This is a genomic window from Paenibacillus sp. J22R3 (assembly GCF_056269305.1).
The window spans coordinates 173,015-403,700 of sequence record NZ_JBWDNS010000006.1 but is presented as its reverse complement, the minus strand read 5'-3'; the positions used below and the strand labels follow the sequence as shown (position 1 = coordinate 403,700).

The 230,686-nt window shown below is 52.4% G+C and carries 188 protein-coding genes and 1 pseudogene (2 of these 189 cut by a window edge); 128 read left to right on the top strand and 61 right to left on the bottom strand.

Annotation, left to right across the window (positions count from 1 at the left end; genetic code table 11):
- The 6 genes from AC0YN4_RS25295 to AC0YN4_RS25270 form a co-directional block, all read left to right on the top strand.
- Window positions 1–1,616, top strand: partial view of a GTP-binding protein gene (locus AC0YN4_RS25295; protein ID WP_475837151.1) — the 3' portion only. 343 nt of this gene lie to the left of the window's left edge; only the last 1,616 of its 1,959 coding nucleotides appear in the window; its start codon lies beyond the left edge, outside the window; the stop codon is at window positions 1,614–1,616.
- 42 nt (window positions 1,617–1,658) lie between these two features.
- Window positions 1,659–2,900 (top strand): MFS transporter, encoded by a 1,242-nt coding sequence (locus AC0YN4_RS25290; RefSeq protein ID WP_475783221.1) that lies wholly within the window; start codon window positions 1,659–1,661, stop codon window positions 2,898–2,900.
- Window positions 2,901–3,051: 151 nt separating this feature from the next.
- On the top strand, window positions 3,052–4,611 hold the full coding sequence (locus AC0YN4_RS25285; RefSeq protein ID WP_475837092.1) for a tetratricopeptide repeat protein: 1,560 nt from the start codon (window positions 3,052–3,054) through the stop codon (window positions 4,609–4,611).
- 138 nt (window positions 4,612–4,749) lie between these two features.
- Entirely contained in the window at window positions 4,750–4,980 is a 231-nt protein-coding gene (locus AC0YN4_RS25280) for a hypothetical protein (protein ID WP_475783219.1), read from the top strand.
- 276 nt (window positions 4,981–5,256) lie between these two features.
- On the top strand, window positions 5,257–6,021 hold the full coding sequence (locus AC0YN4_RS25275; protein ID WP_475837091.1) for a YheC/YheD family protein: 765 nt from the start codon (window positions 5,257–5,259) through the stop codon (window positions 6,019–6,021).
- Window positions 6,022–6,185: 164 nt separating this feature from the next.
- On the top strand, window positions 6,186–10,655 hold the full coding sequence (locus AC0YN4_RS25270; protein WP_475837090.1) for an AAA family ATPase: 4,470 nt from the start codon (window positions 6,186–6,188) through the stop codon (window positions 10,653–10,655).
- 23 nt (window positions 10,656–10,678) lie between these two features.
- On the opposite strand, the gene AC0YN4_RS25265 is transcribed toward AC0YN4_RS25270, so the two are convergent.
- The 3 genes from AC0YN4_RS25265 to AC0YN4_RS25255 all read right to left on the bottom strand — a co-directional run bounded on the left by AC0YN4_RS25265 (window position 10,679) and on the right by AC0YN4_RS25255 (window position 13,894).
- Window positions 10,679–10,834 (bottom strand): carbon storage regulator, encoded by a 156-nt coding sequence (locus AC0YN4_RS25265; protein ID WP_475783216.1) that lies wholly within the window; start codon window positions 10,832–10,834, stop codon window positions 10,679–10,681.
- Window positions 10,835–11,029: 195 nt separating this feature from the next.
- A complete protein-coding gene (locus tag AC0YN4_RS25260; RefSeq protein WP_475783215.1) occupies window positions 11,030–13,534 on the bottom strand; it encodes a flagellin N-terminal helical domain-containing protein in 2,505 nt (834 codons plus the stop codon).
- Between the two features lie 183 nt (window positions 13,535–13,717).
- The gene (locus tag AC0YN4_RS25255; protein WP_475783214.1) at window positions 13,718–13,894 is read right to left on the bottom strand and encodes a carbon storage regulator; all 177 of its coding nucleotides are present in this window, start codon (window positions 13,892–13,894) and stop codon (window positions 13,718–13,720) included.
- Window positions 13,895–14,382: 488 nt separating this feature from the next.
- Between AC0YN4_RS25255 and AC0YN4_RS25250 the strand changes: the two genes are divergently transcribed.
- The 3 genes from AC0YN4_RS25250 (at window position 14,383) to AC0YN4_RS25240 (ending at window position 20,627) form a co-directional block, all read left to right on the top strand.
- Entirely contained in the window at window positions 14,383–16,191 is a 1,809-nt protein-coding gene (locus AC0YN4_RS25250) for an assimilatory sulfite reductase (NADPH) flavoprotein subunit (protein WP_475783213.1), read from the top strand.
- Between the two features lie 35 nt (window positions 16,192–16,226).
- Window positions 16,227–17,948, top strand: coding sequence for an assimilatory sulfite reductase (NADPH) hemoprotein subunit (cysI, locus tag AC0YN4_RS25245; RefSeq protein WP_475837089.1), 1,722 nt, complete (start codon window positions 16,227–16,229; stop codon window positions 17,946–17,948).
- 177 nt (window positions 17,949–18,125) lie between these two features.
- A complete protein-coding gene (locus AC0YN4_RS25240) occupies window positions 18,126–20,627 on the top strand; it encodes an ATP-binding protein (protein WP_475837088.1) in 2,502 nt (833 codons plus the stop codon).
- Window positions 20,628–20,680: 53 nt separating this feature from the next.
- Here AC0YN4_RS25240 and AC0YN4_RS25235 read toward each other — a convergent pair whose 3' ends face one another.
- The gene (locus AC0YN4_RS25235) at window positions 20,681–21,460 is read right to left on the bottom strand and encodes a sporulation protein (protein WP_475837087.1); all 780 of its coding nucleotides are present in this window, start codon (window positions 21,458–21,460) and stop codon (window positions 20,681–20,683) included.
- Window positions 21,461–21,696: 236 nt separating this feature from the next.
- On the opposite strand from AC0YN4_RS25235, the gene AC0YN4_RS25230 reads away from it, so the two are divergent.
- Together AC0YN4_RS25230 and AC0YN4_RS25225 are read left to right on the top strand one after the other, a co-directional pair.
- Window positions 21,697–22,527: an alkaline phosphatase family protein gene (locus AC0YN4_RS25230; RefSeq protein WP_475837086.1), complete on the top strand. Its 831-nt coding sequence runs from the start codon at window positions 21,697–21,699 to the stop codon at window positions 22,525–22,527.
- A 1-nt stretch (window position 22,528) separates the two neighbouring features.
- On the top strand, window positions 22,529–23,380 hold the full coding sequence (locus AC0YN4_RS25225; RefSeq protein ID WP_475837150.1) for an EamA family transporter: 852 nt from the start codon (window positions 22,529–22,531) through the stop codon (window positions 23,378–23,380).
- Between the two features lie 6 nt (window positions 23,381–23,386).
- Here the strand turns inward: AC0YN4_RS25225 and AC0YN4_RS25220 are convergent, their stop codons facing one another.
- Complete coding sequence (locus AC0YN4_RS25220) at window positions 23,387–24,208, bottom strand: DeoR/GlpR family DNA-binding transcription regulator (RefSeq protein ID WP_475837085.1); 822 nt, start codon at window positions 24,206–24,208, stop codon at window positions 23,387–23,389.
- Between the two features lie 86 nt (window positions 24,209–24,294).
- Between AC0YN4_RS25220 and AC0YN4_RS25215 the strand changes: the two genes are divergently transcribed.
- The 3 genes from AC0YN4_RS25215 to hmpA all read left to right on the top strand — a co-directional run bounded on the left by AC0YN4_RS25215 (window position 24,295) and on the right by hmpA (window position 28,226).
- Entirely contained in the window at window positions 24,295–25,164 is an 870-nt protein-coding gene (locus AC0YN4_RS25215) for an endonuclease/exonuclease/phosphatase family protein (RefSeq protein WP_475837084.1), read from the top strand.
- Window positions 25,165–25,209: 45 nt separating this feature from the next.
- Window positions 25,210–26,799 carry a histidine kinase N-terminal 7TM domain-containing diguanylate cyclase gene (locus tag AC0YN4_RS25210; RefSeq protein WP_475837083.1) on the top strand — a complete coding sequence of 530 codons (1,590 nt, stop codon included), beginning with the start codon at window positions 25,210–25,212 and terminating at the stop codon, window positions 26,797–26,799.
- Window positions 26,800–26,960: 161 nt separating this feature from the next.
- The gene (gene hmpA, locus AC0YN4_RS25205) at window positions 26,961–28,226 is read left to right on the top strand and encodes an NO-inducible flavohemoprotein (RefSeq protein ID WP_475783205.1); all 1,266 of its coding nucleotides are present in this window, start codon (window positions 26,961–26,963) and stop codon (window positions 28,224–28,226) included.
- A gap of 7 nt (window positions 28,227–28,233) precedes the next feature.
- Here hmpA and AC0YN4_RS25200 read toward each other — a convergent pair whose 3' ends face one another.
- Genes AC0YN4_RS25200 through AC0YN4_RS25190 form a run of 3 tightly spaced genes read right to left on the bottom strand, consistent with a single transcriptional unit; the run spans window position 28,234 to window position 30,189 of the window.
- Window positions 28,234–28,746: a Crp/Fnr family transcriptional regulator gene (locus AC0YN4_RS25200; RefSeq protein WP_475783204.1), complete on the bottom strand. Its 513-nt coding sequence runs from the start codon at window positions 28,744–28,746 to the stop codon at window positions 28,234–28,236.
- A 56-nt stretch (window positions 28,747–28,802) separates the two neighbouring features.
- Window positions 28,803–29,975 (bottom strand): DNA polymerase III subunit beta, encoded by a 1,173-nt coding sequence (dnaN, locus tag AC0YN4_RS25195; RefSeq protein WP_475837082.1) that lies wholly within the window; start codon window positions 29,973–29,975, stop codon window positions 28,803–28,805.
- A 7-nt stretch (window positions 29,976–29,982) separates the two neighbouring features.
- On the bottom strand, window positions 29,983–30,189 hold the full coding sequence (locus AC0YN4_RS25190) for a hypothetical protein (RefSeq protein WP_475837081.1): 207 nt from the start codon (window positions 30,187–30,189) through the stop codon (window positions 29,983–29,985).
- Window positions 30,190–30,404: 215 nt separating this feature from the next.
- On the opposite strand from AC0YN4_RS25190, the gene AC0YN4_RS25185 reads away from it, so the two are divergent.
- Entirely contained in the window at window positions 30,405–31,136 is a 732-nt protein-coding gene (locus tag AC0YN4_RS25185) for a class I SAM-dependent methyltransferase (protein ID WP_475837080.1), read from the top strand.
- Between the two features lie 108 nt (window positions 31,137–31,244).
- Here AC0YN4_RS25185 and AC0YN4_RS25180 read toward each other — a convergent pair whose 3' ends face one another.
- Window positions 31,245–31,853 (bottom strand): TetR/AcrR family transcriptional regulator, encoded by a 609-nt coding sequence (locus tag AC0YN4_RS25180; RefSeq protein WP_475783201.1) that lies wholly within the window; start codon window positions 31,851–31,853, stop codon window positions 31,245–31,247.
- An 82-nt stretch (window positions 31,854–31,935) separates the two neighbouring features.
- Here AC0YN4_RS25180 and AC0YN4_RS25175 point away from each other — a divergent pair, with 82 nt between their 5' ends.
- The 3 genes from AC0YN4_RS25175 (at window position 31,936) to AC0YN4_RS25165 (ending at window position 34,169) form a co-directional block, all read left to right on the top strand.
- On the top strand, window positions 31,936–33,225 hold the full coding sequence (locus AC0YN4_RS25175) for a YhgE/Pip domain-containing protein (RefSeq protein WP_475837079.1): 1,290 nt from the start codon (window positions 31,936–31,938) through the stop codon (window positions 33,223–33,225).
- A gap of 149 nt (window positions 33,226–33,374) precedes the next feature.
- Window positions 33,375–33,710, top strand: a complete 336-nt coding sequence (locus AC0YN4_RS25170) for a MerR family transcriptional regulator (RefSeq protein ID WP_475783199.1) — start codon at window positions 33,375–33,377, stop codon at window positions 33,708–33,710.
- 9 nt (window positions 33,711–33,719) lie between these two features.
- Window positions 33,720–34,169 carry an SRPBCC family protein gene (locus AC0YN4_RS25165; RefSeq protein WP_475783198.1) on the top strand — a complete coding sequence of 150 codons (450 nt, stop codon included), beginning with the start codon at window positions 33,720–33,722 and terminating at the stop codon, window positions 34,167–34,169.
- A gap of 62 nt (window positions 34,170–34,231) precedes the next feature.
- Here AC0YN4_RS25165 and AC0YN4_RS25160 read toward each other — a convergent pair whose 3' ends face one another.
- On the bottom strand, window positions 34,232–35,050 hold the full coding sequence (locus tag AC0YN4_RS25160; protein WP_475783197.1) for a VOC family protein: 819 nt from the start codon (window positions 35,048–35,050) through the stop codon (window positions 34,232–34,234).
- 106 nt (window positions 35,051–35,156) lie between these two features.
- A complete protein-coding gene (locus AC0YN4_RS25155) occupies window positions 35,157–36,608 on the bottom strand; it encodes an MDR family MFS transporter (RefSeq protein ID WP_475783196.1) in 1,452 nt (483 codons plus the stop codon).
- A 177-nt stretch (window positions 36,609–36,785) separates the two neighbouring features.
- On the opposite strand from AC0YN4_RS25155, the gene AC0YN4_RS25150 reads away from it, so the two are divergent.
- Window positions 36,786–37,472, top strand: coding sequence for a TetR/AcrR family transcriptional regulator (locus tag AC0YN4_RS25150; protein ID WP_475783195.1), 687 nt, complete (start codon window positions 36,786–36,788; stop codon window positions 37,470–37,472).
- Window positions 37,473–37,541: 69 nt separating this feature from the next.
- On the opposite strand, the gene AC0YN4_RS25145 is transcribed toward AC0YN4_RS25150, so the two are convergent.
- The 3 genes from AC0YN4_RS25145 to AC0YN4_RS25135 form a co-directional block, all read right to left on the bottom strand.
- Window positions 37,542–38,228, bottom strand: a complete 687-nt coding sequence (locus tag AC0YN4_RS25145) for a histidine phosphatase family protein (protein WP_475837078.1) — start codon at window positions 38,226–38,228, stop codon at window positions 37,542–37,544.
- Between the two features lie 25 nt (window positions 38,229–38,253).
- Window positions 38,254–39,417 carry a tryptophan synthase subunit beta gene (gene trpB, locus AC0YN4_RS25140; protein ID WP_475837077.1) on the bottom strand — a complete coding sequence of 388 codons (1,164 nt, stop codon included), beginning with the start codon at window positions 39,415–39,417 and terminating at the stop codon, window positions 38,254–38,256.
- Between the two features lie 240 nt (window positions 39,418–39,657).
- A complete protein-coding gene (locus AC0YN4_RS25135) occupies window positions 39,658–39,810 on the bottom strand; it encodes a hypothetical protein (protein WP_475837076.1) in 153 nt (50 codons plus the stop codon).
- Between the two features lie 92 nt (window positions 39,811–39,902).
- Here AC0YN4_RS25135 and AC0YN4_RS25130 point away from each other — a divergent pair, with 92 nt between their 5' ends.
- Together AC0YN4_RS25130 and AC0YN4_RS25125 are read left to right on the top strand one after the other, a co-directional pair.
- On the top strand, window positions 39,903–40,268 hold the full coding sequence (locus AC0YN4_RS25130) for a DUF4180 domain-containing protein (protein WP_475783192.1): 366 nt from the start codon (window positions 39,903–39,905) through the stop codon (window positions 40,266–40,268).
- Window positions 40,269–40,344: 76 nt separating this feature from the next.
- Window positions 40,345–41,364 (top strand): SDR family oxidoreductase, encoded by a 1,020-nt coding sequence (locus AC0YN4_RS25125; protein ID WP_475783191.1) that lies wholly within the window; start codon window positions 40,345–40,347, stop codon window positions 41,362–41,364.
- Between the two features lie 69 nt (window positions 41,365–41,433).
- Here the strand turns inward: AC0YN4_RS25125 and uvrA are convergent, their stop codons facing one another.
- The 3 genes from uvrA to AC0YN4_RS25110 all read right to left on the bottom strand — a co-directional run bounded on the left by uvrA (window position 41,434) and on the right by AC0YN4_RS25110 (window position 47,047).
- Window positions 41,434–43,938: an excinuclease ABC subunit UvrA gene (gene uvrA / locus AC0YN4_RS25120; RefSeq protein ID WP_475837075.1), complete on the bottom strand. Its 2,505-nt coding sequence runs from the start codon at window positions 43,936–43,938 to the stop codon at window positions 41,434–41,436.
- 526 nt (window positions 43,939–44,464) lie between these two features.
- On the bottom strand, window positions 44,465–46,675 hold the full coding sequence (locus AC0YN4_RS25115; RefSeq protein WP_475837074.1) for an exosporium glycoprotein BclB-related protein: 2,211 nt from the start codon (window positions 46,673–46,675) through the stop codon (window positions 44,465–44,467).
- A 27-nt stretch (window positions 46,676–46,702) separates the two neighbouring features.
- Window positions 46,703–47,047 carry a hypothetical protein gene (locus AC0YN4_RS25110; protein WP_475783188.1) on the bottom strand — a complete coding sequence of 115 codons (345 nt, stop codon included), beginning with the start codon at window positions 47,045–47,047 and terminating at the stop codon, window positions 46,703–46,705.
- A gap of 341 nt (window positions 47,048–47,388) precedes the next feature.
- Between AC0YN4_RS25110 and AC0YN4_RS25105 the strand changes: the two genes are divergently transcribed.
- The 8 genes from AC0YN4_RS25105 (at window position 47,389) to AC0YN4_RS25070 (ending at window position 59,363) form a co-directional block, all read left to right on the top strand.
- Window positions 47,389–49,185 carry a galactose-binding domain-containing protein gene (locus tag AC0YN4_RS25105; protein WP_475837073.1) on the top strand — a complete coding sequence of 599 codons (1,797 nt, stop codon included), beginning with the start codon at window positions 47,389–47,391 and terminating at the stop codon, window positions 49,183–49,185.
- Between the two features lie 88 nt (window positions 49,186–49,273).
- Window positions 49,274–50,836: a beta-N-acetylhexosaminidase gene (nagZ, locus tag AC0YN4_RS25100; RefSeq protein WP_475837072.1), complete on the top strand. Its 1,563-nt coding sequence runs from the start codon at window positions 49,274–49,276 to the stop codon at window positions 50,834–50,836.
- Window positions 50,837–51,099: 263 nt separating this feature from the next.
- A complete protein-coding gene (locus tag AC0YN4_RS25095; RefSeq protein WP_475783328.1) occupies window positions 51,100–51,963 on the top strand; it encodes an ABC transporter permease in 864 nt (287 codons plus the stop codon).
- 31 nt (window positions 51,964–51,994) lie between these two features.
- Window positions 51,995–52,888 carry a carbohydrate ABC transporter permease gene (locus AC0YN4_RS25090; RefSeq protein WP_475783185.1) on the top strand — a complete coding sequence of 298 codons (894 nt, stop codon included), beginning with the start codon at window positions 51,995–51,997 and terminating at the stop codon, window positions 52,886–52,888.
- A gap of 70 nt (window positions 52,889–52,958) precedes the next feature.
- Complete coding sequence (locus AC0YN4_RS25085) at window positions 52,959–54,641, top strand: type 2 periplasmic-binding domain-containing protein (protein ID WP_475837071.1); 1,683 nt, start codon at window positions 52,959–52,961, stop codon at window positions 54,639–54,641.
- A 74-nt stretch (window positions 54,642–54,715) separates the two neighbouring features.
- Window positions 54,716–56,224: a response regulator gene (locus AC0YN4_RS25080; RefSeq protein ID WP_475837070.1), complete on the top strand. Its 1,509-nt coding sequence runs from the start codon at window positions 54,716–54,718 to the stop codon at window positions 56,222–56,224.
- A gap of 9 nt (window positions 56,225–56,233) precedes the next feature.
- A complete protein-coding gene (locus tag AC0YN4_RS25075; protein WP_475783182.1) occupies window positions 56,234–58,003 on the top strand; it encodes a sensor histidine kinase in 1,770 nt (589 codons plus the stop codon).
- Between the two features lie 31 nt (window positions 58,004–58,034).
- Window positions 58,035–59,363, top strand: coding sequence for an ROK family transcriptional regulator (locus tag AC0YN4_RS25070; RefSeq protein ID WP_475837069.1), 1,329 nt, complete (start codon window positions 58,035–58,037; stop codon window positions 59,361–59,363).
- A gap of 214 nt (window positions 59,364–59,577) precedes the next feature.
- Here the strand turns inward: AC0YN4_RS25070 and AC0YN4_RS25065 are convergent, their stop codons facing one another.
- The 3 genes from AC0YN4_RS25065 to AC0YN4_RS25055 form a co-directional block, all read right to left on the bottom strand.
- The gene (locus AC0YN4_RS25065; RefSeq protein WP_475837068.1) at window positions 59,578–60,117 is read right to left on the bottom strand and encodes an NAD(P)H-dependent oxidoreductase; all 540 of its coding nucleotides are present in this window, start codon (window positions 60,115–60,117) and stop codon (window positions 59,578–59,580) included.
- A 417-nt stretch (window positions 60,118–60,534) separates the two neighbouring features.
- Window positions 60,535–61,290 carry a class I SAM-dependent methyltransferase gene (locus tag AC0YN4_RS25060; RefSeq protein WP_475837067.1) on the bottom strand — a complete coding sequence of 252 codons (756 nt, stop codon included), beginning with the start codon at window positions 61,288–61,290 and terminating at the stop codon, window positions 60,535–60,537.
- 18 nt (window positions 61,291–61,308) lie between these two features.
- On the bottom strand, window positions 61,309–61,713 hold the full coding sequence (locus tag AC0YN4_RS25055) for a MarR family winged helix-turn-helix transcriptional regulator (RefSeq protein ID WP_475837066.1): 405 nt from the start codon (window positions 61,711–61,713) through the stop codon (window positions 61,309–61,311).
- Window positions 61,714–62,042: 329 nt separating this feature from the next.
- Between AC0YN4_RS25055 and AC0YN4_RS25050 the strand changes: the two genes are divergently transcribed.
- Window positions 62,043–62,660, top strand: a complete 618-nt coding sequence (locus AC0YN4_RS25050) for an antibiotic biosynthesis monooxygenase family protein (RefSeq protein WP_475837065.1) — start codon at window positions 62,043–62,045, stop codon at window positions 62,658–62,660.
- Window positions 62,661–62,740: 80 nt separating this feature from the next.
- The gene (locus AC0YN4_RS25045; protein ID WP_475837149.1) at window positions 62,741–64,594 is read left to right on the top strand and encodes an LTA synthase family protein; all 1,854 of its coding nucleotides are present in this window, start codon (window positions 62,741–62,743) and stop codon (window positions 64,592–64,594) included.
- A 58-nt stretch (window positions 64,595–64,652) separates the two neighbouring features.
- On the opposite strand, the gene AC0YN4_RS25040 is transcribed toward AC0YN4_RS25045, so the two are convergent.
- Entirely contained in the window at window positions 64,653–66,215 is a 1,563-nt protein-coding gene (locus AC0YN4_RS25040; RefSeq protein ID WP_475783176.1) for a catalase, read from the bottom strand.
- Between the two features lie 215 nt (window positions 66,216–66,430).
- On the opposite strand from AC0YN4_RS25040, the gene AC0YN4_RS25035 reads away from it, so the two are divergent.
- From AC0YN4_RS25035 to AC0YN4_RS24980, 12 genes are all read left to right on the top strand, one after another.
- The gene (locus tag AC0YN4_RS25035) at window positions 66,431–66,748 is read left to right on the top strand and encodes a rhodanese-like domain-containing protein (protein WP_475837064.1); all 318 of its coding nucleotides are present in this window, start codon (window positions 66,431–66,433) and stop codon (window positions 66,746–66,748) included.
- Between the two features lie 16 nt (window positions 66,749–66,764).
- Window positions 66,765–67,148: a rhodanese-like domain-containing protein gene (locus AC0YN4_RS25030; RefSeq protein WP_475837063.1), complete on the top strand. Its 384-nt coding sequence runs from the start codon at window positions 66,765–66,767 to the stop codon at window positions 67,146–67,148.
- Between the two features lie 305 nt (window positions 67,149–67,453).
- Complete coding sequence (locus AC0YN4_RS25025) at window positions 67,454–67,882, top strand: MerR family transcriptional regulator (protein ID WP_475783173.1); 429 nt, start codon at window positions 67,454–67,456, stop codon at window positions 67,880–67,882.
- Between the two features lie 90 nt (window positions 67,883–67,972).
- Window positions 67,973–69,166 (top strand): MFS transporter, encoded by a 1,194-nt coding sequence (locus tag AC0YN4_RS25020; RefSeq protein WP_090980665.1) that lies wholly within the window; start codon window positions 67,973–67,975, stop codon window positions 69,164–69,166.
- Window positions 69,167–69,495: 329 nt separating this feature from the next.
- A complete protein-coding gene (locus tag AC0YN4_RS25015) occupies window positions 69,496–71,418 on the top strand; it encodes a diguanylate cyclase domain-containing protein (protein ID WP_475837062.1) in 1,923 nt (640 codons plus the stop codon).
- Between the two features lie 183 nt (window positions 71,419–71,601).
- Window positions 71,602–72,204 carry a carbohydrate-binding family 9-like protein gene (locus AC0YN4_RS25010; RefSeq protein WP_475837061.1) on the top strand — a complete coding sequence of 201 codons (603 nt, stop codon included), beginning with the start codon at window positions 71,602–71,604 and terminating at the stop codon, window positions 72,202–72,204.
- A 22-nt stretch (window positions 72,205–72,226) separates the two neighbouring features.
- Window positions 72,227–73,870: a DUF4091 domain-containing protein gene (locus AC0YN4_RS25005; RefSeq protein ID WP_475837060.1), complete on the top strand. Its 1,644-nt coding sequence runs from the start codon at window positions 72,227–72,229 to the stop codon at window positions 73,868–73,870.
- Window positions 73,871–73,971: 101 nt separating this feature from the next.
- On the top strand, window positions 73,972–75,036 hold the full coding sequence (gene rlmN, locus AC0YN4_RS25000) for a dual-specificity RNA methyltransferase RlmN (RefSeq protein ID WP_475783169.1): 1,065 nt from the start codon (window positions 73,972–73,974) through the stop codon (window positions 75,034–75,036).
- Between the two features lie 128 nt (window positions 75,037–75,164).
- A complete protein-coding gene (locus tag AC0YN4_RS24995) occupies window positions 75,165–76,016 on the top strand; it encodes an AraC family transcriptional regulator (RefSeq protein WP_475837059.1) in 852 nt (283 codons plus the stop codon).
- 43 nt (window positions 76,017–76,059) lie between these two features.
- Complete coding sequence (locus AC0YN4_RS24990; RefSeq protein ID WP_475783167.1) at window positions 76,060–76,335, top strand: hypothetical protein; 276 nt, start codon at window positions 76,060–76,062, stop codon at window positions 76,333–76,335.
- 148 nt (window positions 76,336–76,483) lie between these two features.
- Window positions 76,484–76,963 (top strand): transcription elongation factor GreA, encoded by a 480-nt coding sequence (gene greA / locus AC0YN4_RS24985; protein ID WP_475783166.1) that lies wholly within the window; start codon window positions 76,484–76,486, stop codon window positions 76,961–76,963.
- A gap of 238 nt (window positions 76,964–77,201) precedes the next feature.
- Window positions 77,202–77,540: a hypothetical protein gene (locus AC0YN4_RS24980; RefSeq protein WP_090980272.1), complete on the top strand. Its 339-nt coding sequence runs from the start codon at window positions 77,202–77,204 to the stop codon at window positions 77,538–77,540.
- Between the two features lie 85 nt (window positions 77,541–77,625).
- Here the strand turns inward: AC0YN4_RS24980 and AC0YN4_RS24975 are convergent, their stop codons facing one another.
- Window positions 77,626–78,864 (bottom strand): helix-turn-helix domain-containing protein, encoded by a 1,239-nt coding sequence (locus AC0YN4_RS24975; protein ID WP_475783165.1) that lies wholly within the window; start codon window positions 78,862–78,864, stop codon window positions 77,626–77,628.
- Window positions 78,865–78,981: 117 nt separating this feature from the next.
- Here AC0YN4_RS24975 and AC0YN4_RS24970 point away from each other — a divergent pair, with 117 nt between their 5' ends.
- The gene (locus tag AC0YN4_RS24970) at window positions 78,982–80,427 is read left to right on the top strand and encodes a DEAD/DEAH box helicase (RefSeq protein ID WP_475837058.1); all 1,446 of its coding nucleotides are present in this window, start codon (window positions 78,982–78,984) and stop codon (window positions 80,425–80,427) included.
- A 96-nt stretch (window positions 80,428–80,523) separates the two neighbouring features.
- On the opposite strand, the gene AC0YN4_RS24965 is transcribed toward AC0YN4_RS24970, so the two are convergent.
- Window positions 80,524–81,459, bottom strand: coding sequence for an NAD(P)/FAD-dependent oxidoreductase (locus tag AC0YN4_RS24965; protein WP_475783163.1), 936 nt, complete (start codon window positions 81,457–81,459; stop codon window positions 80,524–80,526).
- A gap of 119 nt (window positions 81,460–81,578) precedes the next feature.
- On the opposite strand from AC0YN4_RS24965, the gene desA reads away from it, so the two are divergent.
- Window positions 81,579–82,616 (top strand): Delta(5) desaturase DesA, encoded by a 1,038-nt coding sequence (gene desA, locus AC0YN4_RS24960; protein ID WP_475783162.1) that lies wholly within the window; start codon window positions 81,579–81,581, stop codon window positions 82,614–82,616.
- Window positions 82,617–82,737: 121 nt separating this feature from the next.
- Window positions 82,738–83,598 (top strand): MBL fold metallo-hydrolase, encoded by an 861-nt coding sequence (locus tag AC0YN4_RS24955; RefSeq protein WP_475783161.1) that lies wholly within the window; start codon window positions 82,738–82,740, stop codon window positions 83,596–83,598.
- A gap of 622 nt (window positions 83,599–84,220) precedes the next feature.
- Here AC0YN4_RS24955 and AC0YN4_RS24950 read toward each other — a convergent pair.
- Together AC0YN4_RS24950 and AC0YN4_RS24945 are read right to left on the bottom strand one after the other, a co-directional pair.
- Window positions 84,221–85,054 carry a 1,4-dihydroxy-6-naphthoate synthase gene (locus AC0YN4_RS24950; protein WP_475783326.1) on the bottom strand — a complete coding sequence of 278 codons (834 nt, stop codon included), beginning with the start codon at window positions 85,052–85,054 and terminating at the stop codon, window positions 84,221–84,223.
- Between the two features lie 2 nt (window positions 85,055–85,056).
- On the bottom strand, window positions 85,057–85,752 hold the full coding sequence (locus AC0YN4_RS24945) for a futalosine hydrolase (protein WP_475783325.1): 696 nt from the start codon (window positions 85,750–85,752) through the stop codon (window positions 85,057–85,059).
- 578 nt (window positions 85,753–86,330) lie between these two features.
- On the opposite strand from AC0YN4_RS24945, the gene AC0YN4_RS24940 reads away from it, so the two are divergent.
- The 3 genes from AC0YN4_RS24940 to AC0YN4_RS24930 all read left to right on the top strand — a co-directional run bounded on the left by AC0YN4_RS24940 (window position 86,331) and on the right by AC0YN4_RS24930 (window position 89,398).
- Window positions 86,331–87,296: a quinone oxidoreductase family protein gene (locus AC0YN4_RS24940; RefSeq protein ID WP_475783160.1), complete on the top strand. Its 966-nt coding sequence runs from the start codon at window positions 86,331–86,333 to the stop codon at window positions 87,294–87,296.
- A gap of 53 nt (window positions 87,297–87,349) precedes the next feature.
- Window positions 87,350–87,628, top strand: a complete 279-nt coding sequence (locus AC0YN4_RS24935) for a hypothetical protein (protein ID WP_090980258.1) — start codon at window positions 87,350–87,352, stop codon at window positions 87,626–87,628.
- Between the two features lie 150 nt (window positions 87,629–87,778).
- Complete coding sequence (locus AC0YN4_RS24930; protein ID WP_475837057.1) at window positions 87,779–89,398, top strand: flavin monoamine oxidase family protein; 1,620 nt, start codon at window positions 87,779–87,781, stop codon at window positions 89,396–89,398.
- Window positions 89,399–89,927: 529 nt separating this feature from the next.
- Here AC0YN4_RS24930 and AC0YN4_RS24925 read toward each other — a convergent pair.
- On the bottom strand, window positions 89,928–90,059 hold the full coding sequence (locus AC0YN4_RS24925) for a DUF4023 domain-containing protein (RefSeq protein WP_090980254.1): 132 nt from the start codon (window positions 90,057–90,059) through the stop codon (window positions 89,928–89,930).
- A gap of 219 nt (window positions 90,060–90,278) precedes the next feature.
- Between AC0YN4_RS24925 and AC0YN4_RS24920 the strand changes: the two genes are divergently transcribed.
- From AC0YN4_RS24920 to AC0YN4_RS24905, 4 genes are all read left to right on the top strand, one after another.
- Window positions 90,279–90,572, top strand: a complete 294-nt coding sequence (locus tag AC0YN4_RS24920) for a hypothetical protein (protein WP_475783158.1) — start codon at window positions 90,279–90,281, stop codon at window positions 90,570–90,572.
- A 128-nt stretch (window positions 90,573–90,700) separates the two neighbouring features.
- On the top strand, window positions 90,701–91,540 hold the full coding sequence (locus AC0YN4_RS24915; RefSeq protein ID WP_475783157.1) for a sulfite exporter TauE/SafE family protein: 840 nt from the start codon (window positions 90,701–90,703) through the stop codon (window positions 91,538–91,540).
- A 61-nt stretch (window positions 91,541–91,601) separates the two neighbouring features.
- A complete protein-coding gene (locus tag AC0YN4_RS24910; protein WP_475837056.1) occupies window positions 91,602–92,522 on the top strand; it encodes a helix-turn-helix domain-containing protein in 921 nt (306 codons plus the stop codon).
- A gap of 144 nt (window positions 92,523–92,666) precedes the next feature.
- Entirely contained in the window at window positions 92,667–93,794 is a 1,128-nt protein-coding gene (locus tag AC0YN4_RS24905; protein WP_475783155.1) for a glycosyltransferase WbsX family protein, read from the top strand.
- A 50-nt stretch (window positions 93,795–93,844) separates the two neighbouring features.
- On the opposite strand, the gene AC0YN4_RS24900 is transcribed toward AC0YN4_RS24905, so the two are convergent.
- The gene (locus tag AC0YN4_RS24900; RefSeq protein WP_475783154.1) at window positions 93,845–95,104 is read right to left on the bottom strand and encodes a multidrug effflux MFS transporter; all 1,260 of its coding nucleotides are present in this window, start codon (window positions 95,102–95,104) and stop codon (window positions 93,845–93,847) included.
- A 212-nt stretch (window positions 95,105–95,316) separates the two neighbouring features.
- On the opposite strand from AC0YN4_RS24900, the gene AC0YN4_RS24895 reads away from it, so the two are divergent.
- From AC0YN4_RS24895 to AC0YN4_RS24880, 4 genes are all read left to right on the top strand, one after another.
- Entirely contained in the window at window positions 95,317–96,108 is a 792-nt protein-coding gene (locus AC0YN4_RS24895; RefSeq protein ID WP_475783324.1) for an amino acid ABC transporter substrate-binding protein, read from the top strand.
- A gap of 18 nt (window positions 96,109–96,126) precedes the next feature.
- Entirely contained in the window at window positions 96,127–96,804 is a 678-nt protein-coding gene (locus AC0YN4_RS24890; RefSeq protein ID WP_475783153.1) for an amino acid ABC transporter permease, read from the top strand.
- A gap of 20 nt (window positions 96,805–96,824) precedes the next feature.
- Complete coding sequence (locus tag AC0YN4_RS24885; protein WP_475837055.1) at window positions 96,825–97,571, top strand: amino acid ABC transporter ATP-binding protein; 747 nt, start codon at window positions 96,825–96,827, stop codon at window positions 97,569–97,571.
- Window positions 97,572–97,744: 173 nt separating this feature from the next.
- Window positions 97,745–103,885, top strand: a complete 6,141-nt coding sequence (locus AC0YN4_RS24880) for a S8 family serine peptidase (protein WP_475837054.1) — start codon at window positions 97,745–97,747, stop codon at window positions 103,883–103,885.
- A 72-nt stretch (window positions 103,886–103,957) separates the two neighbouring features.
- Here AC0YN4_RS24880 and AC0YN4_RS24875 read toward each other — a convergent pair whose 3' ends face one another.
- Window positions 103,958–105,904, bottom strand: a complete 1,947-nt coding sequence (locus tag AC0YN4_RS24875; RefSeq protein WP_475837053.1) for an FtsX-like permease family protein — start codon at window positions 105,902–105,904, stop codon at window positions 103,958–103,960.
- Window positions 105,891–106,658, bottom strand: a complete 768-nt coding sequence (locus AC0YN4_RS24870; RefSeq protein WP_475783149.1) for an ABC transporter ATP-binding protein — start codon at window positions 106,656–106,658, stop codon at window positions 105,891–105,893. The genes AC0YN4_RS24875 and AC0YN4_RS24870 overlap by 14 nt, the downstream gene beginning before the upstream one ends.
- A gap of 183 nt (window positions 106,659–106,841) precedes the next feature.
- On the opposite strand from AC0YN4_RS24870, the gene AC0YN4_RS24865 reads away from it, so the two are divergent.
- The 11 genes from AC0YN4_RS24865 (at window position 106,842) to AC0YN4_RS24815 (ending at window position 117,141) form a co-directional block, all read left to right on the top strand.
- Entirely contained in the window at window positions 106,842–107,513 is a 672-nt protein-coding gene (locus AC0YN4_RS24865; RefSeq protein ID WP_475837052.1) for a response regulator, read from the top strand.
- Window positions 107,510–108,529 carry a sensor histidine kinase gene (locus AC0YN4_RS24860; RefSeq protein ID WP_475837051.1) on the top strand — a complete coding sequence of 340 codons (1,020 nt, stop codon included), beginning with the start codon at window positions 107,510–107,512 and terminating at the stop codon, window positions 108,527–108,529. Before AC0YN4_RS24865 ends, AC0YN4_RS24860 begins: the two co-directional genes overlap by 4 nt.
- 197 nt (window positions 108,530–108,726) lie before the next feature.
- Window positions 108,727–109,014, top strand: a complete 288-nt coding sequence (locus AC0YN4_RS24855) for a hypothetical protein (RefSeq protein WP_475837050.1) — start codon at window positions 108,727–108,729, stop codon at window positions 109,012–109,014.
- A 201-nt stretch (window positions 109,015–109,215) separates the two neighbouring features.
- Window positions 109,216–110,550, top strand: coding sequence for an arsenic transporter (locus tag AC0YN4_RS24850; RefSeq protein WP_475837049.1), 1,335 nt, complete (start codon window positions 109,216–109,218; stop codon window positions 110,548–110,550).
- A gap of 43 nt (window positions 110,551–110,593) precedes the next feature.
- Window positions 110,594–111,262 (top strand): DUF2642 domain-containing protein, encoded by a 669-nt coding sequence (locus tag AC0YN4_RS24845; RefSeq protein ID WP_475837048.1) that lies wholly within the window; start codon window positions 110,594–110,596, stop codon window positions 111,260–111,262.
- Between the two features lie 543 nt (window positions 111,263–111,805).
- Window positions 111,806–112,636, top strand: a complete 831-nt coding sequence (locus AC0YN4_RS24840) for an electron transfer flavoprotein subunit beta/FixA family protein (RefSeq protein ID WP_475783144.1) — start codon at window positions 111,806–111,808, stop codon at window positions 112,634–112,636.
- Window positions 112,633–113,655 carry an electron transfer flavoprotein subunit alpha/FixB family protein gene (locus tag AC0YN4_RS24835; protein WP_475783143.1) on the top strand — a complete coding sequence of 341 codons (1,023 nt, stop codon included), beginning with the start codon at window positions 112,633–112,635 and terminating at the stop codon, window positions 113,653–113,655. Before AC0YN4_RS24840 ends, AC0YN4_RS24835 begins: the two co-directional genes overlap by 4 nt.
- Complete coding sequence (locus AC0YN4_RS24830) at window positions 113,648–114,943, top strand: FAD-dependent oxidoreductase (protein WP_475783142.1); 1,296 nt, start codon at window positions 113,648–113,650, stop codon at window positions 114,941–114,943. Before AC0YN4_RS24835 ends, AC0YN4_RS24830 begins: the two co-directional genes overlap by 8 nt.
- A gap of 1 nt (window position 114,944) precedes the next feature.
- Window positions 114,945–115,241 carry a ferredoxin family protein gene (locus AC0YN4_RS24825; RefSeq protein ID WP_090980218.1) on the top strand — a complete coding sequence of 99 codons (297 nt, stop codon included), beginning with the start codon at window positions 114,945–114,947 and terminating at the stop codon, window positions 115,239–115,241.
- A 5-nt stretch (window positions 115,242–115,246) separates the two neighbouring features.
- On the top strand, window positions 115,247–115,402 hold the full coding sequence (locus AC0YN4_RS24820) for a hypothetical protein (RefSeq protein WP_475783141.1): 156 nt from the start codon (window positions 115,247–115,249) through the stop codon (window positions 115,400–115,402).
- A gap of 146 nt (window positions 115,403–115,548) precedes the next feature.
- The gene (locus tag AC0YN4_RS24815) at window positions 115,549–117,141 is read left to right on the top strand and encodes a sensor domain-containing diguanylate cyclase (RefSeq protein ID WP_475837047.1); all 1,593 of its coding nucleotides are present in this window, start codon (window positions 115,549–115,551) and stop codon (window positions 117,139–117,141) included.
- Between the two features lie 872 nt (window positions 117,142–118,013).
- On the opposite strand, the gene AC0YN4_RS24810 is transcribed toward AC0YN4_RS24815, so the two are convergent.
- Window positions 118,014–120,347: a bifunctional diguanylate cyclase/phosphodiesterase gene (locus AC0YN4_RS24810; protein WP_475837046.1), complete on the bottom strand. Its 2,334-nt coding sequence runs from the start codon at window positions 120,345–120,347 to the stop codon at window positions 118,014–118,016.
- 213 nt (window positions 120,348–120,560) lie between these two features.
- Here AC0YN4_RS24810 and add point away from each other — a divergent pair, with 213 nt between their 5' ends.
- From add to AC0YN4_RS24775, 7 genes are all read left to right on the top strand, one after another.
- Window positions 120,561–121,586: an adenosine deaminase gene (add, locus tag AC0YN4_RS24805; RefSeq protein ID WP_475783138.1), complete on the top strand. Its 1,026-nt coding sequence runs from the start codon at window positions 120,561–120,563 to the stop codon at window positions 121,584–121,586.
- A 98-nt stretch (window positions 121,587–121,684) separates the two neighbouring features.
- A complete protein-coding gene (locus tag AC0YN4_RS24800; RefSeq protein ID WP_475783137.1) occupies window positions 121,685–122,779 on the top strand; it encodes a WD40/YVTN/BNR-like repeat-containing protein in 1,095 nt (364 codons plus the stop codon).
- Window positions 122,780–122,784: 5 nt separating this feature from the next.
- The gene (locus AC0YN4_RS24795; RefSeq protein ID WP_475783136.1) at window positions 122,785–123,060 is read left to right on the top strand and encodes a MoaD/ThiS family protein; all 276 of its coding nucleotides are present in this window, start codon (window positions 122,785–122,787) and stop codon (window positions 123,058–123,060) included.
- A gap of 106 nt (window positions 123,061–123,166) precedes the next feature.
- Window positions 123,167–124,204 carry a ThiF family adenylyltransferase gene (locus tag AC0YN4_RS24790; protein ID WP_475837045.1) on the top strand — a complete coding sequence of 346 codons (1,038 nt, stop codon included), beginning with the start codon at window positions 123,167–123,169 and terminating at the stop codon, window positions 124,202–124,204.
- A 299-nt stretch (window positions 124,205–124,503) separates the two neighbouring features.
- Window positions 124,504–124,704 carry a cold-shock protein gene (locus tag AC0YN4_RS24785; RefSeq protein ID WP_025337122.1) on the top strand — a complete coding sequence of 67 codons (201 nt, stop codon included), beginning with the start codon at window positions 124,504–124,506 and terminating at the stop codon, window positions 124,702–124,704.
- A 77-nt stretch (window positions 124,705–124,781) separates the two neighbouring features.
- Window positions 124,782–124,994 (top strand): cold-shock protein, encoded by a 213-nt coding sequence (locus AC0YN4_RS24780; protein ID WP_090980204.1) that lies wholly within the window; start codon window positions 124,782–124,784, stop codon window positions 124,992–124,994.
- Between the two features lie 98 nt (window positions 124,995–125,092).
- Window positions 125,093–127,477 carry a helicase C-terminal domain-containing protein gene (locus AC0YN4_RS24775; protein ID WP_475837044.1) on the top strand — a complete coding sequence of 795 codons (2,385 nt, stop codon included), beginning with the start codon at window positions 125,093–125,095 and terminating at the stop codon, window positions 127,475–127,477.
- Here AC0YN4_RS24775 and AC0YN4_RS24770 read toward each other — a convergent pair.
- From AC0YN4_RS24770 to AC0YN4_RS24750, 5 genes are all read right to left on the bottom strand, one after another.
- Window positions 127,441–128,238 (bottom strand): anti-sigma factor domain-containing protein, encoded by a 798-nt coding sequence (locus AC0YN4_RS24770; protein ID WP_475783134.1) that lies wholly within the window; start codon window positions 128,236–128,238, stop codon window positions 127,441–127,443. The two genes, AC0YN4_RS24775 and AC0YN4_RS24770, sit on opposite strands and share 37 nt — an antisense overlap.
- Window positions 128,238–128,810: an RNA polymerase sigma factor gene (locus AC0YN4_RS24765; RefSeq protein ID WP_090980198.1), complete on the bottom strand. Its 573-nt coding sequence runs from the start codon at window positions 128,808–128,810 to the stop codon at window positions 128,238–128,240. The genes AC0YN4_RS24770 and AC0YN4_RS24765 overlap by 1 nt, the downstream gene beginning before the upstream one ends.
- Before the next feature lie 112 nt (window positions 128,811–128,922).
- Window positions 128,923–129,774: a cupredoxin domain-containing protein gene (locus AC0YN4_RS24760; protein WP_475837043.1), complete on the bottom strand. Its 852-nt coding sequence runs from the start codon at window positions 129,772–129,774 to the stop codon at window positions 128,923–128,925.
- 10 nt (window positions 129,775–129,784) lie between these two features.
- The gene (locus AC0YN4_RS24755; RefSeq protein ID WP_475837042.1) at window positions 129,785–131,377 is read right to left on the bottom strand and encodes a plastocyanin/azurin family copper-binding protein; all 1,593 of its coding nucleotides are present in this window, start codon (window positions 131,375–131,377) and stop codon (window positions 129,785–129,787) included.
- A gap of 87 nt (window positions 131,378–131,464) precedes the next feature.
- Complete coding sequence (locus tag AC0YN4_RS24750) at window positions 131,465–131,935, bottom strand: GNAT family N-acetyltransferase (RefSeq protein ID WP_475783131.1); 471 nt, start codon at window positions 131,933–131,935, stop codon at window positions 131,465–131,467.
- A gap of 284 nt (window positions 131,936–132,219) precedes the next feature.
- On the opposite strand from AC0YN4_RS24750, the gene AC0YN4_RS24745 reads away from it, so the two are divergent.
- Both AC0YN4_RS24745 and AC0YN4_RS24740 read left to right on the top strand, forming a co-directional pair.
- Window positions 132,220–132,732 (top strand): metallophosphoesterase family protein, encoded by a 513-nt coding sequence (locus tag AC0YN4_RS24745; protein WP_475783130.1) that lies wholly within the window; start codon window positions 132,220–132,222, stop codon window positions 132,730–132,732.
- A gap of 23 nt (window positions 132,733–132,755) precedes the next feature.
- Window positions 132,756–134,744, top strand: a complete 1,989-nt coding sequence (locus tag AC0YN4_RS24740; RefSeq protein WP_475783129.1) for a GTP-binding protein — start codon at window positions 132,756–132,758, stop codon at window positions 134,742–134,744.
- 140 nt (window positions 134,745–134,884) lie between these two features.
- Here the strand turns inward: AC0YN4_RS24740 and AC0YN4_RS24735 are convergent, their stop codons facing one another.
- Window positions 134,885–135,226: a cupin domain-containing protein gene (locus AC0YN4_RS24735; protein WP_475783128.1), complete on the bottom strand. Its 342-nt coding sequence runs from the start codon at window positions 135,224–135,226 to the stop codon at window positions 134,885–134,887.
- A 15-nt stretch (window positions 135,227–135,241) separates the two neighbouring features.
- Window positions 135,242–136,285, bottom strand: a complete 1,044-nt coding sequence (locus AC0YN4_RS24730; RefSeq protein WP_475783127.1) for an NADH:flavin oxidoreductase/NADH oxidase — start codon at window positions 136,283–136,285, stop codon at window positions 135,242–135,244.
- A gap of 172 nt (window positions 136,286–136,457) precedes the next feature.
- On the opposite strand from AC0YN4_RS24730, the gene AC0YN4_RS24725 reads away from it, so the two are divergent.
- The 3 genes from AC0YN4_RS24725 (at window position 136,458) to AC0YN4_RS24715 (ending at window position 140,425) form a co-directional block, all read left to right on the top strand.
- Complete coding sequence (locus AC0YN4_RS24725) at window positions 136,458–137,576, top strand: nitric oxide synthase oxygenase (protein ID WP_475837041.1); 1,119 nt, start codon at window positions 136,458–136,460, stop codon at window positions 137,574–137,576.
- 183 nt (window positions 137,577–137,759) lie between these two features.
- Entirely contained in the window at window positions 137,760–139,817 is a 2,058-nt protein-coding gene (locus AC0YN4_RS24720; protein WP_475783125.1) for a DEAD/DEAH box helicase, read from the top strand.
- 89 nt (window positions 139,818–139,906) lie between these two features.
- Window positions 139,907–140,425 carry a GNAT family N-acetyltransferase gene (locus AC0YN4_RS24715; protein WP_475783124.1) on the top strand — a complete coding sequence of 173 codons (519 nt, stop codon included), beginning with the start codon at window positions 139,907–139,909 and terminating at the stop codon, window positions 140,423–140,425.
- A 351-nt stretch (window positions 140,426–140,776) separates the two neighbouring features.
- On the opposite strand, the gene AC0YN4_RS24710 is transcribed toward AC0YN4_RS24715, so the two are convergent.
- Complete coding sequence (locus AC0YN4_RS24710) at window positions 140,777–148,246, bottom strand: immunoglobulin-like domain-containing protein (RefSeq protein ID WP_475837040.1); 7,470 nt, start codon at window positions 148,244–148,246, stop codon at window positions 140,777–140,779.
- A gap of 379 nt (window positions 148,247–148,625) precedes the next feature.
- Here AC0YN4_RS24710 and AC0YN4_RS24705 point away from each other — a divergent pair, with 379 nt between their 5' ends.
- Window positions 148,626–149,027 carry a VOC family protein gene (locus AC0YN4_RS24705; protein ID WP_475837039.1) on the top strand — a complete coding sequence of 134 codons (402 nt, stop codon included), beginning with the start codon at window positions 148,626–148,628 and terminating at the stop codon, window positions 149,025–149,027.
- Between the two features lie 67 nt (window positions 149,028–149,094).
- On the opposite strand, the gene AC0YN4_RS24700 is transcribed toward AC0YN4_RS24705, so the two are convergent.
- Window positions 149,095–149,592, bottom strand: a complete 498-nt coding sequence (locus AC0YN4_RS24700) for a Gmad2 immunoglobulin-like domain-containing protein (RefSeq protein ID WP_475783121.1) — start codon at window positions 149,590–149,592, stop codon at window positions 149,095–149,097.
- Window positions 149,593–149,749: 157 nt separating this feature from the next.
- Here AC0YN4_RS24700 and AC0YN4_RS24695 point away from each other — a divergent pair, with 157 nt between their 5' ends.
- A complete protein-coding gene (locus AC0YN4_RS24695) occupies window positions 149,750–150,274 on the top strand; it encodes a hypothetical protein (RefSeq protein WP_475783120.1) in 525 nt (174 codons plus the stop codon).
- 67 nt (window positions 150,275–150,341) lie between these two features.
- Window positions 150,342–151,073 (top strand): WecB/TagA/CpsF family glycosyltransferase, encoded by a 732-nt coding sequence (locus AC0YN4_RS24690; protein ID WP_475783119.1) that lies wholly within the window; start codon window positions 150,342–150,344, stop codon window positions 151,071–151,073.
- A 608-nt stretch (window positions 151,074–151,681) separates the two neighbouring features.
- Here AC0YN4_RS24690 and AC0YN4_RS24685 read toward each other — a convergent pair.
- Window positions 151,682–152,188, bottom strand: coding sequence for a ferritin (locus AC0YN4_RS24685; protein ID WP_475783322.1), 507 nt, complete (start codon window positions 152,186–152,188; stop codon window positions 151,682–151,684).
- A gap of 113 nt (window positions 152,189–152,301) precedes the next feature.
- Complete coding sequence (locus tag AC0YN4_RS24680) at window positions 152,302–152,646, bottom strand: DUF1450 domain-containing protein (RefSeq protein ID WP_475837038.1); 345 nt, start codon at window positions 152,644–152,646, stop codon at window positions 152,302–152,304.
- 57 nt (window positions 152,647–152,703) lie between these two features.
- On the opposite strand from AC0YN4_RS24680, the gene AC0YN4_RS24675 reads away from it, so the two are divergent.
- The 5 genes from AC0YN4_RS24675 (at window position 152,704) to AC0YN4_RS24655 (ending at window position 156,163) form a co-directional block, all read left to right on the top strand.
- The gene (locus tag AC0YN4_RS24675; RefSeq protein WP_475783117.1) at window positions 152,704–152,910 is read left to right on the top strand and encodes a YwbE family protein; all 207 of its coding nucleotides are present in this window, start codon (window positions 152,704–152,706) and stop codon (window positions 152,908–152,910) included.
- A 5-nt stretch (window positions 152,911–152,915) separates the two neighbouring features.
- On the top strand, window positions 152,916–153,392 hold the full coding sequence (locus tag AC0YN4_RS24670; RefSeq protein ID WP_475783116.1) for a NanQ anomerase/TabA/YiaL family protein: 477 nt from the start codon (window positions 152,916–152,918) through the stop codon (window positions 153,390–153,392).
- Between the two features lie 120 nt (window positions 153,393–153,512).
- Window positions 153,513–154,025 carry a CcdC family protein gene (locus tag AC0YN4_RS24665; protein ID WP_475837037.1) on the top strand — a complete coding sequence of 171 codons (513 nt, stop codon included), beginning with the start codon at window positions 153,513–153,515 and terminating at the stop codon, window positions 154,023–154,025.
- Complete coding sequence (locus AC0YN4_RS24660) at window positions 154,012–155,595, top strand: ankyrin repeat domain-containing protein (RefSeq protein ID WP_475837036.1); 1,584 nt, start codon at window positions 154,012–154,014, stop codon at window positions 155,593–155,595. The genes AC0YN4_RS24665 and AC0YN4_RS24660 overlap by 14 nt, the downstream gene beginning before the upstream one ends.
- 115 nt (window positions 155,596–155,710) lie before the next feature.
- Window positions 155,711–156,163: a MarR family winged helix-turn-helix transcriptional regulator gene (locus AC0YN4_RS24655; RefSeq protein ID WP_475783113.1), complete on the top strand. Its 453-nt coding sequence runs from the start codon at window positions 155,711–155,713 to the stop codon at window positions 156,161–156,163.
- A gap of 124 nt (window positions 156,164–156,287) precedes the next feature.
- Here AC0YN4_RS24655 and AC0YN4_RS24650 read toward each other — a convergent pair whose 3' ends face one another.
- Both AC0YN4_RS24650 and AC0YN4_RS24645 read right to left on the bottom strand, forming a co-directional pair.
- On the bottom strand, window positions 156,288–156,869 hold the full coding sequence (locus AC0YN4_RS24650) for a hypothetical protein (protein WP_475783112.1): 582 nt from the start codon (window positions 156,867–156,869) through the stop codon (window positions 156,288–156,290).
- Between the two features lie 6 nt (window positions 156,870–156,875).
- Window positions 156,876–157,409 (bottom strand): hypothetical protein, encoded by a 534-nt coding sequence (locus AC0YN4_RS24645; RefSeq protein ID WP_475837035.1) that lies wholly within the window; start codon window positions 157,407–157,409, stop codon window positions 156,876–156,878.
- 201 nt (window positions 157,410–157,610) lie between these two features.
- Between AC0YN4_RS24645 and AC0YN4_RS24640 the strand changes: the two genes are divergently transcribed.
- The 6 genes from AC0YN4_RS24640 (at window position 157,611) to AC0YN4_RS24615 (ending at window position 170,355) form a co-directional block, all read left to right on the top strand.
- Complete coding sequence (locus tag AC0YN4_RS24640) at window positions 157,611–158,066, top strand: DUF6385 domain-containing protein (RefSeq protein WP_475837034.1); 456 nt, start codon at window positions 157,611–157,613, stop codon at window positions 158,064–158,066.
- A 58-nt stretch (window positions 158,067–158,124) separates the two neighbouring features.
- Entirely contained in the window at window positions 158,125–159,114 is a 990-nt protein-coding gene (locus AC0YN4_RS24635) for a DUF6385 domain-containing protein (RefSeq protein WP_475837033.1), read from the top strand.
- A gap of 24 nt (window positions 159,115–159,138) precedes the next feature.
- Complete coding sequence (locus AC0YN4_RS24630) at window positions 159,139–161,262, top strand: glycosyltransferase (protein WP_475837032.1); 2,124 nt, start codon at window positions 159,139–159,141, stop codon at window positions 161,260–161,262.
- Window positions 161,246–162,997 carry a glycosyltransferase gene (locus tag AC0YN4_RS24625; protein ID WP_475837031.1) on the top strand — a complete coding sequence of 584 codons (1,752 nt, stop codon included), beginning with the start codon at window positions 161,246–161,248 and terminating at the stop codon, window positions 162,995–162,997. Before AC0YN4_RS24630 ends, AC0YN4_RS24625 begins: the two co-directional genes overlap by 17 nt.
- A 2-nt stretch (window positions 162,998–162,999) precedes the next feature.
- Window positions 163,000–164,739: a glycosyltransferase family 2 protein gene (locus AC0YN4_RS24620; protein WP_475837030.1), complete on the top strand. Its 1,740-nt coding sequence runs from the start codon at window positions 163,000–163,002 to the stop codon at window positions 164,737–164,739.
- A gap of 894 nt (window positions 164,740–165,633) precedes the next feature.
- Complete coding sequence (locus tag AC0YN4_RS24615; protein ID WP_475837029.1) at window positions 165,634–170,355, top strand: X2-like carbohydrate binding domain-containing protein; 4,722 nt, start codon at window positions 165,634–165,636, stop codon at window positions 170,353–170,355.
- A 556-nt stretch (window positions 170,356–170,911) separates the two neighbouring features.
- Here AC0YN4_RS24615 and AC0YN4_RS24610 read toward each other — a convergent pair.
- Genes AC0YN4_RS24610 through AC0YN4_RS24600 form a run of 3 tightly spaced genes read right to left on the bottom strand, consistent with a single transcriptional unit; the run spans window position 170,912 to window position 174,473 of the window.
- Complete coding sequence (locus tag AC0YN4_RS24610) at window positions 170,912–172,525, bottom strand: glycosyltransferase (protein ID WP_475837028.1); 1,614 nt, start codon at window positions 172,523–172,525, stop codon at window positions 170,912–170,914.
- Window positions 172,522–173,277 carry a glycosyltransferase family 2 protein gene (locus AC0YN4_RS24605; RefSeq protein ID WP_475783103.1) on the bottom strand — a complete coding sequence of 252 codons (756 nt, stop codon included), beginning with the start codon at window positions 173,275–173,277 and terminating at the stop codon, window positions 172,522–172,524. The genes AC0YN4_RS24610 and AC0YN4_RS24605 overlap by 4 nt, the downstream gene beginning before the upstream one ends.
- Window positions 173,274–174,473 (bottom strand): tetratricopeptide repeat protein, encoded by a 1,200-nt coding sequence (locus AC0YN4_RS24600; protein ID WP_475837027.1) that lies wholly within the window; start codon window positions 174,471–174,473, stop codon window positions 173,274–173,276. The genes AC0YN4_RS24605 and AC0YN4_RS24600 overlap by 4 nt, the downstream gene beginning before the upstream one ends.
- 255 nt (window positions 174,474–174,728) lie before the next feature.
- Here AC0YN4_RS24600 and AC0YN4_RS24595 point away from each other — a divergent pair, with 255 nt between their 5' ends.
- The 6 genes from AC0YN4_RS24595 (at window position 174,729) to AC0YN4_RS24570 (ending at window position 182,610) form a co-directional block, all read left to right on the top strand.
- On the top strand, window positions 174,729–176,564 hold the full coding sequence (locus tag AC0YN4_RS24595) for a sensor histidine kinase (protein WP_475837026.1): 1,836 nt from the start codon (window positions 174,729–174,731) through the stop codon (window positions 176,562–176,564).
- The gene (locus AC0YN4_RS24590) at window positions 176,539–177,576 is read left to right on the top strand and encodes a response regulator transcription factor (RefSeq protein ID WP_475837025.1); all 1,038 of its coding nucleotides are present in this window, start codon (window positions 176,539–176,541) and stop codon (window positions 177,574–177,576) included. Before AC0YN4_RS24595 ends, AC0YN4_RS24590 begins: the two co-directional genes overlap by 26 nt.
- A gap of 136 nt (window positions 177,577–177,712) precedes the next feature.
- Window positions 177,713–179,419 carry a sugar ABC transporter substrate-binding protein gene (locus AC0YN4_RS24585; RefSeq protein WP_475783099.1) on the top strand — a complete coding sequence of 569 codons (1,707 nt, stop codon included), beginning with the start codon at window positions 177,713–177,715 and terminating at the stop codon, window positions 179,417–179,419.
- Between the two features lie 71 nt (window positions 179,420–179,490).
- Complete coding sequence (locus tag AC0YN4_RS24580) at window positions 179,491–180,396, top strand: ABC transporter permease (RefSeq protein WP_475783098.1); 906 nt, start codon at window positions 179,491–179,493, stop codon at window positions 180,394–180,396.
- A gap of 18 nt (window positions 180,397–180,414) precedes the next feature.
- Window positions 180,415–181,308 carry a carbohydrate ABC transporter permease gene (locus AC0YN4_RS24575; RefSeq protein WP_475783097.1) on the top strand — a complete coding sequence of 298 codons (894 nt, stop codon included), beginning with the start codon at window positions 180,415–180,417 and terminating at the stop codon, window positions 181,306–181,308.
- Between the two features lie 42 nt (window positions 181,309–181,350).
- Entirely contained in the window at window positions 181,351–182,610 is a 1,260-nt protein-coding gene (locus AC0YN4_RS24570) for a hypothetical protein (RefSeq protein WP_475837024.1), read from the top strand.
- Between the two features lie 530 nt (window positions 182,611–183,140).
- Here the strand turns inward: AC0YN4_RS24570 and AC0YN4_RS24565 are convergent.
- The 5 genes from AC0YN4_RS24565 to AC0YN4_RS24545 form a co-directional block, all read right to left on the bottom strand.
- Complete coding sequence (locus tag AC0YN4_RS24565; protein ID WP_475783095.1) at window positions 183,141–183,674, bottom strand: YceI family protein; 534 nt, start codon at window positions 183,672–183,674, stop codon at window positions 183,141–183,143.
- Between the two features lie 113 nt (window positions 183,675–183,787).
- Window positions 183,788–185,359, bottom strand: a complete 1,572-nt coding sequence (locus AC0YN4_RS24560) for a glutamate synthase-related protein (RefSeq protein ID WP_475783094.1) — start codon at window positions 185,357–185,359, stop codon at window positions 183,788–183,790.
- Window positions 185,360–185,525: 166 nt separating this feature from the next.
- Window positions 185,526–187,505 carry an ABC transporter ATP-binding protein gene (locus AC0YN4_RS24555; protein WP_475837023.1) on the bottom strand — a complete coding sequence of 660 codons (1,980 nt, stop codon included), beginning with the start codon at window positions 187,503–187,505 and terminating at the stop codon, window positions 185,526–185,528.
- Complete coding sequence (locus tag AC0YN4_RS24550; protein ID WP_475837022.1) at window positions 187,502–189,232, bottom strand: ABC transporter ATP-binding protein; 1,731 nt, start codon at window positions 189,230–189,232, stop codon at window positions 187,502–187,504. Before AC0YN4_RS24550 ends, AC0YN4_RS24555 begins: the two co-directional genes overlap by 4 nt.
- 6 nt (window positions 189,233–189,238) lie before the next feature.
- Complete coding sequence (locus AC0YN4_RS24545) at window positions 189,239–189,763, bottom strand: MarR family winged helix-turn-helix transcriptional regulator (protein WP_475837021.1); 525 nt, start codon at window positions 189,761–189,763, stop codon at window positions 189,239–189,241.
- 155 nt (window positions 189,764–189,918) lie between these two features.
- Here AC0YN4_RS24545 and AC0YN4_RS24540 point away from each other — a divergent pair, with 155 nt between their 5' ends.
- A complete protein-coding gene (locus tag AC0YN4_RS24540; protein ID WP_090982104.1) occupies window positions 189,919–191,577 on the top strand; it encodes a glutamine--tRNA ligase/YqeY domain fusion protein in 1,659 nt (552 codons plus the stop codon).
- A gap of 801 nt (window positions 191,578–192,378) precedes the next feature.
- On the opposite strand, the gene AC0YN4_RS24535 is transcribed toward AC0YN4_RS24540, so the two are convergent.
- Together AC0YN4_RS24535 and AC0YN4_RS24530 are read right to left on the bottom strand one after the other, a co-directional pair.
- Window positions 192,379–193,731: a hypothetical protein gene (locus AC0YN4_RS24535; protein WP_475837020.1), complete on the bottom strand. Its 1,353-nt coding sequence runs from the start codon at window positions 193,729–193,731 to the stop codon at window positions 192,379–192,381.
- Window positions 193,732–193,827: 96 nt separating this feature from the next.
- Window positions 193,828–194,724, bottom strand: a complete 897-nt coding sequence (locus tag AC0YN4_RS24530) for an AraC family transcriptional regulator (RefSeq protein WP_475837019.1) — start codon at window positions 194,722–194,724, stop codon at window positions 193,828–193,830.
- A 131-nt stretch (window positions 194,725–194,855) separates the two neighbouring features.
- Between AC0YN4_RS24530 and AC0YN4_RS24525 the strand changes: the two genes are divergently transcribed.
- Both AC0YN4_RS24525 and mobA read left to right on the top strand, forming a co-directional pair.
- On the top strand, window positions 194,856–195,965 hold the full coding sequence (locus tag AC0YN4_RS24525; protein ID WP_475783088.1) for a glycoside hydrolase family 172 protein: 1,110 nt from the start codon (window positions 194,856–194,858) through the stop codon (window positions 195,963–195,965).
- A gap of 156 nt (window positions 195,966–196,121) precedes the next feature.
- Window positions 196,122–196,775, top strand: coding sequence for a molybdenum cofactor guanylyltransferase (gene mobA / locus AC0YN4_RS24520; protein ID WP_475837018.1), 654 nt, complete (start codon window positions 196,122–196,124; stop codon window positions 196,773–196,775).
- Between the two features lie 259 nt (window positions 196,776–197,034).
- Here mobA and AC0YN4_RS24515 read toward each other — a convergent pair whose 3' ends face one another.
- The 3 genes from AC0YN4_RS24515 to AC0YN4_RS24505 all read right to left on the bottom strand — a co-directional run bounded on the left by AC0YN4_RS24515 (window position 197,035) and on the right by AC0YN4_RS24505 (window position 201,490).
- Window positions 197,035–199,164, bottom strand: a complete 2,130-nt coding sequence (locus AC0YN4_RS24515; protein WP_475837017.1) for a molybdopterin oxidoreductase family protein — start codon at window positions 199,162–199,164, stop codon at window positions 197,035–197,037.
- Between the two features lie 161 nt (window positions 199,165–199,325).
- A complete protein-coding gene (locus tag AC0YN4_RS24510; RefSeq protein ID WP_475783321.1) occupies window positions 199,326–200,567 on the bottom strand; it encodes a nitrate/nitrite transporter in 1,242 nt (413 codons plus the stop codon).
- Window positions 200,568–200,932: 365 nt separating this feature from the next.
- On the bottom strand, window positions 200,933–201,490 hold the full coding sequence (locus AC0YN4_RS24505) for an ANTAR domain-containing response regulator (RefSeq protein WP_475783085.1): 558 nt from the start codon (window positions 201,488–201,490) through the stop codon (window positions 200,933–200,935).
- A 380-nt stretch (window positions 201,491–201,870) separates the two neighbouring features.
- Between AC0YN4_RS24505 and nirB the strand changes: the two genes are divergently transcribed.
- The 8 genes from nirB to nagZ (AC0YN4_RS24465) all read left to right on the top strand — a co-directional run bounded on the left by nirB (window position 201,871) and on the right by nagZ (AC0YN4_RS24465) (window position 210,887).
- Window positions 201,871–204,336, top strand: a complete 2,466-nt coding sequence (gene nirB, locus AC0YN4_RS24500) for a nitrite reductase large subunit NirB (protein ID WP_475837016.1) — start codon at window positions 201,871–201,873, stop codon at window positions 204,334–204,336.
- 51 nt (window positions 204,337–204,387) lie between these two features.
- The gene (gene nirD, locus AC0YN4_RS24495; RefSeq protein ID WP_475783083.1) at window positions 204,388–204,726 is read left to right on the top strand and encodes a nitrite reductase small subunit NirD; all 339 of its coding nucleotides are present in this window, start codon (window positions 204,388–204,390) and stop codon (window positions 204,724–204,726) included.
- Window positions 204,727–204,777: 51 nt separating this feature from the next.
- A complete protein-coding gene (locus AC0YN4_RS24490; protein ID WP_475837015.1) occupies window positions 204,778–205,860 on the top strand; it encodes a uroporphyrinogen-III synthase in 1,083 nt (360 codons plus the stop codon).
- 27 nt (window positions 205,861–205,887) lie between these two features.
- Window positions 205,888–206,694, top strand: coding sequence for a uroporphyrinogen-III C-methyltransferase (gene cobA / locus AC0YN4_RS24485; protein ID WP_475837014.1), 807 nt, complete (start codon window positions 205,888–205,890; stop codon window positions 206,692–206,694).
- Window positions 206,695–206,826: 132 nt separating this feature from the next.
- Window positions 206,827–207,546, top strand: coding sequence for a hypothetical protein (locus AC0YN4_RS24480; protein WP_475837013.1), 720 nt, complete (start codon window positions 206,827–206,829; stop codon window positions 207,544–207,546).
- Between the two features lie 159 nt (window positions 207,547–207,705).
- On the top strand, window positions 207,706–208,353 hold the full coding sequence (locus AC0YN4_RS24475) for a DNA alkylation repair protein (RefSeq protein WP_475783320.1): 648 nt from the start codon (window positions 207,706–207,708) through the stop codon (window positions 208,351–208,353).
- A gap of 101 nt (window positions 208,354–208,454) precedes the next feature.
- Window positions 208,455–209,279, top strand: coding sequence for an alpha/beta hydrolase family protein (locus AC0YN4_RS24470; RefSeq protein ID WP_475783079.1), 825 nt, complete (start codon window positions 208,455–208,457; stop codon window positions 209,277–209,279).
- A gap of 276 nt (window positions 209,280–209,555) precedes the next feature.
- Window positions 209,556–210,887 carry a beta-N-acetylhexosaminidase gene (gene nagZ, locus AC0YN4_RS24465; RefSeq protein WP_475783078.1) on the top strand — a complete coding sequence of 444 codons (1,332 nt, stop codon included), beginning with the start codon at window positions 209,556–209,558 and terminating at the stop codon, window positions 210,885–210,887.
- A 103-nt stretch (window positions 210,888–210,990) separates the two neighbouring features.
- Here the strand turns inward: nagZ (AC0YN4_RS24465) and AC0YN4_RS24460 are convergent, their stop codons facing one another.
- Window positions 210,991–212,022, bottom strand: coding sequence for a LacI family DNA-binding transcriptional regulator (locus AC0YN4_RS24460; RefSeq protein ID WP_475783077.1), 1,032 nt, complete (start codon window positions 212,020–212,022; stop codon window positions 210,991–210,993).
- Between the two features lie 489 nt (window positions 212,023–212,511).
- On the opposite strand from AC0YN4_RS24460, the gene AC0YN4_RS24455 reads away from it, so the two are divergent.
- From AC0YN4_RS24455 to AC0YN4_RS24420, 8 genes and pseudogenes are all read left to right on the top strand, one after another.
- Window positions 212,512–213,816: a sugar ABC transporter substrate-binding protein gene (locus tag AC0YN4_RS24455; RefSeq protein ID WP_475783076.1), complete on the top strand. Its 1,305-nt coding sequence runs from the start codon at window positions 212,512–212,514 to the stop codon at window positions 213,814–213,816.
- 127 nt (window positions 213,817–213,943) lie between these two features.
- The gene (locus AC0YN4_RS24450) at window positions 213,944–215,257 is read left to right on the top strand and encodes a carbohydrate ABC transporter permease (RefSeq protein ID WP_475783075.1); all 1,314 of its coding nucleotides are present in this window, start codon (window positions 213,944–213,946) and stop codon (window positions 215,255–215,257) included.
- Window positions 215,254–216,093 carry a sugar ABC transporter permease gene (locus AC0YN4_RS24445; RefSeq protein ID WP_475783074.1) on the top strand — a complete coding sequence of 280 codons (840 nt, stop codon included), beginning with the start codon at window positions 215,254–215,256 and terminating at the stop codon, window positions 216,091–216,093. The genes AC0YN4_RS24450 and AC0YN4_RS24445 overlap by 4 nt, the downstream gene beginning before the upstream one ends.
- Window positions 216,093–217,730, top strand: a complete 1,638-nt coding sequence (locus tag AC0YN4_RS24440; RefSeq protein WP_475783319.1) for an alpha-amylase family glycosyl hydrolase — start codon at window positions 216,093–216,095, stop codon at window positions 217,728–217,730. The genes AC0YN4_RS24445 and AC0YN4_RS24440 overlap by 1 nt, the downstream gene beginning before the upstream one ends.
- A 785-nt stretch (window positions 217,731–218,515) precedes the next feature.
- A pseudogene (locus AC0YN4_RS24435) lies at window positions 218,516–218,623 on the top strand (DUF2089-like zinc ribbon domain-containing protein); the annotation flags it as partial.
- Window positions 218,624–218,644: 21 nt separating this feature from the next.
- Complete coding sequence (locus tag AC0YN4_RS24430) at window positions 218,645–218,914, top strand: DUF2089 family protein (protein ID WP_475837012.1); 270 nt, start codon at window positions 218,645–218,647, stop codon at window positions 218,912–218,914.
- Between the two features lie 15 nt (window positions 218,915–218,929).
- Window positions 218,930–220,102, top strand: coding sequence for a DUF4097 family beta strand repeat-containing protein (locus AC0YN4_RS24425; RefSeq protein WP_475783073.1), 1,173 nt, complete (start codon window positions 218,930–218,932; stop codon window positions 220,100–220,102).
- A 162-nt stretch (window positions 220,103–220,264) separates the two neighbouring features.
- Window positions 220,265–221,032: a GTP cyclohydrolase II gene (locus tag AC0YN4_RS24420; RefSeq protein WP_475783072.1), complete on the top strand. Its 768-nt coding sequence runs from the start codon at window positions 220,265–220,267 to the stop codon at window positions 221,030–221,032.
- A 291-nt stretch (window positions 221,033–221,323) separates the two neighbouring features.
- On the opposite strand, the gene AC0YN4_RS24415 is transcribed toward AC0YN4_RS24420, so the two are convergent.
- A complete protein-coding gene (locus AC0YN4_RS24415) occupies window positions 221,324–223,069 on the bottom strand; it encodes an alpha-glycosidase (RefSeq protein ID WP_475783071.1) in 1,746 nt (581 codons plus the stop codon).
- A gap of 277 nt (window positions 223,070–223,346) precedes the next feature.
- Between AC0YN4_RS24415 and AC0YN4_RS24410 the strand changes: the two genes are divergently transcribed.
- Genes AC0YN4_RS24410 through AC0YN4_RS24400 form a run of 3 tightly spaced genes read left to right on the top strand, consistent with a single transcriptional unit; the run spans window position 223,347 to window position 224,660 of the window.
- A complete protein-coding gene (locus tag AC0YN4_RS24410) occupies window positions 223,347–223,931 on the top strand; it encodes a TetR/AcrR family transcriptional regulator (RefSeq protein ID WP_475783070.1) in 585 nt (194 codons plus the stop codon).
- Between the two features lie 17 nt (window positions 223,932–223,948).
- Entirely contained in the window at window positions 223,949–224,320 is a 372-nt protein-coding gene (locus AC0YN4_RS24405; protein ID WP_475783069.1) for a DMT family transporter, read from the top strand.
- A gap of 16 nt (window positions 224,321–224,336) precedes the next feature.
- A complete protein-coding gene (locus tag AC0YN4_RS24400) occupies window positions 224,337–224,660 on the top strand; it encodes a DMT family transporter (protein ID WP_475783068.1) in 324 nt (107 codons plus the stop codon).
- A 68-nt stretch (window positions 224,661–224,728) separates the two neighbouring features.
- Here the strand turns inward: AC0YN4_RS24400 and AC0YN4_RS24395 are convergent, their stop codons facing one another.
- Both AC0YN4_RS24395 and AC0YN4_RS24390 read right to left on the bottom strand, forming a co-directional pair.
- Window positions 224,729–224,896, bottom strand: a complete 168-nt coding sequence (locus AC0YN4_RS24395) for a glucoamylase family protein (protein ID WP_475783067.1) — start codon at window positions 224,894–224,896, stop codon at window positions 224,729–224,731.
- A 49-nt stretch (window positions 224,897–224,945) separates the two neighbouring features.
- Window positions 224,946–225,581 (bottom strand): DsbA family oxidoreductase, encoded by a 636-nt coding sequence (locus AC0YN4_RS24390; protein WP_475783066.1) that lies wholly within the window; start codon window positions 225,579–225,581, stop codon window positions 224,946–224,948.
- A 203-nt stretch (window positions 225,582–225,784) separates the two neighbouring features.
- Here AC0YN4_RS24390 and AC0YN4_RS24385 point away from each other — a divergent pair, with 203 nt between their 5' ends.
- The 5 genes from AC0YN4_RS24385 (at window position 225,785) to AC0YN4_RS24365 (ending at window position 229,799) form a co-directional block, all read left to right on the top strand.
- The gene (locus AC0YN4_RS24385) at window positions 225,785–226,672 is read left to right on the top strand and encodes a DUF72 domain-containing protein (RefSeq protein WP_475783065.1); all 888 of its coding nucleotides are present in this window, start codon (window positions 225,785–225,787) and stop codon (window positions 226,670–226,672) included.
- Between the two features lie 96 nt (window positions 226,673–226,768).
- Window positions 226,769–227,194: an RrF2 family transcriptional regulator gene (locus AC0YN4_RS24380; protein ID WP_475783064.1), complete on the top strand. Its 426-nt coding sequence runs from the start codon at window positions 226,769–226,771 to the stop codon at window positions 227,192–227,194.
- A 65-nt stretch (window positions 227,195–227,259) separates the two neighbouring features.
- Window positions 227,260–227,571, top strand: a complete 312-nt coding sequence (trxA, locus tag AC0YN4_RS24375) for a thioredoxin (protein WP_090982163.1) — start codon at window positions 227,260–227,262, stop codon at window positions 227,569–227,571.
- A gap of 144 nt (window positions 227,572–227,715) precedes the next feature.
- Complete coding sequence (locus tag AC0YN4_RS24370) at window positions 227,716–228,975, top strand: molybdopterin-dependent oxidoreductase (protein WP_475783063.1); 1,260 nt, start codon at window positions 227,716–227,718, stop codon at window positions 228,973–228,975.
- A 62-nt stretch (window positions 228,976–229,037) separates the two neighbouring features.
- Window positions 229,038–229,799 (top strand): MerR family transcriptional regulator, encoded by a 762-nt coding sequence (locus tag AC0YN4_RS24365; RefSeq protein WP_475783062.1) that lies wholly within the window; start codon window positions 229,038–229,040, stop codon window positions 229,797–229,799.
- A 114-nt stretch (window positions 229,800–229,913) separates the two neighbouring features.
- Here AC0YN4_RS24365 and AC0YN4_RS24360 read toward each other — a convergent pair whose 3' ends face one another.
- Window positions 229,914–230,060 carry a hypothetical protein gene (locus AC0YN4_RS24360; protein WP_475837011.1) on the bottom strand — a complete coding sequence of 49 codons (147 nt, stop codon included), beginning with the start codon at window positions 230,058–230,060 and terminating at the stop codon, window positions 229,914–229,916.
- A gap of 235 nt (window positions 230,061–230,295) precedes the next feature.
- Between AC0YN4_RS24360 and ychF the strand changes: the two genes are divergently transcribed.
- Window positions 230,296–230,686: the 5' end (the start) of a redox-regulated ATPase YchF gene (ychF, locus tag AC0YN4_RS24355; RefSeq protein WP_475783061.1), read on the top strand. It continues 710 nt past the right edge of the window; the window shows 391 of its 1,101 coding nt (coding positions 1–391); it begins with the start codon at window positions 230,296–230,298; the stop codon falls past the right edge of the window.

Genomic DNA, 230,686 nt, shown 5'->3' with positions numbered 1-230,686 from the left:
TGCTTCATAAGCATCGCATTCCGACGTTCTTGTTTATTAACAAAACCGATCGGGTCGGCGCAGATGTTGATCGCGTCTTCGAGGAGATCCGCGCGCATCTGACAACAGATACGTGTTGGATTACAGGACATTTCGCAGAGGACGGCCAAGTTGGAGAAGCGCTGCTGGAGTGCATGGCAGAGCAAGACGAAACGCTGCTAGACATGTTTCTGGCAGGCACGCAGGACAATGCGTTCTGGCTGCGAACGCTCCGGGATCAGATTCGCGGCCATCGGCTATTCCCTTGTTCAAGCGGTTCGGCATTACAGGATATAGGCGTGATCGAATTTATGGATCAACTGCATCAGCTGACGACCGTAGATAATGACGATCAAGCCCCTTTCGGAGGGCGCGTCTACAAAATTCGTCATGACCATAACGGCGTACGATTGACCTATATCAAGGTCTTGAGCGGCACGCTGAAGGTGCGCGATGAACTGTGTTATGGGAGCGGGGATGATCCGGTTTGTGAGAAAGTGACACGGCTCCTCATTATTAACGGGAGCAAGTCGCAAGCGGTCGATCAGGCTTCGGCAGGTGATTTGGTTGCGGTGACCGGACTGTCAAGCGCTGAGGCAGGGCAAGGCTTGGGAAGCTATTCGGATAAACTTGCCTACGATATGGTACCGACGCTTACGGCGAAGGTGATTTTCGCGGCGTCACTGCATGTGAAGGATGTGCTCAAAGCCTTTCGGCTGCTGGATGCCGAGGATCCGTCCTTGAATGTCATCTGGGAGGAAAGCTTGCAGGAAATCCATATTCACGTGATGGGCCTCATCCAGCTTGAGGTGCTGGAGCAGCTTGTAAGGGAACGATTCCAGTTCGCGGTTTCCTTCGGCAGCCCTGAGATTCTGTATAAAGAAACCATCGCGTCGACCGTGAACGGATACGGTCACTTCGAGCCGCTTAAGCATTACGCTGAGGTGCATCTGCGCCTGGAGCCGGGGGAGCGTGGCAGCGGACTCACGTTCAGGAATGAATGTCATGCGAATGATCTAAGCATCGGCAATCAAAATCTCATCAAGACGCATCTCTACGAACGCGACCATCATGGGCTGTTAACGGGCATGCCGCTCACCGATATTGTGGTGACGCTGCTCACGGGCGCCGGCCATAATGAACATACGCATGGCGGTGATTTTCGCGAGGCGACGTTCCGGGCACTCAGACAAGGCTTGGAGAAAGCCGAGAACATGCTGCTTGAGCCGTATTACGAGTATAAGATCAAAGTGGAAATCGACGATATGGGCCGCGTGTTATCCGATATTCAGCGGGCCTCCGGCGTATTCGAACCGCCGATAACGACGGCTGCGCACGCAGTCATTACGGGTAAAGTGCCTGTCGCTACTTTCATGGATTACAGCACGGAGCTGGCTTCTTTTACCCATGGCAGAGGGATTGCGCACTTCGCCTTCGGCGGTTATGATCGTTGTCATAATGAACAAGCGGTGATTGAACGGAAGAATTACCGGAAGGATGCGGACCCGCTGTACAGCTCATCGTCGATATTTTGCGCCAAGGGCCATGGGTATACGGTCGTTTGGGATGAGGCAGAAGCGAAGATGCATTTACTATAAGCGGTAAGGATGTTTGAACTTGATTAGGGGAGGGACCTCAGCGTGGCAAAAGCATTAACGAAATCGATTCCGGTGGGCGCTACCGTTTTTCCGATTATATTCGCGATCAGTATCGTTCACTTGCTGAACGACACGATGCAATCCACCGTAACGGCGCTGTTTCCGATCTTGCGCGACTCGCTGCATTTAAGCTATAAACAGATCGGGTTTATCGCCTTCGCAATGAACATTACGGCGGCGGTTATCCAGCCGATGGTCGGCATGTACGCGGACAAGCGCCCGCGGCCTTATATTTTGCCAATTGGGGTGTGCTTTACGCTGGTCGGCGTTGTTGCGCTCGCGTTAGCGCCGGAGTACGCGTATATTGTGCTCGCTGTTATGATGATCGGCATCGGATCGGCGATCTTTCATCCCGAATCCTCGCGAGTAGCCTATTTGGCCGCAGGCGGGCAAAGAGGGCTGGCGCAATCGATCTTCCAAGTAGGCGGCAATATTGGCGGCGCGCTTGGACCGGTTATGAGTGCTGCGATTTTCGTGCCGCTCGGACAAATCAGCGTTCTCTGGTTCTCCATTGCTGCAATTGTAGCGATTCTGATTCAAAGCTATGTCGCACGCTGGTATCGGGATTATGGACTGCAGCTGCGTCCTACGGGAGCACAGAAGAAAGCGGCATCAAGTGTGAAGAAAGATGCTGCCGCTTCGGCTTCGAGAAGCGGATTATCGTCTAAACAAATTACGTGGGCGATTGTTATCCTTGTTTTCCTGGTGGTATCCAAGCATATTTATATGTCCAGCTTAAGCAGCTATTATAGTTTCTATCTCATGGATTCGTTTGGCGTTTCCGTGCAGCATGCGCAGCTATTTCTGTTTGCGTTTCTGGCGGCAGCCGCGGCAGGGACCTTCTTCGGCGGACCGCTCGCCGACCGCTACGGGCGCAAAAATATCATTTGGTTCTCGATTCTCGGAACGGCACCGTTTTCTCTGCTGCTGCCGTATTGCGACTTATTTTGGACATGCGTGATGTGTATCTGTGCGGGGTTCGTGCTGTCTTCAGCGTTCTCCATCATTGTCGTGTTTGCGCAGGAGCTGATGCCGGGCAAAGTGGGCCTCGTGTCAGGCTTATTCTTCGGGTTGGCATTTGGTATCGGCGGATTGGGTTCGGCTGTACTTGGCTGGATTGCCGATGAGACCAGTATTGAATATATGATGAAGCTCTGCGCGTACTTGCCGCTGCTTGGCATACTCGCGATATTCCTGCCTAAGGATGAGAAGCTGCACGCCTAGTGAGTCGGCATTCGCCGTCATTATAATTACAGTGAAAGGACGCCAATGTGGCGTCCCTTTTGCTATTTTCGTAAAGTAGTGCTACATATTAAGATATCCCTTCGCCCATAATCCTTCACGAGCGGTGACACAGAAAGCAGGTTTACACGTAATGGCAGAAAATAATAAACAGCAGTTTCGTTTCAGCGAAGCGCCGATTTGGGAGCTGCAGCGGAACTATTATGAAGAAGAAGGCATGAAGGCTTGGAAGAATGACCAAGTCCCCCAATATATATCGAGTAATCCGATGATGGCTACCTCTTATGCGGAGATGATTTTCGGATTTTTTCAAGATCGTGCCGGAACGGGAGATCTTACGGAGCCGGTTACGATTATAGAATTAGGTGCTGGCGCAGGGCGCCTTGCCTTTCACACCCTGCATAAACTGTGCGAGCTGCGCAATTATGCCGGTATAGACCTGCCGCCTTTCCGGTATGTAATGACGGACCTGGCAGCCAAGAACGTATTGGCTTGGCAGCAGCATCCCGCTATGCAGCCTTTTATTCAGGAGGGGCTGCTGGACTTTGCGAGGTTTGATGCGGTACAGGATACAGAGGTGCATCTGGCCGTAGCGCAAACTACCATACGTCCGGGTGATTTGAAGCAGCCGCTGCTGATCGTCGCGAATTATTTCTTTGATGTGATCCCGCAAGAGCTGATTTATGTCAGTGATGGCGAGGTCTATGAGTGTGATATCAGTGTTGAGTTCCCGGACAATCTCAAGGAGCTTACGACGTCAGAAACCATCAAACATATGAAGCTGAATTACGTAAACCGCCTGGCGCCTGAGTACAAAGACGAAACCTACCCCTATCGCGACTTGATCGAGATGTATGTGACAGAGCTTGATGATTCTTATATCCTGTTTCCGGCAGCCGGGTTGACCTGCTTGGATCGGCTTCGACGCCTGTCACAGGCAGGGTTTCTGCTGATCACGGCGGATAAAGGCGATCATCGGCTGGAGCACTGGGACCTTGCGGATCCGCCGGAGTTCTTTCATCACGGCAGCTTCTCGTTAACGGCTAATTATCATGCGATTCAACATGTGCTGGAGCAGCGAGGCGCACTGTCGCTCTTTACGAAAGAGCATCATTATAATGCGATTAATGTCGGCTGTATTCTCATGCTGGAATCGCCGATGCGTTATGCCAACACCAGGCTGGCCTTTCGGCGGTTTGTCGACCGGTTCGGGCCGGACGAGTTCTTCAGTTTGAAAGAGTGGGTCGACCAGCATTCAGGCACGATGGGGCTGCAGCAAATTTTGTCCTTCTGGCGGCTGGGCGGGTATGACGCGGAGTTCTTTATCCAGAGCACGAAACGCATCTCGGCGCTGCTGCCTGAAGCAGGCGAAGAAGAATTGATGGATATTCAACATGGCATCCGTATCATGTGGTCATCGTTCTATGCGATGCAGCGTTATGATTTGGCGCTCGATGCCGGGCTGTTGCTGTTCGAGATGGAGTTCTACGAGGATGCGAAGGAGTTCCTTAGCCTATCGGTTGAAACGGACGAAGAGGAGTCTGACCCGACAGTCTTATTCTGTCTGGCAATATGCAGCTATGAGCAGGGGGATAAGGAAGCCGCGATGTCATACTTGCGCGAAGCGCTCGTTCTCGAGCCTCAGCATGAGGATGCCCTAGCGCTCCTGCATGCTCTGAAGGCAGAAGAATAAGACGGTCGCTTCAAGGGACTCAAGAGACTCAAGAGACGCCTCTCCCTCTTTTAGACAGGCGGCAGCAAGTCGCTTAACTTGGCTTCCCATATGAACATACAGCCTTAGGCCCTCATTTGGGATGAGCTACAAGCCGGCTTGAACCCAGTGCTGGCGCGGAATCCGGCTTCCATCGCCACAATCAACCGCGAGCTTGGTGTCACCATTATCCTGTCGGAGCATTGGCTTGAAGACGCGCCTTCTCTCTCAGATACGGTCGTCATAATGGACCATGGTTCTACCCTCGCACCGGGTGCACCAACAGAGGTCGGTTTAAAGCCTCGTGAAATGGGCCATTCTATGTTCCACTTAATAATTACTTTTGTGTGAATATCAGCAAAAATCGACAATATTCTACCTTGTTCGATCAATGTCTGAGAAGGACGAGACTTTCTGTGTAAACTTCAAAGATTCAGGAATCATAAAGTCGAATCTGCTGTTGCTGTTGTAGCTTCTACACTTCAGGAGCCGGTTGTCGAGATGGGATAGGCTTGGTTCAAATATGACAAAAAAGGTTCCGATATCGAATGACTAGGGTATCCGCCGTGACGTTTCTCGAGGATAGGTAGTAATCTATCCCGAGTGATGTTAAGGAGATGATGGGGTGTGCCTAGAAAAGGCGGAAGCAGCATATCAATCAAGAGCAAGTGGACGAAGACGAAGTGGTTGCTGGCAGACCGTACATTAAGACGATTCGTTCCCGAAACGAAACGCTTTACCCGCTCATCACTTCTTGCGATGGTTGGGCGATATAAGACCGTGTATTTCAAACCAACAACCGGGACGGGTGGCAGCGGCATTGCACGTATTGTTCGGCTATCTGCTCGGAAATTTCAGGTGAAGAAAGACACAAGAACCACCCAAATTTCTTCCGCAAGCTCGCTTTATCGCCGACTAAACAGAATAGCCCGCGGCAGAAGCTACCTGCTCCAGAAAGGCATTTATTTAAAAGCTTCTCGCGGCAGACCATTCGACCTGCGGATGATGGTACAGAAGGACGGCAGCAAATGGGTGCCAACCGTTATGTTCGCCAAGCTTGGCAAGAAGAACAAGGTAGTCACGAACTACCATCAAGGCGGCAAACTTGCTCAGGTTGAGCCGACACTGCGACGCTCGGGGTACAGCCAAGCTCAAGTTACGCGATGTAAGCAGAGGCTGAAGACAATGGGCATGCAAACGGCGCGCTGCTTCGATCGTCACAGTACCCGGTTCAAGGAACTCGGCCTTGACGTGGCTCTTGATCGCAAAGGACGGCTATGGATTTTGGAGGTCAACACGAGGCCGGGCTTTAGCGCGTTAAAGTCGCTTGCCGACAAGCGGTTTTACCGCACGGTTACCCGCTATGGCAGGAAGTATGGAAGAACCAAATAAGCCTATATAGAGCAGGCCATCCTTCATGAGGATGGCCTTTTGGCTGTTTTTACAGAAAAATGGAGAAAATGATTGTTTTTTCGACAAAATAAGTGTAAATTTCAGAATAAAGAACTAGTTTAATAGTATTATAGTCCTATTCAAATAGGCATTAATAAATTGCTATGGCTTACTATCATAGATTGTTTCTTACTGAATGGGGGGGTATAGCGTTGAATGTCGATAAAAAAGAGACGACTTTACGAACGTTAATGAGATTAGGGCCCATTCCACTTTCTTCTTTTTTCTCTATTGCGATGGAATTAGTAGAGTTGATTAGTCAGCATCATCGCAACGGAATTATTCATGATCCTCTAAGCCCCGACCATATATTCATTCGATTTCAAGGTGAGCGACCGATACTGAGGTTTGTCAGCTCGTCCGAATCCCATCAGACCAATAAGCAGGGAATTCATAGAGAGCAGGAAGAGTTCAATCGCACATTTGCTTACATCTCGCCGGAGCATACGGGGCGCATGAAGCGGAAGCTCGATGAACGCAGCAATTTGTATACATTAGGCATCCTATTCTACGAACTGCTGGTCGAAGAAACCCCGTTTAAGGCGAAATCAGTGAATGAGTGGATCCATGCCCATATTGCTCTGCTGCCGATTCCCCCACAGTCTGTGAAGTCCGAAGTGCCGCGCATGCTGAGCAATCTCGTAATGAAGCTATTGTCCAAGGCAGCAGATGATCGCTATTATAGCGTCTACGGTCTCCGTTTTGATTTGCAGAGATGCGCGAATCAGTATAGGGAGAAAGGCAGCATTACACCATTTACTTTAGGAGAAACAGATGCAATAAGTCGATTTCAATTACCGACCCGGTTATATGGCCGAGAAGATGAATTGCAGAGATTGCTTCAATCCTATGAGCGTGTCTCCGCGGGTGCTATGGAGTTTCTCTTAATTGGCGGTCATGCAGGAAGCGGCAAAACATCGTTAGTGAAAGCCATTCATACGCTGCCCGGTATGCCCAAGAAGGGGTACTTCATCTCCGGTAAGTTCGATCAGCTCAATCACTCGCTCCCCTATTCATCCCTTATTATCGCCTTTCGTGATCTCATTGGGCAGATTATAGCGGAAAGTGAAGAACGCTTTACATCATGGAAGACGAAGATTATCTCTGCTTTAGGCCAGAGCGGAAGTGTACTCATTGAAGTTATTTCCGAGCTAGCCCTCATTATTGGTGAACAACCCCCCGCGCAAGAATTGCCGCCGGCCGAATCAACGATTCGCTTTCAAACGTTATTTTGCAACTTTATTCAACTTTTCGCAGATCAACATCACCCGCTTGTCATCTGGCTGGATAACTTGCAATGGGCGGATGCTGCTTCACTTCATTTACTTCGCGTTTTATTGAACGACCCGACTAATAAATATCTGCTTATTATTGGTACTTATCGTAATAATGAGATTCATGAAGGACATCCGTTATTGGAAATACTATTTGGTCATTCTTCTAAGAAGGACCCCTCCATTCAATGTATGAATCTGAAATCACTCGGATATTCCAGTGTCATCGACTACGTTTCGGATGTACTGCATGCTAAGCCGGATCGAATTAAATCGCTGGCGGAAGCGCTGTATCAGAAAACAGGAGGCAATCCCTTTTATTTAAAACAAATGCTACATAGTTGTTATGAAGACAAGCTGCTGTATTTCGACGCAGAACAAGGCTGTTGGAATTGGGATATCGGGCTGATTAAAGAAATGGAAGGCTACAAAGATGTCATTAGTCTGATTATGAGCAGGTTCAACGCGCTCCCGTCAGAAACCCGTCAATTGCTGCATTTGGCAAGCTGTATAGGAAACGCTTTCGACATCAATCGATTATCCATGTTATGCGAGCAAGAGGTTGAAGAGACTGAACATGGTTTGCAGGCTGCATTGGATGAGGGTTTCGTGTGGAGTGAAGGGGATCGGTATATCTTCTTGCATGATCAGCTGCGAAGTGCAGCCTATGAACTGATGCAGGAAGAGGATAAGAAGCAGGTTCATTTGAGAATCGGCCGTTTCATGCTTTGTTATTATCAATCGGAATCGATCACGATGGATGATCATCTCTTCGAGATTGTGCATCATCTGAATTGGGGTAGCGAGCTCATAACGGAACCAACCGAGATTGAACGATTGGCCGGTCTGAATTTACAAGCAGGCAAGAAAGCCAAAGCCTCTGCGGCGTATGATCAGGCGTTGGAGCTGCTGGAGAAAGGCGTTCAATTGATTGGAAGCAAGGGCTGGTCTACACACTTTGACCTCTATTCCCATTTGTTGCTTGAGAGCTCAGAGTGTCAGTATTTCTGCGGTTATTTCGACCAGGCCGAGTGCACGCTGGACCAGCTCCTCTTGCACGTCGTGAATTTGGCGGATCGGGCCAAAATCTATATTATCCAAATTACGATGTACGCTTTCCTGAAGCGAGAAGGAAAATCGGCCGAAATTGCGTTTAGGTCCATGGCGGAGTTTGGGTTAGTAGTACCATCCAAAGCCTCGAAGCTAGCGATTATTTCCGAAATTGCGCTCACTCAGCTATGTCTGGCAAGAGAAGGGGACAACATCAAACAGCTGTCGAAGAGCAGAGATCCTTTGCACAAAGCATTAGCGGATATCGTAATGGCTTCATCGCCAATCCTGTTTATTGCAAATGAACAATTAGCTGTTATTTTGTTCGCCAGGTATGTAAGAATGGCGTTGCATCAGAAGAACTCTGAGGCGCTTGCAATAGCGCTCGGCTCTTATGCGATTACATTATGCTTTGGTTTGAGAAGCTATAAAGCCTCCTTGCGTTTAGTTGAAATTGCACTCAGCTATTCGGAGAAAATGGACAGTGCCGTCTTAAGAGGGAAAATTCATTTCATGGTGGGGATGATTCTACAATTCCTGCGACCTCAATTATCGGATCGTCACTTTGAACATGCGGCCCAATTAAGCTTGGAGGTAGGCGATCTGAATTACGCGGGTTACTCTTTGTCTTCGAGAATTATTACGGATACCGGTAATTTGTGTCGTTTGAGTCGAATGTGTACCCAATATGAGCAAACGGCGATTCGAATGCTTGATGTGATGTCCCTGCGGGTGATTGATTTAACGAAGCAATATGTACACCTCTTGCAATCTGCGACAGATGCGGCAAATATGAAGGTTCATTTTGAGTATTTCGATGATAGCCGGCTATTACAGGAAAAAGTAATGAACAACTCCTATAAGTCTTATATGGTTTATAACGCTACATGCAAGCTTGAAGTGTATTACCTGTATGGCTATTATGCAGAAGCCCTGGCAGCTGCCGAAGGAACGAGGGAATATGAGGGAAGCAAGACGTTGTCGTTCGATCAAAGGCACTGCTTCTACCATGCGTTGACTATAGCTGCTCTCTATCCCAGTGCCTCGGGTCCTGCTAAACGCAGCTATCATAGACGTCTAAATCAATTACTGGCTCAGATGAAAAAGTGGACAAGGATCGTTCCGGAAAGCACATTAAGCAAGTACTGGATGATGCTTGCCGAGTCCGCTCGGTTAAGCGGAAAGCATCGAGTGGCGGCAAAGCTGTATGACCAAGCCATTGAGCTGGCTCATGTAACCGGATGTCCGCAGGATGAAGCGGTCGCGCTTGAATTGGCCGGCCAATTTCAACTCTCGTTGAATCATCCTCATGCCGCAGAAACCTACCTTCGAAATGCATGCAAAGCGTATTGCAGGTGGGGGGCCAGAGGTAAGGTTGCCTCCATGCAAGAACAATATGCGGCGCTTAAGTCGTTTTCTTTCTTCGAAGAAGAGGATCTCGAAGATTGCGAACGCAAAGCCGAGTTCGGAAGAACGGAGCCGGATCGAAAGCTCGCCCAAGGCTTGGATAAGGTGCTGGATATGGATACGATTCGACAGGCTTCAAAAATTGTGGCTAAAGGTACGGCAGAGACGAAATTGCTGGAGGGTTTCCTTCAGCTGGCCATTCAGAATGCAGGTGCTGAGAAGGGCGTCATCTTATTAGGCAGTCCCGGTAAATTGGACATCGTTGCAGAGAACGACATGAACCGCTGTGATGACCGATGCATAGAACCTTCAGCCTCTTATTCTGCTGCAGTGGTGCAATATGTCATGAGAACGAAGGAATCCATCGTACTTGCAGATGCGTGCCAAGGCATATTCGCAACAGATCCCTATATTGATTTGAAACGACCGAAATCCATCTTGTGTATGCCCATTCGATATCCGGATCATCGAGAGGGCATCCTGTACCTGGAAAACAATCTAGTTGCGGATGTTTTTAATATGGAACGTTTTGAAATATTGGAAATGGCGTTCTCGCAGATGGCATACATGCAACTCTGGCAATTACGAGAGCCTACCGGCGGTGTAGCAGTCAAAGAAGTTAAAGTAAAACTGGCAGCTTCTCTGATTGAGTCGCTTTCGAATCGTGAGCTGGATGTTCTTCGCCTCATGGCAGATGGCTTATCCAACAAAGAGATTGCCTCACGGCTGGAGATTACAGAGGGCACAGTTAAAATCCATGCCTTCAATATATATGGTAAGCTGCAGGTTAATCGGAGAGTACAGGCCATCTCCAAAGCGAGGGAGCTGCAGCTATTGGGCTAATGCCGTAATCCTTCTAATCGTACTTATTGCTGCTCAAGTAACTCTCCACGAATAATCGGAATTTCTTTGGGAGCCTCAATCGTTAAGCGCAATAATCCATCATCACTCTTAATAACAGAAACTATAATATTTTCATTGATGACAATGGATTGTCCGGGTTTTCTTCCGACGACCAGCATGAAACTCGCCCCTTTATGTAGATGAATTAGGTTATACGATGATCATAAACTGTGCCGGCCTTTATGTGATCTGACGAAAGTTATAGCGGCCAAATGTTTAGGGAATAAGCGATATAACCAAAGTTATAGAGGACGATAAAACAAAGAAAGAAGGGAGCTCTAGCTGCGCTAGAGTTCCCTTCTTTAAGTTGAAGATTAACGAAGCAACTGAAGTACGCCTTGTGGTTGTTGGTTAGCTTGTGCCAGCATCGCTTGAGCAGCTTGGGAAAGGATGTTGTTCTTCGTGAACTCCATCATTTCTTTCGCCATATCTACATCGCGGATACGGGATTCAGCAGCCGTCAGGTTCTCAGAAGAAGTACCCAGGTTGTTGATTGTGTGCTCAAGTCTGTTTTGGTAAGCACCCAGTTTCGAACGTGCTGTGGATACAGCGCTGATTGCATCGTCAAGAACGGAAATCGCTGCGGAAGCTTTGGAAGCTGTGCTCAGATCAAGCGAGTACTCAGTGCTCGACTCGTTTGTAACGGAAGCTTTAGCTGTGAATGCAGCTACTTTACCGTTAGACGCTGTAATCGAGGAGTTAGCAGCAGTTCCTGTTACTTTCAGCGCTTTGGAACGCATGTCGGCAATTTCAACAGCCAATGTTTGACCGCTGTTCGAACCGATTTGCATGGACAACGAGTTGTCCACTACATCATCCTCAAGCTTGAACGTTGTGTTCGTGGAGTTCGTCAATGTAGCAGCATTCGTAGTCAGTGTAACACCGTTATCGAACTCAATTGTATCGCCGGCTTTACCTTTTTGAGTATCGTAAGTTGTTGTACCGCCATCGTTAGTCAATGCGAATGTATATTCAGTAACATTGGCATTAACACCGAAGAAGATGCTGCCGTTGCCGGAAAGATCAGCGCCATCGTACTCAAGCTTAACATCGCGGCCCAGGTCAATAACCGTGTTGTTAGCTGCTGAAGCACTCAGGGAGTATTTCGCGCCATCTACTGCAGTACCATCGGCTTTTTGAAGCTCAGCTGTGTAGCCCGATGCTGTTTCGACATCGAAAGTTACATTGTAGCTTGCGCCGGAAGCTTTGCCTTGAAGAGCAGTAGTGCTGAGGTCAATCAGCGCACCCGATCCACCGAAGGAAAGGTTTGTCAGTGCATTTGGCGAGCTAGCAAGTTGAAGCTCGTTAACAACAGAGCTTGTACCAATTTGGGTGCCGGAAACCGTTTCTTTCAGGCTAACGGTGTATTGGCTTTGAACTGTAGTGGACAATGTGTTACCCGATACGAAGGAAGCACCTGTCGAAGTAAGCGTAAGGTCTGTACCGCCGCCATCAAGATCAAATGTAAGATCGCCTGTCGTGTTGGAAGCGATTGTTGCTGTTGCGGTGTTAGCGCCTTGAGTAACTTTGACTTGATCTAGTGCAGCGCCGGATGCAAGGCCAATGACTTGACCGTTATAAGTACCGTTATCATTGACAGCATCAGTAAGGTTCAAACCACCAATAATAGCATCAACATCGACATCAAATTGAACGCCGGCAACTTGAATTGTTTTTGCGCCGTCGCCAGCCGCTCCGGAAATCGAAACTGTGCTAGTGTTAGTACCGTCGCTGAACGTGAATGTAATATCTGCAGTAGTGTCACCACCATCGACTACGGCTACAGTCAACGTATTAGCAGTACCATTGTTAATAAGCGCTGCTTGAGCGGAAGTTGCATTGGAAGCCATTGTGAAGTTGGAGATTACGCCTGCGGATTTAAGCGTACCAGCACCGTTATCCGTAACTTTAGTAGCATCGATTGTTCTCGATGTTTCGATTGTGTACGTACCGGAATCCGTAGCATTAGCCGTACCTGATTTAATATCCAATCCGCTTCCGATGGAGGAGTAGATTTGGCTCTTAGCAACTGTAAGTGTATGGTTCACATCATTCAACGAGGAGTTGCTCTCCAGTGTGATTGCTGTGTTGCCGCTAGCTGTGTTAAGGATTGCTCCAGTATCTGTAGCTGTACCGTCGAGCTGCTTCGTGCTCTCTGCAGTGATCGCAATTTTGTATGCGCCGCCTGCCAGATCAACTGTGTCGCCAGCTGTAACGGATGCATCAGTAACATTGGAGAGAATGGTGGTTTCGATTTGCGCTACTGTGTCGGAAGTAACCGCGATATCGAATGTACCTGTAGGAGCGGTCGATTTAGGATCAACTGTGATTGCAGTAATACCTGTTCCCAGTGTAGTTGTAGCTCCACCGGTAAGTTTTCTGCCATCGCCGGTAATCGCAACATCACCGTTTAAGATTTTTCTTGTATTGAACTCTGTAGTGTTACCGATACGGTTGATCTCGGAAGAAAGTTGGTTAACTTCTTCTTGGATCGCGTCACGATCTGTTGTCGAGTTCGTATCATTGGCAGATTGCGTTGCCAATTCACGCATACGCTGAAGGATTGCATGCGTCTCGCTTAGCGCGCCTTCAGCTGTTTGAATCAAGGAGATACCATCTTGAGCATTACGAGTAGCTTGATCCAAACCACGGATTTGACCACGCATTTTCTCGGAGATCGCAAGACCAGCTGCGTCATCGCCAGCACGGTTGATACGTAGGCCGGACGAAAGCTTCTCCAGGTTTTTGGACGAGTTCGCACCGTTAGCTCCCAATTGACGGGAAGTGTTAAGTGCCGCAAGATTGTGATTAATTCTCATTGTTCATTACCTCCATGTGGTTGTGTTGAGGATGCCATCCATTTGCATCCTTGTGAGACAATAAAGACGTGCCTCCAATTCGCTGCTGGGTCGCGCGCTGATCCAGCCAATGAATTGTGAGCCTCTTCCCTATCCTCCCTGATTTGAACCACTCGTCCTTAAGTGGAAGGTCATGCATCTGATTTATTGTTGCTGTTGTTTCGCTTGTTGCTCTTCAACCAGTTCTCCGCGAACGATTGAAATATGTTTAGGTGCGTCAATGGCTAACCGCAAGTGCCCCTCATCGCTCTTTACAACCTTCACCATAATGGTATTGTCGATCATGATGTATTCCCCTGGTTTTCTCCCTAGTACGAGCATGCACTTCTCTCCTTAGAAGTTAGTAGAAAAAAAGATGAGCAAATACGTCGTTGCCCATCTTCATCCTGAAGAATGACAATCGACTTATTTGCTCATCCATAAGTCTTATGATGTTCTGCTTTACAACCTAGTGAAGTCCCGGAAAACATGATCAGACAGCAAAAGGACGAGTAAATAGGCGGGCATTTATTCGGAGCTTATCCGGAATAAATGCCATGCTTATTCACTCGTCCATGAGTGTAATATGAGTTGCTTTACCCAATATATCGACAGCATTATTTTTTTTATTAGCGTTTTTTGCTGAAATTTGAAAAAAGTTTTCGGACCCTCGCGAGCCTTGAAATGCGTTTATTGCAAAAGCTTATGAATCCTATAAAATCATCTGTCTTGTTACTATCAGCCGCACATGATACGTTAAAGGAATGAAGGTAAGTAATTGTACCAGAATGAACGGAATAACTCATGCGGGAGCGAGGTGTGTAGGATCCATGTTTCAAGTAACAAACAGTCCTTTTCAACAAGATCAGGTGGATTTGCTTAATCGATTATTGCCTACACTGACAGAAGGGCAGAAAATCTGGCTGAGCGGTTATCTGGCGGCAATATCAGTCGCTGCGACATCACCGGGAGCAACGACAACCGTGCAGGCGGCGAGCACACCGGCAATCTCCAAAGAAGTGACGGTGCTCTTCGGATCACAGACAGGGAACAGCCACAGGCTGGCCAAGAAATTATCCGGCAAGCTGCAGGATCAAGGCTTCCAGGTAACGCAGTCTTCTATGATTGATTTTAAAGCGAACACGCTCAAGAAGGTCCAGAATCTCTTCATCCTCGTTAGTACGCACGGAGAAGGGGATCCGCCGGATAATGCGATTTCGTTCTATGAATTTCTGCACAGCAAACGGGCGCCTCAATTAGACGGACTGCCGTTCTCGGTACTGGCTCTCGGCGACACGTCATACGAGTTCTTCTGCAAAACAGGCAGAGACTTCGATCAGCGGCTGGAGGAGCTTGGCGGTACAAGATTGGCTCCACGGGTTGAATGTGACGTTGACTTCGAGGATGCCGCGAACCAATGGATTGAGAGCGTTCTCGCTTCCCTTGGGCAAGCTTCCGCAGCTGTTCAGGCACCGGCCGCTACCTCTGCTGCCGTGGAAGGAACCGTTTCGGAATATTCCAGATCGAATCCTTTTCAAGCTGCCGTGCTTGAGAATTTAAACTTAAACGGACGCGGATCGGATCGGGAGACACGTCACCTTGAGATCTCTCTTGAAGATTCCGGTATCCACTATGAGCCGGGTGACAGCTTGGGCATCTGCCCGCACAATCATCCTAGACTCGTCGACGAGCTGATTGCTGCAATGGGTTGGTCACCGGATGAACGTATTACACTTCCTAAGATTGCAGAGGAGCGCTCATTAAGAGAGGCTCTGACAAGCTATTATGAAATTACAGTGCTGACTAAACCGCTGCTTGAACAAATCGTTGCCCTTACGCCCGGCACCGGACTGGAAGAACTTCTGGCCGCCGGTCAAGAGCAAGAGCTGAAAGCGTACCTTAAAGGACGTGATCTGCTTGATCTGGTACAGGATTATGATTTGGAAGGTGTGCCTGCGGACAGCTTCGTATCGCTGCTAAGACGCATCCCGGCTAGACTTTATTCCATCGCCAGCAGCGCGAAGGCTTATCCGGATGAAGTGCATTTGACCATCCGCAAGGTGCATTACACGGCTTCAGGAAGAGTTCGCTATGGCGTGTGCTCGACCTATGTGTCGGAGCGCCTTGAGCCGGGACAATCGGTATCGGTATTTGTTCAGGAAAATCCGAACTTCAAACTTCCATCCAATCCGGAAACGCCAATTATTATGATCGGACCCGGCACAGGTGTCGCACCGTTCCGTGCATTCCTCGGTGAACGCGAGGAAAGTGGCGCAGAGGGCAAGACGTGGTTGTTCTATGGGGATCAGCATTTCGCATCGGATTTCCTCTACCAAGTGGAGTGGCAGCGCTGGCTGAAGGAAGGCGTTCTAACGCGCATGGACGTTGCCTTCTCGCGGGATACCGCCGAGAAAGTCTACGTGCAGCACCGGATGCTGGAGAAAAGCAAAGAGCTGTATCAGTGGTTGGAGCAAGGGGCGGCCGTCTACATCTGCGGAGACGAGAAGAAGATGGCGCATGACGTGCAAGCGGCACTAGTCACAATCCTGAAGCAGGAAGGCTCCCTCAGCCAAGAAGAAGCGGAAGCGTACCTGATGAAGATGCAGCAGGATAAACGATATCAACGGGACGTCTATTAATTAGGGAGAGCCAAGAGAGCGAAGGAGGCAGAGACATGTCGGATAATAACCTACTATCATCAAACAGTGCACCGCATAGTGATGTGGAAGATATAAAGCGCAGAAGTGATTATCTGCGAGGGACTTTGGAGGAAACGCTGCAGGAGCGGATTACAGGCTCTATCTCTGAGGATGACAACCGATTAATGAAGTTCCACGGCAGCTATATGCAGGATGATCGCGATGTGCGCAATGAGCGGAGCAAGCAGAAGCTGGAGCCGGCGTATCAGTTTATGGTGCGCGTACGGGCAGCCGGCGGTGTCGTAACGCCTGAGCAATGGCTTATGATGGACCGGATCGCGCAGCGTCATGCCAACGGCACCATTCGTTTGACGACGCGGCAATCGTTTCAGCTGCATGGTGTCATTAAGTGGAATATGAAGGCCGTCATTCAAGAGGTAAATGAAGAATTACTAAGCACGCTTGCGGCATGCGGCGACGTGAATCGTAATGTCATGTGTAACCCGAACCCTTACCAATCCGAAGTTCATGAGCAGGTACAGGAATGGGCACAGAAGGTAAGCAGTCACTTGGATCCACATACACGTGCTTATCATGAGCTCTGGCTCAATGAGGAGAAAGTGGTGGACAGCCGTGACGGTATAGAACAGGAACCGATTTACGGACCGGTCTACCTGCCGCGTAAGTTCAAAATCGGGATCGCCGTTCCACCGGCTAACGAAGTCGATGTCTTCTCACAGGATTTGGGATTCATCGCGATTCACGAAAACGGTCGCTTATTAGGCTTTAACGTCGTAGTGGGCGGCGGTATGGGGATGTCGCACGGAGATCCGAAGACGTATCCGCAGGTGGCGCGTACAATTGGCTTCATTACACCGGAGCAAGCGGTGGATGTGGCGGAGAAAACAGTCATGATCCAGCGGGATTATGGGGACCGTGCAGTCCGTAAGCATGCTCGGTTCAAGTATACGATTGACGACCGTGGTTTGGAGTGGTTTATTGAAGAACTGCAGCAACGACTGGGCTGGAAGCTGGAAGAAGCGCGTTCCTTCCATTTTGACCATAATGGGGATCGTTACGGCTGGGTGAAGGGAAGCAACAATAAGTGGCATTATACGTTGTTCATTCAGAATGGCCGGGTGAAGGACGAGGATGGCTATCAGCTCATGACCTGCCTGCGTGAAATCGCCAAGATTCATACAGGAGATTTCCGCCTTACGCCTAACCAGAATTTGATTATCGGCAACGTAACGAGTCAGAAGAAGAAGAAACTTGAGCAGCTTATCGAAACATATGGCCTAACAGATGGGGCGGAGTACTCTGCACTGCGGAGAAATGCAATGGCCTGCGTATCATTGCCGACTTGTGGTCTGGCTATGGCAGAGTCGGAGCGCTACATGCCTTCACTGCTGGATAAGCTTGAATTAATATTGGATGAAGCAGGCCTGCGCGACAAGGAAATCGTCATTCGAATGACAGGTTGTCCAAATGGCTGTGCGCGCCCTGCGCTAGCGGAAATCTCGTTTATCGGCAAAGCGCCGGGCAAGTACAACTTGTACCTGGGCGGCGGACATTCCGGTAACCGGTTGAACAAATTGTATCGTGAGAATATCGGCGAAACGGAGATTCTGAATGAGCTGAAGCCGATCCTGCTCCATTATGCGAAGGAGCGGAAAGAGGGCGAGCATTTCGGTGACTTCTGTATTCGCAGCCAATATGTCAAAGCAGTAGTTTCTGGTCTTGATTTCCACGCTTAATTCACGTTGTCCATATTGAACGTCTAGTTGTGACGGTCGCCATGTGCGACCGTTTTTTGTTATAATCACTAAAACATTGACAGAAGAAGAGGGATTTGTCTGTTTTTGTCGAATGTGTTTATTCTATTCATGATCATAGAGATAGTGTAGATAGAATTATGGGACAACTAGGAGCCAATGACAATCATGACCCCGTTTATTCGTGACTTAATCGTAAACACCTCTATCCTCTTTGTATTTACTTTCCTTACCGGACAGCTGTTTACCCGATTTGGAAAAGTCCGTAAGCCATCTTGGCGGTATAAGCTGAATGTTGGCGTATTGCATGGCGTATTTGGTATCATTCTGATCTTCTCGGGTATTCATGTGCAATCGAATGTCGTGCTTGATGTGCGCAATATTGCTTTATTTATGTCCGCGCTGTATGGCGGCCCCATTGCAGTGACTGTCACAAGCGCAATTACGGTGCTATTCCGAACCATAGAAGACCCTTCCGCGTTTCCGGTGCTGTTCACTGTGGCTGCGTGCCTATCCCTCGGAAGTGCGATCATTGCTGCTAAGGTGCGCACTTATGTACTGAAGTGGACAACCTTTCTGATTTATTTGGCCATTTTCTTCTTCATCGATTTCTACATCGTGTTTGACCTTCCTTTCCTGGCAAGAGTTGCTCCTTACCTGCTGATTAATTTAGTAAGCGGCATACTGGCAGCCTATCTGCTTCATTATTTCCGGCGGAATCGCAGCTTGAACCACACGATTAAAGAACTGCAGCAAGAGCAGCAAAGTATTCTAAGGCTGCAATCCGGATTTACGTTCAAAATTACCAATCAACCCGGCACTTATATGTTTACCTTGGCTGAGGGTCAGCTGCTTGAAGAGATGGAGATGACATCGGAGGACTTTGTTGGAAAACCGATTCATGAGGTGCCCCTGTTTGCGTTCTTACAGCATAATCTTACAGGTGTGCCGATTACCGAGAAAGTGACCTGCGAAGCAGTGGTAGCTGCGTATCAACTCTTAATTACAGTGCGTCCTGTTATGGAAGAGGGTACCGTTAGGGAATGGATCGGTTCGGTTATGGATATTACAGAGCGTAAACGAGCGGAGCAGCAGGTAACGGAGAAGGAAGAGCGGTATCGTACGCTCGTAGAGAACTCGCAGGATTTTATTCTGAGCTTTCATCTGGACGGCACGATTGCTTCGGTCAATCAGAAGATGTGCGAAGAGCTGCAGCTGGAGCGGGATCAAATTATCGGGCACAAACTGACGGATATCTTGTTAGACGGGTATCTGGAAGAATGGGAGCGCAGCTTCGAGCAAGCGATTCAGGAGCAGAATACGCAAGAGCTTGAAGTGCGGCAACTGTTGCTGAAGCAGAACAAGATATACAGCCTTACGCTCTCACCGTTCTTTAATTATTATCAAGAGGTTAAAGGGGTTACCGTAACCATTCACGATAATACGGAGCTTTATCAACGGAAAGCAGCCGATGAGTCGAATCAAGCGAAGAGTCATTTTCTCGCCACGATGAGCCACGAAATCCGCACACCGCTTAGCGGTATTATTGGGTTAAACGGCTTGCTGATGAAGACGGACCTTACTCCTATTCAGCGCAATTATGTATCCAGAATGGGCTCTGCCTCCGATGTACTGATGGTCATTATTAACGATATATTGGACTTTTCCAAAATCGAAGCAGGCAGAATCGAACTGGAGCGCATTCCGATTTCCCTTCACGGTTTTCTGGATAAATTGATGCACATGACGTCATTAATGGTCGAAGGCAAGCCGATTACGCGCATATTCGACGTCTCCGAGAATTGTCCGGACCGCATAATTGGAGATCCGCTGCGATTAGAGCAGGTCATGCTCAATCTATGCAGTAATGCGAGTAAATTTACGGATAGCGGCTTCATCCGGGTTGCGGTGGAAGTCGAGACTACTGCGGCTAAATCGAATAAAATACTGCGATTCTCGGTTCAGGATACGGGCATTGGCATTTCCGAAGCGCAGCTCCCGCTGTTATTCCGATCGTTCACGCAGGCCGACAGCTCAACAAGCCGCAAATACGGCGGTACAGGACTCGGACTTGCCATCTGTAAGCTGCTTGTGGAAACGATGGGCGGTCAGCTTGTAGTGAGCAGCGAGCAAGGGAAAGGAAGCACGTTCTCGTTTATGCTGCCCCTGGAGGAGATTGCACCGGACAAAGACGACATGACCACACTATCCAGTGGTGCTATTGCCGCAGCTAATGAGATTCTTGAGGAGCAAGGGAGTCAATCGGATGATAGGCAGCTTAAAGGACGTATTCTGCTCGTTGAGGATAATGAAATAAATCAAATCATCGCCAGAGAAATACTTACGGGGAGCCATTATGATATTGAAGTAGCGAGCAATGGATATGAGGCATTGCAAGTGCTGGAGCAATCCGAACCAGAGCAGTGGGATGCCATTCTCATGGACATTCACATGCCGGAGATGGATGGCTGCGAGGCCACCAGGCATATCCGGATGAATCCACGATTCCGGCATTTGCCGATTATCGCGTTAACGGCCGATGTTTTCTCGGAAAATCATGAGCTCTATTATCAGGCAGGCATCGATGATATTACGACGAAGCCCTTTATCAAGGCGCAGCTGCTGGCGACGCTGGACAAGTGGCTTGGCAAACATACCTAAGAAAGGCGGCACAAGGGGGGACCTTGTTGCCGCCTTTTCTTATGACTGCTGAATTAGATGTACCGGCGGACCGTGTCTGCCAACTGGTCGGCAACGTAGCCTGCACCGGAAGCGAGCTGATTGCGGTCGAAGCGGAGCTTGACGTAACGCTCGTCGGTATCGAATGCTTCGGAGAATAAGCCGGATAAGCCGCGCGCCTTGCGATCGATCTGCAGCAGCAACTCAACTCCGTTCTCATCGGGATAGAATACGATTTCCAGCTCATCCAACTGGCCTCGGAACTCCGAGGTGGGAATGAATTCAAATTCCTGCACGAAAGGCAATCCTGAAATTCTGCCGTATTGCGGCGCGTATTGGCAGGTGACCTCGCGAATGCGGAAGCCGAGCTGACGAACGGCCTCCAGTACAACTGCAGCGTAGGGGTGAGGGTTCACTTGAAGCTGATCCCGATCCTTGGGGTCAATGGCTTCTTTGATTTCCAGTCCGGTTTGAATCCATACCGGCGTTCTGCCCATCGTTACCGGCGTATTCGCCGGTAACTGGAAGGATACAGGGAACTCGTAGACTTGCTCAGCTTCAACCGTAAACTTGCCGGCGAGCAGAAATTTGGCTAAAGGAGCTTCTTCTTCTATCTTCGTATCATTATGTTCCTTTACATATCGTGTCATAACGAAGGCGTAGACATCATCGACCTGCTGAGCCACACGGCCGCCTTGAATCCGGACGATGCCACTAAGAGTATCCCCCGCCTGCACCTCGTCCTCGTGAAGCATGAGATCGACTTGCGCTGCGCCGATTCCGACGCTGGCCAGCATGCGTTTGAACATAGACATTGAGATATAACGCCTCCTTATAAATTTACATATTCAATGAACTGATACGGGATAGGACGATAGAGGTTTCATAGAGGCAGCGGATAATTGCGGTGGTACCGAGATTCCTATCAAACAATGGCTTTTTCTCCTTAATGTGCTTTTAGTTGAATTTAGTTGTTTTGTATTGATATTCCTTGGCGGTTTGAGTATGCTTAAGGAGAAATACATTCCATATTCATACAGGGGGATCAACCATGGGAGCCATTAAGCGGGTAGTCATTATCGGTTGGGATGGAGCGGGGAATTTCGTACAGGCTGCAGAAACGCCTCATTTGGATCGTTTAATCAGCAAGGGAGCCGTTTCATTCGAGGCACAAACCGCTTCTCCGACGATCAGCGCGGAATGCTGGGGGGCGCTTATGCATGGCGTAAACCCGGATAAACACGGATTAACGAATACGAAGGCAGAGAAGCAAACGTTCCCTGACGATTCGCCCTATCCCTCGATTTTTCGCATCGCCCGTGAGGCTGACCCGAGTGCAAAGCTAGCTTCGTTCAGCGCATGGGAGCCCATTAATTATGGCATTATCGAACCGAATATCGGGGTACACAAGATATCGATGCCTGATCGCGAGGTTGCCTTGGCAACGGCTGACTATATAAGCAACAATCCCGATTTCAAGCTGCTCTATGTGCATTTGGATCTACCGGATATGGCGGGTCATAAGCATGGCTATAATACGCCGGAACAGCTGCGAAGCATTGAAGAGACGGATGCCAATAGCGGTGTCATCCTGGATGCACTTGAGCAAGTGAATGCGCTGGCCGACAGTCTCATCATTGTCGTATCGGATCATGGCGGAGGCGGGGAAATCGATACCGACCACGGCAGCGACCATCCGCTGGATAAAACGATTTTCTGGGCGGCGTCAGGACCGGGCATTGAGCCTGGAACAACCATTACGGAGCCGATTGTCATTACGGACACCGCTGCGGTTGTTGCGTATGCGCTGGGGCTTGCGGCACCGGAATCATGGGAAGCGAAGCTGCCGCAGCATTTATTCGGCACAGCTATAGTTGAATAGCATGCTGGTATTGGCTGTTTTCCTTGTGCTGTTCTCCGGGCTTACACATGCCGTATGGAATTTGTTTGCCAAACGCAGCTTGAACAAAGCGGCTTTCTTATGGATCATCCTTCTTCCATCGACAGTCTTCCTGATTCCGCTCGTTATAAGCCGGCTGCTAAGCAAAGCGCTGCCGTGGCAGGCTTATATGCTTATTCTCATTACGATGCTGATACAAGGCTGCTACGCTTTTCTGCTGACCAAAGCCTACACGCTTGGGGATTTGTCGCAAATGTATCCCATCATGAGGGGGACGGCAACACTGCTCGTTCCTACGGTCGGCGTTGCTTTTCTTGGAGAGTCGTTGTCTGTATGGGGCTGGGCCGGCATTCTGTGTATGATCGTCAGTTTCTTCAAAATCAGTGATTGGTCGTTTCGAAGGAGCAAGAGGGGGCGGTCATCCAAACCAATACTCGTTGCGTTCGGGGTGGGGTTATGTACAACCTGCTACGTGTTCGTGGATAAATTGACGCTAGACTATTTATCGCCGCCTGAGCTGCTTTGTCTAGGTAATGCAGGTTTCCTGTTGGCATTGACACCAACGGTGCTGCGTTCAGGCAAGTGGAAGACCGAGCTAAAGACAAATTGGCGAGTTATCCTCATGGGGGCCGTACTTTCGCCGGGTTCGTATTTGTTATTCTTATTTGCGATGAACCTGGCTCCGATGGCTCACATCTCGCCGATTCGAGAGATCGGGACGGTCTTCGCAACCTTGCTTGGCATCCTGGTACTGAAGGAACAGCAGGGGATGAAGCGAATTGCATCATCGGCTGCGATTGCGTCCGCGATCGTGGTCATCAGCGTGTTCGGTTAGGTTAAGTTAAGGGGTCATCCAGCGTATCGGGTGTTTGGCGAGTGCCTCATCCCAATCTGCCGGAGGGGCTTGATTACATAAGATACAGGATACATCCTCCAGATCGCCGAGCTTATACGGGAAACGATGTCCGAGCTTCGTATAATCAGCCGTTACAATAACCTCCGTCGCATGGGAGATGGCCTTGCGGGATACGGCGGACTTGCTATTGTCCAGGCTGGTAAGACCGGCTTCGGCATGGATGCCATCAACGGAAATGAAAGCTTTATCGATATAATAATGGCCAAGAGCCGCTTCAGTCATCGAACCTGCGCACCTGGCATGCAAGGAACTGATTTCTCCGCCGAGAAATAAGATTCGGCCATCGAAACGCCCTTGATTCTGTTGTTCCATTAACAGTGCGGCAGCGGGAAACGAATGGGTCAGCACCGTTAAGGCGGTTTGGGTCAAATGCGGAATGACCGTCAGGAGGGTCGTTCCTTCATCGAGAAAGATCACATCTCCATCACGAACGAGGCCGGCCGCCTGCCGGCCTATTTGATTTTTCTCCTCGCGCTTCAGCGTCATCCGCTCCAAATAAGGCGGTTCCTCGTAGCTGACGGAAGGCTTAACAGCGCCGCCGTACACCTTCTTCAGCTTCGCCTGCCCTTCCAGCTCATCCAAGTATCTGCGCACCGTTTCCTTCGATACGTCAAATAGCTGCACCAATTCCGATGAAGACACATTTCCGTTCTGCTCAAGCAGGTCCAGTATCTTCTGTTTGCGTTCCTCGCCGATTAGCGACATTGTATCCGTAACCTCCAGGCCAAGTGCTTTACTACTTGTCATTTTAACAGAAAAATCGGCAGGAAGTTCTCCTGTATATCCAAATCCGACGCGATTCGTTAAAATAATTGAAAAGGGGAGATGCAGGCATGATGCAACCAACAGATAGCGTTACGATCATGACATTCAACACTTGGCTGGGCGGCGAGGCCGTTCATGACGGTGTGAACAAGATTGCCCGTGCGGTTGAGCTGTCCGGCGCGGACATTGTAGGTTTTCAGGAAACGCCGGATCCGGGGAAAGCAGTAGCGGAGAAGCTCGGCTGGCATCACTATCAGAACCAAGAGGGCCGTGCAAACTGCAGCGTGATTAGCAAATATCCCATCATCGAAGCGAGCCACGTGGAGGGGATGAGCGCGATACTCACTCACATTCAGCTGCCTTCCGGGCAAGTCATTCTTGTCGCCGATGCCCATCTGTATTATGATCCTTACGGTCCGTATTGGGCTTTGTTCGATAATAAACCGACAGACGAAATTGCAGTGATGGAGCAAGAGGCTCGGGGCAGAGAGCTGGCGCTGGTTCTGCGTGATCTTGCCCCTCATCTGGCATCAGACATGCCGCTGTTCCTTATGGGCGATTTCAACGCGCCTTCCCATCTGGATTGGGGCGATGATACGAAGTCACTGCATGACGGTTATGTCGTTCGATGGCCGGTCAGTGCAATGGCGGAAGAGGCGGGGCTTCAGGATTCGTACCGCATCGTGCATCCCGATCCGGCAGCTATGCCCGGCCTTACATGGTCGACCGTCCATACGCCGGAGCATCCTTGGGGAGATAACCCGTTTGAGCCGCAGGACCGCATTGATTATATCTATTATCATGGTTCCCGTGTGAAGGTTGTGAGCTCCGAAGTGTTTGTCGTCGGGGAGCCGAAGGGATTCGGCAATCATGAGGATAATGAGTGGCCGTCCGATCATGCGGCGGTCATATCAACCTTCCAAATCGTAACGCCGTAATGATCAAAGGGAATCGCTCAGATTCCGAGTGGAGTGCATAGGGGAATGGGAACGCCATATTCGGCTATTCTAACGTTAATGGTTACGGCCGGCGTCATTAATGTCTTTATGGGGATTTACATCTTAACGAATCGTGCAAGGCAGTCCATGTCGAAGACCTTTGTCGCACACTGCTTGCTGTCTGCGATTTATATATTCGGCTCTGCGCTGGAGCTGTCTGCGGGTTCACTGGAAGAGATCACATTCTGGATCAAGGTTGAATACATCGGGATGCCGTTTCTTCCTCCCATCAATTTGCTGCTCATTATGTATTTTCTCGGCATGGACCGCTATTTGAAGCCCGCTTTGCGCATGGGACTGTTCATCCTGCCGCTCGTCACCGTCGCGCTCGTCATGTCGAACGAGATGCATCATCTATATTATCGATCCATCACGATAAGGCCGGAATTAGGGTTCCTGAAGGTCGATCTGAACGCTGGACCTTGGTACATTATCCAAGGCGCGTATACGTTTGGTTGTATGTTCGGGGGCGTCGCACTGCTGCTGCTGTACTGGAACCGGATGAAATCGGCTTATCGGCTTCAGCATATTACGATGTTGGTCGGGCTGCTGCTGCCGCTCGCGGGTGATTTTGTGTACCTCGGTAATTTGACGCCTCAGGGGATCGACCCGATTCCGGTCATAATGGCAGGGACCTCTGCGCTGTATATGTGGGCACTCGCTTCGCGAGGCTTAATGAACGTGGCGCCGATTGCACGGGATAATCTGTTCGAGAGCATGAGTGACGGCGTACTCGTACTGGATATGAATAATCGGCTGGTCGATTACAACCCGGCCGCTGCGCAGGTGATGCCGCAGTTATCGACGTATTCGCTCGGGCGATCGATCGAACCGTTATGGCGCCAGCATTCGGATGACAGCATCCTCCTTGAGGAGGTTGATTCGCAGAGTACGCAAGAAACGTTGTGGGAGAAAGACGGACAGTCGTACTACTACGATATTCGGGTTTCGGTTGTTAGGAAGAAAGGCGGTCAGGAAACGGGCAAGCTGATTGTACTCATCGATGTGTCTGAACGTGTTCGGCTGCAGCAGCGATTGCATGAGCTTGCTTTTCACGATGGCCTTACGGGAATATATAATCGGACGCATTTCTTACAGCTGAGCGAGAAGCTGCTTGGGGAATCCTTATCGAGCGGGGAGCCGCTTGCGCTGTTATTATTTGATATCGACCACTTCAAACGGATTAATGACACCTATGGACATGATATCGGTGACCGAGCGCTCCTTCACATAGTCGGAGTATGCCGCAAGGTGCTGCGCACGGAAGACGTGCTTGCTCGCTATGGCGGGGAGGAATTCGTTGTGATGATGCCGGGGTTGTCACTGGAGGAAGCGGAAGCTGCGGCGCACCGGGTTCGTAATGAGCTTGTCAGGGAGCAGATGGCGTTATCGGTAACGCCGGATGGATTCATAGCTGTAACGGCGAGCTTTGGGGTTGCTGTGGTGAGTGGTGAAACGGAGACGGACTGGGACGATATGAAACAGCTGTTGAAGGCTGCCGATCGTGCCTTGTATGAGGCCAAGCATGCGGGACGTAATACGGTACGTGTTGCGAACCATACCGTCAGAGTATAAAGACTGAAATGCAGAGTAAGCCGCCGGAAGGTGGCTTTTTGCTTTGTTGCTGCCCCTGATTTCACAGATCGTTGCGAATTCTTGTGATTGTAATCACATCGACTGCATGAGGTGCCTTGTATACTTGGATTATTCCAAGTGACGAAAGCGAGGAACAAGCCATGCTTAGCAAGCAAACCATCGACATTATTAAATCAACCGTTCCGGTATTAGAAGTGCACGGCACGACCATTACGAAGCGATTCTATCATCTGCTGTTTACCGCTCATCCCGAGCTGCTTCATATGTTCAATCATGCGAATCAAACCAAGGGCAGGCAGCAGACAGCACTGGCCAATGCGGTCTATGCGGCGGCGCTCCATATCGACAAGCTGGAGATGATTCTGCCGGTTGTGAAACAGATTGCCCATAAACATCGGAGTTTGGGCGTGAAAGCGGAGCATTACCCCATCGTCGGGCAAATGCTGCTTACAGCGATCAAGGATGTGTTGGGAGAAGCTGCAACGGACGAGATTCTGAACGCATGGGCGGAGGCCTACGGGATCATCGCGAATGTGTTTATCGAGACGGAAGCCGAAATGTACAAGCAGGCCGAGCAGCAAAATGGCGGTTGGGCAAACTATCGGGCATTTCGTGTGCAGAAGAAGGTACGAGAGAGTGACGTTATTACATCCTTCTATTTGGTGGCGGAGGATGGAGGCGCACTTCCTGCTTTTGAACCGGGGCAGTATGTGAGTGTTAAGGTGCACATTCCCGGTGAAACGTACACGCATATTCGTCAGTACAGCTTATCCGGCGCGCCGGGTAAACCGTATTATCGCATCTCGGTCAAACGCGAAGAGGCGTTTCCGGACAAGCCCGAAGGGAAAGTCTCCATGTACCTGCATGAGCAGATCAACCAAGGAGATGTGCTGCGGCTATCGGCGCCTGCGGGCCACTTCACGCTAGATGTCGCGGATACAAGGCCTGTTGTCTTGATTAGTGGAGGCGTGGGGTTAACGCCGCTAGTGAGTATGCTATCCACCTTGACGGACAGCTATTCGGATCGTCCGGTTACCTTCATTCATGCTGCTCAGAATGCCAATGTGCATGCCTTGCGATCCGAAGTGGAGGAGATTGCGTCGCGAGCTCCACAGGTATCCGTGTATTGGTGCTATAACAAGCCGACAGAGGATGACCGTGCGGCGCAAGCTTTTCATAAAGAAGGTTATATCGACCTGCCATGGCTCCAAGACGTCTTGTCGACGAAGGATGCGAGCTTCTACTTCTGCGGTCCGGAGCCGTTTATGAGAATGGTGTTCGGCCTCTTGAAGGAGTGGGGCGTCGCCACAGAGGATATTCATTATGAATTCTTCGGAACGGGCGGCAGCTTGGAGGAGGCACCGGAAAAGTCGTCTCAGCCGCAGGAAACAACTGCTGCGCAATAGTGAGGGGTTACTTGGTTTCGCCTTCCGATTGGCTGCGCAGCAACCGATTGATGGTTTCCCTGCGCAGCCCGAGAAATTGCCCGATCTCATCTTGTGTCAGCACATCGGATAGGGAATCAGGAGAGATGTAAGCTTGAAACCAAGCCTGGAGCTTACGCAGCTTCTCTGCCGGCGCAACCTCGGTTAATTGGTCAATGCGCTGCTGCATCATACGCAGCTTGTCCTGCAGCTTGAGGGCGATGTCGCGACATTGTGCCGGATTATGCTCAAGCTCTTCGTACCACATCTCGGCGGGCAAACAATCGACTTCGCAAGTGACGAGTGCAATTGCAGTCCCGTAGTAAGGGTTAGGGCTGATTAAGGAATGATGCGGGATGATTTCGTCCGGCACAATGATATTGACCAAGATCTGCGAGCCGTCCTGATGGACGCGAACGATCTTGAGTAAACCGCTCTTTAAGTGATAGAGGGGGCCGGATTCCCCTTGACGGAATAGGGTTTCGCCTTTGTGTATGATCATCGTTACCTCATGAATGCCGGCGCTTGCCGGCATTTTTTTATTTTAGTATAACCGATCTAATGTGGACCTGATCTAATGGGCGTAAGCATGTACATCGATTCTTCAGCTCCGGCGGTATTCGCGGGACGGATCACGATGGGATTGCATGCGCCGGCTAATTGCATGTTTACGGTATGATCTGCGATGGAACGGACAATTTCAATCATGAAGCGTCCATTGAAATATACGGTAACGTCTTGTCCGGGGCTGCTGCTCACGGCATCAATTTCCTCGTAGACATCGCCAATTTCGGCTGCTCTGGCTGTGAGAGAAACAGAGTGGGGAGAGCGTGTATGCAGTTTAACCACGTTGCTGTCGCCTGCTAATATCGTGACTCGTTCAAGAGCATACAGCAGGTGCTTGGTGTTAAAGCTAAGTTCGGTATGGTGAGCAGCAGGTCTCATAACCTTGTCTAGAGAAGGAAAAGTCCCCTCAATGAGGGAGGATTGCTGATGATAATTAGCGGTTCGAAGGGTGATCGTGCGGTCGCGGTCGCCGATACTGATGTCCGTCGTTGCCTCGTCATCCTGCAGCATTTTGGCAAAATCGGTTAAATGTTTCCCCGGAATAATGATAGGTGCGCTCGGCGTGGATGTGCTTGAGATATAGTCGGTCGTCGATTGGAAGGAGAGCTGAACGCCATCGGTCGCCACGAGCTGCAGATGATTACCGTTAAAGGCGTATAGTACGCCTGTCAATACAGGTCTGGATTCGGAAGCGGCAACGGCAAAATCAACCTGTTTAATGAGCTTCTTCAAATGACTGTTCGAGATCCGAATGCAGGTCGCTGAGTTGTCTGTTGTAGCTGCTGCTGCTGTGCTGCGCGGGTAATCTTCGGCATCCATGCCGTTTAAATGATAGCGCGATGACGGAGAAGTAATGGTGAGGGTTAATCCGCCGAGAAGCTCAAGCTGAATCGAATCTACCGCCTGAAGGCTGCGAACGATATCGACTAAATAACGCGAAGGCACGACGATTCGGCCGTTTCTGTGAATGATGACATCGACATTATGTACCGGAATGAAGGACGTCAGTATCATGCTCATGTTACCTGCGGTGACGGTTATTCCTGAGGAATCAGCGGTGAGCAGGATACCGGAGAGGATCGGAATTGTACTCTTGCCGGAAGCGGCATGAGCGACAGCTTGAAGTGCCCGGAGCAGCAGCAGTCGGTTTACTTGAACGAACATGAAACCCTCACCTGCCCTCCGAAAGTTCATTGTGTAAGTAGGTTTCGATAATCCCCCTCAGCCCCTCGGATTTGGAGCAGGATTTCGCCATGCAGTGGGCTTCAAGAGCCTGCCACACCTCAGCGGATAAGGTTAGAGAGACCTTCCTTGTTTCCCCGAAGCCTTTGCGTCCGGCCCCCTCACGAGAACCGCCCTTCGAGAAAAGCATGGACATTTGTCCTTCGTGGTTCGGTATGCCGAGCTTTATGTTTTTGGTAGAAGGGGGAGTCATGATGAACAGCACCGCCTTTTTTTGAATATGGTTACTTTAATCAATAATTACATAATTTAACTGTAGCATAGTGCGTAATGTAGTGGCAACAAAAAACTTGTCCCTTCACGTTTCCACTCTCTATACTTAAAGTAATTTGCTACAAGGGGGCCGCGTAGATGAAACAGAACAAATACGATGATCCGGACTTCTTCGCCCAATACAATCAAATGCCTCGTTCCATCGGCGGACTGGAGGCGGCCGGGGAGTGGCCGGCACTGCGAGCGCTTATGCCTGTCCTGCAGGGGAAGCGGGTGCTTGATTTGGGCTGCGGCTTCGGTTGGCATTGCCGGTATGCCCGTGAGATGGGAGCTGATTCTGTTATCGGCGTGGATCTGTCCGAGATGATGCTTGCACGCGCTAAGGCGTTCGAGCATGATTCGGGCATTGCGTATCATCAGCTTGCGATAGAGGACATCGCGTTCGCCGCTGAACAGTTCGATGTCGTAATTAGCTCGCTCGCTCTACATTACGTCGAACGGTTCGATATCGTCTGCCGCAAGATCCATGAGTACCTTGTACCCGGGGGCAGCTTTATTCTTTCGGTGGAGCATCCCGTGTTCACCGCGCGCGCTGCACAGGACTGGCATTACAGTGCCGAAGGGGAAAGGCTGCACTGGCCGGTCGACGATTATCAACAGGAAGGCATGCGGCAAACGAGGTTTCTGGACAATGATGTGGTGAAATACCATCGTACGGTTGCGACGATAATCAATCAGTTAATCGAGGCAGGCTTCACCATCAGGAAGCTATCTGAGCCGCAGCCTACGCCGGAAGCGACCGCTGCTTATCCCGATATGCGGGATGAAACCCGCCGTCCACTATTTCTGCTGGTTGCCGCCGAGAAGTAGTGTTCGATTGACTTTGATTGCATACAAAGAAGCTGTCCCAGAAGAGTGCCTTACGACTCTGCTGGGACAGCTTCTTTGGTCTAGACCGGGGGAATGGTGGTTCTTCACCTACCCTTCCAGAGCGCCGGTCATCCGGAGCGGGCCGCGGCGCATGATTCGGGACATAATCTGAGCCATTTCGCGCGGGGTATAAATCATTCCGGTTTCCAGCCAGTGCTGCACGACGCCAAAGTTAGCGGAAATAATATAGGCGGTGAGAAAATCGCGCGGCACGAGAAGCTTCTGATCCTCAGGCTGAAGCTGCATCAGCTTGTTATAGAGATGCTTAAGCATGAGTTCTTTGTACGTGACGATAAACGAGGGATCACCCTTGGGTCCCATCATAACCCTGAAGAAATCACTATTCTCCTTCAAGAAACCAAAGACATCCACCATAAAAGGATAAGGTTCATCGCGTTCCACATGCTGGATAAGCAGTTCCGGGTCGGCTAGCTGAATACAGGCTTCGAAGCCGCTCCAGATCTCCGTTTTGCATTGCTCCAGCAGATCGAATTTATCGTGGTAGTGCAAGTAGAAGGTTCCCCGATTAAGTCTGGCTTTGAGCGTTAAATCCCGAATGGTAATCGCTTCGAAGCCTTTCTCCTCAATAAGTTCAATCAGTGCGCTGCGGAGCATATCTTTCGTTCGCTCAATGCGGAGATCGGTTTTCTGAGACATGCGTTCAAGCTGCCCCTTTCTGTAATGAAATATAATTTTAGGATGAATATTGGCTCATAATGAACAGCGGCATTGCCATGTGTTGAATAAGCAACAGAAGCGTCTGATCTTGATTATTGAGTTCTGCCCCAAAATCATTATAATAAACACGGTGATCATTATTCAACACGATGTCCATTATAAGGTGGTGGCAAGTTTGCATAAGAATTTGTTAAAGCAGAAATTAGTTTGGATTGGCGCAGTTGCTGTACTGGCTGTGCTCATGGTGTTCGGGGTAGCGATGATTGGACCTGCTGCCGGAGCGGCTCCGAAAGAGCTCCCGCTTGCGCTGGTTGTCTTGGATCAACCGGCTGATAAACCCGATGGATCCCAGTTGGCCGTTGGAGAGATGTTAAAGGAGAAAATGACCCAGCAAACACAGCTGCCGATTAAATGGGAGATCGTGAGCTCCAAGGAAGAGGCACTTGCTGGGATTGATAATCAGGCCTATTATGGCGCATTGATCCTGCCGGCTGATCTAAGCGCGGGCTTGCTTTCGCTGCAGTCCGCTGCGCCGCAGCCTGCACAGCTGCAGATCTATGTGAGCGAAGGAAAGAACGCACAGGTAGCAAGCACAGTGAACATGCTGCTGCAGACAGCGATGCAAAAGATCAGCAGTCAGCTGTCGGCGCAGCTTCTGGAAGAGATCGGGAAGCACGCCGATGCCATTCCGGTAAGGTCCGCCGGTGCGCTGCTGGAGCCGTTCACGGTCAGCTCGCAAATTGTGCATCCCGTAGGTGCTAACAATGCCAGCGGTAACGCACCATTGCTGCTCACGCAGATGATGTGGCTCAGCTGCTTGGCAGTCAGCATAACGTTGTTCTTGGCGTCGCAGCAAGCGGTGAAAGCCGGCGGCGGCCATATGCGTATCGTGTTGACAAAGCTTGTAATGGGCCTCGTAATCGTCACGGGTGCAACGGCCTTTCTTGTATGGATGTCTGGCTCCTGGTATGGCATGGAGCTCTCGGATCGAACGCAGCTATGGTTGTTCCTCTTATTGGCAGGGGCGGCATTCTTCCTGTTTCAAACAACTTTACTGCGCTGGATTGGCATGCCGGCGGTTCCGCTCATGGTGCTGTTATTCTTCTTCTCGATGCCGGTTATTAACATGGCACCTGAGATGCTGCCAACTGCTGCGAAGGATTGGCTGTACAGCTGGACGCCGCTGCGGTTTGTCGCGACGGGCTTGCGCTCGGTGATGTACTTCGACGGTACCAACATGAACGGCACGTATCGGGTGCTTGGCTGGTTGTCCGGCATTTGCATGCTGGTTGCCGCCGCATCTGTACTTAAACCGAAGAAAGTAGCAGCGACTTTAGATCGTTCTATGTAAGTGATGTCTACCTCTAAAATGACTAAATCGGAATCCAGGTATTCCGGTTTGGTCGCTTTTTTTGTGCGCAAGTTATAATCAATACAATACAAAACCATATTGACTCTGTGGTGCACCCCACGGTTTATGCTGGGAGAGGGAGGAGATTCATGTACAAGATCAGCGAATTCTCGGAGATGACCGGGCTGAGTAAGGAAACGCTGCGTTATTATGCGGAAGTGAAGCTGCTGGAGCCTGTTTTTATCGATCCCTCGAACAAGTATCGGTACTACGACGACGGCAGTTATTTTATAGCGGTGCTGCTTACGAAATTGAGACGATTCGGCTGTACGATTCAGGAGATGAGCGAGGTTATGAGTGACGAGTCCTTTGCGCATCTGGAAGGGCTGTTGGAACAGAAACGGGGCAACATCCAGCTACAAATAAGGGATCTCCTGTTACAGGTAGAAGAAATTGATGAATTCCTTGCATCGGGAAGGGAGTAGTGGACACATATGCTGACATGGAAAGAAGAAACGACGATTCACGCACCGATCGAGAAGGTATGGGACCTATTCTCAGATCGGAATATCAATCGAATTATGCCCAAGGTTGAGGAGCATACGCTCATCGAGAAGACCAAGAGGGAAGCGGGAGCCAAGCATCGTCAGAAATACCGGGAGGGCAAGCGCGTCGAGACGTATATTGTCGACACCTTGGTCTATGAGGACCTGCCTGATTCCAAGCGAAAAACGATCCACTTCGTATTAGGCAAAGCTTTTGAGATTACGCTCACTTTCACAGTCGTACGAGTCGATGACGCGCGCACGACCTTCATCTATGAAGGGCAGAACAAAGGGGTAAACTTCGTCGGACGAGCCATGCTGAAACTCGGCAGCCAGAAAGCGAATTTGAAAGTAGTGCATGAGTTTATGGCGCTGGTGGATCAAGAAGCAAGAAAATAAAGCATAGCCGCAATAAAGAAGCGCCTGCTCAATCACGAGCAGGCGCTTCTTTGTTAGGGTATCTAGCGAGCGAGCGGCAATTGCAATCGGGCGGCCACATCGGCTTCAAATTCGTCAGTGAGTTCCAGGCAAATCGGATACGCATGCAGCTGGAAGCTGACTCGATTCGGAGCATCGGATTCCGATTCTGATTCATAGGGTATACCCTCGGCATCCAATCTCGATTGGACCCCTTCAAGAAAAGCGATACTGCTCACACCGAGGGTTACATTCATAGCGGGCGGCAATGCAGTCATCGCGATGGGAATCCATTTTCGCGCTTTGGATACAATGACCGCATGGGCTGTTCCGCCAATGGCAAACGTAAAATTATCATAAACTTTATCAAGTTTAAAGCCCAATAATCGCACCAGTTGCTCGCGAAAAGCAACTACGGCGTCTGTCTCTACAGGGAAGCCCACTTCCCGCAGGTAGAGGAGACCCATGGCCCCGATCGGAGGCAGAACGCCTTCCTGTACGTAGGAGTGACAGATGATTTCCAGCAAGTTGCCGTCGCCATCGCGGAAGTAGACGTTCTTTCCCGTACCGCCGAAATCATCCACGATGCGGCCGTCCGGCCACTTGAGGAGAGTGACATTCTGATCACCCAGCCAGCTTACCGCTGCATCGAAGCCGGAGGTCGCCACTTCGAAAGCGATATGCGCCGGAGCGCTCGGCTCCAATCCTTCCGTGAAACATAGGGTCATAGAAGGTGTTGGCTGGAGATGAATCTCGGTATCCGACTCGTATTGGATGGGAAAAGCAAGCTGCTCATGGTAAAACTGCTTCACGCCTTGAATCGAGAAGGTTTGCAGCTGCAAACGAGAGAAATGTGTCACCATAACCATCCGCCTCCTTATATATACTTATAATACATTTATGTATATAAAGTTGGCAATCCTTAACATAAAAAGAGCGGCGCAGAGGGAATCCTCTACGCCGCTATCATTATGCCGCTACCGCAGCAGGCTGCGTGCGACGAGCTTGTTTGCGAATCAAGAAGGTGAACGGCAGCGCAGCAACGGCGATATACGTTGCAACCATGAAGACGTCATTCACGCTCATCGTAAAACCAAACAACGGAATGAGATTCGCTGTCTCTGTTCCAGCTGCTGTCAGCTCCGTTACATGCGTAATCGTGTGCGAGGCGAGCAGGGAAGTGAATAACGCGATGGCAAAGGAACCGCCCACGTTACGAATCCAGTTCGTCACCGAGGAAGCATGCCCAACCATCTGAGGTTGAATCTCTTCCATACCCGCTGTGCTTGTAGCAGCCGCAGCGAATGATACCCCGAGGTTACGCACCGCCATCCAGAAAATGATGTACAGATGCGAGGTGTCATTATGCATATGCGTCATTTCGTAGCTGCCGAATACGATAAGCACGAGTCCGCCGATCGTCAGCCATTTGGCACCGAAGCGCGGATAAATTTTACCGGCCAGCGGCATCGAAAGCGCCATAATCAGGGAGGATGGAAGCAGGATTAAGCCCGTGTCCATCGGTGTAATTTGTTGAACGTTCTGCAAGAAGAGCGGAACGAGCAGTGTTCCCGAATAAAGGCTGATTGTAATGATCGTGTTAGCCAGTAACGTGATGGAGAAACGGTAATTGCCGAATACCCGCAGGTCGAGCAGCGGATTGTCTGTGCGAAGCTCGCGCCAGATGAACAAGACGAGCATGACAGCCCCGAATACGAAGAGCCCTATTGTCTTGCTGGAATCCCAGCCCCATTGACGCCCCTGACTTAATGCGACAAGAAGCGATACACTGCTGAGGACGACTGTAGCCAGGCCGAGCTTATCCAAGCTGGTGGCCTTGCCAATACGATAGTTAGGAATCATCGCAATAATAAACACAATGGCAATAATGCCGATTGGCACATTGATGAAGAAGAGCCAGCGCCAGCTGAACTGCTGGATGAGCCAGCCGCTGATTGTCGGTCCAAATGCAGGTGCAAGCATCGCCGAAAGCCCCCAGATACTAACGGCGAAAGGCTGCCGTTCCTTCGGAATCACTTGGAAGATGATTGTCATCGTTGCAGGTAAAACCAAGCCTGTAAAGATACCTTGAATAATACGGAAGGTAATCAGCGAACCGATTCCCCATGAGAAGCCGCACAGCAAGGAGAACACGACAAAACCGGCCATGGCATACAAGTACACGTTCTTGTAGCCAAATCGGTTCCCCAGGTACCCTGTCAGCGGAGCGACGGTACCTAATGAAAGCATGAAGCCGGTCAGTGTCCACTGCACCGTACTCAAGCTTGCATGAAAGTCTTGCATAAAGATCGACAGCGCGACGTTAATCGTGCTGATACCCAGAATACTGAGAAAGGCGCCAAAGAAGATCGCAATCATAATGGGCCAGAAACGAACATTCGGTACAGATGAATGATCCATGAACAAACTCAACTCCAATCGTAATAACGGCCATAGGCCTACTGTAGAGTTGATCATACTGCAATACTCAGACAAAGTAAACTACTTTTATGGTTTTTAGTTTACTTTGTATAATTTGTTTATTTTAATGTTAAGTTTGTGTATACTAGGAAGCAAGAAAGTGAGTGTGAGCGCTTTATGGAACCGACAGGCGAAACGCAAAGCTGCCGCTACACCGATGAATCCACGAAGGATAAATACGTAGCCAAGCTGCTGCATCCCATCAAAACGAACGGGTTTCAGGGACTTCGTATGGACGACATCGCTAAAGCCATGGACTTGTCCAAAGCAACGCTATATAAGTATTTCACTTCCCGCGACGAAATTATTGAACGATTAACTGCACTCTTTATCAAATATATTGTTTGCGCAGAAGCGAAGCTGGCGGAAGGCGACAGTAAGGCCTACATTGAAGGTTTTCAGTCCGCATTCGCCCAATCGCTGCTTATTGCCAACTATAGTACGGAAGTGTTCTTCAACGATATGCGCGAGGTGTATCCACAGTTGATGGCTTCTCTGAATGTCGCCATTAGCGAGCGCAATGAACGGCTGCGGAGGTTCTATGAACGCGGCATGAAAGAGGGCTATATGCATGAGCTCAATGCGACGCTGCTCATCCTGCAGGACGAGCTGATGTTCCGTAACTTGCTGGATCCGCATTGTCTGATGAAGCAGAATCTGACGCTGCGAAATGCCATTAGCGATTATTATCAACTCAAGAAGCTGCAGCTATTCAAGCCTGACGTCTATGCACAGATCGATGATTCGTCGATGGTAGAACGAATTGAGCATCTGGTGCGCAAGGTTACCTACGGAGTTGCGTAATATGACAAAGAAGCCTGCGGAGTTAATATCCTCCGCAGGCTTCTTTCTGTTAATCAATATTGTTCGCGATTAAGCCCGCTTTGCTAAGCGGAAGTGCGGCATGGTAGAGATGGCCGACATCTCCAATGCCGTAGCAGCGCGGAGCGGCCCATCCGTGATCGTACTCTTCCATGACGACTGTAGTGACGGAGCTCGGCGCAATCCAGAAACCGGACCAAACCATCGGCAATGGCAGCTCGAGCAGATGGGACAGCCAGGCAAGGCCGAAGCCAAGGTGGCAGAATATTGCGATCGTATCTCGGTTCGAATGCTCAATCTTATAGCGCCCGCCTTCGCGGCGGTAGCCGTTCTCCAAGAAGAATTGATCCGAGTTTCCTTAATTTCTTGGAATCGGCCTGCGAAGGAAGGGTCATTGTAGGGCGCCCGCTCATGCCAATCGTCACTTGAAGGGAACGGCCGATGCTCACGGACCCAAGTATGGTCGGCATTCCAAGCGACGGTGGATTGGCCGTCTCGGTTCTTCATTTGCCAGCCGCCGAGCTCCTCAAGCCAGGGGAGGACGGTTGCCTCCAGTCCGATCTCGTCTGCGGTATATTGCATCGTATGAAGTGCTCGTCCAAGCGGTGAACTGTAGATGCGATCAATTCTCGTGCCGGAGAGCCGTTCTGCCAGTGCTTTCGCTTCAAGATGGCCCGGCCCCGTAATGGTATTATTGGGATAGTCAGGCTCTGCATGCCGGATGATGTAAATCTTCATCGATTACCTCCAGATATCCTGGTTTCTATTTCTTCAGCATATGGAACACTTGCTCGACATCTTTGTCTCCGCGTCCGGACAAGTTCACGATGATAATTTGGTCCTTGCTCATGGCCCCGGCCAGCTTCTTCGCATAAGCGATCGCGTGCGCGCTTTCGAGTGCCGGGATAATTCCCTCTGTACGGGACAGCTCTTGGAAGGCGGCTAACACTTCCTCGTTGCTGACGGTTACGTATTCAGCACGCTCAGTTACCTTCAGATGGCTGTGCTCCGGACCGATTCCCGGGTAATCGAGACCTGCGGCAATCGAATACGTCTTCTTCGGATTGCCTTCCTCATCAAGGAGCACCAAACACTTAAACCCGTGAATGATGCTTGGCACGCCTTCGGTTAGGCTTGGCGCTTGGTCAGGCTCCACACCAATCAGCCGCACGGAAGGCTCGTCCAAGTAGTGGGCGAAAGCGCCGATGGCGTTACTTCCTCCACCAACACAGGCCAGCACCGCATCCGGAAGTCGACCTTCTTTCTCAAGGATTTGCCGCTTCGATTCTTCACTGATGACGGATTGGAAATGCTTCACCATCGTCGGGAAAGGATGCGGACCCACAGCGGAGCCGAGCAGATAGAATGTATTTTTGTAGTTTTGGATGAGATCGTTCAGCGCTTCGTCTACGGCGTCCTTTAATCGCCCTTGTCCTTTATGAACCGGAACGACAGTTGCACCCAGCAGCTCCATGCGGAATACATTGAGCGATTGGCGACGCGTATCCTCTGCGCCCATATAAATGACACAGTCCATCTTGAACATGGCACATGCCGTTGCAGTCGCCACGCCATGTTGGCCGGCACCTGTCTCGGCAATGATTCGTTTGGCACCCATCCGTTTGGCTAGCAGAATTTGGCCGACGACGTTGTTAATTTTGTGCGCGCCGGTATGGTTCAGATCTTCGCGCTTTAAGTACACTTTGGGACCGCCCCATGCATCGGATAGCTGTTTGGCGTAGGTAAGCGGATTTTCGCGGCCGACATACTCTTTCAAATAATAGCGCAGTTCCTCATTAAACTCGGGATCGTCTTTATAGGCGTAGAATTGCGCACTCAAATAATCGAGCACCTCTTGCAATTCAGGCGGTACAAAGCTGCCCCCGAACTCACCGAAGTATCCTTCTTGCATTTGCGTATCACTCATCTTGAAAGCGCCTCCAATACGGGATATAGGATATGAATCGAATTTCTTTAATCCTATCATACTGCGTGAGATTGTCATTGAAAAAAATGGGAATTTACGCTCTCGAAATTCTAACGAACCCAGGAGGTCTTATTTGCCCCAAAACGGGCATTTGAAATTCTAACGGATCCCAGAAGCCTTATATAGCCACAATTTCATCCCTGACATCCATTTTGGGCTGAATAGCGTCTCTACAGTTCGTTAGAATTTTCGAGAGGCCATTATCGTCCCGATAAGACCTGTACGGTTCGTTACAATTTCGGCGCTGCGGTTGACGCTGCCACAGGTGCGTTTGCCGACTGTAACACGAACAAAGTTAGCCTCTATAGTAGTTGTCGATAGGATTTTCGTCATTTGGGCGTGTATAGTAAGGGATATAGGATTGTGCTGCAGTTGCGGGATTAGTATGCAGTGTGGCAAGGCAAATAAGGAAGGTGCGTGTACGTATGAATATTACCGTTAATCAGCAAGGAAGCTCGAAGGTAGCGATTATTGAAAGCTCAGATATTCTCATCGAAGACGTTCAAAGTGCGCTGGATCTGATGGCCACCGTTCGTTACAACGAGGACTGCGACAAAATACTGTTGAACAAATCCAATGTAACGGAAAATTTCTTCGATCTTAAAACTCGGATTGCCGGAGACATTTTGCAGAAATTCACGAATTACCAGCTGAAGCTGGCGATCGTCGGCGACTATGATGGCTACGACAGCAAGAGCTTGAAGGATTTCATCTATGAGAGCAATCACGGTAAACAGGTGTTTTTCCTAAACGATCAACAGGCTGCGCTGGATGCGCTCCATAGTGTTTAATCCGTCATTCAAGAGGAGTACGCAGCTGCGAAGAGAATAAGTAAAGTATCTTTCTATTTCTTCTCGGAGGTGGCTTATGAAAGCATTATTCATCGGTGGAACAGGTATCATCAGTTCCGCGATTACGAGGCAGTTATCGGAAACCGCAGGATGTGAGCTGTATCTGTTAAACCGAGGCACTCGCAACGAGAGTTTGCCGGCTAATGTAAAGGTACTTCAAGCGGATATTAACGATGAAGGTCAAGTGGCCAAGCTGATTGAAGACTTGAGCTTTGATGTTGTGGCAGACTTTATCGCGTTTCGTCCGGAGCAGCTCGAGAGAGATTATCGGTTGTTTCATGGGAAAACCAAACAGTTCATCTTCATCAGCTCCGCTTCTGCCTATCAGAAGCCGTTGTCGGATTATCGCGTTACAGAAAGCACGCCGCTGGCCAATCCTTATTGGGAGTACTCCCGCAATAAGATTGCTTGCGAAGAATACTTAATCAAGCAATACCGGGAGCAAGGCTTCCCGATTACGATTGTACGGCCTAGTCACACCTATGATGAGCGTTCCATCCCGCTTGGCGTGCATGGCAGCAAGGGGAGCTGGCAGGTTGCCCGGCGGATGCTGGCGAACAAACCGGTCATTATACACGGCGACGGAACTTCCTTGTGGACGATGACGCACAACCGTGATTTTGCAAAAGGTTTCATTGGCTTAATGGGCAACATCCATGCAATCGGGGAAGCCGTTCAAATCACGTCCGACGAAACGGTGACCTGGAACCAAATTTACGCGGCCATCGCGGATGCGCTTGGCGTGAAACTCCAAGCGGTTCATGTATCCTCAGAGTTCTTGGCGGCATGCAGCAAAGAGGACTACACGGGCGGCTTAATCGGAGATAAAGCCAATTCTGTCGTGTTCGATAACGCGAAGCTCAAACGGCTTGTTCCGGACTTTGTGGCTGCTACGCGCTTTGACCAAGGGGTTAAACAGACCGTGGCTCATGTGCTCGCTCATCCGGAATGCCAAACGGAAGATCCGGAATTCGATGTTTGGTGCGATAAGGTTATCGATGCGCTGCAAGGGGCGATTGCGTCCGTTAAGGGTTAGCCGCGTTACTGCGACAATAAGCCGCTTCGTCTCCTCAATGAGGGGCGAAGCGGCTTTTCGTTATGCAGCTTATAGTGCTTCTCGCAAGTATCTGCCCGTATACGATTGGCGCACCTGTGCGACTTGTTCGGGTGTACCTTCCGCCATAACGGTACCGCCGAGCTCGCCGCCTTCCGGACCGATATCGACGATCCAGTCGGACTCGCGAATCAGCTCCATATTGTGCTCGACGACGATGACCGTATTCCCGGCATCGACCAGCTTGTCGAGCAGCACAGTCAGCTGCTTTACGTCAGCCGGATGCAGGCCGGTTGTCGGCTCATCGAGCAGGTAGAGCGTGTGTTTCTTCGTGCGTTTGCCGAGCTCTTTGGCAAGTCGAAGCCGCTGGCCTTCACCGCCGGATAATGTGCGAACGGATTGACCCCAGTGCAGGTAGCCGAGGCCGACTTCGCACAGCAGGCTGATGGTATCGGCCATTTTGGGTGCGCCTTCGAAGACGGCCAGACTTTCTTGAACCGTCAGATCCAGCAGATCCGAGATGGAATAGCCTTCATAGGTGACGCGCAGCACTTCCTCTTGGAATCGGCGGCCTTTGCAAGCCGGGCAGCGAACCTCGATGTCCGGCAGGAAATGCATATCCACTGTAATGACCCCAAGCCCTTGGCAGTTCTCGCACCGTCCGCCCGGGGTGTTAAAGGAGAAGTGCTTCGACGTCAGCTTCAGCTTCTTGGCTTCCGGCAGTCCGGCATATAGATTGCGCATCGCCGTAAACATATCGGTATAAGTCGCCACATTGGAGCGCTGCATCCGTCCTACAGGGGACTGATCCACGGTAATCCAGTTCCCGACTTCCTCGGTGCCTTCGAGACCGTCACAGCCTTCTGGTCTTAAGTTATCGTTTGCTCCTTCAGCCAGCAAGTCGAAGAGCAGGGTGGACTTGCCTGATCCGGACACGCCCGTTACCGATACGAGGCAGCCGAGCGGGAACGATACCGTCACATTCTTCAAATTGCGGGCATGCGCATTGCGTACTGTGAGCTTATGACCATTGCCTGGGCGGCGTGTGTGCGTAAGCTTGAAATGCGCTTCGTCGCGCAGATAAGCGCCGGTTACCGATTCCTCAGCGGCCATTAAATCTTCAAGTGAGCCCTCGCCCACGACCCGCCCGCCTGTGCTCCCGGCACCCGGCCCCATGTCGATGACATGATCGGCCGCTCGCATCATCTCCACATCATGCTCGATGACGAGTACGGTGTTGCCGAGATCACGAAGCTGCTTCAACACTTGAATCAAGCCATCCGTGTCCCGCGGATGCAAGCCGGCAGTTGGCTCATCAAGAATGTACAGGACGCCTGTCAGTCCTGAACCGAGCAGGGAAGCTAGCCGAAGCCGCTGTGCTTCACCGCCGGATAGCGTGATGGATTGTCGGTTGAGTGACAAATAGCCGAGCCCAACATCCAGAATCCGCTTCAAACGGGATGGAATTTCGTCGGATACGATCGTCTCCAGCATTTCAAGACTGTCAGGGGACAGCTCGCTAGAGAGACGGCCTACCCAGTCATAGACATGGCCGAGCGGCCAATCGGATATTTCGTGAATGGCGCCGCCGCCAACTTTCACGGAACGGGCGAGCTCATTCAGCTTCGCGCCGTGGCAGTCCGGGCATACCTGTTGATGGAAGAAAGAAGCTGCGTTCATACCACCCTCTGCGTCGGGCCCTTTCTCCTTAAAGCGTCGCCAAATGCCGGTAAGAATGCCCTCGAATTTGCCGGCGTTCACTTTCTTCGGCGGCTTCATGTCCGGATAATGCCGCATAAACGGCTCGCTCTCCACACCATAATAGAGCAGGTCGCGCTGTATTTCGTTGTAATCCTTGAGCGGAAGATCCGGATCGAAGTGGAAGCCGTAATACTCGCCCGCTGCCTTCAAGATGACGGTATAGTAATCGATCATCATCTCGAATAGGGAAGGGACGCCGCCTCCACGCAGGCTTTTCTCCTGATCGAACACGGCCTCCATGCGCAGCGTCGAAACCATGCCAAGGCCGGAGCAGCTCGCACATGCGCCTTGCGGTTGGTTAAATGAGAAATGCGACATGGTCAGCCGCTCGACAGCTGTATGGCATTTTGGACAATTGACCCATTCTTGGCGGTCATCGTCGTCTTCAGTTCCTATATGTGCCGTGGTTGCCGGTCCGGGAGGGATACTTTCGCCACAGGAGGGACATGAACGATGCCCTGCGCGTGAGAAAATCGCCCGCAAATACGTATAAATGTCCGTTACGGTTCCTACCGTGGAGCGAGGATTGCGGTTCGTGACATGCTGTCCGACGCTGATCGAAGGGGACAAGCCGATGATGGCGCCAACCTTCGGCTTATTGATGGAGTCGGAGACCATCCCCATCGATTCCATGTATTGACGTTGGCATTCTCGCTGCAGCGTATCCATCGCAAGTGTCGACTTGCCGGAGCCGGATGGCCCTGTCAGAACAACGAGCTTGTACTTCGGTATGCGAAGTGAAACATGCTTCAAATTGTTCTCATATGCATCCTTAATTTCAATCCAATCGTTCACCGATAATTTCCTCCCTAATGAAGAGCGATAACCTTATTATATAACATTCGTGCAAATGATAAGGTTGTTTGGATTTCATGTCGATGATAGCAAGGGCATTGATTATAAACCTTGTCATGGTGCATTAATCTTCAGTTAGAGGCTTTGCTGAAGAAATAAGGCCCTCCTGCAGAGGAGGGCCTCAAGAGAAACTTACTAATTTGATTTGTCTTCCGCTCGATAGATGATCCCCCTGTCAGAGCGAGGGGCAGTGTTCTAACGGTTGCCACATTGCTTATTTGGTCTTTTCTGGCTTTGAATTTTCTCTAACGGTTATTATGGAGCTTATTTATCCTATTACGGGCGGAAACCATGCCTAAATCGTGAAATAGCTTCTCTGGCAACCGTTGGAAATTCAGAATGCCGAAAAAGTGGACATTAGGCGCACTGGCAACCGTTAGACTTCGGGGGAGCGAGATTCTCGACAGACAGAAGGCCCTCCATGAAGGAGGGCCTTTGAATAGATGGCAGTAGATTGGTAGCTCTATTAAGAGAGTGCTACTCCTGCGCTTGCATAACCGGCAACAACTGTTGCAATATCTAAGCCGGCTGTAACCGTTGCGCTGAATACCATTAACAGACGGGTACCTGCTGTTACAGGAACGCTGAGTCCTGTTGTAATTCCGCTGCTGATCGTACCCAGAGCCAGAACACCAGCCAGAGAAGGAGCTAATGTTACGGTTGCTCCAGGAATCGCAGTGAAGTCATTGTCAGGTGTAGTAGACTGGAACAATCGGGCTGTAATCGTTACAGTAGAACCAACCAGAGTTAATGCAGCCGTTGTGCTGAAGTATGCAGCCATGGAAGTGAGTGTTGCTGCGCGAGGAACCGAGAATGCTTCGTTTAGTAAGAGGCCAGCTGCTCCGGTAATATCGATAGTTCCACCTGTGATGGTTACTCCTGCTGCATTGGTTCCAAAGCCAACCAGACTTGAAGTGTTTAAAACCCCGCCAAGTACTGTTGTTAAAGAGGCAGGCAAACCTGAAGCGAATGGGATGATCGCACCGCTTCCGGTAGCTCCGGTTGCACCTGTAGTACCTGTAATACCAGTCGCACCGGTAGCACCAGCACCGGTAGCGCCAGTAGCACCAGCGGCACCAGGGGTACCAGGATCACCGGTCGCACCCGTAGCGCCAGCTGTACCAGGAGTACCAGTCGCGCCAGTAGCACCAGCGGCACCAGGGGTACCAGGATCGCCAGTCGCACCGGTCGCACCTGTAGCGCCGGCAGTACCAGGAGTACCAGTCGCGCCAGTAGCACCAGCGGCACCGGGAGTACCAGGATCACCGGTCGCACCCGTAGCGCCCGTAGCGCCAGCTGTACCAGGAGTACCAGTCGCGCCAGTAGCACCAGCGGCACCAGGAGTACCAGGATCGCCAGTCGCACCGGTCGCACCGGCAGCGCCAGGAGTACCAGGCTCGCCGGTCGCACCAGTAGCTCCGGCAGCACCAGGCGTACCAGGCTCGCCGGTCGCACCCGTAGCACCAGCGGCACCAGGAGTACCAGGATCACCGGTGGCACCCGTAGCGCCAGTAGCACCAGTAGCACCGGCAGCGCCAGGAGTACCAGGATCGCCAGTCGCACCAGTAGCACCAGTAGCTCCGGCAGCACCAGGCGTACCAGGCTCACCATCCGCACCAGGATCGCCAGTAGCACCCGTAGCTCCGGTAGCGCCAGGCGTACCAGGCTCACCGGTCGCACCGGTCGCACCCGTAGCTCCAGCGGCGCCAGGCGTACCAGGCTCACCATCCGCACCAGGATCGCCAGTAGCACCCGTAGCTCCGGTAGCGCCAGGAGTACCAGGATCACCGGTCGCACCGGTCGCACCCGTAGCACCAGCGGCGCCAGGAGTACCAGGCTCACCATCCGCACCAGGATCGCCAGTAGCGCCGGTAGCTCCGGTAGCGCCAGGCGTACCAGGATCACCGGTCGCACCGGTCGCACCCGTAGCACCAGCGGCGCCAGGCGTACCAGGCTCACCATCCGCACCAGGATCGCCAGTAGCGCCGGTTGGACCTGTAGGACCACCGGGCTCACCAGGCGTTCCAGTTGCTCCGGTCGCACCGGGCTCACCAGTAGCACCGGCAGCGCCAGGCGTACCAGGGTTACCGGTCGCACCAGTAGCACCGGCAGCCCCAGGTGTACCAGGGTTACCGGTCGCACCAGTAGCACCGGCAGCCCCAGGTGTACCAGGGTTACCGGTCGCACCAGTAGCACCAGCAGCCCCAGGTGTACCAGGGGCCCCCGTTGCCCCAGCGGAACCAGCAGCGCCAGGCGTACCAGTCGCGCCGGTAGGTCCGGTAGCACCGGTCGCGCCAGTGGCGCCGATCGCTCCACCGACGTCACTCAACAATTCACTGGCAACAATCCGATGGGAGGCAACCAGTTCACCATCAAGATCTTTACCCCAAACTGAAATTTGAGCCGACGATGCTCCGGCACCTGAGGCGTCGAAGATAAATTCAAATGCATCCAGATCGGCAAAATAGGTCTTAGTAATAACTTGATTAGGGTAAACGACAAACAATTCTTCGACATACAGCGATCTCAGAGTGCCTACATAATAGCCCGTAAGATAAAGGATATACGAGTCAGTAGAATGACTGTTATCGATTTTGATCGTTACGGTTTGTGTAGGTCTAGCTCCGGTTTCTGCGGCAATACTATTTTCAATCGGTCCAGTTGAGAAAATAGGCAATTTATTAATTCCTCCTTATTGATTTGATTAAGATTCCGCCGCGATAAAGCGCTGGGTGTCAACTAAACGGCCAGTGCCTGTTTTACCCCAAGCAGATACCGCGGTTTGATCGGCTCCTGCACCTCCGATAATGAATTGATACTCGTAGGCGTCAAAGTCGGCATAATACACTTTCATAAACGTTTGATTGGGTAACAGGCTAACCAGTTCGTAGACATACATAGTGCGATCCCCGTTCAAGTAAAACCCTTGAATAAGGACCGTGGACATATGAAGTAAATCCCGGTTAACCATCCGTACCACCATTTGCTGAACACGGCCGATTGCGCCTACAGCGTGATTAGCGACGGGGCCGGTTGACAGGAAGGACATTGGTTCTCCCCCTCTCGATTTAGGGTAGTAAAACCTTGGTAAACTAGTTCGTACCAACAGAGGCTGCTAGACGAGGAACCTGAAGCAATGGACAACTTTTCTGGCTCTATTAATAGTAGTATTCAATAGTATCCCAACCGTGTGGATAAAAGTAATTAAACCAGTAAAAATATGTAAATTTAGGCATATAAATCCCGATTTAAAAAGAAACGGAGGCCAGTAAAGTGACCGTTGACGCGGCATCCAATCGTAACCTATAATTAATAAATCCAATGGAATAATTATATGTAGCCATCTCTGTGATACTAGCTGCTTCACTAATTCGTTAGGGGGGTTTACTTATGTCCAAGATTCTCAGGCAACGAAAGCCGGCTATTCTTCTCATCCTCATTTCGCTTCTCGCTACTCTTTTTCCCACCATCAGCTTTGCCGCAACCAATCTCGCACTAAACAAGACCACCACCACTTCGTCCGTCTGGGCAACCGGTTACGGAGGCGCCAAAGCCGTAGACGGTAACGGCACAGCCACCAGCTGGGCAAGCGCGGAATCTGAAGCAACCTCATGGATTTACGTCAATTTAGGCTCCCTGCAGACAATCGACAATGTTGTAATCAAATGGCCGCAATACACGTATTCGTCAGCCTTCAAGATTCAAACCTCCACAGATGCTTCAAACTGGGTAGATAAATACACGACAACAAGCGGAGCAGGGGGGACGACGACTGCGAATTTCACAGCAGCCAGCGCGCAATATGTTCGGGTGTATATGACAGGCAAAGCCGACATCTACTACGAAATCTTTGAGCTGGAAGTATACAATAACGGCGGCGGTGGAGGCGGAGATACGACGGCACCGACTGCTCCTACAGGACTGACCTCCCCTTCACAAACGGCAACAAGTGTGAATCTTTCTTGGACAGCATCGACCGATAATGTAGCGGTAACAAGCTACGACGTGTACAAGAACGGTGCGAACCCGGTGAACGTAACAGGGACATCCGCTACAATTAGCGGCTTGACGGCAAGCACATCGTACACGTTTACAGTGAAAGCGAAGGATGCTGCAGGCAATGCCTCTGCCGCAAGCTCATCGCTCCCTGTTACAACAGCCGCATCAGGCGGTGGCGGGTGCTCCTTAAACTGTCATGTAAACAATGCTACCTTTCTAAACTCGGATTGGTTCGCTTCGGCGCAGAGCGCGGCGAACATCGCGACCTACGTCAACGAGCTCGCGGCCAAGAAGATTAAATACCAATTTGCCGATATCGGCGTGCTTGTCGATTCCGCTACCTCAACGAACGGCACTTTACCAGCGGCAGGTTATACAGGTTTAGCCACATGGATGAAGAACTCCAGACTGACCGATCCGAACCAATTGATTATTATTGACCTCAACTATGGCAGCCGGTTTACAAGAGTCAGCGGAACGAAGGTCGGTAATCCAAACTTCGGCAATGCGACGTTTAATACGAACGTCAACGCCATTATCAATACGCTCGTTAATGTCGGCGTACAAGTGGGCGGAACAGGTCCTTTCTACAAAGCGGACGGCGTTCATTTGGATATTGAAGGCTTCATGACGAATGACACAACTTTGTTGAATACACTGCAATATTTGCGTAATAACGCACTGGCTTCCAACAACAATTTCTCCATCTCAACGCCTGCAGATCCGCCTTACAGCGGCGTGAGCAGCTATCAGTGGAGCAATGCGTATATCGGTCAAGTAGCCGCTATCGTCAACATGATGAACCCAATGATCTATGATGCGATGGGCTGGGGCTCGGACATTACGACCGCCAACTCGTATAAGACGCTGTGGACGAACGAACTTACAAGATACAGCAACGCAATCGGCAATACCGGACCGGGCGGCGTTCGCAGCCAGCTGGTACCAACCCTGCCTTCGTATGAGCTGAAATCAGCAGATGGCACGGTATATCATGACCCGGCCGTGGAGAGCTTGCAGAAAGCAGCCGAAGGTTTAAATGCGGCTATTGCAGGTGGGGCCAATGTGTACGGAGCGGGCATTTTCTGGTGGAGCAACTTTATTGGACGCAATGCCGGCGTGTACGGCTCCTCGTTCTTTACACCGGATCAGACGAATTGGATGAATTTATGGGTTAATCATTCCTAAAGGCAAGGGATACAACGCAATCCCGATCCATGACTGACGTGGGTCGGGATTTTTCTATAGCGTTACAACCACGAGGGGGCAATTGCCAATGATCGTATTTAATGAGGATAAGGTGCAAACGATGCTGGAGAAACTCAGTTTGAAGCAAAAGGTTGCGCTAATGTGTGTAACAGGCGTGCCGGGACAACAAGTAACCGAGCAGGATAGAGGAAGAATCGGCCAAACCGAGGTAGGCGGGCTTGGCCTATTCCCGCACAACATCAGCTCTGAATCGCAGCTCAAGCAGCTTGTGACGGATATTCAAGCCGCATCAACGAGGAATGGTCTGCCCTATCCGGCGTTGCTGTCGATCGATGAGGAAGGCGGGAGCCTATCCAACTTGACCGACTTCTACGTTTCGGTGCCAGGCAATCGGGCGATTGGGCTGGCGGAGGATGCGGGCCTCGCTTATCTGACCGGTAAAGTAATCGGCAGCCAGCTGTTTCACCTAGGCATTGGCATGGACTGGGCGCCGGTGCTTGATGTGAACACCAATCCGCTTAATCCGGTCATCGGTGTCCGTTCCTTCCATGAGAATGCCGCAATTGCGGCAGCCTACGGGCAGGCTTTTATCTTGGGTATGCACCGCTCGGGCGTTGCTGCTACCGCCAAGCATTTTCCCGGACACGGCGATGTTGCCGTCGATTCGCATAAGGCGCTGCCTACATGCAGCCTAACACTGGACCAGCTGCACCGAGAGGCGCTTGTTCCGTTCAAGGCGGCAATCGAGGCAGACGTGGACGCGATTATGGTGGCGCATGTCGTCTTTGATCAAATTGCCGAAGCAGGTGGGCTGCCGGCCTCGCTGTCGCGTTATTTTGTGACGGAGCTGCTTCGAGGTGAGCTTGGTTATCAGGGTGTCATTTGTACGGACGACATTGAAATGCACGCAATTGGACTGTACTTTAGCCCTGAACAAGCAGGGGTTCTTGCCGTGCAAGCCGGCAATGATCAGGTTCTGATGTGCCACACGCCGGAATTTCAAGATCGCGTAATGGCAGGTATTATAGCGGCTGTAGAGCAGGGTGATATCCCTATGCAGCAAATAGATACGTCAGTCAGCCGGGTGCTCGCGTTCAAGCTGCGCATGGCATCTTATAGACGTCATGCGGCTCCGCTGACTTTGCGGGAAGCCGAAATGACCGCACTTCATATCGCGACCTCCGCCATAGTCACCACGAGAGATGCTGCAGGGCTGCTCCCGCTGTCGCACAATACTACCTATCTGCTCATTATGCCAAGGCAGCGCAAGCTGACTCAGGCCGACAGCACCGAAGGCAAGGAAATTGCTCTGGCAAGCGGCTTGGCGGAACAAGGCTATAACACGGTCACGGCCTATATTTCGCAGCAGCCAACAGCGGACGAGATAGCCGCGATTATGGAATTGCTTCCTTCTGTGGACGTCGTCATCCAGTGCACCATTAACGCTCATATGTTCAAGGAACAATTAAAGCTGGCAGAGCTATGTGCCAATTCGAAGCCGCATCTCTGTCTGATTCTAAGAAACCCATACGATGCAGCCGAGCTTCCTGCAAGCAGCAGCGTCGTGTCGATCTGCTCGACATCAGAGATCAGTATGCGGGCGTTCATCGAGCTTCACACATCTATATAGTTTATTAATCCACTGGAATAATGAATTGGAAAAAGGCGTTGAATCGCAGACTCTTTTCGTTGATGAAGGGAGTATTTCGGTGCACCGAATCACCTTATCATGAAGATACAAGAGAAACGAGATAGAAGGTGATTCCGGTGCAGAGTAAATCGTCGACAGAGAATCCGAATATCAGCCGCTTCGCCGCACAACCGAGTGCCCGTGCAGAACGGCCGCGCAAGAGCAAGCTGGTCCTGTTTGGCCGTCAGTGGGATTTGCAGCTTATGGTCCTTCCGGCGCTGATTTTCTTATTCGTATTCAGCTACATTCCGCTTTACGGCTTGTTATCGGCTTTCCAAGATTACGATATGTTCAAGGGTTTCTTCGCCAGTCCGTGGGTTGGCTTCAAGCACTTCCGCATCTTCTTCGAATCGCCTGAGTTCGGCGAGGTACTCTCCAATACGATCTGGATCAGCGTGCTGAAGCTGCTCGTCTGCTTCCCGGCTCCAATCATACTGGCCCTTATGCTGAATGAAGTGAAGAACATGTACTTCAAGCGAATCGTGCAAACGATCAGCTACCTGCCGCATTTCTTCTCCTGGGTTATCGTGGCGGGTTTCGTCAGCTCCATGCTGGCCGTCGATAACGGAAGCCTGAATATGGCGCTTGAGAAACTGAACCTCATCGATGAGCCGATCAATTTCCTCTCGCTGCCGGAATACTTCTGGACGATCTTAATCAGCGCGAACGTTTGGAAAGAGATCGGGTTTGCTTCCATTGTCTACTTAGCTGCAATCGCAGGTGTAGATCCAACGCTCTATGAAGCAGCGGCAATGGACGGCGCGAGCAGGTTCAAGCAAGTGTTTCTGGTCACGCTGCCGAGCATTCGACCGATCATTATTATTTTTATGATCCTGGCTGTCGGGAACATCCTCAATGCCGGCTTCGAAGATATATTGCTGCTTGCCATCAGCCCTACACTGGCCGAAGTAGCAAACGTCGTAGACACCTATGTGTACAGAGTCGGTTTCAAGAATTCCAGATACTCTTACGCAACGGCGGTCGGCCTGCTCAAGTCCGTCATCAACCTTGGCCTGCTCATCGCAGCCAACGCAATCGCCAGAAGGAAGGGCTCAAGCCTATGGTAATTCACACATCACGCAGAGGAGGCCGGAGGCTATGAAACGCAGTACCGGAGATAAAATCTTTCACACCCTCGTCTACACACTGCTAGTCCTGCTGGCTTTCGTATGCTTCTATCCCTTCTGGAACTCGATTGTCATCTCGTTTAACCTGGGCTCCGACACGGAGCTCGGAGGCATCACCTTCTGGCCGCGCAGCTTCACGCTGCAGAACTACTCGATCGTCTTCCAAGACGGACGGCTGCTGGATGCCTTCTACATCTCCGTACTGCGGACATTAATTGGAACCTTAGTCGCGATTCTCTGTACGGCGATCTTCTCCTTCGGGATGTCGCGGAAGAATCTTATCGGCCGCAAAGCATACATGCTCTTCTGCGTATTCACTATGTACTTCAGCGGCGGATTGATTCCGACTTACATGCTGATCCGCAACATGCACTTACTGGATTCCTTCTGGGTGCTCGTTATCCCAGGCATCATAAACGTGTGGAATATGATTGTGTTCATCTCCTTCTTCAAGGACCTGCCTGATGGCCTAGAAGAATCCGCCCGTATGGACGGGTGCAGCAACTTCGGTGTGTTATTCCGAATCGTACTTCCATTATCCGGCCCCATCATCGCGACGCTCTCCTTGTTTACGGCCGTCTCGCTCTGGAACGACTGGTTCTATGCCGGTCTGTACATCACGAAGACCGAGCTGCTGCCGATTCAGGCGCTGCTCCAGCAAATTCTTAACTCCAACATCATGACGACTGAGCTTCTTAACTTGAACTCGGCTGCGCAAGATCGCATTGCGGCGATGCAGTCCATCACAACGAAGTCGTTATCGATGGCCACGATGATTGTAGCTGTACTGCCGATCATGTTTACGTATCCGTTCGTACAGAAGTATTTTGTAAAAGGCGTGCTTGTCGGTTCGTTGAAAGGCTAGGGTAAGCGAGATTTGTTACAGCGGTTTTACGCGAAATAGCTTAATATAACAAGTACATGGAGGGTTATCGATGAAGAGAAAAAGAATCGCCACATCGCTTGGAGTTATGCTGCTTAGTACATCCATGTTAATGGCCGGATGCGCCTCAAAGTCAGAAACGAACAACAACGATTCAACAGCTGCAGCAACAAACACCAATAATCAGGCGGAAGCGACGACGAATACACCTGAAGCTGCACCTGCATTTGAGTTTGGCGTAACCCCTGTTTCCTTCAGCTTCTATGGCAACTATGACTGGTACACACAGAACCCGTGGGGAGCCGATCCCGGCACGAAGTGGATTCAAGATAATAAGAAAGTAACGGTAACGGCTGTGCAAGCAGGCAGCTCGCCGGAAGTAAAGCTGAATGCCATGATTGCATCCGATGAACTGCCGGACGTCATCTGGGGTGAGCGCGACGCGAATGTCGAGAAGCTCAGAGCGGCAGGCAAGCTGGTTGCACTGGATCAATACGTAGATAAATACCCGAACTTGAAGAAATGGGCGGGCGATGCCACGCTGAACATGCTGAAGGCAGAAGACGGCCACCTGTATGTATTCCCGAACTGGTACGCCAACTCTGCACGCGGTAACGGTGGTTACATCGTCAATACCAAAATCTACACAGAGCTGGGTTCGCCGAAGCTCGAAACGTTCGATGATCTGTATGCTTACTTGAAGGTCGTGAAAGAGAAATATCCGAAGGTGATTCCGTTTGAAACGAGTATCGGCGCACAAGGTATTTATGAGCTGTACTCCGGTTTCGGAGAAGACCACCCGGTGCAATTCGTCAGCCAAATGGCAGTGCCGAACGCTAGCGGCGACAAGCTGGAGTCCATCTTCACGGATCCAACTTTCAAAGAAACGCTGCAATACGCAAGCAAACTCTTCCGTGAGAAGCTTGTTACTCAAGATGCTTTGACACAGAAAATCGAGCAAGTGCGCGAGAAAGTAACGACCGGCAAAGTAGCCGTAGCCGCTGCTTTTAACGTAACGGACTTGGGCGCAAGAGGTACGGTTGCCCTGAAGGCTGCTGACCCGAGCGCTGGATACACGATGATTTGGCCGCTGCAGAAGGGCGGATTGGATAAGAATAAGATTTTCGCAACGCAGTATGATTCGCTTGGCTGGAACGTCAACATGATTACTACATCTGCGAAAGATCCGGAAGGCATCTTCGCTTACCTCGACTGGCTGACAGGCGCTGAAGGACAACGCGTAGGCTTCTGGGGTCCTCCTGGTCTGTACTGGGATGGCGCTGACGAGACGGATGCACCGAAATTTACAGATAAATATGCAACGGATAAAGAAGGCTTGAGCAAAATGATGTCCACGATGGATTCCTTCAACTGGGCAGGGAACACAACGTTCATCGATCAAGCGAAATCGAAGCATGAATTGTCGCTGCCGGCTGATCAACAAGAGTGGGCAACGATCGCTCAGAACGCAGTAGCATGGAAAACAGCGTACAACATTACGCAGTTTGCTAACATGGATCCGGCTCCGACTTCGGAAGAAGGCGTTATTGCACAACGGATCAGCGATATCTTTACACGTGTGTTCGCCAAAGCGATCTTCGCGAAGGATGATGCAGAAGTGGAAGCAATGCTGAATACGGCGAGCGAAGAGGCGAATTCCGCGGGTTATGACAAGCTGCTTACGTTCAAAACAACGAAGTGGCAGGACAACCTGAAACGGATCAATGCAGAATAAATAACCATAGGTATCTATGCCAAGAGAAGGTATACTAAGTATACCTTTTCTTGGCATTATTTGGAGGTGATGACGTGTACAGTGTTCTGGTTGTAGATGATGAAACGATGGATTTGATCGGACTGCAGCAGCATATCGACTGGGACAAGCTTGGCATGAACGTCGTCGCCGCAATCAATAACAGCTTTAGTGCGCTTGAGTATATGAAGAACAACAAGGTAGATATTCTCGTCACGGATATCAACATGCCCATTATGTCGGGGCTCGAAATGGTTAGACAGATTATGGAGCAGAGACCGCAGCTTCGCGTCGTCTTTGTGAGCGGGTATTCCGAATTCCATTATGCGAAGCAGGCGATCTCGCTTAGTGCGGCCGGGTATGTGCTGAAGCCGGTCGATGATGATGAATTGTTCGAGGTGCTGCAAGGGGTTAAAGCCGAGCTCGACAGCGAGACGACTCGTTCCGAGTGGCACAAGAGCGAGGCGGTTAATCAGCTGCTGAGCGGACATGATGCACGTACGGAGCTGACGCCTTCAGCCGGCTTATCCATCGGTATTATTGAGATGGACGATATGCATTGGAAGCTGCGGGCGGCAGGCGTGGAGAAGCAAACCACCGCCTTTGACAAACAGCTGCAGCAGCTTGCCGAGCTGTTAATGGAGATGAATCTGCCTTATTTCTGCAAAACCGATGAGAAACGAATGGTCGTCATTGTGGAAGGCACGCAGCCGCAAGAGCAGCTGAACCTTGTTATGCATGCAGTTAGCTCGAAGCTGAGCTGGTCGGTAACGGCAGGTCTTGGTACGCTTGTACGCGAGCTCCATCATATTCCGGAATCGTATCAATGCGCGAAGGACGCAATTGCAAACAAAATGTTTTATGGCAAGGGCAAGGTTATTCCGTTCTCCGACATTAAACCTCAAACCGGCTTGAAGGCGAAGCAGCTCAGCGAAGTGTTGGATTCGCTCTTTACCGCCTTGATTCAATATCAGCTGGTGCGAGTTGACGAATGCGTCGAGGATTTGTGCGCCTTGGTAAAGACCTTCGACGATAAACATGCGGTATACGTGTACTTGCTTCATGTGATTTCCCAGCTTGATTTTCGACTGCGCACCGTCAATGAAGACTTGTACCAGATTCTCGGCCTCGGCTTCGATAAGCTCGATATCGTCTTTCAATTCGAGACGGTGGAGGATATTCAGTGGTGGCTCAGAAGTCGGCTGTTCCAGCTCTCAGAGACGCTCTATCAGCGGAAACAAAAGAAGAATCGGAAGCTGATTGAGGAAGTGGAGAAGTACATCATGGATCATGTTGAGGAAGAGCTGACGCTCAAGGATGTCGCGAACTACTTCTCCTTCTCGCCGAATTACTTGGGATATATGTTCAAAGAGGAAGCGGGCCTGAACTTCAGCGATTATGTCATTGCGAAGCGGATGGAGCGGGCAAGCGTGCTGCTTCAAGTGCCCAGCACGAAGGTGTACGAGGTGGCGAACCGCTTGGGGTACAAGAAGCTGAGCAGCTTTAACCGCCAGTTCAAGGATCAATTCGGCTTGACGCCAAGCGATTATCGAAAACAAGGATGAGTGACTCACATGGGGCCAGGCGCGCAGCATTCGAAATACCTTTCTGTCGGGAAGAAGCTGTTTCTCTCTTATTTGATTCTGCTCCTCCTACCTGTTCTGGCAATCGGCTACTATGCGTATACGTCTTCCGTTCGTTCAGGTGAGGAGCAGACGAGCGCCGCCGTCAGCGGCACGCTCAGTCAAATTCATGATAATATCGCCTATCGGATGGAGGATATCAAGCATATCTCCGACGAGCTGTACCTCGACCAAACGATGCAAAATAATTTGAGCAAATACGAGGAAGGCTACTATAGCTATGAAAATATGTCACGCTACTTGCAGCCGAAGCTGACGAATATGCTCAGCTCTATGGTCAACAATGTGTGGCTCGACATTTATACCGATAATCCGACCGTGCCAGAGGTGTTCTTCGCCAGAGGAAGCGAAGTTGATCCGCTGTCTGCGGGGCGCGATTTTGAAATTATGCATATGGATCGTTTGAGAGTGCAGGAATGGTATAAACAGCTCGACTTCCCGCAAGAGATTTATGGGCAAACCTTCGTCTGGCGGCAGGTGGATAACGACGCTCGTTTCGGTAACATCTCGCTGATGCGCCGATTGATTAATTTCGATGAGGGCAGCAAGCAGTTCGGGTTTATGCGGATTGTCACGAAGATCAGCGATCTGCTTCAGGCTGTCGATTACCGTAAAATTACGGACAATAGCGTGCTGGTCGTGTCGGATTGGGACGGGAAGACGCTGTTTACCTCCGCGCCATCCTCGCTTGCAGCGAATTGGGACAGCGAAGCCGCGGGGAACGACTATTTTGTCATGACGAGGCCGGTTGCAGGACTGAATTGGAAGCTGTCTGCCTATATTCCCCGGAGCTATCTGAAGGAGAATGCGGTCTCCGTCCGGAATGTGTATATTATGATGTGCATTATGGTGGTGACTGTTCTTATCCTCATCAGTGCGCTGTTCTCGCGCTATTTTATCCGCAAAATGACGAAAATTATCGCGGCCATCGACTCGTTCCGCGAAGGGGATTTCTCCAAACGCATTCATTTCAAGAGCCGCGACGAATTCGCCCAAATCGGAGATGCGTTTAACAATATGGGTCGGAATATGGAAGAGATGATTCAGAACCTGTATGTGGCGAATCTTCAGAAGAAGGAAGCGGAGCTGGAGTTTCTCCAGGCCCAGATCAATCCGCATTTCTTATATAACACGCTGTCCTCGATTAGCCGCTTGGCTAAATTCGGGCAGAACGATAAGCTGCAGAAGACGGTGTTCGGACTTGCGAAGTTTTATCGGTTGTCGCTGAACGACGGGAGAATTCTCACCTCGATTACGAATGAGGTTGAGCACTGCAAGGTGTACACCGAGCTGCAGCAGGCCAAATACGAGAATCGACTGCGCGTCTATTACGAGATTGACCCGGAAGTATTGACTTATACGACCGTTAAGCTGGTCCTGCAGCCTTTTATCGAGAATACGCTGAAGCATGCCTGGTATGGCGATCAGATTAACATCCGGATTACGGCGCAGAAGGAAGAGCAGCATATCGCGTTTCGGATCATTGACGACGGGGTCGGCATCAGGCAAGACCTGCTGGAGCAAATCATGAATCCGCGGGGCGTGCAGGTGGGGTATGGCATTCGCAATGTCGATTCGCGCATTAAGCTGCAATTCGGCGATGCGTATGGGGTTTCGCTCTACAGTCGCCCGGGAGTTGGAACCACGGTCACGATTCGAATCCCATTCTATCAGGATCCGGCGAATACGCTCGGAGCGTAAGTTTATCACACGAACAGAAGGAGCAGCCGTCATGAAGCCGATCAAAGGAGACCTCCAAACGATGAAGGAGATGAATCGCGCCGCGATTCTTCGTCTGTTTCATCGGAAAGGAACGTTAACCCGCGTAGAGATCGCGAAGCTAGCCCATTTGACACCGACAACCGTATCTTCACAGGTCGATGAATTGATTCGCGAAGGATTCATTGACGAGCTGGGGAAAACCGATAAGACCACCGTCGGGCGCAAAGCGGTACAGCTCGAAATTACGCGAAGTAAAGGATACGTCATCGTAATCGGCCTTGGCGGTCAGACCTTTACCTGTGCGCTCGTAAATTTCCACGGCGAGATTATCCATGTTGACGTGGTGCCGAGCGTGCAAGGAAATGATGCTGTGAGGCGCTATCTGAGTGAGGCAATCCCTCGGTTGATGAAGCAGGCCGGCATTGCCGAGCTTGCGCGGATCAAGGGCATTAGCATCGTGTCGCCCGGCATTATCGACGAGCAAAGCGGGACAATCAAGCTCTCGCGCGGCTTGCAGCTAAGTGAGTTCTCGGTGCAGGCCCATCTGGCTGATGCCTATGATTGTGTCATTGAAGTGGTCAATGATATGAACGCCTCGGTCTTCGCGGAGTATTATTATGGCCTGAACGCCACGTATCGCAATGTCATTTACGTGTCCGTGGAGGAAGGGATAGGCGCCGGTATTATCATTAATGAGCAGATTTATGCCGGCTCTAACGGTGCCGCGGGCGAAATCGGCCATACAATCGTCGATTCGGGCGGCATGCTATGCAAATGCGGCAATCGGGGCTGCATCGAAACGGTCCTGACTATGCCGTATATACTGCAGCGTGCGCAGATAGCTGCGAGGGAGGCAGCGGTTGCTGCGGGCGTAAGTGCAGGCGCAAGTGCAGGTGCAGGTGTAAGTGCAGGTGTAAGTGCAGGTGTAAGTGCAGATGCAAGTGCAGGTGCAAGTGCAAGTGCAAGTGCAGATGCAGGCGCCAATGTTGACGCTGTTTTGCCGCAGCATTTCGATGAAGTGCTGGCGTTGTATGAGCAAGGCGCAGAGTGGCTCCAGCCGATGATGCAGCAGGCGGCGCAGGTCATGAGCCAGCTGATGGCAACGATTTATAATTTCATGAGTCCGGAAATATTAATTATCGGCGGCTGGCCGAGCCGCTCGGATACCTTCATGCAGGAAGTAAAGCGGCGCCTCGACGCCTTCCCGTTCCCGACGGAGACGGGGAGCTCCCGTTTTGTATTCAAGAGCGTCGAGCAGCATCAAATTCTCGCGGGTGCGGCGACTTGGCTGCTCCAGGACCTATTCGGCGGCGTCCATTTCTCGCAGCGGTACAGCTAATGTAAACCCAGATCCACCGCTTCGGCAGCTGAGAGTATCAAAAACGAACTCTCAGCACCAAACCCAATAGAAAACCCAGCTGAGAGTCGCGAAACGTAACGCTCAGCTTCCGCGCCACTCTCAGCAGCCGGGCCATTCCCCCAGCCCACCTCTGCTGCAACTCCAATCAAAAAAAGGCTGAACCGGATTTCTCCGGTTCAGCCTTTTTAGCTCGCTAGCGAGCAGCATAAGTGCCAACAGGTGCCGTCAAATAGGCAGCCAGCTTGTCCGCGCTTTGCGTGAGCTCTTCATCGGTCAAACGAGGCGCATGGAACACCATGAAAGGCGGAACATACTTCATCTCGGTGAGCAGGACCGTAGCTTGAAGCGGCAGCAACAGCTGCTCCATCGTGTAGAGGCTTTCGCCATCCGGGCGATAGGAATCTTCAGCACGGCCAACGGAAATGGCCAGCACATACTCCTTGCCTTTCAGTTGATTGCCTGTCCCGTAGCCGAAGCCGTAGGTGTATACTTGATCCTGCCATTTCTTAAGCAACGATGGCGTGCTGTACCAGTGAAACGGAAATTGGAACACGATACGGTCATGCTTCAGCAGAAGCTGCTGTTCTTTCTCGACATCGATCATTTCATTCGGATACGTTTGGTATAAGTCATGTACAGTAATACCGGGCTCACGCTCGAGACGTTCTTTCCACGTCCGGTTGACGCGGGACTCCTGCATGTTAGGATGTGCGACAATCACAAGTGTTCTCATGGTGACGTAACTCCTCTGTAAGAAAATGATATAGGGATTATAGCATAAATCCCTACTAAAAAAACAAAGAGCCACAGCAGTGGCTCCCAAGCTGCCCGAGAAAGACTCGGGCAGCGACTTTGTTGTCTATCAAAAAAGAATAAACGTGTAACGGTTGTCAGAATGGCTATTTCATGCAAATAAGCCACTTTAAAACTCTAGCGGTTGTGAGAGAGGTTATTTGCAGCAAAATGGTCGTTTTCTAGCGGAAAATGTTCAAATAAGCCCGCTGGCAACCGTTAGAAAATAAAATGGGTAAATTTATGCCAAATAGCCACTGTCACAACCGTTAGCGTTCGCATGCGAATGCGACCAAGCATGTGAATACCACCAAGCATGCGCTCATCGCGGGGTTGCGGAGGTACAACACCCGAACCGTTATACCATGCCGAAATAAATCTCCGTTGTATAATGGAAGCTGACTGCGCCGTCTTGCTGATGTTTGGCAAACAATACCTCAAGCGCTTCCATATAAGGCTCGTAGCTAGGCGATCCCGGAAGCGGGACATACGAGGAAGAGAGGGTCCGGCCTTTAAGACTCTCCAGATCAAACAGCTGCTTGTTCGCAAACTCCGCTTTCTTATAGCTTCCATCCCGGAAGAAGGAGGCAAAGTCCTCGTGATGAAGACGCCTATGGTTCACATCTTTATAATCCGGTGCGTAGTGTAAGAGAAGTTGATCATAGTCAGCTCCAAAAGGATCATCGATCAGGCGGGTGTTCCAAATCAGTGCGACATGGCCGTCAGCGCGCAGAATGCGGCGGAACTCCAATCGGGTCGATGCCGGCTCGAACCAATGAAAGGCTTGCGCCGATACGATACAATCCACCGAGTCATCGCCCAGCGTGGTCGCTTCCGCCGAACCGTCGACGGATCGATACCGATCATAGCCGCCAAGCTGATCCTCTGCCGCAAGCCGCATTTCGGTATTGGGCTCCACGGCCACGACATTGCTGCCACGCTCAAGCAGCAGCCGGGTGAAAATCCCTGTACCTGACCCAATATCAGCAATAGCAGAGGACGGTACTAGAGAGCCCTCCTTATAAATGAAGTCCAAAGCAGCAGCCGGATAGCTTGGTCGATACTTCACGTATTGCTCCACGCGATCTGAGAAACGTTTCGTATTATCCTTCATAGACGAATCCCTCTCTTCTTACATGCATTTGCTATCGTTCAAGTGATTCTCCACCGTCCGATTAAACCGTTCAAGCAGTTCACCGAACAAGGCGGATTCTTCCTCTGTCCAATCTTTCAGCACATCCGTAAAAAAGGTTTGGCGCAGCTGCCTCACTTTGAGCAGCATCTCGCTGCCTGAGGAAGTGGCTTGGAGTAAGCTGACCCTGGCGTCCTTCGGATCCGCCGTTCGCTCCACATACCCCTTTGCTTCAAGCGAAGCGGTCTGCCGGCTGGCTGTCGAAATATCTAATTGAAAGGTGTCGGCAAGGGCCTTAATACCAAGGGGTCCATGGTCAATCAGCCGTCTCAGCAATAAATAAGTAGAGCGATCAAGCCCGGTATTGTTAAAATAAGCGATACGGGCAGCTTCGGCTCGACGCATGAATATTGCCATTTCGTGCTCGATTCGATGCAAATGGTCTGGATCTATGTTCATGTTGGATCACCGTTTCTCTAGGTTGTGAATCATGTTATTCCAGCATATCGCTTTCAATATAAGCCGTGCAAGTGGAAGAGATAGACCGATTGACAGCTATTGAATACCTTGTATAATTACGATTAGACATAGTTGCATGATACAACTATACTACAGTACGTAATAAATTTCACATGCAATTAAGTGAAAGGAACGCTGCAATGATGGAAAATGAAACTCAGTCGGAGTTTGTTGCGTTAAACCATATAGGACATTCACCATCGCCAGTTGGCGCATTGGTTCGACTTAAGGTGTTTCAAGTTGCAGGCCGGCACAAGCAGCTGAAACAAGTGAACCATGCCATATCGGCAATGGAACGGGTATGGCAAGACGGTGCCGTACAGAGCGGCGGTGTTCTGCGAGGTACACGGGGGAAACATGTCGTTTCACTTGCGCTTGTCGATGCACAGGCGGGGGAAGCCTCGGGTCCGAATCGTTATACGGTAGAGTACAGCGATCATATCGCATCGCAGCCCTCCTCCAAGACAGAGCAAGGACAAGGGATGGCAAGTTTGTACTTCTTAAATATCGTGCAGCTTGCGCCGGGCAAACGCGAAGTCATGATTCGGAATTTCGAGCGCACGATGCCGTATGTACGCAAGCAGCCTGGATATATCTCGACGAATTTATTGGTCAGCCGCGATAATCGACAGGCTATTCATGTCGGCCAATTCGAGAGCCGGAAACATTTTCAAGCGATGTTCCGCAAGCAAGAGGTGCTTCGCGCCTTTGGCCGGGGGCTGGCGCCGGGCATGATGGCGACGGTTTGCGGCATACTTCCTAAGCCGCCTAGTTTGCATCTGTTTGAACTCGCACATGTGGTTGGATCGGCGGAACACAATTTGCTCAACTAGCAGGTATAACTACAAGGAACGTCCGGTGCAAGAGCAAGGGCTTGCTGCCGGGGAAGGAGTTGTTGAAGGTGTCTCCATTGATGAGACTGCTTAATCGCAGATTTTTTTATTTTACAATCATACTCTTGGTGAAGGGTATTCTGGCCTGGTCGGTCGTGTTTGACGAAGGGCCGTCCTGGATGACGCTCGTAACGGAAATTCCGTTCTTCTGGGTGGTATTCTGTCTAATCGAATGGTTGGCGGGCAAACGGAAGATGCTTTACTATATGATCGTCAATTTACTGCTAACGCTGCTCTATTTTACTGTACTCATGTACTACAAATATTATGGCATTATTGTTACGTATCACGCGCTTGCCCAGGCTGGTAAAGTCGCGCAGGTTGGAGAGAGTACGTACTCGCTGCTTGATCCGTACTACTTGTTTATCTTCCTCGATATCGCCGTGTTGGCCTTTATCTTATGGAGACCGAAGCATAAACATATTCAGCAGCGCGTCAGCATGAGACCTGTGAGGAAAACAGGCATAACCATCATGTTCATCGTGTCTTCGCTGCTCTGTTTGCTGAACATTTGGCCGAACCGTGCCAGTATGAACGAGAATAAGCAGGCTGAAGAGATGGGACTGCTAAACTACGAGATCTACACGATCTTCGCTGATAGCCGCAAAGATGACGAGGCCGTGCCGATGGCTGACATTACGCAGAGCGCGATCGATGAGCTGAAAGGCACGGTGCAGCCGCAGCCACAGCCGCAATATTTTGGCGCTAACAAAGGAAAGAACCTGATTATCGTGCAGATGGAGTCCTTCCAGGATTTCCTGATTGGCCTCAAGATTGACGGTCAAGAAGTAACGCCGAACATGAATAAGCTGGCGCAGGAGAACATGCACTTTAATCATTTCTACACGATGGTAGGTCAAGGAACCACTTCGGATGCAGAATATGTGGTCAATACGTCTCTCTATGTGCCTCAGCATGAAGCTGCAACCGATCATAACGTGGATAAGGCGCTGCCAAGCTTGCCGAAGCTGCTGCATGCCAATGGCTACACGACGGCGACGTTCCATACGAACGATGTCTCGTTCTGGAACCGGACAGAGCTGTACAAAGCAATCGGTTGGGATCGTTATTATGACAAATCCTTCTACGGTGACGAGGATCATATTGCCTTCGGTTCGTCGGATGAAGTGCTTTATAAGAAGACGATTGATGAATTGGTGAAGCTGGATGAAGGCGAACAGCCTTTCTATGCGCAAGTCATTTCGATGAGCGCCCACCATCCGTTTAATCTTCCGGAGTCCAAGTACAAAATGAAGCTGCCGGAAGCATTCGACGATACCATCGTCGGTAACTATATTCATGCCCAGAACTATGCCGATTACGCGCTTGGACAGTTCATTGACGATTTGAAACAGCGGGGGATATGGGATGACAGTGTCATTCTGTTCTACGGTGACCATCAAGGGTTGTCCTTATACTCGCTTGATCGCGACGAGAAGAGCTTGGTGGCCGGCATGATTGGCCATGAATACGGGTATACCGACATGTTCCGTATCCCGCTTATTCTTCATGCTCCCGGCGTGACGACTCCTTCCGTGAGGGAACAAACCGGCGGTCAGATCGATATTCTGCCAACGGCCGCGAACTTACTGGGTGTATCATTAACCGATCAGATTTATTTTGGCCAAGATTTGTTGAACCAGAGCTCCAACATGCTGCCGATGCGTCATTTCTTGCCGTCGGGCTCCGTCATTACGGATGACGATATGTTCCTGCCGGGCATAGATTATACGGATGGCACGAACTACTCGCTCCGCGATAACAGCGAGACCGAGCATGGCGAAGGGGCTACAGAGGATCAATACAATCGTACGCTGAAGCTGTTGAACTTATCGGACAGTTATGTGAGTCAACTGCCGGACAAAGAAGAATAATGCACTTATACAAGAAAGAAGCCGCAAGCATCACGCTTGCGGCTTTTTATCGATTTGTTTAATAAGGGTCCACTTCGTGCCCCGCTTGCTTCGCCTGATCAACGGCCTTCTCCGGCCGCGATTGACCGCTTGCGATGTTGCGGCCATCGGATTGCTTCAGCCCTTCGGCGACGCGTTGCCCGTAGCCGGCGTCGGCCTCCGCGAAATATCCGACCATTCGCGAGCGAATATCCTCCTTACACACGGACAGCGCGCCGACCAGATTGTCGATCAGCTCGTCCTGCTCCCAGCTCTCGAAGGCGCGGAACGTGTCGCCGGCTTGCTTGAAGTCGTTTGTCCGCTCGATCTTCTGCCGCATCAGCTTCGCCTCGTAATGCGGCTCATGGTCTTTGCCGCTGCGTGCCGCCTCCTGCAATCCGCCCATGGAGGATGGCTCGTAGTTCACATGCGGATTTTGCCCGGCTGAGCGGTCGGGACGATATTGCATTTGTCCGCCGCTCTGATTGGTCGCCACATGCGTCTGAGGTGCATTGACAGGCAGCTGCAAGTAGTTGGTTCCCACCCGGTGACGCTGCGTATCGGAGTAGGAGAACGTTCGGCCTTGCAGCAGCTTGTCGTCGGAGAAGTCTAGACCGTCCACAAGCACCCCGGTACCGAATGCCACTTGCTCCACTTCGGTGAAATAGTCCTCGGGGTTGCGGTTCAGTGTCATTTTGCCGATAGGTAGGAAAGGGAACTGCTCAGGCGGCCACAGCTTAGTCGGATCAAGCGGGTCAAAATCCAGCTCCGGATGCTCGTCATCCGTCATCAGCTGCACACAGAGCTCCCATTCCGGATAGTTCCCAGCCTCAATCGCTTGGTACAAGTCGAGAGTGGCATGGTTGAAATTCATGCCCTGTATCTCGTTGGCCTCGCGCTGCAGCAGGTTCTTGATCCCTTGTTTAATGGGCTCCCAGTGATATTTCACGAGCATGGCTTCGCCGTCTTGATTGACCCATTTGTATGTATTGACACCCGAGCCCTGCATTTGCCGATAGTTGGCGGGTATGCCCCAAGGGGAGAATAGGAACGTAATCATATGCGTCGCTTCCGGCGTGAGGGATACGAAGTCGAAGAACCGCTGCATATCCTGCACGTTCGTGAGCGGGTCTGGTTTGAACGCATGCACCATATCCGGGAATTTCAGCGGATCACGGATGAAGAAGATCTTCAGGTTGTTGCCGACCATGTCCCAATTGCCGTCCTCGGTGTAGAACTTGACCGCGAAGCCGCGAGGGTCACGAAGCGTCTCCGGTGAATGGTTGCCATGAATGACGGTGGAGAATCGAACGAATACCGGTGTCTGCTTGCCGGCCTCTTGCAGCAGCTTAGCGCGAGTATACTTCGAGACCGATTCATTCCCGGCTTTGCCGTAAGCCTCGAAGATGCCATGAGCGCCGGCGCCGCGAGCATGAACGACCCGCTCTGGGATACGTTCCCGGTCAAAGTGAGTGATTTTCTCGATAAAATGGTAATTCTCCAGCGTGCTCGGTCCACGGCTGCCAACCGTACGTATATTTTGATTATCCGTAACAGGGTGGCCCTGCCGGGTCGTGAGCGTTTGATCTGAATCCTTGTCCAAGTGCCAAGCTCCTCTCGCAGGTAGATGTGAACTTCAATGGTATTGTTGCCCAGCGGATGGTTCCTGATTCAGATTCTCGTACAGGTGAACTTGCTAATTTTGGAGGCTGTTCATGGCTTGTTTCGCGTTGACAGTGAAGGTGCAGTCGTCTACAATACATACCCATATGGGTATATGATTATAGTCATAAGGGCATAAGGGAGGATTTCGTTCCAATGGGATTTCAAGTGGCGAAAGAAATGACACCGCAGGAGGTAGAAGAACGTCTCGGACTTGGCGAAGGTCTCTATATGCTGGATGTCCGCGAGCCTGCCGAGTGGGAGGCCGGTCATCTGGCAGGCGCCGTCCACATTCCGCTTGGCCAGCTGATTGAACGATTGGATGAACTGGACGCTGCGCGAGAGGTCATCGTGATGTGCAGAGGCGGCGGAAGAAGCGGGTTAGCCTGCGAGCTGCTGGGCGAGAGAGGATTCTCGGTTGTGAACATGACAGGCGGTTTATTGGGCTGGACGGGCGAGATAACGGGAGAATAGTGGGGGGCTAGCGATAATGGACATTGCAATTAACATATTATTCGTTGTTGTTGTAGTATGGTTCGCGTATTCGAGATTCGGCAAAGTAAAAGGACTCCGCACGCTGCAGGCAACGGATTTCCGCCGGGAGCTTGAGACGGAATCGACGGATATGCTGCTGATTGATGTAAGGGAAGCAGGAGAGTATAAGAGCGGCTACATCCCGGGAGCGAGGAACATTCCATTATCCCAGCTCGGGTCGCGACTCAGCGAGCTGCCGGAGGATAAGAAGCTTCTGCTGTATTGCCGAAGCGGCATGCGCAGCAAGACGGCAGCAAGGCAGCTGATGCGCGGCGGGTATTCGCAGATCGCCCATTTACAGGGCGGTCTTGGAGCGTGGAGCGGGAAACTTGTGCAATAGGAAAGCAATATAAGCTTGTTTGCAGTGGATGGATGAGGCTGCGAGCGGGTTTTTTTGTATCTGGGTGGAATTCATGAACGGAATTCACTTTGTTGGCTTCGATGTAGACCTCTTGGTGGGCTATATGGATGGAATTCACTCTTCACGTTCCTAGTGATTAATCGCAATTGTATGAAAATGAGGTTTCTCACCGCAAACACTCGAGCAAATCACAATTAAAATATAACGTTGACGTTAACGTTATAAAAAGAGTAAGATGAAATCAAATGAAACATTCTAATTCGAAGATCGGGAGGAGGAACACAATGGAAGAACGTTACAAGATCGATGATGTCGCCAAAGAGAGCGGTTTGACGAAACGTACGATCCGGTATTACGAGGAGATTGGGTTACTGCCTTCGCCGGAGCGGACCGACGGTGGAACGCGGTTATATACGCGTATGCATATCGAGCGGCTCAAGCAGATCATTAACGCAAGAGATGTGCTTGGTTTCTCGCTGCAGGAAATTATCGATTTCGTCGCGATTCGTGAGCAGCTTATGCAGCACCGCGATGCTTACAGGCAAACGGAGGAAGCGGAGCAGAAGCGGAAGCAGCTGATGGAGGTAGGGCATACGATCGATAAACAGATGCAGATGATTGATCATAAGCTTGAGAAGATTAAGGAGTTTCGCGAGGAATTAGTTAAAATTAAGAAGCGCGTAACCGACGCGCTGGATCAAACCACTACGTAGAAAGAAGGAGTACAAGTGTCAACACCTAATACAGCACATAAAGCCGCGCCGCAAGCCCCTTTGCAGCCGGGTGCCCAGAAGAGTAACTCTATGTTTAATCAGCCGATTGCCGTGTGGGCGATCGCTTTTGCAAGTATCATTGCGTTTATGGGACTGGGACTTGTCGATCCCATTCTGCCGATGATGAAGGATCAGCTGCATGCCTCAGACAGTCAGTTGACCTTGCTGTTTACGAGCTATAACGCGGTCATGGCCGTTGCCATGCTGATTACGGGCGTTATCTCCTCGCGTCTGGGCATTAAGCGAATGCTGCTTGCCGGCATCGTCCTCATTGCCGTGTTTTCCGCGCTCGCGGGTAGTGCCGGCGATGTCATGGAAATCGTTTGGCTGCGCGCCGGATGGGGACTGGGTAATGCTTTCTTCGTCGCAACCGCTTTGTCCGCCATCGTTTCGTTATCCCGCGTCGGCGTCGGCAAATCGATCATCTTGTTCGAAGTAGCAGTCGGACTTGGTATCTCGGTAGGCCCGCTGCTTGGCGGAGAGCTTGGGGCTATTTCGTGGAGGAGTCCTTTCTACGGCGTTGCCGGGTTAATGGTACTGGCGTTCTGTCTTATCTTGTTCATGATGCCGAAGGCCGCTAAGTCTCCTGCCGCAGTGACACCGATTAAGAAGAAAGTTTCCTTGCTGGATCCTTTCCGTGCACTCAAACATCGCGCGCTGCTGATCTTTGGGATCTCGGCTGCCCTTTATAATTTCGGATTCTTCACCTTGCTTGTCTACGCAGCGCTTGTGCTTGGCCACCTGCATCATGTTGATGTGCATGGCCTTGGTTATGTGTTCCTCGGATGGGGACTGCTGCTCGCATTTACATCTGTAGTTACGGCTCCGAAATTGCAGAAGCGCTATGGTACAGTCAAATCCATGTGCGTGCAGCTCCTTCTCTTCGCGGTAACGTTGTTCGTCATGGGTTATTGGACAACCGAGAAGTCAGTCATTATCGCCATGGTGATCTTGGCCGGTGCGTTCCTAGGCAATAATAATACGCTCATTACAACCGCGGTGATGAACGCTGCTCCGGTCGAACGTCCGACGGCATCAGCTGCATATAGCTTCCTGCGTTTCATCGGCGGTGCGCTTGCACCTTACTATGCGGTTAAATTCGCGGAATGGTTTGATTTCCACGCGCCTTTCTACATCGGAGGCGGCTTCGTCGTACTAGCGGTTATCGTCATCTGGCTGAACCGCAAACACTTGAAGCATGTGGATGAGGCAGAAGCTCATTAATGCTGATGATAGGTCCTTTTTTTTGATCCAAAATATAACGTTAACGTTAGTGTTATATTAATGTGCGAGGAGCAAACCCCGTTATCGACTCCGATGAGTCGGTGCCGGGGTTTTTTATTGATGTTCACAGATAATGTATGGTTCTACGCCCCGAAAGAGGTACCAGTTACCGTACAAGGAGAGGAATCGCCGGATTTCGCCCCATCCCACCGTTTTCCCTCAAATTCTCCTCCTTCTTCATGCGCTCTCCTTGCCTCAAGCTGCCATAAAGAGGGTTTTCTGGATAGGATGTCGAATGATGTCACCACAGATTGAATGTGGAGGTCGACATGAAGAAAACAGCATCGTCAGGCACGCTCGCCTATACGTTATTTACGTTAGAATCGAACCCTTCACAGCGCAGATTTGCTTTTATCGTTGGTGCGATTATAGCGCTTGCCTCGCTTGCTTCCATACCGTTTGCGCATATAATGGTGCCCAATAATAACGCGTTCTTGTCCGCACTATGCTCGGCGGTTATCTGCTTCGAGCTCGTCACGGTGTTCGTTCTGTACAGCCAGTTCAAAGTCAGCCGTTCCCCGTCCATTCTCATCTTGGCAGGAGGCTACTTCTACTCGGCTTGCATGACGATTCTATATTTGTTCTCATTTCCGGGGATCATACCGCCCAATGGATTCGGTCCGGGTCCCATCATGCAAGGTCCGGGGCCGGGCATGGAACTTGGCCCAGAGCCGAGGTTCCTCATTGGGGGCAATCAGTCAGCCGAATATATCTATTCCCTCTGGCATCTGGGATTCCCCATCGCGATCCTGCTTCATATCGTCACCGAGGTCAAGTATAAGCAAGTGCGCCTTCGCGATGAAACCGCGCGGCTCATGACCATTCTAACAGGAGCAGCGGTGCTTGTAGTGGTGGCAGGGATCGGGTATGTGTCGCTGGCCCTGCACGACAAGCTTCCCATCCTAATGGACCATGGTCGCATCACGCCGCTCGCCATGTATGGATTCGGCCTCTCTACGCTGGTAATCAGCTTGCTTGCACTAGCCCTCTATTATTACATGACCAAAGGGAGCACCGTAACCTCCTCTTGGCTGTGCGTCGCGCTTCTTGCAACCGTGCTGGATGTGGGCATCAATATGAGCGGCGGCAATCGATTCAGCGTAGGCTGGTACGTCTCGAAGCTGGACACCTTCATCTGCGCCAATATCGTATTGGCAGGCATGATCTACGAGTTCACGAAAATGTATTACAAAATGACAGAGCTTTACACCCAAGTAACGGACAGCGAGAGCCGCTACAAAACCCTCTTCGCGAAGAGCCGCCTAGGTGAGCAGAAAATCGCCGAGCAGAACAAAATCATCGAACGGATGCTGGAATCCAGCTACGAATCGATTGCGATGTGCGACAGCGATGGACGTGTCGTCTTCGTCAATCGCAGATTCAAAACGATGTTCGGACGAGAGCTATCCGTCGGACAGTCGCTCGCGATCTATTGCAAAGAGATGCGGGCCGATTATGGCAGCCTTGGCGATCAGATCAAGCAATATTTTGAGCAGCGGCTGCAGCCGTTCCGGGAGCGTGTTGCCTTCCATAAAGAAGGCGGCGAGCTGCGCCATTATGAATGCTACGTCAGCCCGATCATCAGCAAGGATGGCGGTCTGCTGCATGGTCATCTCTTCACGTTCGGCGATCGAACCGATGAAGAGCGCAAAGCGCACTACGACGATTTGACCGGACTGCCGAATCGCAGATACATTAATGAGCGGCTTCGCATTGCGATGCGAAGAGCGGCAGAGGCAGGGACTTCTTTTGCCGTCTTCTTCATGGATTTGGATGGCTTCAAGCGAGTTAACGATACACTCGGCCACGAAATGGGCGACCGATTGCTGCAGGAGGTTGGCGCCCTCCTGAAGAAAGGTATGGGCGGCTACGGCACCTGCGCCAGATGGGCAGGCGACGAGTTCGTCGTACTTGTGGATGAAGCAGTGGGCGACATCCGGCCGGAGGAGCTGGCCCTTGATCTCATCGGTGCCATTCGGCAGCTTGATATTGTAGACGGCAAAAGAATTCAAATTTCGGCCAGCATCGGGATCGCGATCTATCCGGATGACGCCATGGATGGGACCAAGCTGCTCCAATACGCGGATCAAGCCATGTATGAGGCCAAAACAAACGGCAGAGGCACATTCTGCTTCTACACCTCTTCCGCTACAAGCAGCAGGAAGCAGCATCCCGAAGTCGGCTCTAGCTAAGCAAGTGAGAAAACCCCAAACTCCCTCTGGGAGTTTTTTGCTTATATCCTTATCTGCCGGCATGCCCGTGATCTCGGAATCGTCTAAATTTTATCCCTTTATGCTAAATCAATCGGCATTGGGATTAGCTATGATGATGATGGAGGTATGGAAGATTACAGGGGAGCTGAGGTGGGCCGCAGGATGGACACGAATGATCAGCAAGTCTACGCATGTAAGCGAATCGGTGTGATTAACGGTATGGATAGCGAATGGATCTTATTGCGCGATACGGTAAGCGGGGACGTGCCGACGGAATGGACGAAGGTTCGCTGCGGATGGACGGCAGACGCGCTGCTGATTCAGTTCCACTGCGAGGATGAGCACATTGTTTCGGACTACAGCGAGCGCGATGAGCCGCTGTATAATCAGGACGTGGTAGAGGTGTTTATCGATGAGGATGGCAGCGGCACCCAATACATAGAGCTGGAGGTTAGCCCACGCAACGTCGTATTCGATGCGCGGATTACCAATGATGGCAGCGGTTCGGTTGGGATCGATACGGAATGGGACATTGAGGGGCTTCATACCGAAGTGAGCGAGGTTCAACCGGGACAATGGATGTACGACATCCGTATTCCGGCGAGCACGTTCAACAAGCCGCTGGAAGCCGGACTCCGCTGGCGGGTTAACTTCTATCGGATCGACGAACGGCAGGATGGCATCCGGGAATATCAAGCTTGGCAGCCGACGGGACTGGTCAACTTTCATAAGCCGCAGCGATTTGGCACGCTAGTACTCATCTAATTATTCCAAGGAGGAAGTATCGATGAACGTAAACCATAACCAGCTGGAGACGCGGTGCGTCAGCTCACTCGTCAAAATTTTCGCCCAGGACGGCGAGCTCCAAGAGCCTGCATATCAGAAGGGCAGCGCCCTCCGGGGTGAAGTTTATTCCTTTCAAGTAGCCTATCGCAGTGCGCAGATGCGCAAGAACATCAACCTAACTGTCACTTCCCAGCTGCAAAATAGTACAATCACCATCCGTTCCGTCGGACTTGTTCCATCGGAAATGCCTATGTATGCCGATCATGATGCGCGGATCTTCCAAGCGACGCCGGGACTATTTCCCGATCCGCTGTATCCGATCGCCAATGGTGTGACGGCACTCCCGAATGTGTGGAGCTCCGTGTGGGTAACTGTAGAAGTGGATCGCGCTGAGCAGGGCGGCACATTCGACATTGCGATTGCTTTCGAAACCTCAGAAGGGGAGCAGCTTGCTCAAGAGAGCTTCGCGCTCACCGTCATTCCGAGCGAGCTGCCTGAGCAGAAGCTGATCCACACCGAGTGGTTCCATACCGATTGTATTGCGACGCAGTACAACGTACCGGTGTTCAGCGAAGAACACTGGCGCTTGCTGGAAGCTTTCATCGGCACGGCCGTCAAGCATGGCATTAATCTGCTGCTGACGCCGCTGTTCACGCCGCCGCTCGATACGGCTGTCGGGGGAGAGCGTCCTACCGTACAGCTGGTGGATGTCCAGAAGGCAGGCAACCTGTATAAGTTTGGTTTCGAGAAGCTGGACCGCTGGGCGGACATGTGTCTGGCTGCCGGCGTACGTTACTTCGAGTTCTCGCATCTGTATACCCAGTGGGGCGCGAAGCATGCGCCTAAGATTATGGCCCATGAGAACGGCGAATATAAACGGGTTTTTGGATGGGAAACAGAGGCGTCCGGCGAGGACTATCGCAGCTTCCTGGGACAGCTCATTCCGGAGCTGCTGAAGTGGGTGGAGGGCCGCGGATTGCAGAGCCAGGTCTACTTCCACATCTCTGATGAGCCGAGCATGAGCGCGCTTGAGGATTACCGCCAAGCAAGCGATTGGCTAAGACCGATGCTGCAAGGGTATCCGGTAATCGATGCCTTGTCCGATTATGAATTCTATGAATCCGGACTTGTTCCACGTCCAATACCGGCGACGAATCATATCGAGCCTTTCCTTGAAGCAGGCGTTCCGGACTTGTGGACGTACTATTGCTGCGGACAATACAAGGAAGTCTCTAACCGATTCTTCACGTTCCCATCAGCTCGAAACCGGATCCTCGGCGTGCAGATGCACAAGTTCGGGATCACCGGCTTCCTGCATTGGGGCTTTAATTTCTGGTACAGCCAATATTCGATCAAGCCGATCAACCCGTATATAACAACGGATGCCGGCCATGCGTTTCCATCGGGAGATGCCTTCCTTGTCTACCCGGGAGAAGAGGGTCCGATCGAATCGATCCGCATGGAAGTGTTCTATGAGGCGCTGCAAGATATGAGAGCTTTTGCACTGCTGGAAGACTTGGGCGGTAAGGATGAGCTGCAAGCACTTATTGGCAACATTACGTTCAGCAGCTACCCTGCAGAGAGTGAGTGGCTGCTCGATCTACGCGAAACGGTGAACAAGCGAATTGCCGAAATCATAGGCTAGAATGGCAGACTCGTGATCCGCCCTTGTGTTCGCCTCGGAATTTTGGGACAATACTAGTCAGATAGGGACGAATACAAGGTGTTGAAAAGAGGATAACGGATATGCAACATAAACCATCCATATATGGCTTCACATTCGACCAGCTCACAAACTGGCTTGGGGAGCATGGACATAAACCGTCGCGCGCGCGGCAAGTATGGGATTGGCTGTACCGGAAACGGGTTACGACATTCGGGGCGATGACGGATGTGAATGGAGCTTGCCTGGCGTTATTGGCAGAGCACTTCGACATTCAGACGCTCGGCGAACATACGAAACAAGAATCGGCGGACGGCACGATTAAGTTCCTGCTCAAGCTGCATGACGGCAATCTGATCGAGACCGTGCTCATGCGGCATAAATTCGGGTTGTCCGTCTGCGTAACGACGCAGGTCGGCTGCAATATCGGCTGCAGCTTCTGTGCAAGCGGCCTGCTTGCTAAGAGCCGCGACCTGACAGCGGGCGAAATCGTCAGCCAGATTATGAAGGTGCAAGTGCATCTGGATGCCGCGCAGCAAGGCGAATTGGTCAGCCACATCGTCGTGATGGGGATCGGGGAGCCGTTCGATAATTTCGAGAACATGGTCGACTTCATCGAAACCGTCAAGGATCATAAGGGTCTTGCCATCGGGGCTAGACATATTACCGTTTCCACAAGCGGTTTAGCTGACAAAATCGTAGCGTTCACCGATCGCAACCTCGGCGTTAATCTGGCGGTTTCGCTGCATGCGCCGAACAATGAGCTGCGCACGCGCATCATGAAGATCAATCGCGCTATTCCGATCGAGCCGTTGATGAAGGCCATCGATTATTACCTGAGCAAGAATAAGCGCCGTGTAACGCTGGAATATATTTTGCTCAAGGATGTTAATGACCAGACGGAGCATGCCCTGCAGCTTGCAGAGCTTATCGGCGATCGCCGCCAGCTTGTGAACGTGAACCTGATTCCGTACAATCCGGTCGACGAACACAGTCAGTATCAGCGCAGCGAGCAGGAATCGATCCGCATCTTCTACGATACATTGAAGAAGCAATCCGTCAGCGTTAGCGTCCGTCTCGAGCACGGAACGGATATCGACGCCGCCTGCGGCCAACTGCGCAGTAAGCAAATCAAAGCTACCGTATAAGCAACCAGATTAAGCAGGCGCATCCCGTGTCATACTCGGCGATGCGCCTTTTTTATATAGCTTCGCAAGAAATGTCAGGTGCTCGGGGGCAGGGATGGCCTAACATGAATGGTAAGGAGGTGATCCGAATGGAAGAGGAAGAGCGGTATGCCGGAATATGGCGGGCCGCCGCATATGCGGAGGAGCATTTGCAGGAGGAGCTTCGGTTGGAGGAGCTTGCTAAGCTTGCGGGGTATTCTCCGTTTCATTTTCACAGGCTGTTCTTTGCTTGCACGGGAGAGACGCTGTCCCACTATATTCGAGAGCGCCGTTTGGCGTATGCGGCGAGAAGGCTGCGGGGCTCGGAGCAGTCGGGCACGGGAATCGGCTTTGATATCGGATATGGGAGCCATGAATCCTTTATTCGCTCGTTTATGAAACGATTCGGGGAGCCTCCCCAATCCCTGCGAAGGAGAGCATGTACGATGAGAGAACCGGTGTTGATTGACCGCGAGATGATTCATCTCGCAGGCGTGTTATGCACGACGGATACGTCGAAGGATCGCAACATTGCACAGGCCTGGAAATCGCTCAGCCGCGTCTGGGCGAGTATTCCGGGTAAGGTAAACGAACGGATTTGTTTCGGTCTGGAAATTTACAATCCGCAATCAAGCGGAGATCGGGAGAGGCAGTTTGCTTATTTGGCCGGCACCGAGGTGGCAGACCCGGCGGCAACGATGCCGGGAGAGGCTCGGGTGTTCACCATCCCCGGCGGAAGATATGCGGTCTTCACGCATGTTGGTTCAACCGAACTGCTCGGTGAGACATTCCATTATATTTATGGGGAGTGGCTCCCGGCTTCCGGCGAGGCGCTGCGCAGCTTGGATGACAGCGGCTTTGATTTTGAATACTACGATGCCCGTTTCCAAGAAGGCCGAGCGGATTCAGAGCTTGATGTCTATGTACCCCTATGTCCAATCGTCTCGCCATCATCTGAATAGGATAGCGTAGTAGTAACTACGCGATGAAGGATGGATGCGAGTGATGGCCAGAGCTAAAGGTCAAGCCAAGGTGGTCAAACGCGAGAACCAGGTCTATTCCAGCCGGGTAGTCCGCTCGGAGTTTGGAAAGTATTGGAGAACCTCGCTAACCGGAAGCGGATATGTCGTGTATACGGCCACCCGAAAGGATGCGAAGGTAACCGTGCTGCTGAGTACCGGCGCTTCCAAATTGCTTGTTTTCCCTAGTGGCGGCAAGGTTTTGGTAGGCGGCGGGGGAGTGAGTCATTACAGTAAACCCCATGTGGCGATCGATCTTTAATGACAGAATAGCTTAACAATTTTTGTAAAGGTTTCCCTCTTATAGGGAGCCTTTTTTTTGTCAACAATTATTGGGGTGGGCACCTGAGGCGACATACGGCCCTAAATCAGGTAGAATAGAGGAATACCATGGAACGGGAGCTGTAACGATGTCTAACGAAGAAATGATTTTGACTAAAGAGGGCTTTGCTAAATTGCAGGAGGAGCTTGACGACCTCAAGTACGTGAAACGCAAGGAGCTGGCCGAACGGATTAAGCTTGCCATTAGTTACGGGGACCTGAAAGAGAACAGCGAATATCATTCCGCGAAGAATGATCAATCATTCTTAGAAACACGCGTCATCATCTTAGAGAAAATGCTCAATACGGCCCGCATCGTGGAGACTGACCCGAATAATTCAGGTTCGGTTCAAATCGGCTCGAGCGTCATCTTGAACGATGTGGAGTTCAACGAACGGATTGAATATCAAATCGTAGCTCCGGCGGAAGCGGATGTACAGGACAACAAAATTTCCTACGAGAGCCCGCTTGGCAAAGAGCTGCTGGGCAAAACGGTTGGCAGCCGGATCAATGTAAATGCACCGATGGGCGTTATCGTGTATGAGCTGCTTGAGGTCAAAGCGCTCTAATTCTATATTTCGTAAAGCCGCCGGCGATGCTGCATTGTCATTAAGTTACTTATCTTAATGAAATTGCAGCATCGCCGGCGGCTTTTTTCGTGTTTGCTGTAGGATCCCCGGCATCTCTCCCGAACGGAAAACCGCGCAATCGCGGAAGGCCATCGCCTTCCATGGCAAGCGTACAGGCCGCCTTGCTCGTCTGTGAATACAATGTGGTGTATTCCAAAACAAGGAAGGAGATAATACCTTGAAACGTAATTATCCACACATGGGCCAAGTTGCCGGTGCAAACATGGGTCCAAACATGGGGCCGAATATGGGACCTAACATGGTGGCAGGCGCAAACGACCAATTCTGTCCAGACTGCCCTACACAAACCATCTATGATCCTCCGGTTACGCAATACGAGAACGTCTTCCATCCGCAGCTTGTAAACGTTGTTCACGCCGTAGAAGTTGTAAAGCAGCATCACTGCTGCCCTGTATATCAACACTGCTACACGTATTCCGAGAAAGATGTCATGGTTTCGAGCGTGAAACGCGGCAAACGCACAAAAACATCCTCCAAAAAACGCACCAGAAAATAGTTTCTTTCTAACAAACAATGACCCGCACAGGGACACTTTAAAAAGAAGTGTTTCCTGCTGCGGGTCATTTGTTTGAATCGCGCAGTTAGAGGATGTCGTGATCCTCTATAAGATAATGCCCCATTCGAAGTGCTGCTTCCGCATTACCTGTTCTTGCGTAATAATGAAACAATTGCTGTTCTGACCGTCTGATGAGATACACATAGCCGAATTTGCGAAAGACCGGCAGCGCCTCGTCGTTCATATACTGGTAGTACTCCGCCTCTTTGCCATTGATCAGGAGGAGCAGCATCGTGAAGAGTAAGATGAAGACTTGATCCTTTAAAGCCTTAGCGCCTGTCAGGCCCGCCTGGGCCAGCCGCTCCAGCTCTTCCGCTTGCAGCAGACCTCCCATGAAACAGCTCCGAAGATAGCCTTCTAACGACAGCAAATAAGGAAGCGTTCGAGGATTCTTAAGCTCCATGGATTGTTTGTAGAAGCCGCTCGACTTCTTGAATTCCTTACGACGCAAATACTCATAGGCTAAATTATGTATGACTTTGGCTTTTCGGTCCGGCGCATTGCACATATCGCAGCTCTGAATTAAATTCTCGAACCGTGCGATCACTTCTTTAAAATCATGCTGCGGATCATCCTGCACTTGAATGAGCATCAGCATCTCCGCATCGATGACACGGAGGAAGCAGTTCATCTCTTTGAAGAAATTCCGTGCTTTCTCTGCGTAGAAGTAGGCCATGACCTCAGACCTCATCGTATGATAGGCCATAGCCAAATGGTGGAAATACTCCGGGTTATTATATTCCTTATCGTTAATGGTCTTGAGCGTTGCGACGGCCTCTACATGATTCTGCTTGGATATATGATAGATGCCTTCTACATGCTTCAGGAGGTTGCTTTCGAAGTCAGGCAGCCGCTCCGCTGTTTTGCGAATGCGATTGATGATGCGCAGCGCCATCTCCACCTCATTCTTAAGCAGCAGGTACTTCGCTTGAAGCAGCAAATAAAGCTTTTCATACTCGGAGATTCGCAGAAGCGCTTCCTGCTCGAGCTCCGCCTTGATAATTTCCATGTCCGCGGATAACTGCTTCACGATGGCATCATGCCAGTCGTACAGCCTTTTCTTGATGTTGCTGAACTTCGCCAGCTCGCAATCCATGCTGATGCCAAGCCGCACGCACAGCAGGTCAAGCACTTCTTGGGAGTAGTCGGTAATGCCCCGTTCGATTTTGCTGATATGGGTGTCCGAGCAGATGCCAAGTCCCAATTGATCTTGTGTCAATTCTGCTCGTTCGCGGTAGAATTTGATGATTTTCCCTTCATGCACTGGGATGAACCCCCTGCTGTCACAATTTCATGGTAAGGCTATTGTACCAAAACAACGGCATCGAGGTAAAATTAGGATATACTAGTAACATCCCAATGATTCGGCGAAGGAGCAATTATGCAAGTAAACCCTTTTCACACGTATCCATTAAGCGAGGAAATCGTTCGTGCACTAGATCATCTTGGTTATACGGAGCCGACACCGGTTCAGAGCAAAGTCATCCCGGAGGTGCTCGCGCAGCGCGACCTCACCGTTCGATCCCAGACCGGAAGCGGCAAAACGGCCGCCTTCGGCATTCCGATCTGCGAGCTCGTGGAATGGGAGGAGAACAGACCGCAGGCGCTTGTGCTCACGCCAACGCGTGAGCTGGCGGGGCAGGTCAAAGAGGATCTGATTAATATCGGCAGATTCAAGCGCATTAAGGCGGTTGCCATTTATGGCAAGCAGCCGTTCGCCCAGCAGAAGCTGGAGCTGCAGCAGAAGGTCCATATCGTCGCGGGTACGCCCGGGCGCGTGCTGGATCATATCAACCGCGGGACTCTGGATGTTGATCGGCTGCGTTACCTGGTCATCGATGAAGCGGATGAGATGCTTAACCGCGGATTTATCGAGCAGGTGGAGTCCATCATCAAAGAGTTGCCCAAGGACCGAGTCACGCTGCTGTTCTCCGCAACGCTGCCGCCGGACGTGGAGCAGCTGTGCCATCGACATATGAAGGACCCTGTTGATATCGAGATCGAAACGGCAGGCATTACGACGGATCGGATTGCTCACACGCTCTACATCGTGAAGGACGAGAGAAAGCCGGAGCTGCTGAAAGCAGTCACTACGATCCAAAATCCGGACAGCTGCATGATTTTCTGCCGCACGCAGGAAGCAGTTGACCAGGTCAGCCGTATGCTAAGACAAAGCGGATATCCCTGTGACAAAATCCACGGAGGCATGGAGCAAAATGATCGTTTCAGCGTCATGCATGCCTTCCGCAGGCGGGAGTTCCGCTACCTAGTGGCAACCGATCTGGCGGCCCGCGGGATCGATATCGAGAATATTACGCATGTCATCAACTATGACCTGCCGATGGACAAAGAGAACTTCGTACATCGTACGGGCCGCACCGGGCGCGCAGGACAGAGCGGTATCGCAATTACGTTCGCTACGCCGAGTGAGGGCAGATACCTCGACGATATTCAAGGCTATATCGGCTTCGAGCTGCCGCGGGCAGATCCGCCAAGTGCAGCACAGGTTGCTGAAGCTAAGGAAGCCTTCGAAGAGAAGCTTAGCGCAATGGATGCGCCGCGCCTCGATAAACGAGAGCTGCTGAGTCAGGATATTACGAAGCTGTATTTTGGCGGCGGGAAGAAGAAGAAGCTGCGGACAGTGGACTTTGTCGGGACGATCGCGAAGCTGGAAGGGATGACTGCAGCAGATATCGGCATTATTACGATTGAGGATAGCGCGACCTTCGTGGAGATTTTGAACGGCAAAGGTTCCCTTGTCCTGCGGGCGATGAAGAACACGACCGTGAAAGGGAAGCTGCTTAAAGTACATATTGCGAACAAGTGAGGCTCGCTGAAGAATTGGAGCTTTGCTGATCCGGATATGTGGCGTGAAAGGCCGGCGTAGGCAACTCATCGGCCCGATCACGTACGTCGCCTGCGGCTACGGCCGCTGCGGCCGCCTCATGTTCAGCAATGTTTTATGAATCCAGATGGCAGCTTGTGCGCCTTCGCCCATTGCGATGGACACCTGCTCGGCATGTACGGCGACGTCACCGGCTGCCCAGACGCCGGGGATACTGGTCATTTTGCTTCGCGAATCGGTCCAGATATGGCTGTTCTCGTGCAGCTTGGCGCCTAGCTGACGGGCGAGCGAGGATCTCACCTCATTGCCGCCATAAGCGAGAAACGCGCGATCTGCCTCGATGTGGGTGCCATCCTGCAAGATGACGCCCTGCAGATTGCCATCGCTATCGGCATTGATGCTCAGGTGCTCCGCTCTCCGATAAGCGATCGAAGCGGATGCCAGCTGCTCTTGCAAGGGGGCGCTTGTTGTCTGCGACTCCGGTGCTTGGTCGATATAGAGCAGCTTGTCCGTCCATGTGCGCAAAGTGAGCGCCATGCGGGCACCTGCGTCGCCGGCTCCGAGCACGAGCGTGCTGCGATTCCTTATCTCGTATCCGTCACAATCCGGGCAGACGAATACGGTGAGTCCCAGACATGGCCGCAGCTCCGGATAATCCGGCAGCCGATCCATGACGCCTGTAGCAATCAGCAACGTCCGCGATTGGTAAGTCGCGCTCCCGGTCTTGCTGCCGTGAAGCTCAAACAAGCTGGCGGAGATGCTGCGAGCTTCGAGAATGGTATCCGTTATGACTGGGATGCCATAATCGGCCGCCTGCGCAAGACCTGCCTGTCGAAGAGTATAGCCGGATACACCACCTGGATATCCCAGCAGATTTCGATAGCTGCGGCAGATCTTGGAGCGTCCATCATCGGAATCGATGACGAGCACGTCGTGCATCGCATACCGCCCGAGCTGAATAGCCGCCTGCAGTCCGGCGATTCCGCCGCCGATGATGATGCAGTCATAAATCATCAGGGCACCTCCTAAAGTTCGTAAGAATTAATGGAACGACTTGTGCCTATCTTTCGTAGTACCGTTATTGATACAATAAGACTGAGAATAGCAGCGTAGAGAGAGGACTAAACAACCTAATGATAGAAGCAGAGCAAGGCCATTGGCGTAAGGAAATTGCAGCATTTGAACGACCGAAGCTCAAGAACAGTATTTGGCAAATCATCAATACGATCGGACCTGTAGTGCTGTTATGGCTCGCTGCTTACCTCTGCTTATCCATCTCCCCTTGGTTGACAGTCGGTGTTTCAATTATCGCAGGCGGATTTCTCGTTCGGACTTTTATTATTTTCCATGATTGCTGTCACAAGTCATTTTTCAAAAATCGTAAAGCCAATGATATCGTCGGCACCATTACGGGCATCATGACTTATGTCCCTTATATGCAATGGAAGCAAAGCCACACAGTCCATCATGCGACTTGCGGCAACCTCGATCGTCGAGGTACGGGAGATATTTGGACGCTGACAGTTGACGAATATTTGAGCGCTTCACCGCTGCGCCGACTCGTGTATCGGTTGTATCGCAATCCATTTATTATGTTTACGATTGGCCCGATTTACATCTTCTTGATCGATTATCGTTTCAATCGCAAACGGGCGAGCACGAAAGAGCGGATAAACACGTATATCACGAATGCCGGAATTGTAGCTGTAGCTGCCCTGCTTTGCTGGGCTGTTGGCTGGCAGGCATTTCTTCTGATTCAGGGTACGATCTTCTTTATCTCAAGTATTGCGGGGATTTGGTTGTTTTATGTGCAGCATCAATTCGAGGAGTCGTATTATGAGGCGGATGCCGAATGGGACTTCGTGAAGGCCGCCATGCATGGCAGCTCTTATTATAAATTGCCGCGTATTCTGCACTGGATCACGGGCAACATCGGGTTCCATCATATCCACCATTTAAGCCCTCGGATTCCAAACTATAACTTGGAAGCGGTTCATGAGACGAACCCGCGTATGCAGGATGTTAGAACGATTACGATTCTTACGAGCTTGAGCTCGCTTAATTTCCGTTTGTGGCATGAGCCCAGCAAGAGATTAATCGGGTTTCGCGATATGAAGCGGCTTATGCAGATTGCGAAGACAACTACTGCTACTGCCGCTGCTGAATTATAATCGAAATAGAGATGGGTCGCTCTCCAAGCTTAGGTTGGAGGGCGATTGTTTGTTTATAGGTGGGATTGCGGTGAAATACATCGTAATAAATTCGGGACCAATTAGGGAGGCTGCGGTTGTTATGATTAAACTAAAAGACGGGGCGCTGACGCTGTTTGAGAGTGCGCTGTATAAAACGATGTCGGCCGTCATTGAGACCGAGGATGCCATTATTATCGTCGACCCGTGCTGGCTGCCTCATGAGGTAGAAGAGATCAAGCAATATGCCGAAGAGGTGGCAGGTGGAAGACCGAAATATGTGTTGTTCACGCACTCGGATTACGATCATATTATCGGATACGGGGCTTTTCCGGATGCGCAAGTGATTGCATCTGCTGCGCTGGCGGATAAGAATGCGGCTGAGAAGGATGCTATTCTCGAGCAAATTCGGGACTTCGAGGACAGCTACTATTTGGAGCGTGACTATGAGATCGCTTATCCGGTTGTGCAGCACCGAGCGGAGTACGATGGTCAGGTGTTGCGGCTGGCCGGCGAAACGAAGCTGACTTTCTATCTGTCGCCGGGGCACAATGATGATGGCATGTACACGGTGGTGGAGCCGCTTGGGCTGCTGCTTGCCGGTGATTATTGGTCGGATATTGAGTTTCCTTATATCTATTTCAGCAGCACATTGTACGAAGCGAGCATCCGCAAGCTGGATACGATCTTGGCTGCACATTCCATCGTGCGGTTGATCCCGGGTCACGGGAACTCGACCATGGATGTGGAGGAGATGAAACGCCGTCAAACGGCGGATTTTGCATACATAGCGGCGATGCGGGAAGCCGTCGCTGCAGGAGATCAGGCCGCTATCGATGCGCTGATTGAAGGCTGCCTGTTCCCTCGCAATTTGCGCAAGTTCCATCTGGGCAATCAGCAATTGTTGGAGCGGGAGCTTGGGGCTGGGGGAAGGGGTAGCAATCTGGGTAACCCAGCCACCTAATACCCAGCAACATAGCATTAAAGCAGCTCAACAACGCAACACTCGGCAGCCCAGCAATAAGTAGCTCAACAGCTCCATACCCGGTAAACTCAGCAATAAGTAGCTCAACAACACCATAACCGGTAACCCGGCAATAAGTAGCTCAACAAGGCCATACTGGGAAACTGGGAAACCCAGTAATAGTAGCTCAACAGCTCCATACCCGGTAAACTCAGTAATAACTAGCTCAACAACACCATAACCGGTAACCCAGCAATAAAATAGCTCAACAACGCAACACCCCGGCAACTCGGACCCCAATGCTCGCTTGTGGCAAGCTGCTACGGGTCGGTTTTGAAATGCTGCATTTCATGCAACATTTTTTACGGAAATGAGGTCTCATTGAGGGAATGTTGCGCTATATGCAACATTTTCTTCTCCGAGCGCCTCATTGCTGCTATAAGAGTTAATATGTTGCATAATCTGCAACATTGGGACGTTTGAGGCCACTTAGAGGGGTGGAATGCTGCATTTTCTGCAACATTTCCTGAGTGGACTCTAGCCACTTTATGAAAATGATCATGCAAAACAAGAGCTGCCCCAAAAGTCGGATACTTTTGGGGCAGCTCTTGTTTTTGTGAGTTTAGAGGCGAAGCTTGGCTAGGTCGAATGTCGGCACAAGGCCTTCTTCGGCAGCTCGTCCGAGGAGTGCTTCGACGGCGGCATAGCCGCTTTCGCCGAGGCTCGCCGAGTAGTCGTTGACATACAGCGCGATGTGCTGCTTGGCAACGTCCGGCGACATCTCCTGCGCATGCTGCATGACATAAGCAGCAGACTCTTCAGGATGTTCCCAGGCGTATTCGACCGAGGCACGGATCCACGATGTGAGCGATGCTGCATCGAGGGAACGGCGGACGATAATGGCGCCGAGCGGAATAGGCAGACCGGTATCGGATTCCCACCAGCTGCCAAGGTCAGCCATCATGTTGAGACCGTAGTTCTGATAGGTGAAGCGGGCTTCATGGATGACGAGACCCGCGTCGATGGAGCCGTCTCTGACCGCGGGCATGATTTCATGGAAGGGCATGACGACGATTTCCATATTACCGTCAGGGACAAGCTGTGCCGCCCACAGACGGAAGAGCAGGTAAGCAGTCGAGCGATCGCTTGGCACGGCAATTCGTTTGCCTGCGAGCGCAGCCGGATTGCCTGCTTCGCCTTTGGTCAGCACGAGTGGACCGCATCCGCGGCCTAGTGCGCCGCCGCAAGGCAGCAGAGCGTAATCATCGAGCACCCATGGCAGTGCGGCGTAGGAGATTTTGAGTATCTCGGGACCGGCGCCTTTCGCCGCCCAATTGTTCGTAATATCGATATCCGCGTAGGTCACATCAAACTCCGGTGCCCCCGGAATCAATCCGTGCACCAAGGCGTGGAATACAAAGGTATCGTTCGGACATGGAGAGAACGCTATATTCATTGTCATTGGAGCACCTCCTTTAGAATTGCGCTGCCGCGCTCAAGCGCTTGAAGCGCGTCGCCGATGCGCCACGCTTCGCGGTCACGCGGGCCGACCGCGTTCGAGATCGCGCGCAGCTCCAGCACCGGCACGCCGAAGTGCCGGGCTGCGCTTGCCACGCCGAAGCCTTCCATCGCTTCGGCTGCGGCTTCCGGCACTCGCCGCACATGCTCCGCCGCTGTGGCGGCAGTGCCTGTTGCCGTTGTCACGGTGAGCACCGGCCCCGTGACAACCGGCAGACCGGCCGCGCTAAGCGCCGCGGCCAAAGCGCTCGCGCTGCGCGCGCAGACCCCGGAGCGGGATGAGCCGAAACCGAGCTCATCTACGCTGGCGAAGCCGCCCGGGGTCTCGACGCCTAGGTCGGCGGCGATGATCTCGCTCGCGACCACAAGCGAGCCGAGCGCGGCCCGCCCGGCGAAGCCGCCGGCGATGCCTGCGCTGACGACCAGGCGGTACCCGCCCGTGGTCGCGCCGGCGCTGCTCTTGCCAGCGAAGCCGGCCGCCGACTCGGCGGCGCTTGCGCCATCGCCGAAGCTCGCCGAGCCGGCTGAGCTCCCGCTTTCAGCGCCACGCGCGCTCCCTGCAGCAGCGTCCGCGCTGGCCGCTCGGCCGCCAGCCTCAGCGGAACTCGCTCCACCGGCGTCTATGCTCGCCGGAATGGAGCTCCCGCTTTCAGCGCCACGCGCGCTCCCTGCAGCAGCGTCCGCGCTAGCCGCTCGGCCGCCAGCCTCGGCGGAACTCGCTCCACCGGCGTCTATGCTCGCCGGAATGGAGCTCGCAGTCGCGGCGCTATCCTCGGCAATGCTCGTCCGCGCCGTACCCGCGCCGCCACCCAGCGCCAGCGTCGCCGCCGTTACGGCTGCGGCCGCCGACGGGCCAACACCCGCGGCGATCACGTGAAACTGCGCCGCCTCCGGGCCGAGCCCGCGCAGCACGGCGTCTCGCTCGGCATCGACAGCCGTCACAATTAAAATGCGACGAGCATCTTCCTCTATCTTTTCCCTATATATTTCATTGCTCCCACTGCTCCCACTGCTCCCATTGCTTGGCATCACCATGAACATCCCCTTACTCACGCTGAAACGGTATAGACCGAACGTTACTGTAGAGGTATTGTATCATTTTTTCGGAGGATATCCTAAGCGAGGGGGTTCCGCTTTAGTTGGGCCAACTTGAGACGAGCACGCGTTAAGAGTAAGCTAGAGGTTGAATCCATGGCGAGGTGACAGACAACAATATGAAAGCATTAGTTTTCCATACATTCGGAGGGCCGGAGGTGCTGACCCTTCAAAATATCCCGGAGCCGGCGCTTCAGGAAGGCACTATAAAAGTTCGCACACAAGCGATCGGTCTCAATTATGCGGATATCTATCGGCGGCGCGGTAACTACCATCTGGTCGGTGAGCCGCCTTACATACTGGGTTATGAGGGAGCTGGCGTGGTCGAGGAGGTTGCTTCTGATGTGGAGGGCATTCAAGTCGGAGACCGCGTCGGGTTCGCGGATGTACCGCATGCGAATGCGGAGCTTGTCCTTGTGCCTGCTGACCGAGTCATCAAGCTTCCGGAAGGCATCAGCTACGAGGCAGCCGCAGCCGTACTGCTGCAAGGGCTGACGGCGCAATATCTTGTGAACGACAGCTACGTGGTGAAACAAGGTGATAAGGTGCTTGTTCACGCAGCGGCAGGTGGTGTTGGTCAGCTGCTCATTCAATTATGCAAGGCTAGAGGAGCTCAGGTCGTCGGCTTGACATCCAGCCCGGAGAAACGTGATGCAGCGCTCGAGGCAGGGGCCGACGAGGTGTTCCTGTATAACACAGATTGGGTGAGTGACGTGTTAAAATGGTCTTCGTCTGCAGGCTTCAATGTGGCTTACGATTCCGTAGGTTCTACGTTGATGGACAGCTTTAAAGCGGTTCGGATCAAAGGTACGGTCGTTTTCTTCGGAATGGCAGGAGGCGATCCGGCACCGGTTGATCCGCGGATGCTGATGGATACGAGCAAAACCCTAACCGGCGGCGATCTCTGGAACCACATCACATCAGCCGAAGAACGCAGCAGGCGCGGTAGAACGTTGTTTGCGGATATGCTGGAGGGCAGGCTTCGCCTATCGGAGCCCACAACATTCCCGCTTGCCGATGGCGCTGAGGCCCATCGCTATCTGGAGAGCCGTGCGAGTACGGGCAAAATTTTGCTGATTCCCTAACTGTGATGATACAATGGTTTTACCACAATTACCCGACTAGGAGTTGACCCCACATGAGTGAAGAAATCAACATGCAAGAGATGGTTCAGTTCATCGCCGGTAAAACAAAAGCTGCACCGAGCAGCATCGAGCAAGTGCTGCAGCATGAGCAGACGTTTATCAACAACGCGCAAGAAGATAAGAATGGCGAAGTGAATATCGACAGCGACGAGCTGGTGGATTATATTTTGAGCCGGCCGGGGCTGAAGCTGGACGAGCTGACGGTGGAAACGATTTTGGACGTTGAGATGGAATATTTGATGGATAAAGGCATTGCCGGCTATATCGACTAAAGGTATCTAAACGAGGCTGAGGCCCATGACTCTTGCTTAAGAGTTGTGGGCTTCTTTGTTGTGCGCGGAAAATCGCAGAGCGCCGTTTCCTCTTCCATTCGGACTGCACATACATAGTACTAGATTGATAGAAAGATAGTGGAACAGTCCATGAAGGAGGATCGTATGCCTCATACCGCGCTGGCTCGATTATTTAAAGACATGTATGTCGTTCTTGAAGAGGCTAACCAGAGAAAAATCCCTTTTGAACAAGTCATATACGAATGGAAAAGAAAAGCCGCCCATCCGCTCGCACTGCCTCATGCCGAGCCTGTTACTTCCCCTTTTCATCCCCCGGTACAAGCTTCACGCTCTGTACTCGCATCCCGAATTGCCATTATTGGAGGCGGCCTCGCTGGTCTGACATGCGCATATCGGCTGGAGCAGGCAGGCTTCACACCGGTAGTGTTCGAGGCTGATCATAAAAAGATTCCCGGCCGCGTGGACACCCGGCGCGGCGCTTTTGACGATGGGCAGTCGATTGAGCGCGGCGGTATGCTGATTGATACCGGTCATGTTGCGTTGCGCGGGCTGATTGAGGAGCTTGGGCTTGCGCTGAATGATTTGCTGGCTGCTGAGGTGGGGGGTACGGAGCCTTGCTATTACTTTGACGGCGCGCCTTACACGCTGGCGGACGCGACGCGAGACTTCCAGGCGGTAGTGCCGAAGCTGAATGCGGACTTGAAGGCGGCCGGATTTCCGACAATGTATAACCAATATACGCCGCGGGGGCTTGAGCTCGACCGGATGTCGGTGGTGGATTGGATTGAAGAAAGTGTGCCCGGCGGCAAGCTTTCGAAGTTTGGGAAGCTGATCGATATTGCCTGCAACATCGAGTACGGGGCGGAGTCCTCGCAGCAAAGCGCCTTGAATTTCCTGTATCTGCACGATTACATCCCGGAAGGGGAGAAGTTTAGCGTGTTCGGCGTGTCGGATGAGCGGTACCATGTGCGCGGGGGGAACGATCAAATCGCGCATCGGCTGATGGACAGGCTTGCGCCGGGCACCTTGCAGCGCGGCTGCCGGTTAATCGCGATTGCGGAGGCGGCAGATGGCAGCTACCGGCTGACCCTGCAGGATCGGAGCGGTACGCATGAGGTGGCAGCGGAGCATGTGGTGCTCACGATCCCGTTCTCGATACTGCGCAGTTCCGTGGATTACAGCAAGGCGGGGTTTCGGCCGCTCAAGCTTGCAGCGATCGAAGAGCTCGGCATGGGGGCAAACAGCAAGCTTCATGTACAATTCACCGACCGCCACTGGACTTCGACCGGCTGTAACGGCGACACCATCACAGACGGCGGGTATCAAAATACATTCGATGTCACCCGCGGTCAGCCAGGTAAATCGGGTATTCTGGTTGCGTACACTGGGGGTAATGTGGCAGAGGGGATGAACCTCGGCTCGCTGCCGGAGCGAGCGCAGCAGTTCCTGCATCAGTTGGAGGCGGTGATACCCGGTATGACACAGCGCTGGAACGGCAAGGTGACGCGCGACTACTGGCCGGGCAATCCCTTCTCGCTCGGTTCGTACGCTTACCGCAAGGTGGGGCAGTACACCAAGTTTACGGGCATCGAAGGGGAGCGCGAGGGCAGCAAAGGCGCCTGCCATTTTGCCGGAGAACACACCTCCGTCGTCTTCCAAGGCTACATGAACGGCGCCGTCGAAACCGGCCAGCGCGCCGCAGAGGAGATCATGGAAGCGCTGCGGGCGGCGGACGAGAGCGAAGAGTAGCATCCAGAACCACACATCCGCGCGCAAGCGGTGGCAACGAGCAAAGAGTAGCCCCCAGAACCACACATCCGCCGAAAGTCGGCGGGAACGAGTAAAGAGTAGTACCCAGAACCACACATCCGCCGAAAGTCGGCGCGAACGAGTAAAGAGTAGTACCCAGAACCACACATCCTCCGAAAAGTGGTGGCAACGAGCAAGAGTAGCACGCAGAGCAACTAAAGAAGCTAACCTAGAGGTCCACATGGCTGAGAAATTAGCGAAATTAGCTCAAGAAGCCCACCTAGAGGTCCACATGGCTGCGAAAGCACTCATTCCGTCACAAGAAGCCCACCTACAGATCCACATTACAGCGAATCCGGCAAATATGGCTCAAGTAGCGCGTCCTGAGATCTACATGATAGCAAATGCAGCAAATTTCGTGCATGAAGCTAACCCAGGGGTCTACATGGTAGTCGAATACGAAGCCAGCCCAAAAAGGCGGTGCAGGAATACACCTGCACCGCCTTTTTCCTGTCCAAACCGCCCGAGGCTACTTGTTCGTGGCGTGCTGTTTGTTACCCAGCTGTTTGGCCGGGGCACCCTTGCCCTGGCGCTGTTTGTTGCCTTCGGCTTTGGCCTGCGTATCGTGCACCTTGTTCACGAAATCGCTCGTTTGATCCATGTGGTTACCTCCTTCGGAATTCGCCTCATTTAGTCTGACCAGACCCTGCCGCAAACATGCAAGAAACGCCTATTTTACGTAGTTTTTGCGCCTTTTCGTCACAATCTATGAATATCGTAAAATAAATTTTGCAACTGCTATTTTCCGACATTTTACACTCTTGTTTCCTTCTATGAAAGCGCTACAATAATAGTAACAACAACCCAGGAGGTGATTACTATGAGCCATGAGGAAGAGGTAATTTCAGAAGAAATTTCAAGCGAGCTGGAAGCAGCAGAGGAAGTAGCTGCAGCTAGCGAAGAAGCTGCAGAAGAAGCAGCGGCTGAAGCATCCGAGGAAGCCGAAGAAGCAGCTGAAGAAGCTGAGGAAGCGGCAGAAGAATCCGAGGAAGAAGCATCTGAAGAAGAAGCATCTTCTGAAGAAGAAGCAGCTGTAGAAGCTGAAGAATCCGAGGAAGTTGCGGAAGAAGCTGCTGCCGAAGAAGAAGCAGCGGAAGGTGAAGCGACGGAATAATGATATCCATCATTTCTTATAAACAATAAGGGCTTTCCCGAGTGTCTGTTCATGGACGCGGGGGAGCTCTTATTTTTGTATAATAGGAGGCAGAGGCTACAACACCGAAATGAGGGTAAACACGCGTCATGACTCTGGCTCTTAATGGTTTCATGTGGGACGTGCCCACACTGCTTGTTCTGTTCGTACTGGGATTAGTCGCTTCGACCTTCGGTGCCGTCGTCGGTCTCGGAGGCGGCGTGATCATTATACCTGCGCTGCTGCTGCTCGGTCCGTCCATGCTGGGCATGGACATCGATACAACGCTGGCGGTCGGCGTGTCGCTTGGCGTACTCGTATTTACTTCGCTGACTTCGACGATCACGTTCTATAGAGAGGGCAAAACCGATCTTCGCTGCGCGCTCTTCTTCTCCATCTCAAGCGGTCCCATGTCGGTGGTCGGCGCCAGCTTGACATCGCTGTTTGAGCCGGATGTTTTCCGCCGAGCGTTCGGCTATTTCATGCTGTTCATGGTCGTACTGCTGCTGCTTCGCAGCCGCATCAAACCGTTTCGCGGAACATGGCGATACACAACGTCCTACATAGACGGAAACGGAGCGCAGCTCGAATATGGTTACAGCATGCTGCCTGCTCTGCTCATCGGAGGAGGAGTTGGCCTAATCTCCGGATTGCTTGGCATCGGAGGAGGCGTGCTGCTTATTCCGGCCATGGTGCTGCTATTCCGGTTTCCGCCGCATATCGCGACGGCGACGTCGATGTCCGTCATCTTGGTTTCGGCACTGTTCGGCAGCGGCATGCATCTGTATCGCGGCGAGTGGGACTGGCAGCTTGTGCTGCCGCTTGCGCCAGGGGCGCTGATTGGCGGTTATGTTGGAGCGATTATCTCGCGCAAAATCGGCAGCAAGCTGCTCATTCGCATCATGTGCGCGGCGCTCGCGTTGTTTGCTATGCGTATGATTTTGACTTAGCAACTACCGCCATAGATCACCTATACTATAATTATCCTATTGTACCGGGAGGCATCGCTGCATGTCGCAACCTATACCGATCGGCCTGCTGCAGCTGGCCCCATACGTGCGGTATATTCACTACAATGAAGGCGATGAGCACTACCGCGTGCCGCGCAGAGTGATTTACGACTACGAGTTTATTTACGTAACAAAAGGCAGTGCTTGCTACACGCTCGGCGATGTGGACTATGTGCTGCGAGCAGGCGATCTGCATATCATTCCGCCACTCACACTTAATGCGTGCCGGGTGACGGAAGGTGGTTCCTTCGCTTATTATGCCTGCCACTTCGACCCGATCTATCTGGGCCGGGAGCAGGATTTCTCCGATGATGTATATGTAAAAGTGGATTATGCGAATCTACCCGAGGTTCCGGTGCAGGAGGAGCTGCTGGAGCGACAGACGCTGCAGTTCACTGATTTCGAGCTGCCGGCTGTGCACCATTCCGGAGCGCACGCTCATCGATTCGGCGAACGGTTCGCGGAGCTGCTGGATCTGTTCACCCGCAAACCATTCGGCTATCAGGTGCGGATGCGCGCCTGTCTGCTCGATGTGATCGGGCTGCTGCTAGCGGATACGCACACTTCCGAGGGGATCAAACAGGACAGCCCCCATAAGGCGATGATTGCGGAAATGATTGAGCTGATGCGTCAAGGCTATCGCACGGAGATCGACATCGACGGCATTGTACGCAGCTATGGCATGACGGCTAAGTATGCCCGGACACTGTTCAAACAAGCGACCGGCCTCTCGTGGACGCGCTACTTGGCGCGGTTTCGGATGGAGCGCGCCAAAGAGCTGCTGCACCAGGGAGAATTATCCGTTGGCGAAATTGCGGCGTTGTGCGGTTATGAGGATCTGCATTATTTTAGCCGCCTCTTCAAGAAGCTGGAAGGGATGCCGCCGCGGGCGTACGGAGATTCCTTGAGCGGAACTCCTTAGAAGCGGCTTGCGATGACCCGCCCATCCGCCCTTTCGCTTTTTGTGCAAAAACTAACGCCTGCGCTCCAAATACAGGATCATCGCAGCTGGGGTAGGATGGACCTAGCAGATGATCCTTTATTCGTTTGGAGGCCGATTGATACGATGAGTAAACCAGTTGAAGTAGCCGTGTATTATTTTCCGAACTATCACGTGGATAAGCGCAATGAAGCTTGGCATGGTAAAGGGTGGACGGAGTGGGAGCTCACGAAGCGCGCCGAGCCGCGTTTTGCAGGACACGACCAGCCGAAAGTGCCGCTGTGGGGCTACGAGGATGAAGCAGACCCTGCCGTCATGTCGCGCAAAATTGACGCCGCTGCCGACCATGGCGTCGACACGTTTATATTTGATTGGTATTGGTATGAGGATGGGCCGTATTTGGATCGTGCGCTGGAGGAAGGTTTTCTTGGCGCGGACAACAACAGCCGATTGAAATTTGCCTTGATGTGGGCGAACCATGATTGGATGGATATCCATCCGGCTCAGCGGAGCACGCCGTATAATATTCTGGCGCAAGGCACGGTTAGCCGTGAAGCCTTTACACAGGCAACCGATCACATGATCCGGACGTACTTCACTCGGCCGAATTACTGGCGTGTGGATGGTAAGCTGTATTTCTCGGTGTACGAGCTGATGAGCTTGGTCAAAGGGCTCGGCAGCATCGAGGCGACAAGAGAGGCGCTTGATGATTTCCGTACTCGGGTTCGTGCGGCAGGACTCGGCGAGCTGCATGTAAATGCAGTCGTATGGGGCGTACAGATTCTCCCCGGCGAGCAGAAGATCACGAACGGCAACGAGCTTCTGGCTGCGCTGGGAATAGACAGCATATCCTCGTATGTATGGATTCACCATCAGGAGCTCCAGACGTTTCCGGAGACGCCTTATGCTGAGATCAGCGTGAAGTCAACTGAGGATTGGTCGAAATTCTCCGCGATGTACGGCTTGCCTTATTTGCCGAATGTGACGATGGGCTGGGACTCTTCGCCAAGGACGGTACAATCCGATGGGTATGAGAATCTGGGCTATCCGTATATGGGCATGCTGTCCGGCAACACTCCGGCGCAGTTTGAGCTGTCGCTGGTGAGGATGAAGCAGTTCCTCTCCCAAGAGCTGAATGGATTCCCGGCATTTACGGTTAACGCGTGGAACGAGTGGACGGAAGGCAGCTACTTGGAGCCGGATACGAAGAACGGGATGGCCTATCTGGAAGCGATCAAGCGCGTGTTTGGCTGAGCGAATATAATGGTATAGAAAAACCCCTTCACCGGGGGACGCAGCGTATGTTAGCGCTGCTGCCCGGATGAAGGGGTTTTTTGTGCTGTGTCTGCCATGGCCGATCTGCCGCCGACTAGCATGAAGAAGATCAGCAGCGCCAGAATATCGAGCGCGGCAATGATGATCCCCATCGGAATGGCCGTATTGCTGCCGGCAATGCCGACAAACGGCGCAACGATGGAGCCGAACAGGAACGACATGAGTCCTTGCAGCGCGGAAGCACTGCCGGCGGCATGGCCTTGACTGCGCATCGCGAGCGAGAAGCCCATTGTGGTCACAATCCCGACGCTTGCGACAACGAAGAAGAGAGGCAGCAATACGAGCAGCAGCGGCGCATGGATAAGCAGCATGAGCAGCAGCGTGACGCCGCCGAGCGCAGCCAGACAAAGTCCCGTGACGAGGAGCTTCACCTCGTCCACTCGGCCAGCCAGCCGGCCGGCGACTTGGCTTGCCACGATAATGCCGAGCCCGTTAATGGCGAAGCAGAGACTGAATATCTGCGGCGATACGCCATATACATCCTGCAGGACGAACGGCGAGCCGGAGATATAAGCAAACATCGCGGCCATGACGAAGCCCTGTGCGAGTGCGTAACCCATGAACGAACGGTTCGTCAGCAGCCCGCGGAACGTCGAGAGGGTATTTAGGATTCCGCCTTTTGCACGTCGGTTGATCGGAAGTGTTTCGGGAAGACCCAGAAGTACGGCGATAAACATGATAAGACCGATTGCACCAAGCACGACGAACACGCCATGCCAAGTCGTAAAATGAAGCAGCTGTCCTCCGAATATAGGGGCGGCAATCGGCGCAATGCCGTTGACCAGCATGAGCAGCGAGAAGAACTTGGTCAGCTCCGGCCCCGTATAGAGGTCACGCACAATCGCGCGTGCGATGACGATGCCGGCAGCACCGGCTAGACCCTGCACGAATCGCAATACGATGAACGTTCCGATCGATGGCGCGATTGCACATAGCAGCGAAGATACCGTGTACAGCAGCAAGCCAATCAGCAGCGGCTGTCGGCGGCCGCGAACATCGCTGATTGGGCCTGCGAACAGCTGCCCGAGTGCAAGTCCGATTAAGCAAGCGGTTAGGCTGAGCTGCGCGAGTGAGGTACTCGTGTTTAAATCATCTGCCAGCTTCGGCAGCGCGGGCAAATACATATCGAGCGACAGCGGTCCGAACGCGCTTAACGAGCCTAGGACGGCTGCCGTCCAGAGCCGTCTCGAGCGCGGCATGACGGCGGATTCGCCTGTCAGTGGATTCATAAGGTTACTTCCTTTCTGCTAGCCATGTAAGTAGCTCTATTTATTATAGTACAGCCCTTCGGACTGTCAACGAATGCGCCCATCATTGCGGCGAATTGCGAAATCCTATGGCTTATTCGAGGAGGAATGAACCAAGGAAGAAGTTAGCATACTATCCCCAAAGAACAATGGGGGGAATTACAACGATGATAGCTAGATCAAACCGCTTCTATATGACGCTTGCAGCTGCTGCGCTGCTGACCATTACTATGCCCGCATGCGGCAAGCAAGAATCAAACAATCATGCCGACGCGCCGGGCACCAATATGCTGGAAACGATTAAGGCAAAAGGGGAAATTACCGTTGGTACCGAAGGCACCTATGCTCCGTTCACCTTTCACGATAAAGACGGGAAGCTTACGGGCTTTGATGTGCAGATCGCGGAGGAAGTCGCCAAGCGGCTTGGCGTTAAAGCGAAGTTCGTTGAAACCAAATGGGACGGCATGTTAGCCGGACTTGATGCGAATCGCTTCGATATGGTAGCGAACGAAGTAACCATTCGGGACGATCGGAAGGAGAAATATGATTTCTCCGATCCCTATATTGTTTCAAAGGCTGTCCTCATCGTGAAGGAGAGCAACAACGACATCAAGAAGCTGGCTGATCTCAAAGGCAAGAAGTCAGGGCAGTCGCTGACGAGCGATCTAGGTGACATTGCCAAAGCAAACGGTGCGGAGATTGTGCAGATTGACGGCTTTAACCAAGCGATTGATCTGCTCACCTCGGGCCGAATCGATGCAACCATCAACGATAAGCTGAGCTTCCTGGATTTGAAGAAGCAGCGTCCGGATGTTCCGATTAAAGTAGTCGACGAGACGAATAGCGCCTCACAAAGCGGCTTGCTGCTCCACAAAGGCAATGCGGAGCTGGTCACCGCCATTAATAAAGCACTCGCGGACATGAAAGCGGACGGCACCTATTTGACGATTTCCAAAACCTATTTCGGCGAGGATGTATCGCAGTAAAGAGGGCGGTTGATCAATATGAGCGATCGCACAGAGCGGCTGCTGCACATCTTTCTCGATTCTTTCATGCCCTTGCTGAAGGCAGGGTTAGCTTTTACAGTACCGTTAACGATCATTTCGTTCGTGCTGGGGCTGCTGCTCGCCGTCGTAACCGCGCTTGTACGGCTGTCGGATATGCGAGCGCTGGCTCAATTGGCGCGCTTCTATGTGTGGATTATCCGAGGGACGCCGCTGCTTGTACAGCTCTTTATTATTTTCTACGGACTGCCGAGTGTCGGCATTACAATCGATGCCTTTCCATCGGCGGTGATCGGGTTCTCGCTAAGTGTGGGCGCCTATGGTTCGGAAATCATACGCGCCGCCATCATCTCGATTCCGCGCGGACAGTGGGAAGCGGCCTATTCACTCGGGCAGACGCGCATTACGGCGCTGCGCCGGATTATTCTGCCTCAGGCGGCGCGAGTGTCCGTGCCGCCGCTGTCTAATTCATTTATCAGCTTGGTGAAAGATACGTCGCTGGCGGCGACGCTCACGCTCACGGAGCTTTTTCAGAAAGGGCAGCAAATTAGTGCAGTTGTCTATGAGCCGCTGCTCATCTATTGCGAAGTGGCGCTGATCTATCTGCTGCTGTGCACGGTGCTATCCACACTCCAGCGCCGATTGGAACGATATTACGAACGGTATGATACCGGGTAGAGGAGCATGATGAAGGCGCGATGATTCAGGTTCATAATCTAACGAAATCGTTCGGCTCTTCGCCTGTGCTCAGAGGCATCGATATGCACCTCGAGCAAGGCAGCGTGCTCGTCGTGATTGGCCCGTCCGGTTCAGGCAAATCAACGCTGCTGCGCTGCCTGAATGTGCTGGAGGTGCCGACCTCGGGCTCGGTTGCGATTGGCGATGCAAGCATCGACTTTCAGCCGAATGTGAAGCCGAGAATTGCGGACGTGCTGTCGCTGCGGCGTCAGACAGGGATGGTCTTTCAGGCATATCATCTGTTTCCTCATTTGACCGCGATTCAGAACCTCATGGAGGGGCAGATTACGGCACTGCGCCGAACGAAAGCACAGGCCAGAGTAAGGGCTGTGGAGCTGCTCGATAAGGTTGGTCTCGCGGATAAAGCGGATGCGTACCCGCATCAGCTATCCGGAGGTCAGCAGCAGCGGATCGGCATTGCGCGTGCCATGTCCATCGATCCCAAGCTGCTGCTCTTCGACGAGCCGACCTCGGCGCTCGATCCTGAATTGGTGCAGGAGGTATTGAAAGTCATCCGTGAGCTTGCCAGTGAAGGACGCACGATGATGATCGTGACGCATGAGATGAAGTTTGCTCGTGAAGTGGCCGACCGCATTATGATGATTGACGAGGGCGTAATCGTCGAAGAAGGCCCACCTGAGCAAATATTTGGAAGCCCTCGGCAGGAGCGAACCAAGCAGTTTTTATCGATTTTGCTGGAGAAATGACAATCAAACCGGGAAAAATGGAAAAATAATTACAATTGAAAGCCCCGTCCTATCTGAGGATGGGGCTTTTTTATGCCGAAATTCCCCCCATTGTCGGTTGGTGGGATAGCAAGTAGATTTACATAATAGAGTTGCTCTAGCCTATTATTTTTTCTACTTGAAGGAGAGTCGGTATGCACAAGAACAGAAGAAATAAGCTTGTTTCGAAAGTTATCGTCGGCAGTATGCTATTATCGCTTGCCCTTCCCTATAATGTGTTTGCAGCGAATCCGCTTCAGGACGTTAGTCCTTCCAACTACAATCTCTCACCGGCACAAAAGAGCGCATTGAAACAGCTGGAGTTCAAGCGTCCTGTCATTTCGCCTGAGCTTGACCTTAAGAGCTCGGCTTCCGTCTCCGTCATCGTGGAATTTAAGCAGGCGCCAGCGCAGGTGGAAGTGCTCAAACAATCGTCCAAAGGGGTGAACATTTCCCCTAATAAAGCGTTAGAGGAAGCCGAAGACGACCACGCGACGTTCAAGAGCTACGTGCAGCAGCTGGTGGAGAAGAAAGCGGCCGAGCAAGGCCCGACTACCTTTGAAGCTGAAGAAGTAGCAATCACTAGAGAATATCACCATGCGTTTAACGGCGTTGCCATGACTTTACCGAGCAAAGATATCGAAAGCCTGCTTCTTTCAGGCGTCGTTAAAACGATTTATAAGGACAATGTCGTACAGCTGGATCCGAAAGAGATGGAACTGCTAACCGGTGCAGAAGCCGCGCCGCAATCCGATGCTCCGTCCACGGATAACTCGATTCCGCTGGATGGCATTAATGACTTGCATGCGCAGGGCATTAAAGGCCAAGGGATTAAAGTTGGCGTTCTCGACACGGGGATCGACTATAACCATCCGGATTTGACGCACGCCTACAAAGGCTATCGCGCGCAAGAGGGCGTGGATCCAAAGACGATCGATCCGTCTTCCGTCAAAGGCTGGGACGTAATTGATGACGATGCCGATCCAATGGAAACGACTTATGATGAATGGAAGGCTTCCGGTGAAGAGGAATATTCGAACAGCAATTCCTACTACACGTATCATGGCACACATGTATCTGGCACGATTGTTGGTCGGGCTGAGAGCACGGTTACCGATGCTCCAACGCTTGGCGTAGCGCCTGAAGCTGAATTGTATGTATACCGCGTGCTTGGCCATTACGGAGGCGGTACTGAGAGCCAGATTATTGGCGGTATCGATAAAGCTGTGGCAGACGGAATGGATGTTATCAACCTTTCACTTGGGAGCCCGGAAAATAATCCTCTTATAGCGGAATCTGTTGCAATCAATAATGCTACGCTGCTTGGCGTAGTCTGCGCAATAGCAGCAGGGAATAATGGACCAAATGAAACATCGATCACCTCTCCTGGAACAGCGCCGCTCGGTATTTCGGTTGGTGCAAGCGATTTTGCAATGACGCTTAAGACCATGTCGGGCAGTGTCTCGGATGCAGCGAATTCGATTTCGCTGGATGAGATGAATGTCATTGCGTATAACTATTCTCCTATGGAAAGCTTGTTGAACACGGAACAACCTTTCGAGATCGTCGATGTGGGATTAGCTGATACAGCTGATTTTGAAGGCAAGGACCTTACGGGTAAAGTCGCTTTCATTCAGCGCGGAACGCTTTCTCTTCAAATAAAAGTAGAAAATGCGGCGAAAGCAGGCGCTATTGCTGCGATCATGTCGAATAACGTGGATGGCGATATTCCGTTTGTAGGCGATGGATCTGGCTTAATCCCGACCTTCGGAACGACTCAAGCAAATGGTGAGGCCTTGAAAGGAATGGCTGCTCCGAAAGTTTCGTTTAGCTCCATCGGAAGCACCGTTACTGAAGGCGGCAAGCTGGCTGGTTTTAGTGGAGTTGGCCCGGTTAACGGCAGCTACGATATTAAACCGGATGTCGTTGGGCCAGGTGTGAATGTGTATTCCACTTACCCGGAGTATATTCACAGCAAGGAAGAAGGCATTGACTACTCGCATGCTTATGCTCGAATCTCCGGCACATCGATGGCAACGCCGCATGTAGCCGGTATCGCAGCGCTGATCTTGCAGCAGCATCCCGACTATTCGCCGTTCGATGTTCGAGCAGCGCTAATGAATACGGCGGATGACCTGAACGGCGACTACTCTGTCTATCAAGTCGGCGCAGGCGAAGTCGATGTAACCGAAGCTGTTAATGCGGACGTGTCCATTCAGGTATTGAATAGGGTTCAGACGCTGGACCAAGATGGAAATCCGCTTATGATTGACAACCCTACGGGTTCGATTTCCTATGGCAACCACGCGAAGTTTACTGACATTGGCGAAAGTAGAAGCATGACCATTACGAATACAAGTGCAGCCGATAAAATCTTTACAATAGCTGGGGAGTTTTTTGCAGGCGGCAACGTGAGCGCGGTCGATAATGATGTAACGATAAATGTTGGCGGCTCGGGATCCATCATGGTTCCTGCTGGGGAATCGGTAACGCTACCGGTAACGGTAGTCGTTCCAATGAGTGCGGCAAACGGCAGATACGAAGGTTATGTCCACTTTACCAACGCAGAGAATGCGAATGAGAAGTATCAGGTTCCATTTGCTATTCGTGTCGTAGAACCGGGCATTGACTCGATGTATCTCACCAATCCGGCATTCATGACGGAATTTCCGTCGGTTATACATGAAAATCAAGGCAGACCTAACTTTATAGCACTCCAACTGAACAGCCCGATGAAAACGCTCGAAACTTTTATTTTGGACAAGGATGGGCATCCAATCGGTAATTTCTTTGATGTAACGTCCTTGGATGCATCAGAAATCCCGGTCGATGAATTATTATGGAATCAAGTAGAACCAATTATGTATCCGTATATTGGGGACCCCGCGGATAACCAACTTTCGTCGCAGCCTGAGATTATTAAGGAAGGCGAATACACGCTGCGAATGATTGCGAAGGACGCGGAGGGACGTAGCTTTACGAAAGATACCATGTTTATTATCGATAATAAGCGTCCTATACTCACGTTCAATGATTATGCACCGGGCGTGCATGAGGTCGACGATTCTATGTTTACGACAGAAGAATTGCAGGGCACCAGCCATAATGCAATTTGGATTCATGCCAACCTGTACGACGAAGGGACGGCGAAGCTGGCACCGATTGGCATCACGCAGTCCTCTAACCGTCTGTTCTACTACCAGGATCAGATTTCGGTAGCCGATTACGAATTCTTGGTTGAAGCAAACGGCGATGTGAAATTTGGCGTCACGCGCGACGATCTAATCGATCCGGTTACGAAAAAGGACAAGCCGATGACACTGACGCTGTTCCCGATCGATTTGGCTACTAACGGGTACCTGATTGCTGATTTCCAGCATTACGGATTCATTAAAGCGGGTTCCCCTTATGTCGTTCCAGATTATGACAGGGATCGCGTGGCCTTGGGGGATGAGATCACAATGACACTCAACCTAAACAATGTTGAAGACTTGATCGCAGGCAAATATGACGTGAGTTACTATAAATTCTTTGAATTCGAAGACGTCAAAGTAAATGATGCGTTCAAGGCTAAGGCCGACGATGCTGGCGTAACTGTCAAGCTGGACGAACCGATCCTGAAGGGAGATCCGGAGTGGACTTCTAAGGATTTAGTCACCGTCGGTGCTTCTTTAAAGGGTCAAACAGAAGGCTTTGACGGGGATATGCCATTTCTTGACATAACGTTCAAAATGGTGGACGATAAGGATTTTACAGGCCTCGATAAGATGAATATCGAACAAAATATCGAGCAATTTTATTACAAGAAAGCAGGCGAGGAAGCCGATACGGAAATCCCTGTTTTCAATCAGATTAACAGCTATAAAATATTCCCTAAACATTCCATTGTGGAAGGGGATATATATCCAGAGGCGTTCATGACCTTCTCTGGGGATTATGGCAACTTAAATTATCCAAAGAATTACAGTGTAATTGGAGCCCGAATTTCTGCAAATGTAGACGGAACTATGTATGAGGGGACAATTGCAACAAACGGCAGATTTACGTTTGGTAACCTCCCGCTTAGCGAGAATGAGATTGAGTTCACTACCGTGATTCCGGGGCACTTAACAAGCCATGCATCGGTGAAAATCGGAAAAACGATGTTTGATGAACCAGTTGGGATGAACGCTGTTATTAACAATGCGCTCAACCTTGCCGGCGATGTGAACGGCGACCATATGATCGATATTCTCGATGCGCAATTGGTGGCTGCTCAAGCCTATAAGCGCTCCGACACGAATTTCCCGGCTGAGGATCTAAATCAGGACGGCCTTGTTGACGCCAAGGATTTGGCGTTAATCGATAAGAACTTCATGGAGGTCGACTCAGAAGCAACAGGTACTCCACAAGAAACGGTTGACGGTAAAGTTGTGCAAGACTTTATCGATGAACTGGCAGCAACTACACCAATTAGTGACCTAACGAATAAAGCATTTGCGCAGTATGAGGCTGAATTCGAATGGAGTGCTGTAACGGGAGCATCGGCGATCTCAATTGATCAATCGAGCAATGATGGCGTTACTTGGAAGGCAGCGAAGACGACTGAACCGCTCACGCTGAACGCTACTTCAGCGAAGATAACGGGTCTGCAAGCTGGTAAAGCGCATAAGTTCAGAATCGTTGTAACAGGTGGTCCGAATGCAGGGATATCCAATATTGTGGATGTAACGACTGAAGCAGGGCCACTCATGGATTTCATGAGTACGGCTGTAACCGAGATGGAAGCTGATTTCCGCTGGAGTGCTGTATCAGAAGCGACGGAGATTGTTATTGAACAATCGACAGATAATGGTGAAACTTGGACGAAATCCGACACTACAGAATGGATTGCTCCCGACGTTGAAACCGCGAAGGTAACGGGGTTGACTGCCGGTACAGCGTATCAATTCAGACTTGTAGTAACAGGCGGGACGAACGAAGGTGCTTCGAATATCGTCAAAGTGACGACACCGGCAGAGTACGTTCCGGGAGGTCCTGGGGTACCAATACCACCGGATAACACGGTAACCGAGGGCGACAACGGCATTGTTCTAACACCGGGTGCCGGTGAAATCAAGTCGAGCACAACGCCGGATGGTAAAACCGTTGTAACGGTTACGCCGAATGCTAACGATCTTGCTAAAGCATTCGAAACTCTTAAAGGCAATGCTTCGTTGAAGCAAACGATCGTCATCCGTGTCGATCAAGCGGCAGACAATGTTGACCTGGATCTGCCGGCAAGCGTGCTTGCCGCGGCAGCAGCATCGACTCCGAATGCGGTCATCGTTGTAGAGACCGATAAAGGAAGCTTCAATTTACCGATTAGCACAGTGGACTATAAAGGTCTTGCGAAATCGCTTGGTTCCGATTTAAGTGGCATGACGGTTTCCATCGAGATGACGGCTCCGACGAAGGAGCAAGAGCAGCAAATTGCAGACAGCGCGAAAGCGAACAACATGAACGTTGTCGTTGTCGTTAACTTTACCGTGACTGCAAACGCAGGCGGTAAATCCGAAGAGATCACAAACTTCGGCAGCACCTATGTAACCAGAACAATCGTTGTAGAAGGTCAAGGTGCAGACAAGCAGTTTATGGCTGTTCTCGTTGATCCTGCAACAGGCGAATTGTCCTTCATCCCAGCAACGGTGAAGAATGACAACGGTACAGTAGAAGCCGTTATTAAGGCTCCTCATGCAAGCCTCTACGGTATCGTCCAAGTCGCTCCAAAAACATTTGCCGATGTGACCAAGCATTGGGCGAAGAAAGAAATCGAGTTGCTCGCTTCGGCGCTGCTTGTGAAAGGCACTTCCACAAGCACATTCTCGCCAAGCAGCACAGTAACACGTGCGGAGTTTGCCGCTATGTTGGCAAGAGCACTTGGTCTTGAAATGGCAGATACGGCAACTGCATTTGCAGACGTGCCTGCTGACAAGTGGTACGCAAGCGCGGTTCATGCCGTAGTAGAAGCAGGCATCGTTTCGGGACGCAGCAAAGACAGCTTTGCTCCGAACGCAACGATTACGCGTGAAGAAATGGCGGTAATGCTGGCTGGCGCGCTTAAGTTCGCGGGTAAATCATCCGCTGCAGCGTCGCTTTCCTTCACAGACAAAGGCAGCATTGCAGGCTGGGCACAGGCTGCCGTCACGCAGGCGACTGGTGCAGGCATTCTGCAAGGCAATAATGAAGGCGCATTTGCACCTAAAGCGAATGCAACGCGCGCGGAAGCAGCGGTTGTATTGAAGCGTTGGCTGCAATACGTAGGCTTCATGAACTAAACAAAAAAAGGACGGAGCAGGTTCAACCTGCTCCGTCCTTTTTTGTTGTACGCGCATATACGGCGCGCGGTTCTATGCCGCAGCTCCGTTGACGATCCGATTCACGGATGCGACCGTGATGCCGTAATAAACCGCGTAAATGATCACATAAGCGACCATGGCCAAAGCAATGCTCCAGCTGCCGGCAATCAGGTTCACATTGTCGAGCACCTTCAGGATCATGGCGCTGTGGGCGATGCCGACAAGAAGCGGCAGCGCGAAGATGAACTGCGTCTGCTTCGCGATCGCCCGGCGGATCTCTTGCCGGCTGACGCCGATCTTGCGCAGCACCGCATAGCGCTCGCGGTCGGCATGTGCTTCGGCCAGCTGCTTAAAGTAGATGATGCTTCCGGTCGCCGCAAGGAACACGAGCCCGAGGAAGCCGAGAATGAACAAATTAAGACCGCCATTCTCGAGTCCTTCGCGGTAAGGGGTGTAGAACGGCGACATTTCATCATCTTCTTTCGCCATCGCAAGCAGCGTTTTGGCCGTCGCTCCTGTCTTGCGTTCATTCTCGACGTTGTAAGCCATATACGTAATCGGAGACGAAGTCTTCGACATCGCGGCGAACGTCTCGTCGCTTACGACCAGCGCAAGGTCGGGATAACCCCAGCGCAGTACATGCTCCTCCAGGAGCTGCGTTACGTGAACCTCCGTCCGTGGAGCGACAGCCGCCGCATCCTTGCCGCGCCAATCGATCGTGCGGCCGATGAAATCGGCAGACGAGAGATCGGACGTATAACGCGGCCGAATGATCGCGGCCTCACCGCGCTGCAACTCACCAAGCTGACTGCGTTCTCCGAGCGCACGGACGGCGTCCGTGTATGCGCTGGCCGACATCACTTTCATCGGCATTTCAGCAGCGGGAAAGGCGGAAGGAATATAGACAAGCTTCGATACGTCACCTACTGCACGCAGGACGGGAATTTGCGCCTGCGCCGTAACCGGATGCGATTTATCCGCCTCGATAAGAGCGGCAGCCTTCGCGTCAAGCTCGCTGCGGCTCACCCAGCTGTAGCTGAACGGCGCAGCTTCCTCGGCTGCCCGTCCATTATCGGTATACATAATATATCCCGTACTGACGGCGCTTAGCGCCATCGCACTCAGCAGCGCGATCATGGTCAGCGTGCGGGTATTGCCCTTCATGCGGTATGCGAGCTGCGAGATGGCAACGAGGTTCATCCCGGCATAGTAGTTGGATTTGTTCCGCTGCGCAAGCTGTAGCAGCTTCATAATGCCAGAGCGAAACAGCAGATAAGTGCCTACAATCAGTCCAATCAAGAACAGTAAGCCGTTCCGGCCCATCTGTGAAGTGGTCGTCATCGGTTGAAACACGATCCAATAGCTGCCTGCAAGCAGCGCTGCGGCCGCAAGGGCCGCGACCAGCGAAGTGCGCGGAGCATTCTCGCCTTCTTTGTCCGCTTGGAAGAGCTGCGCGAGCTGGAACCGATACACCAGGCGGTAAGCCCGTACCGACACCAGCAAGATGAGCGCCATGAACACGATGAACGTATTGACGATGGCAGCGCCGGAGAAACGGAAACTGACCTCTACCGCGGAATCCAACAGCTTCAGGAAGATCATCGCGAACATTTTGGAAAGCAGCGTGCCGAGCAGCACTCCTGCCCCAAGCGCCAATGCGCCCATCAGTAGATTTTCATAGAAGAGAAGCAGGCCGATGGTTCTTTTGCGAATGCCGAGCAGCGCGTAGAGACCGACTTCCTTTTTCCGCCGTCTCGTGAAGAAGCCATTTGAAAACCAGATAAACACGGCAACGAATAGAATGAGCACGATGGAAGCACCGAAGAAAACGTTGCGAATGCTGTCCGCAAGCTCCATGGTGGCCTTGATTTCACGGCTGTACATTAACGAAACGAAGGTGAAGTAGATCATGACGCTCAGCACGAGCGAGACGAAATAGAGCAGATAGCTGCGCGCGTTGCCGATCAGATTCTTCTTAACCAAGCTAAACAAGGTCACCGGCGCCACCTCCAAGCACGGCCAGCACATCGAGCACTTTCTTGAAGAATTGACTGCGCGGCATCGATCCCCGCACCAATTCGGTAAACAACGTCCCATCCTTGATAAAAATAACCCGTTTGCAGTAGCTCGCGGCAAACGCATCATGCGTGACCATGAGAATGGTGGCGCGATCTTGCTCATTCAATCCCCGCAAGCTGTCCAGCAGGTCGGCGGCTGCTTTGGAATCAAGCGAGCCGGTCGGCTCGTCCGCGAGCAGCAGGCTCGGGCGGGCGATCATCGCGCGGGCGGCAGCCGTCCGCTGCTTCTGACCACCGGAGATGTGATAGGGATACTTATCGAGGATAGCCCCTATTCCGAAGGTGGCGGCGACCTCCTCTGCACGTCGCTCCATATCTGCGGCTTTCGCCTTAGATAGTGCAAGCGGCAATATAATATTCTCCTTCACCGTCAGCGTATCGAGCAAATTGAAATCTTGAAAAATAAAGCCGAGTTTACTGCGTCTGAATGCTGATAGCTGCTCCTCTTTCATGCGCAGCATGCTCTGGCCGTCAATGATAATATCGCCGGCCGTCGGCTGATCAATCGTCGCCAGCAGGTTCAGCAGCGTCGTCTTGCCTGACCCGGACGGGCCCATGATGCCGACGAACTCCCCCTCCTGCACAGTGAGGTCGATGTCCTGCAGTGCGGTATATAGATTTCCCTTAGCGCCGTATACTTTGCGCACGGCGGTTGCTTGCAATATAGTCTTCATCGTCAGTTGTCCTCTCCATTAGGCGCTCATTCGCACCGGGTATAGCTCCATTGTACAGGAATCAACCCTAGCTCAAGCTTACAGCTTCCGCGATAACCTTACAGATTTGTCAGGTTGGTTGCTTCCTATTCGGGCCGAAGGTAACATGAAGGAAGAAACCATTGCAGGAAGCGAGGGCTGCGCTTGAAAATCATGATCGTCGAGGATGACGCGACTATACGGGAGATGATTGGCGAGTCGCTGAACAAGTGGGGGTTCGAGACAGCGGCCATCGTCGATTTCCAAGACGTCATGGGGCGGTTTGCCCGCGAGGAGCCGCATCTGGTGCTGCTCGATATTAATTTGCCGGTCTTCGACGGCTTCTACTGGTGCAGCGAAATCCGCGCCGTGTCGAAGGTGCCTATCCTCTTCATTTCCTCTCGCAATACCCCTATGGATATGATTATGTCCATGAATATGGGCGGGGATGATTTTATTCAGAAGCCGTTTCACCCCGATGTGCTCATTGCTAAGATTAATGCGCTGCTGCGCCGAACGTATACTTACATGGACGCACAAACGAGCGCCATCGAGCATGAAGGTATTCTTCTCAATTTGAAGGATGGAGCCCTCTATCAAGGCGAGCGGAAGGCAGAGCTGACGAAGACGGAATTCGTCATTATGAGCCTGCTGATGCGGCAGAAAGGATCCATCGTCAGCCGGACGAAGCTGATGCGAAGTCTGTGGGAGGACGAGAGCTTCGTTGACGACAATACGCTGACCGTTAACATCGTGAGGCTGCGCAAGAAACTGGCTGAACTCGGCCGTGAACACTTCATCTCGACGCGCAAAGGGCAGGGGTATATGATCGAATGACCTTTCTCTCTTATTTGAAGGACAAGCGGTATTATGTAAGCTGGTTTGCAGTTGTGCTGCTGTTTGTGACCATCATGCTGATTGTCGGCGGCAACGGCTGGAGTGACGTGGCTTACATCGATGGAAGCTGCCTGGTGTTCGCCATTATCTATGTGGTGGCAGGCTATTACTATCGGCGTTCCTTCTATAAGGAACTGTCGGAGCTGCTCCATAGCGGCGAGCTGGAACGGTTCGAGGCGCTGCCGGATCCGCAGAACGAGGCCCAGGCGTTGTATTTCGCGCTTCTCCGCGGCCAGCAGGAGACCTACGTCAAGCGTCTTCAGCGGGTACAGCTGGAGATGAAGGATCACCAGGACTTCGTGATGTCCTGGATTCACGAGGTGAAGCTGCCGATTACCGCAAGCAAGCTGCTGCTGTCGGGCAGCGATGATAAGCCGGTCGATGAGCTGGTCGATAAGCTGGAGGATGAGATCAACAAAATTGACAGCTACGTCGAACAGGCGCTGTATTATTCGCGGATTGACTCGTTCTCCAAGGATTATTTTATTAACGAGATCGGCATTTCGGCGGTTGTGAAAGGCAGTGTGAAGAAATACGCGAAGCTCTTTATTACGAAGCGCATCCGGTTTCTGCTTGCGCCAAGCGATGACCTGTTCGTCGCCAGCGACAGCAAATGGCTCGCTTTCATGATCGATCAGATCATGGCCAATGCGCTGCAATACACGGAAGCAGGCGGGGAAGTCGCGGCTTATTGTGAGGAAGACAGCAGCGAGAGAAGGCTTGTGGTTCGCGATACAGGGATTGGCATCCGGCCTGAAGAAGTGCATCGTGTGTTCGATAAAGGGTTCACCGGCTCCAATGGTCGCAGTCATACGAAATCGACAGGCATGGGGCTTTATTTGGTTAAACAGCTGGCGGCGAAGCTCGGGCATGAGGTCTCGATCGCTTCGGAGGAAGGCGTGTATACAGCGGTGACGATTCATTTTCCGAAATTTCGGAGGCTGGACCCTTCTTAAGTAAGGGGAGAGCAAACACATTGGCCGAAAAGTGGCGGAATCGAGCAAAGAGTAGCACCCAGAACCACACATTGGCTGAAAAGTGGCGGGTTCGAGCAAAGAGTAGCATCCAGAACCACACATTGGCTGAAAAGTAGGGGAATCGAGCAAAGTGTAGTCTCCAGAACCACATAAGAAGCCCTCCAGAGGTCTACATAATGGCGAAAGCAGCGAATCTGGAGCAAGAAGCGTACCCAGAGGTCTACATGGTGGCGAAAGCAGCGAAACTGGAGCAAGAAGCGTACCCAGAGGTCTACATGGTGGCGAAAGCAGCGAATATGGAGCAAGAAGCGTACCCAGAGGTCTACACGGGTAGCATACAAACAATCAAAAAGGCGGCGCAGGAATTTAACCTGCACCGCCTTTTTGCTGTCCAACTGAAGCTAGGCGATAGGCAATTATCTATTCCCGGCATCTGCCACTCAGAGATATCTATCAAGTGTTGATAGGAGATGGTTTTCATAGATTCGGGGGTATTGTCCAGTACGAGCCATCTGCCTTGTACATATATATACAGTACATCGCTGCAGTTACGAGCATGCAGAGGAGGAATCTATGAAAATAGCAGGACGAGGCATGGCGTTCCTATTCGGCTTGAAAGGAGAATGAAAGACTAGAGAAACGATTTCTTGAAGAGAGGTAAAAACATGCACGACATAATGGCAATCATCACCGTTTGTACGTTCTTCCTAACTGTCGGCTTTATGTTCTGGCGTCCGAATGTGAATGAGGCGATACCGGCTACAGTCGGCGCATTTATCGTCATGCTTACCGGGACGGTATCGCTTGGAGATTTAGGGAGCATCACGGAAACGATCTACGGCGCTGCTATTACTATCATAGCGACCATCGTGATGGCTATCGTTCTTGAGAGCTTCGGATTCTTCAACTGGGCTGCCGAAATCTTAACCCGCAAGGCACGGGGATCAGGCATCCGGCTATTTTGGCTAACCAACTTGTTCTGTTTTCTCATGACGCTCTTCGTCAATAACGATGGGAGTATTCTGATTACTACACCGATTCTGCTTATGCTGCTTAAGAGCATGGGGCTCAAAAACCATCAGAAGATACCTTATCTCCTCTCCGGTGCTCTGATAGCGACAGCCTCCAGTGCTCCTATCGGGGTAAGCAACATCGTCAATCTGATCGCGCTCAAGATTGTTCACATGGACCTCTACATGCAAACGGCGATGATGTTCGTGCCGGCATTCATTGGATTACTGTTCATGGCTCTTCTCTTGTTTGCGATCTTCTATCGCACCCTCCCGAAGAAGCTGCCAGAAATGCAGCCGTGGAAAATGACACCCGGCAGCCATCCGCTTAAAGGGGAAGCACCTAAGAAGAACCATAACGGCAAGTTTATGCGCAATGTGCTTATCTTCGTTTTCTGTGTGCGTATCAGCCTGTTCGTTGCATCGTATCTTCATTTTCCCGTCGCGGTAATGGCCGTCATCGGATCTGCTTTTCTACTCGCTTGGCGCTGGATTTATCTCAAAGTACCGCCTGTTGATATGTTGAAGAAGACACCGTGGTATATTTTGATCTTTGCTTTTGGCATGTATGTCATCATTTATGGCTTGCGCAATATTGGATTAACGGAGTGGTTAATTGATTATCTGCAACCGCTTGTCTCCGGCAGTTTACTGCATGCCAGCGTGTTGATGGGTGTGCTGTTGAGCGTCATGTCTAACTTGTTTAACAACCATCCGGCATTAATGGTCGGTACACTGACGTTAACGAATATGGGCCTGGACCCGCTTACGCTCAAAGTCTCTTATTTGGCAAGCGTTATTGGCAGTGACATCGGTTCGCTTCTGCTGCCGATCGGTACACTGGCGACCATTATGTGGATGCATATCATTCGAAAAGGCGGCGTGAAACTCAAGTGGGCCGATTACTTGAAGGTAACGGTCCTGGTTATTCCGATAACGGTGCTGTTCACGCTTGTCCTGTTAACGTACTGGGTGAGTTGGATTTTTTGACCAGACAAGCCAAACCGAATTTGCATGTAAAGGAGGGACTGTCTTGAATCCATTGATTCCTTATCTTGCGGAGAAAGTGATTGTGGAGGTGACGGGAAAGAAGAAGTTAGCGGGTAAATTAGTCGATGTAGGTCCGGATATTCTGGTTCTCTACCATGAAGAGCGGTATATGTATATTCCGACGATCCACGTGCACAATTTGACTCCGGATGCTTCGGACGACAATGCGGCTGACCAACAAGGGGAGCATGGTGCCATGCTGCATGTCGATTCGATCTCGCTGCTCACCGTGCTGCAGGAAGCGAAAGGGATGTTCGTCGAAATCGGTGTCGGCGGCAGTAAGCCGATTCATGGTTTCGTACAGGGCATTATGAACGATTATCTCGTCATCCGTTCGCCAATTTATAACGCGGTTTACGTTTCGCTGCATCATTTGAAATGGCTTATTCCTTATCCGACTTCTCATCTCCCGTATGCCCGAAGTGCGGATATACCCTCGATGAAGCCGCTGCCGCCTGCTCTATCCAGAAGCTTCGAGGAGCGGTGCAAGGAAGAAGAAGGCAACATGGTCGTTATCAATCTCGGCGGACATTCCGCAATATTAGGCGTCATCAAGAAGGTGAGCGGCGGCATCATCGAACTTATCCATGCAAGTGGAAGCAGCACATTTATGAATATGCGGCACATCAAATCCATCTATGCACCAAAGTAATGCTAACGACGATTACAAGATGTTGTCGTGGTGCTTAGTTTACAAAAAAAAGAGACCTCCGGGAGAAGGCCGCATAGAGATTCATGCACACCTTAGCTTATGTGATTTTGTACCGATGTGCGTGGGTGATATTCACGGAGGCTTGAACAATAATGTTCAAGCCTTTAATCTCCTCGACAAGTCTCGGTTTCGGTGGGATTAAAGTTTAACGGTTGTCAGCGTGGCTATTTCATGCAAATAAGCCTTGTTGAAAGGCTAACGGTTGTGGCAGACGTTATTTACAGCATATGGGGCTATACCTAGTGGAAAACGTTCAAATAAGCTCGCTGGCAACCGTTAGAAAATAAAATAGGCGAATTTATGCCCAATAACCACTGTGACAACCGTTAGAGTTGGAAGCGACAAAGCATGCGTTCATCGCGGAGGGTTTCTCGACACATAGGAAAGGCTTGAACAATAATGTTCAAGCCTTTCCGCCGTGACAGGCATTTTCTGGGGCTGTCTCTTATATATTTTAGTATTTAGACGAGAGGTGCTGAAGGGATGCTTCATATTGTCGCCTGCATTAAGCAAGTGCCGGATACGAAAATCATCAAGATGAACCCCAAAACCAACACGATGGATCGTGCCAGCGCGCCGGCGATTCTGAATCCCTATGACGCGCATGCGGTTGAAGAAGCGGTTCGACTGAAGCAGCGTTACGGGGGAACGGTCTCGGTGCTCACCATGGGTCCGCCGCCGGCTGTTAAAGCGATTCGCAAATGCATCGAGATCGGCGCAGATGAGGGGTATATGATTTCCGACCGTGCTTTCGCCGGAGCGGACACACTGGCCACGAGTTATGCCTTAACGAAAGCGCTTAACAAAATCGCCAAGGAAAAGCCGATTGACCTGATCATCTGCGGCAAAATGACAATCGACGGCGATACCGGCCAAGTGGGACCGGGCATCGCGCGGCGGCTCGACATTCCGCCGCTGACCTCGGTGAAGAAGATCGTCGAGATCGACAAGGAGAAAGGCATCGCGATTCTCCACCGGAAGCTGGAGGACGGCTACGAGGTGATCTCCTCGACGCTGCCTTGTCTGTTCTCTGTTGAGAAGGACATTAACGAGGTCCCTTACTCCACGATGCCGAACATGCTGCGAGCAGCCAGATACAACCCGTACATTTGGTCCGTTAATGAGCTGGAGGATGTGGATAAGGCGCAGCTTGGTCTTAAAGGCTCGCCGACGATCGTATCGTCGGTGTGGGCTCCGCAGAAGCCGCAGGGCGGACAGATGCTGGATGGCGCGGCAAGAGAGCAAGTCAGCCAGCTGCTGACCGTGCTGCTGGAGAAGAAGGAACTGTTCCAAGCGAGGGGGGAATCGTCATGAGCTTCGAGGATTACCGCGGCATCTGGGTGTTCATGGAGATCAAGGACGGTGCAATTGTACCCGTTGCGCGGGAGTTGCTTGGCGCTGGCAGGCAGTTGGCGGATAAACGCAAAACCGAGCTGGCCGGCGTTATTATTGGCGATGGGGTGAGCGCGCTTGCACAGGAAGCCATCTATTACGGCGCGGATCAAGTTTATGTCTACGACGCGCCGATTTTCAAGCATTACCGTACCGAAACGTACATGCAGGCGCTCCTCGCCTGTACGGAGAAATACAAGCCCGAGATTATCCTCTACGGCGCAACTTCGACGGGTAAGGACTTGGCAAGCGCTGTTGCCACAGACCTCCCGACAGGCCTTACCGCCGATACTACGCAGCTGGACGTGGAAGAGGACACAGGTCTTCTTCTCGCAAGCCGTCCCGCCTTCGGCGGCAACATCATGGCGACGATTCTATGCAAGAAATACCGGCCGCAAATGGCCACGGTAAGACCGAAGGTGGTACGGGCGCTACCGCGGGACACGACTCGAGAGGGTACGGTTATTGAGGAGTCCATCGAGCTTCACGAGGACGATGTCCGGACGAAGGTGCTCGAAATCGTGCGCAATACCGTGCAGACGGTACGGATCGACGAAGCGGATATTATCGTCGCCGGCGGCAAGGGGCTCGGCAGCCCGGCCGGATTCCAGCTCATCCACGAGTTCGCGGACGTTATCGGAGCTGCCGTAGGCGCGAGCCGGGATGTCGTCGAAGCCGGCTGGGTTGGCCATCATCATCAGGTCGGGCAGACCGGTGTGACGGTGACGCCTAAGATTTATTTTGCCATCGGAATTTCCGGGGCGATCCAACATATTGTGGGCATGCAGAATTCCGGACTCATTATTGCGATTAATAAAGATCCCGGCGCGCTGATCTTCCAATCCTGCCACTACGGCATCGTAGGTGATGCCTTCGAAATTGTGCCGCTGCTGATCGAGCAGTTCAAGCTTGCGCTTGGGAAGGAGAGTAACTATGCCTGAGAAGTTTGATTGTATCGTCGTAGGCGCAGGGCCTGCCGGAATTGCCTGCGCTTACGAGCTGGCGAAGGCAGGCGTGAAGGTGCTGCTGATTGAGAGGGGGGAGTATCCCGGCTCGAAGAACGTCATGGGCGGCGTGCTGTATCGGCAGATGATGGAGGATATCATTCCGGAATTCTATAAGGAAGCGCCGGTAGAGCGGCCCATCGTAGAGCAGCGCTTCATGATGATGGATAAAGAATCGGCTACGACGTTCGGTTATAAAGGGCTGGAATGGGCACGGGAACCCTATAACAATTTCACCGTACTGCGGGCCAAGTTTGACCAGTGGTTCGCGAGCAAAGCGGTGGAGCAAGGGGCGCTGCTCATCAATGAGACGGTCGTCCTCTCCTGCATTGTTGAGAACGGCAAAGTCGTAGGCGTTCAGACTGACCGCCCGGACGGCCAGCTCTATGCTGACGTTGTCGTGCTCGCCGATGGCGTGAATTCGCTGCTCGCCAAGTCGCTAGGCTTCCACAAAGAGTTTAGACCGGATGAAGTGGCGCTTGCGACGATGGAGATTTTGAAGCTGGATAAGAAGGTCATCGAGGACCGCTTTAACCTGGAGGAAGGACAGGGCTGCACGATTGAGCTGTTCGGGGATGCCACGAAGGGCATTCTCGGTACGGGGTTCCTCTACACGAATAAAGATACACTCAGCCTTGGCGTGGGCACGTTGCTTTCGGGCATGATCAAGCATAAGCTAAAGCCTCATCACTTACTCGACTATGTCAAGAATCACCCCATGATTCGTCCGTTTGTGCAAGGCGCAGAGCCGCAGGAATATCTGGCCCATCTCATTCCCGAGGGTGGCTACCACTCCATGCCGAAGGTGGTCGGCAATGGCGTGCTCGTCGTTGGCGACGCGGCGCAGCTCGTTAACGCGATTCACCGCGAGGGCTCCAATATGGCGATGACGTCAGGACGTCTGGCCGCGGAGACGGTCGTGCTGGCCAAAGAAGCCGAGGATTTCTCGGAAGCCTTTCTCGAACATTACAAGTTGGCGCTGATGGGCAGCTTCGTTGGGAAGGATTTGAAGAAATACAAAGACTCCACGCATCATTTTGACAAGTTTCCGCAATTCTTCGAGCAGTACATTCCGATGATGAACCGTGCGGCCAGCCAAATGTTCACGGTAGACGGCACCTCCAAGCGGGAGAAACAGAAGAAGATATGGCGGGATATCGGCACGGCGAAAGAGAAGGTGAAAATCGCGCGGGATATGTACCGGGCCTGGAAGGTGATGAAGTGAAATGAGCGATCTGGCGAAAGGGCAGTCCATCGAGGAGAAGCAGTACCTCTTACGGTTCAATGCCGATACGAAGTCGCATTTGACCGTACTCGATGCCGAGGTGTGCATGTCGAGCTGTCCGGACAAAATTTGTACGATTTTCTGTCCGGCGGAGGTGTACAAATGGGAGGAGATCCGCATGCATGTCGGCTATGAAGGCTGTCATGAATGCGGGAGCTGCCGCATCGGCTGTCCGCATCAGAACATCAAGTGGGAATATCCGAAAGGTGGTCACGGAATCGTTTTCAGACTGGGGTGATAACGATGTTCGAGGTCGGAGATTGCGTTGTGTTCTTGCTGGACGGCACGAGAGGTACGGTAATGGAAGCCGGAGAAGGCTTATACCACGTAGCTTGGGAGGATCAGTTCGTAAGCTGGGAGCGGGAAGAGCTGCTGGAGAAGGCTCAGCTTCGGTATTGAAAGCGTATACGTAAGTTTGGATGGAATGGACCGCTCTCCTGCCTATAGCAGGAAGCGGTTTTTTATTTCGTGAGTGCGCGCGGGATGCAGGAACTATGGCGATTTTTGTCGAATTATCTCTGATCAGCTTGAAAGGGGGCATGTGCATGCTCCGAGCAAAGGGATTTTCGATTCGAACCATGGTTAGCGTGCTCGTCGTTGCATCTGTACTGATTACACTGGGAATCAGCCTGTTGATCAGCTATCGCAACGAGAAGAACTCACTGATGACGATGAATTTCCAGCTTAATCATATGTATACGACTAAGATCAGCGAAACGGTCAATGAGCTGTTCGCTTCGATGAAGAAGAACCTCAAGTACAACGCCGAGCATATCGCGAAGGGCGGCCTGTATCGTCCTGATCTGGACGAGCAAGTGAAGCTTATTCAACAAACGAACCCGATGTACAAAGCGGTCGTTGTGGTCGACAAGACCGGTAAAGTGATCAGCATTGCGTCGGAAACCGATACAGGCCTTAAAGGCAAAACTATCGAAACGGATGGTGCGAATCAGGCGCTGAAGGAACGAAAGCCGCTCATTTCGGAGCCCTATATCAGTGCGGCTGATCAATTGATTATTATGGTGAGCCATCCGCTGTGGAGCGTTGACGGCGAATATTTGGGTTACATCGGCGGGACAATCCGTCTGCACGAGACCAATTTGCTGAATACGATTCTAGGGGATGCCGGACAGTCCGGCAATGGTACTTACGCATATGTGGTCAGTGCATCCGGGGCTATGCTGTATCATCCGGATAAGAGCCGTATTGGCGAGCGCGATATTGTCAATCCGATCTTTGCGGATATGCTCTCTGGGCACAGCGGTGTGAAACGGATCATTAACTCGCGTGGGGTCGATATGCTGGCAAGCTACACCTATATGAAGGAGACCGGGTGGGGCGTGGTCACGCAGACGCCGACTGACGTCATCCTAACGGCGTCGAAACGTCCGATTCTTAAGGTTGCCCTGTATATGGCTCCGATTCTGGCAATCTTGCTGCTCGTTATCTATTGGCTGATCGGCAAAATGTCAGAGCCGCTGACGAAGCTTTCTACTTTCGCCTCTATGCTGTTGACCAATAAATCCGTGCGAGAGGAAGTCCCTCGCATTCATTCCTGGAACCGTGAAGCGAACGCGATGCACCGGGCATTCGTGCTGGCTGTCAAACAAATCCGCAGCAGATTCGATCATTTATCGCAGGAGGCACAGACGGATCCGCTCACCGGATTGTACAATCGGCGGACGATGGATCTCTACATCCGCACATGGATTGCGGAGGAGATGCCTTTTGTCATCATGATGCTGGATTTGGACCACTTTAAGCAGGTCAATGACACGTATGGCCATGAAATGGGCGATGAAGTATTGCGGTTTCTGGCTGCCAACATGCAAGCACAGTTCGAGGAGAACCATATTTGCTGCAGATATGGCGGGGAAGAATTTGTCGTGCTTCTGCCGGAAACGGGGCTTGGGACGGCGATGGTCTACGCGCAGAACCTGCGCGCCATCATGGAAGAAACGGACAGCCCCGTCGGAAGGCCTGTCACGCTGTCGATGGGCATCACGCGATATCCGGACACGGCGCAGGATGCAGCCGGCCTGTTCCGCGATGCGGACGAGGCGCTCTACCGCGCCAAGCACCTGGGCCGCAACCGCGTGGAGTTGGCGAATACCGCTGCTCCGGCGCATATGCTCTAGCCGCCGCGCATGGTAGGGCAGTAGCCAGCGGAATAGTAGCTCGCAGAGCAACACATCAGCGCGAAATTGGTGGAATGAGCGAAAGAGTGGTCCGTGGAGCAACAAATCGGAGCGAAGTTGGCGAAATGAGCGAAAGAGTAGCTCGCAGAGCAACACACAAGCGACGAAATTGGTGGAATGAGCGAAAGAGTGGTCCGTGGAGCAACACATCAGCGCGAAGCTGGAGAAAAGAGCGGAAGAGTGGCTCATGGAGCACATCGGAGCGAAGTTGGCGAAATGAGCGAAAGAGCAGCTCCTGGAGCAACACACCGCAAACGAGTCCATACAAAACAAAAAGGAGCAGCTCTCAGCCGAGAGCTGCTCCTTTTTCCAGTGCATCGAGAAGTAATAGTATGATCTAACGTCGGTTGGTTCGCCTCCAGATGCCACGAGAGCAAACGCTTTATGTTCTATATTTCTGCGATGAGCGCATGCTTTGTCGCATTCTAACTCTAACGGTTGTGACAGTGGTTATTTGACTTATATAGCCCCTTTTTAAACTGTAACGGTTGCCAGCGAGCTTATTTGAACGCTTTCCACTGGGAATCGACCTATTTGCTGCAAATAACGTCTGTCACAACCGTTAGACTTTTCAAAAGGCTAATTTTTATAAAATAGCCACGCTGACAACCGTTAAAGTTTTGTTCGTGAACGCATAGACACCAAAGTGGCAGTCGAGACTACTTCGGCGGCATCCAAAAGAGCAGCTCTCAGCCGAGAGCTGCTCTTTCTACATCCCGCACTCTACATCCCGCACTCTACATCCCGCGCTCTACATCCCGCGCTCTACATCCCGCGCTCTACATCCCAGCGTCTACTTCATTTCTACTCTCCTACTGCTTCTCTGCTGCGAGCAGGCTATCCGGTGAGTGGCTGTTTAGGATACGAAGAACCGTATCTGCCTGCTGAGGCGGATAGTACAAGAAGCCTTGAATGTCATGGCAGTGGTTCTGCTGCAGGAAGAACAGCTGGTCCGTCGTTTCCACGCCTTCGGCGATGATGGTTAGGCCCAGATGACTGGCCATCAGCATGATCGCCAGAATGATAGCCTCATCCTTGGGTTCCTTGGAGATGCCGTTTACGAACGTGCGATCGATCTTGATTTTGTCGATGGGCAGTCGCTTCAGATAGCTTAGGGACGAATAATGCGTCCCGAAATCATCGATGGAAATCGTAATATTGAGATTGCGCAGCTCCTGTAAGATAGTCGCGTTCTCGTCCTGCATAGCCAGGTTCTCGGTAATTTCCAGCTCCAGATAAGCGGGATCAAGTCCGGTCTCGGCCAGAATCGACTTTATGAGCTCCGTAAGCTTGTTCCGCTGGTTGAATTGGCGAGCGGACAAGTTAACAGCGACCCGAATGGGCTCAGCGCCGGCGTCCTGCCACACCTTGCTCTGCGCGCATACCGTTCGCAGCACCCACTCCCCGATCGGTTCAATTAAACCGCATTCTTCCGCTATGGGGATGAAGATGGACGGCGGAATATGTCCGCGCTTCGGATGATTCCAACGAATTAATGCCTCAAGCCCGATGATCTTCCTCGTCTTAATCTCCAGCTGCGGTTGGTAGTAAATCTCGAATTCATTGTGCTCCAGCGCGCGCCGCAGGCTGTTCTTGATATAAATCTTCTCCTGCACATCGGCATTCAGCGTATCGTCATAGATCCGGTAGTTGTTCTTGCCTTCTTCCTTTGCCCGGTACATCGCAGCATCCGCATACTTCATGAGCAGCTCCGCATCCTCGCTATGTTCAGGGAAGACCGTGACACCGATGCTTGCGGTCACATAATACTCCATTCCTTGCAGAACGAAAGGCTGCTGGAACAAGTTCACAACTTGCTGCGCCATTTGGTGTAGATGCGCCTGATCCTTCAGATATGGCAAAATAATCGTGAATTCGTCGCCGCCAATCCGCGAGAACGATTCCCCTTTGGTCAGCAGCATCGTCATCCGCTCGCCGACCTCTTTAAGCAGCAAATCGCCATAAGAATGGCCGAGCGTATCGTTAATGAGCTTGAATTGATCCAAATCGATAAAGAGCAGCGCGAAGCGGCGGTTCTTACTGCCGGCCATGAGGATGATTTCTTCGAGCCGTTCTTGGAAGAAAATCCGGTTGTTAAGCCCGGTTACCGTATCGCGATAAGCCATCTGGCGAAGTGTCCGCTCCGTGCCTTCCAGCAGCCGATATTGAGTGCGCAGCTCATCCTCGGTAGCAATGAGTTCCTCGTACGTTGATTCCAGCTGTTGATTGGTGCGCGTCAAATTATTCGTCCGCTCATTCACCATCACTTGCAGCTTATGTTTCTGAGTCAATTGAATATAAATTAAATAGATAAGCAGAATCAGGGCCAAGAGGAAAATCAGCTGAATAATCTGTACCTTCGTATCAATAGCATTTAACTTCGCTTTATTCGGAAGTGCGGCAATCTCCCAATTTCCTTCAGCCAGATAGACCTTCTCCAGCAGCGGAGACCGCTCGTAGAGGCTTGCGTCACCGTAGATCACGTTTTTGCCCGCTTTGACAGCCAGATCAATGCCCTTATTCACCTGCGTCAGCCCGGCCTCTTCCAGAATCGGCGGCACATCAAGTACGATGGAGACGAAACCCCAGAACTCACGTTGAACGAAGACCGCTTGTCTGGACAATAACCCGAGCCCGCCTTGTGTAAGCTCGAATGGACCGAAGATGGTTTTGACGTTCAGATGTTGGGTTCGCAGCGCATTCTCGCGGATATCAGGATTGGAATGTTTGAAGAGATTAAGCCCAATGACGTTCTCATTGCCTTGAAGAGGATAGACAAATTCGGCAATGCCGCCGGGATAGACGGACAAATTGCGAATGCCTTGGATAGGACCGATGAAACTTTTGGCGAAACTGTTAAAGTGGTTAGCATCGAGCTTATGCGAGTCCATCAGCGAGGTATCCACAAAAGCTTTAAGCCCGTCTGAGAGCAGCAGTCTGCGCTCAAGAGCCAGCGTTAGCGAGGAGGCATTTGCAGCCAACTCTACGGATGCGTCGTGATAGACTTCTTTATGCAGCCAGCGGCTGTAGGCGCTTGTAATCCACCAGAAGCAGCTGCCCAGAAGCAGCGCGCTGAGGAACAAGACGAACCAAGTCTTACGGGGAGTCGTGTATCTTAATTGCGAGTCATCATTTAGGTTATACAAGATGTAGAACTCCTCTCAAGCATATGAAGGGAAATAATAACCAGTCGTTATCAATTCGTCATGAATCGACAAATTCCTCCACTCTTCGGTATAATATGCTGTCTTCTTATTAAATCTCTGCCATAGGGCTACACTAGCAGCAACTATCGGCAGATCGTTACGATACCACCCGGGATGATCACTTATTTACATAGAGAAGGGATGAACAGCCGTATGAATAGATGGCATCAATTACCTAAGGTAGATCTTCATGTTCATCTGGACGGAAGTCTCTTGCCGGCCACCGTCCTTGATATCGCTGCAGCCGAAGGTATCGAACTGCCGGTAAACGATGCGGCAGGCCTGATTCCTTACATGCAGGTTGACGATGAGTGCCGCAGCTTGCCGGAGTACTTAAGCAAGTTTGGTTTCACGACCCGGTTCATGCAGTCAGGCGCTGCGCTGGAACGCGTGGCGTATGAAACGTTGGCGCAAGCCGCCTCGCACAATTGCCGCTACATCGAAGTCAGATTCGCGCCGCAGCTTCACAGACTTCGCGGGCTCCGACCGGAGGAAGCGATCCATCATGTGATTGAGGGCATGAAGCGCGCTGAGCAGCAGTTTGACATTAAGGGCCGGGCAATTGCGATCTGCATGCGCCATCATGGCCGTGAGGAAAATTTGGAAGTGATTGAAGCGGCCGCCCAATATGCCGGACGCGGTCTGGTCGCCGTTGATTTGGCGGGGGACGAGGCGTCATACCCGCCGGAGCTGTTCCGCGAAGTGTTTTCGCTTGCGCACAAGCGATCATTGCCTGTCACGATTCACGCCGGCGAAGCGGCAGGGGCTGAGAATGTCTATGAAGCCGTCAAGAACCTTGGTGCGTCGCGGATCGGTCACGGCGTCCGTCTGCGAGAGAATCCGGCCATTCTCCAAATGATGCTGGAGCAGCGCATTCCGCTTGAAATGTGCCCGGTCAGCAATATTCAGACAAAGGCTGTAGCAGATTGGGATGTCTATCCGATCCGCGATTATTTCGAGCAAGGGCTGATCGTCACGCTGAATACGGATAATCCGAGCGTCTCGGGCACGGACATTACGCGCGAATATCGCATTGTTTCGGAGAAGTTTGATTTTACCGATACGGAACTGGCATCAATCATTCGCAATGGCGTAAATGCAGCCTTCTTGGAGGACTCGGAGAAGAAGGCGCTGAAACAACGCGTCGACCAAGAGCTGCAGGAACTCGGGATAAAATAATGCGATCACTCGTTCGGTTGTTGGCAGGATTTTCAACTTTCTTCATCGAAGATTAAGGAGAAGGATTCAGCCAAAATGCCAAGGAGGAATTCGCTACAATGGGACAACGGGTTGTTTTGTTAATTGGGACGAATAAAGGGGTATTTCAATACACCTCGGATCTGGAACGGAAAGAATGGAAGCTGAGCGGACCTTTTCTTCCGGGCTGGGAAGTGTACAGCGTGCTTGGAGACAGCCGTCACGGCAATCGGATTTATGCCGGTACTTCGCATGCGGCTTACGGTGCTTCTATCCGCGTATCGGATGATTTCGGCGAAAGCTGGACGCAAGTGGAGAACGGCCCGTCTTACTCCCAAGAGAGCGGATTCTCCTTGAATCGAATATGGCAGCTCGTACCCGGGGCAGAGCCGGATACGCTGTATGCCGGGGCCGAGGAAGCGGGATTGTTCGTCAGCTATGATCGCGGCGTGAATTGGCGCGAGCTGAAAGGCTTGACGGAGCACCCAACCCGGCCAAACTGGTTCCCGGGTGCAGGAGGCATGTGCTTGCATACGATTATTATCGATCCGTCGAATAAGCATCGGATGTGGGTTGCCATGTCAGCGGTCGGCGTCTTCCGTTCCGAGGACGGCGGCGAAACTTGGAAAGCGTGCAACAATGGGCTTGCACGCGTCCCTACGGGACAGCCTTCGGATGAAGTCGGCTACTGCATCCACAAGATGGTAATCGATCCGATGGATTCGAACACGCTCTACATGCAGGAGCACGGCGGCGTGTTCAAATCAACGGATGGCGGCGACAACTGGTTCGCGATCGAAGAAGGCTTAACCTTGAAAGGCGATGATGCGCCATTCGGCTTCCCGATCAGCGTCTCGCCGACAGGCGATCTGTTCCTTGTCCCGCTTGAGAGCAGCGAACAGCGCTCGATGAGAGGCGGCAAGCTGCTCGTTTACGGCATGGCCCCGGGCGAGAGCCGGTGGGAGCCGGTTGGCGATGTAATGCCTGATGAGGAGCGCCATGTCAGCGTGCTGCGTGACGCCATGGCTGTAGATTCGCTGGATCCGTACGGTCTTTATTTCGGCACGACATCCGGTGAAATCTTCTGCTCGACTGATCGCGGCGTAACATGGGACAGGCTGCCCGGACAGTTCTCCCGTATTCTGACGGTCAAACCTTGGATTATAGAGGAGTAATGCGCGTGCGTATTCAAGTATCCGTGCCGCTTCTGCTGAGCGACAGCACGAGGGGCAGATCTTCGTTCGAGCTAGAAGCGGGGACGCTTCAGGAAGCACTGCAGCTGCTGATCGAGGAATATCCACTGCTGAAAGTACATTTGTACACAGAGCAGGGCGAGGTGCGAAAGCATGTGCTGCTCTACTACAATGCCGATAACATTGCCTGGCTGGAGCGGCTTGATATCCCGCTTGCGGCAGGCGATAAGCTGCGCGTGCTGCAGGCTGTTTCCGGCGGGTAACCGGAGCGGTTGCGATAACTTATAAAACGGTATAGAGAGCCGCCTAGATCTGCTGCAATCCGGCATGAAGGGCGGCTTGATTTGCAAGAAGAGAGGTTGATGGGTCTTGAGTCTTGACGAACAATCCAATTACCGGGAGCGCTATTCTCGGCAAATGCTGTTCCCTCCAATCGGAGTGAGCGGGCAGCAGAAAATTGAGGCAGCAACCGTCGTTGTCGTTGGCATGGGGGCGCTCGGCACTGTCATCGCGAATCATATGGCAAGAGCCGGAGTCGGCACCTTGCGTATTATTGATCGTGACTATGTGGAGCGCAGCAATTTGCAGCGGCAGATGCTGTACGACGAGGACGATGTGCAGCAGGTCAGGCCGAAAGTGGTGGCTGCAGAGCGGAAGCTTGGGCTTATTAACGCGGACGTAGCTGTGGAGGCAATCGTCTCGCATGTGACTGCCGAGAATGCGGAGGAGCTGCTTGCAGGTGCGGATCTCGTGCTGGACGGCACGGATAACTTTCAAACCCGGCTGCTGCTCAATGATGTGTGCTTCAAGCGGGGAATCCCATTCATCTATGGCGGTGCCGTCAGTTCGCATGGCATGACGGCGGTGTTTATCCCCGGACAGACCTCTTGCCTGCGCTGCCTGCTCGGTGCCGGAGACAGCGGCGGGGACACCTGCGATACCGTCGGCGTCATCTCGCCGATTATTGATATCATTGCTTCCCTTCAAGCGGTAGAGGCGCTCAAGTTTATCGTCGGTGCGACCGGCGCGCAGCGGCAGGGCTTGCTGTCGCTGGAGATTTGGCAGCATCAGATGATGGATTTGAAGCTGCCGCCGGCAAGAGAGAGTTGTCCAACCTGCGGGTTGCGGCAATTCCCGTCCTTGCAGGCAAAGGATGGCGGCGGCCGGCCGGTAACGTTATGCGGCAGGGAGACCGTTCAAATAAGCGGCCCGCGACCGCTTGACTTGGAGCATATGGCTGTCAAGCTTGCGCGCTCCTGCGAGCTGCAGCGGAATCCGTATTTGCTCAAGGCGTCGCTTCCGGAAGGGGAGCGGCTTGTCCTGTTCGCAGATGGACGTGTGCTCGTGCAGGGAACGGAAGATCTCGATCGAGCGCAGTCGCTTTACGATCGGTATATCGGTTCGTAAAATTTTTGTAAATTTACGTATGGAAGAAGAAAGTGGCGGTCATAATAGCAGAGGGCAAGCGAAATAGCTTGCACTTTGCAGGTGACCAGGTGAAGACAACCTAAAGAAACAGTTAAGAAATGGAATCACGTTGCTTTTCGCATACAGATATGCTAATATGATTTTAGTGAGAAAAGACCTGAATTCACATATTGAAAAGGGTTGTCATAAAGCGAGATGGTACCTTTTTCAATGTGTGATTTTTTTATTTGCTAAACGAATAAAAAGTACATGTTAATTTAATTTTGGAGGTTTTCCTAATGCAAACAGGAACAGTTAAATGGTTTAACGCAGAGAAAGGTTTCGGCTTCATCGAAGTTGAAGGCGGCAACGATGTATTCGTACACTTCTCCGCAATCGTAGGCGAAGGCTTCAAGTCCCTTGACGAAGGCCAACGCGTTGAGTTCAACGTTGTTCAAGGCAACCGTGGACCACAAGCAGAAAACGTTGTAAAACTGTAGTTTTATAGCGAACAACAACAAACTGCCCTTAACGAAAGTTGAGGGCAGTTTTTTTATAATTCCGGGAGGGATGCGCCTTGTATAATCGCAAGAAAATCGTAGAGGATATCCCTGAAGAGAACACAGCGATTTGGAGCTGTGAGACAGAAGGTTGTAAAAGCTGGATGCGGGACAACTTCGCCTTCGATGTTGCTCCTTCCTGCCACGTGCATCATACACCTATGGTCAAGAGCATGAAGATGCTTCCGGCCTTGAACAACAACAACTCTTTAAAAAGCTCAAAAAACTAGCCGTCCCTTCCCGGGACGGCTTTTTTTTGCGCGGATAAGGGTTTAGATGGTACAATTGAGGAACAAATGTTCGATTTGGTTGACCTAAAGGAGATGCCATGGGAGATCATATACAGCTGTCTGTACGTGCATTGGTGGAGTATGCCTATCGGAGCGGAGATATCGAATCAGGTTTCCATGTCTTGAGCTCCATGACGGAAGGCACCAAGGCGCACCAACGCATCCAGAAGCAATATGGCGAACAAGACCAGAAGGAAGTATATGTAAGCGCGGAGATCGTCATGGATGATCTTCTCTTTGTCATTGATGGACGCTGTGATGGGCTGCTCATCGCGGGAGAAGATGGCGGCCTTATTGTGGATGAAATTAAATCGACCGCTGGAAGGCTGCCGGAGGAGAATGGCCATACGTACCCTGTTCATTGGGCGCAGGCTAAGTGCTACGCATATATGATCGCTAAGGACCGTGGGCTTCAGGAGCTGACGGTGCAGCTGACCTATGTACAAGTGGAGAGCGAGGAAGAGAGGCGCTTCCTGCAGCGGGTTACTTATGAGGAGCTTGCGGAGTTCGTTCACGAGATGGTACGAAGTTATTATGCATGCGCTGCACAGCAGGTACGGCATCGAGAACTTCGGAATCGCAGCATCCGGGAACTCGTTTTTCCTTTTGCGGCTTATCGGGAAGGACAACGGAAGCTGGCGGGTGCTGTCTATCAGACCATCGCCGAGGGCCATAAATTGTTTGCTAAGGCACCGACAGGCATCGGCAAAACGATCTCCACGATTTTCCCATCCGTCAAAGCGATTGGGGCTGGGCTGCTGCAGCGTTTCGTTTATTTAACGGCGAAGACAATCACGCGTACGGCGGCGGAAGAGGCATTCGCGCTGCTGCAGACGAAGGGGCTGCATCTGCAGGTGGTCACGATGACGGCGAAGGAGAAGATTTGTTTCCAAGAGGAAGTCCGGTGCTCGAAGGAGCATTGCCCGTATGCGGACGGATATTACGACCGGATTAATGAGGCGCTGCTTGATTTGCGTTCGAACGAGACGCTTATTACACGTGAAGTGGTAGAAGGATATGCGCGTAAACACAGGGTCTGCCCGTTCGAATTTGCGCTGGATGCGGCGTATGGGGCAGATGCGATGATTTGCGATTATAACTATGTGTTTGATCCGCGTGTCAGCTTGAAGCGCATGTTCGAGGAGCAGAAACGTCAAACGGCGCTGCTGATTGATGAGGCGCATAATTTGGTGGATCGGGCGCGAGAAATGTATTCGAGTGACCTCAATAAAGCAGACTTTCTGGAGATGCAGCGGGCGTTCAAAGGGGTGAACAGCGAGGTTCACGGAGCGGCCAAAGCGGTCAATCAATACTACATCGCGCAGCGCAAAGCACTCGGCGAACAGCGGCAGGAGGTGACGGAGTCGCTGCCGGAGCCGCTTGTGAGCCTGGTGGAGCAGTTTGCTGCGGCGGCGGAGAAGGAGTTGCTTGCACCGGCTGGGGGCAGCGTAAACCCGGAGCTGCTGGACTTGTACTTTCGGAGTCAAAGCTTCGTGCGCATCTCGGAGCTGTATGATGAGCGTTTCGTTGCGTATACAGAGTGCTTACGGGGGGATATGCGCACCAAACTGTTCTGTTTAGACCCTTCGCATCTGCTTGAGGTGATGAGCAAGGGATACCGTGCGATGGTATTCTTCTCGGCTACGCTTATGCCGCTGAATTACTACATGGATATGCTGGGTGCCGGAGAGAACGAGGGGAGCTATAGTATTGTCATTCCATCCCCCTTCTCGGCGGACCAGCTGGAAGTGACGATTGCGCCATTATCTACCCGCTTTCAGGATCGGGAACGGACGAAATTTCCGATTGCCTCGCTCATAGCGAAGGTGACGCAGGAGAAGCAGGGCAATTATTTGGTTTTCTTCCCGTCCTATGCCTATATGAATGATGCGTATGAGCAGTATCAATTGCTTGTTGATCCAAGTGACAGTTTAGGTTCAAGTATAAATTCGAGTTCGGTGAGGACTATGGTGCAAGGGCCGGGTATGACGGAGGAGGAGCGGGAAGGGTTTCTGGCTGCTTTTCAGGAAGGCTCCGGGCAAACGCTGGTTGGTTTTGCCGTAATGGGCGGTATTTTCTCGGAAGGAATTGATCTTGTCGGGAATCGGCTCACGGGCGTTGTTGTAGTAGGGGTTGGATTGCCGCAAGTCGGGCTTGAACGTGACATTATGAAGGCTTACTTCGACCGGACAGACCGCAATGGATTCGATTATGCGTTCTTATACCCCGGCATGAATAAGGTACTGCAGGCGGGCGGGCGTCTCATCCGCTCGGAGCATGATCGCGGAAGCTTGCTGTTGATTGACGACCGCTACCTGCAGCCCCACTATAACCGGCTTCTGCCGCCGGAGTGGCTTAACTATCGTGTGCTGCGCGCGAATGAGGATCAGATGGACCCGAACACCTTCGTGCCGCGCGGTTGATTGCCCTCATCATCGGGCTCAATGGTAATGCCGATGCTGTCATACTCGAGCTTCGCTGAAGCGATAGGCATCGCGAGCAGGCCGATTCCGCGATCCGCTTGGCCGACGCGGAATGTGCCGGCACTCGTGCGGACGCCGTCTTTAACGAGCCAGACCTGGTAGGCTTCCGCGCCTTTGGTTGCCGCAGCACCGAACAAGTACACGACGAACTGCCGGCTTTGGCCGTTATCTACTATACAGGCAACGCCGGAGGACTTCCCTGCGAGCGGGCCTTGTGCCTTCAGCGGAACAAGCTCGTTGATTTGAGCGGCGGATACGTGAAGCGCTTGCTCTACCGGAAGCGGTGCGATTCGCTGCTCGTGCCGCAGCTGGATGTTCCACACGGACAGCAGCGCGATTCCTGCAATGGAAGCGGCGAGCAGACCGGGGAGCAGCTTGAGCTTGACTAAGCGACTTCTGGGTTTTCTTGGCCGCCATTGTGCGATTTGACTGCCTGCAGGGTCGGGAAGAATGTCTTCCGGACGAGCGGCAAGCGCGGCATTCATCACTTGCTGCTTCAGATCTTGAGGGGGCTCGATCCATTCGATATCGACGGGCAGTGCTTCCCAGGCTGTGCGCAATTCCAGCAGCTCCTTCTGACAGGCGTCGCAGTGAGGGAGATGAAGCTCGAAAGCGAGCGATTCTTCTTCGTTGCATGCGCCGGAGACGTATTCCAGACATAGCTCGCATGGGGATGCAGGCGTTGTATCTTTCTTCTCCATCACAATCCCTCCTCTTCTGCCGGCAAATGTCTGCGTAATATTTTGAGCGTTTGATGCAATCGATTCTTCACGGTACCGAGCGGTTGATTATAGGCGGCAGCGAGCTCGCTTAAGCTGTATCCCTGCCAGTAGAAATGCTCCAGCAGCATAATTTGCTGCGAGGATAGATGGCGATAGGCGCTGCGAATTTGCGCTTTGAGTGATTGGCGCTCTGCACTCTCCTCAGGGGAAGTGACGGCGGCATCAGGAATACGCTCAAGCTCCTCCGGCACATAGGGAAGAAGCGGAGCATTAATGCGCCGCTGCTTGCGCAGCCAGTCCGTTGTCATATTTCGCGTCACGGTTAACAGCCAGCTGGTGAAACGGCCTTTGTCCGGGTTGTAGTCCGACTCGGTCGTCCACAGCCGCATGTAGACGGACTGCGTAATGTCGCGGGCCGACTGCTCATCCTTTAGCGACTTCAGCGCAAACGAATACACAAGTGCCGCGTAGCGATCGTATAGAACGGACAGCGCCTTGTGCTGCTTGGCTTTGATGAGCAGCATCAATTCATGATCAGCAAGATTGTGCATACCGGCAAGCCTCCAGAACAGACGTCGATAATTAAGACCAGTGTACCATTGTAACAACAGAGAGGGTAACCGCTAAAGCCGCGGCTACCCTATGAAACGTTGTCCGTTAAGATTATTTCGCTGCTACGATAATGGTTGCCTGCATAGCCGGATGAGGCGAGCAGTAGTAAGAGAATTCCCCTTCGGTATCGAAGGTAACGGACTTTTCTTCATCGAGACCGAAGAGGCCGGTATCGAAGCTGCCATCGTCCGCTGTGGCAGTGTGCTTAACCTTATCCCGATTGATGAATTTCACGGTATCGCCCGGGCGGATGGTCAGACTGCTTACAGTGAAAGCAAACTCCTTAATCTCGACTACATAGGTTTTGTTCTTCACTTCGGCTTTGGAATCACCCTCACCCGCTGCCGGTTTATCGGGCTTTGTTGTGCCTTCATCCGGCTTCATCTCAGGCTTCGCAGCCGGTTTCGTTGCGGGCTTCGTCGAAGGCTTGGGGGCAGGCGCCGTGGTCTTCGAATCATCATGATGAGCATCATCGTTGGAATCGCCCTTCGTGCCGCCTTTATCATCGGCTGCCGGCTTAGGATCTGTCTTGTCGTCATCCGGCTTCGCCGCAGTCTTAGAATCGTCTGTCTTAGGCTCCGTTGCCGTGGCAGTCCCGTCGTCATCCGTTGTAGTGTTACCGCCCTTGTCGTCTGCCTGCGTATCGTCAGTCGCAGGAGCTGGCTGTGCTGCTGAACCGTCGTCTGCTGAGGTATTGACGGAGGTGTCCTCGCCGGAGTCGGGCGAGTCTGCTGCGTCATTCATCGCCATTTCGCTGTGATTGACATGATTCTCTGTAGCGGCAGAATTGTTATTGCTGCTGCATGCGGACACCGACAGACAAAGCAGCAAGCCTAAGGCGACCAACAGATATCCTTTGTTCCACGCCGCTCCTACTCGGTTACTCCTCGTTTTCCTCTGCATTCGAAGTCACTCATTTCACGATAATTTGGCCGGTCATGAACTTCTTGTGGGGCTCGCAGAAATAATCGTACGTACCCGGCTTGCTGATCGTAATGGTAAACGATTCGCCTTTTGCCAATAATGGGGTGTCGAAGCTGCCGTCAACTGCAACCGCATTGTGTTTCATATCGTCGAAGTTAGTGAAGATGATTTTGGAGCCGGCTTCCACGGTCAGCGGACCGGTGCCGAAGGAATATTCTTTGATATCTACGTGATAGGTTTTGACTTCTGCACTGGCAGTTGTACCTTTGAAAGCAACGGGATCAATGACATACCAAACGTTGTTCAGGCCCTGTCCGTTAACATCGCCATGAGCCAAGTCTTTGACAAAATAATAAAGCGGGAAGCCTTTGTACGTAGATTGTTTACTGCCATCCGTGCGCGTAATGACGCCGAAATCAGAGCTTGCAATACCGGTAGGCGCCTTGGTACCTGCAGCCAGATAAGCCGGCCAGTTGGCCAAGCAAGTACCTTCACAAACGCTGCTTCCGGCTGTGTCTTTGTCAAAATAGTACAAGGTGCGCCCGTTCGCATCGGTTAAGTAGTTGCCGAGCTTTGTGGACGTGCCCAGCATAGCGGAGTAATCCGATTTGGCAACGAACCATACGCCGCCGACAGCTTCACCAAACACATCACCGGCAGCCATATCTTTGGCAAAATAGTAAAGCGGCCAGCCTTTATACGTCGTTTGCATGGAGCCGTCAGCACGCATGTACATGCCGAAATCGGCTGCGTTTAGGGATGAAGGAATTTGCAGCTGATCTGCATGGTAAATCGGCCATGCTTTCAGGCAGTCGGCTTGACAGGACTCTAAGTTGGCAGCGTCCTTCGTGAAGTAGTAGAGTGTACGTCCTTTGCTGTCGGTTAAGTAGGAGCCGAGCTTGTCTGTGGTTCCAAGTCCGATGTGCTCGCCTGCCGGCAGCACGGCAGAAGCGGCAATTACGTTCGCCTGCTGCAGTTGAGCGAACAAGGTAGCGCCCTTCGCGTTCGACGCGTTCAACGCTTCAACAAGTGCTGTGGCGATATCGGCATTGGTCAGCTCGGATGCGCCGGAGATGTTCTTCAGCCCTTTGCTTTTCGCGAACGTGAAGGTAGCGCTGTATTGGAAAGCGGTGCCGGATTTGTAGCCCAGCGCTTCTAGCAGCACTTTATAGAACTGCTGCGCTGTGATGGAAACAAGGGGGTTGAAATTACCGTTGCCTGTACCGTTCCAGCCGAGCTCTGCGTGAGCGTTCAAATAGGCCAGAATAGCTTGATTGCTTTTACTTACGAGAGAAGCGTCTTTAAAGTTGCCGCTTTCTGTGAAAGCTTGAGCTTCTGCTAGTTTTCCTTGAAGACGTAACGAAATAATAGCGGCCTGGAGGCGGGTGGACGTCTTGCTGAGATAGGCGGAAGAAACCCCGTCGCCGTCACCTAACAGCAGGCCAAGCTTAGCGGCTGTGGCCGCATCTGTTGTAACCGCTGGCGAGCTCTCCGCTGCTGATGCATTAAGAACGGGGAGAAGCATGGCCAGACATACGGTTAATGTCAGCAAAAACAGCCCAAACCTTCTTGCTTTATTCATCGATCTTCCTCCTCAAAATAGTCGTTCTATTAGGAGGTAACGATGAGATAAGCCTAGCGGTTTGAGCGATTTTATGATTTTTCTTATTTATTTGGCTTCGGTGAGCGATTTCTCGTACACATTGATCCAGAAACCGTCGATGACGGAAGCGCCTCGATGCGCGTAGCCGTTAGTAAGGAACAACCTTTTGGCGCCTAGCTGGTTGGTTAGGGCGTCCAAATAAATGTGGCGGAAGCCGAGCTCCTTTGCCCGTTGTTCTAATTTCGTCAGCATCATCTGACCATAGCCGCGCTGCTGAAAGTTAGGGTGAACACGCAGTCGTTTGATTTCAGCGGTATCGTCGTCGAGCTTTTTCAGTCCGCCCATCGCTACTACGATACCATTCTGACCTGTTCCGACAAGAAAATCGCCGCCGCTCTCCAGATATTGCTCGTCGATATGAAAAATATCATGATAATGCTGATGAGTCGGTTCTACGCCTGCTGCGGAAATAACAAGAAGATGAAGCCGCCAGATGTCGTCATGGTCTGCGGTGGAATAACGCCTAATGTTGAACATAGCATTCTCTCCTTTTCCTAACCCGACTATGAGCAAAACAATTGCTCTATATGTAATATAATCTAACACGAAACAAGGGGTGAATGACAGTTTTTTATGGGAATTGGTGGGGTTTGGATCAAAATATTTCAAGTGCGGCACATTCGTGTTAGATTACAGGAATAAAATTGTTTATTGTTGAATAGAGGGTGCTTTTGCACAATAATGAAGGTAATAGGATCATGGTGGAAGACACAGGCAGTGTTATGCAATACCATGCCAGCGTGAAGAGGTGAGTGGAGGACATGAAAGTAGTCGTTGTATCGGATACGCACATGACACGGATGGCCAAGAAGCTGCCGGATCGGCTGATACAGGAGCTTCAGGATGCAGATGCGATTCTGCATGCGGGAGATTGGATGACGTTATCGGTATGGGATATGCTGCGTGCGTATGCTCGGACGGAGGGTGTGGCAGGCAACAATGACGGAGATGAGATCATCGCCAAATTCGGTCACCGCAAGGTGCTCGATATAAGCGGACTTCGTGTCGGCTTAGTGCATGGTCATCTAGGCGCAGGCAAGCGCGAGGATACGGAGACGAATGCGTTTCGGTCCTTCGAGCAGGGCAGCGTGGACGTAATCGTGTTTGGGCATTCTCATGTTCCGCTAGTTCGGGAGCGAAGCGGCGTGCTGCTGTTTAATCCGGGCTCGCCGACAGATAAACGCAGGCAGAAGCAGTATTCGTTTGGGATATTTACAATAGAAGGCGGCGCTTTAGTGGCGGCCGATCATGTATATTACGACGATAAGAGCTGACAGCAGGGGGAGATTAGGGAGCTATGGGTGCGAAGATGCGTAATGTTGGCATATTTGCTCATGTCGATGCAGGCAAAACGACCACGACCGAGCAGATGCTCTATCAGAGCGGGCATATTCGCGCGCTGGGCAGCGTGGATACAGGGACAACGCAGACGGATTGGCTGGATGTGGAGCGGGAGCGGGGCATCTCGGTGCGTGCCGCAGTGACGAGGTTTACGTGGAAAGATACGCCGATTAATCTTGTGGATACGCCAGGCCATGTCGATTTTCTGTCAGAGGTGGAACGGTCGCTTCGTGTCATGGACGGTGCCGTACTGATCGTATCGGCGGTTGAAGGCGTGCAGGCGCAGACGGAAGTGATCTGGCAGGCGCTGCGCGATCTGTCGATTCCGACGGTTATTTATGTGAACAAAATGGATCGCGTGGGAGCGGATGCTCTGGCTGTATTGGCTCAGCTGCAGCGATTGTTATCGCGTCAGGTGGTGCCTATAGCAGCGCCTATTGGGGCGGAAGCGGAGTTTACGGGAGCTGTGCCGGTGTTGTTGGATGAGCAGGTGATTGGTGAGCAACCGTGGGCGGAGCCGTACCGGCGCATGTTGGTGGAGACAGTTGCTGAGCAGGATGAATCGCTGCTGGAAGCTTATTTGGATGGACAGGCGGTGGATGATGCGCTGCTTGGGCAAGTGCTTGTCGAAGGCGTGCATCGCAGCACGCTGTTTCCGGTTCTGTTCGGAGCATCGAACCGCGGGATTGGCGTGAAGGAGCTGATGGATGCGGTTCTGACGTACTTACCGGCTCCGAGCGGGTCGGAGGAGGCACCGGTATCGGGTGTGATTTTCAAGATGGAACGGGATCCTGTAATGGGCAAAATCTCGTATGTCCGCCTCTTCGAAGGGGTCATCCGTAACCGCGACACGGTGCTTAATTACAGCCGGGACATGCAGGATAAAGTGACACAAATTCGGCGTGTGACGGGGCAGAAGACGGAAGATATCGGCATCCTGAAGGCTGGCGATATTGCGGCTGTATATGGATGGAGCCGCGCGCGAATCGGCGATGTCATCGGCGCGCCTGAGGGAGTGCCGGGAGAGAAACGGCTTGCGGTGCCGCTGCTCACCGTGCAGGTGGAATGGAAGAACGAGGCGGAGTATCCGGCTGTCGTAGCGGCGTTTCAGGAACTGGCGGATGAGGATCCGCTGCTCGATTTGCAGTGGCTGCAGGATGAGCGGGAGCTGCATTTAAAGGTCATGGGGCCGATTCAGATGGAGGTGCTGACCTCCATCTTGCTGAGCCGATTTAAGCTCGAAGTCAGCTTCGGCGCGCCATCGGTCATCTATAAAGAAACGCCTGCTTCGGTTGGCGAAGGGTATGTCGCGTATTTGATGCCGAAGCCTTGCTGGGCGATCCTGCGTTTTACGATTGAACCGGGTGAGCGGGGAAGCGGGCTCGTCTATAAGTCGCTCGTTCGGGGCGAACGATTGTTGGAGAGTTATCAGAATGAGGTTGCGAGGCGGGTGCCGGAGGCGCTCCAGCAGGGATTGCGCGGCTGGGAAGTGACGGACCTGCGCGTCACGCTGATTGAGGGCGAGCATCATGTGTGGCACACGCATCCGCTCGACTTCGTCATTGCGACGCCTATGGGCATGATGAACGGCCTTGCGAACACGGGAACGAAGCTGCTGGAGCCCTTGCTTCGTTTTCGGCTCTCCGTGCCGGAGGAGTACGGCGGCAAGCTCATGAACGAGCTTGTCCTGATGCGCGGCGAATTCGACGCGCCAATCGTGCGCCAAGAGCGAATGGAGCTTGAGGGCACGCTGCCCGTCGCGACCACGCTCGACTTCCCGGCGCGCCTGGGCTCCATGACCAAAGGGCGCGGCACGCTCACGACCTTCTTCGCCGGCTACCGCGAATGCCCGCCGGACGTTGACGTGTCACGTGAGCGGCGCGGCGTCAACCCGCTTGATCAAGCGAAGTATATTCTCGCGGTGCGGAATGCGCTGAGCGGGTAGCGCGGTAAGCGGGTACGCCGCTTACTGCGCAGAGAGAGCTAGTTTGGAGCGGTGTACCCCGCCGTCACAACTAACCCCAAAAACACAAAATAAGCTGAGAAGGCGCAAATGTGCGCCTTTTCAGCTTTTTTCACAACGATCTAGACCGTCACGCGGTCACCCCGCGTTGTCGGCGACGAAATAACGAGGAACTCCACCGGTTCGGTGGTGGAGCCGAGCATCTGATGAGGGGTCAGCGGCGGCACCTCGACCCCTTCCTGAGGTGCAAGCACGACGGGCACGCCGTCGACCTCGAGCGTCGCCGTCCCGGACAGCATGAAGAAAAACTGCCGCGACTGCTGATGGTAGTGTCGCACCTCGCTGGCACCGGCGGGCATCCGCTCGTGGATGATGCTGAGCGGGTCATTCTTGACCAAATGCCAGCCGTCGCATACATCGCCCCACACATAATGCTCGGCATTCTGCTTGCTTATCATTTTCATACCAACCAGTCCGCCTTAATAGCCGCGCTGGTACTGACGCGGAAGAAACGCCTCAGCCTCGCTGGAGCCCTTCGCGGCTACCGCTTGAATCGCATGCAGCGCCCAATACGGGTCGCGCAGCATACCGCGAGCAACGGCCACGAGATCCGCGTTACCATGCGCGATGGTGGTGTTCGCCACCTTCGGCTCATCGAGCAAGCCGACGGCGATGACCGGCACCGCAAGCGCATCTTTCACTGCGCGAGCAAGCGGCACTTGATAACCGGCATAAATCGCAGGGCGATTAGCGCCGGTAACCGGAGCTTCGCCACCGCTCGAGACGTGGAAGATATCAGTGCCGGCCTCTTGATACCGCCGGAAAATCTCAATGCCCTCCTCTACCTTATAACCGCCCTCCGAGAACTCGGCTGCGGAAATCCGAACGATTAAGGGCATATCAGCGGGCATGACGCTTTTGACCGCTTGAATGACTTCCACGCCGAACAACGGGCGGTCCTGTCCGTATTCATCCTCGCGTCGGTTCGTCACCGGCGATTGGAATTGGTGGATCAAATAGCCGTGAGCGGCGTGAAGCTCGATCGTATCGACACCGGCTTCTACCGCGCGGCGCGCCGCCTCCCTAAACTTCACGACCATGGCCTTCACTTCATTAGTCGTCAGTGCACGCGGCGTACGGTAAGCATCGCTGAATGCGATAGCGGAAGGCGCAACCAGTTCTGCTGTTTCCTCGGCCTTACGGCCGGCATGGGCAATTTGAATGCCGATCTTCGCACCTTGACGATGAACTTCCGAAATAATCCGGCGATAAGCCGGAATCTGCTCATCCGACCATAGGCCGAGGCAGCGCTCGGTGATGCGCCCATCCGGCTCGATATCGGTCATTTCCATGATAATAAGCCCTGTACCGCCAACAGCGCGAGTCACATAATGGATATAATGCCACTCGTTTGGCGTACCGTCCTTCGCGTCTACGGAATATTGGCACATCGGCGCCATCACGACACGGTTTTTGAGAGAGAGGCCCTTCAACGCAAAAGGTTCTGCTAATCGATTCAACATATCCACTCCTTCATCTATTAAAGTGAGAATCCAACGTTAGGTTCAGCCTCAGTATACCCCTGTCACTTACATTTTGAAAGTGAAAATCCTCCCACAAGCTGGGAAATGTGAATGCGTCATGCAAATCCGTTATAATAGAGACAACTAACCATCGGGCAGGCAGGGAGAAGTTATGCAGAGTCAACAGATGATTATCAATCATGCAGAGTTGCTTCAGGAGGCTGAGGCATATATCAGACAGTTTGGCAGTGAACTAGCAATTGCTGAACAGGCGACAACGGCACGAATAACGGAAATTACAGCGGAAATCGCTGCTACCGGAACGTATACACATACCCTAGAAGAGCTTGCCTATGGGGCTAAGCTGGCATGGCGTAACAGCAATCGGTGCATCGGCAGACTGTTTTGGGACTCATTAAACGTACAGGATGCGCGGGGAGCGACCGACGCGGCTGATATCGCCAAAGCGGTGTTTCGCCATATTGAATATGCCACAGGCAGGGGGAAAATATTACCCTCTATCACCGTTTTCGCTCCATGCACAGACGCCGACTCGCCTCGTATTCGAATCTGGAACGAACAGTTGATTCGATATGCCGGCTACAACCAGGAAGATGGCGCGATTCTAGGCGATCCGATATCACTTCAATTCACCCAACTTTGCATGGAAATGGGCTGGAAAGGGGCAGGAACTGCTTTTGACGTGCTACCGCTCGTGATCCAGATCGGCTCGCAGTCGCCGGAGTGGTTCGATATTCCAACCGATATCGTTCTCGAGGTGCCGCTAACCCACCCGGACTTTCCGAATTTCGAAGAGCTGCAGCTAAAATGGTACGCCGTTCCCTTCGTTTCGAACATGCGTCTTGAAATCGGCGGTCTCCATTATACGGCGGCTCCGTTCAATGGCTGGTATATGGGCACCGAAATCGGAGCACGCAATCTCGCCGATCCGTTCCGATATAACATGCTGCCGGCAGTAGGCACAATAATGGGTTTGGACACAAGCAGAGAGATTACGCTATGGCGCGACCGGGCACTCGTTGAGCTGAACATTGCGGTGCTTCACTCCTATAAGGCGCAAGGCGTGACAATCGTCGATCACCATACCGCGAGCAAGCAATTTTCTCTGTTTACAGAGAAGGAACAGCGCAGCGGCCGAACGCCGACCGGACGTTGGTCTTGGTTGATTCCGCCGCTGTCTCCTGCGACTACGGCCACTTTTCACAATCGATATGAGGACATCGAGCTGAAACCGAACTATTTTGTTCAAAAGGCTCCTTATGAGTCGTAAAGGATAGGTTGGCGGGCGTACGATACGGACAAAATAAGGATAAACAGTGGAGAAAAATGGTTGGGAAGCGACATTTTTACTGGGAATGGGAAGAATCGGTACATGAGCATGTCCGTAATGTGGTACGATAGAAATGCCGGTTTTCGAACGGGAAGGCTTTAATAACTAAATGAGGTGGATGTATTGGCAGGTTTTGAACAATTAGGTATTGCCAAGGAACGGTCGCAATCGCTGCGCAATGAAGGTATTCATGAAGCGACACCGATTCAAGAAGGCGCAATACCCGTTATTATGCAGGGCAGCGACGTAATCTGTCAGGCACAGACAGGTACGGGCAAAACGCTCGCGTTCCTGCTTCCGATGCTGGAGAAAATCAGACCGGAGCGCGAAGATTTGCAGGGTCTCATCCTTACGCCGACGCGTGAGCTTGCGCTGCAAATTACGACAGAGCTGAAGAAGCGGCTTGCAACGAAGGACGAATTCAGCGTGCTGGCTGTTTATGGCGGACAAGATGTGGAATCGCAGCTGCGGAAGCTTCAGCGTGCGGTTCACATTGTTGTAGCTACGCCGGGCAGGCTGCTTGATCATATTCGCAGAGGCACAGTGAAGCTGGGTTCGGTCAAAATGCTCGTGCTTGACGAGGCTGATCAAATGCTGCACATGGGCTTCCTGACAGAAGTTGAGGAAATTTTGAGCCAGATGCCTTACCGCAAGCAGACGATGCTGTTCTCGGCTACGATGCCGGGCGGCGTACGCTCGCTGGCGCAGCGGTTCATGATCGAACCGAAGGACATCACGGTGCGCGCACCGCAAGTGACGTTGAAGGCGATTCGCCAGCTGACGGTTGAAGTCGGCGCGAAAGACAAGATGGAGCAGCTGCAGCGTCTTCTGGGCGAGTACAACCCTTATTTGGGGGTTATTTTCGTCCGTACGAAGAAGCGGGCCAGCGCGCTGAACGAATTCCTGCAAGAGAATGGCTTCAACAGCGACGAGCTGCATGGCGATCTCACGCAATCGAAACGCGAGCAGGTTATGAAAAAGTTCCGCGATGCGAAGATTCATTTGCTGGTTGCGACGGATGTTGCGGCACGCGGCCTCGATGTTGAAGGCATTACCCATGTATTCAACTTCGACATCCCGGAGAATGCAGAGAGCTACATTCACCGCATCGGCCGTACGGGCCGTGCAGGCGAAGACGGTCTTGCGATTACGCTTGTATCTCCGCATGATCGTCTTGAGCTTGCTGCCATCGAGAAAGGCATCAATCAGCCGATTCCGCGCGAGAAGAACCGCAGCGGCGCACCGATTCGCACTTCGATAATGGAGGATACTCCGGATCGCCAAGGCGGCGAGCGCAAATCCGGCGGTTCCGGTCGCAGAGGCGGAACGTCGGGCCAATCGGCATCCGGCAAGTGGGCGCCGAAGGGCGGCCGTTCCGGCCAGGAGGGCCGTAAGAGCAGATCCGGCTTCGGCGGCAACATCGATAGCCGCAAAGCAGGCTCAGGCGGCGGCGCTTACGGTGGAGCAGCGAAGCGCGGCGAATCGCGCGGAGCAGGCGTGCGCAGCGGCGGTGCTGAAGAGGCGCCGCAATGGGGCGCGGCAAGAGCAGAAGCACCGCGCGGACGCGGCGGAGCAGGCCCGCGCGATGGCGCGGCGCCGGCAGGACGCGGGCGCTACAGCACGCCGTCCCGCGAAGAAGGCGGACGCGGTGAATTCGGCGGCGCTGGCGCAGCTGAGCGCAGCGGCGGACGCGGCGGCAACGCAGCGCGTGGACGCGGAGCATCAGCGCCGCGCGGTGAATTCGGCAGCGCTGGCGCAGTTGAGCGCAGCGGCGGACGCGGCGGCGACTCGTCGCGCGGGCGCGGAGCGTCGGCTGGGCGCAGCGAGTTCGGCGGCGGTGGCCGCGGAGCCTCGGCAGCGCGCGATAGCCGAGGCGCTTCCGCGCCGCGCGGCGAATCCCGCGGCGCATCGGCACCGCGCAGCGAGTGGAGCGGCGCAGCAGCTTCGCGCGGGGATGCCCCGCAGCGCGGCGGAACCGGCCGTGGCGGCGAATTCGGCAGCCGCGGAGCAGGAGCACCGCAATTCCCGAACGGGGGCGGCGATAAGAATCGCGCCCGCGCTGGCGGCAGACCGTCTTCGGGCGGCAAACCATCTGCAGGCGGCGGCTTCAAAGGCGGTCGCAGCAGCGGCGGCGGAAAACAAGGCTCGGGCGGTCGTCCGCAGCGTAAAGGGTCGCGTTAAGATTTACTCGTGATGAACAGATGAAGCAAGGCATATGACGATATTTTGTCGGTGCCTTGCTTCTTTTTCTATAGGGAGTGAGAAAACGAATGGTGCAATTGGTGAAGCCGTCAGTTGATCTGGAAGAGGCATATTTGGCATTCTATCAGGAGTGGATCGAGAGCGGGGAAGATATTGTTCCTTGGGTGGTGAGCCTAGATCCGAGTGATTTCACGGCATACGTGAGCGAATTGAACGAGGCCTGTAAGGAAGAGAATACGCCCGAGGCTTGGGTCCCGCATTCTACCTACTGGCTGTTGGACGATACAGGTCATGTAGTCGGCGCAGCTAATATCCGCCACCGGCTGAATCAGAAGCTGCTTGAGAGCGGCGGTCATATTGGCTATGGCATTATTCCGTCCGAACGTCGCAAGGGTTACGCGTCGCGGCTCCTCGCCTTGTCACTCGAGAAGACGGATGCTCTCGGCATACGTGAAGTCCTCGTCATTTGCGATCAGGATAATATCGGCTCGGAACGCACGATTCTGCGAAATGGCGGGCGATTCGAATCGAGCTTCACGGAAGCGCATGGCAATGTCGTCAAGCGTTTCTGGATTCATCGCGTATAACATAAATAGGGATGCCGCATTCAAAGTGGTATCCCTCTCTGAAATGCTCTAACGAATCGTACGGCGCTTATTAGCCCATTCTGGGCTCCGAAAACTTCTAACGAATAGTAGGGGCTCTATTTGACGGTTTTTCAGTAGTTTGGAGCCGAATATCCTCAAATAAGTCCTCTACGGTTCGTTAGATTCTCGAGTCCTCATAATTCGGCCCAATAAGACCTCTACGGTTCGTTAGATTTTCGTGGCATGCAAGATGAGGAGTGCGAGTTAATTTATATAGATAAAAAAATGGCCGTCGAGACTTTCTCGACGGCCCAAGGGATGCCACTATCAATAGTGGCATCCCTTTATTCATTAGTGAATCGTAATGAGGTTGTACATCACTTGCGCTGCTTCTGCGCGGGTCGTAATGCCTTTCGGATCGAACTTGCCTTCTCCGCGACCGTTGATCAGCTTCAGCGATGCTGCTGCGTCAACATAGTTGGCAGCCCAAGCGGATACTGCGGACGCATCGGTGAATGAAGCTTCAGCACCTTTCGCTGGCTCGCTTCCTTTCATGACTGCGTATGCGCGCATCAGCATGGTTGCCATTTCTTCGCGCGTAATTTGCGCGCTTGGCGCGAATGCCGTGCTGCTCTTGCCACTAACGATGCCGGCTTTAACCGCGATGGATACCGCTTGTGCATACCAGGCATCAGCTGCCACGTCCTTGAAGGTCGTGTCCCCAGCCGCAGTTAATTTCAACGCCTTCACAAGCATGGCCGTGAATTCAGCGCGTGTTACATTGCGACTTGGCGTGAACATCGTTGCGCTAGTTCCGCTCACGATTTGTTTGGCTGCCAATGATTGAATGACTTTGGCTGCCCAGTGGCTGCTGGAAACATCGGTAAACGTCTTTGTGACTTCAAGAACTGCGTATTTGCTGAAGTGCGAAATTTCCGCAACCAGCTCGCTGTTCTCAAGCGTTCCGCCGATGTATTCAAGCTTGCCATCACCGGAAACGTAGAAGATGCCCGTGTTATCCAGATTTGCAGATGCATCGACCTTCAAACGAATCGTGATCGGTACATTGAATGTCGAAAGCGTAGCAAGCTTCTTGCCGGTTGCATCCGTTAAGGACAGTTCGAGTTCATAAACGCAGCCGACTGCCTTCACATCTGCATACGATGCTGTGCTGCTTGCTTTCTCAAGCTCTTCTTTCTCAGTGTCAGACAGGGCACTCAGTTTCAGTGAGATCTGACTGTTCTTCAGTTCTTCTGCAGTTAGCTTGTCAGTGAGTGCCTCAAGCAGTGCGGAAGGGATCTCCAGCGTAACGTTGCCGGCTTTCACTTCAAGCTTGCTGTCAGCCAATAAATCAGCTGCGTTGGCTGGCAGCTTCACTTCACTTGTATCTGCAGGCACTTCGACAGATACAACGCCTTCAGTAGGCTTAGTAAGCTGGCCTGGATTAATAACAACCGAGTGTTCCTCACCGGCATTGTCCGTTCCGCCGCCGATGAAACCACCACCGCCACTAGATGAAGGAGCTGCTAGAACGACAAGGTGGAATGCGGTTGTATGAACTAATACTTCGTATTTCGTCGTTGTTGCCGAGAGTGTAACCTCCACGTCCTGGTTGGAGCGGTGAACGGTACCATTGCTCTCAATGACCGACTCATTACTGGATATCCAAGTAATTTCGGAGCCATCTGGAGCAACGGTCGGTAAATGAAGGTTCGCCGTGACGGCATTTTGGCTGTCATTGCCGCCTTTAATCATATTCCATACGAGTGCCACTTCTTGATCCAGGCTTCTGACATAGAAACCAAAATCAACATCGATGTAGTAGTTGCCTAAAGTAAGGTGGGCTACTACCGGAATATAAGAATTAAGATCGGACTGTCTTGTTATGGTTCCATCTGGAGCGATTATGTCCTCGTGTTCGGACTCCCACGAAATTTGAATGCCGTCGCTACCGTAGGTAGTTGGGAAGTTTAGGTTGCTTGTTACGTACATCTCTGATGTATTTTCGCCAAGCAGGTCGGCAACCTTCAACGATTTCGCTGCACGAAGCAGAAGCGTTTTCTCCTTGTTCTTAGTGTCGCATAGAACAATGAGATTAAATGTCTTCTCGAATGTGCTGCCGCCCTTAGTTACAGTGGCAACCAGCTCAATGTTTGCATCGCCCTCGTCAAATAGCGGTATAAATACACGCCCTTGATTCGTAATAAACTTCGGTTTATTCGAAGCCCACGTAATCGTAGATCCGTTCGAACCATGCGTTGGCAGGCTTAGTACCGAAGAAACATCAGCTTCGGTCTCATTATCCCTGCGAATGACGTCCCATGTAACATTTGCAGCATCTTCTACAGTTGCCAGATCATCCGTAGCTGCCGCTGCAGGAACGGTCAAATTATAGACTCTTTCTGCGGTTGCTGTACCCATTGTAGCCGTAGCTGTAAGCTTCACGGCTTGCTCAGCCGCGGGTCTCGTTACCAGTCCGGCTTCTGTGATGACGTTCGGGTCATCGCTGCTCCAAGTAATCTTCGCATGGTTTCCCGGATCATAGGTAGGCAATGCAAGATTGGTGCTCACATGCGCCTCATCGGTGTTAGCGCCTTTCAGCATATCCCATGTAAGGTTGTTTACCGCTTGTGCCGCTTGGAACTGGTCTGCGCTTCCCTCGCCGCCCATCTTGTACACAACAAGGTTCAAGATAGAGGAATAATAACCGGAAAACACTTTGCCATCCATGGCTAGTCCGCTTTCTACTCCTAGAAAGTTAGCACCATGTTGAAGATCATCGATCGTAATACTGAAACGATGAACACCTGCTGGTTGCACGAATCCATCTGGGAACTTAAATTCCAGATCATACTTGTTGTCAACCCAGTTATCATCAAATAGGCTCTTGTAACCGGGCAAGCCTTTAAAAGTTCTTCTGTAATCCTGCAAGGATGCGGCAAAATCATAGCCGAGTGCATTATCCGCAAACACGGTGCCTGTAATTGTAATGGAGTCGCCCGTTGTATAGAACGACGCGGTACCGGTTGCGTCCGTAATGACATTGTCGAGCTCAACTCGCGGCTGTTCCGAGTTTTTGTGAACCGGAATCGTAATCGTCGTCTTATTACCCATATAGTCGATCATCGTGAACGGAAGCTCGCTATCCCCTTGAGGAATGCCGCCTGGGTCCGTATATCCGGTCTGTTGGTAGAAGAATGAATAGCTGCCGGCAGGTTCGCCATAACCGCTTGGTTCCGCGTTATAGTAAAGTCTGCTAATGTATGGAACGAATGACGGCGGGTAGTTAAGGCTGGTCGCCGGCAGCGCTTGCTCATTGCCAAGGTGTACGATTGGCATTAAGTTGCGATCGAACTGATCAGATGATCCGTTATTAGCATAAGCCGGTACAACGTATCCGGATACAAGAGGATCCATATTATCTAGATGGAAACTTCCATCTTCCCATAGTCCACCGGGATTAACGACAAACTCCGGTGTATTGTCTTTCGCGTACTGGACAGCTTGAATCGGGATCGTTGCTGCAGCGCCTGTGCCGTCATTGGTCACCTGTACGACATTGCCTGCAAGATCAACTGTGACGTTAATCGTGATACTGCTTGCGTTGCCCAAGAAATCGGTAGCCGTGACAACCAACACATGCTCACCGGCGTTCAATACAACCGGATAACGGAAGTCTTCCTTGACTGTTGAGGCACTTGGTATGCTTCCCATGGATTCCGATGGGTTACCGTCTACCGCAACTTCAAGCTTGTAGCCTCTGGAGTTTGCTACTGTGTCCTGCGCAATGGTATCTAGCATAAGCGATATGGTATCCGGCTTGTCCGTATCCACGTATGCGCTCGTTTGAGTTAAATCCGCACTCATCACCGTATTCAGTTTAACTGTCGGTTCTTGCGTATCCACGAAAGTATGAATGCCTGTATAAGCGCTGCCGGTAAGGTCGTAAATGCCGCTCACCGTTTCAGCTGCTTCCCACACACTGCCATCCTCTAGGCATGCGAAGAAGGTAACATAGTGGCCATCTTCCAAATCGGCGGGAATGGTTACATGCCCAGTGATGGAGTATTTGGAAATGTCTGTTCCGACCTTTGTCTCCCAAGTTGCGGAGTCGTCGACCGTATCTCCTACCTTCGTAAGCGTGCCGTCATCATTAAGCTTGTAAATGACCTGCTTAACGGATGCCAGGCTTGTGCCAAATGCATCGAAGCTCAGCGTGAACTTATCGCCCGGTTTCACATTCGCATTCCAGTATCCGCTTGGAAGCGAGTCATTGATGGTAGTCGTATACTCGTCGACAAAAACACCTTTGCTGCTCGAGTTATCGATTACGATATTCACATAATCGCCCTCGTTGCCAACACTGTCGATTGGAGCTAGGGTAACGACATTGAGTCCGTTGATCAACCCCGGTACTTCCATCTGGTAAGAGCCATCCGGGTTATGAACCACTGTTGATTTGTAATCATCCCATGGCTCGGAACCGTTGATCGCTAAGAATACGTTCGCATTTGTGCTGCCGGAAACCTCGTCATCTACCGTCCAGCGGAGGGTATAGCTTCCATTGTCGGCAACTTCCGGATGAGTGGACTCGTCGTACTCCGGGTTTTTGATGACATTGATCGTCGGAGCTTGCGTGTCTTTATACATCGGCATATAAATCGTCGGCTGCGGCTTTGCATTTGGAATATCTGCCGTTGCCGTAACGGCGAAGTAGTACTGTCCGTCCGGCAGCTCAACGCCTAAATTTCGCCCGTCCCAAATTGTTCCATCGAGGAGCATGTACGGGTTTCCGCCTGAGTATGGATCCTTCTTTACTTGCCACTCTTCATTCGCCAGGTGCGTGACTAAATTGTGGTCCTCATCGACAACGTCAACATTCACAGTCCGTGCATCCCGCAGCATAGTAAGAACTGGGAATGGAACCATGTATTGGTGAGGATTGAATGCATAATATTTATCGCCTAGTGCGATTTCTTCCGCTGTATCCGGTAAATCATATAGGAATTGGTACGGACCGGATTGGAATCCCATTTGCGTACCGAGACCGGATTCCGCCCACACATGATGGGTGTCTTCCCAAACCGGCGCATCAATAATGCTTGGATCGTCCCAATCGCCGAAGAAACCGTTATAGGGTACATTGAGCGTTGGCAGCGTGCTGTCAGTCGGTGTCAAATAAACATAGCCTTCCACGAAGATATTGTTCATTGTGGAAGCATCAAGATTCAGTGTTACAACGACTTGCTTCGTGGAGTTTGCCGGAACTGTAATTTGATTGTTATCAAACGTCAGCTCTGCTTCGTCCATGTAACGGCTGCGGATGTTATCCGAATGAGTCAGCATCGGATTGTGCAGGTAATCCGTCATAACCGTGCCGTCTACCATATAGGTAGCTTCTTTGTCAGTCATGTTCTTCGCAGTCAATGTAAAGGTAGCGGTTCTGCCGATTTCCTTCAGGCTGACGCTTCCTTTGCCGTCTGCTCCGGATACGACAACAGGCGTTTGAACAGCCAGATCAGGGCGGATCATGCCTGCGCCTTGTCTTCTTGGCTGGTATTCGGTGTTGTAGTCAGGACGGTCCTCCGAATTCTCCTCATTGACATAGTCCCGTTTGGTTGGGACGGATGTGTTCATAATCAGGTTTTTGACCAATTGTGCAAAAGCCCGATTTCCGGTTGGAACGCCTCGCTCTTTGAGCGCTTGCATCACATCAGCCACGGATCCCGTGACATATGGTGCTGCCATGGAAGTACCGTCTTCTTTTTCGTAGGCGTTGTTCACGTTCGGGTCAGAAGTTCTTACAGAAGACAAGATCGCATGACCAGGCGCCATAACGTCAGGCTTCAAGAGCAGGTCGCTTGTCGTTCCCCACGATGTGAAGTCAGTTGGCTGACCCGGGTTGGATTCATCGAAAGCGGACCCGATCTCTTCGGAAGCGATCGAGATCTGAATGAATGGCAGTAGAGTAGGCTCATCGCTGCCGCCCGGGACTTCGATGCCGATATCGAGTGGTCCGATGTCGATGCCACCGCCGCCGCCACCGACTTCGATGTTTGCCAGAATGGCTTCTTTCAATTTCATCCCGTCTTCATAACTGATGAAGGAGAAAGGAATGATACCGAAGCCTTGCGGAGCAGGTGCAAGCTTGTCCGGAGAGGAGTTATAGACGATAATGCCTGCTGCTCCGGCTTCTTCGGCATGCTTCACCTTTTCGATGAAGGAGATCGAGCCCCGTTTAACGAGCATTACTTTGCCAGTTACATCGACACCTTCATAATCGGATGGCGTACCAAATCCGATTTCGTTGCCTTGCCAGTCATAATCTACCGGAAAAGCAGCTAATTCATAGGTTTGGCCTTCGGTAAAGTTCCAGTCGTCGATGCCTTCGCCGAATACAGAGCCGGTCACATCGGCGCTTTGGAATTCATAGGTGTGTTTCTCCACGATATTATTCGCGGCTGCAACCGTGAACGAATCCGGATAGACGCCCGGATTGCCGACTTTATTCAAGTCCGGATTCTCGCCGAGCTTCAAATGTGCGCCAAGCTCGCCGCGATCCGCGTAGGCATTGGATGCATTGCCGGCAGAGACGACAACGACATGTCCCGCATCCGTTGCGTTACGGATCGCAATACCCATCGGATCCTTAGGATCACGCGTGTCGAAGGAGGAAGCAGAGCCTAAGCTCATATTAATAACATCTGCTCCAACGGATGAAGCATGATCAATTCCTTTAATAATGTCTTCTGTCAATGCGCCTGGCTGAATGTCGGAGAAAACCTTCTCGGCTACGAGCTGTGCTTCAGGTGCTACGCCTCTTAGGACAGCACTTGATCCGGCAGCAGTACCTGCTACATGGACGCCGTGGCTGCTCGGTGACAGCAGTGGATTTGTATCCTCCATGTGCGGGATAACATCGTCCGTTTGGTCTGCCCAGTTAAAGCCGGCGACAACCTTGTCGGAGTATTTGCCTGTTCCTTTAGGGAATCTGGCTTTGCTCATATTATGAGGAGCTGGGAATGCCTCATGGGTATAATCAATCCCGGTATCCAGAATTGCGATCAGAATGCCCTCGCCTTTGTAACCGGAATCCTTGCCAACGGCTGCTCCGCTCCATACGTTCTCGATACCCGTCAGCTCATGCTCTTGATTATTGACTTCTGCCGGATAGTACTTCTGCTGAAGCGTAACGGCAGCGACGTTCGGCATCTTCTTGATCGCTTCAATGCTGCTGTACTTGATGTTGTCTACGCTGAAGCCTTTAAATACATTCTGGTACTCATGCTTGAAGGATAGTCCGTTGCCGCTCTTCGCTTTACCGCCGGCCAACGTGCTCATAATTTTGCTTTGCGTGGTATCGATGTCGTTCTGAATGGCTGTCTTACCGGCAGTCAGCGATTGTTGACTAACGCCAACTTTTCCTTGTGCTGCAAGTTGAGATACGGTCTGGCCTTTCAGTTGGACAATTACCGATACGAGTTCATCGGGGTTATGCGCAGCAGCTTCAGCCGGAACTTTCTCCAGCGATTCAAGCTCTTTCTTGCGGTCTTCTTCCATAGCTGCAGATAGATTCTGTTTCGCTTTTTCTTTTAATCCTTGCAGTTGCTCAGGCGTAAGCTTGGGTTGACCTGAGGCTTTTCCATCAGGGTTTTTAACAATGATTCCTTTGGGAAGCTCTGGCGCACTTGCCGGTTGGTTTGGATTCGTTGAAAATGTCGGTTGATTCGTGGCTGCATATGCCAATGGCATATTCGACATGACAAGACATGCCAAAGAGACGGAAACAACTGATTTCGTCATCCTTTTTGATCTTTTCATCGAAGTTCTCCTTTAATGTAGTGTTTAATTTGTCGAGCTTTACACCTAGTGCGACTAACTACCTGAATTGTAGCGGAATGCCTAAAGTCAATGTATGGGGGGTTTTTGCGGGAGAAAGAAGGGGGAGTTTATGGATTAAGGGGAGAAGTCAACGCAATGTGAAATCGGCTAGAGCCGTAACCGGGCGGTATGCGGCGAATATTGAAAGAATTTGAAGTGAAAAGGTGTCATTGATTTCCTAATACAAATAGGGGGAATTGTAATGATCTTTCGATAATGACGAGTCTGCAGCCGGATTTACGAATGCAGGCTTGTTTTGTTACACTTTGTGGTAACAATGAAAGAGGTAACTATCGAAAAACGGAGGAGGAGTTGACCGATGACAAAACTTCGTCCATACCTGTACAGCGAGCATGCACTCGAACAGGCGAAGTTCTACGTAGAGGCACTTGGCGGCGAGATCATAAGTCAGCAAACGTACGGTGAGATGATGCCGGGCACTTCTGAGGATGGCAAAGACAGGCTCATGCATTTGGTGCTGCAGGCGGCGGGCCTTCTTTTCTATATGGCTGATGCTGGACCGATCCATCGCGGCAATGGGATTGACCTCACCTTGGAGTTCGAAACCGAGGAAGAAGCGGAGAATGCCTTCAACAATCTGTCTGGGAACGGTGGCACCATCATCATGCCGTTTGAGCGCATGTTCTGGGGGAGCATGTTTGGACGAATCGAGGATAAGTATGGCGTCCGTTGGCAAATTGCCACACAGCCGGGCCATTAAGATAGAGAGCCGTTTCAAGACATGGCGTATAGGCGCAGTCTTAAACGGCTCTCTTTTGTCAAATTAGTTAGTTATCAAGCTCCACTAAGCCGTCCTCGAATTTATAGGCCAAACTTAGTTTGTGAATGTGCGAGCCGTCCTTTGCGCTTGATTCGTAAATTGTCAGCACGCCTGTCGGACTGGTAGGGGCTCTCGTGAGTGTAACGTTGAACTCAAAGTCTCCCCATTCCGGCGCTCCCCGATCAGCCATGACATTCCCCTCAGCAAGCACGTTGTGTCCATCCTCGAACGAATAACGGAAAGCCGCCTCGAAGACGCGGGCCTGCCCTTTCACGACAAAAGATTTGCCGACGACGGTTCCTTCGGCCGGCTCATAGACCTTGAATGCTTCATTACTGGCTGCTACCTTCGGTGACTCCGAGCGGTCGGAGGTTATCGTGGTTGTTTCTTTGGCAGGCGGTTGTCCGTCTGCAGCTGAGCTCAGCTTATAAAAGTCCTGTTTTTCGCATCCCGCAGCCATCCATAGAGCCGCGAGAGTCGCTAGCAGCAGAGATTTCAAGTTCATTACGAATCATCTACTTTCTGTGAGAGCATGAAATGGAATATTTTCACGCTGCATCCTTGTTGTGCTTCTTAATTTATTATACGCTTGAGGAAACAGCTTGAATCACTCGTTCAGGCAGCACGGAGAATAATCGTATAAGCGAGGAGAGTGCGCATTCATGTTCGAATGGCAGCGATTGCTTCGATTTAACAGATACATAAGAGGAAATGGGCAAGAAGAGATCGACTACCAGTGGCCCACCGCCAAGCTCCCTTTCATCAGCATTCGGACAAGCGTAGGCAAAGGCAAACCTAAAGTCGCCATTGGCGTTATCGCACTCGGCGATGTGGCAATTGGGATTGTGGCCGGCGGGGCGGTCTCGGTTGGGGTCATTTCGGTGGGAGCCGTAACGGTAGGCTGGCTTCTCGCACTTGGTGCAGTGGCCATGTCTGGTGGGTTATCTGCTGGAGCAGTCGCTATTGGGGAGCTGGCGATCGGGGCGGTTGCCATCGGGCAGTCTGCTGTCGGTGCGGTCGCGATCGGGCAGAATGCGCTCGGAGCTGTAGCTATAGGACAGCATGTTCTTGGCGCAGTTGCGATTGGTGAGCGAGTCTATGGAATCGTGGCTATTGGTCAGCACGGATTCGGCCTTGTGCCGATCGTGGGCGATTTTATCAGATGGGTAGCCGGGCTGTTCCGCTAGGTTTCAACCGATTTCGGCTTTGTGCTACAATAAAAGACAACATGAGTGTATATGAGGAAGGTGCAGGATGAATACAGTCAATATATTAGGCGTTCCGTTCTCGAAGCGGACGCTCTCGGATACGGTGGCGCTCGTTCAATCGCAAATCGCGGGGAAGGATCAGCCGTTATTTCATCTCATTACAGCCAATCCGGAGATTGTCATGGCTGCACGTTCGGAGAAGCAGCTCCAGGCGATTGTGGACGAAGCGGATATCATTACGCCTGACGGCATCGGTGTGGTGCTTGCCGCTAAGTGGCAGGGTGAACATATCCCGGAACGTGTAACGGGCTATGATTTACTGATTCGGTTGTTCGAGGAAGCGAAGCAGCATCACTTCTCGCTTTATGTCGTTGGAGCGGACGAGCAGACCAACGCGAAAGCGGCTGAAATTATCGCGGACAAGTACCCGGGCGTCACGATTGTCGGCAGACATAACGGCTTCTTCAAGGACGGGCAGGAAGAAGCGCTTGTTGCCGATATCGGGCAGAAGCGCCCGGACGTGTTGATCGTAGCGCTCGGCGCACCTAATGCGGAGCGCTGGATTTACAAGCATAAGAGCCGCCTGCATGCGAAGGTCGCCTTCGGCGTCGGCGGCAGCTTGGATGTCATCGCGGGCAAGGTGAAACGCGCCCCGGTGATCTGGCAGAAGCTGAACGTCGAATGGCTGTACCGACTGCTCAAGCAGCCGTCACGTTGGCGCCGCCAGCTCGTACTGCCGAGGTTCGCCGTGACTATACTGACTAACCGTCGTCGATAGTAGGCGTTAGAAACTTGAGCCGTCTCGAAAGTCGCATCGCGGCTTTTGGGGCGGCTTTCGCTATGTGTAGTCATGCAGGGCGAGCGCAAAAGGGAACGAAAATGTGTGGTGGAGCCTTGGTAGGCGGTTGCGAAATGAATGGAGCTGAGGGAGTGTCCGGCTAATGTTGCATGTTGTGCAGCGATCCGAGCGTTATATCGATCAGAAGGACGAGATGTTGCAGTAAGTGCAACATTTCGAAGCGATTAACGAGAAAACGAGCCGTTTCTGAGAACAATGTTGCAAAAAATGCAGCATTTTTTAGTTTGAGTCTGTTTTCGGTAGAGAATGTTGCAAAAAAGGCAACTTTGACGAGCCTTGTAGCACCTACGAACTTAACTGGCGCTATTATTGCAAACGCCGGGAAGCTTGATGATAGTCGCGCGGTAGGTGGACAGCAGGTGGTCGGGTAACGTGTGGTAGTCGATAGCAGGTGGCCGGCAGGTAACAGGTGCTGAGTGGCAGAGAACCGCGGCCTCATGCTGCGGTTGTGTAGGCCGCGGCAAGTAGCCGCGCACAAAAAAACGGCTGACCCGGGAACACCCGGTTCAGCCACTCTCTCACAACAACTAAGCCGTTGTCGGCGGAACGAATGTGCGCTGTGCAAACTCGTTTTCGAGCATGAAGAAGGCATTGCTGTCGGTGTCGATACGCTTCAGCTTGTTGATGATGCTGTCGAACATCGACTCTTCCTCTACCTGCTCATCGATGAACCACTTCAGGAACTGGATCGTCGCATGCTCGCGGTCATTCATCGCAAGGTCAGACAAGTGGTAGATCCGCTTGGTGACTTCCTGCTCATGCTGGTAAGCATGCTGGAATGCATCGAGGATGGAGCTATATTCATTTGTAGGTGTGCTCATGCCGACCAGTGTGACGCGTTTCCCGCGATCGTTCAAATACTTGTACATTTTCATCGCGTGGAAGCGTTCTTCTTCGGCTTGAACAATAAAGAAATTCGCAAACCCGTCGAGGCTTTCTCCGGAACAGTAAGCGGCAATTGCCAGATACACGTGCGCGGAATAAAACTCGAAATTCAATTGATCGTTCAAAGCTTGGCTGAGTGTATCGTTCATCATCGGCCGCACCTCCCTTTCCAAATGTATTATAAAATAAAAAGAGACGAAGCACCAAACTCCACTAAGGAGTATGGATTACTTCTTCTCCTATATTACCATACTATGCCATATCAGCCTATCCGGTGTTTGAGCTTGGCGTACAACACTTCTGCTGTCGGAGCTACAACGACTTCCGATTTGCCGATCATTACGATACATTGCTTGGAGCACAGCTTGCAGTTGCCGAGACAGTCCTTCTTCTTCTGCTTCAAGTCGGGAAATTCTTGCTTTAAGGTTTTAAAAACAGACTTGGATCCGTGCTTGAAGTTTCTGCAGCAGTACTTGATCTTTTTCATCCGCCCTGTTCCCGACCTCTCTGGATGGTGTTGTCTTGCTCTATACCAATGATAGTAATTCTCATTCTCACTGTCAATCGTTTCTTGCGCCGCCAAGTCCAAAATCTTTACTTCACTCACACGCTGGCATATGATGGGAGCAATAAATCCAACTATTGAAGGAGTACGTAACGAATCATGAGTACAAATGGACAACAACGCTCGGCGATCCGCCCGGGGCTTACTGTAGATATCGTGTTGAAGAAGGATCAGGCAACAGGCAAAACAACAAGAGGCGTAGTAAAGGATATTTTGACGAATTCGCCCAACCATCCTCATGGCATTAAAGTGCGACTGCAAACCGGTGATGTCGGCCGTGTAAAATCAATCGTAGAGGGGCCGTAACGGCTATGATATTCAGCGATTTAACGAATTGGGAGCGGGAGCAGCATACATTCCCTGCGCCGATCCGCCGAGCGATTGAAAGACTGCAGCAGACGGAGCTGGACGAACTTCCCGCGGGACGGCATGAGTTTGGCGAGCCCGGCATGTTTCTGCTCATCAACGAGCCTGTTACGAGGGATTGGCGCGAGGTAAAGCCGGAGACGCATAGGCTGCATACGGATATTCAGCTGCTGCTGAGCGGCCGCGAGCGGATGCGAGTAGCCAAGGTTTCGGAAGAACAGGTCATTACAGATGACCGCTACGAGACGCAAGATATTGCCTTCTATGATGAAGTACATAACGAGAATACGATTGATATGGTGCCAGGCGATTTCGTTGTTTTGTTTCCGACCGACATTCACAGGCCGAACTGCTCGGTGGAACAAGATATTCCGCTTCGCAAGGCGGTCGTCAAGGTGCATCGCGATCTATTTGCAACCTAGCAGCAAAATGAGTAGGATTAGAGAAAACAAGCGCTTTCTTAGAGAGAACGTACGACACTGCACCAATAAGGTCCTATGGCTTCTGCTTGAAACTGCCCGAAATAAAGGAGCTGCGTCCACATGAGCTTTCTCCCTCAAACATTCTCTCTCCCTCACGTAGCGTCCATTGTGGTCACGCTTCTATCAGGCGTAGTGGTCTTGTTCTTGCGATTGCGCGCAAGCAATCGGCCAACGACGATGCGCAAAATCATTATTCCGCCGATCGGCATGTCGACCGGCTTCCTGATGTTTGTCGCGCCGGTTACGCATGTGCCATGGTTATGGGCCATTACCGCTTTTGCAGTCGGCGCGGTATTGTTCGCTTATCCGCTCATCCGCACCTCGAAGCTGGAGAGGGTTGGGGAAACCATCGTATTGAAACGATCCAAAATGTTCATATTCATTCTGCTCGGACTTCTAATCGTGCGTCTGCTCGTTCATAACGTAGTGGAGCAGGCTGTCAGTATCCCGCAAACGGGAGCGCTGTTCTTCGTGCTCGCCTTCGGGATGATCGTAGTTTGGAGAATCGCCATGCTTCAATCGTATCTTAAATTAATGCGACGGGGAGTTAAGCCGACTGATGACGATGCCTGAATCCTTAAGACGAATGTTCGATCTGTGCGCAGCAGGAGAACCATCAATGGTGGACAAGCTGCTTCAGCAAGATCCTGATCTGGCAAAATCCAGCTGGGGGTACGTCTCACCCCTGCATGTTGCAGTCCGGGAAGGCCATTTGGAAACAGTGGCGCTTCTGCTCCGCTATGGCGCAAATGCTGCGGACAAGCCTATTCTAAGCTGGCAGGATTCCCTGCTGCAGATAGCGGAAGACCGCGGATACGGAGATATTGCCGAGCTGCTTCGCGAGCATCTTCAGCGCACCCATCAGGTGCAGCCAATCGGCGATGTAACGGCGGGGCTTATTCGCGCCTACAACCGAGATGAGCTGTTGGCATGGTTCGAGGAGCACCCGGAGACGATCAACGCAGGCGATGAACGGGGCAACACGCCGCTGCACTGGGCCGTTATGACGCGGCAGCCGGAGCTGATCGACCTGCTTCTGGCGCGCGGCGCAGATCCAGAGGCGCGAAGAGCCGACGGAAGTCAGGCTGTCCATCTGGCGATGGAAGGCGATTACTTCTACAGGGGCAATCGTGACCTGCCCTCGAATACGATTCGTGATCAACGCTTCTTACTCGGTTATCTTATTGGAAAAGGAATCCCTTACGACATCTTCATCGCGGCTGCCGTAGGCGACGCGATACGAGTGAAGGAGCAGTTGGCACGGAATCCACAGCTAGCCAACGCCAGAGACTCGTCAGGGCGATCAGCGATCTACTATGCGGCCAAGCATGGCTATGTAGAGGTTGTGCGCAGCCTGCTCGCTAGCGGCGCCGATCCGAACTTGCCTGAGCGAGATGCGTCGGGCGGAGCGGCTCTCTATGCGGCTGTCAGAGGGGATCATACCGAATGCGTGAAGCTGCTGCTTGCGCATGGAGCGAATCCAAACGCAGAGATAGAAGCATCAGGCAATGCCACGTATGCCGCGATGCAGAAAGGTGCTCAGGAGCTGCTGGAACTGCTCTATGAACATGGCGGGACTGTAACGATGGCCGGTGCTTGTGCACTCGGCCGCATCGATCTGGTCGGCGAGATGCTCGCGCTCAATCCGGCTGCCGCCAACGATGGCGACTATGGACCGCTCGCCCAGGCGGCGAGCTGCGGATACACCAACATCGTCAAACTGCTGCTGCGGCATAAAGCCCAGCTGAACGGACCATGGTACGCCAGCAATTATATGGTATATTCCTGCAATAACGAGATGGTCGAGCTGCTGCTCCGCCACGATGCCGATCCGAACGTTCGGAATTGGATCGGGATCAGCTATCTGCATCTGACTGCGAAGAAAGGCGATACCGACTTGGCCGATTTGCTGCTTCGCTATGGCGCTGATCTTGACGCTGTCGACGAGGAGTATAATACGACTCCGCTGGGCTGGGCGGCCAAGTTCGGGCAGACGGAGATGGCGTCGTATCTGCTTCGCCAAGGGGCGGCGATAGAGCCGGCAGATGTGCCGGAGTGGGCGACACCGCTGGCATGGGCCAGACGCAAGGGGCATCAGGCGATCGCGGATTTGCTGCTTTCCCATCAGAAAGGCGCGGTCTAGCAGTTGACAGTATCTGCGGCAACTGGTATTCTAACGACATAAATTGCATGCAATTTAATTGTGTTATTCACTATAGATTGGCTTTCTAACCTAAGCCGCAGAGAGGAAGACTGCAATGGAACAAGGTGCCCAGCTGGAGCTCGACAATCAGCTCTGCTTCGCCCTCTACGCCTGCGCCCGCGAAGTAACGAAGCTGTATCGCCCGTATTTGGATGAGTTAGGCATTACGTACACACAGTATGTGACCTTACTTGCATTATGGGAGAAGGACGGCGTACCTGTGAAAGAGCTGGGAACCCGGCTGTATCTGGATTCCGGCACGCTCACGCCGCTCTTGAAGAAGCTCGAAGGGATGACACTCATTCACCGGGAGCGCGATCCCGAGGATGAGCGCAGTGTTATCGTCCGCTTGACCGACCAAGGACGCGAGCTGAAGACGAAGGCGGTAACGATTCCGGAGCGCGTGTTTTGCCAGACCAACATGCCGGGCGAGGAAATTACCCAGCTTCGGGAACAGCTTCGCAAGCTGACTACAGCTGTCCATGAGCAGTCCTGCGGCCAGTTATAAGCCTATACAGCACAAAGAAGACCATTTCAGCGCTGCGTCATGCAGCAGACTGAAGTGGTCTTTTTTATGATTATTGGCAGGCGCGGCTGCGGCGATTATTTCCCGGGAAACGGTCAGAATTGCGTTATGCTTCCCACCAAGAAATGTTGGCGAAGGAGGTAAGCGTGCCCGCTACGGTGAGCGAGCTGCTGACCGTAATGGAAATGCTTTGATTCTCCGGCACGATTAATCCGCCCACATAGTCGAAAGAAAACATACCGGGGTTGAGCGGCAAAGACAGAAAGACTGTCCCCCCGGAGGTGGCACTAGTGGAGGATCTCGCCGTCATGACACTGGTGGCTGAATTGCCGAACTGCGTATTGAAGGGAGTTAAGGTGGAGGGTGAACTGATCGAACCTGCCCTTGTCATCGTCAAGGATCCGTTGAAAGTTGAAAGTAAGCTCAGGCCTACGCCGACACCGCCTGTTATGCGAGAGACATAGAGCGCTCGGCCGCTGGCATTGGGATTGGAAATTTGGAGGGTTGCTATTACTGAACCGCCTAATATACTGAGCGATGCAGAGTTGTTGAAAGTAGCTACAAATTCACGTGCCGATACCGTTGCACCGTAGTCTGGCGGAGCGTTGATTCCGGGTGACACGTACGTATTCGTCAATTGGGCATAAAACTTGCTGTTGGATTGGTCGAACACAAAGTGATTGGGCATATACGGTTACACCTCCCACCAGGTCAAATTTAGTGCACCCGTCAAGGAGCCTGTACCGAGCGTGACGGAAATGGTTTGGTTTGCCTGAACGATGAGTGAGCCTGTGAAGTTAATATCAAAGAGGCCGGAAGTCACCTGCATGACCATACAAGTGGTCGGGGAGCCGCCAAGCGATCCGGTATTTTGCTTCGTAGTAACGACGCTCGTCGTGGAGCTTCCGAACAAGGCGTTGAAGGGAGTCGGTGTTGTCCCGCCGGTAATCGTTCCACCGGATGCAATCGTTAATGTTGACGCGGCTGTCGTACCGCCTGTGATGCGCGAGATATACAGCTTCTTCCCGCTGCCATTGGGATTTGCAGCCTGCAGCAGAAGCGAGTTTCCTGCGCCTACGCTTGTACTGCCGGTGTTCAATATAAAGAGAAAGCCGCTCTTGGCAGCATCGGCCTCTGGACCTTCGTTAACACCGGGCGAGGTGTAGGGGTTATTTTGCTGCATATAGATGGGGTTATGTTCGGTATTAAACACGTTGTAATTGTTCATGCAGCACCTCTTGTTGGCAGAGTTATAGGCTCGCAGAGCTATACTTTCTAGCATTATATGGAGCGGGCGCGCAGCTTGCCCTAGTTTAGTATGGATTTCAATAGAAAAGGCCGATGCCCGCTGCTTAAAGGACATATGCCGTTTCATTCTTTGGCGGAAGCACATAGAGTACAAAAGCGTTATTGCTAAGGGGAAGATGTCATGAGCAGCAAGCACTCGCGGCGCCGTACCAAGGGAAGCAAGCCTCTAATTCTTCCATGCAACAAGCGGGACGGTGTATATAACCAAAGCGATCGACAATCGACAGGCAGCAAGAAGTGCCAACCCTCTAAGAAGGGGGTGTTTTCGGAGCGCACATTTATGAATGTCGAGACGACGGACGACTTTGTTCCATTGCCTTCACAGGACACATCCAATAAAACGATCTATTCGTATGCCGTTATTAATCATGGCTGCGAGCCTGCAGCGGTTCAACTTGAGATTGGTCCTAATGGGAGGGATTATGTAATCGAAACGGAAGGGGTTGTGGAGATCAAAGGTATGGGCGTTATCGTGCCATCCAAATTTCTGCGGTATGCGCGGCTTGCGGTCAAGTCGGAGCAGCCAGGTAAACCGACCAAGCTTTGTATTTATTTTCAATCACAGAAGGCAAGGTGAAGACAAGGACTGCAGAAAGCGCTGCAGGCTATTTTGCAAAAAGAAAGAGTGAACAGCGATGCCGAACTTTTCAAGCTTTAACCCGAATCCGGACAACCTCCGGACGTTGATATTTGGTCATGACGATACCGAAACGGCGAGAGCGGTAGCAACCGATTCGGCTGGTCATATACTGAATATTATTTTGGACGGTACCATCAGCAGTATCTCCGGGGTCACCATCTCCGGCGGTACGGTTTCGGTCGGTGCCATTGAAAATCTGCTAAACGGTACGATTACCAGCGTGCTTGGTGCAACGATTACAGCGGGAACACTGACCAATCTGCTTAATGGTACGATCACCAGCGTGATGGGGGCGACGATCACTGCCGGAACACTGACGAATCTGTTAAACGGTACAATTACCAGCGTGATGGGAGCGACAATCACTGCCGGAACGATAAACAACCTGTTAGATGGTACGATCACCAGCGTGCTTGGCGCGACGATTACAGCGGGAACACTGACCAATCTGCTTAATGGTACAATCACCAGCGTAATGGGCGCGACGATTACAGCCGGGACACTGACGAACCTGTTAAACGGTACGATCACCAGCGTGATGGGAGCAACGATTACCGCTGGAACGTTGACGAATCTGTTAAACGGTACGATCACCAGCGTGATGGGAGCGACAATCACAGCAGGTACACTGAGCAGCGTAACCTCGATTTCGCAGAAGAGCTTCATGGAGCAGTCCAACCCGCTGCTTACAACATCAGCTGCCTATACGGCGCTCAATGCTGTGACCACCAGCGTGCTTGGCACTTATTCGTTCTTCGTGTACAACCGTGGACCTGGGACCAGTAAAGCTGATGCTCGTGTCGAAATCAGTGCGGACGGCTCCAACTGGTATGCGGATGTCGATACGTCGACAGGAATTTCCGTAGGCAGCGTGGATGTGCTTGTGCCGCAGCGGTTCCTCAAATACACGCGGCTCGCTTACAAATCAGCAGTTGCCGGCAATCCAACGACAATCGATGTATTCTTTAACGGACAAGGCACTTAATGCAACGAACGGGAGTGTGATCGCATGCTGCTCGGCATTCATGTCCTCGCTTGCAACGAAGAGGACGTTCTTGGACGCTGTCTTCAAAGCGTGCAGGGGTTTGCAGACGAAATCATCGTTACGGATACCGGCTCTGTGGACCGTACGGCCGCTATTGCGGAAGCGTATGGGGCACGGGTTATTCATCAGACGTGGGAGGATGATTTTGCTGCGGCTCGGAATGCCGGGCTGGATGCGGCTCGAACGATATGGGTGCTTGTACTGGATGCTGATGAGTACCTTGGGGCGAGTGTGCAGCGGACAGACCTTCGGGGACTGCTGCGCAGCGCGCAGGCGGATGCTTATCGTGTGACGATGGAGAACCGTTACGGCGGCGGGATTGGAGAGACGGTCGGTCATGAAGCCGTGCGACTGTTCCGGGCAGATCGCGGCATTCGCTATCAAGGCGTCATTCATGAGCAGCTTGTCCGGCCCGGCTCTAGTCCCACTGCCGTCGATGGTCCGGTTTGCAGGCTGACGTTGGAGCATGACGGGTACATGCCTGACGTTATTGCTCGTAAAGGAAAGGCAGAGCGGAACTTACGACTTGTAGAGAAAGCACTGCTGCTGCAGCCCGACGATCCGTTTCACCTCTATAACAAAGGCGTTACGCTTTGCCAATTGAATAAGCCAAAGGATGCCTGTACGGCGTTCGCTTTGGCTTATTTGTTTGTGCGCGCAGAAGCGCCGTATCGCCCCGTCCTTATCCGGGACTGGGCGAAGGCGCTGCTTGCGCTGGATGACGCCGGCGGAGCCGCCGCGCTGCTGCATCGGGAGGTAGACCGCTATGCGGACTACCCTGACGTGCACCTGCTCTACGGCGACAGCCTCATGCGCCAGCGGCGCGTCATGGAAGCGCGCAGCGCCTACGAGGCGGCGCTGGAAGCGGGGGCGGCGGGGTCTGCCGCCGCCCGGTATGTGGCAGAGGCGGGCGCGGGGACGTATCGCGCCCGCTGCGGTTTGGCCGCGGCCGAGGCGGCGCTCGGCCGGGGCGACAGCGCGCAGCGCTTGTACGCGGCGGCGGCCCGTGAGGCGCCGCGGTTTGGCCCTGCCCTGGCCGGCTGGGCGGAGCAGCAGCAGGCCGCGGGCGAGCGCGATGAAGCCATACGCGCAGCGCTGGCTTCGAGCGTTGGGCTTGCAGCGCCGGGGGATTTGGCGCTGCAGGCCCGGGTGCTTGGCGGCATAGGCGCGTATGCCGCCGCACTGCCGCTATGGCGCGCGGCGCAGCCACTCGCGCCGGCGGATGCGCGCGAGTACGCGGCGTGCCTGGTCGGCGCCGGGCACGCGGGCGAGGCGCGGGCGGTGCTGCTGGAAGCGCTGGGGGCGGGAGCGGAAGGCGAGCTGCAGCATGGAGTTAGCTCGGTGGCGAGCAGCGGCGAGTCGTCGGGGCTACAGCCTTTGCTGACGTCGAAAGTGCCGTACTGGTTGGAGCTTTGCGTGGATGCGGCCCTTTGCAGTTGGAGTGAAGGCGGGGCGCTCCATGAAGGGCTGCGCGGTTTGCTGCATGGCAGCGCAGATGCCGAGGTGCAGCAGCTGGAAGCCGTGCTGCTTGCTATGGACGGCTTCTTGGCGGGAACAGTCAGCGGATTGGCGATTCGGGCTGACTTTGCGAGTCTGCTGCTGGACCGCGCACTTGGGCTTGGTCTGCTGCCTTTGGCAGGCAAGCTGCAAGAAACCGGAGCCGGGCTGCGTGAAGGGTACGCGGAACGGTTATACCTGAGCGGCTATACGCATGCTGCTGCAGGTTTGCTGCTTTCTGCTATGGAGAGCAGGAAGCTGCGGGCGACGGAGTTATTTTGCCTCGGGGAAATTCTCTATGGGAAGCAGCTGTACGGCGAGGCATTGTCCTTGTTTGAGCAGGCGCTGCAGCAAGGTGCCGTGCCGGAGCGGGCGCGGCTTGGTGCAGCCGCTTGTTCGTTGTCGCTGGCAAGGGAAGCGCTGCTGCCGTGGGCGGCGGCAGCTTCCGCGCAATCTCAGCAATTTGGCGGCGGCTGGCCGCATACGGATTTGGAACAAATCGGCACGGCATTGATCCGTGTACAGGCAGCAGGCTGGCGGACGAAGTTCAGCGCCGCGCAAAGGAGGCGGGCCCATGTCCAAGTCGGATAAATCAATATCGAAGCCACTGATCACGCTGTGCATGATTGTGAAAGACGAGGCAAGGGATTTGCCGCGCTGCCTGCAAAGCGTGCAAGGCATCGTGGATCAAATGATCGTCGTGGATACGGGATCGACGGATGCTACGGTTGCCATTGCGCGGAAGTACGGTGCAATCGTTGTGCGGAGCGAGTGGACGGGGAATTTTGCAGCTGCACGCAATAAGGGGTTAGCCCGCGCCGGTGGCGAGTGGGTGTTGTTTCTGGATGCGGATGAGGAGCTGGACGAGGCTACGGGGATGCAGCTTCGACTTCTGGCTCAGGAGCCGGAGATTACGGCTTATTTTCTGAACATCTGGAATTACATGAGCGACGGCAGGAGCGAAGGGGCGACCATTAACCCTGTGCTTCGCATGTTTCGCAACGATTCGCGCTATCGGTTCGAGGGGCGCATTCATGAGCAAATTGCCGGTCCGATTACGCAGCATACCCCGCATGCTAGGTTTCATCTTAGCGATGTGATTATTCATCACTATGGGTACAAACGGGAGGTCGTCGCGGCCAAAAACAAGCTGCAGCGCAACCGCACCCTGCTGGAGCAAGCGATCAAGGAGGAGCCGAATAATCGGTTTAATTGGTATAACCTTGGCGTGGAATATTTTCGCGGCGGTGAAGTGGAGGAAGCGGTTGGCGCTTTTCGCCGGGCAAGAGATGGTATTGATTATGCCTCAGTCAGCTATGCTCATCTGCTCGTAAAGCATGAAGTTCACGGCTTGCAGGCCCTCCGGAGATGGCAGGATGCGCTGGCACTTCTGGAGGAGAGTCAGGCTTGGTATCCGGATTACCCGGATTTGTGGCATGCCAAAGGGGTCAGTCTTGCTGTGCTCGGCCAATGGCGCAGGGCGGCCGAAGCCTTCGCGGCGGCAATTCATCTCGGGCGTGCGCCGGCGATTTATCATACGGAGGATGGGATGGGTACGTATCAATCCGCCTATTGGCTGGGCTCGATGCATGAAGCGGAGCTTGATTATGAGACAGCGGCCCATTGGTATGCGGAAGCGGTGCGGTACAGGGGGAGTCTGCTTTTGCCGCTGCAGCGGTTGTGCCATATGATGCGCATTGCGAGTAGCCCGGAGCAGTTGGCTGCTTTTGCGAGTGAACGGTTTACAGTGGATTCGCCGCAGGCTGCGGCGAAGCTGGCCGGTGTCATGCTGAGTAACAATTGTTACAGGGCCTTGCAGCTATGGTTGGATCATCGGCTTACGGTGGCGTCAGACGAGGAGCGTGTCGCGCTTCTGCCGTGGAAAGTGTTAGCGGCGGCATGCGTGCTTATGGAGGAAGGGCTTGGTCCTGAGGAGACGACGGATGCGGCAGGTCAGGCGCTCGTGACGGAGCTTTCGGCCGCTGCGTCGTGGCTCGATGGAGCTGGAGATCAGCGGTATCCGGCTGGAGCCGTTCGCTGGCTGCCGCTGTTGCTGCGAAGCAGCGAGGCCATGCGGGAGAATGCGTCCGTACAAGCTGAGGGAGCGATAGAGAAGGTGAGGGCAGTAATCGGGCAGTACTTAGATTTGAAACCGCCTGCTGCCTTTGATGGATCAGGTTCCGAGAATGGAATTCGCGCATCTGTGCAGGCGCTCTGCGGACTTGCGGATTATCACTTGAGCCGATTGCAACAGTGTGATGCTTCATTGCTACAACAAGCTGCAGCAAGCATTCGGTTGCTGCTACCGGCAGGAAGTGAGTATTAGCGATGATTGGGCAATGTGATGCGGTGAATGGGATTGGGAGTGGCGGGAAGGTATTGCCCGTTTCCTTATGTATGATTGTGCGGAATGAGAGTCGGTTTCTAGCGGAGTGTTTGCGATCCGCAGCACCGTATGTTGCAGAAATGATCGTTGTAGATACCGGCTCCACGGACGATACAATTGCAATCGGGGAAGCATTCGGTGCCAAAGTGATGCGGATGGCGTGGAAGGATAATTTTGCCGCAGCACGAAATCGTTCACTTACCGCAGCGGGACAGCCGTGGATTCTGGTACTCGACGCCGATGAGCGGTTAGTGCTTGCCTCCGTGGAGAAGTGGGAGGCGCTGCTGGCCGATTCGTCCAAGTGGGGCTACTATGTTAAGCTGCACAGCTGGGTTGGGGGCAGCTCGGGTGCGGGTTCCGTGAGTGTCGTGACGGATGCGGTATGCAGGCTTTTTCGCAATGATGAACGGGTTCGTTTTCGCGGTATTATTCACGAAGAAGCGGCATCGAGCATTATCGAGCTTGGGGGCGAGGAGCGTATTGGACTTGCACCCGGCATTGAAATTTGGCATGAAGGCTATCGGGATGAAATCATTGCGGAGCGCAGGAAATTTGCTCGAAATGGGCGGCTGCTTTCGCTTGCTTTAGCGAGTGAACCGAACGATCCGATTCTTCGTTATGCGGCGGGAACGGAGTTGTTTACAGCGGGCAGGTACAACGCGGCGTTGAAGTGGTTGGAACCGCTAGTGGATGCGGCGATCGTGCAGGACCAAGGTTACGGCTCAGATCTGCTGCTCAAAATCGTTCACGGCTGCAGAGCTGCAGGCCGATTGAATGATGCCGCTCGCTACGCCAAGGTTGGGGTGCTGCGTTACCCGGATTTTGCTGATATGCATACAGCCAGAGGCGAAGTGCTGCTTGACCTCGATGATGCAGAAGCGGCGCTAGGGTGTGCGGTTTCGGCGTCCATAGGTAAGGTTCCGGCTAATTATTCGACCGCTGAAGGTGCAGGGACATTTCGCTCGCGTTATATAGGGGGCGCTGCGCTGGAGCGGCTTTATCGGTTTGAAGAGGCAGCACAGGCGTATGTATCGGCGCTTGCGCATAAGCCGGATTACTGGCCGGCTTGGCAGCGGCTATTGCTGCTGGGACTGCTGCATGCCCCGATTCGGAGGCATTGGCGGCAAGCAGGAGAATGGTTACTGGAAGCCTCTTCAGGAAGCGGGTCGTCGTCTTGTGATGGGTATCCATCAGGTGAGATGGAAGCCATACTTAGTGATCTCGGTTTGAGCGAAAATGAGGGCGAGCCGATTTGGACACTCTTGCGCGGTATGCAATTGAATTCGAGTTCGGCTGCAGTCTCGACTATTGCAGTGATGAGGCCGCTGCTCAGAAGTGTCTGGCTCGCTCGACAGGGAGAAGCGCTGGGTTTGCTTGAGGCATGGGGCGGCCCGGCCGCAGTGATGGCGCGGTCGCCGGTGGCCGAGGCGCAGCGCTGCTTGGCCGCCGGTTGGACTGCCGCCTTGGGCGGGAGTTGGCGGGCAGCAGCGGATGAGCTTGCCACCGCGATTGGAGTCGTGGGCGCGCGCCCATGGCAATCGCGAGCAGCAGCAGCGGGGCTTGCCGCCGCTTTTGCCAAGCGTGCAAGGGCATATTGCGACGAGGAGCCGGAGCTGCTGCCCGAGCTTCAAAGCGAGCAGCTGCTGGAGCTGTTGCTCGGAACTACTGTGCTTGCGAACTAAAGTTGCTCCGCAGTCGCTCGGTAGCCATTCGGCAGATCCTCGCCAACCGCTCCCATTCACATCACTAACTTCTCTCCAACCTCCCGCCGCCATCCTACGAGGTGCTCCTTTAATGATGCAATAGCCTCTCCGCCAACCTATTCCTCTTACACGATCAACTTCTCCCCGGCCCCTCGTCACTCTAACGAACCGTGGAGGTCTTCTTTGGTAAAAATAGGCACCTCCAAAATTCTAACGAACCACAGAGGACTTATTTGACCGAATTATGCGTAAATGCACGGGTTTCGGTGCAAATAAGACCTGTAGGATTCGTTAGAATTTCGAATCGAGGTTATAAGAGCAAATAAGACCTCTACGATTCGTTAGAATCTATAGGGGACGTGAACTCTCGGATTCGTTAGAACCTTAAATCGAGCTTTTTGGAGCAATGCAATCTGTCCTACACATGTACCATCATCCTCGTCCGTCTCGTGAAACGCCAATCGGCGGGAATGGGACAGGCATAAGGATCGGAATGGCAAAATCATCATAACAACACCCAAAGAGGCCCTGTGGAGGACGATTTGTACCCCCATAATCGGGCAATTCGTACGGTTTTGGACGGAAGTGTACCTATCTCCGCCGTGAAAAGTTCTTATATAATCGGTCGTGTGGAAAGCGCTGTCATACATTTTATGCCGATAGTTACTTGCTGTTGGAAGCTTGGCAGCAGTAATTTTTTTATCGATAAATTGAAGCGCTTTCAGGTTAGCTGGTGCGGTTGTCGTCGTTCATGCAGATTGTCATATCGGGAGAAAGGGGGAATGGCAGCGTCCGCTCGCCGTACATAAACGCGGATGAATGCACTCGGTGCAGCAAGAGGCTATTTTCTAATGACAAAGGGGACTGAAGGAATTGAAAAACAAATCGCAGCGCCGAAGAAAAATCTGGCTGGGCCTTCTTTTGGCCATGATTGCCATCGCGCAGATTGGCTATGTGCCTCCGCACGCCAACGTGGCGGAAGCGGCCGACAACGGATTAGCGTTAAAGCCATACATGGGCTGGAGCAGCTACAGCATGCAAGTATATGACGGCCCGTCGGGAAATTGGGTTTCCGAGGCGAAAATCAAGCAAATGTCCGATGCGATGCGCGAGAAGCTGCAGGCGCACGGTTATAACTATATTAATATTGATGCCGGCTGGAACGGCAGCATGGACGAATACGGACGTCCTGTTCCGAGCACGACGCTCTATCCGGGAGGATTTGAGAATCTTGTCAAGTACGTTCATGCCAACGGACAGAAACTCGGGATTTACATGATTCCCGGCATCTCTCCGGCGGCCATCAATTCAACGACGCGGATTCCGGTTTATGGAACAACAGATTGTTTCGTTAACGATATTGCCGTAACGCCTCACACGACGGCGGACTACTGGAACATTGGCTACAAGATCGATTTCAGCAATCCGTGCGCGCAGAGATACGTCGATTCCGTCGCGGATCAGCTGGTTGCGTGGGGCGTGGACTTCGTGAAGTTCGACAGCGTTACGCCGGGCTCCGGCCATAACGACACGTCGATTGACTCGCGGGACGATGTCAAAGCGTGGTCCGAGGCGCTTAGCAAACGCCATATTTGGTTCGAGCTTTCATGGGCGCTCGATCATAACTACGTGGATTTCTGGAAGAAATACGCGAACGGCTGGCGCGTAGACTGGGATGTGGAATCCTACGACCGTGAAGTCGGCATGACGACGTGGGCCAACATTGCCCGCTTGTTCCCGGATGCCGCGCTGTGGTGGCGGGATGCAGGTCCGGGCGGCTGGAACGATTTTGACTCCCTCAATATTGGCAATGGACTGACATCGGGACTGACGAAGGATGAACGGCAGACGGCGATGACGCTGTGGGCTTCATCGTCGGCACAGCTCTATACCGGTGATGATTTAAGCAATCTGGATGATTACGGACTGGAGCTGCTGACGAACGACGAGGTTATCGCCGTCAATCAGGCGGGCCGTCCGGCGCATCCGGTATCCATGTCTACCAATCAGCAGGTATGGTATGCCAACAATGGCGACGGCACGTATACGGTCGCATTGTACAATCTTGGCGGCAACAAGGCAGCCACGGTGAATGTGAATTGGAAGGATATCGGTCTCACCGGCGCTGCTTCCGTCCGTGACCTGTGGACGCATAAGGAGCTGGGTAATTTCGCGACGGGTTTCGGTCCGGTTACGCTCGAACCGCATGCTTCGCGATTGCTTAAGGTAACGGCGCAAGCCGGAACGTCGCTCGTCAACAATGACGATACGGGTATGCGTTATACGGGAACATGGACTCGCAATGGCGGCAAAGAGCTGGCAGGCGATGCGCAAGATCTGTCCATTACGGTGACAGATACGTCAGCTCCTACGATTACCAATGATATGCAAAGTACGGATAACGGTGAGAACTCACAGCCATCCGGTCCGGACCTTGGCCTAGCGGCTGTATCGCATACAGTTATCATTAACGACAATGACCCGGCGGTTTCTTACTCGAACAAGTGGGGCTACAGCTACGACAGGAACGGGTTGTCCGATTATATGAACGATGTCCATTACGGCGAGCCCAATAACGGGACGGAGCCGGAAATCACGTATAGCTTTAATGGCACCGGCATTGAGCTGTGGTCCGAGAAGGGCAGCAGCAACGGCAAGCTGGACGTATATGTCGACAACGAAGCTGCCGTAACAGTGGATACCGAAGGCACGCCGCAGGCTGGTCAATACGCTGTCTTCAGTAAGACCGATTTGGCACCAGGCGCACATACGATTCGCGTCGTGCGCAACAACAGCGGCCAATATTACTTTATCCTTGATGCGCTGAAGGTCACCACGGACTCACTCCTTGACCAGCCATCTGCATCAAGCTTCAGCAAGGACGTTCCTGAAGATATTAGGGTCCATCTGCCTTATGGAGCGAGCTCGCTGACGGGCATCAAGAACGGGGCGGCACCACTTGCAGCCAATACCGATTATTCGATTAACGGCAGCGACGTGACGATCAAGCAAAGCTATCTCATGCAGCAGCCTTCCGGCCAATCGACCGTGCTGAGTTTCAGCTTTGCCGGAGGCGATACGCAGTCGATATCGATTGCGGTTACAGGTACGTCGCTTAGCCCATTAGCTGCGACCTTTGATTTGAAAACATCGGCCCAAGCGAATGTCACGACAACAATGGCGCTTGGCGGCGGCAACAGTCTGAGCGCAATTAAGAATGGCTCGGCAGCGCTGACGGAAGGTGCGGATTATACGATCGCAAACGGACTCGTGACGATCAATAAATCCTATTTGCAGCAGCAGCCGGTCGGCGTGACGAACCTGACCTTTGAATTCAGCGTGAGCAGTGCACAGACATTGGTCATCAACGTCATTAATTCAGCATCTCCGGGACGTTATGCCATGATCAACGACGACAACCCGGATATTAAATTTACGGGCTCGTGGAACCGGAGCACCGATCGCAAGTTTGACGACTACAACAAAGACGTGCACTATCTCGAAACAAACGGCGGCTTCTTTACTTATACATTCAATGGCACGGGTATTTCGTATATTACCGAGATTGATAAAGGCCAAGGCGATGTGGATATTTACATCGACGGCACATTCAATAAAACGGTCAGCACGTATGAAGCTAATGCGAGCAACAAGCCGCAGCAGACCGTCTTTACGGTCTCGGGTTTGACACCGGGCATTCATACGCTGAAAGCGGTTAAGAAATCCGGCCAATACATGCTGCTCGATGCACTGAAAGTGCGTTTAATTGACCGGATCGATGAGTCCTTGGCCGATTTCGACAAGAACGCATCGGCGCAAGCCGACTTGAGTGTGAACGTGCTTGGCAGCATCGGTAGCCTTAAGGAAATTTCGAACGGCGCGTACACACTCGTTAACGGCATGGATTATAGCATTACAGGAAATGAAGTTACGATTAAGAAGGCGTACTTAGCGGCTCAGCCGGTCGGTACGACGAAGTTGACATTTGTATTCATTGGAGACAATGCCGATGATGTGCATGTGACAGCTGTTAACAACGATTACTTTGAATATCAGTTTAAGGGCACAGGGTTCGAGCTGTTGTCCCCGACAGGGCCGGAGCAAGGCAACATGGGTATCTTTATTGACGGCAAGCTGAAGGCGGCTGTGAGCGCGAATACGGCAACCCGGAACGCGATGATCAGCTTGTACAGCATCTCGTCACTGACAGACGGCATGCACACGCTAAAAGTCGTTAAGAAAAGCGGTGAGCTTATGCTTGTCGATGCGCTTAAATTCAATGTCTCCGCGAATTCCGGACCTACTGGCCCAGGCAATATCGGAGGGGGCGGCGGATACACAAATCCAAGCGCAATCGACATCGTGCATACGACGCTGCCTGACGGTTCAGTCAAGGACGAAGTGAAATTATCCGGCGACAACGCGAAGGCGTTAATTGACAAAACCAAAGCCGCAGGGGACAAATCTGTCATCGTCTCGGTTCCGGTATCGAAGGAAGTATCTTTAACGAGCATCACACTTCCGAAAGAGACGCTCGGTCAGCTCGCGGAGAGCGGACTTGACGTGAAATTGGAGGCGAATGGCGTAACGGTTCAAATTCCGAACGCGTCGCTGAAGGACTTCAAAGACGATGCTTATTTTAACCTCGTTCCCGTCAAAGCAGCGGATAAGGGCAAGGAGCTGGAGAAACGCGCAAATAGCGCGAAGGTCGTAATCGCGGCAGCCGGCGGCAGCCAGGTGACGATAATGGGTCATCCCGTTGAAATCGAGACGAATTTGCAAAATCGCGATGTAACGCTTGTCCTTCCAATCGAGGATGCAACCATCAGCGAATCGCAGCTGGAGCGGCTTGGTGTTTACATTGAGCACAGCGACGGCACTACAGAGTTCAAGCAAGGTACGCTGACGACGATTAACGGTGTCCGCAGCATTCAATTTACGACGAACAAGTTCAGTACGTTCGCGCTGATGAAGATCGCAGGCGATTCCCCTATCTTCGCACATGCGTTTTACGTGAAGGGCTACGACGGCGGTTTGTTCAAGCCGAACGGCAGCATCACCCGTGCAGAGCTGGCGACGATTCTGTCCCGCATCTCCACGCAATCCGAGACAGAGGGCAGCCGTACGTACGCTGACGTTAAGACCGGCTATTGGGCAGCCGACGCGATTGCAAAAGTGACGCGCATGGGATTAATGCACGGTTATGCGGATGGCAGCTTCAAGCCGGAGCAGCCGGTAACCCGTGCGGAGCTGGCTGCGATCACGGCGAGCTTCGCTCCGAAGGGCCAGCCTGCAGGAGCGGGATATTCCGATACGGCCGGCCACTGGGCTGAATCGGCTATCAAGATCGCTCAAAGCGCAGGTTATCTGAAAGGCTATACAGACGGTACGTTCCATCCGGGCAGCACGCTCACGCGCGCAGAAGCGGTAACGATCATGAACCGCGTGCTTGGCAGAGGCCCGCTTTACGGAATTGCGCATTCCCCATGGAAAGACGTTCCGGATAACCATTGGGCTGCCGGCGATATCGAGGAAGCTTCGGTCAACCATCAATATCAGCCAAGAACAGGCGGCGGCGAGCAGGCCGCGGAATAATTTACAGCTTGGCATAGGCAGGCGTTCATGCTGAACCGCCGAACGCTGATATAGGCATGAAATGAAAGGAAGCAGCCCGGATCAATCATCTGGGCTGCTTCCTTATGTCTATATCGAGGTGTATTACGCTCGGAATGGTTCATCGCAATCTTAACCAACTTGCGCCTGCAACACATCGTACTTCGGCGCTTGTAAGGTCACTGTCAAGACGCCTTGGTGGCTGGCAATCGCATCGCTAACCTTCCTCAGCCTCGCCTCTCACAACTCTAACGAACCGTGGGGGTCTTATTTCGTAGAAATAGGCGCTTCCAAAATTCTAACGAACCACAGAGGTCTTATTTGCCCCAGTTAAGCGGAAATGCACGGGTTTGGGAGTAAATAAGCCCTGTACGGTTCGTTAGAATTTAGAATCGAGGTTTTTGGTGTAAATAAGACCTCTACGGTTCGTTAGAGTATCATGTCTAGTTTTGTTGCTAGAGAAAGGGCAAGCGGGACGTTACGGTGATAATCGAGCTGTTCCCACAGTGTAATTCGCATCCCGGGGCAGAGCAGCCTTTCAGCTGCCGGCGTCCCGTCGTTCAAACTGTTCCTCCAACAACGAACCCCACCGCTGCTGCCACCGGCCGATATCGAAAGCGAATGCCGTGCGCCTTGCATCCGCGCCATACCGCTGTCTGAGTTCCTCATCCAGGAGAAGCTCGCGCACAGCGGCATACAGCGCATTCTCGGTTGGCGGGACAAGGCGTCCGTTGAAGCCATCGGTAATGAGATCATTGAGGCCGCCGACATTGGTTGCGACAATGGCAACGCCGCAGCTCATCGCCTCTAGGCAGGAGAGGGAGGTTCCCTCCGAATAGACGGTTGGTATAACGGCGACATCCGCAGCTCGGTAAGCATCCCGCACAGAAGAAAAAGCATAGGTGTGATGCACGATTCGATCGCGGTAAGGGTGACTCTTCAGCCAGGTGTAGAAAGCCAGCGCCACCGGCGTACCTTCCACAAGCTCGCCGGCAAACTCCACCGTCAGCATCGGCATCTCAGCCAGCAGTCGATCGGCAATGAGCATCATCGGCACGATGCCGCGCTCGTAGCTCAGCCGCCTCGGATAGAGTAGTCTAAGTCGCCCGCTAGAGACAAGCTCTGGCAAATTAATCAGGTGGATAGAAGCTTTAGCCGGATCGCTATTGTGCGCGACTATTTCGCCACTTACAACCGAATCACTAGCCACATCCAGCCCCACACTCGCCGCCACCCCGTCGTCACCTGCTGCATTCTCACTCGCTGCTACCACGTCATCGCCTGTTGCACTTGTTACGCAATTATCGCGTATATCAGAGGTATTACTCTCACCGAGATCTTCGCCAGCCAAGTCAAAACTTACAACTACGCTCGAGTATAAGTCCTCGCCTTCCGTAACCTGTACCTCTAACTCCCCATCTCGCGCTAATGCCCGCTCCTCTAATGTTCGCTCGCCATCCGCCTCCGTCACGATCCCCAGCCGCACTATTTCTACTGCCTCATTCTCCAGTCTGCCATTCTCGAGCCGATCGTCTACTAGTCCGCCGTCCACCAGCCGATCGTCCTCTACTCCATCCTCCCCAAATCCGTCATCCTCCAACTCGCCCTTCGGCGTGAACCAAGCCGTATCCACTGCGTTGGGCAGCAGCACGAGCCGCTCCGCATCATCGTACGAGCAGCAGGAGCGGCAGTACGTCTGGAAATGTGAATCAACGGTCACGATGCGCTCCAAGCCGTTGACCGCCCGTTGAATCATAACGGCGACATCTGCTTTGACCACTTCGCTCATATCATGCCAATCCCAGCTGACGCCGTGACAAATCCCGATACTGCCCGGTACATACCGAATAGGATGCCACAGGCAGCTCCCGTAAATAATTAGCCCCTCAGCTTCAGCGGCCATCCGCTCGAACGCGCCGGCAATATCATTCAGCTCATAGGCAAAACCCCGCACGGTTACACCGTTATAGGTCGTATCGAAGCTGCGAAAATACGACAGCTGATACACAACGGCACGCCAGCCACGCGCCTGAATGACCCGGCATAAGTCGAAAATATACCGTTCCAAGCCACCTCCGAACGGCCTCGAATAAGCTTCGCCCTCTGAATAACCGTTCAAGTAGCTGTGCGTCAAAATCGTAACGGTCTTCAAATCCCACCACCTGCTTCCTCATCCTCCTGCCAGCGCACAAGGTGGGGGTGGGGATCGAGAATGGAGGCGTAATGCTCCAAGCTGCCCCACTTGCCGAGGGGGTCATTTTGCATATAGCGGTCGTATTTGGCCTTTCGCTGCGCCTCATCGCCTGCCCAGCCGTAATGCTTGACGCGAAGCTCGGATTGGAAGCCTGTCAGTGCGGCGCAAGAGATCGGCAGCCGCGGTACATGGTGATTCCAAGCCGGATAGAAGTAGGAGTAGAGCGGCAAGTAGCGGACAAGCATCATCGTATGCCGCTTATGCAGCTGCCATAACGGGTCGTCCCGATAGTAGGCGAGCGAGCCCCAGAAATCATACATGCGAAAAGCAACCCAGTCATACCGATCCTGGTCAATAAGTGCTCGGATCCGCGTCTTAGCCTTCTGTTCGAAGAATTCATCCGCATCGATAGACAGCAGCCAGTCCGGCTCTGTCCGCAAGGCCGCTTCCCATAACAGTTGGCGAAGCCGCGCCTCCTGCCCGAACAGCGGCTCCTCCAGCCGCACCAGCAGTTTCACCTTAGGGAAGGAGCCGCAAATATCCGGCGTCCCGTCATCACTCGCGTCATCGACAATGACGATTTCATCGACAAAGCCGGACAAGTCGGCCAATGCGGCCTCCAGATAACGACCGGCCTCATTACGCACCTGCATCATAGCCGTCAGCTTATTGCCGCTTGCCTTCCGAAGCGGCCGAGGTGCATCGCTCACGCATATTCCCCCTCTGCCAGCTGATGTGCTTTGTAGTCGACTGCGGCCAGCGCAGCGACGGCTTTCAGCGGGTCCATGCCTGTCATGGCGGCTTGCAGCATCGCATGCACGGCAGCATGGCGCTCACCTTGCAGCGCCAGAACTTTCCCCTCAATCTGCAAACGTTTCAAACGACTCTGTACATTATCCGTCCGCGAAGTCTCCAGAAGAGGCAAAGCCGCATCAGGCCGCCCGCTCAGCAAATAAACCTCAACTAACAGCTCCGCTGCGCGTCTTCGCACATCGGCATCCGACTCAGCATTGCCAACAAGCGGCTCGAGGAGTTCAGCGGCATGCCGGTAATCGTCATTCAGCCGATAGAGCAACGCTGAGGCGAGTTCATTGCGACCTGCGGCCAGTAATCCAACTAACTCCGAGAAGGCGTCACGCTCATGATCGGTTACCACACTGATCCCATACGTATCAATTGCAGCTGACAGCCGCCCTTGCAGCAGCCTTATGGCAGATAAGAAGCGAAAATAAGTCGAAATCGCCCCGGAATCACCCGTGAAGATCGCCCGCTCGAACGCCGCCTTACCCAACTGCTCGGCCTTATCGGTGTCACCAAGCAAATAGTAATAAACCGTTTGAAAAAAAGACTGCATGGCCGATGGCAGCAGCAGCTTCAACTGCTCCTCGCGAAAATCACATCGGCGCAGCAGCTGCAGCCTTGCCAGCGAAGCAACCCCCTTCCCGCTGATCGCATCGCTTACGGCTGCCGTGGCAATCCCGTCCGCCGCCGTGTCGATGCCATCCTGCATGAAGACGCGGCCGCGCCGAAACCACTGCTCGAAGTAGAACGGCTCCGAGCCGGCCACAACAAGCGCAGCCGACGCGCACAAGTCGTCGCGACAGTGCAAATAAGCTTCATCCCCTTGCTCAAGCTCAGCGGGGAGAAGCATGACCAGAGCTTCCGGCTGCCTGCCGGCAATCTCATAAATCCAGCAGGGATGGGAAACAACAGCCGCCGTACTTGCCCACGGAATAGCAACAAGTGCCTCGGGTGCGATAGCGCGATAGCCTTCCGGTGCGCCTGCCATTGCGGCTGCCGAAGCTACAACGTAGACAGTCCGCCCGCGGCCGGCTGACTCGATCATTGCACGATAAGGGAAGTCCCCCCACGCACAATGCGGGAACAACACAATGGTATCTGCCATTTCAGCTCATCCCACCGTTTGAAGGGCACTGCCGCAAGGGCAGCGCGCAGACTTTTGACTCATCCCTCATTGTATGGGTAGGGGCCGATGAACATTCCATTTATGCCCAGTCGCTGCAGCTTGAATTATTATAGCGCTTTCATAGATTATCGATTATATTCAAATTCTAATCGTTCCTCGTTCATTGATTTCATCGACTTATCTCGCGATCAGCGACTGCGACGGCGACAGCCATTGCTTATTGGAGGGTTACTTATGAAGCGCTTGAAGCCTGTTTCACTTCAGAAGAAGCTGCTTTTCATTATGATTTTTCTCTATTTTCCGCTGCCGATTCTCGGCTGGATCTGGTATGAACGGACCTACGAGGTGATTGAGAGCAATGCGGTAGATTCCAGTATCCAGATGGTGAACCAGGTCAATCTGCATTTGGAGACGTATTTCACGGAAGTGCAGCGGACGATGCTGCCCATGCTGGCGAGTGATTTGACAGGGGCATTTCTCAACAATCAGGATGATGACCCCATTAAGCGTTATGAGCTTTCCTACCGGATCGAGAAGGAGCTGTTTGCCAAGATCGTCATGAATCGGCAGGATATTCAGGGGATCTCGCTCATCTCTGACAGGATTAAAGCGACCTCAAGCTCAAGCTTCATGCTTGCGGAGCAGCGGTATTCGCTCTATCTCAAACGGCTGAAGTCTCCGGGGAAATTCCGAATCATGGGCTTCGAAGGGACACCGAGCACAAGGGTCGTGGCAATGGCGATGAAATTTAATCCGCCGCAAAGCACGATGAAGCAAGGGATGCTCATCGTGGACCTTAAGCGCGATGAGATGGTGCATATCATTCAGCAGGTGCAGCTTGGGCGGACAGGCTTTGTATGGGTGGCGGATTCCGCCAATCAAGTCATCTATCATCCGCAGGATGACCAGCTGTCGCAGATTGTCCCGGCTAACTATCTGAAGGAGATGGGCACGAAGCAAAGCGGCACCTTTACGATGAATACGGATCAAGGCAAGAAGCTAGTCGTGTTTATTCGTTCAGATCGCACCGATTTGACCTTGATCTCAGAGGTGCTGCTGTCGGAGCTCAATCAATCGATCGTCACCGTAAGCCGAATTTCAATTGCAGTGCTGGTTCTGCTATTCCTGTTGTCGATGCTGGCTGCCAGCGGGGTGGTCTACTCCATTACCAAGTCCTTGGTGAAGCTGCTGCAGCTCATGAAGAGCGCAGAAATGGGCGATTTCACCGCGAAAGCTCCGAGTGAAGGCGGAGGGCATGAGATTGGGAGCTTGTACCGCGGATTTAACAAAATGGTCGAGGAGATCAAGCGGCTCATCGAAATCGTGCATGTGTCCGAGCTTCGGGAGAAAGAGCTTGAAGTGAAGCAGAAGGAGTCGCTGCTGCATGCGATGCAGGCGCAGATTAATCCTCATTTTCTATATAACACCTTGGAGTTTATTAACTCCAACGCCATCGTGGAAGGGAACGAGAAAATTAGCAATATGATTGTCTCCTTGGGAGATATGTTCCGCTACAATGTACAGAATCCGAACGGCGGCGTGTTTCTGGCAGATGAATTACAGCATATCGAAGCTTATCTGGCGATTCAATCCGAGCGTTATCCAACGTTTACGTATCGGATCGATGTCGACCGTTCGCTAGCTGCTTCAATTCCGGCTGTGCGTTCGACGCTCCAGCCAATTGTGGAGAACTGCTTCAAACATGGCTATGAACGTCATAAACTCCGTCCCGGCGCAATTCGAATTGCGGGCAGCATCGTCGATGACAACCGATTCGTGCTGGAAATCACAGATACCGGACATGGCATGCCGCCTGAAACGATGGAACGTTACAATACAGTCTTCCAGCAAAATGAAACCGACGCAGCGAGTCGCTTCAGCCCGCAACCGGGCTCGCTGTCAATTGGATTGCATAATGTGCATTCACGCACGCGGATGCTCTTCGGAGAACCGTATGGCCTGTATATTGCAGCCTCGGATGAGAACGGAACTACGATTCAATTGGTGCTGCCGCTTCATGCCCAATCAAAGGAGGACAAGACCGATGAGCTACCGCATCTTGCTGGTTGATGATGAACCGATGATCAAGCTGAGCATGCGCAAAATAGTAACCGATACACATCCCGATTTCGTCATCGTGGGGGAAGCGATGGACGGTCAAGAAGCGCTGGAATTGGCGGAGAGGGAACAGCCGCATGTCATTATTACCGATATCAGCATGCCCGTCATGGGCGGGCTGGAGCTGATTCGCGCCATACACGAGAAGGGCTGGAAGCCGGAGATCGTGATCCTATCCGGTTATGGGGAGTTTGATTATGCGCGGGAAGCGCTGCGTTATGGCGTAGCTGATTATATTTTGAAGCCGATTCGCGTCTCCGCCGTTAAGGAACTGATGCTGGGCCTTTACGAGAAGCACCGGAAGAAAATCGAGTGCTGCCACACGAAGAGCGACCTCATGTTTCAATGCCTGCAAGTATCCGGAGAGCTGTTCGAGCTGATTTGGAAGGCGGACGAGCCCGGCGTGAAAGCGGCAGCTGATGGGGTTGTACGGATGATTCTGAGCTACGAGCTGCCGGATGAGCAGAAGAAAGAGAGTTTGCTCGACACGGCTGCCGCCATTCGGCATCATTCGGAAGAACGGGGAACACCGCTTGCCTTTGAACTTGTGTGGAGAGAGCAGCTCTCTGAGATGATTCAGCATTTTCACGACATGCTTCTTCATGGGCTGGGTCAAGTAAGAGGCAGTCGAAATTGGGGGAAACACTCCGCCATTTACGATGCAATTGCCGTTATTCAAGCTCGTTACGCCGATCCGCAGTTCAAGCTGGATGAGCTGCTCTCGGTGCTGAATATATCGGTCACGCATTTCTATAACATGTTCAAGCAGGAGACAGGCAAGTCGTTCATCACCTACTTGATTGAATACCGGATTGAGCAAGCCAAGAGGCTGCTGAGTCAGCAGAAACAGCTCAAAACCTACGAGGTCGGCGAGCGGGTGGGGTATCCGGATTACCCGCATTTCACCAAGCTGTTCAAGAAGGTTGTCGGTGTCACGCCAAGCGAATATCGGAAGCTCGTGTAAACGCTGTCATCCCAGTGATGAATAACACATACTCGTGAAGATATGTACATCCTCAATTCCATTCATGTCCCCTAGTATAAGTCATGTAAGCATTACGTCTCGAGCGAAACACTATCACTGTTAGGGGGATGAAAGGATGAAGTTTAGAAAAAGTACGGCTATGGTATTAGGCTCGGTGCTTCTAACCGGAGGGCTGCTGGCGGGCTGTTCGGACAACGCTAAGGATGCGAACACGAACGACGAATCGACAGGCGCAGCAACAAACACGCAGCAGAATACAGAGACAGATGCAGCGGCTGCACCGAAGGTTAATGCGTTCGGCTGGACGGTTCCCGAGAAGACGATTACGATCGATTACTATTCCGCAGACAAAGACAATCCCGATAAAGCGGCGAAGAAGCTGGTTGCGATTCATGATTACCTCCTCGAGAATTTCAACGTTGACGTGAAGAAAACGCAATATGATGTCGATGGCAAAGAGAAGCTGAACCTGATGCTGGCTTCCAGCGATTATCCCGGCGTCATGTCATCCATTGACAGCGAGTCGCTGGACAAATGGCGTTCCCAAGGCAAGCTGATTGACTTAGCTCCTCTGGTAGACAAGTACGGCCCGAACATCAAGAAAGAACTCGGTGCCAAATATAACTCCTATCTGGACAAGGATGGCAAGCTTTGGGGCGTGCCAAGAGGCTGGGGCTACTTGCCGATTCCGGACTTTAGTGCTCATATTCGCTGGGATTGGTATCAAGCGATGGGCTCGCCGAAGATCGAGACGCCGGATGATTACTACAATGTGCTGAAGCAAATGGTGGCCGAACATCCGAAGAACGCGCAGGGCGAGAAAACGTACGCGATTTCCTGGAACGATCAAGTGGGCATCAACAACGTCATGGGCATCTGGGGCTTGAAGGATGGCTACAAGGATGATGCAAGCCACAACCTGACGCACTGGCTGAATACGTCGGAAGGTCTTGATGCGGTGAAATATTACAATCGCTTCTTCCGCGAAGGGTTGATGGATCCGGACAGCTTCTTGAACAAATTCGATGACTGGAAACTGAAGTTCTCGAACGAACGTATCCTGGGCCATATCGGAACTTGGTGGCAGTCGTGGAATGCCGGCCATGAGGTATGGAAGACGACGATGCAGGGCTGGACGGATGAGCAGCGCTACGTGCAAATCAGCTTGAAAGCACCGGAGGCCGAAGCCGCATACTTGTCGCCTAAAGATACAACGGGTTGGAACTATACGGTCATTACAGATAAAGAAGAGCATCCGGAAGACATTATCAAATTCCTTGATTTTGAAATGACGCCGATCGGCACGCGTTTATTGGGCTGGGGCATTCCGAACTTACCGGAGTCGGTGTGGAATTATGAAGAAGGCGGCAAATGGTCCTTCAACGAGGAGCACAAGAAGGAGCTGTTTGCGGGCACGCTTGATTTTGAGAAGGAAGATGAGCTTACGGGCTGGAATCAAATTTGGCTGGCTCATCCGCAAGGACTCATGAGCGACGACAATAAGAGCACCGCTTGGTACGATCAGAACTTCAACATGGAAGACAAGTGGAAAGCGCTGATGAACACGAACCTGAAGGATACGATTTATGACAATACCGCAAGACGCGTCGTCTTCTCGGTCGATAATCCGCTTACCATCGTCAATCAGCAGATTGAAGATTTGATCAAAACCGGGTTTGCCAAGGCGGTTATGAGCAAAACCGAGCAGGATGCGGTTAACGCCTTCAACGATATGCGCGATAAAGCAGAGAAGCTTGGCCTGAAGGATATTGAAGCCTTCCGTACCAAGGAGTATCAGAGCAATTTGGCTAAAATGCAGTAACGACGCGCAAAGCGGGGGAATCGTTCCTGTTCGGGGCGGTTCCCTTTCTCATAGGAAATGGAGGCTCAAGTATGACACAGCTGTGGAAAAGAGTGCGGCGTGAACGGCAAATTTGGCTGCTCTGTATTCCGATGATCGCATGGGTGCTTACGTTCTCGTATTACCCGATGTATGGACTGCTCATCTCCTTTCAGAATTATATCCCCGGACATTCCATGTTCTCCAATTGGATCGGGCTGGACAATTTCGTTCGCTTCTTCAATGAACCGGATTTTCTGCAAATCATGCGCAACACGCTCGTAATCAGCTTCTTAAACTTAATCGTTGGTTTTCCCGCTCCGATTATTCTCGCGCTGCTGCTGAACGAATTGAGAGGCCGTTATTTTAAAAAGACCATTCAATCGCTGTCGTACATTCCTTACTTTATCTCGTGGGTGGTGGTGGCTAACATCCTCATCACGCTGCTGGGAAGCGACGGGATTCTGAACGATATATTGATCAGGCTTGGCTTCATTGACGGACCGATCGGATTTCTGACAGAGGGCAAATACTTCTGGACGATCCTTGTTAGCAGCAACGTGTGGAAGGACATGGGCTTCTCCGCCATTATTTACTTGTCCGCTATTGCGGGGATTGATAAGGAGCAGTACGAAGCAGGCCGGGTAGACGGGCTGGGGCGCTTCGGTCTTGTGCGTCATATTACGCTGCCGGGCATCCGCTCTACAGCCGTACTTCTGCTCATCCTCGCGATTGGCGGCATTCTGAATGCCGGCTTCGAGCAGCAGCTCTTGATCGGCAATCCGCTCACGCAGGATCATTACGAGGTTATTGATACGTATGTGTATCGCTTCGGCGTTCAGCTCGGGAATTACTCCTACGGAACAGCCGTCGGTTTGATGAAGAGCGGAATCGGTCTTATTCTCGTAATCGTGGCGAACCGTCTGTCCAAGCGCTACATGCAATCATCAATTTTCTAGGAAGGAGGACTGCCCGCGATGGAAACCTCTTATATCAAGAACTCTTTTGCAAGCCGGGTGGCGGATGTCCTTATTGTTGCCGCTCTGCTGCTGCTGGCTTTTATCGTTGTCTATCCGTTCATCAATCTGCTGGCTCTGTCCTTTAATGACGGCAAAGATGCGGCGCGCGGCGGCATTTATTTCTTCCCGCGCAAGTTCTCATTCTCCGCTTATAGCATGCTGTTCGAGAATGAGAAGCTGCTGAAAGGGCTCGGCTGGTCCGTTCTGCGTGTCGTGGTCGGCACGGGGACCTGCTTATTCGTTACGGGGCTCTTGTCTTACATCATCAGCATTCGGACGTTCTCGGGCCGCAAGTTTATGCGCATTCTGTTCTTCATGACGATGTACTTCAGCGGCGGCATCATCCCGACTTATATTCTGATGAACCAGCTGCATCTGACGAATACGTTCCAGGTGTACTGGATTCCGGGGATTATTAATGCGTACTTCATGCTGCTCATGGCTTCTTATATCTCCGACCTGCCGGAAGCGCTGTTCGAATCGGCGCGGATTGACGGAGCAGGGGAGCTGCGCATCTATTGGCGCATTGTCATTCCTGTAGCGATGCCCGTGTTCGCCGCCGTGTCTATCTATGGAGCAGTGGGGCACTGGAACTCATGGTTTGATGTCATTCTGTATAACTTTAACGGTAAATTCGATACGCTCCAGGTGTACCTTCGCAGGCTGCTTCTGGAAGTCGAGGCCACGCAGCAAATTCGCGATCAACAGCTGCTGCTGCATAAGTTTCAGGGCTTATCTCCGCAGACGCTGCGTGCGGCGACAACTGTCCTCGTGACGGTGCCGATTCTGTGCGTGTATCCGTTTTTGCAGAAGTATTTTATCGGTGGGATTACGTTAGGTTCGGTTAAATAGATTCGGTTGCTTTGAGATAAATGAGGTTAAGGAGTGAGTCCGATGTCCGTATTAAGTCCGTTTAAGCTGACTTCTTCATCTGCTGGGCTTCAGGCTGCTGCGCGCTGGGCGACGGAGCAGGCGCTGGCTTATGCGTCGGTAAGTGATCCCGTTGGGCCGTGGTATGAAGCCGCACTGCCGGGGCGTCAGGCATTCTGCATGCGCGATGTGGCGCATATGAGTGCAGGGGCGGCCGTGCTTGGATTAGGCGCACATACGAAGAATATGCTGCTGAAGTTTGCGGAGAACATTAGCGAATCCAAGGATTGGTGTACGTATTGGGAAATCACGAAGGACGGGCTTCCATGCCCGGATGATTATACGAATGATGAAGACTTCTGGTATAACCTGCCCGCAAACTTCGATGTGATTGACTGCTGTTATCGGCAGTATTTGTGGAGCGGCGATCGCGACTACTTGAATGATGAACGGTTCCTTACGTTCTACGAGCGGAGCTTAAATGACTACGTGCAGCGCTGGGATCGCGATGGCGACTGCATTCCCGATCATGTGAAGGGTGAGGGTCGGCGCGGCATTGCGTCTTATGTGGAGGATTCGCTTACTCCGAAGGTGGGAGGCGATCTGGTAGCGGCGCAATATGGCGCTTATGCCGCCTATAGTGCGATTGCTTCACTGCGCGGAGAGTTTGATAAAGCGGCACATTATATGGCTTTGGCGGAGCGGCTGCAGCATAAGTTTGATGCAGAGTGGTGGAGTGAGGCGGAGCAGCGGTTTAGTGGAGCTATTTTGCAGGATGGTCGCTTCCATACGAGCTATTACTTGTCGGCGCAATACATGCCTGTATACTTTGGACTGATCTTGTCTGGTGAGAAACGGCGGCTGGCGGTGCAGGATATCATTCGCAACGGTGTCTCCAATGTGGAGGAGATGTCGCATTTGGCTGACATCTATTATGCCACGGGTGAGAAAGAAGAGGCTTACCAGGCTATTCTTACGTTGTGTGACGAAGGGATGGAGCGCAGAGAGTACCCGGAGGTGTCGTATTCGGTTATCGGGAATATGGTCACGGGGATGCTGGGCGTCCGTCCATATGCCGACCAACAGCTGATCGAGATTACACCGCAGCTGCCGGATGGGGTGGACTGGGTAAGAGCAGAAGGGATCGCGATGCTGAGCAATACGCTGCTTGTTGAAGTTCGGGATGGCCGCATTACGGTGGTTAATCAACAGGGGCCGGTTATCCATGTGCGCATTGGCGATAAGCGGGTTTCGCTAGAAGAGCGGGAAGAATTCAGCGTCTGACGACGAGTACGCTTCGTGCCGGCAGCCATACGGTGATATGGTCCTTCTGCTGGGACGTGGCGGGTGTGTGATTGTTGCACGAAATGCAACAAATCGGCCGTCATGAGAGAAAAGAGTAATGCCAGTTGCTAATTCCTGCTGCTTAGGCGGGAGGTGCGAAGATCGCACAAGGGTAACCTCTGCTGCCATCTGCTGCTTAGGCGGGGCTTCGGAGCGAGCGAGAGTGCATGATTGTTGCATAAAGTGCAACAATTTGGCCGTCATGAGGGTACTGGGGAGCTAATGTTGCAGGAAATGCAACATTTCTGAGCAGAAGAGCGCCATATGAGCGTATTAGAACGAAAATGTTGCACTTTGTGCAACATCTACTAGAATAAGCTCGATAAACCCCGGAAATGTTGCAAAAAACGCAACATTTCTTGTGGCCCTGCAGTGGCCCTGCTGCTTAGGCGAGGGAGTGCGAGTGAAGCAAACCAAAAAAAGATGGCACAAGGGTAACCCCCTGCTGCCATCTTTTTGTTTAAGTGCGATTAAGCTTGTTTGGAAGCTTCGATTTCGATCGTGAATTTCACTTCGTCGCCGATTAGAACGCCGCCTGTTTCAAGCGCTGCGTTGTAAGTGAGGCCGAATTCGCTGCGTTTGATAGCGCCTTTACCGCTGAAGCCAACTTTCTCGTTGCCCCATGGATCTTTGCCGCTGCCTTCGTAAGTAACGGTGAATGTTTCTGTACGAGTCAAGCCGTGCAAAGTTAGATCGCCAGTCACGTCGTATTCGCCATCATCCGTTTTGCTGATCGATGTCGACTTGAAGGATAGTGTTGGGTACTGCTCGATATCGAAGAAATCGCCTGTACGAAGGTGGTTATCACGATCGGCATTGCGAGTGTCGATGCTGCTAAGCGCGACATTAAATTCGATGTTCGCCGTAGTCAGATCCGCTGGATCCGCTTCGATGGAGGCATTAAATTCGTGAAACGTACCTTTAACTTTAGCAATCATCATATGTCTGATTGTGAAATCAACACTACTGTGGCTTGCATCAACGACCCATTTGGACAAAGACATGAATTGACCTCCTAAATTTACTTACAATTAATAATAAACTAAATATTATATAGTAAGTTTAATCGGGGAAGAAGGTCTTTGTCAATACGAATGTCAGAAAAATCCTTCATGCATTATTGTGGCTCCGGATAAGGGAACAGATCGGCAATTCGAGTAGTTTGGCCGCTTTCGGTCGTGAATACGACATGCTCTCGCCGCAGCCCGCGCGGACTGTCGAGACCGCATGCCGCAGACAGCGAGAACAATCCCTCCCGCAGCTGCAAAATATAATTCATCACCCGCCACTGCTTCTCCTCAGGCGCGAGTGCGGCTTGGTACTTGGCATCGGTTGTCGTGATGCCGGTCGGGCATTTGCCGGTGTGGCATTGCATCGCCATGATGCAGCCGTTAGCCATCATGAAACCGCGCGCCGAATTGACGCAGTCTGCTCCAAGCGCGAGGGCAATGGCGACTTTGTCCGGCGTGATCAGCTTGCCTGAGGCAAAGATGCGGATGCGCTCGCGAACGCCGAATTTACGGGCCGTGTCGTCCAGAATGATAAGCGCCGCATATAGCGGCAGCCCCATGCCGTCAGCCATCGCCTTGAACGTAGCGCCGGACCCTCCCTCAGAGCCGTCCACCGTGATGAAGTCAGGATAGATGTTCAGCGCAAGCATCGCCGAGAATAACGGCTCGAGCCGCTGCGGGTCCCCGACGACGATCTTAATGCCGACGGGTTTGCCGCCGGCCTCTTGCAAGGATCCGATGAAACGGAGCGCTTCTTCCGGACCTGTCAGCATTTCGAAACGATTGGGCGAATTGACGGTTTTGCCGACAGGGACAAGTCTTGCTGCCGCTACCGCTTCTGTTACTTTGGAGCCTTCCAGATGTCCGCCGCGGATCTTGGCTCCCTGATGGAATTTAAGCTCGAACGCTTTAATGTTCGGATTCTCTGCTTTGTGCTTGAACGCTTCAATCGAGAATTTGCCTTGATCGTCACGGAAACCAAACATACCGGGGCCGATCTGGGACACGACGTCTACACCGGTTGCCAGGTGAACGCCTGCAACGCCGCCTTCGCCTGTATTGATCCATGACCCGCCGGCCATAGCTGCGCCGCTGCCTGTCGATTGGATATAGTTCTCGCCCACAGCGCCGAAGGAAGTAGCGGACGCGCCGAACATGCCTTTAAGCCGCCATGGCTGAGGGCGATCTTGACCGACAATAATGACATCGTCGTCAGCGAGGAGCCAGCGTTTGACGCTTTCGTCGACCGTTCGTTCTTTGCGCGTAAATAAACCTTCATCGGTGATGACGTATTTTCGGCCGGGCACAAGCTGGAGGTTGTCGACCTTAAGCTCGCTCGTGAGCTTAGGAAACATGGCATTGGATATATAAAACCCCGGCTTCTCATAGTCGCGCCGGCCGCCGAAGGAGATGAGATCCGTGCGGTATTTGGCCGCATACACGATGCCGACGAAATCAGCCCGCGAGAACGGCCTTCCTTCTGTATCATTGTCGAACCAATATTGTCGGAACTCCGGACCCAGCTTCTCCAGCAAATAGCGGACCCAGCCGAGAAAAGGATGCGATCGGATAATGGAATGCTTGGGCCGCTTGGAGAGGATGTACATATAGCTGAAGAACCCGAGCAGCGGCAGTGCGACAAGCAAGAATACGGCGGAAATTAGAATCGTGGATATCATCTCGGACTCCCCCAGTTGTCAAATTAGCAGGCGATAATCCCCATTTCAGTATACCGTGTACTTCCATGTTTTAGTCTTAACTACTGTGGGTGGAGAGGGAAGAACGAGAAAACCTCCATCCCGCCTTGGAAGGTAGGGTGGAGGTTTGTGTACTGCCGTGTGCGTGCTAGCTTACATCCTGACGCTTGCGGTTGCTGAACTGACTTTCGTACAGATCGGCGTAGAAACCGCCTGCGGTGAGCAGGTCTTCGTGTGTGCCTTGCTCGATCACGGTGCCGTGGTTCATGACGAGAATGAGATCGGCATCGCGGATCGTCGAGAGGCGGTGGGCGATGACGAAGCTGGTCCGTCCTTGCATCAGCTGATTCATCGCATGCTGAATATGAATTTCTGTCCGCGTATCGACGCTGCTTGTCGCCTCATCAAGGATGAGGATGGCAGGGTCGGCGAGAATGGCGCGGGCGATGGTGAGCAATTGCTTTTGACCCTGAGAAATATTCGAGGCCTCTTCATTCAGAATCGTATCGTAGCCATCGGGCAGAGTTCGAATGAAGTGGTCGGCGTAAGCCGCTCTGGCTGCTGCAACCACCTCGTCTTCCGAGGCGCTGATGCGTCCGTAAGCGATGTTGTCGCGGATGGTTCCGTTGAACAGCCACGTATCCTGGAGCACCATGCCGAACAAGCCCCGAAGATCGCCGCGGCGAAGCTCCGTCAGGTTTACGCCGTCAATGGTAATACTGCCGTTATTGAGCTCATAGAAGCGCATCAGCAGGTTAATCAGCGTTGTTTTGCCGGCGCCGGTTGGGCCGACGATGGCGATCGTTTGACCTGCGCGGACATGGATATCCATGTCTTCAATGAGCGCCGTGTCCTCTTTATAACGGAACTGCACATGGTTGAAGCTCACGTCGCCCTTCGGCTTCATCACTTTGCCGACAACGGCTGCAGCCTGATTGCTTACAATGGCAACCGGAACGGCCGCTTCCAACACTTCTTCTTCCTCATCCAGCAGCTCGAATATCCGCTCTGCGGAAGCAATCGTCGACTGAATGATGTTGGCGATTTGAGCCGTTTGCGTAATCGGCATCGCGAATTGGCGCGAATAGGAGATGAATGCCTGCACGTCCCCGATTGTAATCGACTTGTGCAGCACTAGAATGCCGCCCGCGACACTGACCAGTACATAGCCGATGTTGCCGATGAAGCCCATGATCGGCATAATCATACCGGAGACGAACTGCGCCCGCCAGCCGGATTGATACAGCTCCTCATTGACCGCATCAAACTTGGCAACGGATTTGCGCTCATGACCGAAGGCTTTCACGATATTGTGACCGGTGTACATCTCCTCAACGTGGCCGTTCAATTCACCGAGTGCTTTCTGTTGCCCTTTAAAATAAAGCTGTGATCGCTTCGCAATCATCTTAATCGCGAGGAAGCTAAGCGGCAGCGTCACAATCGTGATGAGCGTCATGAGCGGACTGATCGTCAGCATCATGACGACAACGCCGATCAGCGTCACGAAGGCGGTGATGAACTGCGTTAAGCTTTGCTGCAGCGTGCCGCTGATGTTGTCGACATCGTTGACAGCACGGCTTAGTATTTCCCCGTGTGTCCGGGAATCGAAGAACTTCAGAGGCAATCGCGCCAGCTTCTCATTAACGTCCTTGCGAAGGTCGTATACGGTTTTCTGCGCAACGCTTGCCATGACATACTGTTGAATGAATCCGAATAGAGCACTAATGACATATAAGACCGCAAGTACAACAAGGATTTGCCAAATATAATGAAAGTCGATTTCTGAACCGGGCACGCCTTTGATCTTGCCCATCAGTCCTTCGAACAGCTTCGTTGTTGCTTTTCCCATGATCTTCGGTCCGAGAATGGAGAAGACCGTACTGAGCACCGCTGTCAACAGCACGACAAGGAGTGCCGTCTTGTGTGGCTTCAGATAAGCGGTCAATCTGCGCAAGGTACCTTTGAAATCCTTCGCCTTCTGAACCTGCATACCCATCATGCCGCCAGGGCCGCCGCGTCCCGGACCAAAGCCGAAATTACCCGGACCCGGGCCGGTTGGAGCGCCCGGTCGCGGACCGCCTGAACCGCCCGGACCGCCGCCTGCAGGACCTTTCTGTAGTTCGCTCATGCGATTTCCTCCTCTGACAGCTGTGACGTGACGATTTCGCGATAGACGGTAGACGATTGCAGCAGCTCGCGGTGCGTGCCAATCGCGGAGATTTGGCCGTCATCGAGCACGATGATGCGGTCGGCATCCATGACGGTGCTGACCCGCTGGGCGACGATTAAGACTGTCGCATCCGTCGTTTCACTGCGCAGTGCCTCGCGCAGCTTGGCATCCGTCTTGAAGTCGAGCGCGGAGAAGCTGTCGTCGAACAAATAGACCGAAGGCCTACGGATAAGTGCGCGGGCAATGGACAACCGCTGCTTCTGACCGCCGGATACATTGGTACCGCCTTGCGCAATCGGCGAGCCGAAGCCTTCCTTCATCTCGGAGATGAAGTCATTGGCTTGTGCGACAACGGCTGCATGGCGAATTTCCTCGTCAGTCGCATCTTCTTTGCCGAAGCGAATGTTCTCGGCAATGGTGCCCGTGAAGAGCACCGCCTTCTGCGGCACAAGGCCAATCATGGAACGAAGCGTCTCCTGCGACATATGGCGTACATCGATGCCGCCGATCGTAATGCTGCCGCTTGAAGCATCATAGAAGCGCGGAATGAGATTGATCAGCGTAGACTTGCCGGAGCCTGTGCCGCCGATTATGGCCGTCACCTCGCCGCGTCCTGCTCGGAACGAAATATCGGAGAGCGCCGGCATTTCGGCACCAGGGTAATGAAAGAATACATTGTTGAACGCAAGCTCGCCGCTTGCAACTGCTTTTGCCGAAGAAGCTGCATTAGGGTCCGTAATATCCGGCACCATGTTCAGCACCTCGTTAATCCGAGTTGCCGAAGCGGATGCGCGCGGGATCATGACGAACATCATGGAGGCAAAGATTAACGCGAACATGATTTGCCACGCGTATTGGATGAAGGCCATCAAATCTCCGACCTCCATATGGCCGCCGTCGATACGAAGCCCGCCGTACCAGACGATGGCAAGGCTCGCGAAGTTCAACACCAGCATCATCGCAGGCATAAGCGAGGCCATGATCCGGTTTACTTTGATCGATGTATCGGTCAGATCGAAATTGGCATCATTGAAGCGTCCTTGCTCATGGTTGATCCGGTTAAAGGAACGGATAACGCGGATCCCGGTAAGATTTTCGCGGAGTACGAGGTTGAGCTTGTCGATCTTCTTCTGCATAGCCTTAAACAGCGGGACACCGCGACTGACGATTGCGAAGATAATGAGTGCGAGAATCGGTACGATCGCAATAATGATGAGCGAGAGATTAACGTCTTTGTAGAGTGCCATGATGATCCCGCCGAAGCACATCATCGGGGCCATGACCATGACCCGCATCATCATCATCAGCACTTGCTGAACTTGCGTAATGTCGTTGGTCGTTCGTGTAATGAGAGAAGCGGTGCCGATTTGGTCGAATTCATGCAGCGAATACTTCTCTACATGTCCGAAGACACGACTGCGCAGGTCACGGCCGAAGCCGCCTGCTGCTTTAGCGGACAGGTAACTCGCACCAATCGAACAGATGCCGCCGCCCAGTGCGATGAGCAGCATGAAGCCGCCGATCCGCCAGATGTACGGATTATCGCCTTGCACAACGCCTTTGTCGACAATGTCGGCGAGCAGCGTTGGGAGGTACAGGTCCGATAGCGATTGAAGGAATACGAATAGAAGCACGAAAAAAACAGGGATGCGGTAAGGCCGCAGCATACGAAGAAGTTTCATCATAAACGCTTATTCACCCTCTTTGGAATGGATTGGTTTGCTTGGATTGTCCTTGCACCATACGGAATATTCCTCCGGTCGCTCGCCATGATAGAAGGCGAAGACATCATCGAGTAATTCCACGAGCAGTGCTGCACGATCCTCCCCCAGATGCTCAATCAGTCCGTTCATCCGGGCATGCATGGCGGCTCGAGCAAGTCCGGTCAGCCTAGCGCCTTCCAACGTCAGTTTAATTCGTACCACTCTGCGATCACTCGGGTCCGTACTGCGCTCAAGCAGACCTCTGGCCGTTAGCACATTCACAGTCTGTGTGATCGTCGGCGAGGCAACATTCATCAGATTGCTGAGTTCCGATGCCTTCAGTCCGGCGGGATTGGAGCGCATCGCTCCACCGATGGTAAACAGCGTCATCGTCTCGCTGGGCGTGCAGTTCTCAATCGGGTTGCGGTTCTTGAACGGAATATGCTTGAGCTGTCGGAATGCGCGGATAAGCTGGTGGCTGGTGTGGCGTTCGTGCTCGTGATCACCTTGCATAGGGAGTGCTCCTTTTTTGCGTCATGCATTTAGTTTAGTTAGCTAACCTAAGTATATTTATTCCGCCAATGGAATGTCAAGATTACTATTTATAAACACTCTGAAAATTGTGTATGATAGTAGGATAAGATTTTAGGTAGGAAAGGTTGGTCGCAATGGAGAACAAGACATCATCCTCTAACTTTATTAAAAATATCGTGGCTGAAGATTTGAAAGCCGGTAAAGTCAGCGAAGTCATTACTCGCTTCCCGCCGGAGCCGAACGGTTACCTGCATATTGGCCATGCCAAATCGATCTGTCTGAATTTTGAGCTTGCCGACGAATATGGCGGGAAAACGAACCTGCGTTTTGACGATACGAATCCGGTGAAAGAAGATACGGAATATGTAGAATCGATCCAAGAGGACGTGACGTGGCTCGGTTTTGAGTGGGACGACCTTCGTTTTGCTTCGGATTATTTTGAGGAGCTCTATCAACGTGCGGTGCTTCTGATTAAGAAAGGCAAAGCGTTTGTCTGCGACCTGACGGCTGAGCAAATGCGCGAAATGCGCGGATCCTTGACGGAGCCCGGCAAAAACAGCCCTTACCGTGACCGCAGCGTGGAAGAGAACTTGGATCTGTTCGCTCGCATGCGTGCAGGTGAATTCAAGGACGGCGAACGGATTCTGCGTGCCAAAATCGACATGAGCTCGCCGAACATCAACCTGCGCGACCCTGCGCTGTACCGCATTGCTCACGCTCATCATCACCGGACCGGCGATGCTTGGTGCATCTATCCGATGTATGACTACGCTCACCCGATCAGCGATGCGATTGAAGGAGTAACTCACTCGATCTGTACGCTGGAGTTCGAAGATCACCGCCCGTTGTACGATTGGACGATCATCGAATGCGAGATGGAATCGCAGCCGCGTCAATATGAGTTTGCCCGCTTGAACGTGACGAATACGATCATGAGCAAACGGTACCTCAAAATGCTCGTCGATCAAGGCGTCGTCGAAAGCTGGGACGATCCTCGCATGCCGACGATCAGCGGACTTCGCCGCCGGGGCTTTACGGCGGAATCGCTGCGTGCCTTCTGCCGCGAAATCGGCGTAGCGCGCGCTTATAGCGTGGTAGATGAGCGGATGCTGGAGTTCTTCATCCGTGAAGATTTGAAGCTGAAGGCGCCGCGCACGATGGCCGTGCTTGCACCGCTGAAAGTAGTCATCACTAACTACCCGGAAGGGCAAGTGGAGATGCTTGAAGCCGAGAATAATGCGGAGAACGAAGAGATGGGCAGCCGCCAAATTCCGTTCTCGCGTGAAATTTATATCGAGCAGGACGACTTCATGGAGAACCCGCCGAACAAATATTTCCGGTTGTTCCCCGGCAACGAAGTCCGCTTGAAGCATGCTTACTTCATTACATGCCAAGAAGTGGTGAAGGACGAAGCCGGCAACGTAGTGGAGCTTCGCTGCACCTATGATCCGGAAACGAAGAGCGGATCAGGCTTCACCGGCCGTAAGGTGAAGGGCACCATCCACTGGGTGGAAGCTTCCCAAGCGGTACCGGCGGAATTCCGCCTGTTCGAGCCGCTGCTTCTCGACAATCCGGAGGATGAGGGCAAGGATTTCCTTGACCGCATCAACCCGAACTCCCTCGACGTGCTGCAAGGCTTCGTCGAACCGAACATGAAGGAAGCGCGCGGACAGGACAAGTTCCAATTCTTCCGCCACGGCTACTTCAACGTAGATCCGAAGCATACCAGCGAATCGAAGGTTGTCTTCAACCGCATCGTGTCGCTGAAGAGCTCGTTTGATCCGAAGGCTTAAGCGCGTTAAGGGGCCGGCTCCGCAGTCATTGTTCATGACTGTGGAGCCGGCCCCTTTGTTTTAGGTTTGGTGGATACTGCTGATAGCGGCATATCCGCTTAAGTGGGGCGAAACCACCTCGAAACTTGATCTTAAGCGGAATAGTCGCTTATGGCGTCAAAGTATGACTAAAACTAACCCGAACCGCAGTTTGGGCTGCCGTAAGCGGTAAATCCGCTAAAGGTTGGTCAAACCACCCCAAAGCTAACTAGTAAGATGAATAGTCGCTTATATCATCGCAATCCGAGTAAAACCAACCCGATATGCTACTTTCTGTAACCATTTGCTGCAGGATATCTACCTAGTTATGCATCTTCGCGCCGCGAGAGGGCCGAAAGTTGCATAACCTGCAACAATCTTAGCGATAAAGAGCAAGCAGGGAAAGGAATGTTGCGCGATATGCAACATTTCCCGTGAAAACAGCCTAATAAGGGTTAGTTTACCGAACAATGTTGCATTTTGTGCAGCATTGGGCTGAATGGGACAGCTAATCTGTTCAAATGTTGCATTTAGCGCAACATTCCATGGTGAGGTCAGCCACTGGCGCGGCTGCGAGGCCAGCGAGTAGGGCAAGTTGGCCTTCTTCGCCATCCTTGCACTCGCTTGCCTGCCAAGTTGGCCACCTCGGCCGGGTCGAGCTCTAGCCGGTAGACCTGGCTAGCCCGCCCGACCCGGCGAACCCCGCCTTAGCCAGGCTACTTGTTCAAGCTCGCCCGGCCGGCCCAGCCCAAAAGAAGCACCGCCAATGGCGGTGCCCCTAACCTAACCCTTCCGCGCCAGTTCATTGGCGCGGATTTCATCCATAAACTGCGGCCACCACTCGGCCTGCTCGGACCACTCGGCGGTTTTGACGTTCGCCTGCCCCCATGCCTTCATCGCTTGGTCGCCACTTTCAGTCATGGCCGCTAAGCTGCCGTAATCCGGAACGAGCCACTTGCGTCCGATTTGGGCATGAAGCACCTCGTCGGCCCAATCGTAATCTTGGATCAGCAGCGAAATCGGATTGTTGGTATCCTTCGCGATTTCCCATTCTTTCTGCTTGCCGGTGTGCTTCGGCATGAGGCTTTGTTCAATTCGCCACAGGATGAGGTGAGCCTCCTGCGGGCTAAACTCGGTATTCAGGATTACCGAAGATCCCATATGAATCGGGTACTTATAGAACGGGACACCGCCGAAGTAAAGACCGATCTCCCCAAGCATCGCATGCCGGGTTTCATCCCATAGCTGGCGGCTGAGATCGGTGTAGTATTCCCACGGTTTTCCTTCCGTTTTGTACAGAATCGGCCCCATCCACTCCGGTACATCCATCTCGCGAAGCCGTTTGTAAATTAAAGAATACGCGCGCTCTTCCGGCGAGCGGCTGTCGTCACCGAAGTAGGCATCGATCTTGGCGGACGTATTGTAAGGATCGATGAACCGCTCGTCGCGCCGAGGCATCGGGTCCATCTCATAGCGTTGACCGTCCGAACGCGGAACTGCATCACAAACCACAGCATCGAGATCCCCCGACACTCCGCCTGCTGCTAGCAAGAACGAGCGTAGATGGGCTTCCCATTCCGATGCCAATGTCGCCTGCTCAGGCGTATTGATCAATGCCGTCAGAGCCGCTTCTCCCCAAGCAATCATTTCCTCTTCATCCTGAAGCATGCCGCGAAGCAGGCGATAGGTGGGATGCTCCGTGATTTTGTTCACATCCGCAATATAGTCAGACAGCGCTTTCACCAGTTCCGGTCGAATGACCCGGTAGATCCCGGTGAGCAGCTCCACCGTATTCTCCGCACGAATCGCTTCTTCAAGCCAGATGCGCAGATGCTCATCCGGGTCTTGATCCAGATGCAGGGGAGGCTCGCGCATTTCAGAAACCCGTTTGCGAATAGCGGCACTGTGCTCGGCATCGAGCCACAGATGATAGCCAAACGCACATTTTACTTCCCATTCAGGAACAGCTGCCAGATGCGCGGACAAGATTTGATTGAGGTTCTTGGCAATAAAGTTGAAACGCTTCAGCAGATTCACACTTTGGTCGACGGTAAATCCGGGCTTACAAGCCTCTTCGTAAGAACATATTCCGGCAAGAGGCGGTATACCTTTATTGTCAATAACGACTCTATTCAATGCGCGACACTCCCTTGTGAAAGTTGTACTTACGTACGATTATATAAGTTACAAGGGAGTTTTTCTTGGTCTAAACAATCTTATTTTTTGTCAAAATCAACTGTCCAACTCTTCCAAACTCGGACCGCTCTTCGTTCTGAAAGCTATTGGAGGCAGCCCCTCCGCCACCTTGAAGGCGCGGCTGAATGCATGGATACTGCCGAATCCCAGGTGATCCGAAATATGCTGAATCGAGAGATTCGTATAACGCAGCAATTGTTTGGCTTGATCCATTCGGATTTGGCGATGGTATTGGATTGGCGTCATGAGGTAGTGCTTCTTGAAGGTGCGCAGCATATAGTACTTGCTGATCTTAAAACGTTCAGACAGCTCCTCCAGCGTGATCTCGCTGTCCCATTTGGAGTGAAGATACCGGCGGATAGCTTGCATATCCGTACCTGGACGTTTCATGCCGAGGTCATGCTGTCTGATTAAGTAAGTGAGCAGGGAGAGAAGCAATCCTTTGCAAGAGGTTTCGTAAAGCGGCAATCGCATTTGGAACTCCTCGATTAATTCCAGCAGCATCGACTCAAACCGCTTCGGTTGACGAAGCCGAATATGGCTTGGGAGCGCGAGCGCCCCCTCGGACATCCAGTCCGGCCGAAACCATGCCAGCTGTTCCTTCGACATATGGCTGGACATCTGAAAGGACACCGACAAGTCCGGGCTATCCGGCATCTCGATCAGGTCAAAATGGACATGTGGCTGGCTTATGACCGCATCGCCAAGCACCTGGATGGAATGCCGCTGCCGCGGCTTAAACAGGAAGATATCGCCTGGAATGCCTTCGTAAGTCTCGTCTTCCACCGTTACAAGCAAATGCCCCTCCTGCAAATAAAGAAGCTCGTAATCCCAAATTTGCCGCGGGGAAACGGACCAATTAGAAGGGGCTATGTTTGTCATTGCTATACGAACATAGGGATTGAGTCCCGTGATGATATCATGTTCCTGCATCTGCGTGCCTCCCTGGCTGCGATTGATCAGAAGAGCAATTGTTGTTAAAAAGTCACATGGTCCTGATAAATATTTATCCGAAGCGGTTCGTTATAATCAAGCTATCATGGAGCTAGCGAGAGGAGACGAATATGTTAAACCATATCAGTAAGATTCAACCCGGCATTAAAACGAAACGGATTTCGAGCTATGACCGAAGTGGGGGAAATGCCGACTTTATTCCGATTCCCGCAGGAGAAACAGCGGATCTTGCTGTCATCGCCGGGGCTGGCATCATCAAGCATATTTGGATCACGATCAGTACGCCGGACAAGTTCATCCGCCGCAATGCCGTCATTCGGATGTATTGGGACGGCGAAACCGAGCCGAGCGTAGAATCGCCGATTGGCGATTTCTTCGGACAAGGATTTGGTGAAGAATACAATTTTGCATCGCTTCCGCTTGCTGCGGCTCCTGCGAACGGCAAAGCGTTTAACTGTTATTTTCCGATGCCATTCGGCGACGGGGCACGAATTACGATCGAGAACCAATCGGCAGAGCCCATTACGAGCTTCTATTATTATATTGATTTCGAGGAGCACCCGGAGATTCCTGCCTCTGAAGGCCGGTTCCATGCGTGGTGGAACCGTGAGGTCACAGGTGTTCATCCGCAAGAAGGAGAAACGGAGTGGAGCGTGATCGGACCGCAAAGCGCCAATCCGTCGACGGAACACAACTATGTGTTCGCAGATATCGTCGGCAGCGGGCAGTTTGTGGGCATCAACTACTACGTCGATAACCCGGGTCCGATGTGGTACGGCGAAGGCGATGACATGTGGCTGATCGATGGCGAGGATTGGCCGGGCTCCCTGCATGGAACGGGGACAGAGGACTTCTTCAACAGCTCCTGGTGCCCGAATGAAGTGTATGCGCATCCGTATTTCGGTTACGCTAAAGTGCCGAACAAGCTGGGCTGGATGGGCCGCACGCATTGCTACCGTTTCTTCTTGGAGGATCCGATCCGCTTCGAGAAATCGCTGCATGCGAGCATCGAGCATGGACATGACAATAGCTTGACGCTCGATCTATCGACCGTTGCTTATTGGTATCAAAGCGAGCCGCATAACCCATTCCCGGCACTGCCGGCGAAGGAAGAGCGCGCCAACATGCCGGAAGTCGGCGTCGTTGATGTGCATCGGTGGCGGCATGCATGGCGCGGCGCGAACGGCAACTCGCCAACCTTGTGGGGGAACGAGAAATAATCGCATTATGTTGGAGAACCGTCCCATGTGGGCGGTTATTTTTGCACTGTCTACTTTTCCATCGACCTCAGCATCTTTTTGATTAGAAGAGAGTACAGGTATCTGCTGTGGACTGGTATACTAAGGGCAACTATTTGGTGATCGGAGGGGGACAGCGTGTCAGTAGCTATATCGAAGGTGACGGGAATCATTCTGGCAGGCGGACGAAGCTCGCGAATGGGTTCGGATAAGGCATTGCTGCCCATTGGAACTGAGGGTGATGTGATTCTGAAAGTAGTTGCCGAGCAAATGGTGGCTCTGGGCTTGCCGAATGTCGTTGTTTCCGTTGGCGACAGTGAGCGGGAGGATGTCTATAGAACCCAACTGGAGGGTTTGCCGGGTCAAGTTCAATTCGTACACGACTCCTATCCGGACTGCGGACCACTGGCTGGACTACATGCTGCATTGTCCGCTATGCAAGAGCCGGGTTATGGCTTCGTTATGGCATGTGATATGCCGGTGTTATCGGGCTCGCTGCTGGCACGAATGCTGGAGCTGGCAAGCGAGAAGAGCGTATTGCGGCCGGAAGCGAGCATGCCGCAAGTCATTCGCACGGCGAATCAGCCGTTCCACGCACTCTATCATACGAGCGTGGCAAATGAATTGCGGCAACGGCTGGAGCGGCGTGAGCTTCGACTAATGTCGCTGCTTGATGCGCTGAACACTGTTGAAATGAGGTCTCTTCCTGATGAAGAAGCCGCATTTGTAAATTTGAATACCCCCGAATTGTACGCCGACTACATACGCTTGAAGGGCACTTTATCCCCGTAAGAGGCCGGAAGCCCAGTTAGCTGTAGAAGTGTTGTTCTGATGAGGGCAACACTTCTATAGAAGTCGTCCAATACTTGCGGATGTGTCGCTGTGGTGGCTACTTTTTCCCGCTAATGAGGGTACCAGGAATCGCATTTGGAGCGGAATAGCCGCATTCTGTCGTTAGTTACTTATCCATGTAAAAAAGCACCCGCAGGGGTGCTTTTTTACGTGACTATTTACTATGATTTTCCACTACCCATTGGCGTAACATGGCCGCTTACGGCGGAGCTTCCCGCTCAAGCCGAACGGCGCATAGCTTGAATTCCGGCATGCGGCTAATGGGATGCAGCGCATCGTTGGTCAGCTTATTGATTGCTAGGTCGCCGCCCCAGTGGAAAGGGACGAATACCGTCGTCGGGTGGATATCCTGCACCACCTTGACGTCGATGACCATCGTGCCGCGCCGCGTGGTGAGGCGGAGACGGTCGCCGGGACGAAGCAGCAGCTTCTCGGCTGCCGTCGGATGAATTTCCGCAACGGGCACCGGTGCTTTCTTCATCAGGGCGGCGGTGCGACGCGTCTGGGTGCCGCTCAAGTAATGGTTGCCGAGCCTGCCGGTCGTCAGGATATACGGATACTCGCGGCTCGTCGTCTCGGCGGGTTTCTTCGGCGTAATTCCGTGCAGCTTAGCGCGTCCGTTCGGATGGAAATAGACGCCGTTCTCGAACATGCGAGGCGTTCCCGGATGCTCCGGCGAAGGGCAGGGCCAGAACAAGCCTTTCTTCTCCTTAATTCGTGAATAGGACATGCCGCTGTAGTCTGCTTTTCCGCCTGCGCTTGCTCGGCTCAGCTCATCGAATACCGCTTCGGGGGACTCATATCGAAAATATTCCCCTCGCCCAAGCCGAGCAGCAAGTGCAGCTATCAGCTTGTAATCCTCCATCACTTTGCCCGGCGTCTTCAGCGCGCGCGGACGATGAAACACGCGGCCTTCGAGATTGGTTAGTGTGCCCTCCGCCTCCAGAAAAGTCGATCCAGGCAGCAGCCAGTGCGCGTAAGCGGCGGTTTCCGTCTCGAAGAGATCGATGACAACGAGCAGCTCGAGCTTCTTCAAGGCCTCTTCTACACGTGAATTATTCGGACTCGATACAAGCGGATTGGAGCCAAGCACGATCATCGCCTTGATTTCACCTTCCAGAATGCGATCGAACAGCTCATACGCCGACACGCCTTTGCCCGGGATCTCCTCGGGATCAATTCCCCAAACCGCCGCGACATGCCGCCTTGCTTCGGGGTCGTCGATCATGCGGTAGCCCGGCAGCTGGTCGGCTTTCTGACCGTGCTCGCGGCCGCCTTGACCGTTAGCTTGACCGGTTACCGGTCCGAATCCGCAGCCGGGTCGGCCCATTTTGCCGGTTAACAGACAGAGATTGATATAGTTCAGCGTGTGCTCTACGCCGTTAATTTGCTGTTCCAATCCGCGCGCAGTGAGGACGACGCCTGTTTCTGCACGGGCAAATCCGCGTGCGATGGTGCGGATGACTTCTTTGGGAATGCCGGTGTACGTCGATACGGTATCAGGCGAGAAATCCCGCACAGATTCCCGAACCTCTTCAATCCCGGTCGTGTGTGCGTCCACATAAGCTTGATCATAGAGATTCTCGCTTAGGATGACATGGAGTAGGCCGTTTACGAACACGGAGTCAAACCCCGGCTGTAAATTCACGTGAATATCGGCTAGCTTGGAGGTCATGGTAGGGCGTGGATCAATCGTTACGATAATGGCGCCGCGTTTCTTCGCTGCCATCAAATACGGAACCATCGTCGGCTGACATTCCGCGATATTGGTTCCGGCCAAAATAATATAGTTCGCCATGATTAAATCATCCAACGGCACATTCATCCCGCGATCGATGCCAAAAGCGCGCATTTGCGCTGCAGCAGCGGAGGACATGCAGTAGCGTCCGTTATAATCAATATATTTGGAGCGTAAAGCGACACGCGTAAACTTACCGAGCAAGTAACAGACCTCATTGGTGAGTGAGCCTCCGCCGAAGACGGATACGGCGTCACGACCATGCTGCTCTTGAATGGATAAGATCGAGGAGGCGATGCCATCAAGCGCATCTTCCCAGCTGGATGGCTGCCATATCGAACCCGGCAGGGCAGAGCCAACCCTGCGCTGCGGTACGAGGAGACGCTCCTCATGGACGGTATGCCCTAAGGCGTTCAGCCCTTTCTGGCACAAGCGGCCCGTTGCCACAGGGAAATCCGGGCTGGGCTTAATTTCGAACCCTGCCGCATTGTCATCGGGAAGCAGTTCAATTCCGCACTGCATACTGCAGAAACAGCAATGTGAGCTAATTCGAGTCGCTTCCGGATCAGCTGCTATAGGTAGTGCGCTCATGAGGTTTCCTCCATTTCCGCTTGCGTAGGGGTAAGGCGTGCAGACGGAACGGCTTTGTTCCGTCTGCCCCGGATGATGCACGCTGCCTTCTGCCGGCATAGGGTTCAGTCAACTGAAAGTGCGGGAATCAAGCGGGCTGAGCAGTCCGCCTATCGAATTAATTAAGAGGTGGCCGTGTTCTGCATGCCCGCCGAATCGATACGGGCTTTGCCGCCGCTGCCGATCCAGGATCTCTTCCATGCGCCTTGCACAAGGAAGATGAGAACGATACAGATGAGCGCCACGCCGCTAAGAATAAGGAAACCCGGTGTATAGGAACCGGAAGAGAGCTTCAGATTACCAAGAATCTTAGGAAGAAAATAACCTCCCAGTCCTCCTGCGGCGCCGACAATACCGGTGACGATGCCGATCTCGTTCTGGAAGCGTTGCGGCACAAGCTGGAATACAGAACCGTTGCCCATACCGAGGGCCATCATTCCGATGAACAGCAGGACAATCATGGCCGGAAGCGGCGGCAGGGTAGAGATGCAGGCCATCATAATGGCGACGACCGCGTATAGGGCAATCAGCATGCGCAGGCCGCCAATTCGGTCGGCCAGCCAGCCGCCAACCGGACGGAAGAAGCTGCCTGCGATGACACAGATTGTGGCGAAGTCAGCTGCCCGGACGGGACTAAGCCCATATTGGGTGTTGAAGAAAATCGTCAAATAGTTGGACATCCCAACGAAGCCGCCGAATGTGACGGCATACAGCATACAGAACATCCATGTGTCCCGCTGCTTCAACACCGAACCGTAATCGGACAGTTTGCGCGGGGAGGGCTGGTTCGGGCTGTCCTTGGCGAGCAGGGTGAACACGATGAAAACAATTGCGATCGGAATGAGCGCCATGCCGAAAACAACATGCCAGCTGCCATAATGCTGGGCGATCCGATTGGCAAACAGCGTAGTGAATACCGTTCCGCTGTTGCCTGCGCCGGCGATTCCCATCGCGAGACCTTGATACTTCGGCGGATACCAGCGGCTTGCGAGCGGCAGTGCGGCAGCGAAGGAAGCGCCGGCAACGCCGAGCAGCAGCGCGACGATATACAGCTCACCTAGGGAGTCGACGAACTTCCAGCCCCAGACGAGCGGGACCATCGTAAGCAGAATGCCGATTTGTCCCGTGCGTTTCGGTCCGATCACATCGGTGAAATAACCGAGCACAAGGCGGAGGATGGAACCCCCGAGTATCGGCAGTGCGACGAGGTTCGCTTTCTGGGCGGCATCCATCTGATAGTCGCTCATAATAATGACAGCCAGCGGCCCTAGCAGCACCCACACCATGAAGCTCATGTCAAAATACAAAAATGCGCTCAGCAAGGACGGGCTGTGTCCGCTTTTTAGAAATCCATCGCGATTCATCATTGCAAGTAGCTCCTCTCCATTGTTCATTCCGGTTGATCTCTCTCTTTAGTAAAAGGTCCTGCTGCTTCATCTTCATCTTCAGCTTGTCAAACGAGAAATTTGAGGGTTGCTCGCTTGAAGTGACTGCTTTGTAAGCGTTTCTAACACAATAAAAGGCCGCATCGCAGTTATATAACTGCAATACGGCCTCTTTGCCATCGGCTCCACGTCGGTGTGGAAGCCAAGTTATCGTTCGATTCACGTCATTGTGATCTTAGTTGCAATTATAGGGGGCTTGCGAGGTCTGTGTCAATATAGCTGACATACAAAATTTTAGGGGGGAGCGGGGGTGGTTTAATACGTATAGGAGCTGATGCCGAGAGTTAGCCGTGGATAAGTTGGTAAACTTTCACGATGGAGGCTGCAATATCGCCGATCCGTTTGCGTTCGTTCATCGCCTGTTTTCGCAGGAAATCATAGGCTTCCGCCTCGGAAATCCCTTTGATTTCGCACAATACGGCCTTTGCTTGATCGATCCATTTGCGCTCATCAATACGCTGCAGCAGCTGCTCCCGTTCCTCGGCCCATCGCTTGCGCTGCTGGAATACACGCTGTCCCCACTTCAAGGCAACGCCAAATTCCAAGGTGTTCATAGAGCTGAAGAGGACGCCGTCCAATGTGAAACCAAACTCAAGCTCGCTCGGAACCGCGTTCTCGGAGCAGAGCCATAGCGTCGGCAGTCGTCTCATTCCTGCAATTGTGGATTGCCAATCCTGCATCCTCTCTAAGGGAACATGCATCACCACGGCATCCGCGACGCTAATGAGGCTCTTTGCCTCTTCTACATTAGCTGCACGATGCAAGGTGCGGCAGTTTTGCTGCAAGCTATGCATCGAAACGGGAGGTCTTCCTTCCTCGAGAAAAAGGATTGATCTCATCATCGGTCACCTCGGTTAGGCACAGCAATTGTCTGGCTTTGAAGCCCTGCCTGCAAATTTGTAATAAAATATAACATACCCTCCCTCAGAATGTCGACGTTCATTTCAACTATTTTCCCTAAATTTTAGGCGAGTGACCATTAATGGCACTTTACGTGCTATTTTATGTTAGATATATTGACATGTGTGATAATGCGACCTATACTAAAGCCAAGATCTTTACGACGGCACAATGGCGTGCCCTCTTAAATCCGGCAATGGAGCCTATTCTTTCGTCAATTGCGACGAGGGGGTAGGCTTTTTATGTTTTCGGAAGCGGCCGGGGCTGCAGCGCAATAAGGGTCGTACCTCGTGCGACGCACTAACTTTTAGGAGAGATAGCCATGAGAAAAAAACTAGTCATGATCGGAAATGGGATGGCCGGCGTGTCATTCGTGGAGCAGCTGCTCAAGCTGAACCCGCATCGCTACGAAATTTCAATTATTGGGGCGGAGCCGCACCCCAACTATAACCGCATTATGTTGTCGTCTGTGCTCGCAGGGGATGCCAGCATGAAGGATATTATTCTGAATGATTGGGATTGGTATCGCAATAACGAGATTTCGCTTCACACCGGTCAACAAGCGACAGCAGTGGATACGGAGGCGCGTACGGTAACGACGGATCAAGGACTGACATTATCGTACGATGAGCTTGTTTTTGCTACGGGATCACTGCCGTTCATGCTTCCGATACCGGGGGCTGATAAGGAAGGCGTCATTGCATTCCGGGACATCAAAGATTGTGAAACGATGATCGATACAGCGAAGACGTACCGGAAGGCTGTAGTTATCGGCGGCGGTTTGCTCGGTATTGAGGCGGCACGGGGGCTGGTCAATCTCGGCATGGAAGTGAGCGTTGTTCATATCTTCAGCTACTTGATGGAGCGGCAGCTCGATGCTACGGCTTCGCGTCTTCTGCAAGCGGAGTTGGAACGGCAGGGGATGAAGTTTCTGCTGGAGAAGCAGTCCGATTTCATTACGGGAGATGAACGTGTAACAGGTCTGACGTTCAAGGATGGGACGCATGTAGAGGCGGATCTCATCGTCATGGCAGCGGGCATCAGGCCGAATGTGCAGCTGGCGAAGAGTGCCGGCGTGGAAGTGAATCGCGGTATTGTCGTGGGTGATCATCTTCAGGGGAGTATAGCTAACATACATGCGGTAGGTGAATGTGCCGAGCATCGCGGGGTTGTGTACGGTCTGGTGGCGCCGCTCTACGAGCAAGGAGCCATTCTCGCGAAGAAATTGGCCGGTGTCGAAAGTGACGGCTATCAAGGATCGGTGCTGTCAACCAAGCTGAAGGTATCCGGGGTCAACGTATTCTCGGCTGGGCGGTTTGCGGATGAACCGGGTACGAAGGCGCTTCGCGTACAGGATGATTTGGACGGCATTTATAAGAAGGTAGTGTTTGAGAATGGGAAGGTCGTCGGTGCTGTTCTGTTCGGCGATACCAGCGACAGTTCAAGGCTTTTCTCGGTTATTCGCAGCGGTAAGGACTTTACGGGAAGCGAGAAAGAAGTGCTGTTCGGACCGTCCGGGGGAGGCGGAGGCGGTAAGTCGGTGAGCACGGCGGATCTCGTAACCGCCATGAGTGGGGACGAAATCATCTGCGGCTGCAACGGCGTAACGAAAGACACGTTGGTGGAGGCGATCACGGAGAAAGGCTGCGTCAGCGTAGGTGAGTTGAAGGCCTGCACCAAAGCTTCGGGAGGCTGCGGCGGCTGTAAACCACTCGTGGAAGCTATTCTGACAACGACGCTCGGCGCAGATCAGGTAACGGCGGTGAAAGAGGGCATCTGCGGATGCACGACGCTCTCGCGCGACGAAGTGGTGAATGCCATTCAGCAAATGCACCTCACGACGACGAAGGAAGTTATGCATGTGCTGGAGTGGAACAACCCGGAGGGCTGCTCCAAATGCCGGCCTGCACTCAATTATTACCTCGGCATGGCGTTCCCTGACGAACATGAGGATGAGCTGGAATCTCGTTTCGTTAATGAGCGCAATCACGCGAACATTCAGAAGGACGGCACGTTCTCCGTTGTTCCCCGCATCTATGGTGGGGTGACGACGCCGGAGGATTTGAAGAGAATTGCGACGGTCGCGGAGAAATACCAAGTGCCGCTTGTCAAAATAACCGGAGGCCAGCGAATTGACCTGCTCGGTGTGAAGAAAGAAGACCTGCCTGGCATGTGGAAGGATCTCGATATGCCTTCCGGTTATGCATACGGCAAGGCGCTGCGCACCGTGAAAACTTGCGTAGGCAATACGTTTTGTCGGTTCGGAACACAGGATGCGATCAAAATGGGCGTCGACTTGGAGAAGAAATTCGAGCGGTTGAACACCCCTCATAAAGTGAAGCTGGCTGTCTCGGGCTGCCCGCGCAACTGCGCAGAGGCGACCATCAAAGATCTCGGCGTAGTCGCAATTGACGGCGGATGGGAGATTTACGTGGCCGGTAACGGAGGAACTCGCGTGCGCGCAGCAGATTTGCTGACAAAGGTAAAGACGGAAGAGGAAGTTCTGGCGTGGACGGGCGCTTACTTGCAATATTACCGGGAAACGGCCAACTACATGGAACGGACGAGTGAGTGGTCGCTTCGAATTGGTCTCGATACAATCAAAGCTGCGCTGGAGAAACCAGAGGATCGTGACGCCTTGAATGCACGCATTGATAAGACGCTTGATCTCATGAAGGATCCTTGGCAGCAAATCATCGAAAGTGACGATCTGCGCAGCGCATTCGATGCGCTGACAGCACCGATGAGTCCGGAAGCTGCAGCGGCAGACGCAACGTTGAAGCCATAACCAGAGACAGCGCTGCGCCAGGCGGCAGCAGCGGAGGGAGCGGATGAGAAAATGAACGAACTGATCATTGGACACATTTCAGAATTTCCTGAACGGGCCGGACGCGTTGTGCGGTTCGGCGATATCGAATTGGCACTGTTCAAGCTGACCGATGGAACGGTCAAAGCGATTGAGAATTTATGCCCGCATAAGAACGGCAAGCTCTCCGAAGGGATCGTATGCGATCATCATGTCTATTGTCCGCTGCATGATTGGAAGATTAATTTACATGATGGGCTCGTGCAGGCGCCGGATGAGGGTTGCGTGAATACGTACAGCACGATTGTTGATGAAGCGGGTAATGTGATTTTGCTGGTACAGGATGGAGCGTCCGCAAGAAAAGTATCGTAAGATTGCTGCCTTAATGCGAGTGGATATCGATTGGACTGGGAGGCGGCGGCTATGGCGCGTTTAGAGGGGAAGAGGATCGCGGTGACGGGGCCGCGCAAAGCGGATGAGCTGAGCAAAATGATTGCTAAATTCGGTGGATCGGCGGTGCTTCGTCCTGCGCAGGGAACCGTGTTTCTCGACGATTCCGGGATTGAAGAGCAGCTATGCTCGCTCATCGCGAAGCCGGCCGATTGGCTCGTGCTGACGACAGGCGTTGGAACGGAGGCGCTCGTGCAAATTGCCGAGCGGCTCGGTTTGGCGGAGCAGTTTGTCCATGTGCTGAGCGAGATGCGAGTAGCCGCTCGCGGCTATAAGACGGTGAACGCGCTGCGCAAGCTGGGCATCACGCCGGAGGTGCGTGATGATGACGGCACGACTGCGGGATTGCTTCGCTTAATGGGCGACCATGATCTCTATGGTCGGACCGTTGCGCTGCAGCTATATGGCGATCCGGCCCCGCGTCTGATCGGCGAGCTGGCCGGACGCGGCGCGCTCTGCGAGGAGCTGCTCCCTTATCGGCATATCCCGCCGCAGGGCGATATCGTCGAGACGCTGATTGAGGAAATTGTCAGCGGCGATGTAGATGCTGTCACGCTCACGAGCACCGTTCAGGTTCGTTATGTGATGGGCTGCGCGGCGAAGCTCGGTAAGCTGGAAGCGGTTCGCGCTGCTTTCTCGGAGCGCGTGCTGGCCGTAGCCGTTGGTAAGGTGACGGCGGAAGCGCTGCAAGAGGAAGGCGTGGAGCGGGTACTGTTTCCTGAAGAGGAGCGCATGGGCAGTATGGTCGTTGCGATGAGTAAATTCTTCGGCGGCGGTCAATTGACGGAAAGCGAGACGGCGGTTGGTGCTGTGTCGGGTGAATGCGCGGGCGGCGCAGGAGCTGGTTCTGGTTCTGGTGCAGGCGCAGGTGCAGGTGTCGTTGCAAGTGCGGAGGGCATAGGAGCCGTTCCGATTGCTGTCGCAGAAAGTGTTGCATTTCCGGGTGCAGGTCTAGCCATGGTGCAAGGTGAAGACTCGGCTCGAGGTCCCGGTAGTGCGGGGCATGGAGCACGCGTGGAAGTAGAGCCCCATACAGGTGTAAGCGCGAATTCATAGTCCAAGAGCGGATCTTAATCCAATATAATGGCAGCAAGACATAGCTGGGACAGGGAGAGTGGGCGCATGGGCGGCGATTATGGGAAGGTGTACTTAACGGGAGCGGGTCCTGGCGACCCGAAGCTGATTACGGTCCGCGGACTGGAAAGCATACGACTGGCTGATGTCATTGTATATGACAGACTCGTGTCAGAGGAGCTGATTAAGGAGGCTCGGTCGGATGTGGAGCTCATCTATGTCGGCAAAGCTTCCGGACGACATACGCTGCGGCAAGAAGAGATTAATGCTCTTCTCGCCGAGCGCGCAATGCGCGGACTGACCGTCACCCGGCTGAAGGGAGGCGATCCCTTCGTGTTCGGGCGAGGCGGCGAAGAGGCCGCCCACTTAACAGAGCGCGGGATCGCATTCGAAATCGTGCCCGGCATCTCCTCTTGCATCGCCGCCCCTGCTTACGCCGGCATTCCGGTTACGCATCGCAAGCTGGCTGCTTCCTTCGCGGTCATTACCGGCCACGAATGTACCGACAAGGACAGCGCCTGTGTCGATTGGGCGTGGGCGGCCGGCGCGGAGACGCTCGTCGTGCTGATGGGGCTGGCGCAGCTTGCTTACATCGTGGAGCAGCTGCTCGGCAGTGATAAACCGCCGAGCACGCCGATCGCGCTCGTGCAAAGCGGAACCTGCTCCGAGCAGCGAACGGTCGTCGGCACGCTTCGAACCATAACCTCGCTGCCTGAGGTAGCGGAGCTGGTCAGCCCGGTCGCCATCGTCATCGGCCCGGTCGTCACCATGCGGGACAAGCTGAGGTGGCGGGCGGTAGAGGCTGTGCTGAATTGATCCAATTCCTGTATGATTGACCATATGCTGCAACTAATGGCGATACAGCCTCGTCTATAGGAGCAACAATGAGAGTCGGAGTGAGGATCAATGAAGCAGGGTTTTGGCCGGAGGAGAACTGCAAGGAGAGCGATGCTTCTTCTATTAAGCGCTCTATTGCTTCTGACGGGTTGTTCGTTTCAATTGCCGGGCACCAAGGCAGGTGGCGCAGATAGAAAGGAATGCCGCGATAAGACGTCCGAAATCGACTATGTCCCGGCGCTTCGATGGAATGGTATCCTGTATATGTCTATGGGGGACCGCGATGATGCGAGCATCGTCCAGCAAGGGAAGCGAATCGGACAAATCGGCTATAAACTATCAGACCATGCCTGCGAGGATTATGTGATGCAGGACGGAGATGCCACGCTGCTGGAGATCGGGACGGAGCTGTTCGAGGTAAAAGGCTATAAGCAAAGCTTCCGACTATTGGCAGGCGGTGAGCTCTATCAAGTCTCCGAGAATAAAGCTGCGGATACAATCGGCGACCTCTATGATATTACAGGCCGAATCAAGAATGTCCGTTTCGTAAGCGGAAACGACGGTTCGCCGCTGAAAGACTTCACGCCGGAAGCGGTCGCTGCGTTTGCGGAGGAGTACGTAAAGCTGAACGTTGTAGACCGCATGACGATTGCCAAACAGACAAAGAACTTAGCCGGCGGGAGTTACAGTTTGCAGGTTATTTTGGAAGACGGCTCGTCGTTTGGAGTTGGCTACTGGATCAAGTTCGGCGTGCTGAGCCCCGGCGCCTATGCGACAGATGGACTGAAGCTACTGGTAGAGGAGCAGCGGAAGCTGATCTATAAGAGATAATGCAAAAGGGCGACGGATGGCTGGATCATCGGTCGTCTTTTTGTTGCTGCCCTTGCTTAGATGCGGTGACAGGTTTGGTATAATGGGGTCATATGAAGGAGGCTGCTGCCAGTGAAAGTGAATATCGTTTCGGACACCTACTGCGAGGATCTCGAGAAGATGCTTCGCAGTCATGCGAGTGAGGAAGTCGCAGGCCCGATGAAGGCTTATATGCGCGATTTATTTCCGTTTCTGGGCATTCGGACGCCGGAGCGGGCTGCGGTGACGAAGCGGTTTATGAAGGAGCACGGTGTACCGTCGGGTGCGGAGCTTGAAAGGATTGCTCGTAAGCTGTGGTCGCTGCCGGAGCGGGAGTTTCATTATACGGCGCTGCTCCTGCTTGAGAAGCGGCAGAAGGATCTGACGATTGACCAGGTAGCGTTCATCGAACATCTCATTACGGCACAATCGTGGTGGGATACGGTCGATATGATTGCGAGCCACCTTGTTGGCACGATGTTCACCCGCTATCCGGAGCTTGTGCCCGCCTACACGGAGAAATGGATCACATCGGACAACCTCTGGCTGCGTCGTACCGCAATCTTGTTCCAGCTCGGTTATAAAGGCCGGACGGATGCGGAGCTGCTATTCTCGCTCATTCGCCGAACTGCGCATGAGGAAGAGTTCTTCATTCGCAAAGCAATCGGTTGGGCATTGCGCGAATATGCGAAGACCGATTCGGCTGCGGTGCAGCAGTTCGTAGCGGATACGGCGTTATCACCGTTAAGTGTACGTGAAGCGCTCAAACATGTCGGTGTAAAAGCATAGTCCGAAGCCGTGCAAACTGACGATTGACGATGCCGCATATCCGTGATATTCTTAATTCCAACAAAGTAGGTAGGAATTATAGGAATAAGGTGGTGCCGATCATGAATCATCCCATATCAATCCGCAGCGGCGACATAGAATTGTCCGGCGTGCTGCAGTATCCCGTAGTGGATCGCGAAGAGAAGAGAGCTGCCAAATACCCGCTTATCATCATTTGCCATGGCTTTATCGGCAATCGTATGGGGACGGACCGGTTATTCGTTGAGGCAGCAGAACGGCTGACTCGCAGCGGTTATCTTGTGCTGCGCTTCGATTACGGCGGCTGCGGCGAGAGCACCGGCGATTACGGAAGCGGCGGTTTGGATGAGCTGATCGGACAGACGAGAACGGTCATCGATTACGCGCTCAGCCTCGATATGGTGGATGCGGAGCGGCTTATTCTTGTGGGCCACAGCCTGGGCGGCGCGGTCGCGGTGTTGACAGCTGCTCGCGACTCGCGCGTGAAGTCATTGGTCATGTGGGCGCCGGTCGCCCACCCGTTCATGGATATCCGCAACATTATCGGAACCAAGGCGATTCAAGAGATTGACACCAATGGTACGACGGATTATATGCATTATCAGTTTACGAAGAAGTTCACCGATTCGTTGGCGCAATATCAACCGCTGACGGAGCTGCGCGGCTACAACGGGGATGTGCTGATCGTGCATGGCACGGCGGACACGGTGATCCCAGTCGACTACTGCTTCTTGTATCAGAAAATGTTCTGGCTGCGCAAAGAGGGCAATTGCGACAAAGAGGTTATTTTGCAAGGTGACCATACGTTCTCTTCGAAAGCTTCGCGCGATGAGTTGTTCGATGTATCGCTGCGCTGGATTGATTCCATCGGCCGCAGACGCAATGATTGGAGCTTGTGGACGATCTAATTGAATTTATTTGTGGATCGCTTTTCCCTCTTCGAGGGGGAAGCGGTTTTTTGGTTTGTTTGGCGGAGGTGAAATGCTGCGATTCATGCAACATTTTAGCCAACTAGCTGCGGTTTTCCTGATTATGTTGCGCAAAACGCAACATTTCCCTACCGCCGCATCCAAGCCCTTAGCGGGAATTAAAGAATCTTAATTCCGATGCTGCAACATTTGGCGGTTCTTCTTGCGTTCTAATGGTTACAATTGCAATAAGTACGCGAAGAGGAACGGGTGACCATGCAGATGAGAAAACTTGCTATAGGATTAATGGCTTTGTCGATCGGAATATTAGGCGGTTGTACGCATAAGGGAGAGACCGCTGACCAGCCGCCTGTCGTCGTTTCGCCGCCGGACTCGGAGCAGCCGACGGATGAACCGCCAACGCAGACACCGGAAACGCCGCCGGATACGTCGGAAGAAGAACCGGCAACACCGGCCGTGCCGGAGACGCCCGATCAGCCCGAGCAGGCGCCGGCGGATGAAATCACGCAGCAGGTGGAGAAAATGTCGCTCGATGAGAAGCTTGGGGCGATGATTATTGCCGGCGTGGACGGTACGACGGGCAGTCAGGCAGCGAAACGGATGATTGCGAGTCAGCATGTGGGCGGCGTTATTTTCTATGCGAATAATATTTCGACGCCTACAGGGGTTGTCGCCTATGTGAATCAGTTGAAGGCTTGGAACAAAGATAATGCTTCACCGCTGATCGTCTCTGTCGATCAGGAGGGGGGCAGGGTGAGCCGGCTTCCCGGACTTGTGAAGCTGCCAACCGCCAAGGCAATCGGAGACACCGGCAAGAGTGAATATGCAGCCAAGATAGGAAGCATACTTGGGGAAGCGAGCAAGAAGATGGGCTTCAACGTAGATTTCGCACCGGTGCTGGACATTAACAGTAACCCGAAGAATCCGGTCATCGGCGACCGCTCCTACGGTTCGACGCCTAAGGTTGTTACGAAGATGGGGATCGCCGTTATGGAGGCTATCGAGGAGGAAGGTGTCATTCCGGTGGTGAAGCATTTTCCGGGGCATGGGGATACGTCGGTTGATTCCCATCTGGAGCTGCCGGTTGTGGGCAAAAGCGAAGCTGCGCTCAAAGCCTTCGAGTGGCTGCCCTTCCAAGAAGCCATCGATAAAGGGGTGGATGCGGTCATGATCGCGCATATTCTCTACCCTAAGGTGGACGACAAAGTGCCGGCCTCCCTGTCCAAACGAGTCATCACGGATGAGCTTCGCGGCGAATTGGGATTCGAAGGTGTCGTCATGACGGACGACCTCACGATGGGGGCCATTGCGAAGAATTATGGCATGGGAGAAGCGGCGGTCATGACGGTCAAGGCGGGCAGTGATATTTTGCTGGTGGCCCATGAGTACAAGAATGTGGACGCCATACTCGCAGCGCTGAAGAAGAGCGTGAATAGCGGAGAGATTACGGTGGAGCGGATAGATGAGAGCGTGAAACGGATTCTCATGCTGAAAGGGAAATACGAGCTGACGGACGCTAAGACGCCGTCAACGCCGAATCTGGATGCACTTAATGCAGCGATTCAAAAAGCAGTAGCTGTCTATTAAAGTCAACTATAGCCTCGGCGGCAGTCATGGCAATCGAGCGATTTATTTAGCGTAGGATAACTAAAAAGGCATCTCCCGGCTTGTCAGCGGAGGATGCCTTTTGTCATGTTTTCTTGCTGCTCGAATGAATCGATGATTCCCGCACAATCAGTCGATGCGGAATAATGATATGGTTCTGCGACAGCGGCTCATCGTGTACGATGCGAAGCAGCGACTGTGACGCGGTATAGCCGAGCTGATAAGTGCCGATATCGATGGAGCTGATCGGCGTTGAAGCGAGCTCGGACAGCGGAATATTGTTAAAGCTGACGATGCAAATGTCCTGCGGAACGCTGTAGCCAAGCTCTGTCAGTCCGCGCAGCACGCCAAAGGCGAGCAAATCGTCGAAGATGACAAGCGCTGTCGGCCGATCCGGCAAGCTCATGAAGAAGGACATCGCCCGGTATCCGCTTTGCTGCAGCAGATCGCCTTCCAGCACCCATTCCTGCTGAAACGGCAGGTTGGCTTCCTTGAGCGCTTTCTTATAGCCGAACAGTCGATCCTGGGAAACAACGAGATTCGGCGGACCGCTGATGAAGCCGATCCGCTTATGCCCCTGGGCGATAAAGTGGCTCGTGGCATCATAAGCTGCTTGGATGTTGTTATTATCAATCGAAAGCACGTCCGGAAACTCGTCGCTTCGCCCGATGAGAACGAAGGGGAAGTTCTGCTGTTTCAGAAATCCGATGATCGGATCCGAGGTGCGGGACGACAATAGCAAAATACCATCAACGCGGCGTCCCATGACGAGGCGCGAGATGGCTTCAAGCTCATTAGAGTCAGACGTAACCGTCGTCATCAGCATGTCATAACCGGCTCTGGTCGCCTGCGTAACGATCCCTCGAATCAGCTCGCCGAAGAAGAAGTTCAGAAACAGCTCCTCGGCAGGGCGCGGCAAGACGATGCCAATCGTTTGGGTTGTTTTCGACACCAGACTCTTCGCCATCATGTTCGGGTGATAGCCGAGCTGCTCCATAATCTCTTTGACTTTACGGGACGTTTCCCGGCTAATTCGCGGATGATTCGAGACAACCCGTGAAACGGTTGAAGGCGAGACGCCGGCGATTTTTGCAATATCTTTAATCGTGACTGACATAAAATCCCCCAATTGCGCAAACGTATGCACGTATCATTGTTTATGTGAGCCGATGCTATAGCTGTACTTTACCTAGAGTATATCATTGAAAAGTTTTTCATGCACAAATTTAATTTTCTGAGATAGGGAGAGAAAAACAGAGCAAATGGAAGAACGGTCCGTGATTATTTGTGCAAATGAACTGTGCAAACGTTTTCCCAATCTGCAGGCCGTAGTGTATAGTAAGGGCGTCGGTAAAACGCTTTCTTTCGCAATTAGAAGGAAATTAAAGCCTTGAATTCCCATTTCGATTGCCATCTGTACAAACGTTTGCACAAACGCAGAGGATCGTGTACAATGCAAGAGCCGCATTTTTGAGAAATACTTGCAAGCTCGGTTATTGCATCATCCGAAGCAATCGCGCTATTCGTAATAGGATGTCGATAATTGGTTACTCTAGGTTTATGCTCCGGCGCGATTACGCTTTAATAACGAGAGGGGTTAAATAGAATGAAAAAGACAGTATCCTTACTTCTAGTTCTAACACTTGCTGCAACACTGACAGCTTGCGGCTCGAAGAACAACAATGCGAATGAGAACACCGGTGAAACAAACACGGGCACAGTAAACAACGGCACTGGCAACAACACAGCTGAAGACGCTGAGCTTGTACCGGAAGACGGCGCAACTTTGCTTGTATGGGAAGCCAAAGAAGAGCGTCCTTTCGTTGAGAAAATGATGAAAGAATTCAAAGAAAAATACGGCGTTGAAGTGAAAATGGAAGAGCTTGGCGCTGGCGACCAAGTGGCGAAGCTTACAACTGACGGTCCTGCCGGAATCGGTGCAGACGTTGTATTGTTCCCGCACGATAACCTTGGTAAAGCAGTAGCAGCAGGTCTTGTGCTTCCGAATGACGTTTATGAAGAAGAAGCGAAATCGGAGAACAGCGATGTTGCGGTTCAAGCGGTAACGTATGATGGCGTTCTATACGGCTTCCCGCGTGCAGTTGAAACGTATGCGATGTTCTACAACAAAGATCTGATCGCAACGCCTCCAACAACGTTCGACGAAGTGAAAGAATTCGCGAAAACGTTCAACGACGGTAAAAAGAATAAATATGCATTCATGTGGGATATCGGAAACTTCTACTTCAGCTATCCGTTCCTAGCTACTACAGGCGGCTTCGTATACGGCAACAACGGCCAAGACAAAGCTGAAATCGGCCTTAACAACGCCGGTGCGGTAGAAGGCGCAACTTACTTCGCATCGCTGAAGAAAGACGTATTGCCGCTTAAATCCGGTGATGTAACTTATGATATCAAGAAAGGTCTGTTCACAGGCGGTACGCTTGCGATGAACATCGACGGCCCATGGGCAATCGGCGATATCAAGAAATCCGGCATCAACTTCGGTGCAGCGCCAATCCCTAGCATCAACGGCAAACAATCCGTATCGTTCTCCGGCGTTAAAGCTTGGTACGTAAACTCGTACACGAAATACCCGAACGCAGCGAAATTGTTCGCACGTTTTGCTTCCACGAAAGAAGCGCAATTGGATGACTTCTCGTTGACTGGCGCGATTCCTGCAAACAAGGAAGCAACAGAAGATCCGAAGATCCAAGGCGATGAAATTGTAAAAGCATTCGTTGAGCAGTTCAAAAACTCGCAGCCGATGCCTTCGATCCCTGAAATGGGCAACGTATGGACACCAATCGGCGCAGCGCTTTCCGACATCTGGAACGCTGGCAAAGATCCGAAAGCAACACTTGATAATGCTGTGAAGCAAATCGAAGATGCTAACGCAGCTGCGAAGTAAATCGCGGCAGCATCAGACGCAGCCTGTTGGCTGCGAATAAACAACCATACAATGCCGTCACCCGCCCTTTCTTATGAGGGGCGGGTGACGTAACTTTATTCGGACAAGGGAAAGGAGCTGGAGGTGGATGCAGCGGCATCAAAAAACAGCCACAATTTTATCTGTTCTCGCGATGGGTCTTGGTCAACTGTACAATCGTCAGTTCGTGAAAGGCATTCTTCTGCTTTGTGTTGAAATTATGGGCGGTTATTATTTCGTACAAAGGCTTCCTCATGCAATCTGGGGTCTTGTAACGCTTGGTGATACACCGACAAAGCTTGTCAAAATCGGCAAGCGCTATAAGAACGTTGTTGGTGACCACTCCGTCAACTTATTAATCGGCGGGCTTGTTATTCTGATTTTATTCAGCTTATTTGTTGTCATCTATGTGATGAACGTCAGGGATGCGAACCGAACCGGCAAGCTGCGGGATGAAGGCGTAACACCGGCATCGTTTAAGCAAACAGTCAGCTATGTAACCGACAGACGGTTCCCTCAGCTGCTCCTCACGCTGCCTGCTATCTCCGTGCTGTTCTTAACGATCATGCCGATTATGATGGCGATCCTGCTCGCATTCACCAACTACTCCGCACCGGAGCATATTCCGCCTGCGAAGCTTGTCGATTGGGTTGGGTTCCAGACGTTTATCGATTTGCTCCAATTAAAGACGTGGAGCCATACGTTCTACGGGGTTTTCATTTGGACGGTCATTTGGGCGGTTATCGCCACCGTTACGACGTATTTCGGCGGTTTGTTCGTTGCGCTGCTCATCAATCAGCAGGGCATTCGTTTCAAAGGCATGTGGCGTTCGATCTTCATTATTCCTTACGCGATTCCGCAGCTCATCTCGCTGCTTGTAATGCGTAACTTGTTCAACGGCCAATTCGGACCGATCAATCAGTACCTCGGCTATTTCGGAATCGGCAAGCTTCCTTGGCTGACGGATCCGTTCTGGGCGAAGGTTACGGTCATTCTCGTCAACATGTGGGTCGGGATTCCGGTCTCCATGGTCCTTATTCTGGGCGTACTTACTGCCATTCCAAGAGATATGTACGAGGCTGCCGAGGTCGATGGTGCCACAGCGTTCCAGAAGCTTCGCGTAATCACGTTGCCTTTCGTGTTCTTTGCTACAACACCGATTCTCATTACGCAATTTGCAGGTAACATCAATAACTTCAACGTCATCTTCCTGCTGACGAATGGTGATCCGGTTAAGGGTGACTATCAGTATGCAGGCAGCACCGACTTGCTCGTTACATGGCTGTACAAGCTGACGCTTAATAACAACAAGTACAATTTTGCATCCGCGATCGGTATTATCATCTTCGTGATTGTCGCTTCGCTCTCGATCTGGAGCTACCGTCGTTCACGGTCGTTTAAAGAGGAGGATATGATCCAATGAGTATGAAATCGAGGAACGTCTTCCGTTTAACGTTGACCTATATCATTCTGACCCTGATTGCGATTTGTGCGATTTATCCGGCCGTATGGGTGCTGTTCTCAGCTCTGCGTCCCGGCAGCGCACTGTTTAGCGAACAGTTCTTCCCGAGTCATCCGACTCTTATCCATTTCAAGGAGCTGTTCACTTCACCTAGCTTCAGCTTCGGCCGCTGGTATTGGAACACGCTGAAGATCGCTACACTGTCGATGATTCTCTCGACTTTGCTGACTACGCTGAGCATGTACGCTTTGTCGCGTTTCCGTTTCAAAGGTCGTAAAACCTTGCTCACTACGATGCTCGTCCTTGGGATGTTCCCGGGTTTCATGAGCATGGTCGCGATCTATATCCTGCTGCTTCAGCTGGATTTGCTTGATACGCATACAGCGCTCGTTCTCGTATATTCTTCGGGATCTGTGCTTGGCGGCTTCATTGTAAAAGGGTTCTACGATACGATTCCGCGGAGCTTGGATGAAGCAGCGCGGATTGACGGTGCAAGCCACTTAACGATCTTCTGGCGCATTATGCTCCCGTTGTCTCGTCCAATGCTTACGTACATCGGACTAACGACGTTTACCGGTGCGTGGGTAGACTTTATCTTCGCAAGACTTGTTCTGCGTTCCAAAGAAAACTGGACGCTTGCGGTCGGCATGTGGGATATGGTGGCTAACTTCCAGAACAGTAACTTCACGATGTTCGCGGCAGGCGCAGTTATGATTGCGATTCCGATTATGATTCTGTTCGCGTTTCTGCAGAAGTTCCTTGTTGAAGGACTCACTGCGGGGGCATCCAAGGGGTGATGATCATCCGTACAGGTATAAGCAACATATTCGCGGCGGCCATATTGGCCGCCGCTCTTCTAATCAGCGTGCTGGCAGGCTGCTCCTCCTCTAAGGGCGAGCAGGAGCTAGAGAAGAAGGTTGGGAAAGATGCGGTTGCGGCACAGGTCGATGAGCAGCCGGGAGCGGTTTATTATGAAATCTTTGTTCGTTCCTTCTCGGACTCCAACGGTGATGGCATTGGCGATCTGAATGGTGTGACTGAGAAACTGAGCTACCTGAAGGAGCTGGGCATTGGCGGGATCTGGCTGATGCCGATTAATCCTTCTCCCAGCTATCACGGGTATGATGTAACGGATTATTATGGAATTAACAAGGATTACGGCACGATGGCAGATTTGAATAAACTGACGGAAGCCGCTCATAAGCTGGGGATAAAGGTCATTATGGATCTGGTGGTCAATCATACGAGCAATGAGCATCCGTGGTTCAAATCCGCGATCGCTGATCCGAAGAGTCCGTATCGGAATTGGTATCATATTGAGGAAGCGGATGTACAGGTGCCGGCAGACGGCGCAGTTGGCGGTAATCCGTGGCATCCGTTTGGGAGCTTGAAGTACTTAGGCGACTTCTGGGAAGGGATGCCTGATTTGAACTTTGACGAGCCTGCTGTACGCAGTGAGATGATCAACGTTGGCAATTACTGGCTGGAGCAAGGCTTGGATGGCTTCCGGATGGATGCTGCGAAGCATATCTATGGCGACTTCGCGTCTACCATTAACACCGATGCCGTCAAAGCGAGCAACCAGAAGTGGTGGCAGGAGTTCCGCAAGGGCATTGCCGACACGAAGAAGGATGCCTATATCGTAGGCGAAGTGTGGGATTCTTCGGTTATTATCGCACCGTACTTGGATCAAGCGCTGGATTCGGCTTTTAACTTTGATTTGGCGAAGAAACTGCTGTCCGGTGCAGATCGGGAGCAGAATCCCGATGTCGGGTTTAGTCTTGGCCGTATCTACCAGATGTACAACAAGTCATCGAATGGTGCGTTTGTGGATGCGCCGTTTCTGACGAATCACGACCAGAACCGGACAATGAGCGAGCTTGGCGGCAACGTGGACCATGCCAAGATGGCCTCGGCCTTGCTGCTTACGCTTCCGGGCAATCCGTTCATCTACTACGGCGAGGAATTAGGCATGAAGGGGATGAAGCCCGACGAGGCCATTCGCGAGCCGATGCCTTGGTACGCTTCAGGCGCTGCGGGCGGCAAGGGGCAGACGACTTGGGAAGCCTCCCGCTACAACACGACGCCGAACACGGTTTCGGTTGAAGCGGAGCAAGCGGACCCGAACTCGTTGTTATCGCATTACAAGAAGCTGATTGCTTGGCGTAATGAATTGCCTGCACTGCGCGATGGCACGATCGTAGAGAAGAACACCGACAGCCCGGCCGTTGCTGCGTATTACCGAGTAACGAACGATCAGAAGGTTCTCGTTGCGCATAATATGTCAGCTACGGAGCAGATTATCGATCTGACTTCGGGGGGAACCGCTGAGAAGGATGATTTGAAGGAAATCGCGCGGTCCAGCAAGGAAGGCGCGAAATTCGGCGAAGGCAAGCTGAAGCTGCCGCCGTATAGTACGGTTATATTGCAATAGTAAGTGGCTGTCCCACTCGTGATCATCGCAGGATGATGCCGGGTGGGGCAGCTTTTTTTGATGAGAATTCTGAGTAAGCTGTGGATAATGTGGATAATATGTGCGTAAGTTTGGGGATAACGAGCCCGAATGCAGCGCTGGCGGACGCTCCCCTGACTTATCAACAGGTAAAACCCTGCTGGCGGCCTGATAGTCGTGCAACCTACACATCGCCGAGTAATCTCGCTGACTACCTGACAGTCGCCTCTCGACCTAACACCAAGTAACCCTGCCGTCCATCTAATCGTCGCTCCCTCGCCTAACACCAAGTAACCCTGCCGTCCACCTAATCTTCGCTTACCCACCAACATCAAGTAACCTCGCCGCCCACCTAGGTGGCAGGTCTAGATGAAATGTTGCATAACATGCAGCATTTTTGATGAAAAGGGAGGCTAGTGGAGGAAATGTTGCGCATATATCAACATTTTCGCCCCAACTAGCCTCCTGATCGTCCTTCCACAGCTGAATGTTGCATATCGCGCAACAATTGGCTGTCTTTGCTCATTCTGAGGGGGAAATGTTGCATTTTAAGCAGCAATTTCTCCCTTCCTCCGCTCATCACTAAGTAAATCCCCCCCCACCCGCCTGATAGTCGAGCTCCCTGCTCAAGGCTAGCAGATAAAACGCCACGCATAAACATATAAATTAATTTATTTAACTTATAACTTGTAAAATTCAATATTATTGTTTAATATAATTCAATATAATATAAATATTTTTAAACTCACCATTAAACAGAAGGAGGGATTGCTCTGAAATACCCACCACCGCAGCAATGTCCCGTTTGCGAGAATAAGCTGACGATCCAAGAGCTCAAATGCGATCATTGCCACACGACGATTAAAGGCAGCTTCGAATCGACCCGACTAGCCTCCTTGAACGACGAACAATTGAAATTCGTGGAGGTTTTCTTGAAGGTTCGGGGGAACATCCGGGAGATGGAGAAGGAGCTCAGCATATCGTATCCAACGGTACGGAACCGGCTAGACCACATCGTGGAAGCGCTTGGTTACCAGACCTCGCCTGCGACAGAGACGCCCGCCGCCACGGAGGATTCACAGCGCAAGCAGATTCTATCGAAGCTCGATGAAGGCACGATAACCGTAGAAGAGGCGCTTAAGCTCATCCAAGCCAGCAAAAAATAAAGGAGCGATTGCGATATGAGTGAAGAACGGACGATGATTACAAAAATGATCGAGGAGCATAAAATTACCGTAGAGGAAGGCTTGGCGCTGCTTGAAGCGCTTGAACGAGGCGACAGTAAGTCGGTTGAAGCTGAAGGGACAGCAGTTACTCCCACTCCTCCTCCTGCACCAGCCCCACCCTCCCCTGCGGCACCGCTTCATAAAGAAATCGAGCCGCAGGTCAGCGCTCATGGGGCGCAAGGTGAAGCTTACTGGGAAAGTAAGCATCATTCGTTTCCGACAGAGTATGTGGAATTTGCGACGGATAACGCCTCCATCCAGTACCTGACATGGGATCAAGAATTTACGCAGGTGAATGTATCGGCGAAGATGGATAAACCCGAGAGCAGCTTCGATTTGCACAGCTGGCTGCAAGAGGCGGTTTCGCAAAGCTCCGATGACGAACGTTACCGATTCAGCTTGAAGACGGACGATCTGAATGGCCGTCAAGTAGATCTCGCCGTAACCATTCAAGTTCCGCAAGGACAAGCCTACGAGTTATTCCACATGTCTGCGACGAACGGTGGCCTTGATGTCCAGCAGATGATCTCAGAGACGGCTGCATTCACATCGACGAACGGAAAAATCAAGATTGAAGGCATACAGGTTGAGCAGGTGAAAGTAACATCGGTTAACGGCTTCATTCACACGGGTGGGCTCCTGGCGGAATCAGCTGTTCTTACGACAACGAACGGTAATATTATAGCGAAAGGCCAACTGGAGAAGTTGGAATGCCGGACAACGAACGGTTCCGTCCATACAGACGACGTTATAGCCGAGACGATAGAGGTACACACGCAGAATGGCAACATCAAAGCGAATTGCCAGTTCGAGGAATTGGCATGCAAATCGCAAAATGGGAAGATTGAAATTCGGGTAGCGAATGCGACCTCAGAAAGCAGCGTTACCGCTAAAACACATAATGGCAGCATTACGATTCAGTTCCCGGCTCATTCGACCGGTGTATATGGCGAATTAAACGTCAATCATGGTCGCGCGGCTTGCCGCTTGAATGGCCAACAGCTGGTCGACAAGAAACAGGGCGATGATACTGACTCCTGCCAAACATTCCGTCAAGGAGACGAGGAATTAATCTATGTGGAGGCTTCTTCCCACAACGGATCGATCCATGTGAGCGACGAATTTTAGCCTGCATGTATTATGTGAACGAGGGTACGGCGCGCAGGCTGGATAGACGGGCGAGCATGGGGTGGAAGAAATAGGTGAGGCAGCTGATGGCTGCATATTTCCTCTCCGCGCAATAAACACTAACCTGAGGTTGACTGTCAGAAGCGGGAAGGACGTCATGGCATGATTGATGAGAAAATCGTTGGCATTCTGGATGATAGGATTGAAACGATCAAAAGCAAAAACGGTACGTTGATCTTGGTTGGGCCTATTCAGCTGCCGGTTAATTTGGAGGGGGAAACGCACACCTTCCAGTGGTATTGCTGGCTTCCGTGCAGGGACCTGGTCCATACCGAGGGCGGTTGTAAGGAAAAGGAGCGGACCGAGTTTCTGATTGAGCAGCTGTCCGCGTCCAATCTGGCTGAGAAGCAGCAGTCCAGCGCGCTCGTGTATGGCGACTTCGCCGGCGGGGAGGAAGCATTGATTCGTATGCATAGCATCTGCCATACGGGAGATATTTTCGGGAGCAAGCGGTGCGATTGCGGGTATCAGCTGCACCAATCGATGAAAATGATCACCTCGCACGGTACCGGCGCTCTGTTCTACTTAGCCAACCATGAAGGCCGGGGAATCGGGCTGTTCAGTAAGGCGATGGCCTACATTCTGCAGGAGAAGGGCTACGACACGGTTGAGGCAAATCTGGAGCTCGGATTTCAGGACGATACACGCAGCTACGAAGAGACGCTGCTCGTACTCGCCCATCTGCGCAGCAAGCCAGTCACGCTCATCACGAACAATCCAAGGAAGCTGGCGGCGCTCAAAGCATCCGGCATGAACGTGGAAGACCGTGTCCCGCTCTGGGGCGACATTTCCGAATTCAACCGCAAGTATCTGGAGACCAAAGTGAACCGCTCCGGGCACTTCGCGGAGGAACTGACGATTAAGAAGTGACGGCGTAGGGAGAAGGCTGACTTGCGAAGGAGCTGACGACCCCGTGCCGGGTAGGGAAGGCCGACTCTTCATCGTGGATGATGAAGGGTTGGTCTTTTTTGCTTTCAGCTCACCCTCTGGCCGCCGCGTGTAGGTGGATGGCTGCCTCATTGAGAGTATGAAAAACCGACTGTCAGCGCCAAATCCGCCGCAAAAAAGAGCCGAGAGTCGGAAAACGCGGCTCTCAGCTCCGAAATCGCCCCCTTGCGGCGGCTGGGGGAGCAGCCAGCCGGATGCGGCCGGCCAATCAAACTAACCTACAAGCTTATACACAACGAATCCGAAGCCATCGAGCGCGATGGAGAGCTGCGCGCCCTTCGACTCGACCGTCGAACCGGCGAACATATCCTGCCACTTCCCGCTTGCAGCCGGCACAGTGAGGCTGCGAGATTGCGCTCCGGCATTCATCGCAATAATGAATTGCTCATCTCCGCTGCGGCGAGCATAAACTACCGCTGCATCATTCGCCTCGGCGTGCAGGAACGTAATATCCAACGAGCGAAGAGCGGCGTGCTGCTTACGAAGCGCAATCAGTGTCTGATAGAACTTCAGCAGATCGCCGTTCTGCTGCTCCTCTTCCCACACCATGCATTGACGGCAGTCGGGATCGCCCGCTCCGGACATGCCCACTTCATCACCGTAGTAGATGCACGGTGTACCCGGGTATGTCATTTGGAACAGCACGGCCAGCTTCATGCGGCCCTCTTCATCATCGCACAACGTGAGCAGACGCGGCGTGTCATGGCTGTCCAGCAGGTTGAACGCAGCCTCGGTCGCTTGCTGAGGATAGTTCGCCAGCTGCGTGCCGATGGCGTTCGCGAAGCTGCACCCGTCAAGCTTGCCATAAGCGGCATAATCGAGCACGGCGTTGGTGAATGGGTAGTTCATGACCGCGTCGAATTGATCACCCTCGAGCCACATCATCGAATCATGCCAAATCTCGCCGAGAATGTAGGCATCCGGATTAACGTCCTTGACCGTCTTGCGGAAGTCGCGCCAGAAATGATGATCGACCTCATTCGCGACATCAAGCCGCCAGCCGTCGATGCCGATTTCCTCCACCCAGTAGCGGGCCACGTCCAACAGGTACTTTTTGACATCCGGATTCTCGGTATTCAACTTCGGCATGATCGGTTCAAAAGCAAACGTGTCGTAAGTAGGGATACCATCCTCGATACGAAGCGGCCACTCACGAACATGGAACCAGCCCGCATACTTCGAATCGGCACCTTTCTCCTGCACATCGAGGAACGGAGGGAAAGTAGCGCCGGCATGATTGAACACCGCATCAAGCAATACGCGCAAGCCGCGTTTGTGGCAGATGTCCACGAGCTCCTTCATGAGCGCATTGGTGCCGAAATGGGGATCAACCTTCAAATAATCCTGCGTATCGTATTTGTGATTCGTCGTCGCTTCAAATACAGGGGTGAAATAAATCGCGGTTACGCCGAGCGTCTCCAAATAGTCCAGGTGATCGATAACCCCTTGAATATCGCCGCCGAAGAAGTTCTTCGGTGTCGGCTTGCCGCCCCATGGCTCTACATTGTCGGGATCGAGCGAGGGGTCGCCGTTCGCGAAACGTTCCGGGAAGATTTGATAGAAAACGGCTTCCTTCACCCAAGCCGGCGGCTGGAACACGTCGATCGGGTTGATGAACGGGTAGTCGTAGAACGTGAGGGAGTCGGAAGGAAGCGCGTCAACGAAACCACTTTCGGTCAGCCAAAGCGTCTTCGTGCCTTTCTCTAATTGGAACGCATAACGCAGACGGCGAAACGGCGGTTCCACGGCAACTTCCCAGTAGTCGAACATCGCATCCGTTGTAAAAATACGCATCGGCACGATTTGCATCGTTTTGTCCCACGCATATTTGTCGCCTACCACGGCTTGGACAGCATCCATGTCGCCTTTCTGCGTGCGGATACGCAAATGCAGCGTGGAACGGTCGTAGGCGTAGGACCAGTTTTGCTTCGGACGATGATAAATGGCTTCAAGCATCATAATATGGTTCACTCTCCTAAAATAGATCTGAGCCCATGCAAAATGCAAAAAAGGGTACAACCTCGTCATTCATAACGAGGTTGTACCCTTGCGGTAGCATGGCCTTTTAATTACGTCTATTGTACCACATCTGCGATGAAATATTCACCTCTTTCGTCCAAAGTTTGGATTGAATTTGTCCACCGCTTGACACCCGCTGCCAAAGGGGCTATTATCACTTGAGGCTAACTAACGTTCGTTAGGCAATAATACGGACCATGCAAGGGGAGAACTAATAATGACGGCGAATCGGTTGAAGCAAGCTGCATTGACGTTATTTGCGGATTCGGGCTATGAGGGTGTTTCCTTATCGGAGATCGCCAAGTCAGTGGGTATCAAGACACCGTCGATTTATGCTCATTTTGACTCCAAGGAACAGCTGTTTATCGAGCTGCTGGAGGACGCGATTCGGGAAGAGCGGGAGAAGCTTCTGCTGCTGCTTCAAAGTATGGAGGATCATCCGCCAATAGAGCGGCTGTATGCCGTGTTCTTGTTTTACACCGATCTGGATCAGATTACGAAGGGGCAATCCTTCCTTAAGCGAACCATGCTTGTCCCGCCACGGCATTTGGAGTCGCGGCTTAGCCAATATTTTACGACTTATGAAGAGGAAGTAACGGTTCACGTATCGGCGCTGCTTCGGGGCAGCTCGAATGAGGGGAATCTGGGCGAGTTACAGGCTGAACGGCTGCTGGCTTTATTTTATGCGCTTATTGACGGCTTGCTCGTGGAACATAAATTGTACGATTCGGCGCTGTATCGGAAGAGGCAGGAACAGCTGTGGAGCTGGCTGCGGGAGGCGTTGAAGCCGGCAACGGCATAGAGAGGGGATGAGTCGCGATGGCATGGCTGTATTTGCTGCTGGCCGGGCTGCTTGAGGTGGGCTGGGCTTATGGCATGCAGGCGTCAGATGGATTTACGGAGTGGCTGCCTAGTGTAATCACCATTGTGTTGTTAATTATAAGTTTTATGTTGTTTGCACGAGCGATGCGGACCATCGAAATCGGAACGGCGTACGCGATATTTACCGGTATTGGTACCGTGGGTACCGTCATCGTCGGCATTGTCCGAGGAGAGCCGGCAGATCTGCTCAAACTGTTGTTTATCGCGATGCTTATCGGAGGTATCGTGGGGCTCAAAGTGATATCAAGTAAGGAAGAGACGCCGAAGAAATCTCAAGCGGAGCATGCTGCTCCTGAGGCAACGGAGTAAATGGAGGTGACTGCAAGTGGCCTGGTTGTTCTTGCTCATATCTGGGCTGGGTGAGGTAGGCGGCGTGACGGGGATGAAGCTGTCGAATGGGTTCAAAAACTGGAAGGGAACGGTGCTCGCGTTAGCGTCCGGGATGGTCAGCTTCTATTTCCTGTCGCGATCGCTGCAGGATGTCCCGATCAGCACCGCCTACGGCGTTTGGACGGGGATTGGCTCGGTCGGTAGTGTTATACTGGGGATGCTGGTGTTTGGTGAATCGAAGGATAAACGGAAATTGCTCTTTATCGCTATGATCATAATAAGTGTTGCAGGATTACGTATTACAGGCGGCGGTCATTAATTAATGATCTGCCTTATAATAAAAAAGAAGCTTACCGCGACGTCATAAGACGGCAGGGTAAGCTTCTTTTATTTTTTCGCGTTCAACCCAATCTTCTGCGCCCCAAGCTTCACATGGGCATTCTTCATATATTGCTCCCACACGAAGCCGCTCCGGTAGTTCTCCAGCATCAGCAAGGTGATGCCTTTGTCGATCCCGATGACGTCAGTGTCATACCTTCTGTTCAAAGAATTCATTCCAGTCTGCTCCTCGACCGCCAGAAGTTGTGCAGCAGCTTACAGGTGGCTATACGCCCGTGTTCACGCCGCTCATCAAACCTAGCAGTTCTTCAGCGGGATAAGCGCCGGACAGCGCATAGCGGTTGTTGAAGACGAAGAAAGGAACGCCTGTCACGCCAATTTGCTGCGCGCGCTTCAGATCGGCGTCTACGGCCTCGCCACCTTCGCCGATCTCAAGACGAGCTTGCAGTTCTGGAGAGAAAACGCCGAGTCGCTCCGCAATCAACATAATGACGCTCATCTGCGCCACATCAAGGCCTTCTTCGAAATACGCACGAAACAGCTCTTCCACTGCTTCCGCCTTACGCTCCTCAGGCACAATCGCGACAAAACGATGCGCAAGACGCGTGTTCGGCATCCGAGTGACCCGGTCAAAATGGAACGTCACGCCGACAGCCGCACCGGCTTGCGTAACCTGCTGAGTGGCGCGTTTCATCGATTCGGGGCCGCCCATTTTCTTAGCCATCACATCATCGAACGGTTTGCCCTCTTCAGGCAGACCGGGATCAAGCTGATAAGCGTGATAAGTGACGGTGACCGGCTCATCGTTCTTCTCCGACCAGAGCTCGAGCGCACGGTATAGATTTTGCTTGCCGATGCGGCACCAGGGGCAGACCACATCCGAGTACAGGTCAATATGCATATGGAAACGACAACCTTTCGAATAGTTTGTCAGGTCTTTTCTTAATATGTTGCGGTTACATAACCATGCTAATGTAGTTTTGCATATCAAGCAAGGGCAGATACGGCGCATGGTGCATTTTCGAATAGTTGCGTTAATATTTAGGAGGACAGTAAAATAATCGGTATAAGAAACTTCGGTTAGGTGAATAAGGAGGGGACGGTATGATTGAAATCGGTCTATGCGGCTGGGGCGATCATTCGGAGCTATATCGGGAAGCGGGCAAGGACAAGAATAAGCTGCCTGCCTATGCGCACTGGTTTCGGGTCGTCGAGGTGGATAGCACCTTCTATGCGATTCAGTCCCCGCAGGTCATGGAGAAATGGGCAACTGAAACGCCGGATCACTTCCGCTTCGTCATCAAGGCTTATCAAGGGATGACAGGTCATGCGCGCGGGGGAAAAGGGCATCATCCCTACGAAAGCGAGGCGGCCATGTTCCAAGCGTTCCGAGAAGCAATTGAGCCGATCCGCGCCGCTGGCAAGCTGCTTGCCGTACTATTCCAATACCCGCCGTGGTTTAATTGCACGCGGCCTAACGTGGAGACACTGCGGACGGCCAAGGCACGGATGGCAGATATCCCTTGCGCACTCGAATTTCGGAACCAGAGCTGGTTCACAAGCGAAATGAGCGAGAAAACCATTGCTTTTACGCGCCGAGAAGGCTGGATTCATACGGTGTGCGATGAGCCGCAAGCCGGTGAAGGCTCCATTCCCATCGTAGAAGCGGCTACGGATGAACAGTTCACCATCGTACGGCTGCATGGGCGCAACACGGATGGATGGGTGTCCGCTGGACAACCTAACTGGCGGGATGTTCGATATTTGTACCGTTATAATGAAACGGAACTGTCAGAGTGGGTGGAGCGACTAAGGCGATTGGAGCAATCAACCGGCACGGTATGCGTGCTGTTCAATAACAACTCCGGCGGCGATGCGGCGGATAACGCCTTACAGCTTATGGCGATGCTGCACCAGCTGCCGCCGCGCGGTTCGTTTAAGCTGGCTCCTCCGCCGCAGGAAACTGCGCAGCAGCTGGAGCTGTTTGAATAGACAACTGCTCCTATTCGCAAAATAGAAGTACAACCGCCGTTGACAGGTTCAACTGTAACTGATATGATTACAGTACAAAGCGGGGTGCCGTTAAGCATGAACAGCGAATTCACCATTGCCGTACACAGTTTGGTTTACTTGGCTTATTTGCCAGAACGCATGGCTCCCAGCGAAGCCATTGCCGATAATGTCTCGACCAATCCTGCCAGAATCCGCAAGGTGATGAGCTGTTTGAAGCGAGGCGGTTATGTCGATACAAGGGAAGGCGCTGGAGGCGGATATCGGTTAACACTGGATCCGGCCGTCGTCAACCTAGCCGACATTTACCGGTTAATGGCGCAAGGCTCCGTTATTCCGAGCTGGTGCTCGGGCAATCCAGAGATGGATTGTGTCGTCGGCTCTAACATGCGTGAAGTCATGGATGGGATCTTTTGCAGAGCGGAGAAGCAGCTGGAGAATTATTTTGGCGGCATCACGATCTCCGATGTGCTGGGTCAGATTAAGGAATGCGAGCAGTGCTGAACAAGGTGTGACGGGTTTTCCCTTCCCATAAGCTTGTGAACTTATAGTAGAGAGGATGATTGAATATGGCAGTAGCATTGACGAAAGACACATTCAACAAAAGCATCGAGAGCGGCGTAACGCTCGTTGATTTCTGGGCGCCATGGTGCGGACCTTGCAAAATGCAGCTTCCAATCGTAGAAGAGCTTTCCGGCGAGCTTGCCGGTACAGCTACAATCGCTAAAATCAACGTGGACGAGGAGCCTGAATTGGCATCCCAATTCGGCGTTATGTCGATCCCGACACTAATTCTGTTCAAAGACGGTCAACCGGTTGATAAAATGGTTGGTCTGCAATCCAAAGACGCCCTGAAAAACAAAATTCAAGGCCAAATCTAAGTATTGCTTCACGAGCCCTCGCGCCTACATGGTGTGAGGGCTTCGTTGCGTAAATACATATGGAATAACGAGCTTTTCGGATTCATTCGCACGTCTGTATAGGTAGTGGGTAGTGAATAAACCGCCAAGGGGGAATGGTCTTCCATGCAGAACTGGCTCGCGCAGCTTCGCAAAGGGTACGGCAAGAAGTTGGCTAAGCTTCATTCCGTGAACGGTTGGATTGTCGTCATTCTGACGCTGACAGGACTGGTGCTGTTTCAAGGGTTATGGCGCGGCATTCTGGGTGAAGGCCGGGTCATCATCCGCTATGTGCATATCGTGGTCGGGATCGCATCGCTGCTGCCGGTTGTGTTCTACTTAGCGCTGGCCGCGAAGCACTGGAAACAGTTGAAGGGCAAGTCGTGGCAGAAAGCGAACGTCATCATCGTACTGGGTCTGTTGATCGGCTGGCTGCTGTCCGGCGTGCTTCTGTGGCAATTCAAGGCGGTTGGGCCGGCATGGTCGAGCAGCGCGCTCACCATTCATGACCTGCTGACATGGATCGGACTTCCTTATATCATCTACCACTCCATCACAAGGCTGAAATGGCTCAAAGAGCCGCATCGCCGCACAGTTAAGACAGGACAACAAGGCGAAGGCCTTCATCCGGCAGCCAAACCGGAGGCGGTTATGTCGAGGCGTTCGTTTATTCGCGTTACGGTAGGAGCGGGTATTGCCATTGCGATCGGGCCATCTTTTCTAAAATGGTTCGGCAACCAGCTGACGCCCGGCGCGAATCTGGATGAAATCATAGAGGCTGACGCCAATTCGCTCATTCCTGCACCGAAACCGCTTCCGGCCTCTTCGCCGCCCATTGGCGGAGGAAGCCGCGGCTCGTTCCGCATTTATACGGTGACGCCGATTCCGCAGTTCGATAACAGCACATTCAGTTTCATTGTAGACGGTTTGGTGGAGAAACGTTTGCAGTGGACCTGGGAGCAGTTCGTGGCACTCAAGCGGGAAGTCCAAGTGAGTGATTTCCACTGCGTGACCGGCTGGTCGGTTCTGGGCAACACGTGGGAAGGGATCAAGCTCAAGGATTTCTTGAAGATGGCAGGCGTGAAGTCTTCCGCGAAGACAGTGAAGCTGTACTCCGGCGACGGCGTCTATACGGATTCCCTTACTTTAGAGCAGGCTGATATGGATGATGTCCTGGTAGCGGTGCTGCACGACGGCAAACCGATTCCAAGCGACCTTGGGGGCCCGGTGCGGCTGATCGTTCCGAAGATGTACGCATATAAGTCGGTCAAGTGGTTGAATCGGGTTGAGCTTATTGAAGGGAATCATACCGGATATTGGGAAGAACGCGGATATGATACGGATGCGTGGGTAAGGGGAGCGGAAAACGCGCAATTTTATAAATAAAAATGGGTTTGACATTCACGTTACGTAAAGGTGTAGAGTGAGGTTGTCGGGAGGTGATGAAGGTGGAATATACCGTTCAGAAGCTGGGCAGGCTCGCGGGTATCAGTACGAGGACATTGCGGTTCTATGACGAAGTAGGCATTCTTAAGCCGGCAAGAATGAATTCTTCAGGGTACCGTATTTATGGTCAGGCGGAGGTCGACAGACTGCAGCAGATTTTATTTTATCGGGAGCTTGGCGTCAGCTTGGATCGCATTAAAGAGCTTCTGACTGATCCGTCCTTCAATGGCACCGCAGCCTTGGTCCAGCACCGGGAACAGCTTCTCGACAGAAGAAGGCAGCTCGATGCGCTGATCGCAAACGTGGATCAAACGATCGCTGCCGCTGAAGGGAGAATTTCTATGAGCGATAAACAGAAATTTGAGGGCTTTAAACAGCGCTTAATTGACGAGAATGAGCAGAAATACGGCAAGGAAGCGCGCGAGAAATACGGCGATGACGTCGTGAACAAGTCGAATGCGAAGGTTAAAGGCATGTCGCAAGAAGATCACGAGCGGGTCACTCGCTTGGCCGAGGAGGTCAAGGAATCGCTGGCGGAGGCTTTCAAGCAGGGGGATCCGGCAGGCGAGCTCGCACAGAAGACAGCCGATCTGCACCGTCAATGGTTGGGTTTCTATTGGCCGCAGTACACCAAGGAAGCTCATGCTAACCTGTCGCAAATGTATGTGGACGATGAACGGTTCAAAGCGTATTACGACGTGGATCAACCGGGATCGGCCGAGTTTCTGCGCGATGCGATTCATATTTATACCGGCGTAAGCTAGAGACGTAGGGAAAAGGCGAACAAGAAAAAGGGTGTCCGCGGATCAGTAATGATCTTGCGGGACACCCTCTTTGTCGTGCCGCTCCTACGCAGAGGGAGGGTCCGCGAGACCGGCTTACTTATCGGTTTTCTTCTTCACGTGGTTGAAGTTAGTGATGGACTTGGCATCCTCAATGGTATCGTTGACGAAGGCCATATCCTGATTATTGGCATGCATCTTGGTGGTGCCTTTGTAATTGCCTTTATGCGTTTGGTTTTCCATGTCGGTTCACCTCCGAAGGATGGTCGCACATGAGGTAGTATGTTCGGATTGAGGGGGTGGCATGCGGGATGTTGACGAACGTTTGGAAGCCGAACAATTTCTCCAGTATTAGCTGATTAACGTGGAAAATCAAACATTTGCATGCTGGGAATCCGCGGAGTCTCCTTTTTTATTTCCCCCCCTTCATGTATAATGTCATGAGATTGTTTAATACGGAACAGGGGTGTCTTCATACATGGCTTTGAAAGCTGGAATCGTCGGTTTGCCGAACGTAGGCAAATCCACTTTATTTAATGCAATAACGCAAGCGGGCGCGGAATCCGCGAACTATCCGTTCTGTACGATTGACCCGAACGTAGGCGTCGTTGAAGTACCGGATGTGCGTCTTGATAAATTGACGGAGCTGGTTGTCCCGAACAAAACCGTTCCGACTGCTTTTGAATTCATCGATATTGCAGGTATTGTGAAAGGCGCGAGCAAGGGCGAAGGCCTCGGCAACAAGTTTCTTGCGCACATCCGCGAAGTTGATGCGATCGTACACGTCGTTCGCTGCTTCCAAGATGACAACATCACGCATGTATCCGGTAAAGTCGATCCAATCGGCGATATCAACACGATCAACCTGG

Coding starts and splice junctions, on each gene's coding strand:
- AC0YN4_RS25285 (WP_475837092.1), top strand. CDS start 3,052: ATGGCAGAAAATAATAAACAGCAGTTTCGTTTCAGCGAAGCGCCGATT.
- AC0YN4_RS25270 (WP_475837090.1), top strand. CDS start 6,186: ATGGCTTACTATCATAGATTGTTTCTTACTGAATGGGGGGGTATAGCG.
- AC0YN4_RS25265 (WP_475783216.1), bottom strand. CDS start 10,834: ATGCTGGTCGTCGGAAGAAAACCCGGACAATCCATTGTCATCAATGAA.
- AC0YN4_RS25260 (WP_475783215.1), bottom strand. CDS start 13,534: ATGAGAATTAATCACAATCTTGCGGCACTTAACACTTCCCGTCAATTG.
- AC0YN4_RS25255 (WP_475783214.1), bottom strand. CDS start 13,894: ATGCTCGTACTAGGGAGAAAACCAGGGGAATACATCATGATCGACAAT.
- AC0YN4_RS25250 (WP_475783213.1), top strand. CDS start 14,383: ATGTTTCAAGTAACAAACAGTCCTTTTCAACAAGATCAGGTGGATTTG.
- cysI (WP_475837089.1), top strand. CDS start 16,227: ATGTCGGATAATAACCTACTATCATCAAACAGTGCACCGCATAGTGAT.
- AC0YN4_RS25240 (WP_475837088.1), top strand. CDS start 18,126: ATGACAATCATGACCCCGTTTATTCGTGACTTAATCGTAAACACCTCT.
- AC0YN4_RS25235 (WP_475837087.1), bottom strand. CDS start 21,460: ATGTCTATGTTCAAACGCATGCTGGCCAGCGTCGGAATCGGCGCAGCG.
- AC0YN4_RS25230 (WP_475837086.1), top strand. CDS start 21,697: ATGGGAGCCATTAAGCGGGTAGTCATTATCGGTTGGGATGGAGCGGGG.
- AC0YN4_RS25225 (WP_475837150.1), top strand. CDS start 22,529: ATGCTGGTATTGGCTGTTTTCCTTGTGCTGTTCTCCGGGCTTACACAT.
- AC0YN4_RS25220 (WP_475837085.1), bottom strand. CDS start 24,208: ATGACAAGTAGTAAAGCACTTGGCCTGGAGGTTACGGATACAATGTCG.
- AC0YN4_RS25215 (WP_475837084.1), top strand. CDS start 24,295: ATGATGCAACCAACAGATAGCGTTACGATCATGACATTCAACACTTGG.
- AC0YN4_RS25210 (WP_475837083.1), top strand. CDS start 25,210: ATGGGAACGCCATATTCGGCTATTCTAACGTTAATGGTTACGGCCGGC.
- hmpA (WP_475783205.1), top strand. CDS start 26,961: ATGCTTAGCAAGCAAACCATCGACATTATTAAATCAACCGTTCCGGTA.
- AC0YN4_RS25200 (WP_475783204.1), bottom strand. CDS start 28,746: ATGATCATACACAAAGGCGAAACCCTATTCCGTCAAGGGGAATCCGGC.
- dnaN (WP_475837082.1), bottom strand. CDS start 29,975: ATGTTCGTTCAAGTAAACCGACTGCTGCTGCTCCGGGCACTTCAAGCT.
- AC0YN4_RS25190 (WP_475837081.1), bottom strand. CDS start 30,189: ATGTCCATGCTTTTCTCGAAGGGCGGTTCTCGTGAGGGGGCCGGACGC.
- AC0YN4_RS25185 (WP_475837080.1), top strand. CDS start 30,405: ATGAAACAGAACAAATACGATGATCCGGACTTCTTCGCCCAATACAAT.
- AC0YN4_RS25180 (WP_475783201.1), bottom strand. CDS start 31,853: ATGTCTCAGAAAACCGATCTCCGCATTGAGCGAACGAAAGATATGCTC.
- AC0YN4_RS25170 (WP_475783199.1), top strand. CDS start 33,375: ATGTACAAGATCAGCGAATTCTCGGAGATGACCGGGCTGAGTAAGGAA.
- AC0YN4_RS25165 (WP_475783198.1), top strand. CDS start 33,720: ATGCTGACATGGAAAGAAGAAACGACGATTCACGCACCGATCGAGAAG.
- AC0YN4_RS25160 (WP_475783197.1), bottom strand. CDS start 35,050: ATGGTGACACATTTCTCTCGTTTGCAGCTGCAAACCTTCTCGATTCAA.
- AC0YN4_RS25155 (WP_475783196.1), bottom strand. CDS start 36,608: ATGGATCATTCATCTGTACCGAATGTTCGTTTCTGGCCCATTATGATT.
- AC0YN4_RS25150 (WP_475783195.1), top strand. CDS start 36,786: ATGGAACCGACAGGCGAAACGCAAAGCTGCCGCTACACCGATGAATCC.
- AC0YN4_RS25145 (WP_475837078.1), bottom strand. CDS start 38,228: ATGAAGATTTACATCATCCGGCATGCAGAGCCTGACTATCCCAATAAT.
- trpB (WP_475837077.1), bottom strand. CDS start 39,417: ATGAGTGATACGCAAATGCAAGAAGGATACTTCGGTGAGTTCGGGGGC.
- AC0YN4_RS25135 (WP_475837076.1), bottom strand. CDS start 39,810: ATGACGAAAATCCTATCGACAACTACTATAGAGGCTAACTTTGTTCGT.
- AC0YN4_RS25130 (WP_475783192.1), top strand. CDS start 39,903: ATGAATATTACCGTTAATCAGCAAGGAAGCTCGAAGGTAGCGATTATT.
- AC0YN4_RS25125 (WP_475783191.1), top strand. CDS start 40,345: ATGAAAGCATTATTCATCGGTGGAACAGGTATCATCAGTTCCGCGATT.
- AC0YN4_RS25110 (WP_475783188.1), bottom strand. CDS start 47,047: ATGTCCTTCCTGTCAACCGGCCCCGTCGCTAATCACGCTGTAGGCGCA.
- AC0YN4_RS25105 (WP_475837073.1), top strand. CDS start 47,389: ATGTCCAAGATTCTCAGGCAACGAAAGCCGGCTATTCTTCTCATCCTC.
- nagZ (WP_475837072.1), top strand. CDS start 49,274: ATGATCGTATTTAATGAGGATAAGGTGCAAACGATGCTGGAGAAACTC.
- AC0YN4_RS25095 (WP_475783328.1), top strand. CDS start 51,100: ATGGTCCTTCCGGCGCTGATTTTCTTATTCGTATTCAGCTACATTCCG.
- AC0YN4_RS25090 (WP_475783185.1), top strand. CDS start 51,995: ATGAAACGCAGTACCGGAGATAAAATCTTTCACACCCTCGTCTACACA.
- AC0YN4_RS25085 (WP_475837071.1), top strand. CDS start 52,959: ATGAAGAGAAAAAGAATCGCCACATCGCTTGGAGTTATGCTGCTTAGT.
- AC0YN4_RS25075 (WP_475783182.1), top strand. CDS start 56,234: ATGGGGCCAGGCGCGCAGCATTCGAAATACCTTTCTGTCGGGAAGAAG.
- AC0YN4_RS25070 (WP_475837069.1), top strand. CDS start 58,035: ATGAAGCCGATCAAAGGAGACCTCCAAACGATGAAGGAGATGAATCGC.
- AC0YN4_RS25065 (WP_475837068.1), bottom strand. CDS start 60,117: ATGAGAACACTTGTGATTGTCGCACATCCTAACATGCAGGAGTCCCGC.
- AC0YN4_RS25060 (WP_475837067.1), bottom strand. CDS start 61,290: ATGAAGGATAATACGAAACGTTTCTCAGATCGCGTGGAGCAATACGTG.
- AC0YN4_RS25055 (WP_475837066.1), bottom strand. CDS start 61,713: ATGCGTCGAGCCGAAGCTGCCCGTATCGCTTATTTTAACAATACCGGG.
- AC0YN4_RS25045 (WP_475837149.1), top strand. CDS start 62,741: ATGAGACTGCTTAATCGCAGATTTTTTTATTTTACAATCATACTCTTG.
- AC0YN4_RS25035 (WP_475837064.1), top strand. CDS start 66,431: ATGGGATTTCAAGTGGCGAAAGAAATGACACCGCAGGAGGTAGAAGAA.
- AC0YN4_RS25030 (WP_475837063.1), top strand. CDS start 66,765: ATGGACATTGCAATTAACATATTATTCGTTGTTGTTGTAGTATGGTTC.
- AC0YN4_RS25025 (WP_475783173.1), top strand. CDS start 67,454: ATGGAAGAACGTTACAAGATCGATGATGTCGCCAAAGAGAGCGGTTTG.
- AC0YN4_RS25020 (WP_090980665.1), top strand. CDS start 67,973: ATGTTTAATCAGCCGATTGCCGTGTGGGCGATCGCTTTTGCAAGTATC.
- AC0YN4_RS25015 (WP_475837062.1), top strand. CDS start 69,496: ATGAAGAAAACAGCATCGTCAGGCACGCTCGCCTATACGTTATTTACG.
- AC0YN4_RS25010 (WP_475837061.1), top strand. CDS start 71,602: ATGGACACGAATGATCAGCAAGTCTACGCATGTAAGCGAATCGGTGTG.
- AC0YN4_RS25005 (WP_475837060.1), top strand. CDS start 72,227: ATGAACGTAAACCATAACCAGCTGGAGACGCGGTGCGTCAGCTCACTC.
- rlmN (WP_475783169.1), top strand. CDS start 73,972: ATGCAACATAAACCATCCATATATGGCTTCACATTCGACCAGCTCACA.
- AC0YN4_RS24995 (WP_475837059.1), top strand. CDS start 75,165: ATGGAAGAGGAAGAGCGGTATGCCGGAATATGGCGGGCCGCCGCATAT.
- AC0YN4_RS24990 (WP_475783167.1), top strand. CDS start 76,060: ATGGCCAGAGCTAAAGGTCAAGCCAAGGTGGTCAAACGCGAGAACCAG.
- greA (WP_475783166.1), top strand. CDS start 76,484: ATGTCTAACGAAGAAATGATTTTGACTAAAGAGGGCTTTGCTAAATTG.
- AC0YN4_RS24970 (WP_475837058.1), top strand. CDS start 78,982: ATGCAAGTAAACCCTTTTCACACGTATCCATTAAGCGAGGAAATCGTT.
- AC0YN4_RS24965 (WP_475783163.1), bottom strand. CDS start 81,459: ATGATTTATGACTGCATCATCATCGGCGGCGGAATCGCCGGACTGCAG.
- desA (WP_475783162.1), top strand. CDS start 81,579: ATGATAGAAGCAGAGCAAGGCCATTGGCGTAAGGAAATTGCAGCATTT.
- AC0YN4_RS24955 (WP_475783161.1), top strand. CDS start 82,738: ATGATTAAACTAAAAGACGGGGCGCTGACGCTGTTTGAGAGTGCGCTG.
- AC0YN4_RS24950 (WP_475783326.1), bottom strand. CDS start 85,054: ATGAATATAGCGTTCTCTCCATGTCCGAACGATACCTTTGTATTCCAC.
- AC0YN4_RS24940 (WP_475783160.1), top strand. CDS start 86,331: ATGAAAGCATTAGTTTTCCATACATTCGGAGGGCCGGAGGTGCTGACC.
- AC0YN4_RS24935 (WP_090980258.1), top strand. CDS start 87,350: ATGAGTGAAGAAATCAACATGCAAGAGATGGTTCAGTTCATCGCCGGT.
- AC0YN4_RS24930 (WP_475837057.1), top strand. CDS start 87,779: ATGAAGGAGGATCGTATGCCTCATACCGCGCTGGCTCGATTATTTAAA.
- AC0YN4_RS24925 (WP_090980254.1), bottom strand. CDS start 90,059: ATGGATCAAACGAGCGATTTCGTGAACAAGGTGCACGATACGCAGGCC.
- AC0YN4_RS24920 (WP_475783158.1), top strand. CDS start 90,279: ATGAGCCATGAGGAAGAGGTAATTTCAGAAGAAATTTCAAGCGAGCTG.
- AC0YN4_RS24915 (WP_475783157.1), top strand. CDS start 90,701: ATGACTCTGGCTCTTAATGGTTTCATGTGGGACGTGCCCACACTGCTT.
- AC0YN4_RS24910 (WP_475837056.1), top strand. CDS start 91,602: ATGTCGCAACCTATACCGATCGGCCTGCTGCAGCTGGCCCCATACGTG.
- AC0YN4_RS24905 (WP_475783155.1), top strand. CDS start 92,667: ATGAGTAAACCAGTTGAAGTAGCCGTGTATTATTTTCCGAACTATCAC.
- AC0YN4_RS24900 (WP_475783154.1), bottom strand. CDS start 95,104: ATGAATCCACTGACAGGCGAATCCGCCGTCATGCCGCGCTCGAGACGG.
- AC0YN4_RS24895 (WP_475783324.1), top strand. CDS start 95,317: ATGACGCTTGCAGCTGCTGCGCTGCTGACCATTACTATGCCCGCATGC.
- AC0YN4_RS24890 (WP_475783153.1), top strand. CDS start 96,127: ATGAGCGATCGCACAGAGCGGCTGCTGCACATCTTTCTCGATTCTTTC.
- AC0YN4_RS24885 (WP_475837055.1), top strand. CDS start 96,825: ATGATTCAGGTTCATAATCTAACGAAATCGTTCGGCTCTTCGCCTGTG.
- AC0YN4_RS24880 (WP_475837054.1), top strand. CDS start 97,745: ATGCACAAGAACAGAAGAAATAAGCTTGTTTCGAAAGTTATCGTCGGC.
- AC0YN4_RS24870 (WP_475783149.1), bottom strand. CDS start 106,658: ATGAAGACTATATTGCAAGCAACCGCCGTGCGCAAAGTATACGGCGCT.
- AC0YN4_RS24860 (WP_475837051.1), top strand. CDS start 107,510: ATGACCTTTCTCTCTTATTTGAAGGACAAGCGGTATTATGTAAGCTGG.
- AC0YN4_RS24855 (WP_475837050.1), top strand. CDS start 108,727: ATGGCGAAAGCAGCGAATCTGGAGCAAGAAGCGTACCCAGAGGTCTAC.
- AC0YN4_RS24850 (WP_475837049.1), top strand. CDS start 109,216: ATGCACGACATAATGGCAATCATCACCGTTTGTACGTTCTTCCTAACT.
- AC0YN4_RS24840 (WP_475783144.1), top strand. CDS start 111,806: ATGCTTCATATTGTCGCCTGCATTAAGCAAGTGCCGGATACGAAAATC.
- AC0YN4_RS24835 (WP_475783143.1), top strand. CDS start 112,633: ATGAGCTTCGAGGATTACCGCGGCATCTGGGTGTTCATGGAGATCAAG.
- AC0YN4_RS24830 (WP_475783142.1), top strand. CDS start 113,648: ATGCCTGAGAAGTTTGATTGTATCGTCGTAGGCGCAGGGCCTGCCGGA.
- AC0YN4_RS24825 (WP_090980218.1), top strand. CDS start 114,945: ATGAGCGATCTGGCGAAAGGGCAGTCCATCGAGGAGAAGCAGTACCTC.
- AC0YN4_RS24820 (WP_475783141.1), top strand. CDS start 115,247: ATGTTCGAGGTCGGAGATTGCGTTGTGTTCTTGCTGGACGGCACGAGA.
- AC0YN4_RS24815 (WP_475837047.1), top strand. CDS start 115,549: ATGCTCCGAGCAAAGGGATTTTCGATTCGAACCATGGTTAGCGTGCTC.
- add (WP_475783138.1), top strand. CDS start 120,561: ATGAATAGATGGCATCAATTACCTAAGGTAGATCTTCATGTTCATCTG.
- AC0YN4_RS24800 (WP_475783137.1), top strand. CDS start 121,685: ATGGGACAACGGGTTGTTTTGTTAATTGGGACGAATAAAGGGGTATTT.
- AC0YN4_RS24785 (WP_025337122.1), top strand. CDS start 124,504: ATGCAAACAGGAACAGTTAAATGGTTTAACGCAGAGAAAGGTTTCGGC.
- AC0YN4_RS24775 (WP_475837044.1), top strand. CDS start 125,093: ATGGGAGATCATATACAGCTGTCTGTACGTGCATTGGTGGAGTATGCC.
- AC0YN4_RS24770 (WP_475783134.1), bottom strand. CDS start 128,238: ATGGAGAAGAAAGATACAACGCCTGCATCCCCATGCGAGCTATGTCTG.
- AC0YN4_RS24765 (WP_090980198.1), bottom strand. CDS start 128,810: ATGCACAATCTTGCTGATCATGAATTGATGCTGCTCATCAAAGCCAAG.
- AC0YN4_RS24760 (WP_475837043.1), bottom strand. CDS start 129,774: ATGCAGAGGAAAACGAGGAGTAACCGAGTAGGAGCGGCGTGGAACAAA.
- AC0YN4_RS24755 (WP_475837042.1), bottom strand. CDS start 131,377: ATGAATAAAGCAAGAAGGTTTGGGCTGTTTTTGCTGACATTAACCGTA.
- AC0YN4_RS24750 (WP_475783131.1), bottom strand. CDS start 131,935: ATGTTCAACATTAGGCGTTATTCCACCGCAGACCATGACGACATCTGG.
- AC0YN4_RS24745 (WP_475783130.1), top strand. CDS start 132,220: ATGAAAGTAGTCGTTGTATCGGATACGCACATGACACGGATGGCCAAG.
- AC0YN4_RS24740 (WP_475783129.1), top strand. CDS start 132,756: ATGGGTGCGAAGATGCGTAATGTTGGCATATTTGCTCATGTCGATGCA.
- AC0YN4_RS24735 (WP_475783128.1), bottom strand. CDS start 135,226: ATGAAAATGATAAGCAAGCAGAATGCCGAGCATTATGTGTGGGGCGAT.
- AC0YN4_RS24730 (WP_475783127.1), bottom strand. CDS start 136,285: ATGTTGAATCGATTAGCAGAACCTTTTGCGTTGAAGGGCCTCTCTCTC.
- AC0YN4_RS24725 (WP_475837041.1), top strand. CDS start 136,458: ATGCAGAGTCAACAGATGATTATCAATCATGCAGAGTTGCTTCAGGAG.
- AC0YN4_RS24715 (WP_475783124.1), top strand. CDS start 139,907: ATGGTGCAATTGGTGAAGCCGTCAGTTGATCTGGAAGAGGCATATTTG.
- AC0YN4_RS24710 (WP_475837040.1), bottom strand. CDS start 148,246: ATGAAAAGATCAAAAAGGATGACGAAATCAGTTGTTTCCGTCTCTTTG.
- AC0YN4_RS24705 (WP_475837039.1), top strand. CDS start 148,626: ATGACAAAACTTCGTCCATACCTGTACAGCGAGCATGCACTCGAACAG.
- AC0YN4_RS24700 (WP_475783121.1), bottom strand. CDS start 149,592: ATGAACTTGAAATCTCTGCTGCTAGCGACTCTCGCGGCTCTATGGATG.
- AC0YN4_RS24695 (WP_475783120.1), top strand. CDS start 149,750: ATGTTCGAATGGCAGCGATTGCTTCGATTTAACAGATACATAAGAGGA.
- AC0YN4_RS24690 (WP_475783119.1), top strand. CDS start 150,342: ATGAATACAGTCAATATATTAGGCGTTCCGTTCTCGAAGCGGACGCTC.
- AC0YN4_RS24685 (WP_475783322.1), bottom strand. CDS start 152,188: ATGAACGATACACTCAGCCAAGCTTTGAACGATCAATTGAATTTCGAG.
- AC0YN4_RS24675 (WP_475783117.1), top strand. CDS start 152,704: ATGAGTACAAATGGACAACAACGCTCGGCGATCCGCCCGGGGCTTACT.
- AC0YN4_RS24670 (WP_475783116.1), top strand. CDS start 152,916: ATGATATTCAGCGATTTAACGAATTGGGAGCGGGAGCAGCATACATTC.
- AC0YN4_RS24665 (WP_475837037.1), top strand. CDS start 153,513: ATGAGCTTTCTCCCTCAAACATTCTCTCTCCCTCACGTAGCGTCCATT.
- AC0YN4_RS24660 (WP_475837036.1), top strand. CDS start 154,012: ATGACGATGCCTGAATCCTTAAGACGAATGTTCGATCTGTGCGCAGCA.
- AC0YN4_RS24655 (WP_475783113.1), top strand. CDS start 155,711: ATGGAACAAGGTGCCCAGCTGGAGCTCGACAATCAGCTCTGCTTCGCC.
- AC0YN4_RS24650 (WP_475783112.1), bottom strand. CDS start 156,869: ATGCCCAATCACTTTGTGTTCGACCAATCCAACAGCAAGTTTTATGCC.
- AC0YN4_RS24645 (WP_475837035.1), bottom strand. CDS start 157,409: ATGAACAATTACAACGTGTTTAATACCGAACATAACCCCATCTATATG.
- AC0YN4_RS24640 (WP_475837034.1), top strand. CDS start 157,611: ATGAGCAGCAAGCACTCGCGGCGCCGTACCAAGGGAAGCAAGCCTCTA.
- AC0YN4_RS24635 (WP_475837033.1), top strand. CDS start 158,125: ATGCCGAACTTTTCAAGCTTTAACCCGAATCCGGACAACCTCCGGACG.
- AC0YN4_RS24630 (WP_475837032.1), top strand. CDS start 159,139: ATGCTGCTCGGCATTCATGTCCTCGCTTGCAACGAAGAGGACGTTCTT.
- AC0YN4_RS24625 (WP_475837031.1), top strand. CDS start 161,246: ATGTCCAAGTCGGATAAATCAATATCGAAGCCACTGATCACGCTGTGC.
- AC0YN4_RS24620 (WP_475837030.1), top strand. CDS start 163,000: ATGATTGGGCAATGTGATGCGGTGAATGGGATTGGGAGTGGCGGGAAG.
- AC0YN4_RS24600 (WP_475837027.1), bottom strand. CDS start 174,473: ATGGCAGATACCATTGTGTTGTTCCCGCATTGTGCGTGGGGGGACTTC.
- AC0YN4_RS24595 (WP_475837026.1), top strand. CDS start 174,729: ATGAAGCGCTTGAAGCCTGTTTCACTTCAGAAGAAGCTGCTTTTCATT.
- AC0YN4_RS24590 (WP_475837025.1), top strand. CDS start 176,539: ATGAGCTACCGCATCTTGCTGGTTGATGATGAACCGATGATCAAGCTG.
- AC0YN4_RS24585 (WP_475783099.1), top strand. CDS start 177,713: ATGAAGTTTAGAAAAAGTACGGCTATGGTATTAGGCTCGGTGCTTCTA.
- AC0YN4_RS24580 (WP_475783098.1), top strand. CDS start 179,491: ATGACACAGCTGTGGAAAAGAGTGCGGCGTGAACGGCAAATTTGGCTG.
- AC0YN4_RS24575 (WP_475783097.1), top strand. CDS start 180,415: ATGGAAACCTCTTATATCAAGAACTCTTTTGCAAGCCGGGTGGCGGAT.
- AC0YN4_RS24570 (WP_475837024.1), top strand. CDS start 181,351: ATGTCCGTATTAAGTCCGTTTAAGCTGACTTCTTCATCTGCTGGGCTT.
- AC0YN4_RS24565 (WP_475783095.1), bottom strand. CDS start 183,674: ATGTCTTTGTCCAAATGGGTCGTTGATGCAAGCCACAGTAGTGTTGAT.
- AC0YN4_RS24560 (WP_475783094.1), bottom strand. CDS start 185,359: ATGATATCCACGATTCTAATTTCCGCCGTATTCTTGCTTGTCGCACTG.
- AC0YN4_RS24555 (WP_475837023.1), bottom strand. CDS start 187,505: ATGAGCGAACTACAGAAAGGTCCTGCAGGCGGCGGTCCGGGCGGTTCA.
- AC0YN4_RS24550 (WP_475837022.1), bottom strand. CDS start 189,232: ATGATGAAACTTCTTCGTATGCTGCGGCCTTACCGCATCCCTGTTTTT.
- AC0YN4_RS24545 (WP_475837021.1), bottom strand. CDS start 189,763: ATGCAAGGTGATCACGAGCACGAACGCCACACCAGCCACCAGCTTATC.
- AC0YN4_RS24540 (WP_090982104.1), top strand. CDS start 189,919: ATGGAGAACAAGACATCATCCTCTAACTTTATTAAAAATATCGTGGCT.
- AC0YN4_RS24530 (WP_475837019.1), bottom strand. CDS start 194,724: ATGCAGGAACATGATATCATCACGGGACTCAATCCCTATGTTCGTATA.
- AC0YN4_RS24525 (WP_475783088.1), top strand. CDS start 194,856: ATGTTAAACCATATCAGTAAGATTCAACCCGGCATTAAAACGAAACGG.
- AC0YN4_RS24515 (WP_475837017.1), bottom strand. CDS start 199,164: ATGAGCGCACTACCTATAGCAGCTGATCCGGAAGCGACTCGAATTAGC.
- AC0YN4_RS24510 (WP_475783321.1), bottom strand. CDS start 200,567: ATGAATCGCGATGGATTTCTAAAAAGCGGACACAGCCCGTCCTTGCTG.
- AC0YN4_RS24505 (WP_475783085.1), bottom strand. CDS start 201,490: ATGATGAGATCAATCCTTTTTCTCGAGGAAGGAAGACCTCCCGTTTCG.
- nirB (WP_475837016.1), top strand. CDS start 201,871: ATGAGAAAAAAACTAGTCATGATCGGAAATGGGATGGCCGGCGTGTCA.
- nirD (WP_475783083.1), top strand. CDS start 204,388: ATGAACGAACTGATCATTGGACACATTTCAGAATTTCCTGAACGGGCC.
- AC0YN4_RS24490 (WP_475837015.1), top strand. CDS start 204,778: ATGGCGCGTTTAGAGGGGAAGAGGATCGCGGTGACGGGGCCGCGCAAA.
- cobA (WP_475837014.1), top strand. CDS start 205,888: ATGGCAGCAAGACATAGCTGGGACAGGGAGAGTGGGCGCATGGGCGGC.
- AC0YN4_RS24480 (WP_475837013.1), top strand. CDS start 206,827: ATGCTTCTTCTATTAAGCGCTCTATTGCTTCTGACGGGTTGTTCGTTT.
- AC0YN4_RS24475 (WP_475783320.1), top strand. CDS start 207,706: ATGCTTCGCAGTCATGCGAGTGAGGAAGTCGCAGGCCCGATGAAGGCT.
- AC0YN4_RS24470 (WP_475783079.1), top strand. CDS start 208,455: ATGAATCATCCCATATCAATCCGCAGCGGCGACATAGAATTGTCCGGC.
- nagZ (WP_475783078.1), top strand. CDS start 209,556: ATGCAGATGAGAAAACTTGCTATAGGATTAATGGCTTTGTCGATCGGA.
- AC0YN4_RS24460 (WP_475783077.1), bottom strand. CDS start 212,022: ATGTCAGTCACGATTAAAGATATTGCAAAAATCGCCGGCGTCTCGCCT.
- AC0YN4_RS24455 (WP_475783076.1), top strand. CDS start 212,512: ATGAAAAAGACAGTATCCTTACTTCTAGTTCTAACACTTGCTGCAACA.
- AC0YN4_RS24450 (WP_475783075.1), top strand. CDS start 213,944: ATGCAGCGGCATCAAAAAACAGCCACAATTTTATCTGTTCTCGCGATG.
- AC0YN4_RS24445 (WP_475783074.1), top strand. CDS start 215,254: ATGAGTATGAAATCGAGGAACGTCTTCCGTTTAACGTTGACCTATATC.
- AC0YN4_RS24440 (WP_475783319.1), top strand. CDS start 216,093: ATGATCATCCGTACAGGTATAAGCAACATATTCGCGGCGGCCATATTG.
- AC0YN4_RS24425 (WP_475783073.1), top strand. CDS start 218,930: ATGAGTGAAGAACGGACGATGATTACAAAAATGATCGAGGAGCATAAA.
- AC0YN4_RS24420 (WP_475783072.1), top strand. CDS start 220,265: ATGATTGATGAGAAAATCGTTGGCATTCTGGATGATAGGATTGAAACG.
- AC0YN4_RS24415 (WP_475783071.1), bottom strand. CDS start 223,069: ATGATGCTTGAAGCCATTTATCATCGTCCGAAGCAAAACTGGTCCTAC.
- AC0YN4_RS24410 (WP_475783070.1), top strand. CDS start 223,347: ATGACGGCGAATCGGTTGAAGCAAGCTGCATTGACGTTATTTGCGGAT.
- AC0YN4_RS24405 (WP_475783069.1), top strand. CDS start 223,949: ATGGCATGGCTGTATTTGCTGCTGGCCGGGCTGCTTGAGGTGGGCTGG.
- AC0YN4_RS24395 (WP_475783067.1), bottom strand. CDS start 224,896: ATGAATTCTTTGAACAGAAGGTATGACACTGACGTCATCGGGATCGAC.
- AC0YN4_RS24390 (WP_475783066.1), bottom strand. CDS start 225,581: ATGCATATTGACCTGTACTCGGATGTGGTCTGCCCCTGGTGCCGCATC.
- AC0YN4_RS24385 (WP_475783065.1), top strand. CDS start 225,785: ATGATTGAAATCGGTCTATGCGGCTGGGGCGATCATTCGGAGCTATAT.
- AC0YN4_RS24380 (WP_475783064.1), top strand. CDS start 226,769: ATGAACAGCGAATTCACCATTGCCGTACACAGTTTGGTTTACTTGGCT.
- trxA (WP_090982163.1), top strand. CDS start 227,260: ATGGCAGTAGCATTGACGAAAGACACATTCAACAAAAGCATCGAGAGC.
- AC0YN4_RS24370 (WP_475783063.1), top strand. CDS start 227,716: ATGCAGAACTGGCTCGCGCAGCTTCGCAAAGGGTACGGCAAGAAGTTG.
- AC0YN4_RS24360 (WP_475837011.1), bottom strand. CDS start 230,060: ATGGAAAACCAAACGCATAAAGGCAATTACAAAGGCACCACCAAGATG.